The organism is Nocardia sp. NPDC059240, from assembly GCF_042753865.1.
In the GTDB taxonomy this organism is placed as follows: Bacteria; Actinomycetota; Actinomycetes; order Mycobacteriales; family Mycobacteriaceae; genus Nocardia.
In genome coordinates this window covers 168,394-399,079 of the sequence record NZ_JBHZAC010000006.1, presented here as the reverse complement: position 1 = coordinate 399,079, position 230,686 = coordinate 168,394, and the positions used below count along the sequence as shown (strand labels likewise).

At 68.3% G+C, this 230,686-nt stretch carries 154 protein-coding genes (2 of these 154 running past the window's edge); 86 read left to right on the top strand and 68 right to left on the bottom strand.

What is annotated here, in order from left to right:
* A protein-coding gene (gene mqo, locus ACFXHA_RS23835) for a malate dehydrogenase (quinone) (protein ID WP_379360243.1) crosses the window boundary here: on the top strand, nt 1-838 show its 3' portion. It extends 668 nt beyond the left edge of the window; 838 of the gene's 1,506 nt are visible here — the last part of the coding sequence; the start codon falls outside the window, past its left edge; it ends in the stop codon at nt 836-838.
* A 90-nt stretch (nt 839-928) separates the two neighbouring features.
* Nucleotides 929-1,399: a PaaI family thioesterase gene (locus ACFXHA_RS23830; protein ID WP_379360241.1), complete on the top strand. Its 471-nt coding sequence runs from the start codon at nt 929-931 to the stop codon at nt 1,397-1,399.
* A gap of 17 nt (nt 1,400-1,416) precedes the next feature.
* On the opposite strand, the gene ACFXHA_RS23825 is transcribed toward ACFXHA_RS23830, so the two are convergent.
* Nucleotides 1,417-2,424: an aldo/keto reductase gene (locus tag ACFXHA_RS23825; RefSeq protein ID WP_379360239.1), complete on the bottom strand. Its 1,008-nt coding sequence runs from the start codon at nt 2,422-2,424 to the stop codon at nt 1,417-1,419.
* Nucleotides 2,425-2,588: 164 nt separating this feature from the next.
* On the opposite strand from ACFXHA_RS23825, the gene ACFXHA_RS23820 reads away from it, so the two are divergent.
* On the top strand, nt 2,589-3,428 hold the full coding sequence (locus ACFXHA_RS23820) for a helix-turn-helix transcriptional regulator (RefSeq protein ID WP_379360237.1): 840 nt from the start codon (nt 2,589-2,591) through the stop codon (nt 3,426-3,428).
* Here ACFXHA_RS23820 and ACFXHA_RS23815 read toward each other — a convergent pair whose 3' ends face one another.
* From ACFXHA_RS23815 to ACFXHA_RS23800, 4 genes are read right to left on the bottom strand one after another with little or no spacing between them, the layout of a single operon-like run.
* Nucleotides 3,429-4,415: a pirin family protein gene (locus tag ACFXHA_RS23815; RefSeq protein WP_379360235.1), complete on the bottom strand. Its 987-nt coding sequence runs from the start codon at nt 4,413-4,415 to the stop codon at nt 3,429-3,431.
* 16 nt (nt 4,416-4,431) lie between these two features.
* A complete protein-coding gene (locus ACFXHA_RS23810; RefSeq protein ID WP_379360233.1) occupies nt 4,432-4,746 on the bottom strand; it encodes a GNAT family N-acetyltransferase in 315 nt (104 codons plus the stop codon).
* A 3-nt stretch (nt 4,747-4,749) separates the two neighbouring features.
* On the bottom strand, nt 4,750-5,229 hold the full coding sequence (locus ACFXHA_RS23805) for a carboxymuconolactone decarboxylase family protein (RefSeq protein WP_379360231.1): 480 nt from the start codon (nt 5,227-5,229) through the stop codon (nt 4,750-4,752).
* Nucleotides 5,230-5,288: 59 nt separating this feature from the next.
* On the bottom strand, nt 5,289-6,041 hold the full coding sequence (locus tag ACFXHA_RS23800) for an alpha/beta fold hydrolase (RefSeq protein ID WP_379360229.1): 753 nt from the start codon (nt 6,039-6,041) through the stop codon (nt 5,289-5,291).
* Between the two features lie 45 nt (nt 6,042-6,086).
* Here ACFXHA_RS23800 and ACFXHA_RS23795 point away from each other — a divergent pair, with 45 nt between their 5' ends.
* Nucleotides 6,087-6,518 carry a MerR family transcriptional regulator gene (locus ACFXHA_RS23795; protein ID WP_379360227.1) on the top strand — a complete coding sequence of 144 codons (432 nt, stop codon included), beginning with the start codon at nt 6,087-6,089 and terminating at the stop codon, nt 6,516-6,518.
* A 31-nt stretch (nt 6,519-6,549) separates the two neighbouring features.
* On the top strand, nt 6,550-7,176 hold the full coding sequence (gene ribA, locus ACFXHA_RS23790) for a GTP cyclohydrolase II (RefSeq protein WP_379360225.1): 627 nt from the start codon (nt 6,550-6,552) through the stop codon (nt 7,174-7,176).
* Between the two features lie 19 nt (nt 7,177-7,195).
* Here the strand turns inward: ribA and ACFXHA_RS23785 are convergent, their stop codons facing one another.
* On the bottom strand, nt 7,196-8,197 hold the full coding sequence (locus ACFXHA_RS23785; RefSeq protein WP_379360223.1) for an aldo/keto reductase: 1,002 nt from the start codon (nt 8,195-8,197) through the stop codon (nt 7,196-7,198).
* A 3-nt stretch (nt 8,198-8,200) separates the two neighbouring features.
* Complete coding sequence (locus tag ACFXHA_RS23780; RefSeq protein WP_379360221.1) at nt 8,201-8,653, bottom strand: MerR family transcriptional regulator; 453 nt, start codon at nt 8,651-8,653, stop codon at nt 8,201-8,203.
* A 149-nt stretch (nt 8,654-8,802) separates the two neighbouring features.
* On the opposite strand from ACFXHA_RS23780, the gene ACFXHA_RS23775 reads away from it, so the two are divergent.
* Nucleotides 8,803-9,006 (top strand): hypothetical protein, encoded by a 204-nt coding sequence (locus ACFXHA_RS23775; protein ID WP_379360219.1) that lies wholly within the window; start codon nt 8,803-8,805, stop codon nt 9,004-9,006.
* A 26-nt stretch (nt 9,007-9,032) separates the two neighbouring features.
* On the opposite strand, the gene ACFXHA_RS23770 is transcribed toward ACFXHA_RS23775, so the two are convergent.
* Nucleotides 9,033-9,524 (bottom strand): SixA phosphatase family protein, encoded by a 492-nt coding sequence (locus ACFXHA_RS23770; RefSeq protein ID WP_379360217.1) that lies wholly within the window; start codon nt 9,522-9,524, stop codon nt 9,033-9,035.
* Between the two features lie 227 nt (nt 9,525-9,751).
* Between ACFXHA_RS23770 and ACFXHA_RS23765 the strand changes: the two genes are divergently transcribed.
* On the top strand, nt 9,752-11,419 hold the full coding sequence (locus ACFXHA_RS23765; protein WP_379360215.1) for an FAD-dependent oxidoreductase: 1,668 nt from the start codon (nt 9,752-9,754) through the stop codon (nt 11,417-11,419).
* Between the two features lie 77 nt (nt 11,420-11,496).
* Here the strand turns inward: ACFXHA_RS23765 and ACFXHA_RS23760 are convergent, their stop codons facing one another.
* A complete protein-coding gene (locus ACFXHA_RS23760; RefSeq protein WP_379360213.1) occupies nt 11,497-12,273 on the bottom strand; it encodes a hypothetical protein in 777 nt (258 codons plus the stop codon).
* Nucleotides 12,274-12,356: 83 nt separating this feature from the next.
* On the bottom strand, nt 12,357-13,130 hold the full coding sequence (locus tag ACFXHA_RS23755; RefSeq protein WP_379360211.1) for an acyl-[acyl-carrier-protein] thioesterase: 774 nt from the start codon (nt 13,128-13,130) through the stop codon (nt 12,357-12,359).
* 300 nt (nt 13,131-13,430) lie between these two features.
* Here ACFXHA_RS23755 and ACFXHA_RS23750 point away from each other — a divergent pair, with 300 nt between their 5' ends.
* From ACFXHA_RS23750 to ACFXHA_RS23710, 9 genes are all read left to right on the top strand, one after another.
* Nucleotides 13,431-15,251 carry a protein kinase gene (locus ACFXHA_RS23750; protein WP_379360209.1) on the top strand — a complete coding sequence of 607 codons (1,821 nt, stop codon included), beginning with the start codon at nt 13,431-13,433 and terminating at the stop codon, nt 15,249-15,251.
* A 110-nt stretch (nt 15,252-15,361) separates the two neighbouring features.
* Entirely contained in the window at nt 15,362-16,336 is a 975-nt protein-coding gene (locus ACFXHA_RS23745) for an NADPH:quinone oxidoreductase family protein (protein WP_379360207.1), read from the top strand.
* A 39-nt stretch (nt 16,337-16,375) separates the two neighbouring features.
* Nucleotides 16,376-17,497: a winged helix DNA-binding domain-containing protein gene (locus ACFXHA_RS23740; RefSeq protein ID WP_379360205.1), complete on the top strand. Its 1,122-nt coding sequence runs from the start codon at nt 16,376-16,378 to the stop codon at nt 17,495-17,497.
* A gap of 117 nt (nt 17,498-17,614) precedes the next feature.
* Entirely contained in the window at nt 17,615-19,006 is a 1,392-nt protein-coding gene (locus ACFXHA_RS23735) for an amidohydrolase family protein (protein ID WP_379360203.1), read from the top strand.
* A gap of 125 nt (nt 19,007-19,131) precedes the next feature.
* Entirely contained in the window at nt 19,132-19,896 is a 765-nt protein-coding gene (locus ACFXHA_RS23730) for an ABC transporter ATP-binding protein (RefSeq protein ID WP_379360691.1), read from the top strand.
* Nucleotides 19,896-20,678 (top strand): ABC transporter permease, encoded by a 783-nt coding sequence (locus ACFXHA_RS23725; protein WP_379360201.1) that lies wholly within the window; start codon nt 19,896-19,898, stop codon nt 20,676-20,678. Before ACFXHA_RS23730 ends, ACFXHA_RS23725 begins: the two co-directional genes overlap by 1 nt.
* A gap of 37 nt (nt 20,679-20,715) precedes the next feature.
* On the top strand, nt 20,716-21,873 hold the full coding sequence (locus tag ACFXHA_RS23720; protein WP_379360199.1) for a nitrate ABC transporter substrate-binding protein: 1,158 nt from the start codon (nt 20,716-20,718) through the stop codon (nt 21,871-21,873).
* Nucleotides 21,870-22,856, top strand: a complete 987-nt coding sequence (locus ACFXHA_RS23715) for an isopenicillin N synthase family dioxygenase (protein WP_379360197.1) — start codon at nt 21,870-21,872, stop codon at nt 22,854-22,856. The genes ACFXHA_RS23720 and ACFXHA_RS23715 overlap by 4 nt, the downstream gene beginning before the upstream one ends.
* A gap of 28 nt (nt 22,857-22,884) precedes the next feature.
* Nucleotides 22,885-23,529, top strand: a complete 645-nt coding sequence (locus ACFXHA_RS23710) for a GntR family transcriptional regulator (RefSeq protein WP_379360195.1) — start codon at nt 22,885-22,887, stop codon at nt 23,527-23,529.
* A gap of 20 nt (nt 23,530-23,549) precedes the next feature.
* Here ACFXHA_RS23710 and ACFXHA_RS23705 read toward each other — a convergent pair whose 3' ends face one another.
* Nucleotides 23,550-24,071: an Lrp/AsnC family transcriptional regulator gene (locus ACFXHA_RS23705; protein ID WP_379360193.1), complete on the bottom strand. Its 522-nt coding sequence runs from the start codon at nt 24,069-24,071 to the stop codon at nt 23,550-23,552.
* 162 nt (nt 24,072-24,233) lie between these two features.
* Here ACFXHA_RS23705 and hppD point away from each other — a divergent pair, with 162 nt between their 5' ends.
* The 7 genes from hppD (at nt 24,234) to tuf (ending at nt 31,328) form a co-directional block, all read left to right on the top strand.
* Complete coding sequence (hppD, locus tag ACFXHA_RS23700) at nt 24,234-25,439, top strand: 4-hydroxyphenylpyruvate dioxygenase (RefSeq protein ID WP_379360191.1); 1,206 nt, start codon at nt 24,234-24,236, stop codon at nt 25,437-25,439.
* Nucleotides 25,440-25,498: 59 nt separating this feature from the next.
* Nucleotides 25,499-26,032 carry a DUF3558 domain-containing protein gene (locus ACFXHA_RS23695; RefSeq protein ID WP_379360189.1) on the top strand — a complete coding sequence of 178 codons (534 nt, stop codon included), beginning with the start codon at nt 25,499-25,501 and terminating at the stop codon, nt 26,030-26,032.
* A gap of 11 nt (nt 26,033-26,043) precedes the next feature.
* A complete protein-coding gene (locus tag ACFXHA_RS23690) occupies nt 26,044-26,607 on the top strand; it encodes a DUF3558 domain-containing protein (RefSeq protein WP_379360187.1) in 564 nt (187 codons plus the stop codon).
* A gap of 279 nt (nt 26,608-26,886) precedes the next feature.
* Entirely contained in the window at nt 26,887-27,261 is a 375-nt protein-coding gene (rpsL, locus tag ACFXHA_RS23685; protein WP_014353064.1) for a 30S ribosomal protein S12, read from the top strand.
* A complete protein-coding gene (rpsG, locus tag ACFXHA_RS23680; RefSeq protein ID WP_067881759.1) occupies nt 27,261-27,731 on the top strand; it encodes a 30S ribosomal protein S7 in 471 nt (156 codons plus the stop codon). The genes rpsL and rpsG overlap by 1 nt, the downstream gene beginning before the upstream one ends.
* 182 nt (nt 27,732-27,913) lie before the next feature.
* Entirely contained in the window at nt 27,914-30,019 is a 2,106-nt protein-coding gene (gene fusA, locus ACFXHA_RS23675) for an elongation factor G (protein WP_379360184.1), read from the top strand.
* 118 nt (nt 30,020-30,137) lie between these two features.
* Nucleotides 30,138-31,328: an elongation factor Tu gene (gene tuf, locus ACFXHA_RS23670; protein WP_379360182.1), complete on the top strand. Its 1,191-nt coding sequence runs from the start codon at nt 30,138-30,140 to the stop codon at nt 31,326-31,328.
* Between the two features lie 139 nt (nt 31,329-31,467).
* Here the strand turns inward: tuf and ACFXHA_RS23665 are convergent, their stop codons facing one another.
* Nucleotides 31,468-32,253 (bottom strand): glutamate racemase, encoded by a 786-nt coding sequence (locus tag ACFXHA_RS23665; RefSeq protein WP_379360180.1) that lies wholly within the window; start codon nt 32,251-32,253, stop codon nt 31,468-31,470.
* A 62-nt stretch (nt 32,254-32,315) separates the two neighbouring features.
* Complete coding sequence (locus tag ACFXHA_RS23660; protein WP_379360178.1) at nt 32,316-33,512, bottom strand: NAD(P)/FAD-dependent oxidoreductase; 1,197 nt, start codon at nt 33,510-33,512, stop codon at nt 32,316-32,318.
* A gap of 157 nt (nt 33,513-33,669) precedes the next feature.
* On the opposite strand from ACFXHA_RS23660, the gene ACFXHA_RS23655 reads away from it, so the two are divergent.
* The 6 genes from ACFXHA_RS23655 (at nt 33,670) to ACFXHA_RS23630 (ending at nt 39,145) form a co-directional block, all read left to right on the top strand.
* Nucleotides 33,670-34,020, top strand: a complete 351-nt coding sequence (locus ACFXHA_RS23655; RefSeq protein ID WP_379360176.1) for an SPW repeat protein — start codon at nt 33,670-33,672, stop codon at nt 34,018-34,020.
* 145 nt (nt 34,021-34,165) lie between these two features.
* Complete coding sequence (locus ACFXHA_RS23650; RefSeq protein ID WP_379360174.1) at nt 34,166-34,810, top strand: TetR/AcrR family transcriptional regulator; 645 nt, start codon at nt 34,166-34,168, stop codon at nt 34,808-34,810.
* Between the two features lie 148 nt (nt 34,811-34,958).
* Nucleotides 34,959-36,125, top strand: coding sequence for a lipase family protein (locus tag ACFXHA_RS23645; protein ID WP_379360689.1), 1,167 nt, complete (start codon nt 34,959-34,961; stop codon nt 36,123-36,125).
* Nucleotides 36,126-36,238: 113 nt separating this feature from the next.
* The gene (locus ACFXHA_RS23640; protein WP_379360172.1) at nt 36,239-37,312 is read left to right on the top strand and encodes a hypothetical protein; all 1,074 of its coding nucleotides are present in this window, start codon (nt 36,239-36,241) and stop codon (nt 37,310-37,312) included.
* 180 nt (nt 37,313-37,492) lie between these two features.
* The gene (locus ACFXHA_RS23635) at nt 37,493-38,251 is read left to right on the top strand and encodes a DNA alkylation repair protein (RefSeq protein WP_379360170.1); all 759 of its coding nucleotides are present in this window, start codon (nt 37,493-37,495) and stop codon (nt 38,249-38,251) included.
* 297 nt (nt 38,252-38,548) lie between these two features.
* Complete coding sequence (locus ACFXHA_RS23630) at nt 38,549-39,145, top strand: transglycosylase SLT domain-containing protein (RefSeq protein ID WP_379360168.1); 597 nt, start codon at nt 38,549-38,551, stop codon at nt 39,143-39,145.
* A gap of 56 nt (nt 39,146-39,201) precedes the next feature.
* On the opposite strand, the gene ACFXHA_RS23625 is transcribed toward ACFXHA_RS23630, so the two are convergent.
* Together ACFXHA_RS23625 and mftR2 are read right to left on the bottom strand one after the other, a co-directional pair.
* The gene (locus tag ACFXHA_RS23625; protein ID WP_379360166.1) at nt 39,202-40,257 is read right to left on the bottom strand and encodes a 2Fe-2S iron-sulfur cluster-binding protein; all 1,056 of its coding nucleotides are present in this window, start codon (nt 40,255-40,257) and stop codon (nt 39,202-39,204) included.
* Nucleotides 40,258-40,298: 41 nt separating this feature from the next.
* Nucleotides 40,299-40,922 (bottom strand): mycofactocin system transcriptional regulator MftR2, encoded by a 624-nt coding sequence (gene mftR2 / locus ACFXHA_RS23620; protein ID WP_379360164.1) that lies wholly within the window; start codon nt 40,920-40,922, stop codon nt 40,299-40,301.
* A 206-nt stretch (nt 40,923-41,128) separates the two neighbouring features.
* Between mftR2 and mftF the strand changes: the two genes are divergently transcribed.
* From mftF to ACFXHA_RS23590, 6 genes are all read left to right on the top strand, one after another.
* Nucleotides 41,129-42,529 (top strand): mycofactocin biosynthesis glycosyltransferase MftF, encoded by a 1,401-nt coding sequence (mftF, locus tag ACFXHA_RS23615; protein ID WP_379360162.1) that lies wholly within the window; start codon nt 41,129-41,131, stop codon nt 42,527-42,529.
* A 220-nt stretch (nt 42,530-42,749) separates the two neighbouring features.
* The gene (locus tag ACFXHA_RS23610; RefSeq protein ID WP_379360160.1) at nt 42,750-44,102 is read left to right on the top strand and encodes a GAF domain-containing protein; all 1,353 of its coding nucleotides are present in this window, start codon (nt 42,750-42,752) and stop codon (nt 44,100-44,102) included.
* Between the two features lie 333 nt (nt 44,103-44,435).
* On the top strand, nt 44,436-62,369 hold the full coding sequence (locus ACFXHA_RS23605) for a non-ribosomal peptide synthase/polyketide synthase (protein WP_379360158.1): 17,934 nt from the start codon (nt 44,436-44,438) through the stop codon (nt 62,367-62,369).
* Entirely contained in the window at nt 62,369-81,277 is an 18,909-nt protein-coding gene (locus tag ACFXHA_RS23600) for a non-ribosomal peptide synthase/polyketide synthase (protein WP_379360156.1), read from the top strand. The genes ACFXHA_RS23605 and ACFXHA_RS23600 overlap by 1 nt, the downstream gene beginning before the upstream one ends.
* A 13-nt stretch (nt 81,278-81,290) precedes the next feature.
* The gene (locus tag ACFXHA_RS23595; RefSeq protein ID WP_379360154.1) at nt 81,291-81,509 is read left to right on the top strand and encodes an MbtH family protein; all 219 of its coding nucleotides are present in this window, start codon (nt 81,291-81,293) and stop codon (nt 81,507-81,509) included.
* A 122-nt stretch (nt 81,510-81,631) separates the two neighbouring features.
* Nucleotides 81,632-81,778, top strand: coding sequence for a hypothetical protein (locus tag ACFXHA_RS23590; protein WP_379360152.1), 147 nt, complete (start codon nt 81,632-81,634; stop codon nt 81,776-81,778).
* A gap of 341 nt (nt 81,779-82,119) precedes the next feature.
* Here ACFXHA_RS23590 and ACFXHA_RS23585 read toward each other — a convergent pair whose 3' ends face one another.
* Nucleotides 82,120-82,596, bottom strand: coding sequence for an ester cyclase (locus tag ACFXHA_RS23585; RefSeq protein ID WP_379360150.1), 477 nt, complete (start codon nt 82,594-82,596; stop codon nt 82,120-82,122).
* Between the two features lie 102 nt (nt 82,597-82,698).
* Between ACFXHA_RS23585 and ACFXHA_RS23580 the strand changes: the two genes are divergently transcribed.
* Together ACFXHA_RS23580 and ACFXHA_RS23575 are read left to right on the top strand one after the other, a co-directional pair.
* A complete protein-coding gene (locus ACFXHA_RS23580) occupies nt 82,699-83,340 on the top strand; it encodes a TetR/AcrR family transcriptional regulator C-terminal domain-containing protein (protein ID WP_379360148.1) in 642 nt (213 codons plus the stop codon).
* Nucleotides 83,341-83,411: 71 nt separating this feature from the next.
* A complete protein-coding gene (locus ACFXHA_RS23575) occupies nt 83,412-84,866 on the top strand; it encodes a DUF222 domain-containing protein (RefSeq protein ID WP_379360146.1) in 1,455 nt (484 codons plus the stop codon).
* A gap of 219 nt (nt 84,867-85,085) precedes the next feature.
* Here ACFXHA_RS23575 and ACFXHA_RS23570 read toward each other — a convergent pair whose 3' ends face one another.
* The 3 genes from ACFXHA_RS23570 to ACFXHA_RS23560 all read right to left on the bottom strand — a co-directional run bounded on the left by ACFXHA_RS23570 (nt 85,086) and on the right by ACFXHA_RS23560 (nt 91,203).
* Nucleotides 85,086-86,858 carry an FAD-dependent oxidoreductase gene (locus ACFXHA_RS23570; RefSeq protein ID WP_379360144.1) on the bottom strand — a complete coding sequence of 591 codons (1,773 nt, stop codon included), beginning with the start codon at nt 86,856-86,858 and terminating at the stop codon, nt 85,086-85,088.
* A gap of 117 nt (nt 86,859-86,975) precedes the next feature.
* Nucleotides 86,976-87,845 carry an esterase/lipase family protein gene (locus ACFXHA_RS23565; RefSeq protein WP_379360142.1) on the bottom strand — a complete coding sequence of 290 codons (870 nt, stop codon included), beginning with the start codon at nt 87,843-87,845 and terminating at the stop codon, nt 86,976-86,978.
* 103 nt (nt 87,846-87,948) lie between these two features.
* Complete coding sequence (locus ACFXHA_RS23560) at nt 87,949-91,203, bottom strand: BTAD domain-containing putative transcriptional regulator (RefSeq protein WP_379360140.1); 3,255 nt, start codon at nt 91,201-91,203, stop codon at nt 87,949-87,951.
* A 278-nt stretch (nt 91,204-91,481) separates the two neighbouring features.
* Here ACFXHA_RS23560 and ACFXHA_RS23555 point away from each other — a divergent pair, with 278 nt between their 5' ends.
* Nucleotides 91,482-91,796 (top strand): hypothetical protein, encoded by a 315-nt coding sequence (locus tag ACFXHA_RS23555; RefSeq protein WP_379360138.1) that lies wholly within the window; start codon nt 91,482-91,484, stop codon nt 91,794-91,796.
* Here ACFXHA_RS23555 and ACFXHA_RS23550 read toward each other — a convergent pair.
* On the bottom strand, nt 91,765-93,015 hold the full coding sequence (locus tag ACFXHA_RS23550; protein WP_379360137.1) for a TetR family transcriptional regulator: 1,251 nt from the start codon (nt 93,013-93,015) through the stop codon (nt 91,765-91,767). The genes ACFXHA_RS23555 and ACFXHA_RS23550 overlap by 32 nt on opposite strands.
* Here ACFXHA_RS23550 and ACFXHA_RS23545 point away from each other — a divergent pair.
* On the top strand, nt 93,014-93,457 hold the full coding sequence (locus tag ACFXHA_RS23545; protein WP_379360136.1) for an SRPBCC family protein: 444 nt from the start codon (nt 93,014-93,016) through the stop codon (nt 93,455-93,457). The genes ACFXHA_RS23550 and ACFXHA_RS23545 overlap by 2 nt on opposite strands.
* A gap of 21 nt (nt 93,458-93,478) precedes the next feature.
* Nucleotides 93,479-94,240 carry an enoyl-CoA hydratase gene (locus ACFXHA_RS23540; protein ID WP_379360135.1) on the top strand — a complete coding sequence of 254 codons (762 nt, stop codon included), beginning with the start codon at nt 93,479-93,481 and terminating at the stop codon, nt 94,238-94,240.
* Here the strand turns inward: ACFXHA_RS23540 and ACFXHA_RS23535 are convergent.
* The 3 genes from ACFXHA_RS23535 to ACFXHA_RS23525 all read right to left on the bottom strand — a co-directional run bounded on the left by ACFXHA_RS23535 (nt 94,237) and on the right by ACFXHA_RS23525 (nt 96,258).
* The gene (locus ACFXHA_RS23535) at nt 94,237-94,812 is read right to left on the bottom strand and encodes a hypothetical protein (RefSeq protein WP_379360134.1); all 576 of its coding nucleotides are present in this window, start codon (nt 94,810-94,812) and stop codon (nt 94,237-94,239) included. The two genes, ACFXHA_RS23540 and ACFXHA_RS23535, sit on opposite strands and share 4 nt — an antisense overlap.
* Nucleotides 94,809-95,540: a hypothetical protein gene (locus ACFXHA_RS23530; RefSeq protein WP_379360133.1), complete on the bottom strand. Its 732-nt coding sequence runs from the start codon at nt 95,538-95,540 to the stop codon at nt 94,809-94,811. Before ACFXHA_RS23530 ends, ACFXHA_RS23535 begins: the two co-directional genes overlap by 4 nt.
* A gap of 124 nt (nt 95,541-95,664) precedes the next feature.
* Nucleotides 95,665-96,258: a TetR/AcrR family transcriptional regulator gene (locus ACFXHA_RS23525; protein WP_379360132.1), complete on the bottom strand. Its 594-nt coding sequence runs from the start codon at nt 96,256-96,258 to the stop codon at nt 95,665-95,667.
* Between the two features lie 108 nt (nt 96,259-96,366).
* Here ACFXHA_RS23525 and ACFXHA_RS23520 point away from each other — a divergent pair, with 108 nt between their 5' ends.
* Genes ACFXHA_RS23520 through ACFXHA_RS23495 form a run of 6 tightly spaced genes read left to right on the top strand, consistent with a single transcriptional unit; the run spans nt 96,367 to nt 104,350 of the window.
* On the top strand, nt 96,367-97,929 hold the full coding sequence (locus tag ACFXHA_RS23520) for a carboxyl transferase domain-containing protein (RefSeq protein ID WP_379360130.1): 1,563 nt from the start codon (nt 96,367-96,369) through the stop codon (nt 97,927-97,929).
* A gap of 8 nt (nt 97,930-97,937) precedes the next feature.
* Nucleotides 97,938-99,941 (top strand): acetyl-CoA carboxylase biotin carboxylase subunit, encoded by a 2,004-nt coding sequence (locus tag ACFXHA_RS23515; RefSeq protein WP_379360128.1) that lies wholly within the window; start codon nt 97,938-97,940, stop codon nt 99,939-99,941.
* On the top strand, nt 99,938-101,098 hold the full coding sequence (locus ACFXHA_RS23510) for an acyl-CoA dehydrogenase family protein (RefSeq protein WP_379360126.1): 1,161 nt from the start codon (nt 99,938-99,940) through the stop codon (nt 101,096-101,098). Before ACFXHA_RS23515 ends, ACFXHA_RS23510 begins: the two co-directional genes overlap by 4 nt.
* On the top strand, nt 101,095-101,577 hold the full coding sequence (locus tag ACFXHA_RS23505) for a MaoC family dehydratase (protein ID WP_379360124.1): 483 nt from the start codon (nt 101,095-101,097) through the stop codon (nt 101,575-101,577). Before ACFXHA_RS23510 ends, ACFXHA_RS23505 begins: the two co-directional genes overlap by 4 nt.
* Nucleotides 101,574-102,407, top strand: a complete 834-nt coding sequence (locus ACFXHA_RS23500) for an HpcH/HpaI aldolase/citrate lyase family protein (protein WP_379360122.1) — start codon at nt 101,574-101,576, stop codon at nt 102,405-102,407. Before ACFXHA_RS23505 ends, ACFXHA_RS23500 begins: the two co-directional genes overlap by 4 nt.
* 11 nt (nt 102,408-102,418) lie before the next feature.
* Nucleotides 102,419-104,350, top strand: coding sequence for an acetoacetate--CoA ligase (locus tag ACFXHA_RS23495; protein ID WP_379360120.1), 1,932 nt, complete (start codon nt 102,419-102,421; stop codon nt 104,348-104,350).
* Between the two features lies 1 nt (nt 104,351).
* On the opposite strand, the gene ACFXHA_RS23490 is transcribed toward ACFXHA_RS23495, so the two are convergent.
* On the bottom strand, nt 104,352-104,921 hold the full coding sequence (locus tag ACFXHA_RS23490; protein WP_379360118.1) for a helix-turn-helix domain-containing protein: 570 nt from the start codon (nt 104,919-104,921) through the stop codon (nt 104,352-104,354).
* A 75-nt stretch (nt 104,922-104,996) separates the two neighbouring features.
* Between ACFXHA_RS23490 and ACFXHA_RS23485 the strand changes: the two genes are divergently transcribed.
* Entirely contained in the window at nt 104,997-106,037 is a 1,041-nt protein-coding gene (locus tag ACFXHA_RS23485) for an isopenicillin N synthase family dioxygenase (RefSeq protein WP_379360116.1), read from the top strand.
* On the opposite strand, the gene ACFXHA_RS23480 is transcribed toward ACFXHA_RS23485, so the two are convergent.
* The 3 genes from ACFXHA_RS23480 to ACFXHA_RS23470 form a co-directional block, all read right to left on the bottom strand.
* The gene (locus ACFXHA_RS23480; protein ID WP_379360114.1) at nt 106,031-106,456 is read right to left on the bottom strand and encodes a DUF4254 domain-containing protein; all 426 of its coding nucleotides are present in this window, start codon (nt 106,454-106,456) and stop codon (nt 106,031-106,033) included. The two genes, ACFXHA_RS23485 and ACFXHA_RS23480, sit on opposite strands and share 7 nt — an antisense overlap.
* Nucleotides 106,457-106,600: 144 nt before the next feature.
* A complete protein-coding gene (locus tag ACFXHA_RS23475; RefSeq protein ID WP_379360112.1) occupies nt 106,601-107,362 on the bottom strand; it encodes an SDR family NAD(P)-dependent oxidoreductase in 762 nt (253 codons plus the stop codon).
* An 80-nt stretch (nt 107,363-107,442) separates the two neighbouring features.
* Nucleotides 107,443-108,024, bottom strand: a complete 582-nt coding sequence (locus ACFXHA_RS23470) for a TetR/AcrR family transcriptional regulator (RefSeq protein WP_379360110.1) — start codon at nt 108,022-108,024, stop codon at nt 107,443-107,445.
* A 104-nt stretch (nt 108,025-108,128) separates the two neighbouring features.
* Here ACFXHA_RS23470 and ACFXHA_RS23465 point away from each other — a divergent pair, with 104 nt between their 5' ends.
* On the top strand, nt 108,129-109,112 hold the full coding sequence (locus ACFXHA_RS23465; protein ID WP_379360108.1) for a helix-turn-helix transcriptional regulator: 984 nt from the start codon (nt 108,129-108,131) through the stop codon (nt 109,110-109,112).
* Here ACFXHA_RS23465 and ACFXHA_RS23460 read toward each other — a convergent pair.
* The gene (locus ACFXHA_RS23460; protein WP_379360106.1) at nt 109,081-109,806 is read right to left on the bottom strand and encodes an ABC transporter ATP-binding protein; all 726 of its coding nucleotides are present in this window, start codon (nt 109,804-109,806) and stop codon (nt 109,081-109,083) included. The two genes, ACFXHA_RS23465 and ACFXHA_RS23460, sit on opposite strands and share 32 nt — an antisense overlap.
* 35 nt (nt 109,807-109,841) lie before the next feature.
* A complete protein-coding gene (locus ACFXHA_RS23455; protein WP_379360104.1) occupies nt 109,842-110,891 on the bottom strand; it encodes an ABC transporter permease in 1,050 nt (349 codons plus the stop codon).
* 129 nt (nt 110,892-111,020) lie between these two features.
* On the opposite strand from ACFXHA_RS23455, the gene ACFXHA_RS23450 reads away from it, so the two are divergent.
* The 6 genes from ACFXHA_RS23450 (at nt 111,021) to ACFXHA_RS23425 (ending at nt 159,063) form a co-directional block, all read left to right on the top strand.
* On the top strand, nt 111,021-112,175 hold the full coding sequence (locus ACFXHA_RS23450) for a sensor histidine kinase (RefSeq protein ID WP_379360102.1): 1,155 nt from the start codon (nt 111,021-111,023) through the stop codon (nt 112,173-112,175).
* On the top strand, nt 112,172-112,807 hold the full coding sequence (locus ACFXHA_RS23445; RefSeq protein WP_379360100.1) for a LuxR C-terminal-related transcriptional regulator: 636 nt from the start codon (nt 112,172-112,174) through the stop codon (nt 112,805-112,807). Before ACFXHA_RS23450 ends, ACFXHA_RS23445 begins: the two co-directional genes overlap by 4 nt.
* A gap of 18 nt (nt 112,808-112,825) precedes the next feature.
* Nucleotides 112,826-113,251 (top strand): PPOX class F420-dependent oxidoreductase, encoded by a 426-nt coding sequence (locus ACFXHA_RS23440; RefSeq protein WP_379360098.1) that lies wholly within the window; start codon nt 112,826-112,828, stop codon nt 113,249-113,251.
* 19 nt (nt 113,252-113,270) lie between these two features.
* On the top strand, nt 113,271-114,029 hold the full coding sequence (gene cobM / locus ACFXHA_RS23435) for a precorrin-4 C(11)-methyltransferase (RefSeq protein WP_379360096.1): 759 nt from the start codon (nt 113,271-113,273) through the stop codon (nt 114,027-114,029).
* A gap of 299 nt (nt 114,030-114,328) precedes the next feature.
* On the top strand, nt 114,329-158,185 hold the full coding sequence (locus ACFXHA_RS23430; protein ID WP_379360094.1) for a non-ribosomal peptide synthase/polyketide synthase: 43,857 nt from the start codon (nt 114,329-114,331) through the stop codon (nt 158,183-158,185).
* A gap of 218 nt (nt 158,186-158,403) precedes the next feature.
* Complete coding sequence (locus ACFXHA_RS23425; RefSeq protein WP_379360092.1) at nt 158,404-159,063, top strand: hypothetical protein; 660 nt, start codon at nt 158,404-158,406, stop codon at nt 159,061-159,063.
* A gap of 528 nt (nt 159,064-159,591) precedes the next feature.
* Here ACFXHA_RS23425 and ACFXHA_RS23420 read toward each other — a convergent pair.
* Both ACFXHA_RS23420 and ACFXHA_RS23415 read right to left on the bottom strand, forming a co-directional pair.
* Complete coding sequence (locus ACFXHA_RS23420) at nt 159,592-159,810, bottom strand: hypothetical protein (RefSeq protein ID WP_379360090.1); 219 nt, start codon at nt 159,808-159,810, stop codon at nt 159,592-159,594.
* A 157-nt stretch (nt 159,811-159,967) separates the two neighbouring features.
* On the bottom strand, nt 159,968-160,573 hold the full coding sequence (locus tag ACFXHA_RS23415) for a hypothetical protein (RefSeq protein ID WP_379360088.1): 606 nt from the start codon (nt 160,571-160,573) through the stop codon (nt 159,968-159,970).
* Between the two features lie 246 nt (nt 160,574-160,819).
* On the opposite strand from ACFXHA_RS23415, the gene ACFXHA_RS23410 reads away from it, so the two are divergent.
* Nucleotides 160,820-161,248 carry a nuclear transport factor 2 family protein gene (locus ACFXHA_RS23410; RefSeq protein WP_379360086.1) on the top strand — a complete coding sequence of 143 codons (429 nt, stop codon included), beginning with the start codon at nt 160,820-160,822 and terminating at the stop codon, nt 161,246-161,248.
* A 103-nt stretch (nt 161,249-161,351) separates the two neighbouring features.
* Here the strand turns inward: ACFXHA_RS23410 and ACFXHA_RS23405 are convergent, their stop codons facing one another.
* Entirely contained in the window at nt 161,352-162,905 is a 1,554-nt protein-coding gene (locus ACFXHA_RS23405) for an acyl-CoA carboxylase subunit beta (RefSeq protein ID WP_379360084.1), read from the bottom strand.
* A gap of 94 nt (nt 162,906-162,999) precedes the next feature.
* The gene (locus ACFXHA_RS23400) at nt 163,000-163,806 is read right to left on the bottom strand and encodes an enoyl-CoA hydratase/isomerase family protein (RefSeq protein WP_379360082.1); all 807 of its coding nucleotides are present in this window, start codon (nt 163,804-163,806) and stop codon (nt 163,000-163,002) included.
* Between the two features lie 177 nt (nt 163,807-163,983).
* On the opposite strand from ACFXHA_RS23400, the gene ACFXHA_RS23395 reads away from it, so the two are divergent.
* From ACFXHA_RS23395 to ACFXHA_RS23385, 3 genes are all read left to right on the top strand, one after another.
* Complete coding sequence (locus ACFXHA_RS23395; protein ID WP_379360080.1) at nt 163,984-164,751, top strand: ABC transporter ATP-binding protein; 768 nt, start codon at nt 163,984-163,986, stop codon at nt 164,749-164,751.
* Nucleotides 164,736-166,304 (top strand): hypothetical protein, encoded by a 1,569-nt coding sequence (locus tag ACFXHA_RS23390; RefSeq protein WP_379360078.1) that lies wholly within the window; start codon nt 164,736-164,738, stop codon nt 166,302-166,304. The genes ACFXHA_RS23395 and ACFXHA_RS23390 overlap by 16 nt, the downstream gene beginning before the upstream one ends.
* A gap of 173 nt (nt 166,305-166,477) precedes the next feature.
* Entirely contained in the window at nt 166,478-167,896 is a 1,419-nt protein-coding gene (locus ACFXHA_RS23385; protein ID WP_379360076.1) for a hypothetical protein, read from the top strand.
* Nucleotides 167,897-167,915: 19 nt separating this feature from the next.
* Here the strand turns inward: ACFXHA_RS23385 and ACFXHA_RS23380 are convergent, their stop codons facing one another.
* Entirely contained in the window at nt 167,916-169,043 is a 1,128-nt protein-coding gene (locus ACFXHA_RS23380; protein ID WP_379360074.1) for a GDSL-type esterase/lipase family protein, read from the bottom strand.
* Between the two features lie 110 nt (nt 169,044-169,153).
* On the opposite strand from ACFXHA_RS23380, the gene ACFXHA_RS23375 reads away from it, so the two are divergent.
* The gene (locus tag ACFXHA_RS23375) at nt 169,154-169,627 is read left to right on the top strand and encodes a MarR family winged helix-turn-helix transcriptional regulator (protein WP_379360072.1); all 474 of its coding nucleotides are present in this window, start codon (nt 169,154-169,156) and stop codon (nt 169,625-169,627) included.
* Nucleotides 169,628-169,694: 67 nt separating this feature from the next.
* Nucleotides 169,695-170,537, top strand: coding sequence for a patatin-like phospholipase family protein (locus ACFXHA_RS23370; protein ID WP_379360070.1), 843 nt, complete (start codon nt 169,695-169,697; stop codon nt 170,535-170,537).
* A gap of 3 nt (nt 170,538-170,540) precedes the next feature.
* On the opposite strand, the gene atzF is transcribed toward ACFXHA_RS23370, so the two are convergent.
* The 6 genes from atzF to ACFXHA_RS23340 are packed head-to-tail and all read right to left on the bottom strand — an operon-like array spanning nt 170,541 to nt 177,320.
* Entirely contained in the window at nt 170,541-172,187 is a 1,647-nt protein-coding gene (atzF, locus tag ACFXHA_RS23365; protein ID WP_379360068.1) for an allophanate hydrolase, read from the bottom strand.
* Nucleotides 172,184-174,184 carry a 5-oxoprolinase/urea amidolyase family protein gene (locus ACFXHA_RS23360; protein WP_379360066.1) on the bottom strand — a complete coding sequence of 667 codons (2,001 nt, stop codon included), beginning with the start codon at nt 174,182-174,184 and terminating at the stop codon, nt 172,184-172,186. Before ACFXHA_RS23360 ends, atzF begins: the two co-directional genes overlap by 4 nt.
* A gap of 32 nt (nt 174,185-174,216) precedes the next feature.
* Complete coding sequence (locus ACFXHA_RS23355; protein WP_379360064.1) at nt 174,217-174,831, bottom strand: urea amidolyase associated protein UAAP2; 615 nt, start codon at nt 174,829-174,831, stop codon at nt 174,217-174,219.
* On the bottom strand, nt 174,828-175,574 hold the full coding sequence (locus ACFXHA_RS23350; RefSeq protein ID WP_379360062.1) for a DUF1989 domain-containing protein: 747 nt from the start codon (nt 175,572-175,574) through the stop codon (nt 174,828-174,830). The genes ACFXHA_RS23355 and ACFXHA_RS23350 overlap by 4 nt, the downstream gene beginning before the upstream one ends.
* Nucleotides 175,571-175,735, bottom strand: coding sequence for a hypothetical protein (locus tag ACFXHA_RS23345; RefSeq protein ID WP_379360060.1), 165 nt, complete (start codon nt 175,733-175,735; stop codon nt 175,571-175,573). Before ACFXHA_RS23345 ends, ACFXHA_RS23350 begins: the two co-directional genes overlap by 4 nt.
* Before the next feature lie 16 nt (nt 175,736-175,751).
* A complete protein-coding gene (locus ACFXHA_RS23340; RefSeq protein WP_379360058.1) occupies nt 175,752-177,320 on the bottom strand; it encodes an amino acid permease in 1,569 nt (522 codons plus the stop codon).
* 185 nt (nt 177,321-177,505) lie between these two features.
* On the opposite strand from ACFXHA_RS23340, the gene ACFXHA_RS23335 reads away from it, so the two are divergent.
* Nucleotides 177,506-178,180: a TetR/AcrR family transcriptional regulator gene (locus ACFXHA_RS23335; RefSeq protein WP_379360056.1), complete on the top strand. Its 675-nt coding sequence runs from the start codon at nt 177,506-177,508 to the stop codon at nt 178,178-178,180.
* Nucleotides 178,181-178,192: 12 nt separating this feature from the next.
* Here ACFXHA_RS23335 and ACFXHA_RS23330 read toward each other — a convergent pair whose 3' ends face one another.
* A complete protein-coding gene (locus tag ACFXHA_RS23330) occupies nt 178,193-179,491 on the bottom strand; it encodes a TerD family protein (RefSeq protein ID WP_379360054.1) in 1,299 nt (432 codons plus the stop codon).
* Nucleotides 179,492-179,631: 140 nt separating this feature from the next.
* On the opposite strand from ACFXHA_RS23330, the gene ACFXHA_RS23325 reads away from it, so the two are divergent.
* Nucleotides 179,632-181,263: an MFS transporter gene (locus tag ACFXHA_RS23325; RefSeq protein ID WP_379360052.1), complete on the top strand. Its 1,632-nt coding sequence runs from the start codon at nt 179,632-179,634 to the stop codon at nt 181,261-181,263.
* Here ACFXHA_RS23325 and ACFXHA_RS23320 read toward each other — a convergent pair.
* The 5 genes from ACFXHA_RS23320 to ACFXHA_RS23300 form a co-directional block, all read right to left on the bottom strand.
* Entirely contained in the window at nt 181,251-181,745 is a 495-nt protein-coding gene (locus ACFXHA_RS23320) for a hypothetical protein (RefSeq protein ID WP_379360050.1), read from the bottom strand. The two genes, ACFXHA_RS23325 and ACFXHA_RS23320, sit on opposite strands and share 13 nt — an antisense overlap.
* A gap of 115 nt (nt 181,746-181,860) precedes the next feature.
* On the bottom strand, nt 181,861-182,256 hold the full coding sequence (locus tag ACFXHA_RS23315; protein WP_379360048.1) for an NUDIX domain-containing protein: 396 nt from the start codon (nt 182,254-182,256) through the stop codon (nt 181,861-181,863).
* 47 nt (nt 182,257-182,303) lie between these two features.
* A complete protein-coding gene (locus ACFXHA_RS23310; RefSeq protein ID WP_379360687.1) occupies nt 182,304-182,750 on the bottom strand; it encodes a hypothetical protein in 447 nt (148 codons plus the stop codon).
* Nucleotides 182,751-182,912: 162 nt separating this feature from the next.
* Nucleotides 182,913-183,470 (bottom strand): hypothetical protein, encoded by a 558-nt coding sequence (locus tag ACFXHA_RS23305; protein WP_379360046.1) that lies wholly within the window; start codon nt 183,468-183,470, stop codon nt 182,913-182,915.
* Between the two features lie 23 nt (nt 183,471-183,493).
* Entirely contained in the window at nt 183,494-184,321 is an 828-nt protein-coding gene (locus ACFXHA_RS23300; protein ID WP_379360044.1) for a LysR family transcriptional regulator, read from the bottom strand.
* Between the two features lie 121 nt (nt 184,322-184,442).
* On the opposite strand from ACFXHA_RS23300, the gene ACFXHA_RS23295 reads away from it, so the two are divergent.
* Entirely contained in the window at nt 184,443-185,126 is a 684-nt protein-coding gene (locus ACFXHA_RS23295; RefSeq protein WP_379360042.1) for an SDR family NAD(P)-dependent oxidoreductase, read from the top strand.
* Here ACFXHA_RS23295 and ACFXHA_RS23290 read toward each other — a convergent pair.
* Nucleotides 185,116-185,724: a TetR/AcrR family transcriptional regulator gene (locus tag ACFXHA_RS23290; RefSeq protein WP_379360040.1), complete on the bottom strand. Its 609-nt coding sequence runs from the start codon at nt 185,722-185,724 to the stop codon at nt 185,116-185,118. The two genes, ACFXHA_RS23295 and ACFXHA_RS23290, sit on opposite strands and share 11 nt — an antisense overlap.
* Nucleotides 185,725-185,835: 111 nt before the next feature.
* Here ACFXHA_RS23290 and ACFXHA_RS23285 point away from each other — a divergent pair, with 111 nt between their 5' ends.
* Nucleotides 185,836-186,831, top strand: coding sequence for a zinc-binding dehydrogenase (locus ACFXHA_RS23285; RefSeq protein WP_379360038.1), 996 nt, complete (start codon nt 185,836-185,838; stop codon nt 186,829-186,831).
* Between the two features lie 3 nt (nt 186,832-186,834).
* On the opposite strand, the gene ACFXHA_RS23280 is transcribed toward ACFXHA_RS23285, so the two are convergent.
* Nucleotides 186,835-187,326, bottom strand: a complete 492-nt coding sequence (locus ACFXHA_RS23280) for a hypothetical protein (RefSeq protein ID WP_379360037.1) — start codon at nt 187,324-187,326, stop codon at nt 186,835-186,837.
* Nucleotides 187,327-187,482: 156 nt separating this feature from the next.
* Here ACFXHA_RS23280 and ACFXHA_RS23275 point away from each other — a divergent pair, with 156 nt between their 5' ends.
* On the top strand, nt 187,483-188,868 hold the full coding sequence (locus tag ACFXHA_RS23275) for a serine hydrolase domain-containing protein (RefSeq protein WP_379360035.1): 1,386 nt from the start codon (nt 187,483-187,485) through the stop codon (nt 188,866-188,868).
* A gap of 28 nt (nt 188,869-188,896) precedes the next feature.
* On the opposite strand, the gene ACFXHA_RS23270 is transcribed toward ACFXHA_RS23275, so the two are convergent.
* Nucleotides 188,897-189,475, bottom strand: a complete 579-nt coding sequence (locus ACFXHA_RS23270) for a TetR family transcriptional regulator (protein WP_379360033.1) — start codon at nt 189,473-189,475, stop codon at nt 188,897-188,899.
* A gap of 135 nt (nt 189,476-189,610) precedes the next feature.
* Here ACFXHA_RS23270 and ACFXHA_RS23265 point away from each other — a divergent pair, with 135 nt between their 5' ends.
* Nucleotides 189,611-190,438, top strand: coding sequence for a hypothetical protein (locus tag ACFXHA_RS23265; protein ID WP_379360031.1), 828 nt, complete (start codon nt 189,611-189,613; stop codon nt 190,436-190,438).
* Nucleotides 190,435-190,977 (top strand): hypothetical protein, encoded by a 543-nt coding sequence (locus ACFXHA_RS23260; RefSeq protein ID WP_379360029.1) that lies wholly within the window; start codon nt 190,435-190,437, stop codon nt 190,975-190,977. The genes ACFXHA_RS23265 and ACFXHA_RS23260 overlap by 4 nt, the downstream gene beginning before the upstream one ends.
* Here the strand turns inward: ACFXHA_RS23260 and ACFXHA_RS23255 are convergent.
* Complete coding sequence (locus ACFXHA_RS23255) at nt 190,938-191,528, bottom strand: isochorismatase family protein (protein ID WP_379360027.1); 591 nt, start codon at nt 191,526-191,528, stop codon at nt 190,938-190,940. The genes ACFXHA_RS23260 and ACFXHA_RS23255 overlap by 40 nt on opposite strands.
* Nucleotides 191,529-191,664: 136 nt before the next feature.
* Here ACFXHA_RS23255 and ACFXHA_RS23250 point away from each other — a divergent pair, with 136 nt between their 5' ends.
* The gene (locus ACFXHA_RS23250) at nt 191,665-192,651 is read left to right on the top strand and encodes a GlxA family transcriptional regulator (RefSeq protein ID WP_379360025.1); all 987 of its coding nucleotides are present in this window, start codon (nt 191,665-191,667) and stop codon (nt 192,649-192,651) included.
* Here ACFXHA_RS23250 and ACFXHA_RS23245 read toward each other — a convergent pair whose 3' ends face one another.
* From ACFXHA_RS23245 to ACFXHA_RS23225, 5 genes are all read right to left on the bottom strand, one after another.
* Nucleotides 192,652-193,449, bottom strand: coding sequence for a family 1 encapsulin nanocompartment shell protein (locus ACFXHA_RS23245; RefSeq protein WP_379360023.1), 798 nt, complete (start codon nt 193,447-193,449; stop codon nt 192,652-192,654). It lies immediately after the preceding gene.
* A 20-nt stretch (nt 193,450-193,469) separates the two neighbouring features.
* Complete coding sequence (locus tag ACFXHA_RS23240; RefSeq protein ID WP_379360021.1) at nt 193,470-194,480, bottom strand: Dyp-type peroxidase; 1,011 nt, start codon at nt 194,478-194,480, stop codon at nt 193,470-193,472.
* Nucleotides 194,481-194,543: 63 nt separating this feature from the next.
* Nucleotides 194,544-194,870, bottom strand: coding sequence for a cupin domain-containing protein (locus tag ACFXHA_RS23235; protein ID WP_379360019.1), 327 nt, complete (start codon nt 194,868-194,870; stop codon nt 194,544-194,546).
* 114 nt (nt 194,871-194,984) lie between these two features.
* Nucleotides 194,985-195,470: a dihydrofolate reductase gene (locus tag ACFXHA_RS23230; protein ID WP_379360017.1), complete on the bottom strand. Its 486-nt coding sequence runs from the start codon at nt 195,468-195,470 to the stop codon at nt 194,985-194,987.
* Nucleotides 195,467-196,273, bottom strand: coding sequence for a thymidylate synthase (locus ACFXHA_RS23225; protein WP_379360015.1), 807 nt, complete (start codon nt 196,271-196,273; stop codon nt 195,467-195,469). Before ACFXHA_RS23225 ends, ACFXHA_RS23230 begins: the two co-directional genes overlap by 4 nt.
* A 20-nt stretch (nt 196,274-196,293) precedes the next feature.
* Here ACFXHA_RS23225 and cobF point away from each other — a divergent pair, with 20 nt between their 5' ends.
* On the top strand, nt 196,294-197,058 hold the full coding sequence (gene cobF, locus ACFXHA_RS23220; protein ID WP_379360013.1) for a precorrin-6A synthase (deacetylating): 765 nt from the start codon (nt 196,294-196,296) through the stop codon (nt 197,056-197,058).
* 206 nt (nt 197,059-197,264) lie between these two features.
* On the top strand, nt 197,265-198,560 hold the full coding sequence (locus tag ACFXHA_RS23215; protein ID WP_379360685.1) for a lipase family protein: 1,296 nt from the start codon (nt 197,265-197,267) through the stop codon (nt 198,558-198,560).
* Nucleotides 198,561-198,588: 28 nt separating this feature from the next.
* Here ACFXHA_RS23215 and ACFXHA_RS23210 read toward each other — a convergent pair whose 3' ends face one another.
* Nucleotides 198,589-198,963, bottom strand: a complete 375-nt coding sequence (locus ACFXHA_RS23210; protein WP_379360011.1) for a winged helix-turn-helix transcriptional regulator — start codon at nt 198,961-198,963, stop codon at nt 198,589-198,591.
* A gap of 69 nt (nt 198,964-199,032) precedes the next feature.
* On the opposite strand from ACFXHA_RS23210, the gene ACFXHA_RS23205 reads away from it, so the two are divergent.
* Nucleotides 199,033-199,695 (top strand): nitroreductase family protein, encoded by a 663-nt coding sequence (locus ACFXHA_RS23205; protein WP_379360009.1) that lies wholly within the window; start codon nt 199,033-199,035, stop codon nt 199,693-199,695.
* A 54-nt stretch (nt 199,696-199,749) separates the two neighbouring features.
* Nucleotides 199,750-200,616, top strand: a complete 867-nt coding sequence (locus tag ACFXHA_RS23200) for an Fpg/Nei family DNA glycosylase (RefSeq protein WP_379360007.1) — start codon at nt 199,750-199,752, stop codon at nt 200,614-200,616.
* Between the two features lies 1 nt (nt 200,617).
* Here the strand turns inward: ACFXHA_RS23200 and ACFXHA_RS23195 are convergent, their stop codons facing one another.
* From ACFXHA_RS23195 to ACFXHA_RS23175, 5 genes are all read right to left on the bottom strand, one after another.
* Nucleotides 200,618-202,225 (bottom strand): carboxylesterase/lipase family protein, encoded by a 1,608-nt coding sequence (locus tag ACFXHA_RS23195; protein WP_379360005.1) that lies wholly within the window; start codon nt 202,223-202,225, stop codon nt 200,618-200,620.
* A gap of 103 nt (nt 202,226-202,328) precedes the next feature.
* Entirely contained in the window at nt 202,329-202,574 is a 246-nt protein-coding gene (locus ACFXHA_RS23190) for a DUF2630 family protein (protein WP_379360003.1), read from the bottom strand.
* The gene (locus ACFXHA_RS23185; protein ID WP_379360001.1) at nt 202,571-203,971 is read right to left on the bottom strand and encodes a PLP-dependent aminotransferase family protein; all 1,401 of its coding nucleotides are present in this window, start codon (nt 203,969-203,971) and stop codon (nt 202,571-202,573) included. Before ACFXHA_RS23185 ends, ACFXHA_RS23190 begins: the two co-directional genes overlap by 4 nt.
* A 57-nt stretch (nt 203,972-204,028) precedes the next feature.
* Nucleotides 204,029-205,195 carry an alpha/beta hydrolase family protein gene (locus ACFXHA_RS23180; RefSeq protein ID WP_379359999.1) on the bottom strand — a complete coding sequence of 389 codons (1,167 nt, stop codon included), beginning with the start codon at nt 205,193-205,195 and terminating at the stop codon, nt 204,029-204,031.
* A complete protein-coding gene (locus tag ACFXHA_RS23175) occupies nt 205,192-205,887 on the bottom strand; it encodes a DUF4184 family protein (protein ID WP_379359997.1) in 696 nt (231 codons plus the stop codon). Before ACFXHA_RS23175 ends, ACFXHA_RS23180 begins: the two co-directional genes overlap by 4 nt.
* 82 nt (nt 205,888-205,969) lie before the next feature.
* Between ACFXHA_RS23175 and ACFXHA_RS23170 the strand changes: the two genes are divergently transcribed.
* Nucleotides 205,970-206,659, top strand: coding sequence for a pyridoxamine 5'-phosphate oxidase family protein (locus ACFXHA_RS23170; RefSeq protein ID WP_379359995.1), 690 nt, complete (start codon nt 205,970-205,972; stop codon nt 206,657-206,659).
* A 3-nt stretch (nt 206,660-206,662) separates the two neighbouring features.
* Here the strand turns inward: ACFXHA_RS23170 and ACFXHA_RS23165 are convergent, their stop codons facing one another.
* Both ACFXHA_RS23165 and ACFXHA_RS23160 read right to left on the bottom strand, forming a co-directional pair.
* Nucleotides 206,663-207,904 carry a hypothetical protein gene (locus ACFXHA_RS23165; RefSeq protein ID WP_379359993.1) on the bottom strand — a complete coding sequence of 414 codons (1,242 nt, stop codon included), beginning with the start codon at nt 207,902-207,904 and terminating at the stop codon, nt 206,663-206,665.
* 105 nt (nt 207,905-208,009) lie between these two features.
* Nucleotides 208,010-208,771 (bottom strand): crotonase/enoyl-CoA hydratase family protein, encoded by a 762-nt coding sequence (locus tag ACFXHA_RS23160; RefSeq protein ID WP_379359991.1) that lies wholly within the window; start codon nt 208,769-208,771, stop codon nt 208,010-208,012.
* A 65-nt stretch (nt 208,772-208,836) separates the two neighbouring features.
* Between ACFXHA_RS23160 and ACFXHA_RS23155 the strand changes: the two genes are divergently transcribed.
* The 3 genes from ACFXHA_RS23155 to ACFXHA_RS23145 are packed head-to-tail and all read left to right on the top strand — an operon-like array spanning nt 208,837 to nt 212,219.
* Nucleotides 208,837-209,445 carry a TetR/AcrR family transcriptional regulator gene (locus tag ACFXHA_RS23155; RefSeq protein ID WP_379359989.1) on the top strand — a complete coding sequence of 203 codons (609 nt, stop codon included), beginning with the start codon at nt 208,837-208,839 and terminating at the stop codon, nt 209,443-209,445.
* Between the two features lie 13 nt (nt 209,446-209,458).
* Entirely contained in the window at nt 209,459-211,081 is a 1,623-nt protein-coding gene (locus tag ACFXHA_RS23150; protein WP_379359987.1) for an acyl-CoA dehydrogenase family protein, read from the top strand.
* Nucleotides 211,082-211,139: 58 nt separating this feature from the next.
* On the top strand, nt 211,140-212,219 hold the full coding sequence (locus tag ACFXHA_RS23145) for a CaiB/BaiF CoA transferase family protein (protein WP_379359985.1): 1,080 nt from the start codon (nt 211,140-211,142) through the stop codon (nt 212,217-212,219).
* A gap of 7 nt (nt 212,220-212,226) precedes the next feature.
* Here ACFXHA_RS23145 and ACFXHA_RS23140 read toward each other — a convergent pair whose 3' ends face one another.
* On the bottom strand, nt 212,227-212,958 hold the full coding sequence (locus ACFXHA_RS23140; protein ID WP_379359983.1) for an SDR family NAD(P)-dependent oxidoreductase: 732 nt from the start codon (nt 212,956-212,958) through the stop codon (nt 212,227-212,229).
* The gene (locus ACFXHA_RS23135) at nt 212,958-213,362 is read right to left on the bottom strand and encodes a DUF3224 domain-containing protein (RefSeq protein ID WP_379359981.1); all 405 of its coding nucleotides are present in this window, start codon (nt 213,360-213,362) and stop codon (nt 212,958-212,960) included. Before ACFXHA_RS23135 ends, ACFXHA_RS23140 begins: the two co-directional genes overlap by 1 nt.
* Before the next feature lie 200 nt (nt 213,363-213,562).
* On the opposite strand from ACFXHA_RS23135, the gene ACFXHA_RS23130 reads away from it, so the two are divergent.
* From ACFXHA_RS23130 to ACFXHA_RS23115, 4 genes are all read left to right on the top strand, one after another.
* Nucleotides 213,563-214,039, top strand: coding sequence for a hypothetical protein (locus tag ACFXHA_RS23130; protein ID WP_379359979.1), 477 nt, complete (start codon nt 213,563-213,565; stop codon nt 214,037-214,039).
* Between the two features lie 91 nt (nt 214,040-214,130).
* Nucleotides 214,131-215,513 (top strand): DUF1731 domain-containing protein, encoded by a 1,383-nt coding sequence (locus ACFXHA_RS23125; RefSeq protein ID WP_379359977.1) that lies wholly within the window; start codon nt 214,131-214,133, stop codon nt 215,511-215,513.
* An 87-nt stretch (nt 215,514-215,600) separates the two neighbouring features.
* A complete protein-coding gene (locus ACFXHA_RS23120) occupies nt 215,601-217,178 on the top strand; it encodes a cytochrome bc complex cytochrome b subunit (RefSeq protein WP_379359975.1) in 1,578 nt (525 codons plus the stop codon).
* Nucleotides 217,175-217,414 carry a hypothetical protein gene (locus ACFXHA_RS23115; protein WP_379359973.1) on the top strand — a complete coding sequence of 80 codons (240 nt, stop codon included), beginning with the start codon at nt 217,175-217,177 and terminating at the stop codon, nt 217,412-217,414. The genes ACFXHA_RS23120 and ACFXHA_RS23115 overlap by 4 nt, the downstream gene beginning before the upstream one ends.
* On the opposite strand, the gene pcrA is transcribed toward ACFXHA_RS23115, so the two are convergent.
* Nucleotides 217,415-219,892 (bottom strand): DNA helicase PcrA, encoded by a 2,478-nt coding sequence (gene pcrA / locus ACFXHA_RS23110; RefSeq protein WP_379359971.1) that lies wholly within the window; start codon nt 219,890-219,892, stop codon nt 217,415-217,417.
* Between the two features lie 322 nt (nt 219,893-220,214).
* On the opposite strand from pcrA, the gene ACFXHA_RS23105 reads away from it, so the two are divergent.
* Complete coding sequence (locus ACFXHA_RS23105; protein ID WP_033085726.1) at nt 220,215-220,520, top strand: chorismate mutase; 306 nt, start codon at nt 220,215-220,217, stop codon at nt 220,518-220,520.
* Nucleotides 220,521-220,678: 158 nt separating this feature from the next.
* On the opposite strand, the gene ACFXHA_RS23100 is transcribed toward ACFXHA_RS23105, so the two are convergent.
* Entirely contained in the window at nt 220,679-222,130 is a 1,452-nt protein-coding gene (locus tag ACFXHA_RS23100) for an NAD-dependent succinate-semialdehyde dehydrogenase (RefSeq protein WP_379359969.1), read from the bottom strand.
* Nucleotides 222,131-222,344: 214 nt separating this feature from the next.
* On the opposite strand from ACFXHA_RS23100, the gene pgi reads away from it, so the two are divergent.
* A complete protein-coding gene (gene pgi, locus ACFXHA_RS23095) occupies nt 222,345-223,985 on the top strand; it encodes a glucose-6-phosphate isomerase (RefSeq protein WP_379359968.1) in 1,641 nt (546 codons plus the stop codon).
* Nucleotides 223,986-224,161: 176 nt separating this feature from the next.
* Here the strand turns inward: pgi and ACFXHA_RS23090 are convergent, their stop codons facing one another.
* Complete coding sequence (locus tag ACFXHA_RS23090; RefSeq protein WP_379360683.1) at nt 224,162-225,127, bottom strand: M23 family metallopeptidase; 966 nt, start codon at nt 225,125-225,127, stop codon at nt 224,162-224,164.
* Nucleotides 225,128-225,848: 721 nt separating this feature from the next.
* Between ACFXHA_RS23090 and sucC the strand changes: the two genes are divergently transcribed.
* The 4 genes from sucC to ACFXHA_RS23070 all read left to right on the top strand — a co-directional run.
* On the top strand, nt 225,849-227,015 hold the full coding sequence (gene sucC / locus ACFXHA_RS23085; protein ID WP_379359966.1) for an ADP-forming succinate--CoA ligase subunit beta: 1,167 nt from the start codon (nt 225,849-225,851) through the stop codon (nt 227,013-227,015).
* Nucleotides 227,016-227,027: 12 nt separating this feature from the next.
* A complete protein-coding gene (sucD, locus tag ACFXHA_RS23080) occupies nt 227,028-227,942 on the top strand; it encodes a succinate--CoA ligase subunit alpha (RefSeq protein ID WP_379359964.1) in 915 nt (304 codons plus the stop codon).
* A 173-nt stretch (nt 227,943-228,115) separates the two neighbouring features.
* Entirely contained in the window at nt 228,116-229,120 is a 1,005-nt protein-coding gene (locus tag ACFXHA_RS23075) for a DUF5336 domain-containing protein (RefSeq protein ID WP_379359962.1), read from the top strand.
* Nucleotides 229,121-229,257: 137 nt separating this feature from the next.
* Nucleotides 229,258-230,686: the 5' portion of a DUF6350 family protein gene (locus tag ACFXHA_RS23070; RefSeq protein WP_379359960.1), read on the top strand. The gene runs 92 nt beyond the window's last position; only the first 1,429 of its 1,521 coding nucleotides appear in the window; the start codon lies at nt 229,258-229,260; its stop codon lies beyond the right edge, outside the window.

Sequence of the window (230,686 nt, the reverse complement as noted above, 5' to 3'; positions counted from 1 at the left end):
GCGGGTGGATTGGCGCACCGACAATGACCGGTTGACCCGGAAGGTGGACGCGCGCTTCGTGTTCGCGGGCGCGGGCGGCTGGGCCTTGAAGGTGCTGCAGAAGGCCGGCGTCCCGGAGGCGCACGGCTACGGTTTGCTGCCGGTGAGCGGCCGGTTCCTGCGCTGCGACAATCCGGAGGTGGTGGCCGGGCACGAGGCCAAGGTGTACGGCCGCGGCCCGGTCGGCGCGCCGTCGATTTCCATGCCGCACCTGGACACCCGGGTCGTGCAGGACACCAAGGCGCTGCTGTTCGGCCCCTTCCCGGGCTCGAATCCCCGTTTCCTCAAACGTGGTTCGCTGTTCGATGCCCCGGCTTCGCTGCGCCCGGACAATGTCGGGCCGCTGATGTCGATGCTGAAGCAGAACCGGGATCTGGTGTGGCTGCTGGCTTCCCAGGTGGCCTCGACGCGTAAGAAGAAGCTCGCGGCGCTGCGGAATTTCGTGCCGGAGGCCCGCGCCGAGGACTGGACTCTGATCACGGCGGGGCAGCGCGCCCAGATCGTGAAGCCGGATGCCGAGCGCGGTGGCGTGCTGGAGTTCGGCACCGAAGTGGTTGCCGCGCATGATGGTTCGATCGCTGCGGTGCTGGGCGCGACGCCGGGGGCCTCGACCGCCCCGGTGATCATGCTGGAGGTGCTGGAGCGCTGCTTCCCGCGCTACGCGGCGCTGTGGGAGCCGCGCCTGCGTGAGCTGATGCCGACGCTGGGCCATAGTCTGGCCAAGGATGCCCGGCTGGCGCGCCAGACCATGGCGAGCACGGCCGAGGCGCTGGGCCTGCAAGGACGTGTCGTCGGCTGACCCGCCGGCAGGAAGCTGCCGTGGACAAAGCCCCGCCGAGGCCGGTATGAAATTGGAACAGGTTTCAATTTTGCGTCGGCAGGAGAAATGATGGACAGCGCCACCATGGGCGAAATGGTGATGGCGGGCTTCCAGAAGCTCGGTTTCATCCAGTTCACCGGCATCGAGGGCGTGGAGTACGCACCCGGCCGCAATGTGGTGCGGATGGCCGGTCGGCCCGAGCACTACAACCACAATGGCGATGTGCACGCCGCGCTGCTGTTCGGTCTGGCCGAGACCGCCGCCATGGGTGCGTCCATCTCCGGCATCACCGACCTGCTGGGCGACACCTTCATCGTCGCCCGCAACGGCCGCATCGAATACCTGGCCCGCGCAAAGGGGGAGCTGGGCCCGTTCAGCGCCACCTCCGAGCTGACCGCGGAGACGATCGAGCGGACCCGCGCGAATATCGCGTCCCGCACGGAGATCGAGCTGGAGGTGCCGGTGACGATCGCCGATGTCACCGGCAAGCCCGTGGCCAGCGCGGCTTTCACCGCGGTGATCCGTCCGCGTCGAAAGTAGCGCTCAGCGTTGAGGACTCAGCGCTCGCTGTCGAGTCCGGCCATCATCGCCGCGGCGTAGCGGGTGCCCGCGACCTGGTCGGCGGGCACGGCCGCCTCGATGGTGGCCAGCTCGTCGGCCGAGAGCTGGATGTCCGCCGCCGCAACGGCTTCCGTCCAGCGCTCCGGCTTGCGCGCCCCGATCAGCGGCACGATGTCGGTGCCCCGCGACAGCGCCCAGGCGATGGCCAGCTGGGCCACGGTCACGTCGTGGTCGGCTGCGATCTTGGCGAGTGCGTCGACGAGACGCAGGTTGGCGGTGAGGTTCTCGCCCTGGAAGCGTGGGCTGTGCGCCCGGAAGTCGCTGGGCGCGAACTGCTGTCCGGGCCGCATCGAATCGCTGAGCAGGCCGCGCGAGAGCACCCCGTAGGCGGTGACGCCGATGCCGAGTTCGCGTGCCACGGGCAGGATTTCGGCCTCGATGCCGCGCGAGATCAGCGAATACTCGATCTGCAGGTCGACGATCGGGTGTACCGCGGCCGCGCGGCGCAGCGTCTCCGCGCCCACCTCCGAGAGCCCGATGTGGCGGATGTACCCGGCCTGCACCATGTCGGCGAGCCCGCCGATGGTCTCCTCGATCGGGACGTTCGGATCCAGCCGCGCGGGCCGGTAGATGTCGATGTAGTCGACGCCCAGCCGCTGCAGCGAGTAGGCCAGGAAGTTCTTGGTGGCGGCCGGCCGAGTGTCGACCCCGCCGAAGCTGCCATCGGGTCCGCGCAGCGCGCCGTACTTCACGCTGAGCAGGTAGTCCTCGCGCTTACGCTCGGCGAGCGCCTGCCGCAGGAGCAGTTCGTTGTGCCCCATGCCGTAGAAGTCGCCGGTGTCGATGAGGTTCACGCCGGAGTCGAGGGCGGCGTGCACGGTGGCGATCGAGGTGGCCTCGTCGGCCGTGCCGTACATGCCGGACATCCCCATGGCCCCGAGGGCCAGACGGGAAACGGCGGGCCCGGTCTGGCCGAGCTGAACGGTGGTGAGTGTCTGCGTCATGCCGATAACGATGCCGCTATCCAGGGATGTGCGGGAGAGGACCGTTCATCCAGGGATCGGCGATCCCTGGCTACGGTCTGTGGACGATTGTGGATACCGCGTCGACCCGTGAGTGGGATCGGCGGTACCTGGATAGCGGGTCCCGGACAGGGGAGAGTGGTGGGATGGATCGCAACGAGCTGGCAGACTTCCTGCGCCGCCGCCGTGAACAGCTGCAACCCGGGACCGTGGGGTTGCCGCCGGGTGCACGGCGCCGCACTCCGGGACTCCGCCGCGATGAGGTCGCGATGCTCGCGGGAATGTCCACGGACTACTACACGCGGCTCGAGCAGGCGCGCGGGCCGCGGCCGTCGGTTCAGGTGCTGGCCTCCTTGGCGCGGGCGTTGCGGCTGACCGAGGCCGAGCGTGACCATCTCTACTACCTGTGCGGGCATCAGGCCCCCGCTCGCGGCGGGGACCCGCACGTGGGCCCCGGCATTCTGCACGTGCTCTCGAAGCTGGACGACACCCCGGCCGTGGTCATCTCGGATCTGGGTGAGGTACTGGTGCAGAACCGCATGCACACGCTGCTGTCCGGGGACTATTCGCAGCGTCGCGGCCTGGAGCGCTGCATCCCGTGGCGCTGGTTCACCGAGCCCGACTCGCGCCGCATCTTCCCCGAGGAGGACTGGGAAGCGTTGGGTAACAAGCATGTCGGCGATCTGCGCGCTACCTCCGCCCGCCGCGCCGGGGACGCCGACGTGGCCGAACTGGTGGCCCGGCTACGAGCCGCCAGCCCGGAGTTCGAGGAGCTGTGGAACGAGCACAATGTGTGCACCGCCCGCGGTCACAACAAACGCATGATCCATCCGGAAGTCGGTGTGCTGGACCTGATCTGCGAACCGCTGCTCACGCCCAGCGCCACCCGCCACGTGCTGATCTACTACCCCGCGCCGAATACCGATACGCAGGAGAAGCTGGATCTGTTGCGCGTCATCGGAACTCAATCGATGACGAGCCACTGACTATTCGTGCGGAACTCCACACCGTCGTTTGCGCGGCTTCAAATGCAAGCCGGGCAATGGCGGTGCCGGAATCCGCTGTTCCGGGGCATGTCCGGCGATATCGGCGAACCGCCCGACATCGTGTTTCTCCCAATCGTTTCTGGCCTGTTCGATCTCCTCGTGGCTGCGCGCCACGAAGTTCCACCACATGACCAGATCCTCGCCGAACGGTTCACCACCGAGCAGCAGCAGATGCGCACCCGCGGTGTCGTGCAAGCGAATCGACTCGCGGTCGCTGCCCAGATAGAACAGGTTGCCCGGCTCGACGAGCGTGCCGTCGATTGTGACGGCCCCCTCGATCACCAGGACCGCGTGCTCGAATTCGGGATTCAACGGCAGCGCGGTATCCGCAGCGGCCGCCACCCGCAGGTCCGCGCCGACGATCGGGGTGTACGCGGTCGCCGGTGAGGTGACCCCGCCCAATGTGCCGATCAGTACGATCCCGTCGACCGACGGAATCGAGAATTCGGGCAGCGCGGTGTGCTGCTCGAAATGCGGTGCGATATCCCGGGATTCGTCCGGCAGCGCGACCCACAGTTGGAGACCGTTCCCCGAGATGTGTCCCGGCACCCGGTATTCCGAATGCGCGATGCCGTGTCCGGAGGTCATGATGTTCAACTGCCCGGGCGCGATCTCCACGTCCGAGCCGACGCTGTCGCGATGCCGGATGCGGCCGTCCAACGGCCATGTCACCGTTTGCAATCCGATGTGCGGATGCGGCTCGATGTCATGGCCGTCGGGGTTGATCTCCGAGCCGGGATGGAAGTGGTCCAGGAAGCACCACGCGCCCACGGTGGGCAGGTCACGCTGCGGGAGCGTCCGGAAAACGGTCACGCCGCGGACGCCGCCGAGCGGCACTTCCCGGGCCGGAAAGAATTCCGTGCGCGGGCCGGGGCGTCCGGAGGGTTCGCACAGCGCCGCCTCCGGCCGCGGTTCCAGATCACTCATATCCGCTCCTCCCTGATCACCTCTTGATGCCCTTGCCCACGACGTACTCGTCGTATTCCGGGTGTTTATCCAACCAGCTCTTGATGAACGGGCAGCGCGGCACGATGACGCGGCCGCGGGCGATCACATCCTTGATCGCCTCCTGGGCGAGCAGATTCGCCAGGCCCTTTCCGCTGAATTCCTGGTCCACCTCGGTGTGAATGAATGTGGTGTCGTTGTCGTCGCGCTCGCGGTACTCGCTGAACCCGGCGAGCGAATTCCCGTACCACACCTCGTACCGGTGTTGCGCGTCGTTGCGAACGACTGCGGCCGCCACGGCCTGTTCGTTCATTGTTCAGTTCTCCTTCCGCACCCGCACCGGATGTTTGCTCATAATCGACACGCGATTGAACGCGCCGATAGTGGTGGCAGCCCAGATGAGGACAGACATCTGGTCATCCGACAATTGTTGCCGCGCAGCAGCATACTCACGCTGCATGCTGTTTTCATCCGGCAACGAAGTCACTGTTTCGGCCACCTGCAGGGCCGCCTGTTCGATATCGGTGAACAGGTAGGGGCTGCGCTGCCAGGCCGGCAATACATCCAGTTGTTGCTGGGTGACGCCGGCGGCGCGGGCATAGCGGGTGTGCAGGTCCAGGCAGAAGGGGCAGCCGGTCAGCTGGGAAACGCGGACGTTCACCAGTTCCATGACGGCGCGGTCGAGTCCGGCGGCCGTGGCGGCGTCCCGGACCGTGATCGCGACGCTCTCGAAGGCGCGGAAGGCCTCGGGCGTTTGCTTGTCGATCCAAATCCGGTCGTGAGTTACAGACTGCATAGTGGCTGCATCGTAAGCCGAGAACGCGAACCATGCCTTCCGGTCTGAAAATTGGCGTTTCAGTCGGCGAAGAACTCCAGTACAGCCGCGTACCAGAGCTCGGGCTGCTCGATCATGACCACATGTCCGCCCGGCAGTTCCCGATACCGCGCGCCGGGAATGCCCGCCGCCTGCTCCCGCGCATTGGCGGGGTCGGACAGCAGATCGCCGGTCATACCGATGACCAGCGTCGGCACCGTGACATGCGCCAGATCGTCGCGCACATCGGCGGCCTCGACCAGGGCGGCCTGCGCCGCGGTGCCGCCGGGGACATTCGCCGCGGTCTGCGCCAGGATCTCGGAGAGCTGTTCCGCCGGAATCGCATTCACGAATTCCTTGCTGAACCCGGCCAGCATGACGTAGCGCGCGAACGCCTCCCGATCCCCGGCGGCCAGGGCCCGCTGCCAGAGTGCGACATTCATCAGGCCGCGATTGTCGAGGCGCGCGAAGCCGCCGGTCAGCACCAGCCCGCGCACCCGCTCGGGATGCCGGACGGCGGCGCGGACGGCGACCGTGGTGCCGAGTGAGAACCCGACGATGCTGAAGGTTTCCGCCCCGTTCGCGACCGCCTCGGCCACCAGGGCATCGGCGAGCGCGTCGAGGGTGAGCGGGGTGTCGTCGTCGGGGAAGTCGGAACCGATCACCAGATGATCCTCGGCGAGTAGGGGAATCAGCCCGCCGAAGTTGGCGTCGATGCCGCCGCCCCCGCCGTGCGCGAGCACGATCGCGGGGCCGGAGCCGGAAACCTGGGTGCGGAGCGAAATGTTCGTCATGACGGCGACGTTAGGGATTCACATGGGTGTGAAGGTCAACGCGATGTGCGGGAGGTCACAGTGCTGATCGGTGAATTGTCCCGGGCCACCGGCGTCGCGCCGCGGCTGCTGCGCTACTACGAGGAGCAGGGATTGCTTGTCCCGCATCGCGACTCGAACGGGTACCGCGGCTATCCCGCCACCGCGGTGGATCGGGTCGCCCGAATCCGCGAACTGCTCGCCGCCGGTCTGTCGACTCGCGAGATCGGCGAACTGCTGCCCTGCGCCACCGAATCCGGTTTCCAGCACTGCGACCATTCCCGGAAAGTGGTGGGCGACGGCCTCGACCGGCTCGACGATCAGATCGCCGAACTCGCCCGGCAGCGCGAGCTGCTGGCCCGGCAGCGCGATGTGGTGCTGTCCGCTCCCTTCGACCCCGATCCGGATGCCAGACATTCGCCGAGGAATATCCGTCCGGTTACCGCCGTTCAGCATTGATCGGAATGGTCCCTGGCTTTCAGGAGCATTGATGAGCAGCACCTTCGTCGGCGCGAGCGTACGCACCAGCGTGCGGATTCCGCTGACCTTCGCCGACGGGTATTCGACCACCGCGCAGGCGGTCACTTTTGACGGGTTGAGCGACGGCCGTGAGCATCTCGCGCTGGTTCTGGGCGACCCCGGCCTCGGCAACGAGACGCCGTTGGTGCGCCTGCACTCGGAATGCCTGACCGGCGATGTGTTCGGTTCCGCCCGTTGCGATTGCGGCCCCCAGTTGCGCGAGGCCGTGGAGCGCATCACCGACGTCGGCGGCATCCTGCTCTACCTGCGCCAGGAGGGCCGCGACATCGGCCTCTACAACAAGCTCGACGCCTACGCGCTGCAGGACGCCGGCCGCGACACCTACCAGGCCAATACCGAACTCGGCTTCGACGAGGACGCCCGCGACTACACCGCGGCCGCCCAGATGCTGGCCGCGCTCGGCGTCGGCGAGATCGACCTGCTCACCAACAATCCCGACAAGGTGCGGCAGTTGACGGAACTCGGTGTGGCCGTACGGGACACGCTGCCGACCGGCGTCCACGCCAACCCCGCCAACCTGCGCTACCTGCGCGCCAAGGCCGACCACACCGGGCACACCATCCGTCTGGTGGGGTGAGCCCGGCGGGGCCGCAAGGCTATTCGCGTCCGGCCGAGGCGAAGCTCATGTCCGCGTAGCGATCTCCGGCCACCTGGTCGGCGATCGCGTCCAGCGCCACGAGTTCCAGATCGGTCAGTTTCACGGTGGCGGCCGCGACGTTCTCGGCGACCCGGGTCCGGCTGCGGGTACCGGGAATCGGCGCCACGGCCAGGCCGTGGACCCGCTCCCGCGCGTGCACCCAGGCCAGCGCCACCTGCGCCGGGGTCAGCTCGCGGGCCGCGGTGATGGCGCGCAGCGGAGCCAGCAGTTCCTCGTTCGCCCGGGCGTTCTCGCCGTTGAAGCGCGGCATGCCGCGTCGCACATCGCCCTCACCGGCCGCGGGCACGGCACCGGTCAGGAAGCCGCGACCCAGCGGCGAATACGGCACGAAGGTGACACCCAGCTCGGCGGCCGCGGGCACCACCGTGCGCTCCACGTCCCGCGAGAACAGCGACCACTCCGACTGCACCGCCGCGATCGGATGCACCGCGTGCCCGGCACGCAGTTCCGCGCCGGTCACCTCGGACAGCCCGAGCTGCCGGACCTTGCCCGCCGCAACGAGTTCCGCCATCGCGCCGACGGTGTCCTCGATCGGTACGCCCGGCTGCTTGCGGTGCATGTAGTACAGGTCGATGACGTCGATGCCGAGCCGTTTCAGGCTGCCGTCCACCGACTTCCGGATGTACTCCGGCGAGTTGTCCATGCCGCGGAACGCGGGATCGTCGGCCTTGCGCACGATCCCGAATTTCGTTGCCAGCACCACGTTCTCGCGGTGCGCCCGCACGAACTCGCCGACGAATTCCTCATTGTGGCCGTCGCCGTAGACATCGGCGGTGTCGAAGAGCGTCACGCCCAGTTCCAGCGCCCGCTCCAGCGTCGCCCGCGCCTCGGTCGCGTCGGTCGGACCGTAGAACTCGCTGATGCCCATGGCCCCGTACCCCTGCGCGCCGACCCGGACGGTGCCGAGGGCGGTGGTGGGCAGGGCCGTTGTGCTGGTCATCGATCAATCCCCTTTGCTCGCACTACCATTCGTCCGGTTCGGCGGATCGCAGACGGCACCGCCGCCGTAGAGCGCGATCTTGCGGTCGAGCACGACCAGGGTGGATTGCAGTTCCTCGATCTGCTCGAGCACCTGGGCGCGGGTGCGCCGGAACATCTCGAGTCGTTCGGGGTAGGTGTGCTCCCCGGCCCGCACCAGTTCCGCGTATCGCACCATGTCGGCGACCGACATGCCGGTGCTGCGCAGCTTCCCGATGAACCCCAGCCAGGTCAGATCCCGGTCGCTGAAGCGCCGCTGACCGCTGTGGTCGCGACCCACGTAGTCCATCAGTCCGATGCGCTCGTACCAGCGCAGCGTGTCCCTGGTCAGGCCGCAACGCTCGGACACTTCGCCGATCGAATACCGCGGCCGCTCGAGTTCCGAGGTGGCTGCTGTGGCCACCGGTGCTGCGCTCATCGGTCTCACCCTTCGCTTGCCGAACCACCCACGACGCTAGCGGGTTGGAGTGCACTCCAAGCAAGGCTAATGTGCGCGAAGATCTAATGACCGGGCGCGAAGTTCCGATGAGTCGGGCCACTTGCCGATCGCGCGCCTACGCTGGGGTCATGCCTGGAAAAGACATGGATCGGATCAGGGCGCGCTCGGCCCTGGAAGCCGCCAAGGATCAGCCGGTGATCACGGCCATCGCCGCCCTGCCCGTGGTGGCGGTGCTGGGAGTGGTGTGGTGGCTGCTGGGCTTCTGGCCCGCGCTGCTCCTGCTGCTCGTCTTCGGCGGTGTCGTGGTGTGGAAGGGCAAGCTACTCGGCTGAACGGCCGAATTCCCCCGTCGAATTCCTCAGCGCGGCACGTGGAAGCGCACCAGCTCGCCCGTGCCCGGGTCGGCCGCTGCCCACGGCCGGTCGAATTCGATGACCGCCAGCGCGGAGGTGGGAAACTTCACGCTGAGTTCCTCGGCCGCACCGCTGTCGCGATTGGCCGCCAGTTCCCATGCCGTCCACGGCATTCCGGGGGAGTGCCCGATGAGCAACAGGGTCTCCACCGCGGCATCGGTGAGCTGCACCAATTCGATCAGCGCGTGCGGGGACGCGTCGTAGATCGCCTTCTCGTAGGACACCGGCGCGGTGATGCCGGTGGCCGCCAAGGTCTCCCGGGTCCGGGTCGAACTGGAACAGAGCACGGCGTCGATGGCCGGCTGGGTGGCGCGCAGCCAGTCCCCGGCCAGGGCCGCCTCCCGCTGCCCACGCGGGGCCAGCGGCCGTTCGTGGTCCGCGACACCGTCGGGGTATCCGGATTTGCCGTGCCGCATCAAGATGAGAGTCCGCACCATAGGTATTACGGTAGGTGTCCTCGAGTCAGCCCCCGAGACCGGTCTCACAGCGGTGCACGCCAGTGCCGAAGAGAGACAGTGCTCACACTCGAGGCACACTGAAGGTGGCGACACATCGCAGTGCCGACACCCGATGAAATGCCGCCTATATTAGAACGTGTTCTACCGACTCTGCTCGGGCCCGAGCCCGAGTAGCACCACGCGACAGTTTCGAGGATCTGCGAGATATGGCCTATGTGATCACGCAGCGTTGTTGCAACGACGCCAGCTGCGTACCCGAGTGCCCGGTCGATTGCATTCGTCCCACGCCTGAGCAACGCGAGTTCGCCACGACCGAGCAGCTCTACATCGACCCGGACACCTGCATCGACTGCGGCGCGTGCGTCGACGCCTGCCCGGTCGACGCGATCTTCTCCGAGGACGACCTGCTCAACTCGCTGGCGCGGTTCAAGGACATCAATGCGGCGTACTTCGTGCGGCATCCGCTGGAGTCCAACTTCGAGCCGCTGGTCGCACCCTCGCGCGCGCCCAAGGATCTGGGCACGCTGCGGGTGGCCGTCATCGGTGCGGGTCCCGCCGCCTGCTACGCCGCCGAGGAGCTACTGCGTCGCGCGGACGTCGAGGTGGAGCTGTTCGACCGGCTGCCCACGCCTTACGGCCTGGTGCGCGCCGGTGTGGCCCCCGACCACCCGGGCACCAAGTCGGTGGCGAGCCTGTTCGAATCGGCGTTCCGGCGCGAGGCGCTGCAATACCGCCTGAATGTCGAAGTCGGCAAGCACATCTCGCACGAGGAACTGCTGGGCCACCACCACGCGGTCATCTACGCCGTGGGCGCGGCCACCGACCGCCGCCTCGGCGTCCCCGGCGAAGACCTGCCCGGCAGCCACTCCGCCACCGAGTTCGTGGCCTGGTACAACGGCCATCCGGACTTCGCCGACCGCGAATTCGACCTTTCGGGCGAGCGCGCCGTCATCGTCGGCAACGGCAACGTCGCTTTGGACGTCGCCCGCGTGCTCACCGTGAACCCGGACGAGCTGGCCAAGACCGATATCGCCGACCACGCCCTGGATGCGCTGCGCCGCAGCAACATCAAGGAGGTCGTGGTGCTGGGCCGCCGTGGTCCGCTGCAGGCCGCCTACACCTCCTCGGAGTTCCTGGCGCTGGAGCATCTGAAGGGCGTCGACATCATCGTCGACCCCGAGGATCTGGTGCTGGACCCGGCCTCGCAGTCCGAGCTGGACGACCCGGAGGTCGAGCCCTCGCTCGCGCTGAAGTACACCCTGGCCAAGGAATACGCGGCCGGTAAGCGCAACCCGGACAACAAGCGCATCGTGTTCCGCTACCTGGTCTCGCCCACCGCCGTCACCGGTACGGACAAGGTCGAGGGCATCGAATACGTGCACAACGAGCTGGTGGAGGAGAACGGCCGCACCGTTGCCCGCGCCTCCGACCGCACCGGTGCCCTGGACGCGTCGCTGGTGCTGCGGTCCATCGGCTACAAGGGCCAGCCGGTCGCGGATGTCCCGTTCGACGAGTCGAAGGGCGTCATCCCCAACGACAAGGGCCGAGTCCTGGCCGACGGCAACCCCGTTGCGGGCGTCTACGTCTCCGGCTGGATCAAGCGCGGCCCGCGCGGCGTCATCGGCTCCAACCGGGTCGATTCGCAGGAGACCGTCGATCAGCTGATCGCGGACTTCACCGCCGGCAAACTGGCTGCCCCGCAGGGCAACCGGGCCGCCCTGGAGGCGCTGCTGTCCGAGCGGCAGCCCGATCAGATCGGCCGCGACGGCTGGAAGGCCATCGACGCGGCGGAGAAGACCGCCGGTAAGGCCGGTGGGCGACCGCGCGTGAAGTTCACCAAGATCGAGGACCTGCTCAAGGCAGCAAAGGGATAAACCTCCGAAACGATGCGGCCCCACCCGGATTCGGGTGGGGCCGCGTTGTATTTCCGTATCGCGTTGCCGGTCTCGGCCTACTGCGCGCCCAGATCGATCAACAGCCCGTCCTTGGCGCACATGGAGGGGTAGGTGGCGTCCGGCTGGGCATTGCAGGACCAGCCGTTGATCGTCGCGACATCGCTGGAACTGACGGTCTGCACGTACTCGGTGGCCACATTGATGGCCTCCGTGCAGCCGACCGTGCCCGCCGGGGTGGCGACCGCGATCACGGTGCGGGTGCCGCCGCCCGCGTCGGTCACGGTGCCGCAGTTGACATTGCCCGCGGGTGCGACCGAGGTGGTGGTCGGCGGGGGCGTGGTGGTCGGGGGTGCGGGCGGATTCGGGGCGGCCGCGCCGCGCAGGCCGATCTGGAAGCTGTCCTTGAAGCAGATGTACGGGACGGCGGTGTCGGGCTGGGGTTCACAGGTCCAGCCGTCGACCACGACGGCATCGCCCGTGCGGGTGGCATTGACGTAATCGCTGGCGACCGTGATGGCCTCCGTACAGCCGGGGATGCCCGCCGCACTGGCGTACGCGATCACATCGGCGTTCTTGCCATTGGCTCCGGTTACCGGTCCGCAATTGACATCGGCGGGTGCGACGGTGGTGCGCACCGGCGGCCGGGTCGGGTTGGGCGGCACCGGTTTCGGGCCGGTCGGCTGAGTGGTCGCGGTGGCCGGTGCGGTGGTGCTACTCGCCGCGGCCGTCGTCGAGGTGGTGGTCTTCGCGGAGTCCTTGGAGTGACTGCACGCCGTGATGCCGACGGCCAGCGCCGGAATGGCCGCGAGGAGGACGAGACGAGTGAATCGCATGGCGAAAGTCTCGCAGGCAAACCAACAGCGAACGCGTTGGTCTACCGGGAATGTCGCGAAAGATCAGCCCGGCACTACCGTTTTCAGCCCGGCAACGGCCCGATCCGCACCGCGGTCGTGGTCACCCCGCCCACCACGAACCACAGCCGCAGCGACGGATGCCCGGTTCGATCGCCCGGCTCGTACCGGCTGCGCACACTGATGTGCTGGCGCGCCAGCACCGGCGCGATGTACTCGATGACCGCGCGATGCGGCCCGGCGACCAGCTTCGGATAGTCGACCAGATACTGCTCGAGTGCCTGCCAGTAGGCCGCGTTGTTCACGTGGTTGTACTGGTCGATATCGGTGGCGCGCACCGGGAACGGCAGATCCACATCCGATTCCGGCGGGGTCGGATCGGTCAGCCAGGGCCGCCAGCGCAGCCGGTGCTCATCGGTGGTGCGGCCGAGTTCGGCCAGGCCCTCATCGCTGATGCGGGTCGGCATATTGGTGAACTCGTTGATATTGATCCAGAACCCTTCGGTCTCGATCAGGCCGCCGTCCGCACTGGTGATCCGCACCCGCATATTGGTCCACCGCGTCGACATGGCCGAACACCAGCGCCGCAACTCCACCCGGTCGGGCCAGTGCACGGGCCGCACCACGTCCACCACCGTGCGGCGCACGATCCAGGCCGGATCGGTCCGATGGAAGAACCCGGATTGCATTTCCTCCCAGGCGATGTCCTGGAGATAGCGGGCCGCCGCGTCGAATCGCAGCCGGTGATAGGGATCCACATCGCCGGCCCGGACCGGCCACGCGGAAGCGAAGCCCATGCCCTCCTCGGGAAGCGGGGCGAGTGGCTCATCGAGTGACACTGGTGCTCCTCGCGCTGCACACCGTTCCGGTTCAACCCGGTACCGGTTTGGACCCGGCGTGCCGCATGTCTTTCCGTAAGCACCGGTGAGGTGCTTGTTGACCGAAGTCTGTGACATGACTCTACGGGGCGTGCGGGACACACTCGCGTCGAGTCACCTGTACTTCTGTTCCGGGAACGCCAGTGTTTCGCTCCAGGGGGATGGGAGTCCACCCCTTGGGGGCGCTCGGGAGTAATGACAGTGCGCCGCAGTCGCCGTAGCCTTTCCTGTTGTACATCCAGCAGTAGGGAGGACTAGCGGGTGGCCGCAGGCGAGAGGGCCGGTTCGCGGTTCGGGCAGTACGAGTTGCGCAGGCTGCTCGGGGTGGGCGGCATGGGCGAGGTCTACGAGGCCTACGACACCGTGCGCGACCGGGTTGTCGCCGTGAAACTGCTGGATGCCGATCTGGCCCGCCAGCCCAGCTATATCGAACGCTTCCGCCGCGAATCCCGCACCGCCGCCAAACTGCAGGAGCCGCACGTCATTCCGGTCCACGACTGGGGTGAGGTGGACGGCGTCCTGTTCATCGATATGCGCCTGGTGAAGGGCCGCGACCTCAAGGCCTACCTGCGCGAGGAAGGTCCGCTGCCGCCGGAGCAGGCCGTCTCGGTCGTGGAACAGATGGCCTCCGCGCTCGACGCCGCGCACGAAAGCGGCCTGGTGCACCGCGACGTCAAGCCCGCCAATATTCTGCTCACCGGCGAAATGTTCGCCTACCTGGTCGATTTCGGTATCGCGCACGCCGAATCCGATGCCCAGCTGACCCAGACCGGCAATGCCATCGGCTCCTTCGCCTATATGGCCCCGGAGCGCTTCGAGCACAACGCGTCCGTCTCCGCCGGCGCCGATATCTACGCGCTGGCGTGCGTGCTCTTCGAATCCCTCACCGGCAGGCCGCCGTTCCTGGTCGAGGGGAATCTGGCCAATATCCGCGCGCACATGCTGACTCCGCCGCCGCAGCCGAGCATTCGCGCGGGCGTCCCCGTCGGGTTGGACCAGGTGGTGGCCATCGGCATGGCCAAGGACCCGACCCGCCGCTACGCCAGTGCCGGGCAGCTCGCGCGGGCCGCCCGGGCGGCGCTGCGGCGGGCCGCGCAGGAACCCGCCCGGATCATCCCGCCCGCCCCGCCGACCCTCCCGAGCCCGGCGGTGCCGCCGGGCGGGACGGCCGCGCCCGGCCATTCGGGGCCGCAATATCTCGATCATCCGTCGGGTCCGGCGCAGCCCTACGGGGGCCGTGGGCCGGTTCGGGGCACGAATCCGTCGGGACCGGTCGGCTACCAGTCCGGTATGCGTCCCTCGGGTCCGGTGGATCCCTCAGGCCCGCAACGACTTTCCGGGCCCGCCGCGCATTCCAGCGGTGAGCGGGTGGTCGGCCCGCCCGTCTACTCCGGCCCCGGTAACTACGATCCGACCGTGCGGCGGCAGCCGGTGACCGGGCAGCCGGTGACGGGGCAGCCCGGCTACCAGCCCACCTACCCGGATCCGACCGCGCCTCGCGAACACCCTTCCGCGCCACTGCCTTTGCCGCCCGCCAAGCGCAGCAACCTGCCGCTGCTGGTGGGCGCGCTCATCGGGGTGGTGCTGGTACTGGGCGGCGTGCTCGGCTGGAAGTTCCTGTCGGGCTCCTCCGGCTCCACCGCGGGCGGCAGCAGCACGCCGCACGTCACCACGACCGGGCCGGTAGTCACGACCACCTCCGCGTACCGCGGCACCACCACCGTGCCGACCACCACCGTGGTCCCGTTGAGTGGCAGCGTATCCGGTACGGACGGACAGGGTTTCGTGTCCCAGAGTCCGCGCTGCAATGCCGACGATCCGGCCATGGCCATCGGCCGCACCGACAAGTCGCGCCTGGTCGTGTGCCGCACCGCCGCGGGCCGCTTCTACTACAAGGGTCTGCGCATCAGCGACAACGCGGGCATCCAGCTCGACGACCCGACCCCCGACGGCTCCGGTGGTTTCAACGTCACCAACCCCACCGACGGCACCAAGTACAGCATCACCGCCTACGCCCTGCTCATCAGCAATGGCGGCCAAACCCTGGCGAACGAATCCATGCTCGAATACGCCCACCGCTGAGCCGAACCCGCGGTATTCCCTCGTACCCGATGTAAGCGTTGGCAGGGTCCGGGTGCATCGACTACGTTCGGCAAGGTATCCGCCGGTGGATTGATCGGAGTTGATCGAGAATGCGCGCAGCCGTGGTGAGCAAACTGGAAGGCCCGGAGGCCATCGAGGTTCTCGATTTCCCAGAGCCGGCGGGGTATCCGGGCGGTGTCGTCATCGACGTGCATGCCGCCGGAATCGCCTTCCCCGACGTGCTCATGACGCGTGGGCTCTACCAGATGAAGCCGCAGCTGCCGTATGTCGTGGGCTGCGAGGTCGCGGGCATCGTGCGCGAGGCTCCCGAGGGCTCGCACGTGGTCCCCGGTGATCGCGTGGTGGCGCTGACGCTGCTGGGCAATGCCGCCGCCGAGGTCGCGGTGACACCCGCGAACATGGTGTTCAAGCTGCCCGACAATGTCTCGCTGGAATCCGGTGCGGGCGTGCTGTTCAACGACCTGACCGTGCACTTCTGCCTGCGCAACCGCGGCCGCCTGGCCGAGGGCGAGACCGTGCTGGTGCACGGCGCGGCGGGCGGCATCGGCACCTCGACGCTGCGCATGGCGCAGGCGCTGGGCGCGGGCCGGGTCATCGCCGTGGTCAGCACCGAGGAGAAGGCCGAAGTCGCGCGCGCCAACGGGGCCACCGATGTGGTGCTCACCGACGGCTGGCTGGCCGCGGTCAAGGAACTCACCGGCGGCCGCGGCGTCGACATCGTGCTCGACCCGGTCGGCGGCGACCGCTTCACCGACAGCATCCGCTCGCTGGCCTCCGGCGGTCGGGTGCTGGTGGTCGGCTTCACCGCGGGCGATATCCCGACCGTGAAGGTCAACCGGCTGCTGCTCAAGAACGTCGAGGTGATCGGCGCGGCCTGGGGCGAATGGGTGATGACCCACCCCGGCTACCTGCAGGAGCAGTGGGCCGAGGTGGAACCGCTGCTGGCCAACGGCAAGATCGCCCCGCCGGAACCGCTCATCTACACCCTCGCGCACACCGCCGAGGCCGTCTCCGCGCTCGACAAGCGCACCGCGACCGGCAAGGTCGTCGTCACACTGCGCTAGCCGGACAGAACTCGTGCCGCTCCCGTACGGTGCTGAATCGTGAAGCTGTCCAACCGGATCCTGAACCGGACGCTGCTCGCGCGTCAGCACCTGCTGGAGCGATCCACGCTCGGCGTGCCCGACCTGTGCGACCACCTGATCGGGCTGCAGGCCCAGGACATGCTGCCGCCGTTCGTCGCACTGTGGAGTCGCACAGTCGATTTCGATCCGGAGGTGGTGTCGAAGGCCCTCGATGACCGGTCGCTGGTGCGAATCACCCTGATGCGCGGCACCATTCACCTCGTCACCCCGCCCGACGCGCTGCGCATCGCCCCGCACATCCAGCCGGAACTCGAAAAGATTCCCTTCCGTAAGGGATTCAACTTCGGCGCACTGGTCGGCCTGGATCCGGAAGAGGTTCGGGCGCACGGCGAATCGGTACTCGGCGACGAGCCCACCCCCGCCGCGACCCTGCGCGAACACGCCGCCGCGCTCTACCCGGACCGGGACCCCGGCGCGATCGTCCAGGCGTGGCTCTACCAACTCCCCGTCCTGCAGACCCCGCCGCGCGGCCGCTGGGGCGACAGCAGCCGACCGGTCTGGTCGCGTGTGCACCCCTGGCTCGGCGCACACCCGGACCCGAATTACCCACTGCCGGAACTCCTGCTGCGCTACCTGCGCGCCTTCGGCCCGGCCACCACCATGGACATGCAGACCTGGTCCAAACTCACCGGCATGAAGAAGGCCGTCGAGCAGTTGGGCGACCGCGTCCGCACCTACACCGACGAGCGCGGCCGCACCCTCTACGACGCCGCCGACGCCACCCTCGCCGATCCCGATCAGGCCGCCCCCGTGCGACTCCTGGGCTGGTACGACAATGCGATTCTGTCCCACCAGGATCGGAGCCGGATCGTGCCCGACGGTAATGCTCCGCCCTTGCGCGCCTTCGCTAACCAGGTGTCACCGGTGCTGGTCGACGGCTACCTGACCGGCGTCTACAAGGTCTTCACCAAGGGCGACACGGCCCGGCTGCGGATCGCGCCCCACACCGCGTGGTCGGCCGCCGATCGCGCCGCCGTCGAAGCCGAGGCCGCCGCCCTGCTGGATTTCCTGGAACCCGATCGCACCCACAGCGTCGAGATCCTCGCCCCCGGCGCGGATCTGCGACCAGGCAAGGATTAACCACCGGGAAATATTGCCTCGCTAGGCTTCCTGGCACGGCGCTCATGGCTGAAACGGGCGTACGTGTACCGCCGGGACACGGTGGGCGAACCAGCCGCATTTCGAAAGGGATGCCGCATGGTGCGCATGTCCTGTTCTGTTGTCGTCTCCGATGTCACCGCGTATGTGGCCGGGCCCGAGGGGCCCGGCTGGGTTGCGGGCTGCGACGTGGTGGTCCGGGACGGGCTGATCACCGCTATCGAGGCCGGTGCCGGTGTGGACTCCGCCCCCGCCCGGCCGAGTACCGGGCCGGAAGCGGCTGCGCGGGAGCCCTATTCGGGGTTGCCGCGATTCGATGGTGGCGGCGGGTATCTGATTCCGGGGTTCGTGAACACCCACACCCATCTGCAGCAATCGGTGCTGCGCGGTGCGGGGGAGGGGTTGCCGCTGCTCGAATGGCTGCACTGCGTCGGCGAATTCACGGTCGCGGCCACCCCGGAGCAGACGTATGTCGCCGCGCTGGCCGGTGGACTGGAACTGCTGCGCAGCGGCGTGACCACCGTCGTGGAACACATGTGGCCCAACCCGTCCGAGGCCGTGCACGACGCCGCCCTGCGGGCGCTCGGCGAGCTGGGCATCCGGGTGGTGTTCGGGCGCGGACTCGCCGACCGCGCCGACACCACCCGCAAGTGGGGAATGGATCCCCGGCTCGTGCAACCGCTTCCGGACGTCTTCGCCCACCTCGCCGAACTCGATGCCCGCCTGAAGGATTCGCGGATCACCACCGCGCTCGCGGTCCCGAATCCCCGCTGCCTCACCCCCGAGGGCATGGCCGCCGTCCGCGAATTCGCCGACGCAACCGGCAAAACCATCTCCATCCACCTGCTCGAGACCGATACCGACGAAGACATGTGCCGATTGCATGCAGCCCGCTCGGCCGTCGACTACCTGGACGCGGGCGGCCTGCTCGGCCCGCGCACCCTGGCCGTGCACTGTGTTCGCGTGAATGCCGCCGACCGCGAGATCCTCGCCGCCCGAGGGGTGTGCGTCTCCTACAACCCGCTCAGCAATATGCGCCTGGGCAGCGGCGTCGCCCCGATCCCCGAAATGCTCACGGCCGGAATCGGTGTCGGCCTCGGAGTGGACGGCGCGGCCAGCAACGACACGCAGGACATGCTGCTGGCCCTGCGCATGGGCGCCTACCTGCAACGCGCCCATCACCGTCGCGCCGACCTGCTGCCCTTCGCCGACATGCTGCACCTGGCCACCCGTGGCGCGGCCACCGCCCTCGGCACCCCCGCCGGACCCGCCGGTATCGCCGTCGGCGACCGCGCCGACCTCACCCTGCTCCGCTTCGACCGCGACTTCGCCTGCCTCCCGGTCCGCGACCCCGGCGCAACCCTGCTGACCACCGCCTCGCCCCGCGTGGTGGACACGGTCTGGGTCGACGGCGAGCCGGTGATCCGCGACGGCCGCAGCACCCGCATCGACGAGCGCGAACTGGTGAATCGGCTCAATGGCATGCGGTGACTGTTAATCGTCTCGAAACACTCTCTCGATTGCATGTAATCAGATTCGGTGACACTGAATTCGTACAGAAGTTGCACGCAATACAGTGAGAGTAGGTGAGGGCGGTGGCAGTGCCTTCCAGCGTCATGACGGTGCCTTCGAACGTCGCCACAACCGAGATCTCCTTCGCCGGAGTCGGAAAGCGCTACGGCGGCAACGGCGCCGGCGAGGTGGTGGCCCTCACCGGCATCGACCTCGAGGTCCGGCGCGGTGAATTCGTGGCGGTCGTCGGCCCCTCCGGCTGCGGTAAATCCACCCTGCTGCGCCTGGCCGCCGGACTGGAACCCGCCACCTCGGGAACCGTTGCGGTGCACACCGATTCGGTCGGCTTCATCTTCCAGGACGCCACCCTGCTGCCCTGGCGCAAGGTACAGCGCAACGTCGAACTTTCCGCCGAACTCCGCGGGGTCGACCGCGCCACCCGGCGGGCTCGCGCCACCCGCGCCCTGGCCGCCGTCGGCCTCGCCGACTTCGCGGGAACACTGCCCGGCCAACTCTCCGGCGGTATGCGCATGCGGGTCTCGCTGGCCCGCGCCCTGGCCCTCGAACCCGAGTTGATGCTCCTCGACGAGCCTTTCGGCGCACTCGACGAGATCACCCGCCTCGGCATGCAGGAGGAACTGCTGCGCCTCTACCGCGACAACGCCTTCACCGCCTTGTTCATCACACACTCGGTCTCCGAAGCCGTCTTCCTCGCCTCCCGCGTAGTGGTCATGTCCGCCCGCCCCGGCCGCATCCACGAGGTCATCGACATCGACCTCCCCTACCCGCGCACCCGCGACCTCCGCTACGAGCCCGCCTTCACCGCCCTCGCGGCCCGCGTTTCCGCATCCCTGAAAGAAGCCTCCTGATGGCCGCATTCCCGCGCAAAGTCTTCGTCCCCGTTGTGTCCGCCGGGCTGGCGCTCGGGGCCTGGTATCTGGTGTCGCTGGTGCTGCTGTCACCGGAGCGTCGGTTCCTGTTGCCGCCGCCGCATCGGGTGTTCTCCGAATCCTTCTCCAACCCGGCCAAACTGGAGACGATGCTGCGGGCGTTGGGTGTGACCGCGCGGATCGCGGTGACCGGGCTGGCACTGGCCGCCGTGATCGGTGTCGCGGTCGGGGTCCTGATGGCCCAGGCCAAGGTCGTCGAACGGATCGTCTACCCGTATGCCGTGGTGCTGCAGGCGATTCCGGTGCTCGCGGTGGTGCCGCTGATCGGGCTGTGGTTCGGGTACGGGGCAACCGCGCGGACCATCGTGTGCGTGCTCATCGCGGTGCATCCGATCATCGCCATGACCCTGTTCGGCATCCAATCGGTGGACGCCAACCTGCGCGAACTGTTCACCCTCGGCCGCGCGAATCGCCTGCGCCGCTTGATCTCCCTGGAACTGCCCGCCGCTCTGCCGTCGATCATGGCCAGCCTGCGCACCGCCGCCGGACTGTCGGTGACCGGCGCGGTCATCGGCGACATGTTCTTCGCCAAGGGGCAGCCCGGCATCGGCACCCTGCTCGACACCTACCGCGCCCGCCTGCAATCGGAGGATCTGCTGGCCGCGCTGGTGCTCGCCGCCCTGTTCGGCGTCACCGTCTTCGCACTGTTCACCGTCGCCCAGCGGCTCACCGTCGGCCGCTGGCACGCCTCCGGCCGGTAAAACCACACGCCCCCAGCAACATTCCCGTGGAGTAGTCATGCCCGAAACCCTCCGCCGGCTCGGCGTCGCCGCCCTCGCCGCGCTGACCGTCGCCAGCGCCGCGGCCTGTACCGACAGCCCCTCCGACGCACCCGCCGTCGCCCTGCCCGCCGCCCCACCCGAACAACAACTCGCGGGCGTCTGCCCCGCCACCGTCGTCGTCCAACTGCAGTGGGAACCCGAAACCGACGCGGGCCCCCTCTACGGCCTACTCGGCCCCGGCTATCGCGTCGACGCCGACAACAGCAAGGTCACCGGCCCGCTCGTGGTGGACGGCAAGGACACCGGCGTGAAACTGGAGATCCGCGCGGGCGGCCCGGCCATCGGCTTCCAGACCGTGCCCTCGCAGATGTACGTCGACTCCTCGATCACCCTGGGGCTGGTCCACTCCGAGCAGGCCATCGCCGCCGCCGGCAAGCAACCGGTGGTCGCCGTCACCACCTTGCTGCGCAACAGCCCGCAGATGCTCATGTGGGATCCCAAGACCCATCCGGACTGGAAGGGCATCGCCGATATCGGCAAAGCCGGTGCGCCCGTGGTGGTCTCGAAGGGGCAGCTGTACCCGGACTGGCTGGTCGATCGAGGGTTGCTGAACGCCAAGCAGATCGACGCCTCCTACGACAACTCGCCGTCGCGTTTCGTCGCCGACCCGTCCTCCGCGCAACAGGGTTTCGCCAGCTCCGAGCCCTACCTCTACGAGCACGAGGTGCGCGCCTGGAACAAGCCGGTCGCCTACCAGCTGCTGCGGGACGTCGGCTACGAGGGCTACGCCCGCACCGTCAACGTCCGCGCCGACAAACTGAACGCACTGCGCCCCTGCCTGCAACGACTGGTCCCCATGATCCAAAGGGCCACAGCACGATTCCGGACCGACCCGAAGCCCGCGAACGACATCATCGTGGACGTCGTGGCCAAGAGCCCCAAATTCTCGCCCTACAGCGCCGAACTCGCCGCCGCCGGCGCCCGCGTCCTCATCGACAGCGGGCTCATCGGCCCCGACACCGACGGCGTGATCGGCAGCTTCGACACTGCCCGGGTGCAGCGCGTCATCGACTCCTTCGGCCCGATCCTGCGGCGCGGCGGCGCGGACGTCCCGGCCGGTCTTGCCGCGAAAGACCTGGTCACTACCGAATTCATCGACAAGGAGATCTCATGACCTACGACCTGTCCGAAGTCGCCCGCGAACAGCGCATGGGCGGGCTCGGCGCGGAAACCGATGCCCGCGAGATCCGCGTCATCGACCTCACCGACTTCGAGGCCCGCCGCAGCGAGATCACCGACCAGCTCTGGGCCGCTGCCACCGACATCGGCTTCTTCCAACTCTCCGGCCACGGCATCCCGCAAGCGCAGATCGACGACGTGTTCGCCCGCACCGCAAGCTTTTTCGCGCTCCCCGAACCGGTGAAGGCCCAATACCCGCTGGTGAAGGCGAACAATGCGGGCTGGGAAAGCCTCAGCCAGGTACGCCCTTCCATCGGCGTCCCCGACCAGAAGGAGTCCTACCAGATCACCCGCCCGCACATGGACGGCCTCTGGCCCACCGACCACGAACTCCCCGAATTCGCCGCCACCATCCTCGATTTCGAACACCGCTGCTGGACCGTGGCCATGCGGGTGCTGTCCTGCTTCGCCGACCGCCTCGGCTTCCCCCGCGACCACTTCACCACCGCCCACGACCCGGCCTCCGCGCAGTACCAGTCCACCTTGCGACTCCTGCACTACTTCGCCGTCCCTGAGGAACTGCGTGACGTCCCCGGCCGCTGGCGCGCGGGCGCGCACACCGACTTCGACTGCCTCACCCTGCTTTTCCAACGCGACGGCCAAGGCGGCCTGCAGGTCTGCCCCGGCAAGGAGATGGAGGACCAGCAATGGACCTCCATCACCCCGTCCTCGGCCCTGATCACCTGCAATATCGGCGACATGCTCACCCGCTGGAGCGACGACGCGCTGCCGTCGAACTTCCACCGTGTGCGCGGCCCCGGCCCCGACGAATACCAGGGCGACCGCTACAGCATCGCCTACTTCGCCCAGGCCGACCGCGACGCCATCATCCAGGGCCCGCGCGGCGTCTACCCGCCCGTCACCGCCGCCGACTTCCTCACCCAGCGCGTGCAAGCCAACTACCGGCCGCAACGGTAAGTTCCACTGCTAGAAGGAAAGGAACGCGATGACCGAACCGGACGGTGAGCTACTCGGCCCGACCGTGCACCGCCAGTTGCGGCAGCTCGTCCTGTCCGGGGAACTCGAGCCGGGCGCGCCCCTGAGCGTGCTCGCGCTCTCCGCGCGCCTGGGCGTGAGCCGCAGCCCGGTCCGGGAAGCCGTGCAGCAGCTCATCTCCGAGGGCCTGGCCGTCACCGTCCCGCACGCTGGCGCGCGGGTCGCGGTCGTCGATGACGAGCGCATCCGTGAGGTGCTCGCCGTGCGCGCGGTCCTCGACGGCCTAGCCGCCTCCTGCGCCGCCACCCGGCTCACCGAATCCGACCTCGGCAAACTCACCGCCATCCTCGCCACCCAGGAACGCTTCCTGCGCGACAACACCGACCCGGCCCGCGACACCGAACTCGACCTGGAGTTCCACACCTTCATCCGCGACCGCGCCGGAAATGCCACCCTGGCAAGCGAACTCGCCCGCCTGGAAGCCCAGGCCCACCTCTACCGCGGCGACCTGTGGACCCACCCCCGCAACCGCAGTACCGCACTGCGCGAGCACCGCCGCATCCTCGACGCCCTCGAATCCGGGCATCCAGCCGATGCCCGGGCCGCCGCCGAAGCCCACGTGTGCGGACTCATCACCCGGCTGGACCGGCACTGATCAGGACTGTCCGGAACTGATCAGGACTGCGCGGCCCGATACGCCGGAGCCTTGCTCGACCCCGACGGGGTGAGCGTGCGCAAGAGCGGCAGCGTGCGATGCGCCACCACCGTCGACAACACCACCACGCTGTGCGAGCGCACCACCGAACTCGTCTTGTCGATGCTCAACAGCACCGTCTGCAACCCGGCATGCGAATCCGCGCCGATCCGGCACAGCACATCACCCGAACCGGTGGTCGCATACGCCTCCAGCACACCGGGAATCGCCTCCAGATCCGCGCTCACCGCGTCCAGCGCACCCTGGGCGATCTCCAGCGTCACGAACGCCTGCACATCGAAACCCGCTGCGGTGACATCGATCTGCGGATCATAGGAGGAGATCACCCCCGCCTCCTCCATGCGCGCGATGCGCGACTGCACGGTGGCGCGGGCCACCCGGGTGCGGCGGGAGAGCTCGAGAATGCCCGCCTTCTGATACTCGTGCATGGCGGTGAGGATGGCCAGATCCAGCTCATCCAGCCGGGCGGGCGTGCGGGACATCGCGGAACCTCCGCTGGTGAGTCGAGCGGAAGCTCCGCTCGTGCGTTCGCTGCTATTCAAATTGTCCAGCACCCGGCCACAGATGGTGGTGCAATTCACCAGAGTGTCCAGTGGAATTCGGCGATATTGCCTAGTCATGACCCCGGGGCTTTTCCTGGGCACATGAGCATCGACGCGGGACACCAAGCCACCAGATCCGGCGACCTGCCCGGCGAGGACGAATTACGCCGCCTCGTCGGCCTGGTGGACCACGATGCCGCCGCCGACCCGTTCCCCGTGCTGGGCTGGGACGCGGTGGTCTGGGCGGTCGGCAATGCCACCCAGACCGCGCACTTCCTGCAGTCCGCCTTCGGCATGCGGTTGGAGGCCTACGCGGGCCCCGAGACCGGCAATCGTGACCACAAGGCGTTCGTACTGCGCAGCGGCGGCGCGAGATTCGTCGTCAAGGGTGCGGTGGATCCGGCCAGTCCGCTTGTCGCACACCATGATCGGCACGGGGACGGGGTGGTCGACATCGCCCTCGAGGTCCCCGACGTGGACCGCTGCATCGCCCGGGCCCGCGCCGAGGGCGCCACCGTCCTCGTCGAACCCCACGACGAGACCGACGAATTCGGCACCGTCCGCACCGCCGCCATCGCCACCTACGGTGACACCCGGCACACCCTCGTCGACCGCTCCCGCTACTACGGCCCCTATCTCCCCGGCTACATCCGCCGCGAATCCGCCTACGCCCCGCGCGCCGGGCAACCCAAGCGCATCTTCCAAGCCATCGACCACGTCGTCGGCAATGTCGAACTCGGCCGCATGGACGAATGGGTCGAGTTCTATCGGCGCGTCATGGGATTCCAGAACATGGCCGAATTCGTCGGCGACGACATCGCCACCGAATACTCCGCACTCATGAGCAAGGTGGTGGCCAACGGCAACCACCGCGTGAAGTTCCCCCTCAACGAACCCGCGGTCAGCCGCAAACGCTCCCAGATCGACGAATACCTCGAGTTCTACCAAGGCCCCGGCGTCCAGCACATCGCACTGGCCACCGGCGACATCCTCAGCGCCGTCGACGTATTGCGCCGTGAGGGCATCGAATTCCTCGACACCCCCGACAGCTACTACGAGGACCCGGAACTGCGCGAGCGCATCGGCCACGTCCGGGTGCCCGTCGCCGAACTCCAGCGCCGCGGCATCCTCGTCGACCGCGACGAAGACGGCTACCTGCTCCAGATCTTCTGCAAACCCATCACCGATCGCCCCACCGTCTTCTTCGAACTCATCGAACGCCACGGCTCACTGGGATTCGGCAAGGGCAACTTCAAAGCCCTCTTCCAGGCCATCGAACGCGAACAGGACGCACGCGGAAACCTGTGAGTCACACGGCAAGACAACGCTGAACAGCAAAGCAACACGAAACCAGTAGAGTTCACGCCATGCGAATGGCGTCGGCGATCGTCACGGGGTTGAGTCTCGTGTTGCTGCTGTCAGCGTGTGGGGGGAAGAAGGATTCGAACGACGACCCGAGCTTCCGGCCGCCGCAGAAGGTGGCGACGCTGGGCCCGTTCGTCGGCGAATGCGGTCACCTCACCGACGACGAAGTGCGCGACCTGGGCGGGCTCAGCTCCCTCACCACCGTCTTCAAGAACTCCGTCGGCTGCAACTGGCAGGCCGGCGGCATCAGCTCCTCGAGTGTCACCTTCGCCTCCTACCGCGGCAGCCCCATCGACCGCGAGAAGGCGTGGGTGGCCAGCGTCGGCCGCACCCCGGACACCATCGACGTGGGCGGCCGCAAGGGCTTCCAGGCCCTCGACCCCAGCAACGCCGTCTGCGACCTCGCGGTCCAGCTCGACGACGACTTCTTCGAATGGTCCATCTCCTACGGCGTGTTCAACAGCGGCGGCAATCTCGGCAACCCCTGCGACCGCACCCGCAAGATGGCCGAACTGACCGTGCAGCGACTCGGATGAAGGGGACCGGGATGGCACGCCGATCCAAGACCGCGATCATCCTCGCGGCGGTCGCGCTGACCGCGGGCCTGGCCGGCTGCGGCAAGACCGTGCCCGGCACCGCGCTACCCGCGGGCGGCACCGGCGGAACCGGCGGCACCTCGAAAATCAACACCAACTTCGACAAGTTGCTGCGCGAGTGCACGGTGGTTGCCCAGGACGACATCGCCAAGTCGGTCGGCGACAACATGTATGTGGAGCCGTCGTTCAACGGCGCGGTCTGCATGTGGAATCTCACCGGCGGCACCGCGGGCAGCGGCATGGTCACCCTCAACTGGTACGAGCTCGGCTCGCTCGCCAATGAGAAGGCGAACAACGACCGGCTGAAATATGTGAGTAACGACATAACCGTGCAGGGCCGCCGCTCGGTGGAAACCCGTCGCCCCAACGATCCGGACTCGTGTGGCGTGAGCGCTCCGGCCGCCGACACCGGCATCGTGGGCTGGTGGGTCAACTACCGCAACGGATCTCAGCACGCGGACCCCTGCGATGCGGCCCGCAAGCTGGTCGAGTTGACGTTGAACCTGGCTCGATAAGCCCTCTACCAGCCGCGCTCGAGGGACCCTCTTTTGCCCCCGGTTGAGCCCGCGGGTATCGTAGACCGCTGTGCCCGGAGCATGCGGGCAAGTTGATGTGCAGTACGTAGGCCAGCGAGAGCGGCCGACCGTTTCAAGCATGCCTTGAAAAAGGCCCCTGAGCTGCACACGACACGCCCGACCTCGTGGGGAAGAAATACCGCGAGAACTGGGCGGAAAGCTCGAATGACAAAGACATGAAGTTCCAGACACCTGGTTACTAATAAGGAAAGCCGGTCTATGCCAACCATCAACCAGCTGGTCCGCAAGGGTCGCCGCGACAAGGTCGCCAAGACCAAGACTGCGGCCCTCAAGGGGAGCCCGCAGCGTCGTGGCGTGTGCACTCGCGTGTACACCACGACCCCGAAGAAGCCGAACTCCGCGCTGCGTAAGGTCGCGCGTGTTCGCCTGACCAGCGCGGTCGAGGTCACGGCTTACATCCCCGGTGAGGGTCACAACCTGCAGGAGCACTCGATGGTGCTCGTGCGCGGCGGTCGTGTGAAGGACCTCCCGGGTGTGCGCTACAAGATCATCCGCGGCTCGCTCGACACCCAGGGTGTCAAGAACCGCAAGCAGGCCCGCAGCCGCTACGGCGCCAAGAAGGAGAAGAGCTAATGCCGCGTAAGGGTCCCGCTCCCAAGCGTCCCCTGATCAACGACCCGGTCTACGGCTCCCCCGTGGTGACGCAGCTGGTCAACAAGATCCTGCTGGACGGCAAGAAGTCCACCGCCGAGCGCATCGTCTACGGTGCCCTCGAGCAGGCTCGTGAGAAGACCGGCACCGATCCGGTCGTCACCCTGAAGCGCGCGCTGGACAACGTCAAGCCCGCCCTCGAGGTCAAGCCCCGTCGTGTCGGTGGCGCCACCTACCAGGTTCCGGTCGAGGTTCGTCCGGGCCGCGCCAACACCCTGGCGCTGCGCTGGCTGGTCAACTACTCCCGCGCTCGCCGTGAGAAGACCATGGTCGAGCGTCTGGCCAACGAGCTGCTGGACGCCAGCAACGGCCTGGGCGCTTCGGTGAAGCGTCGCGAGGACACCCACAAGATGGCCGAGTCGAACCGGGCCTTCGCGCACTACCGCTGGTGACCTGTGGCCCGGCCCTCCGTTCGGAAGTGCCGGGATACGAGTCACATGTCGGGCGCGACAGCTGCCGAGCTGCTGCAAGCGAGGCACTTTCGCGTCGCGCCCGACGTTGACACCGAGGGCTCTCGGGCAAACTCGAGGCCCATCCCGTTGAATCCCAACTAGCTACGAGCGGGGAAGTTTCCGTGGCACAGGAAGTGCTCACCGACCTGAACAGGGTCCGCAACATCGGCATCATGGCCCACATCGATGCGGGCAAGACCACCACCACCGAACGCATCCTGTTCTACACCGGTATCACGTACAAGATCGGTGAAGTTCACGATGGCGCCGCCACCATGGACTGGATGGCACAGGAGCAGGAACGCGGCATCACGATCACGTCGGCCGCGACGACCTGTTACTGGAAAGACAACCAGATCAACATCATCGACACCCCCGGCCACGTGGACTTCACGGTCGAGGTCGAGCGCTCGCTGCGCGTCCTCGACGGCGCCGTTGCCGTGTTCGATGGCAAGGAAGGCGTCGAGCCGCAGTCCGAGCAGGTCTGGCGTCAGGCGGACAAGTACGACGTGCCGCGCATCTGCTTCGTCAACAAGATGGACAAGCTGGGCGCTGACTTCTACTTCACCGTTCAGACCATCAAGGACCGCTTGGGCGCGAAGCCGCTGGTCATCCAGCTGCCGATCGGCGCCGAGGACAGCTTCGAGGGCATCGTCGACCTGGTCGAGATGAACGCGAAGGTCTGGAAGGGCGAGACCAAGCTCGGCGAGCAGTACGAGGTCGTCGAGATCCCGGCCGATCTCAAGGACCGCGCCGACCAGTACCGCGAGGAACTGCTCGAGACCGTCGCCGAGTCCGACGAGGCGCTGCTCGACAAGTTCGCCGGTGGCGAAGAGCTGTCGGTCGAGGAGATCAAGGCTGCGATCCGCAAGCTGACCGTCGCCTCCGAGCTGTACCCGGTGCTGTGTGGTTCCGCGTTCAAGAACAAGGGCGTGCAGCCCATGCTCGACGCGGTCATCGACTACCTGCCCAACCCGCTGGACGTCGAGTCCGTGCAGGGTCACGTCCCCGGCAAGGAAGACGAGATCCTCACCCGCAAGCCGTCGATCGACGAGCCGTTCGCGGCGCTGGCGTTCAAGATCGCCACGCACCCGTTCTTCGGCCAGCTGACCTACATCCGGGTGTACTCCGGCCGGGTCGACTCGGGCGCGCAGATCATCAACGCGACCAAGGGCAAGAAGGAGCGTCTGGGCAAGCTGTTCCAGATGCACTCCAACAAGGAGAACCCGGTTCCCGAGGGCGTCGCCGGCCACATCTACGCGGTCATCGGCCTCAAGGACACCACCACGGGTGACACCCTGTGCGATCCGCAGAACCAGATCGTGCTGGAGTCCATGACCTTCCCGGACCCGGTCATCCAGGTCGCGATCGAGCCGAAGACCAAGGCCGACCAGGAGAAGCTGGGCAGCGCGATCCAGAAGTTCGCCCAGGAAGACCCCACCTTCAATGTGAAGCTGGACCAGGAAACCGGCCAGACCATCATCGGTGGCATGGGCGAGCTCCAGCTCGACATCTACGTCGACCGCATGAAGCGCGAGTTCAAGGTTGAGGCCAATATCGGTAAGCCGCAGGTGGCCTACCGCGAGACCATCACCAAGGCCGTGGACAAGCACGAGTACACCCACAAGAAGCAGACCGGTGGCTCGGGCCAGTTCGCCCGCGTGATCATCGGCCTGGCTCCGCTGGTCGACGCCGAGGACGGCGCTACCTACGAGTTCCTGAACAAGGTCACCGGTGGCCGCGTTCCTCGTGAGTACATCCCCTCGGTCGACGCGGGTATCCAGGACGCCATGCAGTACGGCGTGCTCGCCGGCTTCCCGCTGGTGAACGTGAGCGCTTCGCTGCTCGACGGTGCCTACCACGAGGTCGACTCCTCCGAAATGGCGTTCAAGATCGCCGGTTCGGCGGCCCTCAAGGAAGCGGCCCGCAAGGCCGGTCCGGTGATCCTCGAGCCGCTGATGGCGGTCGAGGTCATCACGCCCGAGGACTACATGGGCGAAGTGATCGGCGACCTGAACTCCCGCCGTGGCCAGATTCAGGCCATGGAGGAACGCAGTGGTGCCCGTGTCGTCAAGGCGCTGGTTCCGCTCTCGGAGATGTTCGGCTACATCGGTGACCTGCGGTCGAAGACCCAGGGCCGAGCGAACTTCTCGATGGTGTTCAATTCGTACGCGGAGGTTCCGGCCAACGTGTCGAAGGAGATCATCGCCAAGGCGACCGGCGAGTAATTCGCTGCCGGGACGGGTTTGCGAGAATCCGTCCCGCATGGTCGTCGAACGACCCACCTGTAATACAAACCGCACTGCTGCAAAAAAAGCACGCACAAACTAGTCCAGGAGGACCACAGTGGCGAAGGCGAAGTTCGAGCGGACGAAGCCCCACGTCAACATCGGCACCATCGGTCACGTTGACCACGGCAAGACCACGCTGACTGCCGCGATCACCAAGGTGCTGGCTGACAAGTACCCCACCCTGAACGCGGCCTTCGCGTTCGACCAGATCGACAAGGCGCCGGAGGAGAAGGCTCGTGGTATCACGATCAACATCTCCCACGTCGAGTACCAGACGGAGAAGCGCCACTACGCGCACGTCGACGCCCCGGGCCACGCGGACTACATCAAGAACATGATCACCGGTGCCGCCCAGATGGACGGCGCGATCCTGGTCGTGGCCGCCACCGACGGCCCGATGCCGCAGACCCGTGAGCACGTGCTGCTCGCCCGCCAGGTCGGCGTGCCCTACATCCTTGTCGCGCTGAACAAGTCCGACATGGTCGACGACGAGGAAATCCTCGAGCTCGTCGAGATGGAGGTCCGCGAGCTGCTGGCTTCGCAGGAGTTCGACGAGGACGCGCCGGTCGTGCGGGTCTCCGGTCTGAAGGCGCTCGAGGGCGACCCGAAGTGGACCGAGTCGATCATCGAGCTGATGAACGCCGTCGACGAGTCGATCCCGGACCCGGTCCGTGAGACCGACAAGCCGTTCCTGATGCCGATCGAGGACGTCTTCACGATCACCGGTCGTGGCACCGTCGTCACCGGTCGTATCGAGCGTGGCATCGTCAACGTGAACGAGGAAGTCGAGATCGTCGGCATCCGCGAGAAGACCACCAAGACCACCATCACCGGCATCGAAATGTTCCGCAAGCTGCTGGACAACGGCCAGGCGGGCGACAACGTCGGTCTGCTGGTCCGTGGCATCAAGCGCGAAGATGTCGAGCGTGGCCAGGTTGTCATCAAGCCGGGCACCACGACCCCGCACACCGAGTTCGAGGGCCAGGCGTACATCCTGTCGAAGGACGAGGGCGGCCGCCACACCCCGTTCTTCAACAACTACCGCCCGCAGTTCTACTTCCGTACCACGGACGTGACCGGCGTCGTGACCCTCCCCGAGGGCACCGAGATGGTCATGCCCGGCGACAACACCGAGATGAGCGTCAAGCTCATCCAGCCGGTCGCCATGGACGAGGGCCTGCGTTTCGCGATCCGTGAGGGTGGCCGCACCGTCGGTGCCGGTCGCGTCACCAAGATCATCAAGTGATTCTCTGACTCACTTGTGATTCGCTGAATCGCTGACAAGCGGCGTCGCTCCGAAAGGAGCGGCGCCGCTTGCGTTTTCGCAAGAAAATGGCCGCTCCCATTGGAAGCGGCCATTTTTCGTGTCTGCGACGCGGAGTGAGCTACCTGACCGGTGACGTCGTGGTCGCGGGGATCGCGCCGAGGAGGCGACCGGACTCGAAAGCGGCTGCGGCGGAGGATAGTTCGCCGGGGCGGCCACTGACGATGACTCGGACGGTGCCGGTGCCCACGGTTGGGCGGTCGAGGGCTTCCATGCGGCGGAGGGTTTGGCCTGCGACGGCTTCGGCGCTGTCGAAGACGCGGACGCCGGTGGGGAGGGCGGTGAGGATGTCGTCGAGGACCAGGGGGTAGTGGGTGCAGCCCAGGACGATGCCTTCGGTGTCGGCGGGGGTGCGGGCGGCGGCGTCGGCGATGGCCTCGGCGATGACGGGGAGGTCGCCGCGGTCGATGGCGTCGGCGAGGCCGTGGCAGGCGACGCCGGTGATATCGGCTTCGCCGCCGAAACGGGCGATCAGGTCGGCCTGGTAGGCGCTGGCGGTGGTGGCCGCGGTGGCCCAGACCGCAACCTTCTGGCAAGCGGCGGCGGCGGGCTTGATGGCCGGGACGGTGCCGATCACGGGCACGGCCGGACCGACCATGGCACGCACGTGTTCGAGGGCGGTGACGCTGGCCGTATTGCAGGGCAGCACAATGACTTCCGCGCCTTCGCCGAGCGCGAGGCGGGCCGTGTCCAGCACCCGGTCGACGACCCACTGCTCGGGTTTGGGCCCCCACGGCGCGCCGTCGGGATCATTGAGTAGCAGCAGATCGAGATCGGGCCGCAGCTTCCGCAACCAGGCGGCCGTGGGCAGCAGCCCTAGTCCGGAGTCGATGAGCGCGACGATCACACCAGCCACGGTAGTGAAAGGCCCCGCCGGATGGCGAACCGCGGGTCGAAAATCCGGCCGGGTCAGCCGATGTTCGCGTGCTGTTGGAGGTTGGCGGCGAGTTCGGCGCGGGCCTTCATGACCTTGCCGACCATGCTCGCGCCGACGACGGCGACCAGTTCGCCCGCGCGCCGGTAGTGGGCGAGGAACTTGCGGCCCTTGTCCTCGACGACGACGATCTCGTCGGCGAGGGCGGGGAGGCCGAGGACCTGAATCTTCATGTCGTACTGGTCGCTCCACACGTACGGCACCTGGACCTCGGCGGCCTGATCGATGCCCAGGAGTGCGGCGGCCAAGATCTGGGCCTGCTCACCGGCATTGGTCCAGTGTTCGACGCGCTTGTTGCGGCCGGTGGCGTGCGGCCAGGCGGCGACGTCGCCGACGGCCCATACTCCGGGCACCGAGGTCTGCCCGGTCCGGTCGGTGAGGACGCCGCCACCGTCCGCTCGCTCGGCGAGTGGGATGCCGGAGTCCTCCAGCCAGGCGGTGACGGGCAGCGAGCCGATGCCGATGACCACCAGGTCCGCGTCGAGGACGCTGCCGTCGGCCAGGCGTACGCCGCTGACCGAGTCGCCCTCGGTGACAAGCGATTCCATCCCGACCCCGCAGCGCACCGTGACGCCTTCGGCCTCGTGCAGCCGGGCCACCAGGGCGCCGATTTCCGCGCCGAGCGCCGCGAACAGGGGAGTGGGCTGGGGTTCGACGATGGTCACGTCGAGGCCGCCGGCGCGGAAGCTTGCCGCGAGTTCGCAGCCGATGAATCCGGCTCCGACGATCACGGCCCGGCGCGCGTTGCCGAGGTGTTCGCGCAGCGCTGCGGCGTCGGCGTGCGAGCGCAGCACGTGCACGCCGGAGACATCGGGCAGTCCGGGGATGCGCCGCGGTCGCAACCCGGTGGCGATCACCAGGGCGTCGTATCCGAGGTCGGTGCCGTCGCTGAGGTGGACCTGCCGGGCGGCGGTGTCGACGCCGGTGGCGGCGACGCCGAGGCGTAGCCGGATGTCGTGTTCGGGATAGAACTCCGCGGGCCGTAGTGCGGTGTCGTCGGTGTCGCCGCGCATGTACTGCTTGGACAGCGGTGGCCGGTCGTAGGGCGCTCTGTTCTCATCGCCGAGCAGGGTGAGCTGTCCGGCGTAACCCCCACGTCGCAGCTCTTCGGCGGTGCGCAGGCCGGCGAGGCCGGCACCAACAATTAGAACGCGTTCTACCGAGGACGACATAGGGAAACCATAGCGGTCCACCCGGCCGCGATCCGATGTGTCGCCCGTCACACCCGAACTGCGGCCGAAGCGTATCCGGCCATTTATTGATCGGGCGGTCAATCAGGAATACAACGGAAGCAGAACATATTCCCTCGCCTTTCAAAGGAGGCATTCCATGTTCACCGTGAGTCGCGCGGAGCAGGCCGTCACCGTCGTGCTCGGCGCAGTCGCCGCGCTGTCCCCGATCTGGGTCTCGCACAGCACCCACGCACTCTGGACCCTCGTGGTGCTCGGTGTGCTGATCGCACTCGCGGGCCTGTCGCAGATCGCCGATCGGGCCGCCGGGTGGACCGGCCGGGCGCTCGGCGTGCTGGGCGTCCTGATGTTCATCTCCCCGTGGGCGATGAACTTCCACTCCTACAGCAACGCCTCGTGGGTTGCCTGGATCGTGGGTGCGTTGACGGTAGTGGTCGCTTTGGCCGAGATGCCCGAGGTCTCGGGTCGTTTCGGCGCCGCGGCGCACTGACCGGTTCGAGGCGCCGGCCTCGATTCCTCCCGGTAATCGGGTGATGAATCGAGGTCGGCGCATTCGCAGGGATATGCTTGTCGTCTACGTCCGCCCGAACGGTGGCGGTCGCCTCCGCTTCGAAGCGTGAGGAGGAATGCGAGCAGTGCCCACACCAGCAGATGCGGGACCCGCACCCCGCCGGGTGGGGCGTCGGCGCAGCAAGAAGGTCGACGGGGACGCTCGCCAGCTCATCCTCGATGCCGCCGAAAGTCTTTTCGCGGCCAATGGATTCGACGCGACGCCCACGGCATCCATCGCCGATGCGGCCGGAGTGCCCAAGGGCCTGGTTTTCTACTACTTCCCCACCAAGGACGCGATTCTGTCGGCGCTGATGTCCGAGCGTGTCCCGCCCGAGCCGATCGACGACATCGATTCGGTGGTGGTGCCGGGTGACCCGGCCAAGAGTCTGGTCAATATGGACGCGGCGCTGAATCTGCGCGACAACAAATCCTCGGTGTTGCGGGTGATCATGTGGCGTGAGGCCGATACCCATCCGGATGTGCGGAAGCAGTTGCGCCGCATGCGTGATCAGCTGCTCGAGGTGACGGCGCGGATCCTGGCGGCGAGTGCGCCGGGCCCGGTGCAGCCGGGGACGCTGCGGGCGTGTGCGGCGGCCTGGGTGTCGGCGATGCTGGCCATTTCGAGCACGGATCGGTTGCACGCCTTGGATGGGGTGCCGCTGCCGACGGCCGACGAGATCATGAATGTGGCGCAGGTGGTCGCGGCGGGCATGAGCCATATGGGCTGAGCGCTGGATTTGTTTGCTGGCGTGTCGCTATTTCTTCTTTCGAACTCCCGAACGACACTCGTTGTGGGGCAAGCGTGTGATTCTCACTGCGAAGTTCGTGGAGGAACTGGTGAAGGCCGAGTGGTTGCTACGTGCGTTCGGAATTGTCATGGCGGGTTTGGCTCTCGGCGGTACCGCCGTGGCAAGGGCCGATCCGATCTATCCGGTCCCCGATCCGGACCCGTTCTACGCGCAGACCGCCGATCTCGGTGATCGCGCGCCGGGGGACGTGCTCGCGACGCGGCCCATGCCGCCGCTGCTGATGTTCCCGGACACCACGGTCACGCTGGTGAAGTTCCGCTCCACCAGCTCGGAGGGCGCACCGATCGCCGCGGTCACCACCGTTCTCACCCCGCGCGAGCATGTGCCGGACGGCCCGCTGCTTTCCTACCAGCACATCATCAATGGTCTCGGCGCGCAGTGCGCGGTGTCGCGGGTGCTCTATACCAATGACCCGAATCTGCAAGTGCGCGAGGCGGTCGCGTTGAACGTGGCGCTGCGGCGGGGCTGGTCGGTGGCGTTGCCGGATCATCTGGGCCCCAATTCCGCTTATGGCGCAGCCAAATTGGGTGGTCAGATCACCTTGGACGGTATTCGCGCGGTGAAGCGGCTGCCCGAATTGGGTGTCGGCAACAGTCCGGTGGCGATGGCCGGATACTCCGGCGGTGGCATGGCGACGGCCTGGGCGGCCGCGCTTGCACCCCGTTACGCGCCGGAGTTGAGCATCGTGGGCGCGGCCACCGGCGGGGTGCCGATGAATCTGCGCAAGATGGTGAACGCGCTGGGCCTGCAACCGCATCCGGCGTTCGGGCTGGCCATGGCGGCGGCCATCGGCTTGGAGCGGGAATATCCGGATCGGTTGCCGATCAGCACCCAGATGAATGCGGCGGGCCTGGCCGCCCGCGATGCCATGGCGAACGGCTGCACCAACGAGATCATGGCGATCGGCGCTGGTCACAATGCGAGTGAATTCGCTGCCAGCACTTCGATGATCGATGATCCGGCGGTCATGTCGGTGCTGGACGAGAACAGTCTGGAGCTCTACGACGGGGTGCCGAACATCCCTGTCTTCGAGTGGCATTCGCCGAGTGATCCGCTGATTCCGGTGGACGCCATCGTGAATACCGATCGCCGCTATTGCGCGGCCGGTGTTCGCCTGGAGATGGATATGAATCCGTCGCCGGAGCATTTGTCCGCGGCGGTGCTGGGTCTGCCGGACGCGCTGGCCTGGGTCGATGCCCGGTTGCGCGGTGAGCCCGCACCCTCCGATTGCTGATCCCGTCAATACCCCAATACCGTTGGTTGTGAGCCGGTTTCGTGCGCAGCGGTATGCACGGCGTATGTGGCCCGACTCGCACCCGGTAGCGCGGGCCGGTAAGAATGTCGGCCATGGATGCCGATTTCACTGCCGGTTCGGGAGATTCGCGCTCCGCGCGCCAGCCGGGGTACCGACTCACCCACCCGGACTCGCCGTCACCGGGCACCTCGCCGAACCCGGTGCTCACCGGCATCGACACCGGCGGCTACAACGGTCTGAACCGCAATGGTCAGGACACCCCGGCCGCGCAGTGGTCCAGCGCGCCCGTAACCCTGCACGCCACACCGGAACCGGAGGGGCTGCCGCGTCGGCTGGCGCCCGACCTGCCGCAGCGCAGCGCGGATCCGGAGGCGGTGGCGGCCCGGCTGTCCGCCGACGGTGACCCGTTCGCGGCCCGCATTACCACCGACCGGGATCCGTTCACCGCGCCCGCGGCGGCGGAGTACGCCGACCCGAACGCGTCGCTCTACGCCCGCACCAGACCCAACAACGGGGCCTTCACCGACGGCGGCTCCTACACCGCCACACCGCTGGAGAGCGAGATTCCGGCCGTGCGCCCCGTCAACGGTTCGCCCTTCGGCGGCCGCATCGACGAGGACATGTACGGCGCGAGCCCGGCAGTCGAGGCGCCGGCCACCGGCCGCCGCTACGCCCCGGACCCCGAGCCGGCTCCGGCCCGGCTGGAAAGCCTGGAGGCCGTCGCCGCGTCGCTGCGCGAGAGCGTGCAGGAAACGCCGCGCCCGGCCGAACGCCAGCCCATCCCGTCCCGTCGTCGCGCCGCCCCGGAACCGGAACCGGAACCGATTGTGGCGGAGCCGATTCCGGTGGTGGCGGAGTCGATTCCGCTGGTGACCGAGTCGCCCGCACCCTCCCCGGCGGCGTCCAGGGCCGCCGAATTCCGAACCGGCGACGCCAGCATCGACCTGCACCACATCATGCGTCTGCTGACCGCCAGCCACGATCTGGAGGTGGCCGCCCAGGCCGCCGAGTCCGGCGCGGGCACTGTGTCGGATCTGGCCGCAGCGGCCCACCGCACCCGCTCTGCCGCCGTCGAGATAGTGGCGGCCTGGTACGGAGGGGCGGACCACATGCGAAATTTCGGCGAGGTGTTGTTACAGGCCGCGACTGAAAGCAGAGCGGGCTAGTCCGCCTCTCCGCGTCTTCAGCGGGCGGCTTTGGAGCCGTGGCGGCTTTCGCATCCGTGCCGACGGTGAGGTGCCCAACCCTTTTTGGACGTACCCGGGGAGTTACCCCGACCGTTGCGAGATCAGTTGTCGCCTTACGATTCGATCGAGCGGCCTGGGTCCACCGATACGGGAGGCGCAATGAACGGGGTCGGCGCGAGTGGGGATGAGCTGACCGCCGCTGCGGTCCAGGCGGAATTGGCGGCGCTCGCCGATCCGGCGGATGCGGTGCATCTGCAACGGTTTTTCAAGACCGGTCCGGGGGAGTACGGGGAAGGCGACGAATTCATCGGCATCCGGGTTCCGCAGACCCGGAAGGCGGTGAAACGGTTTGCCGGGATGCCGCTTTCGGAGATCGATCTGCTGCTCGACTCGCCGGTGCACGAGCATCGGCTGGCCGGGTTGGTGATTCTGAATGGGGAGATGGCGCGGGCATCGAGCAAACGCGGTGCCGATGTTGCGCGGCAACAGGAGATCGTCGAGTTGTATTCGGCGGCGGTGTTGCGCGGGCGCGTGAACAACTGGGATCTGGTCGATGCCTCGGCGGAGTTCGTGTTCGGTCCGTGGTTCCTGGATCGGCCGCGCGATCGACTCTTCGAATTCGCGGCGGCGGATTCACTGTGGCAGCGGCGAGTGGCGTTGCTGACCACTTTCGCCTTCATCAAGCAGGGCGATACCGCCACGACTCTCGAACTGTGTGAACGCCTGCTCGACGATCGCCGCGATCTGATTCAGAAGGCGGTCGGCTGGATGTTGCGCGAGATCGGGAAACGCGTCGACCCGGCGATTCTCACCGGATTTCTGGACGCGCATGCCGCGGATATGGGCCGCACCGCGCTGAGTTATGCGACCGAACATCTGACGGCTGACCGGCGGGCTGCGTATCGCGCCCAACGCTGACTGCTTGCTGTGACGGACCGCTCGGCAGGTTTGTCCAGATTGTTCATCTGGCGTTAAGTTTGCGTTCACTTTGCGAGACCAGTCTGTGATCAGTCGGCGACGGCCGATACCAGCTCGAAACGAGCCGGGCACCCCTTACGCGGAGACCGCCGCAGTCGGCGAGAGCGTGAACGAACGGTGATAACTGGGAAGTCTCCCGAATCCCGTTCCCCCACAATGCACATCCCGATCCACGCAGCGCGTCGGCGGCTTCCTCCCGGATGCTCGCCGTGGTGAGCTCTGCCCCCGCGATAAGCCATGACTGAAAATATGTTCTCCAAGTTCGTCCCCGCCAAGGCCGCCTCCGGCATCGCCGCCGTCGCCCTGGCCGCCGCGGCCCTGGTCGCCGGTACCGGCACCGCCTCCGCCGACGTCGTCAACGGCGTCCCGCCGGAGTTCCAGGGCACCGCCCAGCAGCTCCAGCAGCAGGCCGTGCAGGCCAATGACGGCCTGCCCGCTCCCCAGCAGGACCAGGTGCGCGCCTTCGTTCAGGGCCTGCCCGCGCCGTTCAACCAGCTGCTGCCCCCGGTCTTCGCCAATGACCTCAATGGCTGGATCGACAATGCCCTGTACGTGATGAACCAGCACGGCATTCCGGGCAGCTACGACGGCATCTTCCGCAATATTCAGCGCGAGTCCGGCGGTAACCCGCAGGCCATCAACCTGTACGACTCGAATGCGGCCGCCGGCATCCCGTCCAAGGGTCTGCTGCAGGTCATCGACCCGACCTTCCAGGCGTATCACGTCGACGGCACCTCATGGGATATCTACGACCCGGTCGCGAATATCGCGGCGGCCTGCAACTACGCGTCGCACCGCTACGGCTCGATCGACAACGTCTTCTCCGCTTACTGAGCCGGAAAAGAAGAAGGCCGCCGCGTGAATCACGCGGCGGCCGAATCTTTTTCAGCTCAGAACTGGATCTTCAAACGATCCGTCACCGGCCGTGCCTGGCAGCCCAGGATGTACCCGTTGGCGATGTCCTCCGGATCCAGGATCTCGGCGTTCTCCATCTCGACCTCGCCCTCGAGCACGGTGCAGGCACAGGACCCGCACTCGCCTTCGAGGCAGGAGTAGGGCACGTCGATGCCCTTGGAGAGCATGATGTCGACCAGCGTCTGACTGCGCGGCCACGTCAATTCGTGCGTCTCGCCGTCCAATTCGACCTCGACGCTGGCGGCGTCGGCGGCCTCCTCCGCGGTGATCTCGGTCGGCGCGACCTCGGCGAACGGGTCGCCCGACAGCGAGTTGAAGACCTCGGCGTGAGTCCGGTTGCGCGGCATGCCGAGCTGGCCGAGGGCGTCGTGGACGCGGTCCATGAACGGCTTGGGCCCGCACATGAACGCCTCGTAGGCGGTGTAGGGCGAGACCAGGGTGGCCAGTGCCTCGGTGGTCGGCAGGCCCTGCAGGTGCTCGAGCCAGTGGATGACGGCCAGCCGCTGCGGATGCTTGTCGGCGAGTTCGCGCAGTTCGCGGGCGAAGATGACGGCCTCGTGGTCGCGGTTGGCGTACACCACGACGATGCGTCCGTTGCCGCGCGCGAGCGCCGACTTGAGGATGGACATCACCGGGGTGATGCCGCTGCCGGCCGCGAACAGCAGCAGGTCCTCGTCGAGGTTCTTGGGTGTGAAGACGCCCGAGGGCGGCAGCACCTCGAGGCTGTCGCCCGCTTTCACGTTGTCGCACACCCAGTTCGAGGCGTAGCCGTCGACGGTGCGCTTGATGGTCACCTTCGGCTTGTCGTCGGTGTGCGGTGAGCTGGCCAGCGAGTAGCAGCGGGCGACGGAGCCGGTGAGGTCGCTGGGGATGCGCAGGGTCAGGAACTGGCCCGGCTGGTAGTCGAAGCGCTCACGCTGGTCCTCGGGCACGTCGAAGACCAGTGAGCAGGAGTCGGCCGTCTCGTTGATGACCGCGGCGACCCGCAGCACGGCCGATCGCGAGCTCTGTGGAACGTCGACGGTGGTCATAGTGTCCTCTCGAACCGAAACTAGAACGTGTTCTAGTTTCACTATACGTGGCTGTCTCGCTGCCGGACAAGCTGAGCTTCCAGCCCGGCGATCAGCACATCCATCGAGAAGTCGTAGGAGTACCGGCCGCGCAGATCCGCCAGGTGTTTGGTGGCGCGCTCCACGGCTTCGGGCAGTGCCCGATCATCCAGCAGTGCGTTGCGATCGCGCGGGTTCACCTTGGAACGGCCGAACAGATAGGTGTGGATGGTGGCGTAGGAGGAGAGCACATTGCGCTCGTCGAATCCGGCGTCGAAGAGGATTTCCATCACGGCGGCGATGAGATCGAGCTGTTTGCCCAGCATCTGCTCGATGAGAACATCGCCCAGACCGGGGTGCTTGCGCAATTTCTCGTCGATCTGGTCGATCAGATCGCGCAAACGCATTTGCCACGTACCGAATTCGGGGGGCGGCTTGCGCACCCCGGTCAGGGCCGCGGTCGCGACCAGATCGAGTAGCTCGCGCTTGTCGGCGACGTAGTAATAGGGAGCCATCGGCGAAACTCCGAGTTCGCGGGAGAGTCGTCGCATGGACAGCTTCTCCACACCGTCCTGCCGGACCACCCGCAGCGCGGCCTCGACGATCTCGGATTCCGAGAGGGTGTTACCGCCCCCGCCTGTCTGCATGCGCCCGACTCCCATACCGCCTCGACCACCGGGCACGGATTTCCGTCCCCTACCAGTTCAACTGCCGATTTTCCTCCCGGCAGTCTAGAGCGCACACGACAAGACCAGTCGAGCTACGGTCCCGATGTGTGCGCGAGATCGAATCCGATCATCTGCCCCGCGTGGCAATCATCATTGCTACCGGTTGCCTGACTTAGCATTCGGGAATGCGCCATGATCGCCTTCCCGATGGTTTCGGGGTGCGAATCGATCCCAAGGTGCGCACTTATTCCGGTGGACGGCTCCTGGTCGGCGGCACGCCGACGAGGTTGCTACGGCTCGCGCCGGAAGCTGCGGCCTTGATCGGTGACGGCTACCTCGAGGTGACCGACCCTGCGTCGGCTCGGGTTGCCAGACGTCTGCTCGATTCCGGGGTGGCCAATCCGCGCCCGCGGTTGCTGCCGTCGCTGGAGGACGTCACCGTGATCGTGCCGGTGCACAATCGCACTCCGGAGCTGTCGCGGCTGCTCTCGGCGCTGCGTGGGCACACTGTGATCGTCGTGGACGACGGGTCGGATAAACCGGTGCGGATCCCCGAGCAGCGGGGCAACCGCTGCCGCATCACCGTGCTGCGCCGCGATCGGCAGCACGGGGCGGCTGCCGCCCGCAACTTCGGATTGAAGGCCGCGGCAACCGAATTCGTGGCCTTCCTGGACCCCGATGTGGTGCCCCGCACCGGCTGGCTGGAGGTCATGCTGGGCCACTTCAGCGATCCGAAGGTGGCGCTGGTGGCCCCGCGCATCCTGGCCATGGACCCGGATTCCACGCTGCTGGCCCGCTACGAGCACACCCGCGGTTCGGTGCATCGCGGCCGCCGGGAGTCGGCGGTGCACGCACACGGCCCGGTGCCGTACGTGCCGAGTTCGGCGGTGCTGGTGCGCCGCCTGGCCCTGCTGGCCGAGGGCGGTTTCGACGAGACCATGGCCGCGGGCGGGGATGTCGACCTGTGCTGGCGGCTGGATCGGGCGGGCTGGCGACTGCGCTACGAGCCGGCCGCGCGGGTGGCGCACAGCAATCCGGTGTCGCTGCGAAACTGGTTCGTGCACAAGGTCACCCATGGGACCGGGGTGGCCCCGCTGGCCCAGCGGCATCCGGGGCTGGCCTCGCCGTTGTCGCTGCCGATCTGGTCGGCGGTCTCGGCGCTGCTGTTGAGCACGATGTCGGGGTGGGGTGTGTTCGGTGGCGTGATGACCTTGGCCGCCACCCTGATCCGATTACGCCGGGTCTTCGCCGGGCTCGACAATCCGACCCGGGTGGCCGCCATCTATATGACGCGCGGTTTCACCGGCGGGGTGTGGCGGCTGGCTTCGGCCATGTGCCGTCACTATTGGCCGGTGACTCTGCTGGGCATGTTGTGCTCGCGGCGGGTCCGGCATATCGCGATCACCCTGGCGATGGCGGAGGGTCTGGCCGATTGGTTCACTCATCGTGAGCCGGGGAGTCTGGATCCGGCCCGTTATGTATTGTGCAAACGCCTCGACGATGTGGCCTACGGCGCGGGTCTCTGGTGGGGCGCGGCGCGCATTCGCAGCGCGGCGGCACTCAAGCCGACGCTGCCGCCGAACTAGTTCGGTGAACGCCGTTCACGTGAAATCGTAGTCGCCACAAGGGATTCGACGGGCATCGACCGCACGTCGACCAGCAACTGAACACGTTCCATTTAACAAAATGCTGCGTAGCTCACATTTCCGGTGGTCGTTGTCGGTGTGTGACCTGCCGGACAAACGTCCGGCTTCCGCCTTGAGGTCTCAGGTACGCCGGTACTCTTTGGGGCGGAAAGAAAGGCAAATGGTCAGCAATCTCGCAGGTGGAGGGCAGTCCCACCATGGCGTCGAACCGGGGAGTCAGCTCGGGGCGCTCGAAACGTATGCCGCCCAGGCACATGGATACCTCAGTGTGGGCGGCGATCAGCTGGGGCAGCTGCCAGGTTTGCTGCGGCCGATGGTACTGGAATCCTGGCTGCGCAGCCTGCGCGGCGGAGTGGATCCTATGGATGACGGCGATGGTCGTGGCCTGCGTGGCACCGACCTCGAGCGTTATCGCGACGCGCATCCGATCGCGGCGGTCATGCCGTTGGTGGACAAGCTATTACTGCGCGATGCCACCAGCACCGGCCTGATCGTGGTCGTGGCCGACCAGTTCGGCCGAGTGCTGTCGGTGCACGGCAATGCCGATCGTGTGCACGCCGCCGCGGACGCGGGCCTGCGCGAGGGCAATGACCTCAGTGAACGTCGGGTCGGCACCAATGCGGTGGGCCTGGTGGTGCGCACCGGCCGTGCGGCCTGGATCCATGGTCCCGAGCATTTCCTGCACCGCATGCACCAGATCACGGGAGCCGCTGCGCCGGTGCACGATCCGGACGGTCGCCTGGTGGGCGTGCTGATGATCGCCGGCGGGGTGCGGGTGGCGCGCCCGGAGATCCTGGCGCTGGTCAAGGCCGCGGCGACGGCCGCGGAGATGGATCTGCTGCTGGCAGCGGTCCGTTCGGGCAATGATCGGCGCGCGGCCGCGGACGCACCGCAGCCGGAGCGCCTCGGTCTCGAGGTCCTGGGTTTGGGGCAGCCGCAGCTGACGGTGGCGGGGGAGCGAGTTCCGCTGTCGCAGCGGCATGCCGAGATTCTGCTGTTGCTGGCGGAGCACACCGAGGGTCTGTCGGCCGACCACCTCGCCCTGCTGCTCGACGACGCCGATCTGGACAACGCCACGATCCGTGCCGCCATGTCGCGGCTGCGCTCGGTGGTCGGTTCGAATGTGTTCGGTTCGCGCCCCTACCGTTTGCGGGTTCCGATCGCCACGGATGTGGAGGCGCTGCGCGCCGCCCTGGATTCCGGGGACGTGGATACCGCGGTGCGGTTGTACGCGGGCCCGGTACTGCCGCGTTCGAATGCGCCGGGAGTTATAGACATTCGCGATGAATTGCGAGTGCGCCTGCGCACCGCCGTATTACGTTCCGGCGACGCTTCGGTCATGAGTCGGTGGACTTCCGGTGCCGAGGGTCGTGACGATGCGGCCGCGTGGGCCGCCTACCGCGCCACCGTTGATCGTGAGTCTCCGCTGTATGCGCAGATCGAGGCCAAGATCCGCGTGCTGGATCGGCGCTTGGGCGCCGATGCAACGCAGTTGCAACGTTTCGACTCATAGTCTCCACATCCGAAAGTGTGCTCAGTCACACCTTCGGTCTGTCATGTGGTCGTACCCACATTCAGGGCCCGCTGAGCGTGAGCCCGTCGGTCAACTAGACGCTTGTCCAACTTTTTTTCGGGAAAAAGTTCCTTTTTATTGTGTAAACGCCTAGTGTTCGCATGCATGAACGGCATCCCATGTGATGCAGGTGACAGTTGGAGGAGATCGGCAGCAGGACAATCCGGATGTGATGACCCGGAGGCAATCGCATCCCGGCCGGAGAGCCAGTAGGCCCGGCCGCTTCGAGCACTAGTTGGATCAGCGCGGCTGGGTCATGCCAGTGATACCCCCGTGCAATTCGTCGAATCACCCAGGGCGGTGCGATCTTTCGCGGCCTTGTGCGCTCTCTTCACCCGAGCACACACAGGTCTATTTCGTGATGCCCGAAAACGTTGGTCGACACCGCATTTCGCCATGACAAGGGAGGCTCTGGTGCAGGGTACGGACTCGAGTGGTCTCGGACCGAGTGAAGTTCCGCCGTCGGATATCTCAGCGCCGTTCCCGCTCGGCCCCGCGCAGCTCGGCGTCTGGTACGCGCAGCTGCTGACTCCCGACGTTCCGCTCACCATGGCCCAATACGTCGACATCCAAGGGGATTTCGATGTCGATCTGCTATTGCGCGTGTCCGACGACGGGGTGCCGATGTGGCGCACCTCCCAGCTGCGTTTCACCGAGATCGACGGGCAGCCCTTCCAGTACATCGACCCGTCCGCTGGTCACAACACCACGCTGATGGATCTGCGCTCGGAGCCGGATCCCGTTGCGGCAGCACATGACTGGATGAGCACCCAGGTGGTGCGCCCGGTGAATGTGCTCACCGACATCGATATGCTGTTCGCCCCCACCCTGATCCGCGTCGCCGATCAGCGCTGGTTCTGGTTCGTGATCGGCCACCACATCGTCGGCGACGGCTATGCCGCCATGAACACCATGCAGTGGTCGGCGCGCCGCTACACCGCCCTGCAGCGCGGGCTCGAACCGGAATCGGTGCGGGTCGGCACGCTCGAGGAACTGGTCGAATCCGAATTCGCCTACCGCGAGAGCACCCGCTTCGAGGCCGATCGCGCGCACTGGGCCCAGCGCACCGCCGGGCTGGAGGGCAGCACCACCCTCAAGGGTCGTTCCGCGCCGCCACGCGCGGGCAATCTGCACTACAGCGCCCCACTGGCCGACGATCTCCGTCGCCGCATCGAAGAGGTTGGCGCGCAGCATGATTCGGGTCTGCCCGGGGTGATCGTGGCGGCCTTCGCCGCCTACATGGCCCGCCTCACCGGCAAGGACGAGGCGGTGCTGAGCCTGCCGGTGACCGCCCGTACCACCGCGGTCATGCGCCGCTCGACCGGCATGCTCTCCAATATCGTGCCGATGCGACTTCCGGTGCGCGACAACACCACCTGGGGCGAGCTGCTGACCTCGGCGCGCCTGGAGATCTCGGGTGCGCTGCGTCATCAGCGCTACCGCCACGAGGACATCCACCGGGACGCCGAACTGCAGGGCGGCGCCTCCTCGCGTGCCCTGTTCGGCCCGATGGTCAACATCATGCTGTTCCACCCGCAGCTGGAGTTCGGTGACATCAAGGCGCAGCTGCACCTGCTGTCGACCAGCCCGGTCGAGGACATGAGCCTCAACCTGTTCTACGGGGAGAACGAGCGCATCCACCTCGAGTTCGAGGTCAATCCGAACCTGTACAGCGATGCCGAGAACATCCGGCACTACCGGCGTTTCGTGAATTTCCTGGAGCGCCTGGTCGGCCTGGACGGCGGCGACCTGCTCGCGGACGTGGACGTCTGCACCGAGCTGGAACGCGATGTGGTGCTGCGGCTGTGGAACGACACCGTCTTTCCGGTCGATCCGGCGGCGACGCTGGTGTCGATGTTCGAGGCGCAGGCGGCCCGCACCCCGGGCGCGACGGCGATCCGTTTCGCCGGTGAGCCGGCCCGCGATCTCACCTACGCGGAGTTCGCCGAGTGGGTGAATCGCCTTGCCCGCCACCTGATTTCCCTCGGTGTCGGCCCGGAGTCGCTGGTGGCGTTGCACCTGCGGCGTTCCCCGGAGCTGATGGCCGCCGTGTACGCCGTGCAGGCCGCGGGCGGTGCGTACGTGCCGCTGGATCCGGATCATCCGGCCGACCGCACCGCGCACATCCTCAAGACCGCCTCGCCCGCCCTGGTGCTGGCGACTTCGATCGATCGCCCCGAAACCGATATCCCCACACTGGATCTCGACACGCTGAGCCGCGATTTCCTGTCCGGGTACGCGGCCACGCCGGTGACCGACGCCGAGCGCACGGCCTCGCTGCGGCCCGCGAACACTGCCTACGCCCTGTTCACCTCGGGCTCGACCGGCCGCCCCAAGGGCGTGATGGTGTCGCACGCCTCGATCGTGAACCGCCTGGTGTGGATGCGGGAGACCTACGACCTGTCTCCCGCCGATGTGCTGCTGCAGAAGACGCCGATGACCTTCGACGTGTCGGTCCCGGAGCTGTTCTTCCCGTTGCAGATCGGCGCGACCCTGGTGCTGGCGCAGCCCGACGGTCACCGCGATCCCGTATACCTGCGCAAGGTGATTGCCGAATACGGCATCACCACGGCGCATTTCGTCCCGAGCATGCTCGACGCGTTCGTCGCTGAGCTGGAAAGAGAAGCCGCTGTGGTTCGCGGCGCGTCTCGTTCTGGACTGAGTGGAGCGGGGGAGCGAAGCGGAGGAGCGGAGGGAGGGAAGAACGAGACCTCCAGCGCCGCGAACCCGCCGGAGCGCAGCGGAGGCAAATTAAACACAGTCTTCGCTTCCGGTGAGGCGCTGACCGGATCGGCCGCGCAGCGGTTGCGCGCGTTGACCGGCGTGGCGCTGCACAATCTCTACGGTCCTACCGAAGCTGCGGTCGAGGTCGCCTATCACGAGGTGACGGCCGCGGACACCGTAACCGTGCCGATCGGCGCGCCGGTGTTCAATACCCGGCTGTACGTGCTCGACGCACGGCTGCGGCCGGTCCCCGTGGGAACTCCGGGTGAGCTGTATCTGTCGGGGGTTCAGCTCGCCCGGGGCTACGTGACGCGTCCGGGCCTGACGGCCGAGCGTTTCGTGGCCGACCCCTTCGCCACCGGCGGCGAACTCATGTACCGCACCGGCGATCTGGTGGCGTGGACCGAGAACGGCGAGCTGGAGTACCTGGGCCGCACCGATTTCCAGGTGAAGGTGCGCGGTCTGCGCATCGAGCTGGGTGAGATCGAGACCGTGCTGGCCGACGTCGACGGCGTCACCCGCGCGGTGGTCATCGTGCGCGAGGACCAGCTGGTGGCCTATGTGGTCGCGCCCGCGGACCTGGATGTGACCCGGCTCAAGGCCGCGGCCGGGCGGGCACTGCCCTCCTACATGCTGCCGAGCGCGTACGTGGTGCTGGATGAGCTGCCGGTCAATGCTTCCGGCAAGCTCGATCGCGCCGCGCTGCCCGAGCCGGAACGGGTGACCGTGCGCTACGAGGCCCCCGCGACGGTGACCGAGCAGTCGGTGGCCCGGGTGTTCGCCGAGGTGCTGGACGCGGCCGAGGTCGGCCGGGCCGATGACTTCTTCGCCTTGGGCGGCAACAGCCTGGTCGCCACGCAGGTGGCCGCGCGTCTGAATGCCGAGCTGGGCTGCCGCCTGACCGTGCGCGAGATGTTCGGCGCCACCAGCGTGTCCGAGCTGGCCGCGGTCATCGACGCGCAGTTCCTGGACGAGGATGCGAGCGAGGGGCTCTCGCTCGAGCTGGTGCGGCGCGAGCGCCCGGAGCCGCTGCCGTTGTCCCCGGCGCAGCAGCGCATCTGGTTCCTCAACCGCTTCGACACCGCGAGCGCCAGCTACAACATGCCGTTCGTGGTGCGCCTGCGCGGCGAGGCCGACGAGACGGCCATGGCCGCCGCACTGGCCGATGTGCTGGAGCGGCACGAGGTGCTTCGCACCGTCTTCCCTTCCACTGCAGCGGGTTTCGCCTCGCAGCAGGTGTTGGCGGCGGAGGTGGCCGAGGTGCCGGTGGTGCGCGAGACGATCGACGCCGAGGACTTGGACGCGCGACTGCGTGCCTTCGCGGCCGCCGGTTTCGATCTGGAGCACGAGATCCCGTTCCGTGCACGGATGTTCACCGTCACCGGTGCCGTCGCCACCGATTGCGGACTGGGCGGTCCGGTCGTGGTGGATGCCGCCGATCTGGACGTCCCCGACTACGCCATCGCCATCGTGCTGCACCACATCGCCGCCGATGGACTCTCGCTCCCGATCCTGGCGCGCGACCTGATCACCGCCTATCTGGCGCGCGCCGCGGGCCAGGCCCCGGGCTGGCAGCCGTTGGCGGTGCAGTACGCCGATTACACACTGTGGCAGCGCGATCGCCTCGGCTCGGCCGACGACGCCGACTCGCTGCTGGCGCGTCAGCTGGAGTTCTGGCGCACCACTCTCGGGGGTGCGCCGGACCTGCTGGAGCTGCCCGCCGACCGTTCGCGTCTGGCGATCGCGTCCGGCCGCGGCGAGAAGCTGGCCGTCGAGCTTCCGGTGGACTTGCACACCCGTATTTCGGAATCCGCTCGTGCCGAGGGTGTTTCGACCTTCATGTTCCTGCACACCGCCCTGGCGGTACTGCTCGCACGTCTGTCGGGCCAGTCCGACATCGTGATCGGCACGCCCGTCGGCGGCCGCGGCGCGCGCGAACTCGACGAGCTGATCGGCATGTTCGTCAACACGCTGCCGCTGCGCACCGAGATCGACGGCGGGCTGCGTTTCGGCGAGCTCGCGCGCCGGGTCCGCGAGACCGATCTGGCCGCATTCGCGCACGCCGACGTGCCGTTCGAGCAGCTCGTCGAGGTCCTCAATCCGCCCCGCTCGGCCGCCCGGCATCCGCTGTTCCAGGTGCTGCTGTCGTTCACCGCTACCGGGGACATCAGCCTCGAACTGCCCGGATTGCTTGCCACGGCGGGTACGCTGGATACCGGAGTGACCAAATTCGACCTCTCGGTCGCGGTCACCGAAAGCTTCGCCGGTGCCGGTCCCGGGGAAGGTCCGGCACCGGCGGGGATCCACGCGGAGTTCGAATTCGCGTCGGATCTGTTCGATTCCGCCACCATCGAGGTCTTCGCACGTCGTTTCGTGCGCCTGCTCGAGGCTGTCACCACCGACCCGGCCGTGCTCGTGGACGCGCTGCCGCTGCTGGATGCGGCCGAATACACCGATCTGACAACCCGTTCCGGCGGCACGGTGGACACCGTCCGCCTGCTGCCGGAGCTGCTGGCGAGCGCCGTCGCGGCCGCGCCGACCAGGCTCGCGCTGGTCGAGGGTGAGGTCGAGTACACCTATAACGAACTGGACGCCACGTCGAATCGACTGGCGCGCTTGCTGATCGCGCGTGGCCTCGGCCCCGAGGACCTGGTCGCCGTCAGCCTGCCGCGCTCGATCGAATACCTCCTGGCGGTCTGGGCCATCGCCAAGACCGGTGCCGGCTGGGTGCCGGTGGACCCGGCCTTCCCGGCGGAGCGGATCGCCTACATCGTGCGGGACGCGGGCGCCGTGCTCGGCCTGACCGTCTCTGGCGTCCGTGACGCGCTGCCCGGCACGCTGCCCTGGCTGGAGTTCGACGCGGCCGGATTCACCGAGCAGTACGCGGATTTCGAGTCCGGCCCGATCACCGACGCGGACCGGGTGCGCCCGCTGCGCGCGAGCAATGCCGTCTACTCCATCTACACGTCCGGCTCGACCGGCCTGCCGAAGGGCGTGGTCGTCACCCACACCGGCCTGGCCGGTCTGTCCGAGGCGCAGTACGAGCGCTTCTCCGGCACTGCCGACGCCCGCGTCCTGCACGTCACCAGCTCCTCCTTCGACGTCTCCGTGGGCGAGCTGCTGCTGGCCCTGCGCAGCGCCGCCACCCTGGTGGTCGCGCCCACCGGCGCGCACATCGGCGCGGAGCTCGCCGAAGTCATTCGCACCCAGCGGGTTACCCACGTCTTCATGACCCCGTCGGGCATCAGCACCATCGACCCGGCGGACGTGCCGACCCTGGCCCACATCGCCGTCGGCGGCGAGGCGTTCTCGCCGGAACTGGTCCGGCGCTGGTCCGACGCCGGGCGTGAATTCGTCAATGCCTACGGCCCCACCGAGGCCACCGTGGTCGTCAACATCACCGGACCGCTGGATGCGGACCGACCGGTCACCATCGGCCGGCTGGTCCCGGGCGCGCGGGAGTGGATCCTCGACGCCCGCCTGCGGCCGGTGCCGGTCGGCGCGGTCGGCGAACTGTACGTGGCGGGCCGCCCGGTCACCCGCGGCTACCGCGACCGTTCCGCCCTCACCGCCGCCCGTTTTGTGGCCTGCCCGTGGGCTCCCGGTGAACGCATGTACCGCACCGGCGACCTGGTCCGCTGGACCGCCGACGGCGATGTGGAATACCTGGGCCGCAACGACACCCAGGTGAAACTGCGCGGCTTCCGCATCGAACTCGGCGAGATCGAGGCCGCGCTGGCCGCCCTGCCGGGCGTTCGTCGCGCCGTGGTCACCCTGCACTCCGACGCCGCGCGCGGTGACCAGCTGGTCGCCTACCTGGTGCCCGCCACCGGCGAGCTCGAGGTCGCCGAGGTGAAGACCGCGCTCGCGGGTCGCCTGGCGGCGTACATGATTCCGGCGGCCTTCCTGGTGCTGGACGCCCTGCCGATGACCGTCAACGGCAAGCTCGACTACCGCGCCCTACCTGCCCCGGTCTTCGCCGCCCGCGAATTCCGTGCTCCCGCAACGCCGATCGAGCTGCTGGTGGCCGAGGTGTTCGCCGAGGTGTTGGGCCTGGCCACCGAGGCCGCACCCGTCGGCGCGGACGACGACTTCTTCGAACTGGGCGGCAACTCGCTGATCGCCACCCAGGTGGTGGCGCGCCTCGGCGCGGCCCTGGACACCCAGGTGCCGGTGCGCCTGCTGTTCGAGGCCGCCGGTGTCGCGGAACTCGCTGCGCGCCTGGGTGAGCTGGCTGGATCCGGCAGTCGGATCCCGCTGGTCGCGGGGGAGCGCCCCGACGTGCTGCCGCTGTCCTACGCCCAGCAGCGCATGTGGTTCCTCAACCGCTTCGACAGCGCCTCCATCGCCGACAACCTGGTCGCCGCCATCCGGCTGGACGGCCCGCTGGACGCGGCGGCGCTGGCCGCCGCGGTCGGCGATGTGGTGGCCCGTCACGAGACCCTGCGCACGGTCTACCCGGCCGTGGACGGCGTCGGCCGCCAGCTGGTGCTGGATGCCGAATCCTCCGGTGTCGCACTGGCTTCCGAGGAGATCGCCGCCGCCGACCTGGCCGCGCGGATCTTCGAACTCGCGGTGCTGCCGTTCGCGGTGGACGAGACCGTCCCGGCCCGGCTGACCCTGCTGAGCGTTGCGCCCGAGACCCACGTGCTGGTGCTGGCCGTGCACCACATCGCCGCCGACGGCTGGTCCATCGCCCCGCTGACCCGGGATCTGATGCTGGCCTACGTATCCCGGCGCGGCGGCGAGCTGCCGTCCTGGACCCCGCTGCCCGTGCAGTACGCCGACTACGCCCTGTGGCAGCGTGAACTCCTCGGTGCCGAGCAGGATCCGGAATCGTTGCTGGCCACCCAGATTCGCTTCTGGCGTGCCGAATTGTCCGGCCAGCCGGAAACTCTGGAGCTGCCCGCCGACCGTCCCCGTCCGGCCGTGGCGACCCGTCGCGGCGCGCAGTACCGCTTCGCGATCTCCGCCGACCGCCACGCGGCACTGCGTGAGCTCGCGGAGGGTGATCGCTCCACCCTGTTCATGGCGCTGCACGCCGCCTTCGCCACCCTGCTCGCGAAACTGTCGGGCACCGAGGATATTTCGATCGGTTCCGTGGTCGCGGGCCGCGGTGAGCAGGCCCTCGACGAGCTGGTCGGCATGTTCGTCAACACCCTGGTGCTGCGCACCGAGGTCGCCCCGCAGCGCTCCTTCCGGGAGCTGCTGGCCCAGGTCCGCGAGGCCGATCTGCGGGCCTTCGCGCATGCCGACGTGCCGTTCGAGCGACTGGTCGAGGTGCTCAGCCCGCTGCGCTCGCAGGCCCGCCACCCGCTGTTCCAGGTGGCCCTGGACCTGCAGAACACCACGCCCGCCACCCTCGAACTGGACGGCCTGACGGCCGCGCGGCTCGAACTCGATCCCGGCATCGCCAAGTTCGACTTGCAGCTGTCGCTGACCGAGGATCACGGCGCGGGTGCCATCGACGCCGTATTCACCTATGCCACCGACCTTTTCGACGAATCCACCATCGCGTCCTTCGCGCACCGGCTGGACCGCGTGTTGGACGCCGTCATCGCTGCCCCGGACCGTCCGGTCGGCGATATCGAGCTCCTCACCGCGGAGGAACGCCGCCGGGTCCTGACCGACTGGAACGCCACCGGCCACCCGGTCGCCCCGGGCACCCTGGTCTCCTTGTTCGACGAGCAGGCGCTGACCAGCCCGGACGCGCCCGCGATCGAATTCGAGGGCACCACCCTGTCCTACGGCGAGTTCGCCGACCGGGTGCATCGCCTGGCCCGCAAGCTGGTCGAGTCCGGTGTCGGCCCGGAATCCCGGGTGGCCCTGGCCATCCGCCGCTCCACCGACCTGCTGGTGGGCATGTACGCCATCCTCGCCGCGGGTGGCGCGTACGTGCCGGTGGATCCGGATCAGCCCGCGCAGCGCGCCGACTACGTGCTCGACGCCTCGGGCCCGGTGGCCATCCTCACCACCGCTCGCGACGGTTTCACCACCGCCCGCGACATCCCGGTCCTGCACATCGACACCCTGGACCTGGACGGCTATGCCGCCGGTCCGCTGACCGACGCGGATCGTCGTGCACCGCTGCGGGTTTCGAACGCCTGCTATGTGATCTTCACCTCCGGCTCCACCGGCCGCCCCAAAGGCGTGGCGGTCTCGCATGCGGCCGTGGTGAACCGCCTGGTGTGGGGTCAGGCCCGTTACGGCCTGACCCCCGCCGACGTGGTGCTGCAGAAGACTCCGTTCACCTTCGACGTTTCGGTGTGGGAGCTGTTCTGGCCCTTGCAGATCGGCGCGCGCCTGGTGGTGGCGGCTCCGGACGGGCACCGTGATCCGAAGTACCTGGCCGAGTTGATCATTCGCGCCGGTATCACGCACGCGCACTTCGTGCCGTCCATGATGGCGGTCTTCGTGACCGAACCCGCCGCCGCGAACTGCACCGGCCTGCGCCAGGTTTTCGCCTCCGGCGAGGGCCTGCCCGCCGGCACTGCTCACAAGCTGCGCGAGCTGACCGGCGCCCGGCTGCACAACCTGTACGGCCCCACCGAGGCGGCCGTCGAGGTCACCTACCACGAGGTCACCGACGCTGATACCGCGTTCGTGCCCATGGGCCGTCCGGTCTGGAACACCGAAACCTATGTGCTGGATGCCCGTCTGCATCCGGTCGCGCCGGGTATCGCGGGTGAGCTCTACCTGGCGGGCGATCAGCTGGCGCGCGGCTACCTCGGCCGCCCGGACCTGTCCGCGGATCGCTTCGTGGCCAACCCGTTCGCCGTGGGCGAGCGCATGTACCGCACCGGCGACCTGGTCACCTGGACCGCCGAGGGTGAACTGAACTACCTGGGCCGCACCGACTTCCAGGTGAAGGTGCGCGGTCTGCGCATCGAACTCGGCGAGATCGAGGCGGCACTGCTGGCGCAGCCCGGTGTCGATCAGGCGGTCGTGGTGGTGCGCTCGGACGCGCACGCGGGCGATCAGCTGGCCGCGTACCTGGTGCGTGAGCCCGGTACCGTCATCGACTCGGACGCGGTCAAGGTCGCACTGGGCAGCGCCCTGCCGGGCTACATGGTCCCGGCCGCCTTCGTGGTGCTGGATGCCTTCCCGCTCAACGCTTCCGGCAAGCTCGACCGCGCCGCTCTGCCCGCCCCGGTCTTCGAGACGGCTGTCTACCGCGCGCCGGAGACCGCCGCCGAGCAGGTCGTGGCCGACGTCTTCGCGGAGTTGCTCGGTGTCGAGCAGGTCGGTGCGAACGACGACTTCTTCTCCCTCGGCGGCAGCTCGTTGCTGGCCGCTCGCGTGGTGGCCCGGGTCGGCGGCGCGCTCGATGCCGACCTGTCGGTGCGCGAATTGTTCGATGCCCCCACGGTTGCCGCGCTCGCGGCACTGGCGCAAACCCGTTCCGGTAGCGGTGCCGCCCTGCTGGTCGCGCAACCGCGCCCCGAGCGCATCCCGCTCTCGGCCGCGCAGCAGCGCATCTGGTTCCTCAATCGCTTCCACGGCGACGGCCCCGGCAGCGCGGCGGACAATATCCCGCTGGTGCTGCGGGTGACCGGCGAGCTGAGCACGACCACGCTCGAGGCGGCGCTGCGGGATGTGGTGGCCCGCCACGAAACCCTGCGCACCGTCTACCCGGACGGCCCGCAGGGTCCCGAGCAGAGGATCCTGCCGACCGGTGACACCGAGCTGGTCCGTGAGCGCGTCGCCGCCGGCGAGATCCCCGGCCGGGTGCTCGAACTGATCTCCCGTGGTTTCGACCTGACCGTCGAAACTCCGGTGCGGGTGGCGCTGTTCAGCACCTCCGGCACCGAGCACGTGCTGGTTCTGGTGGTGCACCACATCAGCGCCGACGGTGTCTCGCTCGGTGTGCTGGCCACCGATTTCATGATCGCCTACCAGGCCCGCCGCGAGGGCGTCGAGCCCGGCTGGCAGCCGCTGGCCGTGCAGTACGCCGACTACACCCTGTGGCAGGCGCACCGCCACGGCTCCGATATCGACCCGGAGTCGGCGGGATTCCGGCAGCTGGAGTTCTGGAAGCAGCGCCTCGCCGGGCTACCCGAACAGCTCGAGCTCCCGGCCGACCGGCCCCGGCCGGCCGTATCGTCGCAGCGCGGCAACGAGTTCCATGCGGTGGTCGGCGCCCAGGTGCACGCCGGGCTGCGTGAGCTGGCCCGTGCGCACGACGCCACCCTGTTCAGCACCGTGCACGCGGCGCTGGCCGTGCTGCTGTCGCGGCTGTCGGGCAGCACCGACATCGCCCTCGGGACGCCGGTGGCCGGGCGCGGCGAGCAGGCCCTCGACGGCCTGGTCGGCATGTTCGTCAACACCCTGGTGCTGCGCACCGAGATCGATCCGCGGGCCGGTTTCGACACCGTGCTGAAGACGGTGCGCGAGGACGATATCGCGGCCCTCTCGCATCCGGACGTGCCGTTCGAGCGACTGGTCGAGGTGCTCGCCCCGGCCCGCGCGCAGAACCGGCACCCGCTGGTTCAGGTGGCGCTGTCGTTCCAGAACTACGAGCTGCCCGCGCTGGAGCTGCCCGGCCTGCGGGTCGCGCCGGAGACCACCGATCTCGCGGTGGCCAAGTTCGATCTGCAGTTCACCATCGCCGAGACCTTCGACGCCGCCGGTGAGCCGGCCGGACTGAAGCTCGACATCACCTATGCCACCGACCTTTTCGATGCCGCGAGCATCGCCCGGCTGGCCGGGCGATTCGGCCGGGTGCTGGGGTCCGTGGTGGCCGATCCGGCGACCGCGGTGCAGGCCCTGCCGCTGCTGTCCGCGGCCGAATACCTGGATCTGACCTCGCGTTCCGGTGACGAGATCGAGCTCGGCCGCAGTCTGCCGGACATGATGGCGGCCGCCGTGGCCGCGCATCCGGACCATGTCGCCCTGGTCCACGGGGACCGCGAGCTCTCCTACCGCGAGCTCGACGCGATGTCGAACCGCTTGGCGCGCTTGCTGATCGCGCGCGGCCTCGGCCCGGAGGATCTGGTCGCGGTCGCCATGCCGCGCTCGTTGAACTCGGTGCTGGCCGTCTGGTCGATCACCAAGGCGGGCGCGGGCTGGGTGCCGATCGACCCGGCTCACCCGAGCGACCGCATCGCCTACATGGTCACCGATTCCGGTGCGGCCCTGGGCCTCACGATCGCCGCCGCCGCGACCGGGCTGCCCGGCTCGATCGAGTGGCTCACCCTCGACGACTTCGACTTCCGCAGCACCGCAGCGGAATTCAGCGACCAGCCGATCCGCGACGCGGACCGGGTCCGGCCCCTGCACGCCACCCACCTGGCCTACGCCATCTACACCTCCGGCTCGACCGGCGTCCCCAAGGGCGTCCTGGTTTCGCACCTGGGTCTGCCCGGCTTGGCCGGTGCGCAGACCAAGCGCTACCGCAGTGGTCAGAACGCACGCATCCTGCACGTCTCCTCGCCCTCCTTCGACATCTCGGTGGGCGAACTGGTGCTGGCCCTGGACTCCGCCGCCACCCTGGTGGTGGCTCCGCCGGAGTCCGCCGTGGGCCCCGAACTCGCGGAACTGATTTGCAGGCACCGGGTTACCCACCTGGTCATGACGCCGTCCGCGCTGGGCACCATCGATCCCGCCGACGTGCCGGACGTGGTCTCGGCCGCCACCGGCGGCGAGGCCGTCCCGGCGGAGCTGGTGCGCCGCTGGGCCGAGTCCGGTCGCATCCTGGTCGACGCGTACGGCCCCACCGAGGCCACCGTCGTGGTGAATGCCACCGCGCCGCTGAGCGTTTCGGATCACGTCACCATCGGCAAGCCGCTCGACGGCCTGCGCGAATGGGTGCTCGACGACCGGCTGCGGCCGGTGCCGGTGGGCGTGGTCGGCGAACTGTACGTGGCGGGCGGGCAGCTGGCCCGCGGCTATCGCGGCCGCGCCGATCTCACCTTCGCGCGTTTCGTCGCCTGCCCGTGGGCTCCCGGCGAGCGCATGTACCGCACCGGCGATCTGGTGCGCTGGACCGCCGACGGCAATGTGGATTACCTGGGCCGCAACGACTCCCAGGTGAAGCTGCGCGGCTACCGGATCGAGCTGGGCGAGATCGAGGCCGTACTGGCCGAGCATCCCGAGGTCCGCCGGGCCGTCGTGGTCGTGCACGCCGATCAGCTGGTCGCCTACCTGGTCGCCGAAACCGAGGCCCTGGACCTGGATTCGGTGCGCGCCGCCCTGACCGGCCGCCTCGCCGCCTACATGATCCCCGCCGCCTACACGGTGCTCGAGGCCATGCCGATGACCGTGAACGGCAAGCTGGACTACAAGGCCCTGCCCGCCCCGGTCTTCGCGGGCAGCGCGTACCGCCGCCCGGCCACCGTGGCCGAGGAACTGGTCGCGGGCGTGTTCGCCGAACTGCTCGGCATCGACCAGGTCGGCGCGGACGACGATTTCTTCGCCCTGGGCGGCAGCTCCCTGGTCGCTACCAAGGCGGTCGCACGCCTCGGCGCGGTCTTCGAGACCACGGTCGGCGTGCGCGTGCTGTTCGAGGCACCGACCGTGGCGGCCCTGGCCGCCCGGATCGCCGAGGGCACCGGCGAATCCCAGCGTCCCGCCCTGGTCGCGGCGCAGCGTCCGGAGCGGCTGCCGCTGTCCCCGGCGCAGCAGCGCATGTGGTTCATCAACCGCTTCGACCGCGCCTCCACCGCCTACAACGTGCCGATCGCGCTGCGACTGGCCGGTGAACTGGATGTCGAGGCGCTGGCCGGCGCCTTCGCCGATGTGCTGGAACGGCACGAGACGCTGCGCACTGTCTACCCGGAAACCGCGGAGGGTGCGGCGCAGGTGATTCTGCCTGCCGCGCAAGCATTCTCGGGTCTCACCGTCGCCGACGTCACCGAGGCCGAGCTGCCCGACCGGGTCCGTGAGATCCTCACCACCACGTTCGACGTCACCTCCGAGGTGCCGATCCGGGTGGAGCTGCTGCGGGTCGCCGACGCCGATTACGTGCTTGCCGGTGTGCTGCACCATATTTCGGCCGACGGTTCCTCGGTGGTCCCGCTGGTGCGCGACCTCATGCTCGCCTACCACGCCCGCCGGTCGGACACCGCGCCGATGTGGCAGCCGCTCACCGTGCAGTACGCCGACTACGCGCTGTGGCAGCACGCCCTGCTCGGCTCGGAGGACGACGCCGACTCGGTGGCCGCCACCCAGCTCGCCTACTGGCGCACGGCCCTGGCCGGACTGCCCGACCAGCTCGACCTGCCCACCGATCACCCGCGCCCGGCCCGGCAGAGCCTGCACGGCAACTACATCCGGCTGCCGCTGGACGCCGGCTTGCACGCCCGCCTGACCGAGCTGGGCCGCACGCACGGCGCGACCCTGTTCATGGTCGTGCACGCCGCCTACAGCGCGCTGCTCGCGCGGCTCACCGGCACCGACGACATCGCCGTCGGCACCCCGATCGCCGGCCGCGGCGACCGCGCCCTCGACGACGTGATCGGCATGTTCGTCAACACCCTGGTGCTGCGCACCCGCACCGACGCCGCCGAATCGTTCACCGGCCTGCTGGCCCGGGTCCGCAACGGCGATATCGCGGCCTTCTCGCACGCCGACGTGCCGTTCGAGCGCCTGGTGGAGGTGCTCAACCCGGAGCGCTCGACCGCCCGGCACCCGCTCATGCAGGTGGGCCTGTCCTTCCAGAACCAGGAGCGGGCCGCCCTCGAGCTGCCCGGCCTGACCGTGTCGGAGATCGAATTCGACACTCACGTCGCGCAATTCGACCTGCACCTGTTCGCGGTCGACGAGTACGCCGAGTCGGGTGCGCCCGCCGGGCTGGCCCTGACCCTGGGCTACGCCACCGACCTGTTCACCGACGCCACCGCACAGCGCTTCGTCGCCGCCCTGGCCCGGCTGCTGGAATCGGTTGCCACCCAGCCGGATATGCCGATCGGCGATATCGATCTGCTGGGCGCGGGCCTGCGTCAGCGCATGCTGCACGACTGGAACGCCACCGCGCACCCGGTCGCCCCCGCCACCCTCGCGGATCTGGTGGACGACCAGGTGTCGGCCGCATCGGACGCCGTCGCCCTGCTGGACGGCGAAACCACGCTCACCTACGCGGAATTCGATGCCCGGGTGAACCGCATGGCCCGCACTCTCATCGGCCTCGGAGTCGGACCCGAGACCGCCGTGGTGCTGGCCATGCGGCGGGGCATCGACCTGGTGATCGCCATGTACGCGGTGGTCAAGGCGGGCGGCGCGTACGTGCCGATCGACCCGGATCACCCGGCCGACCGGATCGCCTACATCGTCGAGACCGCCGCTCCGGCAGTGGTTCTCACGACTGCCGCGGACGGCATCGGCTTCACCACCGACGTACCGGTGCTCGAGGTCGACGGTCTGGATCGCACCGCGTCCGCGGCCCCCATCACCGACGCCGACCGGGTGCGCCCGCTGCACCCGCAGCACCCCGCCTACATCATCTTCACCTCGGGCTCGACCGGCCTGCCCAAGGGCGTGGCGGTGCCGCACGCGGCCATCGTCAACCAGTTGTGCTGGCTGCGTGACACTTTCGAGCTGTCCCCGGCCGACCGCGCACTGCTCAAGACCCCCGCCACCTTCGACCTGTCGGTGTGGGAGTTCTGGTCGGCACTGACCACCGGCGGCAGCCTGGTGGTCTCGGCCCCCGGCGACGAACGCGACCCGGACCGCTTGCGCGCCCTGATCGACACGCACGCCGTCACCGTCGTGCACCCGGTGCCCTCGCTGCTGGGCATGCTGCTGGCGACCGGCCCGCTGCCCGCCTCGGTGCGTGCGGTGCTGGCTATCGGCGAGGCGCTGCCCGCCGCGACCGCCGCGCAGTTCCTCGACGAGAACGCCGCCGGCGCACAGCTGTTCAACCTCTACGGCCCCACCGAGGCGGCGGTCTCCATCACCGCCCACGAGGTCCGTGAGCACCACCGGCAGATCGTCCCGATCGGTGCGCCGGTCTGGAACAGCCGCGTCTACGTGCTCGACGCCCGCCTGTCGCCGGTCCCGATCGGTGTGCCCGGCGAGCTGTACCTGTCGGGTGCCCAGCTGGCCCGCGGTTACCACGGCCGTCCGGCACTGACCGCGGACCGTTTCGTCGCGGATCCCATTGCCGGTGGCCGGATGTACCGCACCGGCGACATCGTGCGCTGGCGTGCCGACGGCACTCTCGAGTACCTCGACCGCGCCGACTTCCAGGTCAAGATCGGCGGCTTCCGCATCGAGCTCGGCGAGGTCGAGACGGCCCTGCGTCGGCAGCCGGGTGTGCAGTCCGCGGTCGCGGTCGCGCACACCACGCCCGACGCGGGTGCCCGCCTGGTGGCCTACGTCGCGATCCCCGGCATTGCCGAGGACAGCCGCGCCGAGCTCTCCGCCGACCTGCGCCGCGCGCTGGTCGCGGAGCTGCCGAAGTACATGGTCCCCGCCGCCCTCATGGTGCTGGATGCCCTGCCGCTCAACGCGAATGGCAAGGTCGACCGGGCCCGCCTGCCCGAGCCGGAGTTCACGGTGGCCGCCTACCGCGAGCCGGTGACGGCCCTCGAGCAGTCCGTCGCCGCCGGTTTCGCCGAGGTCATCGGCACCGACATCGCCATCGGCCTGGACACCGATTTCTTCGCCCTGGGCGGCAATTCGCTCATGGCGACTCGCCTGACCGCCCGGCTCGGTTCGGATCTCGGTGTGCGGGTGCCGGTTTCGGCCCTGTTCGAGACTCCGACCGTGGGCGGCCTGGCGACCTGGATCGCCACCGCCGACCGCGGTGACCTGCTGCCCGTCCTGACCCGCCGCACCGGCGCGGGCCCGGCCCCGCTGTCGCTGGCTCAGCAGCGCATGTGGGTGCTCAACCGCCTGCACCCGGAATCGGGCGCCTACAACGTGCCCGCCGCCATCCGCCTCACCGGCGACCTGGACAAGCCCGCACTCACCGCGGCCCTGCGAGATGTACTGGCCCGCCACGAGATCCTGCGTACCCGGTACCCGGAGATCGACGGCGAACCCGTGCAGATCGTGCTGGATCTCAGCGACCTCGACGGTGAACTGACCGCGATCCCGGTGTCGGAGAACGACCTCCCGGCCCGCCTGCTCGAAACCGCCACCGCAGGTTTCGATGTCACCCTCGCCCCGCCGGTCCGGGTGGCCCTGTTCGAACTCGCCCCGGCCGATCACGTGCTGCTGGTGGTGCTGCACCACATCAGCGCCGACGGCTTCTCCATGCAGCCCATGACCCGGGATCTGGTGCTGGCCTACACCTCTCGCCTGGCTGCCATCGCCCCGGCCTGGACGCCCCTCGAGATCCAGTACGGCGACTACGCCGCCTGGCAGCGCGCGGCGCTCGGGTCCGATACGGATCCCGACAGCCTGCTGTCGCGGCAGCTGCGCTTCTGGGTCGACGAGCTGTCCTCCGCCCCCGAACAGCTGGCGCTGCCCACCGACCGCCCCCGCCCGGCCCGGCGCGAAATGCTCGGCGCCAAGGTCGAATTCGAGGTCCCCGCGGACACCGTCGAGCGGCTCTCGGCCCTGGCCCGCGAGCACAACGCCACCCTGTTCGGCGTCGTGCACGCCGCCTTCGCGGTGCTGCTGGCCAAACTGTCGGGCCAGCGCGACATCACGATCGGCGTCCCCCTCGCCGGTCGTGGTGAACGCGCCCTCGACGACCTGATCGGCATGTTCGTCAACACCGTGGTGCTGCGCGCCGAGGTGGACGGCAAGCTCGCCTTCACCGAACTGCTGCGCCAGGTGCGCGACCGCGATCTCGCGGCCTTCGCCCACGCCGACGCACCCTTCGAGCGCGTGGTGGAAGCCGTCCTGGCCGCCACCGGCCGGGCTCGCTCGGCGTCGGTCAACCCGCTGTTCCAGGTGGCCTTCGCCTTCCAGAACCTGGCCCAGACCTCGGTCGCCCTGCCGGGTCTCATGGTCGAGGCGCTGGAGCCGGAGCTGTCCGAGGCCAAGTTCGATCTGCAGCTCACCGGCGTCGAACGCCACGATCAGGCGGGCCGCGTGATCGGCCTGGACATGCGATTCGACTACGCCACCGACATTTTCGGTGCGGAGTCGGTGCGTCTGCTGGCCCAGCGCCTGCTGCTGGTGCTCGACACCGTGCTCGCCGATCCGGCGGTCACGGTGCGCGCCATCGACATTCGCACCGAGGCCGAGCGGGGCCGCCGACCGGCCGCGCCGCAGCAGCCCGCGGCCGCGGAATCGGATCTGCCGACCTTGATCGCCGCCGCCGCGGCGCTCGCCCCCGAGGGCCTCGCCCTCACCCACGGTGCCCACACCGTCACCTACCGGGATCTCGCCGAGAAGATCTCCGTCACCGCCCGTGCCATGGGCGCCGCCGCCAAGCCGGAAGCGCTCGTGAACGTGGCCCTGGCCGGACTGGTGCCCGGCATTCTGGCCGCCCTCGGCGCGGCCGGACTCAAACAGGCCCTGAGCACGCTCAGCGCGGACGCGCAGGTCCTGATCCTTCGCTCGGAAAGCACGTCGGAAGGAAGCCTCTGATGCACTACGCAGAGTCGATCGCCACCAGCCGTACCGGCCGGGTCACGGCCTTGCGCCGCGCCTACGGCGTGGGCGACCTACCTTGCCTGATCGCCGTTGTGGCCGATTTGGAACCCGACCGCATCGCCCTGCGCTACGCGGGAGACACCGTCTCCTACGGCGCGCTGGCGACCGAGACCGCCATGCTCGGCGAGGCCATGGGTGGCGCTCTCGAGCCCGAAGCCCTCATGCAGGTCGTGGTCTCCGGACAGCTACCCGGCCTGATGAACGGCGAGGAAGGCGGTCTCACCGCCACTTTGGAGGCGCTCGTCGACGACGCGGTGCTGGCGGCCTCCGAGGTGCTCGACCCGAAACTGGCCCCGGTCGAGACGCTGGCCACCCAGTTCCGGGCACAGGTTGCGCGCACGCCCGACGCGGTGGCCATGGAATTCGAGGGCGCGACCCTCACCTACGCCGAATTCGCCGGGCGCGTCACGGTTCTCGCCCGCCACCTGCGCGGGCTGGGCGTCGGCCCCGACGTGCTGGTGGGCCTGGCGGCGCGACGCTCCTTCGAGCTGCTGGTCGGCATGTTCGCCATTCTCGAGGCCGGCGGCGCGTACGTGCCGATCGATCCGGATCACCCGGCCGAGCGCATCGCCTACGTGCTCGAGGTGGCCCGGCCCGCCGTGGTGCTCACCACCACCGCCGATCAGATGGACTTCGACACCGAGGTCCCGGTGCTGCGCATCGACGAATTCGAGCGCACCGCACGGGAATACGGCCTCGACCAGCCGCAGCCGCTGTCCCCGGCCGAGGATCCGGAGCTCGAGCAGCCCGGACCTGACAACCTTGCGTACGTCATCTTCACCTCCGGCTCCACCGGCCGCCCCAAGGGTGTCGCGATCCCGCACCGCGCGGTCATCACGTTCCTGCGCTGGCAGCAGCGCCAGTTCCGGCTGACCGAGCAGGACGCGCTCCTGTTCAAGACCTCGACCACCTTCGACGCCTCGGTGTGGGAGATCTTCTGGCCCTTGCACACCGGGGCCCGCGTGGTGATCACGGCCCCCGACGGTCACCTCGATCCCGCCTACCTGGTGCGGACCATTCGCGACTCCGAGGTCACCGCGGCCTTCTTCGTGACGTCGATGCTGGCGGCCCTGGTGGGCGAGCTGTTGCGCACCGGCGAGGATATGCCCGACTCCCTGCGCTACCTGCTCACCGGTGGCGAGACCGTCCCCGTCGGAATCGCCGCTGACTTCCGCAGCGTCAGCGGCGCGACCCTGTTCGACGTGTACGGCCCCACCGAGTCCACCGTGCTGGCCACCTCCCACGAGGTCACCGCCGCCGACGTCGACTCGATTCCGATCGGCAGCCCCGGCGACGATGTCGAATTGCTGGTGCTGGACGAGGATCTGCGCCCGGTGCCGGTCGGCGTGGTCGGCGAACTCTACGTGGCCGGGCCGCAGCTGGCCCGCGGCTACTTCGGTCGCGCGGGACTGACCGCCGAACGCTTCGTGGCCAATCCCGAAGGCCCGTCCGGCGACCGCATGTACCGCACCGGCGACCTGGTGCGCTGGGTCGCGAACCCGGACGGCGGACCCGACGAGCTGGAATACGTGGGCCGCAGCGATTTCCAGGTGAAGATGCGCGGCCTGCGCATCGAACTGGGCGAGGTGGAATCGGCCCTGCGGCGCGACCGTGCCGTCGCGCAGGCGGCGGTGCTCATGCACACCCGGCCCAACGGCGAACAGGCGCTGGTCGGCTACGTGGTCGCCGCCGAGGGGCACGACATCGACAGCGCCGCAATCCTTTCCACCGTCCGCACGCACGTGCCCGAGTACATGGTGCCGTCGCTGCTGGTGCCCATGACCGCGCTGCCGCTCAATGTGAACGGCAAGGTGGATCGCCGCGCCCTGCCCGAACCGGTGTTCGCCGACGCCGCCACCGTCTACCGGGCTCCCGAAACGCCCGCCGAGGAGGCGGTCGCGGCCATCTTCGCCGACCTGCTCGACCTGACCGTCGTCGGCGCGGACGACGATTTCTTCGGCATCGGCGGCAATTCGCTCATCGCCACCCGCGCCATCGCCCGCATCCGCGAGACGCTCGGCGTCACCGTGGACGTGCGCGACTTCTTCGAGCGGCCCACCGTGGCCGCGCTGGCGGCGCTGGGCGACAACGCCTCCGGCACGGTGCGCCCGCCGCTGGTCGCCGGGCCGCGTCCGGAGCACATTCCGCTCTCGCCGGCCCAGCAGCGCATGTGGTTCCTCAACCACTACGCGCGCAGCGAATACGACCCGGCCGCCGACGAATTCGATCCGTCGGCGGTGGACAACATGCCGTTCGCGCTGCGCCTGCGCGGCGACCTCGACACCGACGCGCTGGCCGCCGCCTTCGCCGACGTGATCGAGCGCCACGAGTCGCTGCGCACCTACTACCCGGCCGCCGAGGCGGGCCCCGCCCAGGTGGTGCTGCCCGCCGCCGCGGTGGACCTGACCCCGCGCGAGGTGCCGGAGTCCCAGCTGGCCACGACCGTACTCACCTTGGCCGCACAGGGATTCGACGTCACCGCTGAGGTCCCGTTGCGGGCCCGGCTGCTGCGCTCGGGCCCCGCCGACCACACCCTGGTGGTGGTCGCCCACCACATCGCCGCCGACGGCGCGTCCGTCGGCCCGCTGGTACGCGACCTGGTGATGGCCTACCTGGCCCGGCAGTCCGGCCAGCGCCCGCAGTACGAGCCGCTCGCGGTCCAGTACGCCGACTACGCACTGTGGCAGCGCGCCTGGATGGGCGACGAGTCCGACCCGGACTCGGTGTCCGCCCGCCAGATCGCCTTCTGGGCAGACGAACTCGCGGACCTGCCCGCCCAGCTGGACCTGCCCGCCGACCGCCCGCGCCCGGCCGCCTCCAGCTTCCGGGGCGCGACCTTCGAGACCGTGCTCGACGCCGACCTGCGTGCCGCGGTCGACAAGGTGGCCGCCGCCCATCGCGCCACCCCGTTCATGGTGCTGCACGCCGCCCTCGCGGCCGTGCTGGCCCGGCTGTCCAACACCACCGACATCGCCATCGGCACCCCCGTCGCCGGGCGCGGCGACCAGGCGCTCGACGACCTGGTCGGCATGTTCGTCAACACCCTGGTGCTGCGCACCGAAGTGCGCGGCGGCGATTCCTTCGGCGCGCTGATCGGCCATGTGCGCGACCGTGATCTGCGCGCCTTCGCCCACCGCGACGTCCCCTTCGAGCGCCTGGTCGAGGTGCTCAACCCGGCCCGCGCCCGCAACCGCCACCCGCTGTTCCAGGTGGCACTGTTCATGCAGAACCTGGGCGACATCAATGCCGCGCTGCCTGGTTTGAGCGCCGAGCAGCTGGACTTCGATCCGGGCATCGCCAAGTTCGACCTGCAGCTGACCGTCGTCGGTGACGGTGACCTGTACCGAGTCGAATACACCTACGCCGCCGACCTTTTCGACGAGCACACGGTTCGCGAACTGGCGGCCAAGTTCACCCGCCTGCTCACCGCCGCGGTCGCCGACGCCGAAATCCCGGTCGGCGATATCGAACTGCTGGATGCCGGGGAACGCGACTACGTCCTGTCGAGCTGGAATGCCACCGGCTCGCGCGTCCCGGACCTGTTCCTGCACCAGGGTTTCGACGCGCAGGCGGGTCGCACCCCGAACGCCCGCGCCCTGGTCTTCGGCGATACCGAACTCACCTACGCCGAACTCTCCGAGCGTGCCAACCGACTGGCCCGCTACCTGATCACCACGGGCGTCGGCCCGGAATCCCTGGTCGTGCTGGCCATGGCCCGCTCGGTCGAGCTGGTGGTGGCCATGTACGCCGTGCTGCGCGCCGGCGGCGCGTACGTGCCCGTGGACCCGGCCCACCCGGCCGAGCGCGTCGGGCACATTCTCGCGACCGCCGCCCCGCACGCCGTGCTGACCACCCGCCGCGACGGCTTCGCGACCCCCGAGAACATCGACGTCGCAACCTATTACCTCGACGAGCTGGAGCTGTCCCCGTACGCGGGCGGCAAGATCGCCGACCGCGAGCGCCGCGCGCCCCTGCACCCCGACCACCCCGCCTACGTCCTGTTCACCTCCGGCTCCACCGGCAAGCCCAAGGGCGTCGCGGTCACCCACCGCGCCATCGCCAACCAGCTGGCCTGGATGCAGGCCGAATACGGTATCGGCCGCCAGGACATCTACCTGCAGAAGACCGCCACCACCTTCGACGTCTCGCTGTGGGGCTACTTCCTGCCGCTGCGTGCGGGCGCGACCCTGGTGGTCGCCACCCCCGACGGCCACCGCGACCCCCGCTACATCGCCGAAACCATTGCCCAGCACTCGGTTACGCTCACCGACTTCGTGCCGTCCATGCTCGCGGTGTTCGCCGCGCACGCCGAGGCGGGCGAACTCGACTCGCTGCGTGAGGTTTTCGTCATCGGCGAGGCGCTGCCGCCGGAGACCGTCGCCGCCTTCTGGGCGGTCAGCGACGCCGGGGTGCACAACCTGTACGGCCCCACCGAGGCCGCGGTGTCCATCACCTTCCGCGAGGCCCACCGCTCCGACACGCTCGCCGTGCCGATCGGCGAGCCGGAGTGGAATTCCCAGGTGTTCGTGCTGGATTCGCGGCTGCGCCCGGTCGCCATCGGGGTGGCGGGCGAGTTGTATCTGGCCGGTGTGCAGCTGGCGCGCGGCTATCACGGCCGCGTCGATCTCACCTCGGATCGCTTCGTGGCCAACCCGTTCGGGCGTCCGGGCGAGCGCATGTACCGCACCGGCGACCTGGTCAAGTGGACCGAGGACGGCGAGCTGGTCTACCTGGAACGCCTGGACTTCCAGATCAAGTTCCGCGGCCAGCGCATCGAACTGGCCGAGATCGAGAGCGCGCTGTTGCTGACCCCGGAGGTCGCGCAGGCCGCGGTCCGGCTGGTCGACGGCGACTCCGGCGATTACCTGGCCGGGTATGTGGTCCCGGCCCCGGGCACCGAACTCGACCCGGAAACCCTGCGCGAGGGCCTGACCCGCGTCCTGCCGTCCTACATGGTCCCGACCGCCCTGCTGACCCTCGCCGAGCTGCCGCTCAACTCCAGCGGCAAGCTCGACCGCAAGGCGCTGCCCGTTCCGGAACTGCGCGCCAAGACCTTCCGCGAACCGGTCGATCCGGCCCAGCGCCTGGTCGCCGCGGTCTTCGCGGAGGTGCTCAACGCCGACCGAGTCGGCCTCGACGACGACTTCTTCGCCCTGGGCGGCAGCTCCCTCGACGCCGCCCGCGTCACCTCCCAGATCGGTGCGGAGCTCGGCGCGCGCGTCCCCGTGCGCCTGCTGTTCGAGGCGTCCACCGTCGAGGGCCTCGCCGCCCTCCTGGTCGCCACGAATCCCGATGCGGCCCGGCCCCAGCTGGCCGCCCGCCCGCGCCCGGACCGCATTCCGCTCTCGCCCGCCCAGCAGCGCCTGTGGTTCCTGAACCGGATCGAATCCGAGGACGGCGAGCACAGCGTCTACAACATGCCGATCGTGCTGCGGCTGGCCGGGAACCTGCGCATCGCGGAACTCGAGCAGGCGGCCATGGACGTGCTGGCCCGCCACGAATCGCTGCGCACCGCGTACCCGGACTCCGATTCCGGCCCGTATCAGGACATCCTGGATATCGCCGACGTCGGCCTGAGCCTGACTCCCATCCCGGTCCCCGCCGCCGACCTGCCCGGCACCATTACCGCGTTCGTCTCCGCCGGATTCGACGTGACCCGCGAATTGCCCTCGCGCATCGGCCTTTTCCTGGTCGAGGACGCCGCCGAGCCCGAGTACGTGCTGGCCGTGGTCGTGCATCACATCGCCGCCGACGCGTTGTCGCTGGCCCCGCTCATCACAGACCTCATGGTCGCCTACACCGCCCGGACCTCCGGCATCGAACCCGGCTGGGCGCCCCTGGACATCCAGTACGCCGACTACAGCCTCTGGCAGCACGAACTCCTCGGTGACGCAGCCGATTCCGGCTCGCTCGCACACCAGCAGCTCGAGTTCTGGCGCGAGACCCTGACCGGTCTGCCCCCGCAGCTGGCCCTGCCCGCCGACCGTCCCCGACCCGCCGTCGCCACCAATGCCGGTGCGTCCATTCCGTTCTCGGTGGACCCGGCCGTGGCCGCGAACCTGCGGGAGTTGGCGCGGGCGCATGGCGTGACCCTGTTCATGGTCGTGCACGCCGCCTTCGCCGCCCTGCTGGCCCGCACCGCGGGCACCGCCGATGTGGCGATCGCCTCCCCGATCGGCGGCCGCGGCGAACGCGAACTCGACGCCCTCATCGGCATGTTCGTCAACACGTTGGTACTCCGGACCCAGGTCGAGGCCGACCGGCCCTTCACCGACCTGCTGGACCGGGTGCGCACCGCCGACCTGGCCGCCTTCGGCCACGCCGAGCTGCCCTTCGAGCGCGTCGTGGACGCGCTGTCGGTGGACCGCACCACGGGCGCGCCGCCGCTGGCCCAGGTCATGCTGTCGTTCAACGACGCCCGGATGACCGGCGGCGCGGGCACCTTCGCCCTGCCCGAGCTTTCCGTCACCCCCGTCGAAATCGACGACCCGACGGTCAAATTCGATCTGCACCTGGTGGTCGGCGAGCTCGGCGAACAGGCCGGACTGACCGGCAACCTGCGCTACGCCACCGAGATGTTCGACGCCGCCACCGCGACCGCGCTCACCGAGCAGTTCGGCCGCCTGCTGACCTCGGTCGCCACCCACGCCGCCGTCCTGGTCGGCGACATCGACCTGCTCGGCGACACCGAACGCGAACTCGTCGTACGGGGCTGGAACGACACCGCCTTCGACGTGGACGCCGCACTCGGCCTGACCCCGACCGCCGCCACCGACGCCAAGACGCTGATCTCGCTGTTCGAGCAGCAGGTCGCCCGCACCCCCGACGCCACCGCCCTCACCTTCGAGGGGACGAGTCTGTCCTACGCCGAGTTCGCGGGCCGCGTCCGTCGGCTGGCCCGCTGGCTGATCAGCGAGGGTGTCGGCCCGGAATCGCTTGTCGCGCTGGGCATGCGCCGCTCGCTGGACCTGATGATCGGCATGTACGCCGTGTCCGCCGCCGGTGCGGGCTATCTGCCGCTGGACCCGGATCACCCGACCGACCGCCTCGAGTACATCCTCGAGACCGCCGACCCGGTGACCGTGCTGACCTCCGGCGCGGACCTGCCCATGGACGCCGCCCAGGTGCGCATCGACCTGCTCGACCTGACCGGCGTGTCCGACGAGCCGATCGTCGACGCGGATCGCCGTGCGCCGCTGCGGGATTCCAATACCGCCTACGTGATCTTCACCTCCGGTTCCACCGGCCGCCCCAAGGGCGTCGCGGTCAGCCATGCCGCGATCGTCAACCGCCTGGTCTGGGGCCGGTCGGCGCACGGCCTGACCGCCGCCGACGTGGTGCTGCAGAAGACCCCGATGACCTTCGACGTGTCTGTCCCGGAGTTCTTCCTGCCCTTGCAGATCGGCGCGCGCCTGGTGATCGCCAAGCCCGAGGGCCACAGCGATCCGGTGTATCTCGCCGAACTCATCGCCCGGGAGGGCATCACGGCCGCGCACTTCGTGCCGTCCATGATGACCGTCTTCGTCGCCGAGGAGGCCGCCGCGCGCTGCACCTCGCTGCGGATCGTCTTCGCCTCCGGCGAGGCGCTGTCCGCGAAGCCCGCGCACCGGCTGCGCGAGCTCACCGGCGCGGAACTACACAACCTCTACGGCCCGACCGAGGCCGCCGTCGAGGTGGCCTACCACCAGGTCACCGATGCCGATGTGGACGCGGTGCCGATCGGCCGCCCCACCTTCAATACCGAGCTCTACGTGCTGGACGCCCGCCTGCGCCCGGTCCCGGTGGGTGTCGCGGGCGAGCTGTACCTCGCCGGTGACCAGCTGGCGGTCGGCTATGTGACGCGTCCGGGCCTGACCTCGGATCGCTTCGTGGCCAACCCGTTCGGCACTTCCGAGCGCATGTACCGCACCGGCGACCTGGTCAAGTGGAATCGCAATGGCGAACTGGAATACCTGGGCCGCACCGACTTCCAGGTGAAGCTGCGCGGCCTGCGCATCGAACTGGGCGAGATCGAGGCCGCGCTGACCGCGCACCCCACGGTCGCCCAGTCCGTGGTCGTGGTGCGCGGCTCCGGCGCCGACGCCCAGCTGGTCGGTTACCTGGTGCCTGCCGCGGGCGCGGAGATCTCGGTGGCCACGCTGAAAGCTGAACTGGCACAGCGACTACCGGTCTACATGGTGCCTTCCGTCCTGATGTCCCTGGAATCCTTCCCGGTCAACAGCTCCGGCAAGCTGGATCGTGGCGCGCTGCCCGCCCCGGCCGCCGCCACCACCGCCTTCCGTGCGGCCACCGGCCCCGAGGAGCGGATCGTCGCGGAGGTCTTCGCTTCGCTGCTCGGTACCGCCCGGATCGGTGCGGACGACGACTTCTTCTCCCTCGGCGGCAACTCGCTCATCGCCACCCAGCTGGTGGCCCGCCTGGGTAAGGCCGCGGGCGTGCGGATTCCGCTGCGCGCGGTGTTCGAGGACGCCACCGTCGCGGGCCTGGCCGCCAAGATCCGCGCGGCCGACGCCGAGACGCTGGTCGAGCTGCCCCCGGTGGTCGCCCAGGAACGCGGGGACCACATCCCGCTGTCCATCGCCCAGCAGCGGCTGTGGTTCCTCAACCGCTTCGACATTCGCGACGGCTACACCATTCCGTTCGCGCTGCGCCTCACCGGCCCGCTGAACGTCGAAGCCCTGCGTGCGGCCGTGGCCGACGTGGTGGACCGCCACGAGACCCTGCGCACCATCTACCCCGAGCACGACGGCCAGGCCAGCCAGCTGGTCCTGCCCGCCGGCACCCGCCTGATCGACCTGGTCGCCGAGCCGGTCACCTCCGCCGACCTGCCCGGACTGGTGGAGTCGTTGGCGCGCACCGCCTTCGACGTCACCGCCGAGGTGCCGTTCCGCATCCGGCTGCTCGAACTCACCGACGAGCCGGGCGCCCACCTGCTGGTGCTGGTGGTGCACCACATCGCCGCCGACGGCTGGTCCTTCGGCCCGCTCACCCGCGATATCGCCACCGCCTACGTGGCCCGCTGCGCCGGTGAGGTGCCTCGCATGGCACCGCTGCCGGTGCAGTACGCCGACTTCGCGCTGTGGCAGCGCGCCGCCCTCGGCGGCCCCGAAGACGCCGAATCGGTACTGGCACAGCAGCTCGCGCACTGGACCCGCCGCCTGCACGGCGTCCCGGACGTCCTGCCGCTGCCCACCGACCGCCCCCGCCCCGCCGTGGCCAGCGGTCGCGGCGCGGGCCTGCACAGCAGCTTCGACGCCGAATTGCACTCGGCCGTCCTGACTTTCGCGGCCGAGCGCCGGGTCACCCCGTTCATGGTGCTGCACACCGCACTCTCGGTGACGCTGGCTCGACTCTCCGGCACCACCGACATCGTGATCGGCACCCCGGTCGCCGGTCGCGGTGACGAGGCCCTCGACGACCTGGTCGGCATGTTCGTCAACACGCTGGTGCTGCGCACCGACGTCCGGCCGGACGCGTCCCTGTCCGAGCTGCTCACCCAGGTCCGCGACACCGACCTGACGGCCTTCGATCACGCCGTGGTGCCCTTCGAAATGCTGGTCGAAGCGGTGAATCCGGTGCGCTCCCAAGCGCATTCGCCGCTCGCCCAGGTGACACTGACCCTGCAGAACCACGCCCGGCCCAGCGTCAAGCTCAACCGCCTGAGCATCGAGGCGCTCACCGTGGACGCCACCGCCACCCAGTTCGACCTGGACTGGACGCTGGCCGAGACCACCGGTCCCGACGGCCTGCCCGGCGGCATCGACGTCTACATCACCTACGCCACCGACCTTTTCGACGCCGCCACCATCGGCGGCTTCCAGGAGACCTTCGACCGCGTGCTGTGCGCGCTGCTCGCCGATCCGCGCGTCGCCGCCGGTGACGTGGAGCTCATGTCGCGCACCGAACGTGGTGTGCTGCTGGTGGACCGCAATGCCACCGGACGCCCGCTGCCGGTCGAGACCCTCGCCGAGCTGCTCGACGCTCGAGCCGCCCAGGATCCCGACGTCGCCGCGCTCGTCTTCGAAGGCGAGCGGGTCGGCTACGCGGATCTCGCCCGACGGGTGAATCGCCTGGGCCGCTTGCTGATCGCGCAGGGCGCCGGCCCGGACGCCATCGTCGGTGTCACCGCCGAACGCTGCGTCGACATGGTGGTCGCGCTGTACGCGGTCGTGGCCGCCGGTGCCGCCTACGTGCCGGTCGACCCGTCGCACCCGGCCGATCGCATCGCCCACGTGCTGGGCACCTCGAACGCCACCCTGGTGCTGACCGTCGGCGGCGCGACACTGCCCGAACTCGCGGGCGTGCGTACGCTGGACGTCGCCGAACTGCTGGAAACCGGTGCGCTGAACGACTTCTCGGACGCGCCGATCACCGACGCGGACCGGATCGGCGTGCTGCGCCCGGACAACCTCGCCTACGTGCTCTACACCTCCGGCTCCACCGGTCTGCCCAAGGGCGTGGCCACCAGCCACCGCGCCATCATGAACCAGCTGCGCTGGCTCGAGGAGCGCTACGGCGTCACCCGCGCCGACCGCATCATGCAGCGGGCTCCGCTGGCCTTCGACGTCTCGGTGTGGGAGTGCTTCCTGCCCGCCATGGTCGGTGCGCCGCTGGTGATTCCGCGTCCGGGCCCGCTGGATCTGGACTACCTGGCCGGGCTGATGCGCGAATACGGCGTCACCATCGCCGAACACGTGCCGTCGGTGCTGGCCGCGCTGATCGCCGAGGGCCACGGCGACGCCCTGCACTCGTTCCGCCACCTGCACACCGGCGGCGAGGCGCTGCCCGTCGAACTGCTCGGCCGGCTGCGCGAGCTGGTCGGCGGTTCGGTGCACAACGCCTACGGCCCCACCGAAGCCGCGATCTCGACCATCTACCACGAATTCTCCGACGCCGACCCGGATTTCGAGGTCGCCATCGGCCGCCCGAACTGGAACACCCGCGCCTACGTGCTCGACGCCCGCCTGCGCCCGGTGCCGATGGGCGTCATCGGCGAGCTCTACCTGGCCGGCGCCCAGCTGGCCCGCGGCTATCAGGGTCGCGGCGCGCTGACCGCCGACCGGTTCATGGCCGACCCGTTCGGGGTACCCGGCACCCGCATGTACCGCACCGGCGACCTGGTGCGCTGGAACCGCGCCGGTGACCTGGTGTACATGGGCCGCAACGACTTCCAGATCAAGCTGCGCGGTCAGCGCATCGAGCTCGGGGAGATCGAGGCCGCCCTGCTGTCCGCCACCGGCGTGGCGAACGCGGTGGTGCTGCTGGCGAAGGACACCACCGGCGCGGACTGCCTGGTCGGCTACGTCTCCGGTGACGGGGTCGACGCCGAGACGGTGCTGGCCCACGCCCGCACCCAGCTGCCCTCCTACATGGTGCCCGCCCACGTGGCGGTGCTGGCGGCGATGCCGCTCACCACGGTCGGCAAACTCGACCGGGCGGCCCTGCCCGCCATCGAATTCACCGCAGCCACCGTGGCCTTCCGGGAGCCCGCGCCGGGCGCGGAAGCCACCCTGGCCGCCCTCGCCGGGGATCTGCTCGGCGGCGTCACCCTCGGCGCGGACGACGACTTCTTCGCCCGCGGCGGAAATTCGCTGCTCGGCATGCGCCTGATCGCCCGCGCCAACGCGGCCCTCGGGACGGATCTCGGTGTGCGCCAGCTGTTCGAGGCCCCGACGATCGCAGGGCTGGCGGAGCTGGCTGTCGCCGCGGGCACCAGCCTGCCGCTGCGGCGCGCCGTCCGGCCGGAGCGAATCCCGTTGTCCCCGGTACAGACCCGCATGTGGCTGCTCAACCGGCTGGACCCCGAATCCGCCGCCTACAACCTGCCCTCGGCGGTCCGCGTCACCGGCGAGATCGACACCGACGTCCTGCTGGCGGCCTTCGCCGACGTGGTCGGCCGCCACGAGTCGCTGCGCACCCGCTACCCGTCCGACGCGGACGGCACCGGCTACCAGCTGATCCTGCCCGCCGAGCAAGCCCCGCTCCCGCTCGAGATCCACACCGGCGAGAACGCCGCCGATCCGGCCTGGATCGCGGCCTTCGCGGCCGAGGGATTCGACGTCACCACCACCGTGCCGATCCGCGTCGCGCTGCTGCGCGAATCCGAGCACAGCCACGTGCTGCTGGTGGTCCAGCACCACATCGCCGGTGACGGCGCGTCGATGAATCCGCTGCTGCGCGACACCATCACCGCCTACCTGTCCCGGGCCAACGGGCACGCGCCCGAGTGGACCGACCTGCCCGTGCAGTACGCCGACTTCGCGCTCTGGCAGCAGGCCAACCTGGAGCTCGTCGGGGACCGTGAACTGGCGTTTTGGACCGAGACGCTGCGAGATCTGCCCGACGAACTGTCCCTGCCCACCGACCGGCCCCGCCCGGAGGTGGCGTCCGGCCGCGGCGCGTACCTGCACACCAAGCTCGACCGCGACTTGGCCGCCGAGATCAAGCGAATCGCGGAGGCGCACAACGTCACCGCGTTCATGGTGTGGCACGCCGCGCTGTCGGTCCTGCTTGCCCGCGTCTCGGCGAGCACCGACATCGCCATCGGCACCCCGATCGAGGGCCGCGGCAATGCCGCCCTCGACGATCTGGTCGGCATGTTCGTCAACACCCTGGTGCTGCGCACCCGCCCGGACCTGGGCCGCGGTTTCGACGAGCTGCTGACCCAGACCCGCACGGCCGACCTGGCGGCGTTCGACCACGCCAACGTGCCCTTCGACCAGGTCGTGGACGCGCTCGGAATGCCCCGCACCCAGGCGCGCAACCCGCTGTTCACGGTGGCCCTGGCCTACATGAACATCGAGACCCCGAGCTTCGAGGCGCCCGGCTTGACCCTGGCAGGCGTCGACTTCGAGGCCCCGGTATCCCGCTTCGATCTCCAGGTGACCGTCTCCGATGAGCCGGACGCCGAAGGCCGGCTGGCCATCGAATGGAACTACGCCACCGACCTTTTCGACGCCGAGACCATCGTGTCCTTGGCCGAGCGCATGGAACGCGTGCTGCGCGCGGTCGCCGCGGACGCGACCGCGCCGATCGGTGACATCGAACTGATGGAGGCGGACGAACGCCGCAATGTCCTCGAGCTCTGGGGAACCCAGGGCGAGGATGCCGGCGAGTCCGAGGCCACGCTGACGAGCCTGTTCGATCTCGCGGTGGCCGCGCACGCGCATCGGGTCGCGGTCAGCTACGGCGACGAGGAACTCACCTACGCCGAGCTGGATCGGCGCGCGAACATGCTGGCGCGCAGGCTGATCAGCCAGGGCGCCGGTCCGGAGTCGCTGGTCGCGGTGCTGCTGCCGCGTTCGGCGGAACTGGTCGTCGCCCTGCTGGCCGTGCTCAAGGCCGGTGCGGGCTATGTGCCGCTGGATCCGTCCTCCCCGGCCGACCGCCTCGCCTACGTGCTGTCGGACTCCAAGCCCACCAGCGTGATCACCGATTCGACCGTCGAGGTCGAGCTGCCTGCCGATCTGCACATCATTCGGCTGGACGAGGATTCGCAGGACTGGCCGGACTCGCCGATCACGGCGGCCGACCGGCGCGCCCCGCTGCGCGCCAACCACCTCGCCTACGTCATCTACACCTCCGGCTCCACCGGCCGCCCCAAGGGCGTGGCCGTGGCGCACCAGAACGTGGTGCGGCTGATGGCGAATATCGTCCCCGAGTTCGATTTCGATCACGACGACGTGTGGACGCTGTTCCACTCCTACGCCTTCGACTTCTCGGTGTGGGAGCTGTGGGGCCCGCTGCTCTACGGCGGCAAGTTGATCGTCGTCGACTACTACGTGTCGCGTTCACCGGAGCTGTACCTGGAACTGGTACGCCGCGAACGGGTCACGGTGCTCAACCAGACCCCGTCGGCGTTCTACCAATTCGCGGAGGCGGACCGCCTCGCGGCAGCCGACGCGGAGCCGCTCGCCCTGCGGTACATGTTCCTCGGCGGTGAGGCGCTCGAGCTGCGCCGCATGGCGGATTGGGTGGCCCGCCACGGGGATTCGCGACCGGAGATCGTGAACATCTACGGCATCACCGAGACCACCGTGCACGTGTCGCATCGGACGCTCGACACCGCCACCATCGCCGCCGCCACCGGTTCGATGATCGGCCACGCGATCGCCGGTCTGCACGTGTACGTGCTCGACGAGCGGCTGCGCCCGGTGCCGGTCGGCGTCGCGGGCGAGCTGTACGTCTCCGGTGCGCAGTTGTCGCGTGGCTACCTGGGCCGTCCGGACCTGTCCGCGACCCGCTTCGTGGCCAGCCCCTTCGGCACGCCGGGCGAGCGGTTGTACCGCTCCGGTGACGTGGCCCGCTGGAACCGGGCCGGTGAACTCGAATACCTGGGCCGCGCCGACGATCAGGTCCAGGTGCGCGGCTTCCGCATCGAACTCGGCGAGATCGAGGCGGCCGTGCTGGCGCAGGACGGTGTCGCGCAGGCCGCGGTCATCGTGCGCGAGGACCAGCCGGGCGATCTGCGGATCGTGGCCTACGTGGTGCCCGAGGTCGGCCTCGTGCCCGACCTGGACGCCGTCCGCGACGGTGCCGCCGAACGGCTGCCGTCCTACATGATTCCGTCCGCCCTCGTGGTGGTGGACGCGATCCCGTTGACCGTCAACGGCAAACTGGATCGCCGCGCCCTGCCGAAGCCCGAACTGCGCACCGCCGAGTTCATCGCGCCGCGCACCGACACCGAGCGCACCGTCGCCGGGGTCGTCGCCGACGTGCTCGGCATCGAGGACGCGCAGCGGGTCGGCATCGCCGACGACTTCTTCATGCTCGGCGGAAACTCGCTCACGGCAACACAATTGGCTGCCAGACTGACCGCCGCGTTCGGGATCCAGATCCCCGTGCGCACCGTGTTCGAGCACACCGGCATCGAGGCGCTGGCCGCCGCGGTGCTGGCCGCCGACCGGGTCCCCGCGCGCCCGCCGCTGCTGCCCCGCACCGGCGACGGTCCGGTACCGGTTTCGCTGGCGCAGCAACGCATCTGGTTCCTCAACCGCCTGGATCCGGACTCCACCGCCTACAACATCCCGCTCCCGATCCGCCTGAGCGGCGAGCTGGACGTGGCGGCGCTGCAGGCCGCGATCGCGGACGTGGTGGTCCGGCACGAGGTGCTGCGCACCGTCTACCCGGAGACCGCGACGGGTCCGGTGCAGGTGGTGCTGCCCGCCACGGCGGTCGCGGAACTGCCCGCGCTCGAGGCGATTCCGGTCACCGAGGAGACCGTCACCGCGGCGGTCGCCGAGCTGATCGGGCAGGGCTTCGATGTCACCACGACGGTGCCGCTGCGGGCGGCGCTGTACCGGCTGGCCCCCGACGACCACGTCTTCGTGGTGGTCATGCACCACATCGCCGGTGACGGTTCCTCGCTGGCCCCGCTGGCCCGCGACCTCATGATCGCCTACGCCGCCCGCAAGGCCGGTGTGGCCCCGGCGTGGACGCCGCTGCCGGTGCAGTACGCCGACTACGCGGTCTGGCAGCACGAACTGCTGGGCTCCGAGGACGATCCGGCCTCGCTGGTCTCCCGCCAGCTGGGCTTCTGGACCGAGACGCTGGCCGGGTTGCCGCCGCTGCTGACCGTCCCCGCTGACCGTCCCCGGCCGGTGGTGCTCGACACCGACGGCCGTCGCGTCGATTTCACCATCGACGCCGAAACCCAGAGCGCCCTCACCGAATTGGGCCGCACCGCCGGTGCGACCCTGTTCATGACGGTGCACGCCGCCTTCGCGGCGGTGCTGTCGCGGCTCACCGGATCGACCGATATCGCGGTCGGCACCCCGGTTGCCGGACGCGGTGACGCGGCGCTCGACGATCTGGTCGGCATGTTCGTCAATACTCTGGTGCTGCGCACCCAGGTGGCCCCGGCCGCGAGCTTCACGGACCTGATCCGCACGGTCCGGGCCGGCGATGTGGCGGCCTTCGACAATGTGGACGTGCCGTTCGAGCGGCTGGTCGAGGTGCTCAATCCGGAACGCTCCACCGCGCGGAACCCGCTGGTGCAGATCGGTTTCACCTTCCACAACCAGGACCAGGCCGACCTCGACCTGGACGGGCTCGGGGTATCGGCCGTCGAATTCGACACCGACGTCTCGCAGTTCGATCTGCACCTGATCGTCACCGACCGCCGCGACGCGGACGGTGGGGCGGCCGGGATGACCGCGACCATGACCTACTCGACGGCATTGTTCGACGAGGTCACCGTCACCGGATTCACCGAACGCCTGCTGCGTCTGCTGTCCGGGGTCATCGCCGATCCGCAGGCCCCGATCGGGGACGTGGACATCCTGGGCCCGGCGGAATCGGCACGCCTGCTGCGTGATTGGAACGCCACCGGCCCCTCCTTCCCGGTGAGTGGCCTGCTCGACGCCTTCGACGCGCAGGTGCGGCGCACGCCCTTCGCCCTGGTGGTCGTCGAACGCGGACGGTCGCTGACCTATCGCGATTTCGCCGAGCGGGTAGACCGACTGGCCCGGGTTCTGCTCGGGGCGGGCGTCGGACCGGAAACCCTGGTGGCGCTGGCCCTTCCGCGCAGCATCGAGCTGCTGGTCGCCATGTACGCGGTGGTTCGGGCGGGCGGCGCGTATGTGCCGCTGGATCCGGCCCACCCGGCCGAGCGCACCGCCATGGTGCTGGAGACGGCCGCGCCGGCGGTGGTGCTGACCGGGCCGCGTGGAATGCCGCTGCCGGACACCCTGCCACCGCACACGACCGTGCTGGACGTATCGCTGGCCGAGGATCCGACGTTGCCCGGCAACGCGATTCGTGACGAGGAGCGGCGCGCGCCGTCCTCGCCGTCGGATCCCGCCTATGTCATCTTCACCTCGGGATCGACCGGCAAGCCCAAGGGTGTCGCGGTACCGCACGCGTCGGTGGCACACCAGCTGGACTGGATGCAGTCGGAATACCGTTTGGCCGAGGGTGATTCGGTGCTGTGGATGACCTCTGCGGCGTTCGACCTCTCGATCTGGGAACTCTGGTGGGCCTCGCGCACCGGCGCCCGGCTGGTGCTGGCTCCCGAAGGGGCACAACATGATCCGGAGGGCCTGCTGGAGCTGATCCGGCGGGAATCGGTGACCACCCTCACTCTGGTGCCGTCCTTGCTGGCCATGCTGGTGGATGTCGCGGCGGGCGCGCTGCCCGCGCCGCTGCGGCGGCTGCTGGTCATCGGTGAGGCACTGCCCGCACAGACCGTGCAGCGTGCGAAGGCGGCGACCACGGCACGCATCGACAACCTGTACGGCCCGACCGAGGCCGCGGTGTCGGTCACGCGATTCCGGACCGACACCGAGATCCGCCAGGCCGTAGTGCCCATCGGTACTCCGGAGGCGGGTTCGCGGGTGTACGTCCTCGACGACCGGCTGCGGCCGGTGCCGGTCGGCGTCACCGGCGAGCTGTACCTCAGTGGTGCGCAGCTGGCCCGTGGCTACTACGCCCGCCCGGACCTGACGGCCGAACGGTTCGTGGCGGCTCCGTTCGGGCCCGCCGGTTCCCGCCTCTATCGCACCGGTGACCTGGTGCGCTGGACCCGGGCCGCGGGCGAAACCGGCGACGGGGTACTGGAATTCGTGGAACGTCGCGACTTCCAGGTGAAGGTGCGCGGCTACCGCATCGAGCTGGCCGAGATCGAGCACGCGCTGCGCTCGGATCCCGCGATCGCCGACGCGGTCGTGGTCGTCGACGGCGAGGCCGACACGGCGCGGCTGGTCGGATACTTCAGTGCCACCGCCGACATCGATCCGGCGCGGGTGCGAGCCCGGCTGGCGGGGCTGCTGCCCAGCTACATGGTGCCCGAGGCACTGATATCGCTGGACGCGGTGCCGCGCAATGCCAACGGCAAGGTCGATCGTGCCGCGTTGCCCACGCCGGAGTTCGTGGCCCGCACCTACCGTGCCCCGGAGACCGAGGTGGAGACCGCCGTCTGCGCGGTGTTCGCCGAGGTGCTGGGCGCGGAACGAATCGGGCTGGACGACAACTTCTTCGAGCTCGGCGGCAACTCCCTGCTCGCGGTCCGGCTGGCCACCCGCCTCGGCGAGGAGCTCGGGCAGCGGGTCCCGGTCGTGCTGGTCTTCGCCGCGTCGACACCGGGCGAGATCGCGGGGACGTTGAGCGCGCCGGGAGGCGTCGACACCGACGCCGCGTTCGAAGTCCTGCTGCCGCTGCGGCCGTCCGGCACGGGGGCACCGCTGTTCTGTGTCCACCCGATCGGCGGCGTCGCCTGGTCCTTCGCGGGCCTGGCGGCTCACTTCGACGAGAACCGGCCGGTGTACGGCCTGCAATCGCCGACCCTGACCGCCGATGTGCCACTGCCGGATTCGATCGAGGAGTGGGCGGCACGCTATGTGCGCGAGATCCGCACGGTACAGCCGGAAGGGCCCTACCACCTGCTCGGCTGGTCGCTCGGCGGTGTGATCGCCCACGCCATGGCGGTGCAGTTGCAGGACGAAGGCCAGGAGGTCGCGACCCTCGCCATGCTGGACAGTTCGCTCGACAGCGAGGTCGACGCCGAGGACGCGGTCCCGGTGACGGAGCTGCTGGGCGAGGTGCCGGGGCTGATCGACGTGGAGGCCGAGGTCGGCGCGGACCGGATCGCCCGGATCCTCGACGGCGCCGTCGCCGCCTTCCCGCTCATCGGCGCCTACCGGCCCCGTCGCTTCAAGGGCGATCTGCTGTATTTCCATGCCGCACTGGATGATCCGAGCGGTACCGCGGGCATCTCCAGCTGGACCGACGCCATCGACGGCGTCCTCGACAACCATGCCGTACCGACCACCCACTGGCGGATGACATCGCCCGACGCGCTCGTACAGATCGCCGCGGTGCTGAACGCTTTCACCCCCCGGACTTAGAGAGGCAACCCGAATGAGCAATCCGTTCGACGACGAAAACGCGCAGTTCTACGTGCTCGTCAACGAAGAGGCCCAGTACTCGCTGTGGCCGGTGTTCGCCGCCATCCCGGGTGGCTGGACCGTCTCGCACGGACCGGCCCTCCGGCAGAGCTGCCTGGACTATGTCGAAGCGCACTGGACCGATATGCGGCCGGCCTCCCTGGTTCAGGCCATGGCGGTCGATCCCGAATAGACCTGCGGCACAAAGCTGTTCCGCATCCAAGACCCGGGGTCGCTCCGACCCCGTGCGGCGGTCCCGAGAATCAACCAGAAATCGAGGGGGTCTGTCCGCGTCGTGAAAGAAAGGGAATCACCTTGACCACTACTCCTCCCCCTACCGGTGGCGGCCCCACCGTCGACATCGGCGCCCTCCTGTCCTCGGTGCTGAAGTTCCTCGGCAGTGGTTCCACCACCAGCTACAACCCCAAGGGCCCGCGGGTCAAGGGCGACAACGCGAAGTAATTCGCTGAGTACTACAGCGAAGTAATTCGCACGACAGATCTACCTCTCGAAAGGATCGAAATATGTTGAGTGGCAGTGGCATGAACGACCTGCTGCAGGCCTTCGTTCACCTCATCGGCTCGGGTTCCTCGACTTCGGTCACCCAGCCGGGTGGCACAGGCGCTTAGGAGACCACCATGTTGAGTGGCAGTGCAGTGAACCAGTGGATCGAAATGTTGGCGAAGGCGCTGGGCACTGGCAGCTCCTTCACCCTCCCGCCTTTCAATTAGCGGGTCACGAGGCATGAAGGCCGCCAGGGCAATCCGGTCCTGGCGGTCCTGTCCTTCGGTCGACCGTCTCGTTCAGTCGACCGCCGGCCAGTCCCAGCCCAGCTGCAGGAACATGCCGAGGCGGTCGCTGACGGCGCGGATCTCGCTGATGCGCGCATCGGTGAGGGTGAAGATCCAGATCTGTTCGACATCGCAGGTCCGGCCGGTGGGCTGGGGCATGCGGGCGTGACTGCCGGTGTGGCGGCCGATCACGCGCAGGCGGGCGACGATGCGATCGTCCTCACCGATCAACTCCTGCACCAGGATTCCGCTCTGCTCTTCCTCAGTGGCGCTGAAGGCTGCCAGTTGCTGGCGGAAGCCTTCGATCGCCGCGCCGGGGGTGTCCTCCTCACCGAAGATGACCTTGTTGTGGTCGATCACCTGGGGTGACAGGTACTGGACCCAGTCGGTGCCGCCTTCGAGGCCGTGGTTGAGCGCGTCGATGAACGCGGTGATGACGGTCTTGTTGTCGGTGATCACGGTCTGGGTGTCAACAGCAGTGGTGGTCATGAGGTTCTCCCGATCTCGATTACTCTTACGTCGTAAGAGTTCGTTGCTGTGGACTATGGTTCACTTACGACGTAAGAGTTGTCAACCCTGGGAGGAAAATCGATGGCCGCCAAGCGCACCCGAGCCGAACGAGCAGGCATTTCACGTGAGCAAGTGCTCGACGCCGCGTTGGCCTTCGCCGACCGCGACGGGCTAGCCGCGCTGTCCATGCGCAAGCTCGGAGCCGAGCTGGGCGTGGAGGCCATGACCCTCTATCACTATGTGCCGAACAAGGACGCGCTCCTGGACGGCATGGTCGAGCGGGTGATGTCCCAGGCCGACGCCGGATTCGCCGACGGGCCATGGTCGACCGCGCTCGCCGACTACGCGCGCGCACTACGCAAGGCCCTCCTGGCGCACCCGGGGGCGCTGCCGCTCGTCGCAACCCGCCCGGCTGTCACCCCTGCGACTCTGCGCACCGCTGAACGTGGCTTGGCCATGCTGGTGCAGGCCGGATTCGAGCTGGGTCCCGCCCTGGACGCGCTGAACTCCCTCACGCTGTTCGTGGTGGCACACGCCAACTCGGAGGCGCGCATCGGGCCCGTCAACGAGGCGGGGGATCCGGGCTCGGTCGATTTCTTGAAAACGCTTGATGAGCAGGAGTTCCCGCTGATCATTCGGGCGGCGAAGACCGGTGTCGGGACTGATGATCAGGCTCGGTTCGAATATGCGATCGCGGCGCTGATTCGTGGATTCGGCTGTTAGCCAGCAATTTACAAAGCGTGTTGCTCGAATCATTCTGTTGTGTCGTGCGATTCGAAACTATGATCGATTGTATGACTGATATCGCAGATGAAATGGCCACCGCGCAAGCGGTTGTCGCGCATCTGCGTGAGGTGCACCAGCAGATTGCTGCCCTGCAATCCGAAGAGGTCACGTTGATGACCGCCCTCTACCACCTCCGCCGCGCCCAACAACTCGACCTCGGCGTCAGCAACCTCAACGCCGGCGAAGACACCGCCACCGAAATCGGCATCGCGCTGAAGGTTTCACAGGGCACCGCGGATGGGCTGATCGGTTTGGGTTTGGATCTGGAGAACCGCTGCACAGCCACCCGCGACGCCTTCGCGGCCGGTCGCATCGACCTCGCGCAAACCCGCGCGATCACCAAGTCCCTGACCAACGCCTCCGACGAACTGCTGGCCGAGCTGGAGCCAGGCCTCGCCGCGTACGCGGAAAAGGCTGACCCGCAACGCATCCGCCGCACCGCCCGCCGCCGCCTCCTCGAACTCGACCCAGCCGGTCAGGCGGCCCGCCGCAAGTCCGCCGAAGCCGACCGCTACGTCTCGATCAGCGCCCACGACGACGGCACCGCCCTCCTCGACGGCGTCCTGCCCCTGGCTGGTGGCCAAGCCGTGTACGAGCGTCTGCGCGAAATGGCTTCCGGCCAGTGCTGCGGCAAGGACCCCCGCACCGTCGCCCAACGCCGCGCCGACGCCCTGATCGCTCTCGCCGACGGCACCGGCCGCCTGGTCTGCCAGTGCGGTCAGGCGGATTGCCCCCGCGCCGTGGTCGGGGAGACCCCGGTTGCGCGTAAAGCCCTTGTGCAGGTGGGTGTCTCGGCCGAGACTCTGGCCGGTCTGCAAGACAACCCGGCTCTCCTCTCAGGCCTGGGCGCGATCGACCCCGATCTGGCGCGTCAGATCGCCCGTCACGCCCGCTTCGAGATCATCACCGACACCACCACCCGTCACGCCGAAAACACCGAAAACACCAGCGAATTGCGCTACCGCCCTGGTGCCCGCACCGCGCGCCAGGCTCGTGCGATCGACGGGATCTGCCGTGCGCCCGGCTGCCACATCCCCGCCGCTGCCAGCGATCTCGACCACCAGGACCGGTTCGACCACACCAACCCGCAAGCCGGGGGTCACACCACCGAGGACAACCTCGGGGCACGCTGCCGCCGTCACCACCGGCTCAAGACATTGGCCGACAATCACGCCAACGGATGGACCGTGCGTCACCATCCGGGTCGGGTCGTGGAATGGTGCACGCCCACTGGAGAATCGGTTACAACCGAACCTGAAGGCGTCGACTTTCTCTTCCCGACCACCGTCGTCCCGCCGGTCACCGCGGCCGGGGTGCCGGACGCGGAGCCGACCGGGTCGATCTTCGATCCGGGTGTCGCGGTCAACATCATGACCGAGCTGATGCAGGTCTACACCACCCCGGAGCAGCGTCGTGAGCAGGCACGCGCCCTCGCTTCGCGTCGGGCTCGGATCAACATGTGATTGGGCGGCTCGAGGCCAGGTAACTCGGGGGGAAGACTACTTGCGTGATTGTGCTGCAACGGGATTGCGTCGAGGTGGGATGTACCAGGCAGTGTGGTTGCGTCGCCTGCCCTACCGGACTTTCGCTGACGCGACTTGGGAGCCGTGACTCGCCTACCGGCCGACGGACTGCACGGATCACCTTTCAGAGACAGAACACGAAAGACGCTGTCGGGGTTTCTATCTGATTGTGGGGTAGCGGCGGTCTATTACGTCGAAGGCGTTGGGTTGGCCTGTGCGGTAGAGCTGGAGGTCTACGGCTTTCAGGGGTTCCCAGAGCGGCATTCGGTAGCGGGGGGTTATGGCGGCTTGTTGGGTGGGGGAGCCGGCGGCGTGTAGGACGGCGTTGGCGGCTAGGCGGCCGCCCTCGTTGGCGGCTTCCATGCAGGCTACGTTCATTTGGGTTTTGATCCAGTCGCCTGCGAGGAAGAGGTTGTCGATGTTGGTCCAGGCGTTGGGGCGGTCGTCCCAGGAGCCGGGGTTTTGGATGAAGATGGCGTCGTCGTAGGCGATTTCGGGGGTTCCGGCGTTGGTCAGGGCGGGGTCTATTTGCCAGGAGTGGAGGATGTCGTCGGTGAGGGGGTTGTCGCCGTCGTGGTCGACGTGGGCTTTGATCTGGGCCCAGGTTTCGGTGGCTAGTTCTTCTGGGCTGCATTGTCTGGCCGGTTTTCCGTTGAAGGTGCCGGGCTCGTCCCATTCGGAGATGATGGCCGAGAGGACTTCCTGCGCTTCGCCATTGCCGTAGGTGGTGACCGGTCGACGCCAGAATTGGGCTTCGCTGATGGAGGTCAGGCCCCAGGGGGCGTCGTTGTAGCCGACGTGGCCGTTGGCCAGGGGTGCGGGGCGGGTGAGGAAGAATTGGATGCCGACCATCCAGGCGGACTGCAGGTTTCGGATGCGGTCGAGGGTGGGGTCGGCGGCGGTCAGGTCGTCGGTGAGGACGTCGGGGAATTTGTCCAAAGGGATTGCGGCCACGTAATAGTCGGCGTCGACGTTGTGTCTTGCGCCGGTGGTGTCGGTGACGGTGGCTCCGGTGATGTGGGTGCCGTCGTTGGACAGGGCGGTGAGTTTGTAGCCCTGGTTGAAAGTGACGCCGATGGACCGGAGGTAGTCGATCCACGGGTTGATCCAGGTTTCGCTGGTGGGGCCGTTCATGACCCGGTCGTTGCCCTTGCCGTCGCCGTCATTGTTCAGATTGAGAAGCGACCACACATACTCCTCGCCGACCAGGCCGATCGAATGTGCGCTGCAGTTACGAGATTTGGTGGCTACCAGCTCGCGGATGAAGCCGTCGCCCAGGAAACGGTTGTACTCGGGGGAGGAGTTGTCCAGCCTGGCGAAGTCGGTCCATGTCATTTTCTCCCACTGGCCGAGTTTGCGTTCGTCGCAGCTGGAGACGTACACGGCGAGTCGTTCGGCAGCGAAGATCGCCTCCTGCGGCGGCAGCCGGAACAGGGTTTCGAACACGGCCACAATGGAATCCACGAACTGTTTGGGCGTCTCGGGTAGCTGGCTGAACGGGAGCGGGAACGGCAGCGGGATGGTCAGGTTGTGTCGTCCGGTGCCTGCGATCATGGCTGCGTTCACGCGGGTGAGGTTGTCCCATACGCCGTGCGGGTTACCGGGGAAAGGGATGCGGCGCAGGGTATCCGGGAGATTGTGGTAGAAGCCGAAGAAGCTGCGGAAGCCGTGTTCGCCGGGTAGTCCGTCGGGCGTGTAGATGCTGCGGGTTTTGCCGCCGAAGTCGGCCAGCTTCTCGAAAACGGTGACGGAGAACCCTCTTTCGGCTAGCTCGTGTGCCGCCGTCAGCCCGGCTGGGCCGGCTCCGAACACCGCCACCGTGCGGCCGGGATCCGCGAAGGCCCGGCCGCCGGTGGGGGCGAGGGTCAGCGCTGCCGCCAGCCCTCCCGCCCGTGCTGTCGTCTTGATGAACTGTCGTCGGGTCCGGCGCATGGGAGCCTCCGCCTGTCGGTCTGCAACTGGCGGCTATGTTAATAAGAATTCTCGCGCTGAATGTGCGGTTTCTCAGTATCTTTCGGCTCTAAGTCGATGGAGATTCTCCATGACATGTCAGCGCTGGAGTTGCTGCAGCACCCAGCCTGCGGTGTTCGTGGTGGAACGGATGAGGGAGTGGTCGACCGGGTCCGCGCCCGGGAACAGGTCTTCGTAGACCGCGTTGACTACGCCCGGCTCGTCGAGGGTGGAACAGGCGGGGGCGGGGGTGGCGAGTTGGTCGTTGCGGGTTGCGATCACCGAGTATGTGACGCCGGGCTGGGCGACGGGGGTGTCGAAGATGGCCTTGTATGTGGGTGCGTCCGGCATCATCTGCATGGCTACCGCCAGATCGGGGGAGGCGGCGGCCAGGACCGGCTCCAGGAACGGCATTCCGGTCAGCAGCTGTACGGGGGTGACCGGCGGGTTCTTCACGCCGAGAATGCCTGCGCCGTCGCAGCCCCGGATCTCGGGGGTGATGAAGACCGCGTGGCTCACTGTCGGCGCACCGGCGAGAACCTTGAGGTAGTAGTTCGACACGATGGTTCCGGCCGAGTGCGCGACGATCTCGACTCGATCCGCCCCGGTGGTCTGGCGGACCTTCGCGACGAAGTCGCCGACTTGCTTTGCCTCACCGGGCATGTCGCCGTTCCATCGCTTGTCATTGGCGATGCCGCCCTGGAACACCAGGGTGCAGTATCCGGCCTCGCGGAGCGCGGCAGCCATTGTTGCCCATTGGGTTTCGGTCTGTTCGGGGCTGCCGTCGGCACCGGGCAGCACGACCACCGGGTACGGATGTGCGGCTGTCGGCGCGCAGTCGATCGACGGCTCGATGGTGGCGCCTGCGGACAGCGAGTTGGTGCTCGTGTCCGGAGCCGCTTGCGCGGTGGTGGTCGACAATAGTGTCGCGCCCAGCACTGCGACGGTGAATCTCGCGGTAATACCCATGGATGGCAACGCCTTTCGGTCCTTTGATCAAACCCGCCCCGACCGTGCGTGAAACCGCACGCGCACAGCACGATACCGGCGTTCGCGCGTTGGACGCTGATGATCAGTGCGCGTCGACTGCGGTGCGCGGGCGTGGCCGGGTCGGGTTGAGGCCGAGGGATTCCAGCTGCGCCAGTTCGGCGTGCAGGCGGGCGGTGAGGGTGTCGGCTGCGGTGCGATGCGCTTGTGCGCGTTCGGTATCCCCGAGGGCCTCGCAGACTCGGCCCAGGAGGATGTCCATCGGCTCGAAGACCAAGCCGGTCGTTTCCAGGCCGACCACGGTGCCCGCGTAGGGGAGTAAGTCGCGGTAGAGATCAGGCAGGTCCTCGAGGTAGCCGAGACCGAGGGCGACGTAGGCGCGGCAGGTCAATTCGGCGGAAGGGTAGAACTCGGGGCGGATACCCCGCGATTCCAGGTACAGGGTGCGGGCGTGGTCCACCTCGCCGGTGGCGAGTAGTGCCAGCGCCAGCATGGGGCCCGCGAATTCGGGTGCGGCCGAATACAGTGCGCGCAGGCGGGGCATGGCGGGAGTCAGGTCGCCTTGGACCCAGCTCAGGCACAGCACGTGTCCGGCGCGAATCGCGCCACCCTCGGCGAAACCCACCCGCGCCAGATTCGCGTCGAGTTCGGCGTAGCGCTCGGCGGCGGCGGGCAGGTCACCCGCCAGCACGGCGAGCGCCGCCGAGAAGCCGCTCATCGCCAGCAGCAATTGCGGGAGTTCGGCGTCGGTGGTGCCGGTGAGTGCGAGTTCGGCCTGTCGGAAGGCCTCGCGCAGATCCACCGCGGCCAGCGCGCAGCGGAACAGCGCGTAGTGCGCCTGGGTTCGGAAGCGGCCCAGCTGTGCGCGTTCCGCGGTCTCGAGCAGTTCGCGCGCCAGGCCGGTGTCGGCGGCACTGTTGAAACGACTGATGACCACCGCGGCGATCGCGGTGCACAGCGACTCCGGATCGCCGGTGCGGCGGGCCAGGGTCAGCGCCTCCTGTGCGTAGCGGTTACTGCATCCCGGATCGTGGTAGTCGGCGAAGGTCTCGTAGGCGGCGGTGGCCAGCAGCCGCACTCGATCCGCGTCGGACGGGTTCGTCGCCAGGCAGGCGGTGATCGCTTGAACCAGCGGTTGATCGCGCTGGGGCAGGTGCATACCGGGATACAGCATGGGTGCGCGCCAACTGGTCAGCGCACACACCAGGAGCGCCGGATCGTTCAGGTCCCTGGCCTGCGCCACCGCGCGGTCGCGGACCCGGCGCGCTTCGATCCAGCGAGCTTGGAAGGCCATGGCGGACACCAGCGCACAGTGCGCCTCCAGCAGTGCGACCCGATCCGCGCGGGTGGCGTGCTCGCCCCCGTGCCCGGCGAGCTCATGCAGCTCGATGACCGACTGCCACAGTTGCACGGTATCGGCCGCCATGCCGCGATCGGTACTGCGGCGGGTCGCCTCCCGGGCGAATTCGATGGCACGCGAGGCGGTTTCGGGTCGGGCACCCAGGACGGCGTGGTGGGCGAGCATCTCCGGGTCGCGGGCCAGGCCGGGGAAGTCCTCGGCATTCGCGAGCAGCAGTTCCAGCGCGGCCCAGTGCATGCGGCCGCGCCGCAGCTGGGGGATGCTCAGGTACACGGAATCGTGGATGAGCGCGTGGTCGAAGGTGATGCGGCCGGTGCGGTCGCTGCGCACCAGCGCCGCCACCTCGGCCTCGGCCAGCAGGTCGATCAGTTCGTCCTCGCCGATCGCCGTGGACAGGGCCAGAATTCGCAGATCGACGCCGTCTCCCCAGATGGCGAGCTGGCTCAGCACAGTGGCCACGCTGGGAGACAGGCGCTGCAATCGGGTCCGGATGAGCTCCCGAATGGTGTCGGGGACCTCGGTGGGATCGCCGCCGAGGCGCTGGGCCGCCATGAGTTTGGCGGTCTCGCGTACGAACAGCGGATTGCCGCCGGTGCGGCGGTGCAGGGATTGCAGTGTCTCGGTCGAGATCTCGGGCAATCCGGCGTCCAGCACCGCCTGCCGGGTGGCCTCCAGATCGAGTCCGGTCAGTTCCAGCCACTCCGCGGTGTGGGGGGCCAGCGCGGCGGCCGTGGCGTGCAGACCGGGCGTGGCTTCCGACGTGCGGAGCGTGATGATCAGTAGCACCGGCTGATCGCGCATCCAGTTCACCGCCTGGCGGAGCACCTGGAGGGTGGTGGTGTCCGCGCGGTGGGCGTCCTCGATGAGCAGCACCACCGGTCCGTCCGTGGTGCGCTGGGCGCAGAGCGTGACGGCGGTGCGCGCGATGGCGAAAGCGTCCGCGCTGGCCAGGTTTTCGGCCATGGCCGGATCCAGCCCGGCCAGCATCTCGACCCAGGCCCACGCGGGCGGCGCGCCGTCGACCTCGGGGCAGCCGCCGCGCAATGACGTCCAGGAACCGGCGGCGAGATCGTGCAGTGCCGTCTCGGCGAGGGTGGTCTTGCCCGCGCCGGCCTCACCGGCGATCCAGACGATGTGCAGTTTGCGACCGGCGCTCACCCGTGCCGCGGTGTCGTGCAGAGCGGTCTGTTCGCGGGTGTAGCCGAGCCGGCCGGGCTCGGGGGGAATGCGGACGCCGGGAATGCTTGCCACCGGTCCGCCCGCACCGGCGAGGGTATCGGCGTGACTGAGGATCGCCACTTCCAGTTCGCGCAGCGCGGGGCTGGGATCGATGCCGTATTCCGCGCCCAGATATTCACGCGAGTGCCGCAGTGTGGCCAACGCCTGTGCCTGTTGCCCGGCGCGGTATTGCGCGGTGGCGAGTAGCCGGGCGATTTCCTCGCGTTCGGGATGTTCGTCGAACAGCGTCCGCAGTTCGATGGCGACTTCGGTGGGCCGATTCAGTTCCAGTTCCACCGCGGCGCGCATTTCGGCGGCGGTGAGCCGCAGATCGGTGAGCCGGGCGGCCTCCTGTGCGGCCCAGCCGAATCCGGTCAGCCCCTCGTAGGCCGCGCCGTTCCAGCACGCCAGAGCCGCATCGAGCAGGCGGCGGCGTTCGAGTGGATCGGCGGTGCCGGGGGCGCGCAGCCGCTGTTCGTAATCGTGCAGCAGCGCCTCGAAATGCCAGGCGTCCACGGATTCGGGTGCGAGTTCGAGTGCGTACCCGGAAGATTTCGAGACCAGGAATCGTGAGGGCGCGCGGCGCGGGCGGTCCGGTTCGACGAGGCGGCGCAGATTGTGAATGTGCACTTGCAGCACCGAGACGGCGGTGGGCGGCGGATTGCCTTCCCACAGGTCGTCGATGAGTCGGTCGGCGCTGGTGGCGTGGCCGCCCGCGGCGACCAGGCGGGCGAGCACCGCCCGCAACATGGTGGCTCCCAAGCCAACTGCTTGGTCTTCGATGCTGAGTTGGATCGGGCCGAGTACCTGAATCCGCGGTTCGACCATAAGGCAGCAATTATTCCACCGCGCGACGGTCGGACTCGGCGGAAACCGGTGAGCGAATTCGACTCGCGCACTCCGCTTCCTGCATCCGCGAATGTTTGGCAAATATATTTGTCCAGAAGACAAGGCCCAATCACCACGAAAGAGTCCCGGAAGCCTGGCGGCGAATACTTTTCGGTATGACCGCTACGCAGGGATTGCCAATGGTGACAGTAATGAGCAAGAGCGACGACTACGCGGCCGTGCTCGCAGCGATCATGCGAGCAGGAGCGTGGCCGCCGGAAGTCGCGCAATCGCTGACGGGTAGCTATGAGAGGAATGCCATGAGCCGGACTGACACGGTCGAGCCGCATACCGAAGGCCTCTACTGGGACCGCGACGGTGATATCTGGCAGCGGGAGGACGGTGGCTGGCGGCTCATACTGCAGAGCGGTGTGGCCGTCGACCCGATCTCGCTCTGGGAGTGGGACAACGGGTGCGTGCGCGATTACGCGCCGTTCACGCCCGTGCAGTCGCTCCGAACAGAGTAGTTTCCATCAGCCGGATCACCCTGGGCTGCGGGCAGATCGACGGATGCTCGCCGAACTCCCGGCCCAGGTCGACGACCAGGCCGAAGGCGGCCTGCACCAGAATGCGGGCCTCGCTCTCGGACAGATCGGTGCGCACGGCCACCAGTAGCCGCACCCATTCGGCCACGATGAGCCGCTGCACATTGCGCAGCATGGTGCGTTCGTCGGCCGAGACGTGGCCGAATTCGGCGTAGTAGACGAAGGTCAGTTCGCGTTCGGCGAAGGAACCCGCGACATACAGATCGACCAGTTTGCTCAGCGCTTCGGCCGAACTCGACGATGACGCCACCGCGGGACCGATCGCGCCCGACACCCGATCCGCCGCCCGGCGGAAGGCCGCGGCCAGCAGATCGCCCTTGCTGCGGTAGTAGCGGTACACGGCCGAGGCCGCCGACAGGTCGGCCGCCGCGGCGATGTCCTCGACGCTGACGTTCGGGTAGCCGCGCGCGTGGAAGAGTTCGACGGCCTTCTTGAGCAGCAGTTCGTGCTTGAAGGATTGCGGGATCTCGACCGCGCGCGGTGCCGTCGGCTCGGTGCCCTCCGGCGGCAGGTCGGTCGCGATGATGGCGGCGCAGGCCGAATGCAGCAGCGCGGTCAAGGATTTGGCGGGCAGGGCGGCGTGGTGGTCCCCGATGCTTGAGATCACGCTCAGCAGGCTGACCGCCCGCACCGCGCGATCGTGACCGTCCAGTTCGGGACGGACGTCGCCGATGAGCGCACGCAGCGTGGTCAGGGCGGCGGTGAACTGGTCTTCGAGGGTCTGCCGGTCGGTGTCGTCGAGGTAGCGGCGCTCCCAGCGCACCAGGGTGACGGTGGACCGATTGGCGATGGTGTCGGCGATCATCCGGTCCAGGACCCGGTCCAGGCGTTCGCGCGGGCCGAGGTCCTCGTCGGGTGGGGTGGCGGCCTGTGCTGTCAGGTCGGCCAGGCGCAGCAGTTCCTCGCGGAAGAGCGCGTACTTGCTCGGATAGTGCCGATACAGTGCGGCCGAGGAGATTCCGAGCCGGGTCGCGATGTCCTCCATGCTCACGCCGTGATAGCCGAGCGAACCGAAGGCGGCGGCCGAGGTGGCGGCGATCTGGGCGCGCCGGTTCTTCGGGCGGCGGCGGATCACGCGCTGCGGCTGCTCCTCGACGGTCATATCGGCAATGGTAGTCACCAGGCAGTAAGCTCCCGACATGCGCACAGTTTGTGCCGAGCGCACCATCGCGGCACCGCAGTCCGATGTTTTCGACTGGCTCACCGATGTCACCAATTACCAACGGGTTCCGCTGGTTCGGCGCGTCACCCTGGTGCGGCCGGGTCACATCAATGGCAATGGCGAGGGTGCGGTGCGGCTGGTGGTGACGCCGCTGTTGCGGCTCACCGAGGAAATCGTCGAATACGATCCGCCGCGGCTGATGCGTTACCGGCTGCTGAATTCCGTTCCGCCGCTACGGCATCAGGAAGGCTCCATCCGGTGCGAGCCGTGCGACTCGGGAACCCGGGTGCGATGGTCGTCGACCTTCGAGATCGCCGCGCCACTGCTCGCGCCGCTGTGGACGCGCATGTTCCTGCCGGTGGTGCGGGGCGGCTTCGTCATGGTGCTGGCAACCGCGGCGCGGGAGCTGCGCGGCGGCTGACGAGGGCTACCATCTGGGGCCATGGCGGAGATCAAGGTGGAGCGCCGGAACGCGGTGGCGCTGGTGACGGTGCACGATCCGGACAAGCGAAATGCGTTGACGCTGGACCTGTCCGCGGATCTCGCGGATGCGGTCGCCGATGCGGAAGCCGACCAGTCGGTACATGCTCTGGTGGTCACCGGGACACCGCCCGCGTTCTGCGCGGGGGCGAATCTGGCGGAGCTGGGGGAGGCCAACGAGGAAGGGCTGCGGTCCATCTACGAAGGCTTCCTCGCGGTGGCGCGGTGCAAGCTGCCGACCATCGCGGCGGTCGGCGGGCAGGCCGTCGGCGCGGGGTTGAACCTGGCGCTCGCGGCCGATGTGCGATTCGCTAATCCCAAGGCGCGCTTCGACGCTCGGTTCCTGCGACTGGGAATTCACCCGGGCGGAGGGATGACCTGGATGCTGCAGCGAGCGGTGGGACCGCAGCAGGCGGCGGCCATGACGCTCTTCGGTGAGGTGCTGGGCGCGGAAGCGGCGGCGAAGGCCGGGCTCGTGCACCGCGTCATCGACGGCGATCACGATGCGCTCGTCGCCGCCGCCGTCGAATTCGCTTCCGCCACCACCGATGTGCCGCGTGAGCTGCTCATCACCACCAAGCGCACCATGCGCGCGACCCGGGCCCTGGCCGCCCACGCCGAGGCCGTGAGTACCGAGGTCGTCCCGCAACTGGACTCCCTCGGATCCCCCGAATTCGCCGCGCGCCTGGCGGCAATGCAGGCCCGGATCGCCGGTCCCGCCTAGGGCTGCCCGGTGAAGTAGGCGATCCCCGCGTCGATCAACGGCTGTCCGCCCGCGGCGAGGAAGCCGATGCCCGCGCCGATGGCGATGCCCAGCAGCGGCGGCAGCACGAAGATCCAGAACGGGATGGTGATCACCCCGCCGATCGCGCCGCCGATCAGCGCACCGAAGACACCCCGCTGGACCTGCTCGTTCCAGCGTTCCTGCGCGTCGATATCGGCCAGCGGTTGCGCAGCCGGGCGCAGGGTGAGCTCGGTGCCGTTCCGGTCGATTTCGGGGGTCAGGGTGATTTCGCGTCCTGCGGCGGCAAAGGCGAGGGGGATCGCACCGACGGGGGTACCGCCGGCGTCTGCGACGATGACCGCCCGGCCGTCCGAAGTCGCTGTGAAGGCCCCGGTTTCGAGGGTGGTGATCACCCGGTCCCCGGCCATGGTCGCGGAATAGCCGATGCCGCTCTGGTTTCCGTGCACGGATGTCACCTGGCTGTCGGCCTGCGCCGGTGCGGCCGCAGCAGCGCTGACGACGCTGACCGTCAGCGCGGCGACGATCGCGGCCCGACTTCCGGCCCGGCTCATTGCAGGCCTCCCTGGCCCGCACCGATGAAGGCGCCCGCGATTCCGCCGGTAGCGCCCCAGGTCAGGCAGGTCAGCGGGGTGAGCGGGAAAGCAATGACCGTCACGATTTGGAGTGTGCTGCCGATGGCGCAGCCGATCAGCGCACCGGTCACCGCGCCGCCGACCGCACCGGCAGCCACGGCGTCGGCCCGGCTGGGGGCCACCCCGAGCGAGCGCGCGAACTGGGAGATCTGCGCTTCCGGGGCCGCGGGAGCCGCGTTGATCTGATCGATCTGGTCGGCGCTGAGGAAGTCCGGAGCGTCCACGCTCACGTTACCGGCGCGCAGAACCCGTGCGGGCGGCACGATTTCGGCAACCTGCGGGGTGGGCTCGGGGGCATGCAGCTTCTCCGGAGCCAGGGGCGCGGTGTAATCACGTTGCGGCACTTCGCGGTACTGCGCGTAATCGGTGTCCGGGGCCACACCCTTGGCGTCATCCTCGGGCGACACGTACTGGGTCGGCTGCACCGGCTTCGCGGGTTGCGGTGCGGCGGTGCCCGGTTGCGGACCCGGGGCGTCCGGCTTGGGGGCCGGATTCGGGTTGGTCACGCCCGGCTGCGGGGCGATGAATTGCACCGCGTCCGCGTGGGCGACCGCGCTGCCACTCGCGATCGCGGTGATCGGGACGATGCCCAGGACCGCGCGTGCTGCCAGCCGCTGTGTTCTTGTCTGTCTGCGATGTTTCGCCACGTGCTGTTCCCCGACCTTCGATTTTGCGCCCTACCGCATTTCTCAATTCCGCTTTGCAGAATCCGTTTTTGTGGTAGGGCAATTCACGCCGCAGTACATCGGGGTTGACAGGGGTGTGTCAAGTTCAGCCGAGGGCGGCCAGTGCCATCTGCCGCAGGATCGGGCGGGCTCGGGTGGCCAGAGTCGCCGGGGCGCTGTGCGGTGTGGAGTTGATCAGGCCGAAGGTGGCGTGGGCCTGGACGCGGGCGGCCGGCTCGGGGAGCTCGGGGTGGAGTTCACGCAGGACCTGGACCCAGACCTCGACGTATTGGCGCTGGGTGCGGCGGACCTGGCGGCGGGCCGAGTCGGGGAGGTTTTCCAGGTCGCGGTCCTGGATGCGGATGAGTTCCGGCTCGCCGAAGGCGAAGTCGAGATGGAAGTCGACCAGTCCGTTCAGGGCCTGTTCGGGGGAGTCGGCTGTTTCGGCGACCGCGCGGCCGCCGTCGAGTAGCCGCTGACTGATTCCGACCAGCAACTCGACCAGCAATGCTTCCTTGTTCGGGAAATGCCGGTACACCGCCGGGCCGCTGATGCCGGCCGCCGCGCCGAGGTCGTCCAGGCGCATGCCGAGGAATCCGCGGTCCGCGATGAGCCGTGCGCCCGCTTCCAGTAGCTGCTGCCGGCGCTGCGCCTTGAGCTGCTCGCGACGCGTGAGCGTGACGGTTTCCGCACTGTTCACCGTGGCTCCTCCCGTCGGTGCTGGACAACTCAGTTAGTGAAGATTATCTTATTTTCCAGTTATTGGTGACTAACCGAACGGGCCTGCCCGAGCGGGGAGGCGGAGCGCATGACGCTGAGCGAGGAGACGCGGACCGGCCACCGGGCCGCGCACGAAGCGTTGGTCGGTGAGCTGCGGGCGCGGCTGGCCGTCAGCGCGCTGGGCGGCTCGGAGAAGAGCCGGGAGCGGCACCTGGCGCGCGGCAAGCTGCTGCCGCGCCAGCGGGTGGACCAGTTGCTGGACACCGGCAGCCCGTTCCTCGAGCTGTCACCCCTGGCGGCCAATGGCATGTACGACGACGAATGCCCGGGCGCGGGCGTCATCGGCGGCATCGGTCGGGTGTCGGGGCGCGAGTGCGTGATCATCGCCAATGACGCGACGGTCAAGGGCGGCACCTACTACCCGATGACGGTGAAGAAGCACCTGCGCGCGCAGGAAGTGGCGCTGCAGAACAATCTGCCGTGCGTCTACCTGGTCGACTCCGGCGGCGCGTACCTGCCGCGGCAGGACGAGGTGTTCCCCGATCGCGAGCACTTCGGCCGCATCTTCTACAACCAGGCGAATATGAGCGCCAAGGGGATCGCGCAGATCTCCGCGGTGCTCGGATCCTGCACCGCCGGTGGCGCTTACGTGCCCGCCATGAGCGACGAGACCGTCATCGTGCGCAATCAGGGCACCATCTTCCTGGGCGGCCCGCCGCTGGTGAAGGCGGCCACCGGCGAGGTGGTGACCGCCGAGGAACTGGGCGGCGGCGACTTGCATTCGCGCACTTCGGGTGTCACCGACCATCTGGCCGAGAGCGATCAGGACGCGCTGCGCATCGTGCGCAATATCATCGCGACCCTGGGACCGAAGACGCCGACACCGTGGGATGTCGCGCCGACGGTGGATCCCATTGCGCCGCAGGACGAGCTGTACGACGTGGTGCCGGTGGATCTGCGCACGCCGTACGACGTGCGGGAGGTCATCACCCGGATGGTGGACGGGGGTGCGTTCCAGGAGTTCAAGGCCGAGTACGGCAAGACGCTGGTCACCGGGTTCGCGCACATTCACGGTCACCCGGTCGGGATTGTCGCGAATAACGGTGTTCTTTTCGCCGAATCCGCCATGAAGGGCGCGCATTTCATCGAACTGTGCGACAAGCGCAAGATTCCGCTGCTGTTCCTGCAGAACATCACCGGGTTCATGGTCGGGCGGGATTACGAGGCGGGCGGCATCGCCAAGCACGGCGCGAAGATGGTCACCGCGGTGGCCTGCGCCCGGGTGCCGAAGCTGACCGTCGTCATCGGCGGCTCCTACGGTGCGGGCAACTACTCCATGTGCGGGCGCGCGTATTCGCCGCGCTTCCTGTGGATGTGGCCGAATGCGCGCATCTCGGTCATGGGTGGTGAGCAGGCGGCGTCGGTGCTGGCGACGGTGCGCGGCGATCAGAGCGAGGCGGATCTGGAGGCGTTCAAGGCCCCGATCCGCGAGCAGTACGAAGCACAGGGCAATCCCTACTACTCGACGGCCCGGCTCTGGGACGATGGCGTCATCGATCCCGCCGACACCAGAACAGTTGTCGGCCTGGCCCTTTCGGTCTGTGCGCAGGCCCCGCTCGAGCCCGTTTCCTACGGCGTCTTCCGGATGTGATGACCTTGATGAACAAAGCTCAACCCGTGGCCTTCGATACGGTGCTCGTCGCCAATCGTGGCGAGATCGCCGTGCGAGTCATTCGCACCCTGCGGGACATGGGAATTCGATCGGTCGCGGTCTACAGCGACGCCGACGCCGACGCCCGCCATGTGCGGGAGGCCGATACGGCGGTCCGGCTGGGTCCGGCGGCCGCACGCGAGTCCTACCTGAACATCGACAAGGTGGTCGCGGCCGCCGTGCGCTCCGGTGCGCAGGCCGTGCACCCGGGATACGGCTTCCTGTCGGAGAATTCGGCCTTCGCGGCCGCGCTCGAGGCGGCGGGGATCGCGTTCCTGGGTCCGTCCGCGCGGGCCATCGAGATCATGGGCGACAAGATCACCGCCAAGAACGCGGTGGCGGAGTACGGCGTGCCGGTGGTGCCGGGCATCGCCAGGCCCGGACTCACCGATGCCGAATTGATCGAGGCCGCGGTGGAGATCGGCTACCCGGTGCTCGTCAAGCCTTCGGCCGGCGGCGGCGGTAAGGGCATGCGCCGGGTGGAGGATCCCGCGGAACTGCCCGCCGCGTTGGTCAGCGCCCGGCGCGAGGCAGGTGCCGCCTTCGGTGACGACACCCTGTTCCTGGAACGGTTCGTCACTCGGCCCCGGCACATCGAGGTGCAGATCGTGGCCGATCAGTTCGGTCATGTGCTGCATCTGGGTGAGCGGGAATGCAGCCTGCAGCGCCGCCATCAGAAGGTGATCGAGGAAGCGCCGTCGCCCTTGCTGGACGCGCGGACGCGGGCCCGGATCGGTGCGGCCGCCTGCAATACCGCGCGCAGTGTCGACTATGTCGGCGCGGGCACCGTCGAGTTCATCGTCTCCGCCGACTCGCCCGACGAGTTCTTCTTCATGGAGATGAATACCCGGCTGCAGGTGGAGCATCCGGTGACCGAGCTGGTCACCGGCATCGACCTGGTGGAATGCCAGGTGCGCATCGCGGCCGGGCAGAAGCTGTCGGCGGCGCAGGAGGACATCAAGCTCACCGGGCACGCCATCGAGGCGCGCGTGTACGCCGAGGATCCGAGCCGCGATTTCCTGCCCACCGGCGGCACGGTGCTGGCGCTCGCGGAGCCGAACGGGCCGGGCGTGCGGGTGGATTCGGGGCTGCGGGCCGGGACGGTGGTGGGGTCGAACTACGACCCGATGCTGTCGAAGGTCATCGCCTACGGCCCGGACCGGGCCGCCGCCATCGCCAAACTCGATGCCGCGCTGCGGGATACGCAGATTCTCGGGGTGCGGACCAATACCGATTTCGCACGGTTCCTGCTGGCCGATCCGGATGTCCTTGCCGGACGGCTGGATACGGGCCTGCTCGATCGCCGGGCGGTGGACTTCGTCGCCGCGACGGTGACCGACGAGCAGTTCATCGCCGCTGCCGCGCGCCTGTGGCTGGACCGATGGCAGACCGCGGCGGCGGATCCCTGGCAGCAGCCCACCGGCTGGCGGACGGGTGCGCACGCGCCGATCGGCATCCGGCTCGTCGGCGGCGAGCGGACCGCGCACGTGTACCTGTCCGGGACTCCGGCGCAGGCCACCGCCTGGCTGGAGGACGGCGAAAAGCGCACGCTGACCGCCGAATCCGACGGTGACACCCTGGTCCTCGCGGTCGACGGCCTGCGCACCCGGTTCCGGGTCGCCATCGGGGACGACCAGATCTGGGTGGCGGACCGGTCCGGCACCGTGCTGCTGCGCGAGGTCGCCGAGGTCGATGTGCGGGCGGGTGACGCGCACGTCGGCGATGCCGAAATCAAGAGCCCTATGCCGGGTTCCGTGATTGCGACGCCGGTGGCCGATGGTGACATTGTCGCCGCCGGGGCCGCCATCGTGGTCGTGGAGGCCATGAAGATGGAACACACTCTCACCTCCCCCGTGGCCGGTCGCGTCGAGCTGCTGGTCACCGCCGGAAGCCAAGTCAAGCTCGACCAGCCGCTGGCCCGCATCATCGCCGAGGAGAACACCGCGTCATGACCGAATTCCTGTCCACCGGAACCCTGCCGGACGAGTATCGCGAACTCGCGCTCACCGTCCGCGATTTCGCGAACCAGGTGGTGGCCCCGGTCGCCGCGAAGCACGACGCCGAGCACAGCTTCCCGTACGAGGTCGTCGCGGGCATGGCCGATATGGGCCTGTTCGGTCTGCCGTTCCCGGAGGAGTTCGGCGGCATGGGCGGCGACTACTTCGCGCTGTGCCTGGCGCTGGAGGAGCTCGGCAAGGTCGACCAGAGTGTGGCCATCACGCTGGAGGCCGGAGTTTCGCTGGGGGCCATGCCGATCTACCGCTTCGGCAATGACAAGCAGAAGGCCGAGTGGCTGCCGCTGCTGGCTTCCGGTCGCGCGCTCGGCGCGTTCGGGCTGACCGAACCCGGCGCGGGCAGTGATGCGGGCGGCACCCGCACCACGGCCGTGCAGGACGGTGACAGCTGGATCATCAACGGCTCCAAGCAGTTCATCACCAACTCCGGTACCGATATCACCCGGCTGGTGACGGTCACCGCGGTTACAGGCGGGGTGGACGGCAAGAAGGAGATCTCGACGATCATCGTGCCGACCGATACCCCCGGATTCACCGCACACCCGGCCTACAACAAGGTCGGCTGGAATGCCTCGGACACGCACCCGCTCTCGTTCGACGATGTCCGGGTGCCCACCGAGAACCTGCTCGGTGAGCGCGGTCGCGGCTACGCCAACTTCCTGCGGATTCTCGACGAGGGCCGCATCGCCATCGCCGCGCTGTCGGTGGGCGCGGCCCAGGGCTGCGTGGACGAGAGTGTGCGATACGCCAAGGAGCGGCAGGCGTTCGGGCAGAACATCGGCAGCTACCAGGCCATTGCTTTCAAGATCGCCCGGATGGAGGCGCGTGCCCACATGGCTCGCACCGCCTACTACGACGCAGCCGCACTCATGCTGTCGGGCAAGCCGTTCAAGAAGCAGGCGTCCATCGCCAAGCTGGTCGCCAGCGAGGCCGCCATGGACAATGCCCGCGACGCCACGCAGATCTTCGGTGGCTACGGCTTCATGAACGAATATGCTGTGGCGCGGCACTATCGCGACAGCAAGATCCTGGAAATCGGTGAGGGCACCACGGAGGTGCAGTTGATGCTGATCGGGCGGGAGCTCGGACTGTGACCGAGACAGCCAAGCGGGTCGTCCAGCGCGGCTTGTGGTTCGACGAGTTCGAGATCGGTGTGGTGTACGAGCACCGGCCCGGCCGCACCGTGACCGAGGCCGACAATGTGCTGTTCACGACGTTGACCATGAACACTCAGGCGCTGCATCTGGATGCGGCGTTCTCGGAAGCGTTGCCGCCGTTCAACCAGCGGTTGGTGAACTCGATGTTCACCCTGTCCACGCTGGTTGGCCTGTCGGTCGCGCAGTTGACCCAGGGCACCATCGTCGCGAATCTGGGCTTCTCCGAAATCGCTTTCCCCAAACCGCTTTTCCACGGCGACACCCTGTACGCGGAGACCGTGATCACCGAGTTACGGGAATCCAAGAGCCGGCCGGGCGAGGGCATCGTGACCTTCGCACACACCGGGCGTAATCAGCACGGGGACGTCGTGGCGACCGCCAACCGGAAAACCCTAGTCAGAAAGAAACCGGTATGAGCTGGGAAATGCCCGGTCCCGCTTGGCTTTTCTGTCCTGCGGACCGGCCGGAGCGCTACGGCAAGGCGCTCGCCGCGGCCGACGTGGTCATCATCGATCTCGAGGACGGGGTCGCCGAGTCCGACAAGGCGGCGGCCCGCGAGGCGCTGATCGCCACCCCCTTGGATCCGGAACGCACCGTCATCCGGGTGAACGCCGCGGGCACACTCGAGCACATGCTCGATCTGGACGCGCTGATCCGCACCGAGTATCGGCGGATCATGCTGCCCAAATGCGAATCGGCCGAACAGATCACGCGGCTGGCCGACTACGAGGTGATCGCGCTCATCGAATCGCCGCTGGGCGCGCTGGCGGTCGGCCGGGCGGTCATGGTGCGCAATGCCATCGGCGTCATGTGGGGCGCGGAGGATCTGGTCGCGGCGCTGGGCGGGAATTCCTCGCGGCACGCGGACGGCGGATATCGGGATGTGGCGCGGCATGTGCGGTCCCAATCTCTGCTGGCGGCCAAGGCATACGGCAAGTTCGCGCTGGATTCGGTGTATCTGGACATCAAGGATCTGGACGGCCTGGCCGGGGAGTCGCTGGACGCCGTGGCCATCGGGTTCGACGCCAAGGTGGCCATTCATCCCAGCCAGGTGCCGGTCATTCGTACCGCCTACGCGCCCGCCCCGGCGGAAGTCGACTGGGCGAGCAGGGTATTGGCGGAGGCCCCGAACCATCGAGGTGTCTTCACCTTCGAGGGGCGCATGGTGGACATGCCGGTCATCCGGCATGCCGAGCGGATCGTGCAGCGGGCGGACACCGCCGGTAGCGCGGGATTCGCGTCGTAGGAGGTATTGCGGTGGAACCACAGTGGGTGCCGGGCGAGTCGGATATCGCCGAGGCGCAGGTGACCAGCTTCGGGCTGTTCGTCGAGAAGCGCACGGGGGAATCCCTGCCGGACTATCGGGCGCTGTGGCAGTGGTCGGTGGATGATCTGCCGGGATTCTGGGGTGCGCTCTGGGACTACTTCGATCTCGGTGAGCGAGCCGGTGAAGTACTGGGATCCGCCGAAATGCCGGGGGCGCAGTGGTTTCCGGGGACGACCCTGAACTACGTCGACCAGGTCGTGCGGCAGGTCCGCGATGATCGCCCGGCCATTCTGTCGGTGGACGAGACCGGGGAGATCACCGAGATCTCCTGGGCTGCCCTGATCGCCACGGCGGCCACCTTCGCGGGCACCCTGCGTGAGCTGGGCGTCGGTGCCGGGGACCGGGTCGCCGGGTATCTGCCGAATATCGCCGAGGCGGTGATCGCCTTCCTGGCCACCGCGTCGATCGGGGCCGTCTGGAGTGCTTGCGGCCAGGACTATTCCGCGCAGGCGGCACTGGATCGGCTCGGACAGCTCGAACCGAAGGTGCTGGTCGCGGCCGACGGGTACCGCTTCGGCGGGAAGGTGCACGACAAGACCGCCGATATCGCGGCACTGCGGGCGGGACTGCCGACGCTGGCGGCGACCGTGGTCGTGTCGCGGATCGGGGTCGATGTTCCCGATGCACTGGCCTGGCAGACCGTCGATCCCGGTGACGATGACGTCGATCTGCCCACCGAGCAGGTCGATTTCGGCCATCCGCTGTGGGTGCTGTACTCCTCCGGCACCACCGGCAAGCCCAAGGGCATCGTGCACGGGCACGGCGGTGTGCTGTTGGAGCATTTGAAAGCCGTTGCGTTGCAGTCGGATATCGGCGAGGGCGACACGTTCTTTTGGTACACCAGCCCGAGCTGGATGATGTGGAACTTCCAGGTCGCCGGACTGCTCGTGGGTGCGACCATCGTCTGTTACGACGGCAGCCCGGCCGCGCCGCGACCGGATGCGCTGTGGGAGTTGGCGTCCCGGACCGGAACGACAGTTCTCGGCTCGAGTCCTGGCTATGTGCTGGCCTGCGCCAAGGCAGGGTCCGTCCCGCGTACCGACCACGATCTGTCCGCGCTGCGGCTGATCGGAATCACCGGGTCCTCGCTGCCGCCGTCTTCGTCGCTGTGGTTGCGCGACAATGTCGGTGAGCACGTGCCGGTCGCCTCGATCAGCGGCGGCACCGATGTGGTGTCGGCGTTCATCGGCGGCGTGCGCACCGTGCCGGTCTGGCCGGGTGAACTCTCCGCCCCGTATCTCGGTGTGGCCCTGGACTCCTGGGACGAGCAGGGGCAACCGGTGCGCGACGAGGTCGGCGAACTGGTCATCACGAAGCCGATGCCGTCCATGCCGGTGGCCTTCTGGAACGACCCGGACGGCTCCCGGTATCGGGACGCCTACTTCGAGATGTTCCCGGGCGTCTGGCGGCACGGCGACTGGATCACCATCACCGAGCACGGCAGCATCATCGTGCACGGGCGTTCGGATTCGACCCTGAACCGTCAGGGCATCCGGATGGGCAGCGCCGATATCTATCAGGCCGTCGAAGCGCTTCCGGACATCGCCGAGGCGCTGGTCATCGGCGTCGAGTTGCCCGAAGGCGCCTACTGGATGCCGCTTTTCGTGACGCTGGCTCCGGGCGCGGAACTCACCGATGAGCTGAAGCAGCGGATCAACGCGACCATCCGTGCCGAGGTTTCGCCGCGGCACGTGCCCGACGTCATCATCGAGGCTCCCGGCATTCCGCACACCCGGACCGGCAAGAAGCTGGAAGTGCCGATCAAGAAGCTGTTCCAGGGGGCGGAGGTCTCGACCGTGATCGCGCCGACCGCCGTCGACGATCCGGAGCTCTTGGCCTGGTACGCGGCTCAGCAGCCGTAGCTCAGCTCGGCCGGGCGACGACCAGCAGCACATGGGCCGGCTGGTCGTCGACCAGGTGCCAGCGGTCGCGCACGGTGGCGGGAAAGTCGACGAAATCGCGGGGGCCGAGGCGGATTCGGCCCACGCCGACCAACTCCACGTCGAGTTGACCCGTCACGATGTAAACGCCGGTGACACCGGTGGATTCGAACCAGCCGCCAATGAATTGGCCCGGTTCCACGAGATATTCGATCACCTCGAGCGGGCTGTTCGGGCGCATGTGCAATGCCCGGCCCACCGCGGCGTCCGGGCGGTCACCGACCGGGAGCCGCGGGCCCTCGTCCGCGCGCACCACCGTCACCCGGTCAGTGTCGGGGGCCGGGAGCAGATCGCCGGGCGTCACACCGAGCGCGGCGGCCAGGCGATAGGTGGTGATCATCGACGGTGCGCTCACCCCGCGCTCGATCTGACTCAGGAACGGCTGGCTGATTCCCGCGCGGCGGGCGAGTTCCCGCATCGACAGCCCTGACTTCTCGCGCAGATCGCGGACAACGCCACCGACGAGCGCGGCCAGGGCGGATTCATCGTTCACGCGATCCAGTATGCCCGATCCGATTGCTGTGACTTATCACCCGTGTTTTACTCGAAGCGACAGGAAGGCAGGGCAGTGACTTTCCAGGTACCGATCATCGATATCAGCGCCTTCGTCGGCGAAGGTGGCGCGGAGGACCGGGCGGCGGTGGCGCGGGCGATCGACGCAGCCTGCAGCACCGTCGGATTCATGCAGATCGTGGGACATGGTGTGCCACCGGGCGTGCTGGACGAATTCGCGGCCGCTCTCGACGGCTTCTTCGGTCTGGAACTGGAGGTGAAGAAGCGATATCGCGTGCCGCCGCCGATCAATCGGGGGTACTCGCCACCCAAGAGCGAGAGTTTGAGCTTGAGCCTCGGGGTGGAGCAGGCGTCGCGGATGAACGACTTCTTCGAAGCGTTCAATATCGGGGTCGCGGTCTCGGACCATCCGGGGTTGGCGCTGTCCGCGGTCGAGTATGCCGAAAATGTCTGGCCCGCAGAGCTTCCTGAATTCCGGGACCCGGTACGGGCCTATTTCGCCGAGGCGGGCCGGGTGGCGCGCACATTGGCGGGTGCGTTCGCGCAGGCGCTCGAGTTGCCTGCCGGGTACTTCGAGCCGTTCATCGACCATTCGCAGGATGTCCTGCGCATGAACAATTATGCGTTGCCGCCCGGCACGGTCGACCTGGACGGTGAACTCACCGGGATGGGTGAGCACACCGACTACGGCATTCTCACGGTGTTGTGGGCCGATCAGGTCGCGGGCTTGCAGGTGCTCGGCGCGGACGGGATCTGGCACGATGTCGCGCCCGCGGACGGGGCGCTGCTGGTGAATCTCGGTGACCTCATGGCCCGTTGGACCAATGAACGCTGGTTGTCGACGCTGCATCGGGTGAAGCCACCGGTAGTGGACGGCACTATTCGGCGTCGCCGCAGCGCGGCCTATTTCTGTGACGGCAATGCCGACGCGCTGATTGAGACGCTGCCGTCCTGTATCGGCGAGGGCAGCAAATACGAACCCGTCACCGTGGCAGAGCATTTGCGCGTCAAGCTGGCGGGTTCGCGCTACTTGCAACCGAATTCGAACGCGACGCGGGAAGCCGCCCGGGTGCTGGCGGCGCAGCAGCCTCAGTGAGTGCCGGGTAGGCGGCGCCGGCCGGTGGTGACCTCCGACGCCAAATCCTCGTAGCCGACCGCTAATTCGGCCAGGTGCTCCCAGGCGATGGTGAGCTCCTGGCCGGATTCGCGGGCCAGCGCGGCGTAGGCGGCGGCGGTGAGGCGCGCGAGGCGGTCGATGACCGCCCCCAGAGTTTCGGTGTGCACGCGGGCCGCGCCGTGCGAGGGTGGTAATTGGCCGGTCACCCAGCGGTCGATATCGTCCACCAAATGCGTTCTGACGGTGTCGAGTTGGACCAACTCATCCGGCTCCGCGCAGAGTAGACGCTCATGCAATGAGGTCAGATCGTGCGCGGCGCGAAGTAGTGGATGTCCGGGCTGACCGGTCCCTCGGCAAGCCTGAAGGACTTGGTTCTTGGATGGCAGTGTGTCCCTCATCGCGACCTGCTCCTAATACCACGACCTGCGAATTCCCAGCACATTAGTCAGCGCAGATGACAGTTGGATGTCTGCCGGTTCAACAGCCCACTTCCATTCTGCTATCGAAATTTCGCAGCGCCCGGGTACTCGGCGGTGAGGTGTTCAGGCGGTGGCGCCGCCGTCGATGACCAGATCGTGTCCGATGACGAAACTCGATTCGGGGGAGGCCAGCCACACCACGGCCGCCGCGATCTCCGCCGGATCGCCGACCCGACCGACCGGAATTGCGGTGGCCACCCGTGCGTCGCGATCGGCACGAGTTTCACCGGGGCGGAAAGACATCGGCGTATCGGTCGCACCCGGACTCACCGCATTGATGCGAATGCCGTCACCGATATGGTCGCGCGCGGCGGTCTGCGTCAACGCACTGACGGCGGCCTTGGACGCGGCATAGGCGGCCAATCCCGGGCGACGGCCGTGCGCGCCGATATTCGAGGCCATATTCACGATGACCCCGCCGCCATTGCCACGCATATGCGCGATCTGATGCTTCATGGACAGGAAAACCCCGGTCAGATTGACATCGATGACCCGATGCCAGTCGATATCCTCCAGTTCCCCGACCGGCGCGGGGGTGCCGAGGATTCCGGCATTGTTGAATGCCACGTGCAGTGCGCCGTGCCGCCGCACCACCTCGTCCACCATGGCCTCGACCTGGTAGGTGTCCGTGACATCGGCCTGCACCCAGTCGACCTTGCCGCCGTCGGTGCGGATTTCCGCGGCCGCACGCTTGAGCTGTTCGGCATTGCGGCCGGCCAGCACCACGGTCGCGCCACGGTCGGCGAAGGCCTGCGCGGTGGCACCCGCGATGGCTCCGGCCCCGCCGGTGATCAGCACGATTTTCTCGTCGAAACGGGTGGTCATGAGAGACGCAACTCCTTATGTGGAACGAACGGTCTTGAATGAGAATGGGTGTAAAGCCTGTGGATAGATCGCAAAGCTGTTCAGCCGAGCGCGGATACGGCTACCCGCGCCGCATCCGCCAGGCGCGCAGTCGAATCCGGCGCGCGCTCCAGAACTCGGACACCTTGGAAGAAGACCAGGAGGAATCGGGCAAGTGCCCGCGGATCGGAATCCGCGGACAATTCACCCTGTGCACGGGCGCGCAGCAGTGCCGCGGTGAGGGTCGTCTCGAGGTGCGCCCAACTGGACTCCACCAGCCGCGCCACCGACTCGTCGCGCCGGGCCAACTGCACCGCGCTGTTCACGACCATGCAGCCCAGATACGAGTCCGGACTTGAGGCTTCGCGAACGAACCGCTCCACCAGCGCACGCACGGCGGGCAGTACCGGCCCCGGCTGCGACAGCTCCGTCATGATCACCGGATCGGTGGACTCGAGATACCGCTGCAACGCCTTCAGGAACAGGTCCCGCTTCCCCCCGAAGGTCCCGTAGATACTCGCCTTGGCAATCCCAAGATGCTCAACCAGATCCGACATCGACGTCGCGTCGTACCCGCGCTCCCAGAACAATTCGAGTGCGCGCCGCAACACGATGTCGGGATCGAACTCCTTGGTCCTCGCCATGCCGAGCACGCTACCGCTATCAAGACCGATCGGTCAATTATTGATTGGCATGCCAGGGGTATCTAGGACTAGCCTGGTCCTACTTCGAGCGGAGGGTGGAGGTCATGAGCGATACCCCGGCACGGCTGCTGCGGCTGCTGTCCCTGTTGCAGACTCCGCGGGAATGGCCCGGAAGTGAACTGGCGGAACGGCTCGGGGTGACCGATCGGACCGTGCGGCGCGATATCGATCGGTTGCGGGAGCTCGGGTACCCCGTCGAAGCCAGCATGGGGGCGGCGGGTGGGTATCGGCTGGTTGCGGGGGCCGCTATGCCGCCGTTGCTGGTGGATGACGAGGAGGCGGTCGCTATTGCGGTTGGGCTGCGGGCGGCGGCGGGGGCGTCGATTGCGGGGATCGAGGAGGCGTCGGTGCGGGCGCTCGCCAAACTCGAGCAGGTGTTGCCTGCGAAATTGCGGCGGCGGGTTCGGGTTCTGGGGGTTGCCACTGTCACGCCCGGCGCGGGCGCAAACCCTATCGATCCCGAGTTGCTCACCGCTCTTGCGGCCGCGATAACCAATAGGGAGAGGGTTCGTTTCGCGTATCTGTCGGCGTCGGGGGCCGAATCCCGGCGCAATATCGAGCCGGTGGGATTGGTGCCGCACAAACACCGGTGGTATCTCGTGGGATTCGATCTGGAGCGAGACGATTGGCGGGTGTTTCGAGTCGATCGGATCGAGCGGGTGCAGGCCACCGGTGCGCGGTTCGTGGCGCGCGAGCTACCCGCTTCGGATCCCGCCGCTTACGTTGTCGGTCAGCGCACCGACTGGGGGTTGTCGACGCAGCGCTTCCTGGTCGATATCGAGGCGCCCGCGGACAAGGTGATCGGTCGGCTGGGGGAGGGGCCGGGAGAGGTTGCGGCCCGCGGTGATTCGGCGTGTGTGCTGGATATGCGGCGGGAGGATCTGCCGCTGTGGATCGCGCATCGCCTGTTGGAGTTGGACGTCGATTTCACGGTCCACGAACCCGAAGAATTGGTCCGGGAAATTCTTCGGATTCGGGACCGGGCCGCTCGGGCGGTTACGCCGCGAGCGCGGCCTGCTGCGGAGTGAGCACGCCGTCGACCATTCGGTAGACGCTGTCCATCTGATCCAGATGCGAAAGGTCGTGGGTGACCAGCAAAGTCGCCGCTCCGTGCGAGCGCACGATATTGACGATCAGTTCGATGATGGCCGCGCCGCGTTCCTGATCCAAGGCACTGGTCGGTTCGTCGATGACCAGCAGCGACGGATCGTTCATCAGGGCCCGGGCGATGTTCACGCGTTGCCGTTGACCGCCCGAGAGCTGACCGGGTCGCTTGTTCTCGTGACCCGAGAGCCCCACCGCGCCCAGCAGATCCCGTGCACGCGAACGGGCTTCGCGTCGCCGCGCGGGGGAGACGAACCAGGTCTGGCCCAGATGCACCATGGCCTCGAGCTGTTCGAGGGCCGTCAGCGCGGGCACCAGATTCGGCTGCTGGAACACGATGCCGATCGAATCGCGGCGCAGGGTGGCGGCATCGCGGCGGCTCAGACCGACGAGATCGAGAGTGCCCGAGGCGGTTTCGAGCTCGACACGGCCCGACTCCGGGCGCAGCAGCGTGGACACCGTGGCCAGCAGGGTCGACTTGCCCGAGCCGGAAGGTCCGGTGATGGCCGCGATCTCGCCGCCCGCCACGCGCAGGTGCACGTGATCGAGCGCGGTGATGCGGTCCGCGCCGTCGGGAAAGGTGAGGGTCAGGTCGGAGACGGTGAGGGTGTTGGTCATCGCGATGCTCCTGGGAGACAAGGGAACCGTGGTCATCAGCGGGCCTGGTTCAGGGCGGTGAGGGGATCGGTGGTGACGAGGAAGCGCAGGGCGAAGGTCGCGCCCAGCAGGCCGAGGACGATCAGGGCGGCGGCGGGGAACAGGGTGGTGCTCACGCTGAGCACGAAAGGCACTGCGCCGCCCATGAATGCGCCCGCCAGCACGGTCATGCCGACACCCACGCCGACGCCCAGCAGCAGCACGATCAGCGCCTGGCTGAGGGCATCGCGAACCAGCGAACCGGTGGTCGCGCCGAGTGCCTTGAGGGTGGCGATATCGGGAGCGCGCTGCACGGTCCAGACCGTGAAGAACGCGCCGATCACCAACGCGGAGATGGCGAACAGCATCACCGTCATGAGCGTCAGCGAGCCGTTCTCGGCCTTGTAGGACGCCATCGCGGACAGCGAATCCTTGGTGCTGGTCGTGGTGGTGTGCGCGGAGGCATTGAGCGCGCTCTGATCGCTGACACCCGACACCGCGAGGATGGTGGCCGCGCCGGCGTGCGGATTGAGGGACTGCCAGTCCGCCAGCGTCATCCATACCACGGGGGTGTGCGCGTACCAGTCGTCGTCGGTGACGCCCTGCACGGTGTAGGACGCGGAACCCAGCTCGACGGTGTCACCGGTCGCGGCCTTCAGGTCCTTGGCCGCGGCCTTGGACAGAATGACCGAACCCGGATCGGTTGCCACGCGCTTGCCGAAAGGGGTGCCCTGGACGCCGAACAGTGCCACCTGGGTGGGGGACTCGCCGCCCAGCGTGGCGCGGGTGCGGCTGATGCCGATCGGGTCGACGGTGCCGCCCGCCTGCTGCCAGGCCTGCACCTGCTCGGTGCTCAGCGTCGAGGCGTCGAAGGAGGGGGACGAACCGGTGTCGGAGAACACGACCGTGTCGGTGTTCAAGGCCTGGACGGCGGAAATGTTCTGGTGCGCCAGTCCGGCGGTCAGGCCGCTGAGAAAGCTCACCAGCAGCGCGACCAGCGTGACCACCAGGGAAATGAGGAGGAAGCGGCCGCGGGCGGCCCGCAGATCTCGGAGTGCAACGAACATGACTCCACTCTGTCCGTGTCCGACCCCGAAACCATCGTCGAGCGGGAGGTTCTCGCTTCGGCAATGGGTAGGGCGGCGTTTCCTACTTTCGATGGATGCCGCGGCAATAGCCGGGCATAAGCTGGTCGCGTGCACCGCTCCCCGCTGACCCCGGTCTTCTCCGCCCTGCAGGTCGGCCTGCATGCCATGGTGGTGGCGCTCACCGTCGTGGTGGCGGTGCAGGAGGTCCTCACCGGCTCGCATCCGGCGCTGGTGATCGTGCTCGCGGGCGTCTTCCTCGGCGTCTACTTCACCGGCGGGCGATTCCGCCGCAATCTGTTCGCGGCCCGCATCTGGCTGGGCGTGCTGACGCTGCTGTGGCTGGGGCTGGTGATCGTCGCGCCGCTGGCCGTCTATCTCGTGTTCGGCCTCTTCTTCCTGTATCTGCATCTGCTGCCGCGCAACTGGGGCCTGCTCGCGGTGCTGGTGACCACGGTGGTGTCGGTGGTCGGGTTCGCCGCGCATCGCGGCTGGACGGTGGCCGGGGTGATCGGCCCGCTGCTGGGCGCGCTGGTGGCGGTGGCCATCGGGCTCGGCTACCAGGCGCTGTTCGCGGAGGCCGCCGAACGGCAGCGGCTCATCGACGAATTGCTCGCCACCAGAAACACTCTCGCCGAACAGGAACGCACCGCGGGCAAGATGGCCGAGCGCGAGCGCCTGGCCCAGGAGATCCACGACACGGTCGCCCAGGGGCTCAGCAGTATTCAGCTGCTGCTGCACGCCGTCGAGCGCGCCGCCCCGGAACATCCCGCGCTGGAGAAAATCCGGCTGGCGCGGGAGACCGCGGCCGACAGTCTGGTCGAAACTCGGCAGCTGATCGCCGAACTCACGCCCGCGCCGCTGGACGGGCAGTCCCTCGCGGGCGCTCTCAACCGCATCGCCGAGCGGGCCGCGGCCCCCGATCTCGACGCCCAGGTACTCGTCGAGGGCGACCCGCAGCGGCTGCCCATGCCGATCGAGGCCGCGCTGGTGCGCATCACGCAGGGCGCCGTCTCGAATGTGGTGCGGCACGCCCACGCTCGGCGCATGCGCATCACCCTCACCTACGCCGATGACGCCGTGCACCTGGACGTGGTGGACGATGGCGTCGGCATCGAACCGGCGGTGCTGGCCGAATCCCCTTCCGGCAGTTTCGGTCTCAATGCCATGCGCAGCCGGGTCGAACAGCAGGGCGGCACCATGGACGTCGAATCCGAACCCGGCCACACCGCCGTCACCGTTCTGTTCCCTTTGGAGGACCAATGATCCGAATCCTCCTCGCCGACGATCACGCCATCGTCCGCGCGGGCCTGCACGCCCTGCTGGACTCCGGCGTCGCCGAAACCGATTCCGACGACATCGAAGTCGTGGGCGAGGTGGCCACCGCCGAAGAGTCCGTGGCGTTCTGCGCGACCACTCCCGTCGACCTGGTGCTGATGGACCTGCGCTTCGGTCCGGGCAAGTCCGGCGCGGAGGCCACCGCGGCCCTGCGCGATCTGCCCAGCCCGCCGAATGTGCTGGTGGTCACCAACTATGACACCGACGCCGACATCCTCGGCGCGATCGAGGCGGGCGCGGTCGGCTACATCCTCAAGGACACCCCGCCCGCTGAACTGCTTGCCGCCGTCCGCTCGGCCGCGGAGGGCGAGAGCGTGCTGTCCCCATCGGTGGCCTCCCGCTTGATGACCCGGGTTCGCAAGCCGGACACCACGCTGAGCCCGCGCGAGATCGAGGTGCTGCGGCTGGTCGCCGACGGGCACTCCAACCGGGAGATCGGCAAGCGCCTGTTCCTGTCGGAGACCACCGTCAAATCCCATCTGGTCCATATCTATTCGAAGCTCGGCGTGAAGTCGCGAACCTCCGCCGTGGCCAGGGCTCGCGAGCGCGGGGCCATCTGAGGTCGTAGCGTGACCGGCATGACCTCACTGTCCGATCAGCGTGTGCGCGACTTCCTCAACGAGGGCACCCGGACCGGAAAGCTGGCGTTCATCGCCGCCGACGGCCGCCCCCTGGTCACCCCGATCTGGTTCGTCCTCGAGGACGACGAGATCGTCTTCAATACCGGCAAGGACACCGCCAAGGGGCGCTGGCTGCTGCGCGATGGCCGGGTGACCCTGTGCGTGGACATGGCCGAACCGCCCTACTCCTTCGTTCAGGTGCAGGGCGTGGCGAAGGTCTCCGAGGAGCCCGACGAGCTGCTGCGCACGGCGACCGATATCGCGGCCCGCTATATGGGTGCCGAGCGCGCCGACGAATTCGGCAAGCGCAATGCCGTTCCCGGTGAGCTGGTGGTACGCCTGCGCGCCACCAAGGTCCTGACCAACTTCGAGGTCAGCGGCTGACCTGTGCCAGACTCGGCCCGTGACTGTGCACTTCATCGGAGCCGGGCCCGGGGCGGCGGACTTGCTGACCGTGCGGGCGGTGGAGTTGCTGCGGCGATCGCCGGTCTGCCTGTACGCGGGGACCTATCTGGATCCCGAGGTGCTGGCGTACTGCGCGCCCGAGGCCGAGCTGATCGACACCCAGAAGCTGGATCTCGACGAGATCATCGCGCACTGCGCGCGGGCGCATGCCGAGGGTAAGGATGTCGCGCGGCTGTGCTCGGGGGATCCGTCCATATATTCGGCGCTGACCGAGCAGAAGCGGCGGCTGGACGCGCTGGGGATCGCGTGGGACGTGACGCCGGGTGTTCCGGCGTACGCGGCGGCCGCGGCACTGCTGGGCGCGGAGCTGACCGTGCCCGAGCAGGTGCAGTCCGTTGTGTTGACTCGCACACAGGCCCGCTCGACCGTTATGCCCGAATCGGAGTCGCTGGCCAACTTCGCGCGCACCCGGGCAACCCTGGTCTTGCATCTCGCCATCACTCGCATCCGGACGCTCGCGCAGGAGCTGATTCCGGACTACGGCGCGGATTGCCCGGTCGCGGTCGTCTACCGGGCGACACAGCCCGAGCAGCAGGTCCTGCGGGGCACGCTGACCGATATCGCGGACCGGGTCGAGGCCGCCGACCTGCGGCAAGCCGCCGTGATCCTGGTCGGAAAAGCCCTGGCCGAATCGGTGAACTGCGCCCAGTCACACCTGTACGATCCTGCACGCGATAGGTCGCAGATCACTGGCTGAACGGCCGAAATGCGATGATAGCTAAGGGCTATGGCCCTTTCTGGTATCGGCTTGCGCGCTGACGGTAGATTGGACCGAGTGTCCGTCACCAGAATCGCGACTGTGACCCGGCAACCGCCGGTGGGTGTGGTCGTGCCCATGTAACAAGATCGGCCAGCTGGGGGGATACCCCAGGGAGTCTCAATTTACGGTGAAGTGAGCCCCGAACACTGGACGCCACGCTGAAGCGGCTGTGGCGTCCTGTTCGGGTTTTCGGCGGGGAACGCTGCGGGTAGCGGTGTTCGGAAGCGAGGTTTGGGTTGAACCGGCTGGATTTCGGCAGCAACGGCGAAGCTGGAAGCGAAATCGCACCGGGGTCGGGCGATCTCTTCCCGCTGTCTCCCGCGCAGCTCGGTATCTGGTACTCCCAGCACCTGGACCCGCAGGTACCGATCAATATCGCGCAGTACATCGAGCTGCGCGGCGAACTCGACATCGAGTTGCTAGAACGCGCCATGGTGAAGGGCTCCGAGGAGTTCGGGTCGGGCTTCCTGCGCATTGTCGAACGCGACGGTGAGCCCATGCAGATGGTCGATCACTCGCTGGATCGCACCATCTACCACGTCGATCTGAGCGGTGAGGCCGATCCGGCCGCGGCCGCGCAGGAGTGGATGCGCGCCGACTACAGCGCCCCGCTGGACCTGACCCGGGACCGTCTGATCAAGACGGCCATGGTGAAACTGGCCGAGGGCCATTACTACTGGTACGCCCGAATTCACCACATCGTGCTTGACGGCTTCGGCGCGGTGACCTATCTGACCCGGACCGCGGAGCTGTACACCGCGTACGTCCGGGGCGAAGAGCCCGCACCGCACAAGCTGACCGATCTGCCGACCCTGGTCGAGCAGGAATTCGCCTACCGCGAGTCGAGCCGCTTCAAGGCCGACAAGGAGTACTGGGCCGAGCGGGTCGCCGGGCTCGAGGACGGCACCAGCCTGGCCGGGCGGTCCGCGCCGCCGGCCGCGGTCAACCGGATCGCCACCGGTGCGCTCGACGAGGATCAGGCTTCGCTGCTGGACGCGGCCGTGGCACGCCACGAATCCTCGCCCGCCGGACTGCTGATCGCGGGTTTCGCCGCTTACCTTGCGCAGTGGACCGGTAGCGAGGACGTCATCCTCAGCCTGCCGGTGACCGCGCGTACGACCGCGATCATGCGTCGCTCCGGCGGTGCCACCTCGAACATCGTGCCGCTGCGCCTGCGGGTCGGGCACGGCACCACCGTGGCCGAGCTGCTGCAGCAGGTGACGGTTTCGGTGTCCGGCGCCCTGCGTCACCAGCGCTACCGCGCCGAGGACATTCGCCGCGACAGCGCGGGCGACTTCAACGGCGAGATCGGCTCGCAGTTCTTCGGTCCGTGGGTCAACATCATGTTGTTCCACAACGAGGTCGTGCTGGGCGATCTCACCGGTGAATACAGCGTGCTGTCCACCGGTTCCATCGAGGATCTGGGCGTCAACTTCTACCAGTCGGTGAAGGGCACCCGGAACCACATCGACTTCGAGACCAACCCCAACCTGTACTCCGAGGGTGAGACGCGCAGCCATCACGCGCGGTTCCTGGAGTTCTTCGATCGCTTCCTGGCGGCGGGGGCCGAGCAGACCGTGTGGGGTCTGCCGATCACCACCGAGGACGAGCGCGTCCAGACGCTGCTGGAGTGGAACGAGTCCGGCCACGAGGTGCCGGTCACCACGCTTCCGGCCTTGCTGGACAAGCAGATTCCGCTGACGCCGGACAAGATCGCTGTCGAGTTCGAGGGTGAGCAGCTCACCTACGCCGAGTTCGGTGCGCGCGTGAACCGCCTGGCCCGCTTCCTGATCGCCGATGGTGTCGGGCCGGAATCGCTGGTGGCCCTGGGCATGCGGCGTTCGCTGGACCTGGTGGTGGGCATGCACGCGGTGCTGCGCGCCGGTGGCGCGTACGTGCCGATCGATCCGGATCATCCGGCCGATCGCACCGCCTACATCCTGGAGTCCGCGGGACCGGTCTGCGTGCTGACCACCGCGCGTGACGAGCTGGAACTGCCGGAGTCGGTGCGGCGCTTGGAGATCGACGCGCTCGACGTGTCGGCGTTCTCCGACGAGCCGGTGACCGATGCGGATCGCGTGGCCCCGCTGCGGCCGGACAACACCGCCTACGTCATCTACACCTCGGGTTCGACCGGTCGTCCCAAGGGCGTCGCGGTCACCCACCACGCCATCGTCAACCAAGAACTGTGGATGCTCGACGAGTATCCGATGACCGCCGACGATGTGTACCTGCAGAAGACGGCCACCACCTTCGACGTGTCGCTGTGGGGCTACTTCATGCCCCTGCTGGTGGGCGCGAAGCTGATCGTCGCCACCCCGGACGGCCACCGCGATCCGCTGTACGTCGCCGAGATGATCGAGCGGCACGGTGTCACGGTCACCGACTTCGTGCCGTCCATGCTGACGGTGTTCGTCTCGCACGCGACGCGGGCCCAATGTGCCTCGCTGCGCTACGTTTTCGTGATCGGTGAGGCGCTGCCGCCGGAGACCGGCGCGGGGTTCCGCGAGATCACCGACGCGGGGCTGCACAACCTGTACGGCCCGACCGAGGCCGCGGTCTCGGTGACCTATTGGGAGAACACGGCCGCCGACACCGTCACGGTGCCGATCGGTCTGCCCGAGTGGAATGTCGAAGTCTACGTACTGGATTCGCGCCTGCGGCCCGCCGCCGTCGGTGCCTCGGGTGAGCTCTATCTTGCGGGCCGTCAGCTGGCGCGTGGGTACAAGGGCCGTGCGGATCTGACCTCGGATCGCTTCGTGGCCAACCCGTTCAGCTCCGGCGAGCGCATGTACCGCACCGGTGACCTCGTTCGCTGGAATGAGTCCGGCGCGCTGGAGTACATCGGCCGCACCGACTTCCAGGTCAAGTTCCGTGGCCAGCGCATCGAGCTGGGCGAGATCGAGACCGACCTGCTCGCACATCCGGCCGTCAGCCAGGCCGCCGTGCTGGTGATGGATACCGCCACCGGTCAGCAGTTGGTTGCCTACATGGTGCCCAAGCCCGGCCAGTCGGTGGAACCGGTCGAACTGACCCGTTTCGTCGCCGAGAAGCTGCCGACCTACATGGTCCCGGCATCGATCATGGTGCTGGACGCGTTCCCGCTCAACACTTCCGGCAAGCTGGACCGCAAGGCCCTGCCGGACCCGGTGTTCAGCGCGGACGCCGCCGGCTACCGGGCCCCGCGCACCGCCGCCGAGGAGATCGTGGCGGGCGTGTTCGCCGATGTGCTCGGCCACGAGCGGGTCGGCGTCGACGACAACTTCTTCGATCTGGGCGGTAACTCGCTGGTCGCCACCCAGGTGGTGGCCCGCATCTCGGCCGCGTTCAGCACCCGGCTGGGTGTGCGTGCGTTGTTCGAGAGCCCGACCGTCGCCGGTCTGGCCGCGCGGGTGGAAGCCGAAGGGCCGTCCGATGTTTCGGCGCGTCCGCCGCTGGTCGCGCAGCAGCGTCCGGAGCGGGTGCCGCTGTCGCTGGCGCAGCAGCGCATGTGGTTCCTCAACCAGTTCGACCCGAACGTCCCGACCTACAACCTGCCGTTCGTGGTGCGGTTGCGCGGCGAGGTCGATGTCGACGCGTTGCAGCTGGCGCTGAGCGATGTGGTCGCGCGCCAGGAATCGTTGCGCACCATCTTCCCCGAGTCCGGGGACGGCGGTTTCCAGCGCGTGCTGCCCATGTCCGAGGTGGAGCTGGGCATCGAGGTCGCCGACCTCGCCGAGGCCGAATTGCCCTCCGCGCTGGCGGCATTCGCCTCCACCGGGTTCGACGTGTCGACCGAGCTGCCGATCCGGGTGCGGGTCTTCCGGCTCGCGAACGAGCCGGGCGACGTCGATCTGGCCGTCGCGTTCGTCGTGCATCACATTGCGGCGGACGGGTTCTCGTTCGGTCCGCTCTCGCGCGACATGACCGCCGCCTACCTGGCGCGCGTGGCCGGGCAGGAGCCCGCGTGGGCTCCGCTGCCGGTGCAGTACCAGGACTTCAGCATCTGGCAGCGTGAGGTGCTGGGCGCGGAATCCGATGCCGAGTCCATGGCCGCACGCCAGATCACGCACTGGCGTGAGAGTTTGGCGGGGCTGCCGGATCAGCTGGACCTGCCCGCCGACCGTCCGCGCCCGCCCGTGCAGAGCTTCCACGGTTCCCGCGTCACCTTCGAGATCCCGGCGGAACTGCACGTCCGGCTCGCGGCTCTGGCTCGCGCCCAGGGTGTTTCGCTGTTCATGGTCATGCACTCCGCGCTGGCCGTGCTGCTGGCCCGCTTGTCGGGCACCAGCGATATCGCCATCGGTACCCCGGTCGCCGGTCGTGGCGAGCAGGCGCTCGACGACCTGATCGGCATGTTCGTCAACACCCTGGTGCTGCGCTCGGAAGTGGATGGGGCGGAACGCTTCACCGATTTCCTGGCCCGCACCCGGGAGACCGACCTCGCGGCCTTCGCCAACACCGATGTCCCGTTCGAGCGGCTGGTCGAGGTCATCAACCCGACCCGTTCGCAGGCCCGGCATCCGCTGTTCCAGGTCATGCTGTCGTTCCAGGAGATGTCGCACGGCTCCATGGAGCTGCCCGGCCTCACCGTCTCCGCGGACGAGCTCGAGGTCGATATCGCCAAGTTCGACCTGCAGTGGACGCTGACCGAACAGCGCGATCTGGTCGGTGCGCCGGCCGGGCTGTCGGTGGTGCTGTCGTATGCCACCGATCTGTTCGACGCCGCGACCGTCACCGAATTCGGGCAGCGCTACCTGCGCGTGCTCGAGACCGCCGTCGCCGCGCCGCAGACGGTGGTGCGCGATATCGACGTGCTGGGTTCGGGTGAGCGCGAGACCGTGCTGCACGCCTGGAATCACACCGAGCGCGAGCTACCCACCGCGGCAACGGTTCTCGACCTGTTCGAGCAGCAGGTGCGGATCCGCCCGCAGGCCACCGCCCTGATCTTCGATCCGGGCGAGCGCAGCGGCAGCATGTTCGGCCCGGCCGAGGAGCTGTCCTACGCCGAGTTCGCCGGCCGGGTGAATCGCCTGGCGCGCAAGCTCATCGACGAGGGCGTGGGCCCGGAGTCCCTGGTGGCGGTGGGAATTCGCCGCTCGGTGGACATGCTGGTCGCCATCTACGCGACCTTGACCGCCGGTGGCGGGTACGTGCCGATCGACCCGGATCACCCGGCCGAGCGCACCGATTACGTGCTGCGCACCGCCGAGCCGGTGGTGCTGCTGACCACCGCGATGGATGCGGTGGAATCCTCGGATTGTGCCGTGCTGCACCTGGATTCGCTGGATCTCGGCGACTACAGCGACGCCCCGGTCACCGACGCGGGCCGGGTGGCTCCGCTGCGGGCCGGCAATGCCGCCTACGTGCTGTTCACCTCCGGCTCGACCGGCCGCCCCAAGGGTGTGGCCGTGCCGCATGCCGCGGTGCTCAACCAGATCGCCTGGATCACCGGCGAATACGACATCGACGACACCGATGTGATCCTGCAGAAGACGCCGGTCACCTTCGACGTGTCGGTGTGGGAGCTGTTCGGTTCGCTGGCCGTGGGCGCGCAGCAGGTCATCGCCGCGCCGGACGGGCACCGCGATCCGATGTACCTGTCCGAGGTCATCGGACGCCACCGGGTCACCATGACCTCGTTCGTGCCGTCCATGCTGAGCGTGTTCGCCTCCAGCGCCTCGGCCGCCGAATGCCTTTCCCTGCGTGCAGTTCTCGTCGCCGGTGAGGCGCTGCCGCCCGCCACTGTGACGGCCTTCCGCCGCTTCTCCACCGCGGCCGTGCACAACCTGTACGGCCCGACCGAGTTCACCGTGCACGCCACCTACGCGGCCATCGACGCGCCCGTGGTCACCTCGGTGCCCATCGGCCGTCCCGTGTGGAACGCACAGACCTTCGTGCTGGACGAGGGCCTGCGCCCGGTGCCCGCCGGTGTCCCGGGTGAGCTGTACCTGGGTGGCGCGCAGGTGGCGCGCGGCTACTTCGGCCGCCCGGACCTGAGCGCCGAGCGTTTCGTCGCCAACCCGTACGGCGAGCCGGGCACCCGGCTCTACCGCACCGGTGACCTGGTGCGCTGGAACCACAATGATCCCGGCGTCATCGACTACATCGGCCGCACCGACTTCCAGGTGAAGTTCCGCGGTCAGCGCATCGAGCTCGGTGAGATCGAGACCGCGCTGCTGGATCACCCCAAGGTGCAGCAGGCCGTGGTGCTGGTCATCGACACGGTCGCCGGTGATCAGCTGGTCGCCTACATCGTGACCCGCGGCCCGGTGGATCTGGACGGGGTCAAGACCTCGTTGCAGCGCACCCTGCCCGCGTACATGGTGCCGGGTTCGATCATGGTGCTGGACGCGTTCCCGGTGAACGCGTCGGGCAAGCTCGATCGCCGGGCGCTGCCCGCGCCGCGCTTCGAGGTCCGCGAATTCCGTGCTCCGACAACGCCGATCGAGGAGATCGTCGCCCAGATCTTCGGCGAGGTGCTCGGCATCGCGCGCGTCGGCGTGGACGACGACTTCTTCGAGCTGGGCGGCAACTCGCTGATCGCCACCCAGGTCGCGACCCGGCTGGGCACCGCGCTCGATACTCGTGTCCCGGTGCGCATGCTGTTCGAGGCCGCCACCGTGGAAGCCCTGGCGGCGCGTGTGGAATCGCATGTCGGTGACGGCGGCCGCAAGGCGCTGGTCGCTCGCGAGCGGCCCAGCGAGGTACCGCTTTCGCTTGCGCAGCAGCGCATGTGGTTCCTCAACCGCTTCGACACCGCGTCGGCGGTCAACAACATCCCGGTGGCCATCCGCCTGTCGGGTGAGTTGGATATCGCGGCGCTGCAGGTCGCGGTCATCGATGTCATCGACCGCCACGAGTCGCTGCGCACCGTCTTCCCGGAGACCGTGCACGGCCCGGTGCAGCGGGTGCTGGATGCCGCGCAGATCGTGCCGGACCTGACGCCGGTGCCGGTCACCGACGCCAACCTCATCGATCACCTGGTCGAGCTGGCCACCATGGCCTTCGACGTGACCGACGAAGTGCCGTTGCACGCGGCGCTTTTCGAGCTCAGCGAGACCGAGTACATCCTCGGCATGGTCGTTCACCACATCAGCGCCGACGGCTGGTCGATGGGCCCGCTGGCGCGTGACGTGATGGTCGCCTACGCGGCGCGCACCTCGTGGGAGGCCCCCGCCTGGGCGGAACTGCCGGTGCAGTACGCCGACTACGCACTGTGGCAGCGTGAGGTGCTGGGCTCCGAGGAAGATCCGGAGTCGTTGATCGCCAAGCAGATCCGCTACTGGGCCGACGCCCTGGCCGATCTGCCCGATGAGCTGGTGCTGCCCGCCGACCGGGCGCGCCCGGCCGTGGCCAGCTACCAGGGTGGGACCTACCCGTTCGCCATCTCCGCCGAAACTCAGCAGGCGCTGGTGGATCTGGGTCGCCGCCACAATGCCTCGCTGTTCATGGTCATGCACTCCGCTTTGGCGGTGCTGCTGGCCAGGCTCTCGGGTACCTCCGATATCGCGATCGGCACCCCGGTGCACGGTCGTGGTGAGGCCGCGCTCGACGACCTGATCGGCATGTTCGTCAACACCCTGGTGCTGCGCACCGAGGTCGACGGCTCCGAGACCTTCGCCGACCTGCTGGCCCGCTCCCGCGACGCCGACCTGCATGCCTTCGCGCACGCGGACGTGCCGTTCGAGCGGCTGGTCGAGGTGCTCAACCCGTCGCGTTCGCAGTCGCGGCATCCGTTGTTCCAGGTCATGCTGACCTTCCAGAACACCCGGCAGGCGAGTCTGGAGTTGCCCGGGCTGTCGGTCAACGGCATCGACTACGACGCGCGTCTGGCCAAGTTCGATCTGCAGCTGACCCTGCAGGAGGCGCAGGACGACCGCGGGGAGAACGCGGGCATGTCCGCCGAGATCTCCTACGCGCTGGACCTTTTCGACGAGTCGACCATCGAGGCGTTCGCGCACCGGCTGGATCTGATCCTGGCCGCCGTGGTGGCGAATCCGGAGCTGCCGCTCGGCGACATCGATCTACTGGTGGCGGACGAGCGCGAGCACGTGCTCGAGGAGTGGAACGACACCTCGCATGCCATCGAACCGGGAACCCTGGTTTCGCTGTTCGAGGCCCAGGCGCTGACCAGCCCCGATGCGCCTGCCGTGGAGTTCGAGGGGACGAGTCTGTCCTACGCCGAGTTCTCGGCGCGGGTGCACAAGCTGGCCCGCAAGCTCGTCGCGCAGGGTGTGGGCGCGGAATCGCATGTGGCACTGGCCATCCGGCGTTCGCTGGACCTGGTCGTGGCCATGTACGCGGTGCTGGAGGCCGGTGGCGCGTACGTGCCGCTGGATCCGGATCAGCCGGGTGAGCGCATCGACTACGTGCTCGATGTGGCGCGGCCGGTCGCGATCCTGACCACCGGCCGCGACGACTTCGTCACCGGCCGCAATGTGCCGGTGCTCGAGGTGGATTCGCTCAACCTGGACGCCTACTCCGACGCTCCGCTCACGGATGCCGAACGGGGCGCGGCGATCCGGCCCGAGCACACCGCCTACGTCATCTTCACCTCCGGTTCGACCGGCCGCCCCAAGGGTGTGGCCGTCGAGCACGGCGCGATCGTGAACCGCCTGCTGTGGATGCAGCACGAGTACCCGATCGACGCCGACGACGCTGTGCTGCAGAAGACTCCGGCGACCTTCGACGTGTCGGTGTGGGAGTTCTTCTGGCCCTTGCAGACCGGTGCGCGACTGGTGGTCGCCAAGCCGGACGGCCACCGCGACCCGGTGTACCTGGCGCAGGTCATCGCGGACACCGGCATCACCACCGCGCACTTCGTGCCGTCGATGCTTTCGGTCTTCGTCGCCACCCTCGGCAACGAGAACGGCGACTCCTCGGTCGCCGCACCGCGTTTGCGGCAGGTGTTCGCCTCGGGTGAGGCGCTGCCCGCGCCGACCGCGCAGAAACTGCGCGAGCTGACCGGGGCCCGACTGCACAACCTGTACGGCCCCACCGAGGCCGCGGTCGATGTCACCTACCACGAGGTAGTCGACACCGACACCGTGTTCGTGCCGATCGGCCGCCCGGTCTGGAACACCGAGACCTACGTGCTCGACGCGCGTCTGCACCCGGTCGCGCCGGGTGTCGCGGGTGAGCTCTATCTGGCGGGCGATCAGCTGGCGCGCGGCTACCTCGGCCGCCCGGACCTGTCGTCGGACCGGTTCGTGGCCAACCCGTTCGTGGGCGGCGACCGTATGTACCGCACCGGTGACCTCGTCACCTGGACCGCCGACGGTGAACTGAACTACCTGGGCCGCACCGACTTCCAGGTCAAGCTGCGCGGTCTGCGCATCGAGCTGGGCGAGATCGAGGCCGCGCTGCTGGCGCAGCCGAACATCGCGCAGTCCGTCGTGGTGGTCCGCACCGATGCGCACGCCGGTGATCAGCTCGTCGGTTACGTGGTCCGCGAGCCGGATTCGGTCGTCGACCTCGATGCGGTCAAGATCGCCGTGGGTTCGTCGCTGCCGGGCTACATGGTCCCGGCCGCGATCGTGGTCCTCGATGCCTTCCCGGTGAACGCCTCCGGCAAGCTGGATCGCCGGGCGCTGCCCGCGCCGGTGTTCGAGGCCAAGCGCTTCCGTGCCCCCGCGACCCCGATCGAGGAGATCATCGCGCAGATCTTCGCCGATCTGCTCGGCGTCGAGCGGGTCGGCGTGGACGACGACTTCTTCGAGCTGGGCGGCAACTCGCTGGTCGCCACCCAGGTCGTGGCGCGGCTCTCGGCCGCGTTGAGCGCCGAGATCGGCGTGCGCGCGCTGTTCGAGGCCCCGACCGTGGCCTCGCTGGCCGCGCGGGTGGAATCGCACGCGGGAACCGGTGTGCGCCAGGCGCTCACCGTGCAGACCCGGCCCGAGTACCCGCCGCTGTCGCTCGCGCAGCAGCGCATGTGGTTCCTCAACCGGTTCGATCCGGAGTCGGCCGCGAACAATATCCCGGCAGCCGTACGGCTCACCGGCGCATTGGATCTCGATGCCATGCGCGGCGCGATCACGGATGTGATCGCGCGTCACGAGTCGCTGCGCACGATCTACCCGTCGCACGAGGGCGTCGCCTACCAGAAGGTGCTGCCGACCGGTCGCGCCGTGCCGGAGCTCGAGGTCATGGACGTGACCGACGGCGAATTGTTCGCCGCGGTCTACGCATTCGCCGCCCAGGGCTTCGATGTCACCACCGAGACCGCGGTTCGCCTGCGCGCCTACCGGCTCTCGGCCGACGATCACGTCCTGGTCCTGGTGGCCCACCACATCGCCGCCGACGGTTTCTCGATGAACCCGCTGGTGCGCGACCTGATGACCGCCTACATCGCGCGCAGTCAGGGCGAGACGCCCGGCTGGACCGAATTACCGGTGCAGTACGCGGATTACGCGCTGTGGCAGCGGGAAACGCTGGGCTCGGAAGAGGATCCGCGTTCGCTCATCACCGAGCAGCTGGACTACTGGTCCTCGACGCTGTCCGGGCTGCCGGACGAGCTGCGCCTGTCGGCCAAGCCGCGCCCCGCCGTCGCGTCGTACGACGCCGGCACCCATCGCTTCCAGGTGCCGGGCGAGCTCATCGCCGGGCTGAACCGGGTGGCGCAGAGCAATGCCACCACCCTGTTCATGGTGGTGCACAGTGCCTTCGCGGCCTTGCTGGCGCGTTTGAGCGGCACCGATGACATCGCCGTCGGTATTCCGGTGGCGGGTCGTGGCGAGCAGGCCCTGGACGATCTCGTCGGCATGTTCGTCAACACCCTGGTGCTGCGCTCGCCGGTGGACACCGGCGCGAGCTTCACCGAACTGCTCAAGACCGTGCGCGAGCGCGATCTGCAGGCGTTCGCCCACGCCGACGTGCCCTTCGAGCGGCTCGTCGAGGTGCTCAACCCGGCCCGCTCGCAAGCGCGCCACCCGCTGTTCCAGGTCATGCTGTCGTTCCAGAACCTCGGCCGCACCTCCCTGGAACTGCCGGGCTTGAGCGTGTCCGAGCTGGCCGTGGATCAGCAGTCGGCCAAGTTCGACCTGCAGCTCACCTTGAGCGAGGTCGTCGACGGCGACTCGACCATGGACGCCGAACTCGTCTACGCGACCGATCTTTTCGACGCGCAGTACGCGGATGTCTTCGCGCAGCGCTTCGTCGGCATGCTCACCGCGGTGGCCGCCGACCCGACCCAGCTGGTCGGCGAGGTCGAGCTGCTCAGCGACTGCGAGCGGCGCAAGCTGCTGGTCGGTTGGAACGAGACCGCGTTCGAGCTGGACGCTGCGCTGCCGGAGGTCACCGAAGGCGCTGCGGCGACGCTGGTTTCGCTGTTCGAGGCGCAGGTGGCGCTGACTCCCGACGCGACCGCCGTCACGTTCGAGGGGACAAGTCTGTCCTATGCCGAGTTCGCGGCTCGTGTCCGCAAGCTCGCGCGCTGGCTGATCGCCGAAGGCGTCGGGCCGGAATCGTTTGTGGCGCTGGGCATGCGCCGCTCCATCGACCTCGTCGCGGGCATGTACGCGGTGACCGTCGCCGGTGGCGCGTACGTGCCGCTGGATCCGGATCACCCGGCCGAGCGCACCCAGTACATCCTCGAGACCGCGCAGCCGGTCTGCGTGCTCACCTCCGGTGATGATCTGGAAGGCGTTGAGGCGCGCCAGGTTCGGATCGACGAGCTGGATCTGTCCAGCTTCGACGATGCCCCGGTCACCGATGCCGAGCGTCTTTCGCCGCTGCGTCCGGGCAATACCGCCTACGTCATCTTCACGTCGGGTTCGACCGGTCGCCCCAAGGGTGTCGCGGTCTCGCACGCCGCCATCGTCAACCGCCTGGTGTGGATGCACGCCCAGTACGGGCTGGCCGCCTACGACGTGGTCTTGCAGAAGACGCCGTCCACCTTCGACGTGTCGGTGTGGGAGTTCTTCTGGCCCTTGCAGGTCGGCGCGCGACTGGTGGTCGCCAAGCCGGACGGCCATCGCGATCCGGCCTACCTGGCCGAGATCATCGTCCGCGAGGGTGTCACGGTCACCCACTTCGTGCCGTCCATGCTGGCGGTGTTCGTGGCCGAACCCGCTGCCGCGGAATGCGTCAGCCTGACCAATGTCTTCGCTTCCGGTGAGGGCCTGCCCGCGCCGACCGCGCAGAAGCTGCGGCAGCTGACCGGTGCGCGCCTGCACAACCTGTACGGCCCGACCGAGGCCGCCGTCGACGTGACCTATCACGAGGTCACCGATGCCGACCTGGCGTCGGTGCCGATCGGTGCGCCGGTCTTCAACACCCAGGTCTACGTGCTGGATTCGCGTCTGAAGCCGGTTCCGGTGGGTGTCGCGGGTGAGCTGTACCTGGCGGGCGATCAGCTCGCCACCGGGTATGTGGCGCGACCCGACCTGACCGCGGATCGTTTCGTGGCCAACCCGTTCGGTGACGGTGCGCGCATGTACCGCACCGGTGACCTCGTCACCTGGACGGGTAATGGCGAGCTGGAGTACCTGGGCCGCACCGACTTCCAGGTGAAGCTGCGTGGTCTGCGTATCGAGCTGGGCGAGATCGAGTCGGCGCTGACCGGGCTGCCGTCGGTCGCGCAGTCGGTGGTCGTGGTTCGTCACGATGAGCGCACCGGTGATCAGCTGGTCGCCTACCTGGTCGCCGCCGACGGCCAGATCGATGTCGACGCGGTGAAGGAGATTGTCTCCGAACAGCTTCCGGCCTACATGGTGCCGGCCGCGTTCATGGTGCTGGATGCCTTCCCGCTCAATGCCTCCGGCAAGCTGGATCGCAAGCAGCTGCCCGCGCCGACCTTCGCGGTTCGCACCTACCGTGCCCCGCAGACCCCGGTGCAGCAGACCGTCGCGGGCACCATCGCCGATGTCCTCGGCCTGGAGCTGGTCGGCCTGGACGACGACTTCTTCGAGCTGGGCGGCAACTCGCTGATCGCCACCCAGGTGATCGCGCGCCTGTCGGCCGCCCTCGATGCCGATATTCCGTTGCGCACACTGTTCGAGGCCACCACGGTGGCTTCCCTTGCCGCACAGCTGGAATCGCGGGTCGGTACCGGTGCGCGCGCGGCGCTGGTCGCGCAGGAACGCCCGGAGCTGGTGCCGCTGTCGCTGGCGCAGCAGCGGATGTGGTTCCTCAACCGCTTCGACAATCGCACCGCGGTCAACAACATCCCGGTGGCGCTGAAGCTCACCGGCGCGGTGGATCTCGACGCCTTCCGCGCCGCCATCGGTGACGTGCTGGCGCGGCACGAGTCGCTGCGGACCGTCTACCCCGAGGTCGAGGGCGACGGCTACCAGCGGATTCTGCCGGTGTCCGAGGTGGACTTCGAGGTCGGTGCCGAGCCGGTCACCACGGGCGGGCTCACCGCCCGCATCGTGCAGCTCGCCAGCGTCCACTTCGACGTCACCCGCGAACTGCCCTTCCGCGCGACGGTCCTCAGCCTGAGCGATACCGAGCACGTGGTCGTGCTGGTGCTGCACCACATTTCCGCCGACGGTGCCTCGCTGCGCCCGCTGCTGCGGGATGTGGTGGCCGCCTACCTTTCCCGTGCCGAGGGCGAGGCGCCGGCCTGGTCCCCGCTGCCGGTGCAGTACGCCGACTACACGCTGTGGCAGCGTGAGATCCTCGGCGCGGAAACCGATTCGGAGTCCCTCGCGGCGGAGCAGATCTCCTACTGGACCGCTCAGCTGGCGGATCTGCCCGAGCAGATCGAGCTGCCCGCGGATCGGACGCGTCCGGAGATCGCCACCAATGCCGGTGGCACCCATGACTTCTCGATCGACGCCGAGCTGCACCGCGCGCTGACCGGCGTGGCCCGTGAGCACGACGTGACCTTGTTCATGCTGGTGCACGCCGCCCTGGCCACCTGGGCGTCGCGCCTGTCGCGTGCCACCGATATCGCCATCGGCACCCCGATCGCCGGTCGTGGCGAGCGCGCGGTGGACGACCTGGTCGGCATGTTCGTCAATACCCTGGTGCTGCGCAGCGAGGTCAAGCCGGACACCGCTTTCCGTGACCTGCTGGCCCAGGTGCGTCGCACCGACCTGGCCGCCTTCGCGCACGCCGACGTGCCGTTCGAGCGGCTCGTGGACGTGCTCAGCCCGGTCCGTTCGCAGGCCCATCACCCGCTGTTCCAGGTGGCGCTGACCTTCGAGGCCGCCAGCGCGAAGGACGCGCAGAACGTCTCGCTGCCGGGTCTGGACCTCGCGGTCGTCGAATTCGACCCGGGCACCGCCAAGTTCGATGTGCAGCTCACCGTGAGCGAGCGCGCCGACGGCTCGCTGGGCCTGTCGTGGAACTACGCCACCGATCTGTTCGACGCCGAGACCGTGGCCTCCTTCGCCGACCGCCTGGTGCGCGTGCTGCGCACGGTCGCCGAGGACCCGGCCGCGTTGATCGGCGATATCGACCTGCTCGGCGAGAGCGAACGCCACGATGTGGCCGAGAACTGGGTGTCGGCGGGCGAGGATATCGGCGACTCCGATGCCACCCTGTCGAGCCTGTTCGATCTGGCCGTGGCCGCCTACCCGCAACAGGTCGCGGTGCGATTCGGCGACGAGGAGCTCAGCTACTTCGAGCTCGACCGCCGCGCGAATGTGCTGGCGCGCAGGCTGATCGCCGAGGGCGCGGGCCCCGAATCGCTGGTCGCGGTGCTGCTGCCGCGTTCCGCGGATCTGGTCGTCGCGCTGCTCGCCGTGATCAAGACCGGTGCGGGTTACGTGCCGATGGATCCGACCAACCCGGCCGACCGCATCGCCTACGTGCTGTCCGACGCCAAGCCGACCAGCGTGATCACCGACTCGACCGTGCAGGTCGACCTGCCGCACGACCTGAACAAGGTGCTGCTGGACGGCTTCTCGCTCGAAGCCGGTGACATCGAGGACGCGGCCGACGCGCCCGTCACCGACGCCGACCGCCGCAGCCCGCTGCGCCCGGATCACGTCGCCTACGTCATCTACACCTCCGGTTCCACCGGCCGCCCCAAGGGCGTGGCCGTGGCGCACCGCAACGTGGTGCGGCTGATGGCCAACACCGATCGCGAGTTCGGTTTCGGACCCGAGGACGTGTGGACGCTGTTCCACTCCTACGCCTTCGACTTCTCCGTCTGGGAGCTGTGGGGCCCGCTGCTCTACGGCGGCAAGCTCGTCGTCGTCGATTACTACGTGTCGCGTTCGCCGGAGCAGTTCCTGGAACTGCTGCGCCGCGAACGGGTCACGGTGCTCAACCAGACCCCGTCGGCGTTCTACCAGCTCGCCGAGGCCGACCGGATCTCCGCGAGCGACGAAGCGTTGGCGCTGCGCTATGTGATCTTCGGTGGTGAGGCTCTCGAGCTGCGCCGCCTGTCGGATTGGGTTGCGCGTCACGGCGATTCGACCCCGTACCTGGTGAACATGTACGGCATCACCGAGACCACCGTGCACGTGTCCGTGCGGGTGCTCGACGCCGACACCATTGCCGCTGCCACCGGTTCGGTGGTCGGCCGCGCCATCGCGGGCCTGCGCGTGTACGTCCTCGACGACCGCCTGCACCCGGTGCCGGTCGGTGTCGCGGGTGAAATGTATGTGGCCGGACCGCAATTGGCGCGCGGCTACCTGGGCCGACCGGACCTCTCGGCGACCCGCTTCGTCGCCAGCCCCTTCGGCATCCCGGGCGAGCGCCTCTACCGCTCCGGTGACGTGGCCCGCTGGAACCGCTTCGGCGAGCTCGAATACCTCGGCCGCGCCGACGACCAGGTCAAGGTGCGCGGCTTCCGCATCGAGCTCGGTGAGATCGAGTCCGCGGTGCTGGCGCAGGACGGTGTCGCGCAGGCCGCGGTCATCGTGCGCGAGGACCAGCCGGGCGATCAGCGGATCGTGGCCTACGTGGTGCCGGCCGACGGTGTCGCGCCCGCGGTGGACGCCGTGCGTGACGGTGCCGCCGAGTTGCTACCGGCCTACATGGTGCCCTCGGCCATCGTGGTGCTCGACCGGATCCCGTTGACCGTCAACGGCAAGCTGGACCGCCGCGCGCTGCCGGCCCCGGCCGTGCAGGCGCGGGCCTTCCGTGCACCCGAGACCCCGATTCAGGAAACCGTCGCCGGTGTCTTCGCCGACGTGCTCGGCCTGGACCGGGTCGGCCTGGACGACGACTTCTTCGATCTGGGCGGCAACTCGCTCATCGCCACCCGGGTGGTGTCGCGCATCGGTTCCGCGCTCGACACCACCGTCGCGGTGCGCACCCTGTTCGAAGCGAGCACGGTCGAGGCTTTGGCCGCCCGCATCGAATCGCATGCCGACGGCGCCTCGCGCGCCAAGCTGGTGGGCCGCACCCGCACGCCGGGCGAGCTGGTGCCGCTGTCGTTCGCGCAGCAGCGCATGTGGTTCCTCAACCAGTACGACACCTCCTCGGCGGCCTACAACCTGCCGCTGGCGATCCGCCTCGACGGTGAACTCGACACCGCCGCACTGGAACTCGCGGTCGCCGACGTGGTTCGCCGCCACGAGTCGCTGCGCACCCGTTACCCGGAGCACGGCGGCACGCCGATGCAGGTGGTCGTGCAGGCCGAGGAGATCGCGCTCGATCTGCGCCCGGTCACCGTCACCGCCGCTGATCTGGTCACCACGGTGACCGCGTTCGCGACGCTGGGCTTCAATGTGGCCGAGCAGGTTCCGCTGCGCGCTCGACTGTTCCGCGTCGGTGGCGAGGCTCAGTCCACCGACGGCACCGCCGTCGCCACCGAGCATGTGCTGGTCGTCGTGGTGCACCACATCGCGGGTGACGGTTTCTCCATGTCGCCGCTGGCCCGCGACGTGATGGTGGCCTACACCGCGCGCACCCAGGGTGCGGTGCCGGGCTGGGCCCCGCTGGCCGTGCAGTACGCCGATTTCGCAGTGTGGCAGCGGGAAGTGCTGGGCTCGGAAGAGGATTCGTCCTCGATCATGGCGCGACAGGTCGCGTACTGGCAGCGGGTGCTCGGCGGCGTGCCGGACGAGCTGGCGCTGCCCACCGACCGCCCGCGTCCGGCGATCGCCTCGCATCGCGGTGCGACGCTCTCGCGGACGCTGTCGCCCGAGCTCATTTCCGGTCTGGAAGATGTTGCCCGGCAGCGTGGTTCGTCGCTGTTCATGGTGATGCACAGCGCGCTCGCGGTGCTGCTGGCCCGGCTCTCCGGTGGCGACGACATCGCCGTCGGTACCCCGGTCGCCGGTCGTGGCGAGGCCGCACTGGACGACCTGGTCGGCATGTTCGTCAACACGCTGGTGCTGCGCACCGGCATCGACCCGGCCGAATCGTTCACCGATCTGCTGGACCGGGCCCGCCACACCGACCTCGACGCCTTCGGCAACGCCGATGTGCCGTTCGAGCGGCTGGTCGAACTGCTCGCCCCCGAGCGCTCGCAGGCCCGCAACCCGCTGTTCCAGGTCATGCTGGCCTTCCAGAATCTGGATCGCACCAGCATCGAACTGCCGGGCCTGGCCGTCTCGACGCTGGATCTCGCGGAGAACATCTCCCGCTTCGATCTCCAGTTCACCCTGTCGGACGCCGACTCCGGCATGGCGTTGGCACTTACCTACGCCACCGATCTGTTCGACGAGGCCACCGCGGCCGGGTTCGCGCAGCGCTGGGTGCGAGTGCTCGAGGCCGTCGCCGCCAACCCGGAGATCGGGGTCGGCGCGATCGACATCCTGGACTCCGGCGAGCGCACCGATCTGGTGGCCCGCTTCGGCCTGCCCACCGTCCCGGCGCGCACCCTGCCGGAGCTGATCGCCGACGCCGTCGCTCTCGATCCGGCCGCCCCGGCGGTCGTGTTCCAGGGGCGCAGTCAGTCCTACGGCGAGCTGGATGCCCGCTCGAACCGCTTGGCGCGCTTGCTCATCGAGCGGGGCATCGGTACCGAGGACCTGGTCGCCGTCGCGATTCCGCGTTCGGATGACTCGTACTTCGCCGAGTGGGCGGTGACCAAGACCGGTGCGGCGTTCGTGCCGGTGGACCCGAACTACCCGGCCGACCGCATCGCGCACATGGTCACCGATTCCGGTTCGCCGGTCGGTCTGACCGTGGCGTCCGTGCGCGCGGATATGCCGGACTCGGTCGAGTGGCTGGTGCTCGACGAGCTGGAGCTGGATGCGTTCGCGGACACCGCGATCGAGGTCGCCGAGCGGGTCCGCCCGCTGCGTCCGGAGCACCCGGCCTACGTCATCTACACGTCGGGTTCGACCGGTGTGCCCAAGGGCGTCGTGGTCACCCACGCCGGTCTGGCCAACTTCACCGTCGAGCAGGCCGAGCGCTATTCGCTGGATTCGTCTTCGCGGGCACTGCATTTCGCGTCGCCGTCGTTCGATGCGTCGATGCTGGAGTTCCTGCTGGCCATCGGTAAGGGCGGCACCCTGGTGGTCGTCCCGCCGGGCACCTACGGCGGTGAGGAGCTCGCCGAGCTGATCCGCCGCGAGCAGGCCACCCACGCGTTCATCACCCCGGCCGCGCTGTCCACCTTCGGACCGGCGGGCCTCGACTCGCTGCGCGTCCTGGTCGCCGGTGGTGAAGCCGTACCGGCCGATCTGGTCGAGAAGTGGGCGGTTCCGTTGGCGGACGGCACGATTCGTGCCTTCCACAACGGTTACGGCCCGACCGAGACCACCATCATGACCAACATCAGCGATGCGCTGGTGCCGGGCGATCTGGTCACCATCGGTGGCCCCATCCGGGGCATGCAGTCGCTGATCCTCGACAACCGTCTGCGGCCAGTTCCGGTGGGTGTCGCGGGTGAGCTCTACCTGTCGGGCATCCAGCTGGCGCGTGGCTACCACGCGCGGCCGGGCCTGACCGCCGATCGCTTCGTGGCCAACCCGTACGTCGACGGCATGCGCATGTACCGCACCGGTGACGTGGTGCGCTGGACGCCGGACGGTCTCGTCGAGTACGTCGGTCGCTCGGACTTCCAGGTCAAGGTGCGTGGTTTCCGCATCGAGCTCGGTGAGATCGACGCCGCGCTGGCCTCGCACGAGAGCGTGGACTTCGCGGTCACCGTCGGCCACAAGAACGCCGCCGGCGCGACCTCGCTGGTGTCGTACGTGGTTGCCACGCCGGGTCATTCGATCGATATCGCGGCCGTGACGTCGCATGTCGAGGGTCGCTTGCCCGCGTACATGGTGCCGTCCTCGGTCATGGTCATCGACCGGGTGCCGCTGACGCCGGTCGGCAAGCTGGATCGCCGGGCGCTGCCCGAGCCGGTCTTCGCCACCGAGGTGGTCTTCCGGGCCGCGCGCAACCCCCTCGAGCACACCATCGCCGAGGTCTTCGCCGAGGTGCTGGGTCTCGAGCGCGTCGGCATCGACGACTCCTTCTTCGCGCTGGGCGGCGACTCGATCGTCTCCATCCAGCTGGTGTCCCGCGCCAAGGCGCGTGGCGTGGTGTTCAGCCCGCGCGACGTGTTCGAGCAGCGCACCGTGTCCGGTCTGGCCGCGGTCGCGCAAACCGCTGACGGCCAGGGCGATTCGGCTCCGCAGCTGACCGAGCTGCCCGGCGGCGGCGTGGGTGTCATGCCGTTGACGCCGGTGGTGCGGTTCATGGCGGGACGGCCGGGCGAGTTCGGCCGGTTCAACCAGACCATGGCCCTCGAGCTGCCGATCGGGATCGATCGGGCGGGTATCGCGGCCACCGTCGGCGCGGTCATCGACCGGCACGACATGCTGCGGGCGCGCCTGCGGCGGGTGCCGGACGCGGACTGGATCGTCGAAACCGCCGCTGCCGGAACGATCGACGCGGATTCGCTCATCGATCGCACCGAGTTCGACGCGGGCGTCACCGACGAGCAGCTGGTCGAGATCGCCACCGCCGCACTGGATGCCACCCTCGACAAGCTGGATCCGGCTGCGGGACAGGTCATCCGGTTCGTGTGGCTGGAACCGTCCGACAGCTCTCGTGCCGGACGCCTCGTCGTCGCCGCGCACCACCTCGTGGTCGACGGTGTCACCTGGCGAATCCTGGTGCCGGACTTCGTCGCCGCCTGGGGTCAGCTGTCCGCAGGACAGACCCCCGAGCTGGTCGCCCCGGCCACCAGCATGCGCACCTGGGCGCACGCCCTTGAGCGGGAAGCCGCCACCGACGAGCGCGTCGCCGAGCTGTCCTTCTGGCGTGAGGTCGTCGAAGGCCCGGATCCGTTGCTCACCGAGCGCGCCATGGATCCGGCCGTGGATGTCACCGCGACCATTGCCAAGCATCGCGTCGAGCTCTCGACCGAGGCCACCAAGTCGCTGCTGACCACCGTGCCTGCGCTGTTCCACGGCGGCGTGAACGACGGTCTGCTGACCGCACTCGCGTTGGCGGTGGCCAAGTTCCGTGCCGCCAAGGGACTGGGGGAGAAGTCTGCCCTCGTCCGGTTGGAAGGCCACGGGCGTGAGGAAGAGGTCGTGCCCGGTGCCGACCTGTCGCGCACCGTCGGCTGGTTCACCGCGATCTTCCCGGTGCGCTTCGACCTGTCGGCCATCGACGTGGAGGCCGCTCTCACCGGCGGTCCCGCCATGGGCCGGGCCATCAAGGCCGTCAAGGAGCAGCTGCTGTCGGTGCCGGACAAGGGCATCGGTTACGGCCTGCTGCGCTACATGAACTCCGACACCGCCGCGCAGCTGCCCAAGCAGCTGCCGGGTCAGGTCAGCTTCAACTACCTGGGCCGCGTCAACGAGGGCGATGTGCCCGAGGCGCTGCGCGGGTTCGGTTGGATCCCGGCCGCGGATCTCGCGGATCTGGCCGGTGCCTACGACGGCGATATGCCCGCCATGGCCCCGATCGACATCAACGCCATCGTGGTCAGCGACAAGCTGACCGCGAATATCGGCTACCCGAGCACGCTGCTCGGTGCCGAGGAGATCGCCGAGTTCGCCGCACTGTGGACCTCGGCGCTGGAAGCTGTTGCGCAGCATGCTGAATCGGCGCAGGCCGGCGGGCACACCCCGTCCGACTTCGGGCTGGTGCACGTCACCCAGGGCGATATCGACGGCTGGGAGCGCAAGTACGGCGAACTGAGCCAGGTGTGGCCGCTGTCCGCGCTGCAGGGCGGTCTGCTCTTCCACGCGCAGCTCGCCGCCACCTCGGTGGACGTCTACACCGCGCAGGCGGTGCTCACCCTGGAAGGCCGGGTGGACGCCGACCGGCTGCGGTCGGCCGCGCAGGCGCTGCTCGAGCGGCACGAAATCCTGCGCACCGCCTACGTGAACGACGCGTCCGGCGTCCCGGTGCAGGTGGTTATCGACGGTGTGAAGGTGGCGTGGACCAACCACGACCTCACCGACATCGCCGATGAATCGGCCCGTGCCGCACGCGCGGCCGAGATCCTGGCCGCCGACCGGGTACAGCGTTTCGACCTGACCGAACCGCCGCTCATCCGCTACACGCTGGTACGCACCGGTCCCGCGAGCTACCAGCTGGCCGTGGCGAATCACCACATCCTGCTCGACGGCTGGTCCATGCCGCTGCTCATGCAGGACCTGCTGGTGCTCTACGCCACGCATTCCGACAGCGCCGTGCTGCCGCCGGTGCGGTCCTACCGCTACTTCCTGGAATGGGTTGCCGCGCAGGATCGTTCGGCCTCGCTGGCCGCTTGGCAGACCTCGCTGCGTGGAGTGTCCGAGCCGACCCTGCTCACCCGTCCGGACGCGGCGCACGAGATCACCGCCCTGTCGGGCGAGTACTTCTTCGAGCTGGACGAGGCGGCGACCGCGCGCCTCACCGCGCTGGCCGCCGAGATCGGCGTCACCCCCAACACCGTGTTGCAGGTGGCGTGGGGTCTGCTGCTGGGCCGCCTCACCGGTCGCGACGACGTGCTGTTCGGCACCACCGTGTCCGGCCGTCCGGCGCAGCTGTCCGGCGTGGAATCCATGGTGGGCCTGTTCATCAACACCGTCCCGGTGCGGGTCGCCTTCGACCCGGCCGAGTCGGCGCGCTCGCTGCTGACCCGTACCCAGGGCGAGCAGGCCGACCTGCTGGATCACCACTACGTGGGCCTGGCCGACATCCAGTCGGCCGCAGGCATCGGCGGACTCTTCGACACCCTCGTGGTGTTCGAGTCCTATCCCGTTGACGCCGAAGGCATCCGGGCCAAGGCCGCCGATATCGACGGTATGGCCGTCACCGGCCTCGACGCCGCCGACGCCACCCACTACCCGCTGACCCTCATCGCCCAGCTCGACATCCGCCTGCGCATCCGCGCGGGCTACCTGCGCGACCTGTTCGACGAGGACACCGTCGCCCGCATCGCCGAGCGCCTGGTACGCGTGCTGACCGCCATCACCACCGAACCGGCTGCGGCCGTGGGTGATATCGAACTGGTCGACGCCGCCGAGCGCGAGCTCGTGGTGAAGACCTGGAACGACACCGCCTTCGATGTGGACGCCGCCCTGGCCGCGGTTGTCCCGTCGACGGAGCAGGATCCGAACACGCTGGTGGCGATGTTCGAGGCGCAGGCCGCGCGGACTCCCGACGCGATTGCTGTCAGCTTCGAGGGGACGAGTCTGTCCTACGCCGAGTTCGGCGCGCAGGTGCATCGCCTGGCCCGCTGGCTCATCGAGCGCGGTGTCGGCGCGGAATCGTTTGTGGCGCTGGGTATGCGGCGCTCCATCGATCTGGTGGTCGGCATGTACGCCGTCGCCGTGACCGGTGCCGCCTACGTGCCGCTGGACCCGGATCACCCGGCCGAGCGCATCGAGTACATTCTCGAGACCGCCGACCCGGTGACCGTGCTGACCTCCGGTGAGGATCTGGCGATCGACACCGCGCAGGTGCGCATCGACAAGCTGGAGCTCAGCGCCTACTCGGCCGCTCCGCTGCGCGAGGCAGAACGCCGTGCGCCGCTGCGGGATTCGAATACCGCCTACGTCATCTTCACCTCCGGTTCGACGGGTCGCCCGAAGGGTGTGGCGGTGCCGCACTCGGCCATCGTCAACCGCCTGCTGTGGATGCAGGGCGAATACGGCCTGACCGCCGACGACGTGGTGCTGCAGAAGACCCCGGCCACCTTCGACGTGTCGGTGTGGGAATTCTTCTGGCCGCTGCAGATCGGTGCGCGCCTGGCGATCGCCAAGCCCGAAGGCCACCGCGACCCGGCCTACCTGGCCGATCTCATTGCCCGCGAAGGCGTCACGGTCACCCACTTCGTGCCGTCGATGCTCGCGGTCTTCGTGGCCGAGGATTCGGCTGCGCAGTGCACCAGCCTGCGCATGGTGTTCGCCTCCGGTGAAGCGCTCTCGGCCAAGCCGTCGCACAAGCTGCGCGCGCTCACCGGCGCGGAACTGCACAACCTCTACGGCCCGACCGAGGCCGCCGTCGACGTCACCTACCACCAGGTCGTGGACGCCGACGTGGACTCGGTGCCGATCGGCCGCCCGGTGTTCAACACCCAGGTGTACGTGCTGGATTCGCGACTGCGGCCGGTGCCGGTCGGTGTCGCGGGTGAGCTCTACCTGGCGGGTGTGCAGCTGGCGCGCGGTTATGTGGCGCGACCGGACCTGTCCTCGGATCGCTTCGTGGCCAACCCGTTCGGTGATGGCGAGCGCATGTACCGCACCGGTGACCTCGTCACCTGGACCGCGGACGGCGAACTGGACTACATCGGCCGCACCGACTTCCAGGTCAAGCTGCGTGGTCTGCGCATCGAGCTCGGCGAGATCGAATCCGCGCTCACCGCACTGGATTCCATCGCGCAGTCGGTGGTCGTGGTGCGCAGCGACGTGCACACCGGCGATCAGCTGGTCGGCTACGTCATCCCGGCCGCCGGGCAGACCGTCGACGTGGAGAAGGTCCGTGTCGAGGTCGGCGAGCGCGTGCCGTCCTACATGGTGCCGTCGATCCTGATGGTGCTCGACGAGTTCCCGCTCAACGCCTCCGGCAAGCTGGACCGCAAGGCGCTGCCCGCGCCGGTGTTCGAGGCGGCGGTGTTCCGCGCCCCGGTCACGCCGGTCGAGCAGATCGTGGCCGGTGTCTTCGGCGAGATCCTCGGACTCGAGCGCGTCGGTCTCGACGACGACTTCTTCGCACTCGGCGGCAACTCGCTCATCGCCACCCAGGTGGCGGCGCGCCTGTCGGCCGCGCTGGACGCCCACCTGGGTGTCCGCGAGATCTTCGAGGCCTCGACCGTGGCCGCTTTGGCGGCACGGGCCGAAACCCATTCCGGCGCGGGGGCTCGCGAGAAGCTGACCGCGCAGCAGCGGCCCGAGCGGCTGCCGCTGTCGCTGGCACAGCAGCGCATGTGGTTCCTCAACCGGTTCGATCCCGAATCGGCCGTGGACAATATCCCGGCGGCCGTGCGCCTGTCGGGTCTGGTGGACCGCCAGGCCCTGCAGATCGCAGTGGCCGACGTGCTGGCGCGGCACGAGTCGCTGCGCACCCGCTACCCGGAGATCGACGGGCAGGCGTTCCAGGAGATCGTGCCCACCGGGCAGGTCATTCCGGACCTGACCCCGGTCGAGGTCACCGAAGCCGGACTGCCGCAGGCGGTTTCGGCGTTCCTGCTGACCGGCTTCGATGTCACCGCCGAGGTGCCGTTCCGGGCGCGACTGTTCGAGATCAGCCCCACCGAGCACGTGCTCGCGTTGGTGGTGCACCACATCTCGGCCGACGGTTTCTCCATGGGCCCGCTGACCCGCGACGTGATGACCGCCTACGGCGCGCGCGTCGAGGGCGGCGAACCGGGTTGGCAGGCACTGGAAGTCCAGTACGCCGACTTCGCGCTGTGGCAGCGGTCGGTGCTCGGCGACGAGCGCGACAGCGAATCGGTGATCTCCCAGCAGATCTCGTACTGGCGTGACTCGCTGGCCGGGCTGCCCGACCAGCTGGAACTGCCCGCCGACCGGCCGCGTCCCGCGGTCGCCTCCGGCAAGGGCGCGACCCACGTCTTCACCATCGACGCCGAAACCCACGCCAAGCTCGGCGAACTCGCCCGCACCCGCGGCGCGACGCTGTTCATGGTCATGCACTCGGCGCTGGCCGTGCTGCTCTCGCGCCTGTCGGGTGAGCAGGACATCGCCATCGGCACCCCGGTCGCCGGTCGTGGCGAACGCGCCTTGGACGACCTGATCGGCATGTTCGTCAACACCCTGGTGCTGCGCACCGAGGTGGACGGCGGCCGCGGCTTCACCGAACTGCTGGACGCGGTGCGCGGCACCGACATTCAAGCCTTCGGTCACGCCGACCTGCCCTTCGAGCGCCTGGTCGAGATCCTCAACCCGGCCCGCTCGCAGGCCCGCCACCCGCTGTTCCAGGTCATGCTGTCGTTCCAGAACACCGGCATCACCGAACTGGAACTGCCCGGCCTGACCGTCAGCGCCGTCGACCTGCCCATCGACACCGCCAAGTTCGACCTGCAACTGGTGCTCACCGAGCAACTCGGCACCGCCGAGGGCAACGGCCACGGTGCGGCCCCCGCCGGCATCGCCGCCGAGCTCATCTACGCCACCGACCTGTTCGACGCGGCCACCATGACCCGCTTCGGCGAGCGCTTCGCACTGCTGCTCAAGGCCGTTGCGGCCCACCCCGAGCGTGCCGTCGGCGATATCGACCTGCTCGAGCCCGCCGAGCGCACCCTGGTGCGCCACACCTGGAGCCGCAACACCGGATCGGTGAGCGGACTGCTCGCCGACCGCACCGGTGCGGTCCTGGACGACGACCCGGCCCTCGGCTGGGCGGATGTCCCGGAGAGCGTGCTCGCCGACGCCTTGCACCTGGCCTCCGGCGATGCCGCGAACACGCTGCTCAGCCAGTTCGAGGCGCAGGCCGCTCGGACGCCCGAAGCGGTCGCGCTCAGCTTCGAGGGGACAGCTCTCTCCTACGGCGAGTTCGCGACCCGCGTGCACCAGCTGGCCCGCCACCTGATCGCCTCGGGTGTCGGCCCGGACACCCTGGTGGCGTTGGGTATTCGCCGGTCCACCGACTTGGTGGTGGCGATGTATGCGGTGCTGGCTGCCGGTGGTGCGTATGTGCCGTTGGATCTGGATCAGCCTGCCGACCGCATCGAGTACGTGCTCGAGACGGCGCAGCCGGTGGCTGTGTTGACCACCTCGCGTGACGGGTTCGGTTACGAGGCCGCACCGGTGCTGGTGATCGACACCCTCGATGTCAGCGGCTACTCCGATGCCACCGTTACCGACGCGGATCGTGTTGCGCCGCTGCGGTCTTCGAACGCCGCGTACGTCATCTTCACCTCCGGTTCGACCGGTCGTCCGAAGGGTGTGGCGGTCTCGCATGCGGCTGCCGTGAACCAGATCGCTTGGATCACTTCGGAATACGCGTTGTCGGCTGATGATGTGGTGTTGCTGAAGACGCCGCAGACCTTCGACGTGTCGGTGTGGGAGCTGTTCGGGCCGCTGGCTGTCGGCGGTCGCATGATCGTCGCCACCCCGGATGGGCATCGGGATCCGGGTTACCTGGCGGAAGTGATTGCGGCCGAGGGTGTCACGATCACGTCGTTCGTGCCGTCGATGCTCAGCGTGTTCGCCACCAGCGTCGATGCGGCGCAGCTGGCCTCGCTGCGGGCGCTGCTGATCGCCGGTGAAGCCTTCACCTCTGATGTCGTGCGCACCTTCCGCAAGGTGAGTTCTGCCGAGCTGCACAACCTCTACGGTCCGACGGAATTCACGGTCCACGCGACCTATGCGCCTGTCGCTGATGACGTGCAGGGTGCGGTCCCGATCGGTCGTCCGGTGTGGAATGCGCAGGCGTACATCCTGGATGCGCGACTGCACCCGGTTGCCCCGGGTGTCGCGGGTGAGCTCTACCTGGCCGGTAGCCAGCTGGCACGCGGTTATGTCGGCCGCGCCGACCTGACCGCCGATCGCTTCGTGGCCAACCCGCTCGGGTTCGGCGAACGCATGTACCGCACCGGTGACCTGGTGCGCTGGAACGCCGATGGCTCCATTGCCTACTTGGGCCGTACCGACTTCCAGGTCAAGCTGCGTGGTCTGCGTATCGAGCTCGGCGAGATCGAGTCCGCGCTGACCGGGCACGAGTCCGTCGCGCAGGCCGTCGTGGTCATGAACTCCGACCCGCGCACCGGTGATCGTCTCGTCGGCTACGTGGTGCCGTCCGCCGGAGCCGTCGATATCGACGTGCTGCGTGCGCACCTGTCCGCGCAGCTGCCGTCCTACATGGTTCCGGCCGCGCTGGTGTCGCTGGATGCCATGCCGCTCAACGCCAATGGCAAGCTCGACCGTCGTGCCCTGCCCGAGCCGGAGTTCGAGGCGCGCGAGTTCCGTGCCCCCGCGACCCCGGCCGAAGAGAGCGTCGCCGCCGTGTTCGCCGAGGTGCTCGGCACCGAGGCCGCCATCGGCCGCGACGACGACTTCTTCGAGCTGGGCGGCAACTCGCTCATCGCCACCCAGGTGGTCGCCCGCCTCGGCGCGGCGCTGGACACCCGCATCCCGGTGCGCGTGCTGTTCGAGGCCCCGACCGTGGCCGGGCTGGCCGCGCGCCTGGAGACCGAGGCCCGCACCGGCCGTCGACCCGCCCTGGTGGCGGGGGAGCGGCCCGCCGAGATCCCGCTGTCGCTGGCACAGCAGCGCATGTGGTTCCTCAACCGTTTCGACACCGCCTCGGCTGTCAACAACATCCCCCTCGCGGTCCGGCTCACCGGCGACCTGGACGTGGATGCCCTGCTGGCCGCCGTCGGCGACGTGCTCGAGCGGCACGAGGTGCTGCGCACCATCTACCCGGAGAACGCGGAAGGCCGTGGCGTGCAGGTCATCCTGCCCGCCGATCAGGTCCGCCTGGACTCGGCCGCCAATGCCGGAATCCACGGTGGCGGCACCGGACTGTTCGCGGTCGGGGTGCCCGAGGCACAGCTGCGCGAGCGCATCGCCGAGCTGGTGCTCACCGGCTTCGATGTGACCGCCGCCGCCCCGGTGCGCGCCGGACTGTTCCGGGTCACCGACGCTGAGACCCCCACGCACGTCCTGGTATTCGTGGTCCACCACATCTCCGGTGACGGCTGGTCGGTGCGTCCGCTGGCCCGCGACGTCATGGTCGCCTACGCGGCGCGCGCCAATGGTGAAGCGCCGGCGTGGGCTCCGCTGCCGGTGCAGTACGCCGACTTCGCGCTGTGGCAGCGCGAGACCCTCGGCCACGAGGACGATGCCGAATCGCTGATCTCCCAGCAGGTGTCGTACTGGAGCAGCGAACTGGCCGGGCTGCCCGACCAGATCGACCTGCCCTCGGATCGTCCCCGCCCGGCGGTGGCGTCCAATGCCGGTGGCGTGTACGAGTTCTCGATCGATGCGGGCCTGCTGGCCGGGCTCAACGGTCTGGCCCGCGAGCACGGGGCTTCGCTGTTCATGGTCGTGCACGCGGCCTTCGCGGCCCTGCTGGCGCGACTGTCGGGCGGTGACGACATCGCCATCGGTACCGCGGTCGCGGGTCGTGGTGAGCAGGAGATCGACGACGCCATCGGCATGTTCGTCAACACCCTGGTGCTGCGCACGGCCGTCGACTCCGGCGCGCGGTTCAGCGATCTGCTGGCCCGTACCAAGGACACCGACCTGGCCGCCTTCGGTCACGCCGATCTGCCCTTCGAGCGCTTGGTGGAGATCCTCAACCCGGCGCGTTCGCAGGCCCGGCATCCGCTGATCCAGGTCATGCTGTCGTTCCAGAACACCGGCGCGACCACCTTCACCCTGCCGGGGCTGGAGGTCGCCGGCGTGCCGCTGGACGTGGTCACCGCCAAGTTCGACCTGCACCTCAACCTGACCGAGCGCGCCGACGGCGACGGCATGACCGCCGAATTCGCTTACGCCACCGACATGTTCGACGCCGGCACCATCGCCGGATTCGGCAACCGCCTGGTGCGGCTGCTGTCGGCCGTGGTCGCGCAACCGGCCGCGCTGGTCGGCGATATCGAGCTGCTCGACGACGTCGAGCGTCGTCAGGTGCTGCGCGGCTGGAATGCCACCGAGTACGACGTGAAGCGGGTTGCCCTGGGCGGCAAGAAGACCGCCGCCGAGGTCACCCTCGCCTCGATGTTCGCCAACCAGGTCAAGCAGACCCCGAAGCTCACCGCGCTGGTGTTCGAGGGCGAGAGCCTGACCTACGGCGAGTTCGCGTCCCGGGCCAACCGCCTGGCGCGGCACCTCATCGCCGAGGGTGTCGGACCGGATTCCTATGTGGCCCTGGGCATGCGCCGCTCGGTCGACCTGCTGGTCGGCATGTACGCCGTCACGCTGGCCGGTGGCGCGTACGTGCCGCTGGACCCGGATCACCCGGCCGAGCGCAACCAGTACGTGCTCGACACCGCCCAGCCGGTGTGCGTGCTCAGCACCGGCCGCGACGGCTTCGAAACCAGCACGCGCACACTGCTGATCGACGAGCTGGACGTGTCCGGCTACTCCGATGCCCCGATCACCGACGCGGACCGCGTCGCCCCGCTGCGCGGCGACAACACCGCCTACGTGATCTTCACGTCGGGTTCGACCGGCCGCCCGAAGGGTGTGGCGGTCAGTCACAGCGCCATCGTCAACCGCCTGGTCTGGATGCAGACCGAATACAACCTGTTCGACGACGACGTGGTGCTGCAGAAGACGCCCGCCACCTTCGACGTGTCGGTGTGGGAGTTCTTCTGGCCCTTGCAGATCGGCGCGACGCTGGTCATCGCCAAGCCGGACGGTCACCGCGATCCCGCCTACCTGGCGGATCTGATCATCGAGACCGGTGTCACCACGGCGCACTTCGTGCCGTCGATGATGTCGGTGTTCGTGGCCGGACTGGACGCCGATCCGGACAAGGCCGCCGAACTCACCTCGCTGGCGCAGGTGTTCGCGTCCGGTGAGGCGCTGCCGGCGCCGACCGCGCAGAAGCTGCGCGAGCTGACCGGCGCCCGCGTGCACAACCTGTACGGCCCCACCGAGGCCGCGGTCGACGTCACCTATCACGAGGTCACCGATGCCGACACCGTCTCGGTGCCGATCGGTGCACCGGTGTTCAACACCCGTGTGTACGTGCTGGATTCGCGTCTGCACCCGGTCGCGCCGGGTGTCGCGGGTGAGCTCTACCTGGCGGGCGTGCAGCTGGCGCGCGGCTATGTCGCGCGACCGGATCTGACCGCGGACCGCTTCGTCGCGGACCCGTTCGCCGCCGGTGAGCGCATGTACCGCACCGGCGACCTGGTCAAGTGGACCGGTCGCGGGGAGATCGAATACCTGGGCCGCACCGACTTCCAGGTCAAGCTGCGCGGTCTGCGCATCGAGCTCGGCGAGATCGAGGCCGCGCTCACGGCCGTCGAATCCATCGCCCAGTCGGTGGTCGTGGTCCGCAGCGACGACCGGCTCGGCGAACAGCTCGTCGGCTACGTCATCCCGGCCGCCGGCCACAGCGTCGACACCGAGGCCGTGCGCGCCGAACTGCAGGACGGCCTGCCCGGCTACATGGTGCCGACCGCCTTCGTCGTGCTGGATGCCTTCCCGCTCAATGCCTCCGGAAAGCTGGATCGCAAGCAGCTGCCCGCGCCGGTGTTCGAGGCCAAGGTGTTCCGCGCCCCGTCCACCCCGATCGAAGAGATCGTGGCGGGCATCTTCTCCGACGTGCTCGGCGTCGGCCGGGTCGGCATGGACGACGACTTCTTCGAACTCGGCGGCAACTCGCTGATCGCCACCCAGGTCACCGCCCGCCTCGGCGCGGCCCTCGACACCCAGCTCGCGGTCCGCGATCTGTTCGAGGCGTCCACCGTCGCGGCCTTGGCTGCCCGGGTGGAACACAATGCCGGATCCGGGCGTCGCCCGCGTCTGGTCGCCGGTGAACGGCCCGCCACGCTGCCGCTGTCCCCGGCGCAGCAGCGGTACTGGTTCCTCAACCAATTCGACACCAGCACTTCGGCGGTAGACAACATTCCGCTGGCGGTGCGCTTCACCGGTGCGCTGGACCTGTACGCCATGCAGCAGGCCATCGGCGATGTGATCGCCCGGCACGAGGTGCTGCGCACGGTCTACCCGCGCACGGCCGACGGCCCGCACCAGGTGGTGCTGTCGACCGCGCAGACCGATCTGACGCTGGTGCCCGAGGATGTGACCGAGGCCGAACTGCTCGGCAAGGTCATCGGATTCGCCATGACCACCTTCGACGTCACCGTCGAGGTGCCCCTGGCCGTCAAGATGTTCCGCATCTCCGACAGTGAGACCACCCAGCACGTGCTGGCCTTCACCGTCCACCACGTCTCTGCCGACGGTTCCTCCATGGGCCCGATGGCGCGGGACATCATGGCCGCCTACGTGGCGCGTGCGAACGGCGATGTGCCGCAGTGGGCTCCGCTGCCGGTGCAGTACGCCGACTACGCGCTGTGGCAGCGCGAGGTGCTCGGCCGCGAGGACGACGCCGAATCGCTTGCCGCCAAGCAGGTCTCGTACTGGACTCGCGCCCTGGCCGGACTGCCCGACCAGCTGGAGCTGCCCACCGATCGGCCGCGCCCGCCCGCGCAGTCGTTCCACGGCAAGGCGCTGCGCTTCGATATCGACGCCGAGCGTCACGCCAAGCTGCACGAACTGGCGCGCGCCAATAACGCGTCGCTGTTCATGGTCGTGCACGCCGCCCTCGCGGTGCTGCTGGCCCGGCTCTCGGGCACCGACGACATCGCGGTCGGCACCCCGATCGCGGGCCGTGGTGAGCGCGAACTCGACGATCTGATCGGCATGTTCGTCAACACGCTGGTGTTCCGCACCCAGGTCGACGGCGGCGCGAGCTTCGCGCAGCTGCTCTCCGAGGTCCGCGAACGCGACCTGGAGGCGTTCGCCAACGCCGACGTGCCGTTCGAGCGGCTCGTCGAGGTGCTCAACCCGGTGCGCTCCACCGCGCGCAACCCGCTGTTCCAGGTGGGCCTGTCGTTCCAGAACCTGGCCGAGACCGCCTTCGAACTGCCGGGCCTGCACGTGGCCGCGGTCGAATTCGACTCGCAGCTGGCCAAGACCGACCTGCAGGTCACGCTGTACGACCGGTACACCGAGGACGGCACCCCGGCCGAGATCCTCACCGAATTCGGTTACGCCACCGACCTGTTCGACGAAACGACCATCCAGTCCTTCGCCGACCGGTTCGTGCGGGTGCTCGACGCCATCCTGGCGGACACCAGCGTCGCGGTCGGCGACCTCGACCTGCTCGACGCCGACGAGAACGACCGGATCCTGAAGCGCTGGAACAACACCGGCCAGGACGTGGACTCGGTGTTCGCGGGTGCCTCTGCGGCCACGCTGGTTTCGCTGCTGGACAAGGCCGTCGCCGACGATCCGAAGGCCGTGGCCATCGTCGCCGACACCGCCGACGGGGCCGAATCGCTGACCTATGCCGAGCTGGATGCTCGCGTCAACCAGCTCGCCCGTGAGCTCATCGCGCGCGGCATCGGCACGGAAGATCGGGTGGCGCTTGCCATTCGACGCTCCACCGATCTGGTGGTCGCCATGTACGCGGTCGCCAAGTCCGGTGCCGCCTACGTGCCGATCGATCCCGATCAGCCCGCCGAGCGTGTCGGCTACATCCTCGAGACGGCCGCGCCGAAGGCCGTACTCACCACGGCGGCAGTCGGTTTCGAGACCGAGCTGGCCGAGGTGTTGAGCATCGACGAGCTGGACCTGTCGGGCCGCTCGGCCAAGCCGGTCAAGGCCGCCGAGCGGGTGCGGGAGTTGAACGCCGCCAACACGGCGTACATCATCTTCACCTCCGGTTCCACCGGCCGCCCCAAGGGTGTGGCGTTGCCGCACGGCGCGGTCGTGAACCAGTTGCTGTGGAAGGTCACCGAATTCGGGCTCGACCCGGCGGATGCGGTGCTGCTCAAGACCGCCGCCACCTTCGACCTGTCGGTGTGGGAGTTCTGGTCGGCCGCGGCCTGCGGTGGCCGCATGGTCATCGCCGCGCCCGACGGGCACAAGGACCCGGCCTACCTCAACGAGCTCATGGCGCGGGAATGGGTGACCACCCTGCATGTGGTGCCGTCCATGCTGGACGCGCTGCTCACCGACGGGCTGCCGGACTCGCTGTGGCGCATCCTCGCCATCGGTGAGGCGCTGCCCGGACCGTTGGCGCTGCGCGTGCTGCGCGAGCGTCCGCGCACCGAGCTGTTCAACCTGTACGGCCCGACCGAGGCCGCGGTGTCCATCACCAACCATCGGGTCACCGAGCGCGACGAGCTGTCGGTGTCCATCGGCTCGCCCGAATGGAACTCCCAGGTGTACGTGCTGGATTCGCGCCTGCGGCCGGTGCCGGTGGGCGTGTCCGGTGAGCTGTACCTGGCCGGTGCGCAGCTGGCGCGCGGCTACTACGGCCGCGCGGACCTCACCTCGGACCGGTTCGTCGCGAACCCGTTCGGCGACAACGGTTCCCGTATGTACCGCACCGGTGACCTGGTCGCCTGGCAGGACAACGGCGAACTCGAGTACCGGGGCCGCACCGACTTCCAGGTCAAGATCCGCGGCTTCCGCATCGAGCTCGGCGATATCGAAACCGCGCTGCTGCGTATCGATTCCGTCGCCTCGGCCGCCGTGGTCGCGCACACCGACCCGGTGCTGGGCGATCGCCTGGTGGCCTACGTGGTCGGTGTCGACGGCGAGCCCGACAAGCAGCAGCTGCAGGCGGCGCTGGCCGCCGAACTGCCGTCGTACATGATCCCGTCGGTCTTCATGCCGCTGGAGGCGTTGCCGCTCAACGCCAACGGCAAGCTCGACCGCAAGGAACTGCCGGAACCCACCTTCGAGAAGGCGGTCTTCCGGGCACCCGTCAGCCCGATCGAGCAGATCGTGGCGGGTGTGTTCGCCGACGTGCTGCGCGTCGAGGCCGGGCGAATCGGCCTGGACGACGACTTCTTCCAATGGGGCGGCAACTCGCTGCTGGCCACCCAGGTCGCCGCGCGCCTCGGCGAGGCGCTCAACACCCGGGTGCCGGTGCGACTGCTGTTCGAGGCGTCCACGGTGGCGGCGCTGGCCGCCCGCGTGGAACGCGACGCCGGGGCGGGCCGCAAGGCGCTGACCGCCGGACCGCGACCGGAGAACATTCCGCTGTCGCTGGCCCAGCAGCGCATGTGGTTCCTCAACCGCTTCGACACCGCCTCGGCGGCCTACAACGTGCCCGTCGCGGTGCGCCTGTCCGGCGCGCTCGACGAGGACGCGCTGCGTGCCGCCATCGCGGATGTGGTTGCCCGCCACGAGATCCTGCGCACCATCTACCCGCAGACCGAGGACGGCGCGGTGCAGGTCATCCTGCCGCCGGCGCAGGCCGTGCCCGAGCTCGAGGTGCGCACCGTGACCGCCGACGAGGTCGTCGGCGCGGTGGTGGAACTGACCTCCACCTCCTTCGACGTCACCGTCGAGGTGCCGATCAAGGTGGCGCTGTTCAAGATCGAGGGTTCGGAGTTCGCTCCGGTCGCCGAGTCCGCTCCGGTGGTGGATACGGAAGCGGCCGCGCATGCGGCGGCCTACACCTTCGACTTCGCCGATATCGCGCCCACCGGTCAGTACCAGATCGTGGATCCGAACGCGCCGGTGCCCGCGGAGTACGTGCTGGCACTGGTGATTCACCACATCTCCGGTGACGGTTCCTCGGTGGCCCCGTTGACCCGCGACCTGATGACCGCCTACGCGGCGCGCTCCATCAAGCAGGCGCCGGGCTGGCAGCCGCTCGCGGTGCAGTACGCCGACTACTCCATCTGGCAGCGCGAACTGCTCGGTGACGAGAAGGACGCGGAATCCCTCGCCGCCAAGCAGGTCGCCTACTGGCAGCAGGCCCTCGCGGGCCTGCCCGACCAGCTGGATCTTCCGGCGGATCGGCCGCGGCCGGCGGTGCAGTCCTTCGCGGGCGGCAAGATCGATGTCCGCATCGACGCCGAATTGCACGCGGGCCTGGTCGAATTGGCGCGCACCGAGGGCGCGACGCTGTTCATGGTCGTGCACACGGCGCTCGCGGTGCTGCTGGCGCGACTGTCGGGCTCCGACGACATCGCCATCGGCACCCCGATGGCCGGTCGTGGCGAGGCCGTTCTCGACGACCTCATCGGCATGTTCGTCAACACGTTGGTGTTCCGCACCCAGGTCGACGGCGGGGAACCGTTCAACGCCCTGCTGTCGCGTCAGCGTGAGACCGACATCCAGGCGTACGCCAACGCGGACGTGCCGTTCGAGCGACTGGTCGAGGTGCTCAACCCGGCCCGCTCCACCGCGCGGCACCCGCTGTTCCAGGTGGGCCTGTCCTTCCAGAACCTGACCCGCTCCACCCTGGAACTGCCGGGGCTGAGCGTGTCCGGCCTCGACGTGGACACCGAGCTGTCGCAGTTCGACCTGCACCTGATCGTGTCCGACCTGTACGGCACCGACGGTGCGGCCGAAGGCATCACGGGCATCCTGACCTACGCCACCGATATCTTCGACCGCGACACCGTGGACGGCTTCGCGGAACGGTTCGTGCACCTGCTGCGCGCGATCGTCGCCGCGCCGCGCACCACCGTCGGCGCGATCGAGCTGCTGGCCCCGGCCGAGCGGGCCGAAATCCTGGATGCGCGCAATGCGACCGCGCACCAGGTGGATTCGACCGCGACGCTGGTCTCGATGCTCAACGCGACCGTGGCGGCCAAGCCGACCGCCATCGCGCTCATCGGGCCCGACGGGCAAACGCTGACCTACGCCGAACTCGGTGCGCGGGTCAACGGGCTTGCCCGGCACCTGATCTCGCTGGGCGTGGGCCCGGAGGCTCGGGTGGCGCTGGCGTTGCGACGTTCGGTGGATCTGGTGGTCGCCATGTACGCGGTATCGGTCGCCGGCGGTGCGTATGTGCCGGTGGATCCGGATCAGCCGGCCGAGCGGACCGGGTACATCCTGGAGACCGCCGCGCCGGTGTGCGTGCTGACCAATGCCGACGCCGAGTTCTCGACCGACGTCGCGCCGCTGGTGCGGATCGACGAGATCGCGGCCGGCGCCAACCTCGGACCGGTCACCGATTTCGAGCGGGTCGCCCCGCTGCGGCCCGAGCACACCGCCTACGTCATCTTCACGTCCGGTTCGACCGGTCGTCCGAAGGGTGTGGCGCTGCCGCACGCGGCCATCGCCAACCAGTTGCAGTGGAAGACAGCTGAATTCGGGCTCGGTGCGGATGACGCGGTGCTGCTCAAGACCGCTGCCACCTTCGACCTTTCGGTGTGGGAGTTCTGGTCGGCCGCAGTGTCCGGTGGCCGACTGGTCATCGCGTCGGCTGACGGCCATCGTGACCCGGCGTACCTCAACGAGCTGATGGTTCGTGAGCGGGTGACCACGCTGCACGTGGTGCCGTCCATGCTGGACTCGCTGCTCACCGAAGCCGAAGGGACGCTGAACGATTCGCTGCGTCGCGTGCTGGCCATCGGTGAGGCGCTGCCTGCCTCGGTGGCGCAGCGGTTCCGTACCGGTAACCCGAACGCTCAGCTGTTCAACCTCTACGGCCCGACCGAGGCCGCGGTGTCCATCACCAGCCACCTCGTCACCGATGCCGACGCCGGTGCGGTGTCGATCGGTGTGCCGGAATGGAATTCGCAGGTCTACGTCCTCGACGCGCGCCTCAACCTGGTGCCCGACGGCGTCGCCGGTGAGCTGTATCTCGCCGGTGCGCAGTTGGCGCGTGGTTACTTCGCGCGTCCGGATTTGACGGCGGATCGTTTCGTGGCCAACCCGTTCGCGGTGGGCGAGCGTATGTACCGCACGGGTGACCTTGTTGCTTGGAACGATGGTGAGCTCGATTACCGGGGTCGTACGGACTTCCAGGTGAAGATCCGTGGTTTCCGTATCGAGCTGGGCGAGATCGAGGCCGCGCTACTGGCGCTGCCGGAGATCGCACAGACCGCCGTGATCGCCAAGCAGGATGCCCGCACGGGTGACCGCCTGGTCGCCTACCTGGTGCCGACCGGCACGGATATCGATGTGCCGCTGACGAAGTCGGCGCTGAGTGCGGCGTTGCCGTCGTACATGGTGCCGTCGGCGTTCGTGGTCCTCGAGGCCCTGCCGCTCAATGTGAACGGCAAGCTGGACCGCAAGGCGCTGCCGGAGCCGGAGTTCGAGACCACTGCGTTCCGTGCGCCGTCCACCCCGATCGAGGAGATCGTGGCAGGCGTCATCGCGGACGTGCTCGGTGTCGAGCGAGTCGGCGCGGACGATGACTTCTTCGCTCTCGGCGGTAACTCGCTGCTCGCGACCCAGGTCGCCGCGCGTATCGGCGCGGCCCTGGACGCGCGGGTGCCCGTGCGTGCCGTGTTCGAGGCGTCGACCGTTTCCGGGCTGGCCGCCAAGGTCGAGCAGCATGCCGGTGCGGGAGATCGCAAGGCGCTCACCGCCGGACCGCGTCCGGAGAATGTGCCGCTGTCGCTGGCACAGCAGCGCATGTGGTTCCTCAACCAGTTCGACACCGCCTCGGCCGCCTACAACGTGCCCGTCGCGGTGCGTCTGACGGGTTCGCTCGATGTCGAGGCGCTGCAGCAGGCCGTGGCCGACGTGATCGGCCGCCACGAGACGCTGCGCACCATCTACCCGCAGGTCAATGGTGCCGCGACGCAGGCGATCGTGCCTGCCGCGCAGGCCGTTCCGGATCTGACGCCGATCGTGGTGTCGGTGGACTCGGTGACCGAGCGGATCGCCGCGGTCATCGGCACCGGTTTCGATGTGACCGTCGAGGTTCCGGTGCACGCCAAGCTGTTCCGCGTCGAAGGCTCCACAGAGTCCATGGGCGGCTCCGCCGCCGTGGTCGAGCACGTGCTCGTCTTCGTCACCCACCACATCGCCGCCGACGGCTGGTCCATGGGCCCGCTCACCCGCGACGTCATGGTGGCCTACGCGTCCCGCGCCGCCGGTGTCGCGCCCGCCTGGGCTCCGCTGCCGGTGCAGTACGCCGACTTCTCCCTCTGGCAGCGCGAGCTGCTCGGAGCCGAGGACGACGCCACCAGTCTCATTGCCTCGCAGGCCGATTACTGGCGCACCGCGCTGGCCGACCTGCCCGACGAGCTGAACCTGCCCTCGGATCGGCCGCGCCCCAACGCGCAGTCCTTCCGCGGTGGCCGGGTGCTGTTCCCGATCGGCAACGACCTGCACCGCGGGCTGCAGCAGATCGCGCGCACCAATAACGCGACCATGTTCATGGTCGTGCACACGGCGCTCGCGGCCTTCCTGGCTCGTCTGTCCGGCACCACCGATATCGCCATCGGCGCGCCCATCGCGGGCCGTGGCGAGGCTGAGCTGGACAACCTGATCGGCATGTTCGTCAACACCCTGGTGCTGCGCACCGAGGTGACCGGGCGCGAGAGCTTCACCGAACTGCTGGCGCGTGCCAAGGACAGTGACCTGCAGGCGTTCGCGCACGCCGACATTCCGTTCGAGCGGCTCGTGGAGCTGCTCAACCCGGAACGCTCCACCGCGCGGCACCCGCTGTTCCAGGTGGCGCTGTCGTTCGAGAACCTGCCCGACAGCTCCTTCGAGCTGCCCGCCCTGCGGGTCGCGGCGGTCGAGTTCGAGAACGAGGTCGCCAAGTTCGACCTGCAGCTCACGCTGACCGAGGCCGAACCGGGCAAGGGCATGTACGCCGAATTCGGTTACGCCCGTGACCTGTTCGATCAGGCGACCGTGGAGGGCTTCGCGGAGCGGTTCACCCGACTGCTGGGTGAGATCGTCGCCGCGCCCCGCGTCCCGGTCGGCGACCTGTCGATCCTGGCCGAGGACGAGCGCGCGGATCTGATCTCGCGCACCGGCGGTCCGGCCATCGCGCCGCGCACGCTGCCCGAACTGCTGGCCGACGCCGTCGCCAACAACCCGGTCGGCGAGGCGGTCGTCTTCGACGGGCAGGGTCTGGGCTACGCCGAACTCGACGCGGCGTCCTCGCGCCTGGCGCGCGTGCTCATGGAGCGCGGTGCCGGGCCGGAAACCCGTGTCGCCGTGGCGATTCGACGCTCGTTCGAATCGGTGCTGGCCATCTGGGCCGTCGCCAAGTCGGGTGCGGCGTTCGTGCCGGTGGATCCGTCCTACCCGGGCGATCGCATCGCGCACATGGTCGACGACTCCGGCGCGGTGCTGGGTCTGACGGTCGACGCCGAGCTGGAGGGGCTGCCGCCGGTCAAGAGCCTGGCGGGCTGGATCTCGCTCGACGATCCGATGGTGCACGCCGAAATCGCTTCGCACTCGGCCGAACCCGTCACCGACACCGAGCGGTGGGCACCGGTCCGGCCCGAGCACGTCGCGTACGTGATCTACACGTCGGGCACCACGGGTGTGCCGAAGGGCGTCGTGGTCACCCACGCCGGTCTGGCCAACTTCGCGGTCGAGCAGGTGGTGCGGTACGGGCTGGATTCCGGTTCGCGGACACTGCATTTCGCCTCGCCGTCGTTCGACGCGTCCATCCTGGAGTTCCTGCTCGCCGTGGGCGCGGGCGGCACCATGGTGGTCGTCGCGCCGGGCGTCTTCGGTGGCGCGGAGCTGTCGGAGCTGATGCAGCGCGAGCGGGTCACGCACGCGTTCATCACCCCGGCCGCGCTGTCCACCTTCGATCCCAAGGGCCTGGATTCGCTGCGGGTGCTGGTCGCCGGTGGTGAAGCGGTGTCGCCGGATGTGGTCGCCAAGTGGGCGGTGCCGTTGCCGGACCGCACGATTCGTGCGTTCCACAACGCGTACGGTCCGACCGAGGCCACCGTCGCCACCAATATCAGTGGCGCGCTGGCTGCGGGCGAGCCGGTCACCATCGGCGGACCGATCCGTGGCATGCGAGCCATGGTGCTGGACGCGCGACTGCGTCCGGTGCCGGTCGGCGTCGCGGGTGAGCTGTACGTGTCCGGCATCCAGCTGGCGCGTGGCTATCACGAGCGTCCCGGTCTGAGTGCCGAGCGGTTCGTCGCCGATCCGTACGCGGCCGGTGAACGCATGTACCGCACCGGTGACGTGGTCCGGTGGACCGCCGACGGTGCGGTGGAGTACGTGGGCCGCAATGACTTCCAGGTCAAGGTGCGTGGTTTCCGCATCGAACTGGGAGAGATCGACGCGGCGCTGGTCTCGCACGAGTCCGTCGACTTCGCGGTCACCGTGGGACACAAGACCGCAGCCGGTGCCACCGTGCTGGCGGCCTACGTGCTGCCGGTGCCGGGACAGACGATCGACATCGCCGCTCTGACCGAGCATGTCGCCGGTCGACTGCCGGAATACATGGTGCCGACGGCGATCACGGTCCTCGACTCGATCCCGCTGACCCCGGCGGGCAAGCTGGATCGCCGGGCGCTGCCCGAGCCGGTGTTCACCGCGCGCGACTTCCGCGCTCCGGTCAGCGAAATGGAAGCGGCCATCGCGGAGGTCTTCGCGGAGCTGCTCGGGGCCGAGCAGGTCGGCGCGGACGACTCGTTCTTCGCGCTCGGCGGTGACTCGATCCTGTCCATCCAGCTGGTCTCGGCAGCCAAGGCGCGCGGCATCGTGTTCTCGCCGCGCGACGTGTTCGACAAGCGCACCCCGGCCGGGCTGGCCGAGGTCGCGACGCTGCGCGGCGAGACCGAGCAGGTCAAGCTGGCCGAGCTGCCGGGCGGCGGGGTCGGCGAGATCCCGCTGACGCCGATCATGCACGCGACGCTGTCGAGCGGATCGTCGTTCGAACGGTTCTCGCAGACCATGCCGCTGCGACTGCCCGACGGCATCGACCGGCAGACGCTGGTCGGGGCGCTCACCGCGGTGTTCGATCACCACGATGTGCTGCGGTCGCGACTGCGCGGGAACGCTGCCGAGGGCTTCGAGTTCGAGGTGCTGCCGCGTGGTGACGTGGATGTCGACGCGCTGGTGCATCGGGTCGAGTTGGCCGGGGATGTCTCCGACGAGGAGCTGACCCGGGTCGGCAGCATCGAATTCGATGCGGCACTGGGTCGCCTGGATCCGGCGAATGCCGTGATGGCGCAGTTCGTTTGGTTCGCCTTCGGCGGGTCCGACGAGACGCGTGTGCGTCGCGACGTGCTGCTGATCATCGCCCACCACCTGGTGGTCGACGGTGTGTCCTGGCGCATCCTGATTCCGGACCTGGGTCTGGCCTGGTCGCAGCTCGCATTCGAGCAGCCGCTGGCGCTGCCCGAGACCGGGACGTCGCTGCGGCGTTGGGCGCACGCCCTCGTCGAGGAGTCGCGGAACCCGGAGCGGGTCGCGGAACTGCCGTTCTGGCAGCGGGTTACCGAGACTCCGGATCCGCTGCTGGGTTCGCGGGCGTTCGATCCGAAGATCGACACCTTCTCGACGCTCGAGCGCATCGAGGTCAGCGTGCCGGCGTCGGTCACCGAAGCCGTGCTCACCTCCGTGCCGGGCCTGTACCGCGGCGGCGTCAACGACGGTCTGCTTACCGCACTGGCCATGGCGGTCACCCGCTGGCGTGGCCAGACCTCGGGCGGGTCCGCGCTGATCAAGCTCGAAGGCCACGGTCGCGAAGAGGAAATCGTTGCGGGCGCGGATCTTTCGCGCACGGTCGGCTGGTTCACGGCCGCGTTCCCGGTCCGGTTGGATCTGGGCGACGCCGACCTCGGTGACGCGTTCGCGGGCGGAAAAGCCCTGGGCGACATCGTGAAATCGGTCAAGGAACAGTTGCTGGCGCTGCCCGACAAGGGCCTGGGCTGGGGTCTGCTGCGTTACCTCAACGCCGAAACCGGTTCGCAGCTCACCGATGTCGGCCAGATCAGCTTCAACTACCTGGGTCGCATGTCCGCGGGCGAGGTGCCCGAGGGCATGGCCGAACTCGGCTGGGTGCCGGTCGACGATCTGGGTCGCCTGGACGGCGACATGGACGCCGACATGCCTGCCAACGCGACCCTCGACATCAACGCCATCGTCACCGACGGTGAGGACGGCCCGCAGCTGGGCGCGGCCTTCTCCTTCCCGCGCGGGCTGCTCGAGCGCGAGCGGGTGCAGGAGTTCGCGGACCTGTTCGTGGCGGCGCTGACCGCGCTCGCCACGCATGCCAAGCGTCCGGAGGCGGGCGGGTTCACGCCGTCCGACCTGCCGCTGGTGCGGGTCGGGCAGTCCGATATCGAGGTGTGGGAGAAGCAGTATCCGGCGCTGTCGGATGTGTGGCCGCTCTCGCCGCTGCAGTCGGGGCTGCTGTTCCACGCGATGCTCACCCAGAACACGGTGGACGTCTACACCATTCAGACCGTGCTCGACCTGAGCGGTGTGGTGGACATCGACCGGCTGAAGGTGGCCGCGCAGGCCATTCTCGACCGGTACCCGAGCCTGCGGACCGCGTTCGTCACCGACTCCGACGGTCAAGCCCACCAGGTGGTGCTGGACCGGGTCGAGGCCCCGTTCAAGGTCATCGATCTGACGGATCTGCCTGAGGCCGAACGCAATCCGCGCATGCGTGAGCTGATCGCGGTCGAACAGGCCGAGCACTTCGACCTGTCCGCCGCGCCTTTGATGCGGTTCACGGTGTTCCGGATCAGCGATGAGCTGGTGCACCTGGTGATCACCACCCACCACATCCTGGTGGACGGCTGGTCCATGCCGCTGCTCATGCGCGACCTGCTGGTGCTGTACGCGGTGCGTGGCGATCTGTCCGCGCTGCCGCGGGTGGCGTCGTTCCGCAACTACCTGTCCTGGCTGGCCGGGCGGGACCGCAACGAATCACTCGAGGCGTGGCGTCGCGCCCTGACCGGGGTCAGCGAGCCGACAGCGCTCGCACCGGCTCCGAGCCGGGACGAGAACTACGAAATCGGCCGCCACACCCTGGATATCGACGCCGACCGCACCCGCGCGCTGACCAAGCGCGCCGGGGAACTCAACGTCACGCTGAACACGCTGATCCAGACCTCCTGGGCAGTGCTGGTCGGCCGCCTCACCGGGCGCAGCGACGTGGTGTTCGGCGCGACGGTCTCCGGTCGCCCCGGTGACCTGCCGGGCGTGGAATCCATGGTGGGTCTGTTCATCAACACGGTGCCGGTGCGGATCCGCGTCGACGACCGGTTGAGCATCGCGGGCCTGCTGCAGCGGGTCCAGAGCGATCAGGCCGACCTGCTCGAGCACCACCACATCGGACTGCCCGAGATTCAGCGGTTGGCCGGTGCCGGTGCGGAATTCGACACCATGATGGCGTTCGAGTCCTACCCGGTCGACAAGGACGCCATCGCGGCGGCCAGCTCCATCGACGGCATGTCGGTGAGCGGTGTGGGTATCAACGACAACACCCACTACCCGATGAGCCTGGTCGTCATGGCGGGCGAGAGCATCGACATCTCGATGCGCTACCTCGCCAGCCGCTTCAGCGCCGACGAGGTGGCCACCCTGGCCGCGCGGTTCAACCGCATCCTCGAAGCACTGCTCGGCGATCCGGAGGGGCTGGTCGGCGACATCGACATCCTCGATGCCGGTGAACGCGCCCGCATCCTCGCGGAAAGCACTGTCACCCCGGCCGATTCGGCCGTCGACGCCGCCCGCGTCGGCACCGCGACCGTGGCCAACGTGCTCGCCGAAGTCGTCGAAGAGGACCCGCAGGCTCCGGCGCTGCTGTCCGACGGCCAGGAAATCGCCTACCACGTCCTGGACCGCCGCAGCTCCCAGCTGGCCCGCCTCCTCATCGACCGCGGCGCGGGCCCCGGCGACATCGTCGCCGTAGCCCTCCCGCACACCGTCGACGCCGTAGTGGCGGTCTGGGCCATCCACAAGGCCGGTGCCGCGGTGTTGTACGCCAACGGCCTGTCCTTCGGCGAAATCCTCGCCGCCGGAGCCGGTTTCGGTATCGCCCAGGAACCTGCGGCCAGCTCGGTGCGCTGGCTCGTCCCCTCGGACCCCAAGGTCCAGGCCGACCTCGCCACCCGCCCGGCCCACCCGGTCTCCTACACCGACCGAGTCCGCCCCCTGTCCGAATCCGACCCCGCCTTCATCTACCGCCACGCCGAAACCTGGGCCACCCTCACCCAGTCCGAAGCCCTCGACCGCGCAGCCACCCTCCGCGCCGACAACGAAATCGACTACGAATCGACAACATTCACGCTGTCCTCCACCGGCCTCCCCGCCATCGGCGAATTCCTCGCCTCCGCCACAGCCGGCGCCCTCTCCGTCCTCCCCTCCGGCGACCTAGCCGCCGACCTGGAAGACGGCGAAGTAACCCACTGGTTCACAGCCCCGGGCGACCCGACCGACGAAGCAGGCGAAGAAATCCGCGTAATCCCCGCCAACTGACCCCTACTCGCCGGTGACGAACGAACAAATGTTCGTCACCGGCGAGTAGGTGACAAGTTGTGTTGCCATCAGCACGGTGATGGAACTATGAAGGCGTTCTTGGGGTTTCGACCGGTGGTCTCCTCCGGCGTGCCGAAGCGTGTGAAACGATCACACGTAAGATCGGTGGTGATTTCCTGCCGGAGCAGTGGCGGCGGGTTGTGGATGAAAGGATCCCGATGACCACCGAGACCACCGAAGACACCCGCCAGGCGGAGCCCCCGCAGGCGCCGATAACACGGGCCGATCAGTTGCGCGCGGTGGTGACACTGGTCAAATCGGGTGGATTGAAGCCGCTGGCGATCTACCTGTACGGCGAGCGGAAGAAGGCCGCCAAGAAGTCCATGTACCAGTACCTCGGCAAGGGGGTCATGGCGGGAACGGCCGCGCTGCACCGCGCCCTGGTTCCTGTGGCGACTGCACCCGGCGAGGGGCCGGTGCGCGACCGGCTGATCGAGCTGCTCGACCGCCAGGCCGAGGTCATCCATGCCGCACCGGTACGCAAGGTGGCCTTGACCTGGCTCGCGGCCGGCACCCCGGTCGATTTGAGCACGCAGCTGAGCAAGTCCGACATGTTCCGGCTGGCGTTGAACTACCACTACCGCCAGCCGTTCGAGGAATTGTTCGCGACCGAGGACGGCCGTGCGGTGCTCGGTACGGCCAACGTGCCCACGGTGGTCGCACAACTGGTCGGCCCGATCGCCTACGGTCGGCTGGTCGGAGCCGCCCCCACCACCCACACCGACCACGTTCGCATCGTCGACGAGTTCCTGGCCGCCCACCAGCAGCCGGAGACCGAGGCGGAGGCCGAGCAGGCCGACGCACCTGCGGAGTCCTGACACAGCAGCGCAACAACTTTGGTGAGATCAACTCATCGAGAGACCCGACCTGTTCCCTCGGGCTTCGTCAGCCGAACACTCGATCCCACCAGCTCGGTTGCCGGAGCTGGTGGGCCGTGCACGGCACTACATTCTGGGTATCAACCACCAGAGGGCTACGCGGCTCGGAATCCATTGTCACGGACAGACAACCGAGACTCCGATGAGCGTTGTCTTCAACCAGAAATTCCTGCGTATCGCCATGCGTACCACCATTGAATTTCTCGTCCGCACCAGGCGCAAGCACCGCAGACTCGTGATGTATCCGACAGGTCGTTCCGCATTGAAACACGGTCACAGTCGTCCCCGACCCATTGCGGATCGCAAACTGACTGACATCACCAGGCGCAGGATCAAAACCCGAGCAGCCCCCCACCCCGAAAAGAACCCCAACCACCACAAGGCTTCTCACGAGCTTCCTACCCTCGAAGCACCACTGTCGTGCCAAGCCCACCCTCACAATTGCAGCATAATTGGCCGGCGACCAGGCTACATGCCAACCTCCGGCGGCACCCCGGCCCGACCCTCGAACTCGTCGCTCGGATACTCCGGTCCCCTCAGTCGCCGCAACGCCTCTCGCCGCGCCCGGCGCTCCTTCGGCAGCCTCCGCAGTGCCAGTCGGAACTCGATCTCGAAGTAGATCAAGGCGCCGAGCACGGTAACCACCACCAAGCCGCCGACGATCGCGCACGCTATGCCCAACCACATGTCACCAGTGTGAACCAAACCTTGGCGCGGGGTCCCTGACCGAAAGGCGCTGGCGCACCGCTGGTTTGACATCCAAGATCAGGGAGCTCTCACCGCGGAAATCTGTCCGCTTCTCCTCGCTGACAGCTCCCTGATCTTGTCGTTGACCGGCCACGGTTCAGGCGAAGTTGTTGTCCTGGAGGAAGCGGTACCAACCGTCTTCGTCGTCGAGTTCTTGGTCGGTGACGAATTCGCGGTACCGCGTGCCCGTCATGCATTCGTCGAAGAACGTCAGCAGGTCTGGCGCCACCAGTCGTGACGTGTCGTGCTCCCCGTACCGCCAGAAGTACTGATCTGTGAACATCACCTCGCCGGTGGTGAGGTGGATCAGGAAGTTGTCGTTGCCGATCAACCCGATTCGAAGCCAGGGCTCGTCACCGCGATGAACCTCCCCTTCGGCGTTCATGATCGCGCCCTTGTCGAACGTGCCGAGCAGTTCGATGTCACCGGTCTGCGCGCGGTCGGTGAGGCGATACAGGTCGATCATCGCGGCGGGCAGCGTAAGGCTTTCCAGCCCAACTGTTGCCGCGGCGGGAAGACGACCGGACGCAGTGTAGTTCTCAACCTGGCGGCGGTAGGTATCGAGTTCACGGCTCGGATCGAGGTCGATACCCGCAGGGAACGATGCCAGGAGATCCCCATCGGGATCATTGGCCAGTGCCGCTCGAAGCCGGGTGACCTTCGCGGCGAGCGCCCCGATTCGCACACCACTATCAATATCCATGTGCCGCAACCTAACACCGTCCCCTTGTCAAGTCCCGGCACCCGAATGCGAAGCGGCTGAGGGCGACCGTCGTATTGTGCTTGTTGAACGATCGCTTGGCGGACGCGGCCGAGTTGATGGGCTGGTACCTGGGGACAGGACGGTTCAGTTGCTGGGGTAGTGGTTGTGGTCGGCCGCAATGGGGTTGGGGTGACCTTGGCGGTTTTCCGCCAGCGTTGGGGTGGGTGCGGTCATAGCGTGATGGGTATGACACTCGATAACAAGACCATCGTGCAGGGGGCCTGGCGGGCGTTTGCGGGGCGGGATGCCGGGCAGATTGCGGCGTTTTTCACTGGTGATGCCGAGTGGCTTGCGCCGGCCGGGAACGCGACTGCGGTGGCGTTGGATGTGCCCAGTCATATGGTTGGGCGGGACGCTATTACAAGATTTATCGCCGAGGATTTCGGGCGGTTGTTCGTTGGTGATGTGGTGGTGGAGTTCCACGGGTTCTACGCCGAGGGGGATCGGGTGGTCGTGGAGGAGACGATGAGTGCCACACTCGCGAACGGGAAGCTGTATCGGAACGATTACTGCTTTGTGTTCGAGTTGCGGGGCGGGCTGATTCATCGGGTTCGGGAGTACATGGATACCGCGCGGGGGCATCGGGACGTGTTCGGGGGAGTTTTCGTCGGTTGAGGGGGTGACCTCGAGGGGTGTGCGCAAACAGCTTCGAGACGTTTCCGCCGCCGAAGTCGCGCGGCGGGTGGCGCGAATCTTCGGCGGCTGAACGGGGATTCGGTTACATGGGGTAGATGGCGTGTTTGCGGGGGTTGAATTCGGGTTTGGCGGTGGGCTTGGTGCGCAGGAGGCGGAGGGCCTGACGGATTTCGAGGCGCGTGCGGGAGGGCTCGATCACGGCGTCGATGTAGCCGCGTTCCGCTGCGATCCAGGGGGTGGCGACGGTTTCGTTGTACTGGTTGATGAGATAGTCGCGGGCCGCGGCTCGCTGGTCTTCCGGCAATGCGGCCAACTGGCGCTTGCCGAGCAGGTCTACCGCGGATTCCGCGCCGATCACGGCGATTCTCGCGGTGGGCCAGGCGAAGCTGATGTCCGCGCCGACCTGGCGGGCGGCCATCATGCCGTAGGCGCCGCCGTAGGACTTGCGGACCACCAGGTTGATGATGGGGACGGTGGCCTCGATGATGGCGCGGGGGACGCGGCCGCCCCGGATGATGACGCCGGCGGCCTCTTCCGCGAGACCCGGCAACACGCCCGGAGTATCGGCCACGAAGACCAGCGGGATATTGAAGGCGTCGCAGAGGCGGATGAAGTAGGTGGACTTGTCCGAGCAGGCGGCATCGATCGAACCACCCAGCACCAGCGGCTGATTCGCGATCACGCCGACGGGGTAGCCGTCGACCCGGGCGAAGCCGGTGATCAGGTTGGGCGCGAAAGCGGCTCGGATCTCGTGGAATTCGCCGTCGTCGAACAGCCGCAGCAGGATCTCGTGCATGTCGTAGCCGGTGCGATCGGAATCCGGAATGATCGTGTCGAGCTCGAGGTCGTACGCGGTGATCTCCGGTTCCAGACCGGGATTCACGACCGGCGGCTGCTCGAGGCAGCTCGTCGGCATGTAGCTGAGATAGTTGCGGGCCCACGCGTAGGCGTCCTGCTCGGTCTCGGCCACGTGATGCAGCGTGCCGCGCTCGGCCTGCACCTTCGCACCACCCAGATCCTCGGCGCTGACATCCTCGCCGTTGACCGCCTTGATCACGTCCGGCCCGGTGACGAACATGTACGAATCCTTGGTGCCGATCAGCACATCGGTATTGATCGGCCCGTACACCGAACCCGCCGCGCATTTGCCGAGAATGATCGACACCTGTGGCACATAGCCGGACAGCTTCTCCAGCACCCGGGAGATATCGCCGAACGAGGCGATGGAACCCACCGCGTCCTGGATACGCGCGCCACCCGAATCGTTGATCGTCACCACCGGGCAGGCATTGTCGAACGCGAATTGCAGTGCACGCATGAACTTCTGCGCCGACGTGACACCGACCGACCCGCCGTACACGGTCTGATCGTGCGAGATCACAACCACCGGCCGCCCGCCGATCAACCCGCGACCGGTCACCAGTCCGTCACCGTAGAGCGCGTCCGGCTGACCGGGCTGCCGGGCCAAAGCGCCCGTCTCGATGAATGTTCCGGGATCGAGCAGCATGTTCACCCGCTGCCGAACACTCGGAATGCCCTTCTTCTCCCGCTTGACGACCCCGGCCTCACCCGCAGGTTCCGCCGCCATCTCCAGGATCTTGGCTAGTTCATCGAGCTTCGCCCGCGTACCGATCACGCTCTGTGCCACCTTCTCAGCTAACAGTTGTGCACCAGCGAGGTTAAGCGGTATCGACGCGCAGCGGGGAAGTGAATGCGTCAAACGTGATAAATCACAGCTCGCGGGGGTCGGGGGTGCCCCTCCATTCGGGGGCACGGCCATCGAGGTAGGCGCGAACACCCTCCTTGGCATCGGGGTGAGCCATCAGCGTCCGGTGTAGGTCGGTCTCTGCAATGCCGATTCGGGCCGCATCGTTTTCGAAGCTCGACCACAGGAGTTGTTTGGACATCGCGGCAGCGAGCGGAGCGGTGTTCACCGCGATATCGCGGGCCAGTGCGAGGGCGGTGGGCAAGACCTGGTCGGCGGGGACGGATTCGATTGCCAAGCCCCAATCCCGGGCCTGACGGCCGTCGAATGTGGTTCCGGTCAAAAGCAAATGTGCCGCGCGTGAGATCCCGATGAGCCGGGGGAGGGTCCAGTGCGAATAGGCGTCGCCGATCATCGCCCGGCGAACCTGCGGGATCGCGTATTTGGCGTCCTCGGCCATGACCCGGATATCGCATTGCAGGGCGAGCGTCAGCCCGATCCCGATGGCATGCCCGTTGACCGCGGCGATAACGGGCTTACGGAGACGCCAAGCGGGTGGATTCACACCCGCGGCACTGAAATCCTGCGCCGGATCGGTGAACGTGGCGTCACCCGAACTCAAATCCGCGCCGGCACAGAAGGCCGGGGGCCGACCGGTGAGGATGATGACGCGAATCTCGTCGTCGGCATCGCAGGCGCGGTAGGCGTGGGAGAGTTCCGAGCCCATTTCGCGGTTGAAGGCATTGCGTTGGCGGGGGCGATCGAGGGTGATCGTCGCAATGCGGTCGTGCACAGCGACATTCAGAGTGCGGTAGTTCTGTCTGCTCTCCATGGCATACCTCCGCACCCAACCCAACCCCGACACCCGCCGCCACGATAGTCCCGGTTCCGGTGGCCGGACCGGTGCCCGGCACGCGTTGCGGTGCCGCCGCATGCCGCGATAAGCCGGTGAACGCCGGGTTCGCCCGTATCGTTCTCAGCGGGTGGGCCACCGGCGCGAGGAGGGGCAATGACGACCAACGGACAGTTGGCGCTCGAACTGAATGGTTTGTACAGGCGGTTCGGCGGCCCCTGGGTGGTCGACGGGGTGAGCCTGCACGTCCCGCCCGGATCGTTCTTCGGACTGGTCGGCCCCAACGGAGCGGGCAAGACCACCACGCTCTCCATGGCCGTCGGCCTGCTGCGCCCCGACCAGGGCACCGCGCGCATCTTCGGCACCGATGTGTGGGCCGACCCGGTGCGCGCCAAGTCCACGGTCGGCGTGCTGCCCGACGGACTGGCCCTGCCCGAACGGCTCACCGGCCGGGAACTGTTGAACTACACCGGATTACTGCGCGGCATGGACAAACCGACCGTGGTCGGCCGGGCCGACGAACTACTGCACGTGCTGGAGCTGGACGGCGCGGAAAACACTGTGGTCGTGGACTATTCGGCCGGTATGCGCAAGAAGATCGGCCTCGCCACCGCCCTGCTGCACGCGCCGAAACTACTGGTCCTCGACGAGCCGTTCGAGGCGGTGGACCCGGTGTCGGCGGGCACGATCCGCACCATCCTGCAGCGGTTCGTCGCGGCCGGCGGCTCGGTCGTGCTGTCCAGCCATGTGATGGCGCTGGTGGAGAGCATGTGCGACCGCGTCGCCATCATCAATCACGGCCGCATGGTGGCGGGTGGGACCCTCGCCGAGGTGCGCGGCGACGGCACCCTCGAGGAGGCGTTCGTGCGCTTCGTCGGCGGCCACCTGGGCGGCGAGGAGGGGCTGTCGTGGTTGGCGTCCTGATTCGCATGCGCCTCACGCTCATGCGCCGCAGCATGCGCGAAGGCCGTGCGGCCCTGAACTTCTGGCTGGGCACCTTCCTGGGCACGATCGTCGCCGCCATCACCGCGCTGCTTATCGCCACCGCGCACAACAGCGTGCACGGCGCGGTGACCATCGCGGCCGCACTGTTCGCGGCGTGGACCCTCGGCTGGATCTGCGGGCCGGTGCTCACCGGCAGCAGCGACGAGACCCTGCAACCCGAGCAATTCCGCCTGCTGCCGTTGACGACTCGGCAGTTGGCGTACGGCCTGTGCGCGGCCGCGTTCGTCGGCCCCGCCCCGATCGTCAACCTGATCGCCTTCGGCGGCCTGGTGCTGCTGGCCGCGCAGATCGGCCCGGGAGCCGTGGCCGTGGCGGTGCCGGGTGCGATCCTGCAACTCGTGTTCGTGGTGCTGCTGTCGCGGGTGGTGGTGGCCTGGCTGGGCGCGGCCATGCGGTCACGGCGCGGCAAGGACCTGGGCGTGCTTTTCGCGGCCCTCATCGGACTGTCGTATTACCCACTGAACCTGCTGGTTTCCTCGGTCGGACCGAAACTCGACTCCGACCACTCCGGGCTGTCGGTGGCCCTGCGGGTCGTGCCGTCGGGCTGGGCCCCGTACGCCGTGGAGGCCGCCGCGCGCGGCGACTACCTGTTCGCACTGCTGCCGCTGCTCGGTCTCGCACTGCTGTCGCTGGTGCTGTGGCAGGCGTGGGCCGCGCTGCTGGAACGCCGGTTGACCACCCCGGCCGCCGCGGCAGGTCAGGTGGTCGACACCGGCGACGGAATCCTGGAGCGTTTCATCCCCGCCACCCCGGTAGGCGCGGTGCTCAGCAAGGAGCTGCGCACCTGGTGGCGTGACGGCCGCCGCCGCGCTGCCCTGCTGCCGCTGCTGCTCGTCGGATTCGTGCTGCCGATCTTCCTGGCCGTGCGTTCGGGCGGTAGCGGAACCATCGTGTTCTCGGGTGCTTTTGTGGTCGGGCTGGCGAGCATGTCCGGCACCAACCTGTACGGATACGACGGCACGGCCGTCTGGCAAACGCTGGTGACGCCGGGCGCGGAACGCGCGGATGTGCGCGGGCGCGCCTATGCCTGGCTGCTGCTGGTCGCGCCGGTGTCGGTGCTGGCAACGCTCATCCTGCCGGGCGCGATGGGCCGGGCGAGCCTGTATCCGTGGGCGCTGGCGACACTTCCAGTGCTGCTCGGCGTGGGTACCGGCGGTGTGGTGTTCATGTCCACACACGCGGCGTTCGCGCTGCCGCCGCAGCGCGGCAATCCGTTCGCGGGCTCGGGGAATCCGGGCTGCATGAAGGTCCTCATGCAGTTCGGGGTGGCCGGGGTGCAGTTGCTGGCGGCCGCACCGGTGCTGGTGCTGCTGGGAGTCGGTGCGGGACTGCACATTCCACTACTGCAATGGGCGGCACTACCGATCGGTCTGGTTACCGGATGGTTTGCCGCGACCCTCGGAATCCGCTGGGCCACCACCCGGTTGGAGGACAAGGGCCCCGAACTGCTGGCCGAGGTAAAACCGCGCTGATCTGCTCCTTCGTGGCCGTTGTAGAGCAACCGGACACTCCCGGAGTGCGACGCGCCGCTACTCGGACCGGCGTCGATCTCGTGTCCGAATTCGGGTAGCGCACTACTGCGGAAATCTCCCCGTGCAGGACTCATTCTGAAATGAGCCCTCGAACCCTCTGGGAGACAGTGAAAGTGGATCAAATCCTGTATTGGAACGCGGTGGCGCTGGAGTCGGATCGCATGGCGCACACCGAGATCAAACCCGTGGAACGCGGGTCCCGCGGTCCGGCCGGCAGTTCCCGTGCCCTGGCCATAGTGCACCTGGCCATGCACGATGCCATCTTCAGTATTTTCGGTGCACCGCACGGCACCTGGCTGACCACCCCACCGGTGGCCGCCAATGGCGCGGCACCGGACGCCGCCATCGCCGTGGCCGCGCACACCACGCTCTCGGCGCTCTACCCCGCCCAGACCGCGCGACTGGACAAGGCGTTGCGCGAGGCCGGGTTACGGGGACCGGGCACCGGGCGTGGCAGCACGCATGGGCAGGCGGTCGGCCGCGCAGTGCTCAAGTGCCGGATGGGTGATCCCTCCCTCGCCGACACCGACTATGTCCCCGAAATCGCTCCGCCCAACCATCGACCGGACCCGGCCAACCCGAAACAGGGCTACTACGCACCGCATTACGGAGCCCGCTCGCGCTGCTTCGCGGTCACCAGCCGCTACACCCTCGACCCGCCGCCCAAGGCCAACGACCACCGCTATCTGGCCGCCCTGCGCGAGGTGCGGGCCAAAGGCGTTGCCGCCGAGGCGGTCGCGGGCCTCCCCGCCGGTCTCACCGCCCGCACCGCCGACGAAACCCTGCGCGGGGTGTTCTGGGCCTACGACGGGGAGAAGCAACTGGGCAGCCCGCCACGGCTCTACAACCTGCTCACCCGCGAGATCGCCGCCGCCCGCGGTAATGACATCGAACAGAACGCCCGGCTGTTCGCCCTGGTCAATACCGCCCTCGCCGACGCGGCCATCCTGTGCTGGGACGACAAGTACCGGCACAACCTGTGGCGGCCGATCCTCGGCATCCGCGAGTTCGACCCGACCCTGGGACCGGAGGCCATGCCGGGCAACGGACTCGACGGCGACTGCGATCCGGGCTGGCTGCCACTGGGCGCACCCCGCAGCAATGAGCAGGCCGCCCCGGTGACCCCGGCGTATCCGGCCTACCCGTCCGCGCACGCCACCTTCGGCGGCGCGGTGTGCCAGACCATCCGCCGCTACTACGACATCGCCGCCGACGGCCCCGACATCCTGGCCGACGGACTGGGTTTCGTCTCCGAGGAGTACAACGGCGTCACCACCGACCCGCACGGCGTGGTCCGCCCCCGGCATGTCCGGCGCTTCACCGGCGGGCTGTGGCAGATGATGGAGGAGAACGCGCGCAGCCGCGTATTCCTGGGTGTGGCTTGGCCTTTCGACGCCTTCGGCACCGATCTGGCCGGGCACATGGACCTGTCGCAGAACCTCGGCGGCGTCCGCCTGGGCCGCGATATCGCCGACGACCTGTGGGCGAGCGGACTGCGGCAGGATCAGGCGGCCGGACCGCGTCTACCCTGATCCCGCCGCGCGGGCGTGCTCAGCGGAAGACAGCCGGCAGTACGGTGAGATCCACCGTCTCCGCCATAGCCCGGGCGCCCGCGTCATTGAGGTGCATACCGTCGCCACTGTCGAGGTCGGGCCGGATGAAGTCCCGGTCCGCCGGATTCTCCACCGCCGCGGCCACATCGAAGACGGCATCGAAGACGTCGGTGGCACGCAGCCACTCGTTGACCGCGCGCCGCACCGGAATGCCCTCGGCGACACCCAGTCCCGGGTAGATCGCCCCGCCGAACGGCCCGATGGTGTTGGCGTACACCGGCAGTCCCGCCGCGTGCACCCGCGCGGCCAGCTCGGTGAAACCGGCGATCAGCGCCTCGGCGGTGGCGGTCCCGGCCAGGATCAGGTCGTTGATGCCGAAGTTGGTCCATACGGCCGCGACCCCCGGCACCGACAGCACGTCCCGCTCGAAGCGGGCCAGGCCGTGCTCGCCGATCTCATCGGTGAGCAGCCGGTTGCCGCCGATGCCCTGGTTGACCGCCCACCCGGTGGCCAGCCGCGCGTCGAGCACATCCACCGAACGCCGGTTTGCGCCATGGGTGGACCCGAAGCCCTCGAACCACGAGTCGCCGAAGGCCACCAGCACCGGAGCTCCGGCATCGACAGCGACGTCGATGCCGGTGAGGAGGTAGCGCGCCGCGACCTCCTCGGCATCGGACGGTGCAGCGTCGCCCGTCCGATCGCCGGTGCTGATCCAGCTGGTCTCGACCGGGAACTGGGCGAAGGCCGGCAGTGCGGGTTCCGGCAGATAGAGGCTGAGCGCCAATTCGGTGCCCGCGGTGACCGCGAATTCGATCGGGTCGCTGACGACATCGCCGCCGGCCGGAATGCGCACCGACGTGGCGCCCTCGAACAGCACCTGCTGTTCGGTCTCGGGGACGATCTCGCCGCCGGTCTTGCGGACCGCGATCCGAGCCGTACCGATCGCCAGCTCCTCGCTGCCGTATCGATTGGTCAGGAGCACCCGCAGCCGGGAACCGCTCCCGGCCACCCGCACCACCTGGCGGACGGTCTCGTCGTCGAAGGCGCGCGGCTCGGCCAGCTTGATCACCTCGGCCGGATTCACCAGCGGCGCACGGTAACCCGCGATCCAGTGCTGAGTAGTCATCGAAACCTCCATTTAGTTGCACTGCGGAATATTGCGCTGACAACAAGATATCCCAAATGTTCCGCGTGTCAATTATCCGCAGTGAAAACGTTTGGTCTACGCTGGTCGGCGTGGACCCCAAGCATCTGTTCGACGACCCCCGGCTGACCGCCATGGGGCTCTTCTACGAGGCACACGAGGGGATCGTGAAGCGCCTCGACCCGGTCTGGAAGGACAACGGGCTCTCCGGCCTCGACATGAACGCGCTACTGCGACTGAGCCGTTCGCCCGGCCGCAAGCTCCGCATGACCGACCTGGCCACCCAGACCGGGCTGTCCACCAGCGGCGTCACCCGCCTGGTGGATCGCCTGGAGCGCAACGGATTCGTGCGCCGCGAGGCCGATCCGGGCGACCGCCGCAGCTCCTACGCCGTGCTCTCCGCCGCCGGGGCGACCCGCGTCGCACGGGTGCTGCCGATGTATCTGGAAGGCATCGAGCGCTGGTTCACCAGCCTGCTGGGCCCTGAACAACTCGAAGCGTTCACCGCGAGCCTGCGCGTCATCCGCGACGCCACCAATCCGGAGGCCACCCAGATTTCGGAATGATCGGGACCGCTGCACGCGGTAGTTTCAAACCGCGAGGTGTCTTCTGCGGCAGGAAGTGGGAACGGGTATGACGACCGAACGTGCGTTGGTCATCGGGGGCGGCGGGGTAGCCGGAATCGCCTGGGCCACCGGGATTGTCGCGGGGTTGGCCGATGCGGGCGTGGATCTCACGACGGCTGAACTGCTGCAGGGCACTTCCGCCGGATCCAATGTGACCGCCCAGCTCGGCAGCGGGCTCGACATCGCGGAACTGGTACGGCGACAGGTAGATCCGGCGGTGCAGAGCCGCGAGATCGTGCCGTCCATGGAGAAGTTCGCGGGACTGTGGGAGACGCTCGGGGCGACCATCGAAGAGATGCCGACCGACTCGGTCGAACGCCGCCGCAGGATCGGCGCGCTGGCACTGAGCGCCGACTCGGTGCCCGAGCCGGAACGCCGGGCCGTCATCGAATCCCGGCTGCCCGTGCATGATTGGCCCGAGCGGGCGCTGCGGATCGTGGCGGTCAACGCGGAGACCGGTGAACTGCGCATCTTCGACAAGGATTCCGGTGTTTCCCTCGTCGACGCGGTGACGGCCAGCTCGGCCGTGCCCATGGTGTGGCCGTGCGCCACCGTCGACGGGGCCCGCTACACCGACGGCGGCGTGCGGACCTCGGTGAACGCCGACCTCGCCACCGGGTACCCGCGGGTGCTGGTGATCGCACCCATGCAGGACGCGGAACTCGAGGGGCAGGTGGCGGGGCTGGTCGCGGCCGGGGCGCGCGTCGAGGTGATCGCCCCCGACGAGGCGGCCATCGCCGCCTTCGGACTCAACCCCCTCGACTCCGCCACCCGCGTCCCGTCGCTGGAAGCCGGTCGCGCCCAAGGCAAGGCGGACGCGGAGCGCATCGCCGCGCTGTGGCAGGACTGACCGCTAGCTGACCGCCCCGGCCGCCAAGGCGGCCAGCCAGCCGCCGTATTCGCTGATGTCCTTGGCGGATTCGGCGGCGGCACCACCGCAGCCGAACCCGGTGCGCCAGGTGCCGTCGGCGAGTTCGACGGCACCCAGTTGCATCGGGGCGGGCAGGCTCGCCAGGAAGCGGCCGAGCGCGGCGGGGGAGAGCATCCAGCGCTCCCCGACGACGGCGACACCGGATTCGGTGGCGGGGACCCGGGTTACGGCGGGCTTGGGCGGCACCGTGTCGAGCGCGGCCAGCCGGTAGTGCGGGGCGGTCTCGACCACGCCACCCCAACGGGCGCCGAGCTCGGTCAGCTGATGCTCGAGCGGCTGCCCGCGCAGGTGCGCACCGAATACGATCAGCTCCTGGACCGGTGCGGCGGCCATCGGCCACACCGACTCCCCGAGTTCGGTTCCGGTGATCAGCGCGGCGACATCCAGCGCGACCGCGTCCTCGAAAGCACGGGCCAGCACGGTGACTCCGAAGAACGGTTCGTCCGTGGGCACCGCGACCGCGCAGAGGTCGAAGAGATTGCAGAAGTTCGTGTAGGTGCCCAATCGAGAGTTGACCCCGACCGGATCGACGGCCACCTCGGCAATCGTCGGATGCATCGGCGCGGTCGGGACCAGCAGCACATCGGCCCCCGTCAGGCTTGCCATGGCGGTGGCGCGCAAGCCCTCCAGCGCGGCCAGGTCGGTGACCAGGCGATGGGCGGGGATCTCGCGGGCCGCCCGAATGATGGAACCGACCGTGGGATCGACAGATTCGGGATGGGCATCGACGAACTGGCCCACGGCCGCATAGCGCTCGGCGACCAGCCCTCCGTCGTAGAGCAGCCGCGCAGCCGCCAAGAACGGTGCCGCGTCGATCTCGACAATCCTCGCGCCCTGGTCCCGGAGTTTCGCAACGGTCCGCTCGAAAGCCCTGTGCCACAGCGGATCCAGATCGGCCAGGGTGCTGAAGACCGCTACCACCGGCTGCCGCGGCGCGGCCAACCGGATATCCGCGGGCCATTCACGCGTCGGTACATCCGTCGGCTGTGCGCGCAGTGACGAATTGCCGGGCCGGGCAGCGGCCATTGCTGCCATCGCGCGGTCGGCCGTGGCGAGATCGCGGGCGAGGATGGTGACGCAGTCGTAGGAGCGGCAGGCGGGGACGACCCCGTCGGTGGAGATCACGCCCACCGTGGGTTTGATACCGACCAGGCCGTGGAAGGCGGCGGGGATGCGTCCGGAACCGGCGGTGTCGGTGCCGATCGCGATATCCACGTCGCCCGTTGCCACCGCCGCAGCCGAGCCGGAACTCGACCCGCCGCTGACATATCCGGGTCGTAGGGAGTTCTCGACGACGCCGTAGGGCGAGCGGGTGCCGACAAGTCCGGTGGCGAACTGGTCGAGGTTGGTCTTGCCGACCACTACCGCCCCGGCGGCACGCAGGGCGGCGACGGCGGGCGCGTCGTGCTCGGGGAGATACGCGTAGTCCGGGCAGGCAGCGGTGGTCGGCAGCCCGGCAACATCCACATTGTCCTTGATCGCCAGCCGCCATCCGGCCAAAGGTCCGGCGGCGGTAGCGATGTCGGCGTCCACCTCGGATGCGGGGCGGCGATGGATCCACACGGTCATGTGACAGCTCCTCGGTCGGAAACACTGGCCTCGGCGAGTTCGCCTGCCTCGCGCCAGGAATTGCGTTCGGCGGTGAAGGCGGCGGATTGGCGGGTGCGGAAATCGGCGATGGAGGTGGCGTTGTCGGAGAGGAACTTTCGGTAGTCGACGAGGCGGAATTCGCCGTCTTCGGCAGCGAGGGTGCCGCGGCCGGCAGCGGTGTCGGCGCGGAGGTCGAGGAGTTCTTCGGCGGAGACCGGGTACCAGCTGATGCGGTCGAAATAGCGCAGCAGCCAAGGGTCTTCATCGATGCCGGTCGAGCGGTGGTTCCAGACCTGGGTGGTGCGGCCGACGAATTGGTAGCCGCCGGGGCCTTCCATGCCGTAGATGCAGAGGTAGGCGCCGCCGATGCCGACGGCGTTCTCTGGGGTCCAGGTGCGGGCCGGGTTGTATTTGGTGGTGACGAGGCGGTGGCGGGGGTCGGTCGGGGTGGCGACGGGTGCACCGAGATAGACGTCTCCGAGTCCGAGGACCAGGTATTCGGCGGCGAAGACGATGTCGAAAACCTCGTCCACGGACGACAATCCGTTCATCCGGCGGATGAATTCGATATTCCACGGGCACCACGGAGCGTCGGCGCGGACGCCGTGCATGTAGCGGGTGATGGCCTCGCGGGTGGACGGGTCGTCCCAGGACAGCGGCAGCCGGACCGTGCGGCTGGGCACCACCAGTTCGTCTGCGGACGGCAACTCGGCCTCCACCTCGGCGAGCAGGTCCAGCAGCTTGCGGGTGGGCAGGCGGTCGGGATCATTGCGCACCTGCAGCGACCGCACGCCCGGCGTCAGCTCGGTGATGCCGGGCTCGCGCCGCTCCAGCAGCGCCTGGTGCAGGGCGTGCACGCGGGCACGCAACTCCAGATCCAATGTCATATCACCGTATTCGACGAGCAGCCCGTCATTGCCCGCACGCCGGTAGGTGACCGCGGAGTCCGTGCCGTCGCGGCGGGCCAGCACCCCGTCGTCGCCGTCGCCGCCGGTGGACAGCACCACCGGCCAGCCGGCGCGACGCTCGGCTCCCAGCTCGCGCAGCGAAGCCGCGTGATCGGCGCGCACCGGGACGAAGCGGACGCTGTCGCCGGGAGTGAGCTGGCCGAGCTTCCAGCGATCGGCCGCTACCACGGTGACCGGGCAGACGAACCCGCCCAGGCTGGGGCCGTCCGGACCGAGCAGGATCGGGGTGTCGCCCGTGAAGTCCAGGGCGCCAACGGAATACGCGGTGTCGTGAATGTTCGACGGATGCAGGCCCGCCTCACCACCGTCCTGGCGCGCCCACTGCGGCTTCGGGCCGATCAGCCGTACTCCGGTGCGGTCGGAGTTGAAATGCACCTCGTAATCGGTGCCGATGATGGTGTCGAAGTCGGTGCGGGTGAAGAACTCCGGCGCACCGTGCGGCCCCTCGGTGACCGCCAGCTCCCAGCGGCGGGTTAGCACCGGCTGGTCGTCGCCGGTCACCCCAGCGGTGATGTGCCCGGGCGTCCCGAGGGTGAAGACATCGTCGGCCGCCAACGCGCGGCCCGTGCCGCCGCCGAACTTGCCGAGGGTGAAAGTCGAACGGCTGCCGAGGTATTCGGGTACCTCGAGACCGCCCGCCACCAGGATGTAGCAGCGCATCCCCGGCCCGCGCACCATGCCAACATCGAGCACGCCGCCCGCGGGCACCAGCACAGTGCTCCACTGCCCCACAGCGACACCGTTCACCGTGACGGGGACCGGTGCGCCGGTCACGCAAACCCAGGTCGCGGCGTCGAATCGCAGGGTGGGTCCGCCGAGCGTGCACTCCAGCCCCGCCGCGCCCTCCGGATTCCCGAGCGCCCGATTGCCCAGCCGGAACGACAGATCGTCCATCGGCCCGGACGGCGGCACGCCCACGTGCCAGTAGCCGATGCGGCCCGGCCAATCCTGCACGGTGGTCTGCATTCCCGGGCGGATCACCCGGAAAGTCGGTGCAGGAATGGGCATCTCGCTCACACCAGGCTCCGGTAGTACAGCCGTCACCGGGTCACCACCATGCGCACCGGGGTCGGATCGAAACCATTGCAGGGGTTGTTGATCTGCGGGCAGTTCGACACCAGCACCAGCGTGTCGGTCTCCGCGCGCAGGGTGATCTTCTTTCCGGGCGCGGACAGCCCGTCCACGATGCCGAGCGTCCCGTCGGCCTCGACCGGAACGTTCATGAACCAGTTGATGTTCGACACCAGATCGCGCTTGCCCAGCCCCCACTTCAACCCCTCGGCCAGGAAGTTCTCCACGCACGCGTGCTGATGGCGGGTGTGATGGCCGTAGCGCAGCGTGTTGGATTCCTGCGAGCACGCGCCCGCCACCGTGTCGTGATTGCCGACCTCGTCGGCGACGACGGTCATGAGCGGGGTGCCGGCCTCGGTCAGTAGCACGCTGCCCGTCGTCAGGAAGATATTGCGCTGCGCGGTGATCGTGGCCTGCGCGCTGTAGCGATCGGTGTGATCGGCCGCGTTGTAGAGCAGGCAGTCCACGGCCTGATTGCCGTGCAGGTCGATGATCTCCAGTTGCTCCCCGGCCCGCACGATGGCCGACCACGGGGCACGGGCGGGAACGGTCTCGTCCAGCACGACGGTACGAGTGGCGATCATGCGTGAACCTCCAGAGTGCGGGCGTGCCAATCGCGTTCGGTGTTCTCCACCGCGCGCAGGTATTCCGGATCGGAACTGTGGGTGACGGCGAGGTCCGCGGGCGCGGCCCACGCCACCACGTCGAGAGCGGTCGGGGGAGTGGGATCGAGCGGGTGCTCGGCATTGGCCAGCAGCAGCGTCACCGGCAGGTGCACCAGCAGTTCGACCGCCGCGCCCGCGCCCGCTCCGCCGGAAATCCGCAGCGCACCATCGTGTTCGACTCGAACACCCCGGAACAGCGACACCGTCGGACCGATATCGCGCGGTTCCAGCCCGTGCTTGACCCCGGCCAGCCGCAGCCCTTGCCGCGCGGCCGGTGAAGGCCCGCACAGCGTGTCGTGGTGACCGGAGGAGTCCGCCACGATCGTGGCCAGCACTCGCCCCTGATCCGACAACAGCGGATGGCCCGCTCCTAGGTACGCCTGCCACGGCACCTTCACCGTATCCGCGACATTCAGCCGTTCCCACGGCGATTCGGCCCGCACCAGCAGCAGGTGCGCGCACGCCGCCCCGAAAGGATCACTCAGTCGCACCCGAGTGCCCCGGCCCAGTACCGCATTCGTGTACCCGCCGGGCGGGACCCGTTGTGCGAAGGTCACTGTCGCGGAATCGACGGTGGTGGGCAGATCCGGACCGTCGAGCGCGGCCGCCGCTGCCTGCGATCGGGCGTGGGCCCGCGCGCCGCTGGTATCCGCTGTGGTCATTGTTGCTCCGTTCCAGGGGTGCCGAGGTGCTGAGGCACGGGGTGGGGGGCGTTCGTGGCTCGGGCCCGCCACCGCCGGTAGGCGCGACGCACCAGGTCGTCGAGCAGCAGCGCCAATTCGGGGCGGCCGTGCAGACGTGGGTCGGGGGCGGGCTCGAGCATCGGAATCTCCTGCCGGTCAGGCGATCTGAGGGGTGGGCTCGGTGGCCGCGGTGGCCCGAGGTGGAGTCACGATGCGGTGCACCACCGCACCGACCACCACCGTGAGCAGCACGAAAAGCGGTGCGGCCCAGAGCATCCACCAGCCGCCGCCGGTCGGGGTGTAGACGGCGCTGCGCGGCCAGGCCAGGTTCACCGCCATGGCGATGCCCCACACCACGGCCAGCGCGTTGACGGCGATGCCGTAGCGGCCCAGGGCGAACAGCTTGGTCCCGGCGGCGTCACCGGCCACGTCGGCGGGCCAGCCCTTGATCCGGCGGATCAGCAGCGGCACCGTGACCAGCAGGTAGGCGAGGTAGAGCATGACGATGCAGACGCTGGCCAGGGTCGCGAAGACCGCGCCGTTGCCCAGATTCAGCAACAGCAGGCCGATGCCCGCCGCGCCGATCACCACGGCCGGCCACACCGGCGTCCCGAAACGCGGGTGCACCGCGGCGAGCGGCTTGGCGAACGGCAGCCGGCCGTCGCGGGCCATGGAGAACAGCAGGCGCGAACCCGCCGTCTGAATCGCCAAGGTGCACACCGTGATCGCGCAGGCGACGCAGGCCAGGATGATCTTCCCGGGCACGGTCGACAGCTTGGCCTCGATCACGTACGCGAGCCCGCCGCTGGCCAGCGAGCCGTCGCTGAGGCTCGGCGCGGCCATGAGCGCGCCCAGCAGGATCAGCCCGCCGCCCAGCGCGGACACCGCCAGCGCGGACAGGATGGTGCGCGGTGCGACGTGCCGGGGATTCTTGGTCTCCTCGGAAAGCTCACCGGCGGAATCGAATCCGACCATGACGTAGGCGGCCATCAGCCCCGAGGCCAGGAACGCGGCCCAGTAGGCGCCGGGCGCGGCCTGATCGGTGTGGGTGACCACCCCGGGCCCGCGATCGGTGTGGGTGAAGAACACCGCGATCACCGCGCATACGCCGATGATCTCGATGGTCACGCCGAGCGAGTTGATCCGCGCCATCCAATCGATGCCCACCACATTGATCACCGTGGTGAGGATCAGCAGGATGCTGCCCAGCAGCACCGCGTTCGAGGCCCCGTCGTGCGAGGTGAGATCGCTGTTCGTGCCGATCAGCTGGAAGCCGGACCAGATGCTCGGCAGCACCACCTGCAGTGCGATGGCGGCCGCGGCGGCGGTGACGATCTGGGCGATGATCATCATCCAGCCGGCGAACCACCCCACCACCTCCCCGGCCAGCCGTCGCGACCACTGGTAGATGCAGCCCGAGATCGGGTAGCGCGCGGCCAGTTCCGCGAAGTTCAGCGCCACCAGGAACTGACCGGCGAACACGATCGGCCAGGTCCAGAAGAAGGCCGCGCCGCCGAAGGCGTAACCGAAGCCGAAGAACTGGAAGATCGTGGTGAGGATGGAGACGAAGGAGAACCCGGCCGCGAACGAGGCGTAGCGGCCGAGCTTGCGGTGCAGGACGGGCTGATAGCCGAAACGTGCGAGATCGGCACTGTCGGCGCTGGTAGCGCTGTCGGGAAGGCTCGGCGGGTGGTCGGGGACGATGGCGTCGGCGGGGGCAACCATGGCGGCGATCTTTCGCGGAGGGGAATATCTATCGATTGAAAGTTTTATGGAATCGATCGCTCGGTCGGTGACGCCGTTGTATCGGTCACATGGCCCGCCGTAAACCCTGCGTTGCCGGGATTTCTATCAAGTGACAGAAAACTCACCTCGCAGGTCGCCCCCTCGGGTAGGACAGAATGAAGACCGTGACCCAACTCGGACCCGGCCGTCCCCGACTCGAACCCCGCCGCCGCGCAGGCCAGACCCCGCGCGCCGAGATTCTCGACGCCGCCGCCGAGCTGTTCACCAATCATGGGTACGGCACCACCTCCACCCGCGCGGTCGCCGACGCCGTCGGCATCCGGCAGGCCTCGCTCTACCACCACTTCGCCAGCAAGGACGACATCCTCGACGCGCTGCTCGGCGAAACCGTCAGCACGCCACTGGAACTGGCGGGCAAACTGGCCGATCGGCCCGAGCCCGCCGCGGTCCGGCTCTACGCACTGGCCTGGTTCGACGTCAGCCAGCTGTGCGCGAGTCGCTGGAACCTCGGTGCGCTGTATCTCCTACCCGAGCTGCGCAGCGACCGCTTCGCCAGATTCCGGGAACGTCGCGACGAACTGCGCGGGCATTACGAGACCCTGGCGGCGGCCGTCATCGCGGAGGCGGGTGCCGCCGCGGTGGCCGGGGCCGAACTGCTCCCGTTCCGGCTCGTCGAATCCGTCATCGATATGCGCTCCGACGAGGGTGCGGCCCCCGAATACGCCGAGCAGCTCATCCCCGACGCCATCCTGCGGCTGCTGTGCTGGTCCGGGTCGCTGTCGGAAACCCGTACGGCCGCACTGGAACTGGCCGAGCAGTTCCCGCCCGACGAGGGCTGAGGCAGTTCCAGGTCAGGACTTGCCCTTCGAGGTGCCCCACTTGAGGCCCCACTCGTAGGTCTGATCCACCGCCAGCTTCCCCCAGAAGCGCCGGCCCTCCGGCGGCCGGATGAACCGGCCCTCCCGGCGGACCACCAGCTCACCCCGGATGTTCTCGATCAGCGCCAGCACCATCTCGCGCGAATCATCCTGGCAGCCACCGACTTCCATCTCGATCGGCGGCGAATCACGCGGGTACAGGGTCGCGGTGGCGTGCACACCCCGGAAATCCTGCGCGCCCTCGTAGAGTGACGCGAACACCAGGATGCGGCGGAAATCGGCGGTGTGATCCAGATTGATGGACAGGTTCTCGCCGGCCGCGCTGCCACCGGTCCGATCGTCCTGGTCCAGGGCGATGAACGGCGGTTTGTGCAGGCTGCCCATGGTGTCCAAGGCGCTCACGCAGCCCTTGGTCCCGTCGGCCAGCTCCCAGAACGCGCACAGGTCCAGGTCCAGCCCGCCGCTCCCGGTGCGCTTGCGGCTGAACAGGCCGCCGGAGCTCGGCACCGACCAGTTCAGGTTCACCCGCATGATGCCGCCGGTCGCGCCCTGCTTGGTCAGCGAGACCGCGGGGGCCTCCTTGGTGAGCGAGATCTTGCCCAGATTGACGCGGGGCGCGGGTGGGGGCGCCACGATCGTCGGCTGGGGCGCAGGCGGCACGGCGACCGGTTGGGGCGCGGCTGACGGCTGGGGCGCGGGCGGCGCGGAATCTGGCTGGGGGGCCGGAGCTTCGTTGATCGAGATCCCGAAATCCGTTGCCAGTCCGGCCAATCCGGTCTCGTAGCCCTGGCCGACCGCGCGGAACTTCCAGGCCCCGTCCCGTCGATACAGCTCGCCGAGCACGAACGCGGTCTCCGAGGTGGCGTCATCGCTGTCGAAGCGGGCCAGCTCGCCGCCGTGCGCATCCACCAAACGCACGTGCAGGCCCCGGAATTGGGCGAAGGTGCCGCCGTCCGCGGAGGCCGCCAGCACGATGGCGTCGATCTGCGGCTCGACCCGGGTCAGCTCCACCGAGAGCACATCGACGACCTGGGGTCCCTGTTGCTTGCCGTGATGGCGGACCGCGCCCGAGGCGTGCAGCGGCTGGTTGTAGAAGACGAAATCGGCGTCAGAGCGGACCCGGCCGGCGGCGAGCAGCAGCGCGGAGGCGTCGGCGTCCGGCACCCCGGGTCCCGACTGCCACCCCAGTTCGATCCGAACCTCGGAAACCGGCACCGCAACGTTGGAGCCCTTCATCATCGCCACATCATTCAACGTATCCGATTCGGACATTCGACGTTCCGGGGTAACCGGTCTGCAAATGTTCAGCTGTCCAGGCACCTCGACTTACACTGTTCAACGGCCATACCGCACATTCGTGGCCAACGCGACATTCTGATCTTCGAACGGCTCTACAGTGGCGGGAGCGATAGATGACGGAAACGCAGCTCGACCTGGGTCGCAAGGAATGGGTCACGCTCGGGGTACTGGCGCTGGGACTGTCCATGGTGGTGCTCGACGGCACCATCGTCTCGGTCTCGCTGCCCGTCATCATCGATGATCTGCAGCTGAATTTCACTCAGGCGCAATGGATCAACAGCATCTACGCCGTGGTGCTGGCCGCGCTGCTCATCACCAGCGGACGCCTCGGCGACCGGCTCGGTCGGCGCTGGATGTTCGCCGTCGGCGTGGTCGTCTTCCTGGTCGGCAGCGTGCTGGCGGCGCGGGCGCACAGCGCCTGGCCGCTGATCCTCGGGCGCATCGTGCAGGGCGTCGGCGCGGCCGGGGTCATGCCGGGCACGCTGGCCACCGTGAACGCCCTGTTCCGGGGCCGGGACCGGGCCATCGCGTTCGCGGTATGGGGTTCGGTGATCTCCGGCGTCGCCGCCATCGGGCCGCTGCTGGGCGGCTGGCTCACCACCTACTACACCTGGCCCTGGATCTTCCTGGTGAACCTGCCCCTGGGCGCGCTGGTGCTGATCGGGCTGGTGCTGTTCGTGCCGGAGACCCGCATGGGCAAGACGGCGCCCGGCCTGGACGTGGACGGATTCCTGCTCAGCGCAGCGGGTTTCGCGCTGCTGGTGTTCGGGCTCATCGAAGGCCAGACCTACGGCTGGTGGAAGCCGCTGCGGGAATTCCCGCTCGCGGGCTGGAACTGGCCGGCCACCGCGCCGATCTCACCGATCCCGCTGCTGGTCCTGCTCGGGGCGCTGGCGCTGGTGCTGTTCCTGCGCTGGGAACGCCACCGCATGCTGATCGGGCGCTCGGCGCTGCTCAACCCTGCGCTGTTCAGCATCCCGAGCTTCCGGTGGGGCAATATCACCGCGTTCATGGTGGCGCTGGGTGAGTTCGGGCTGCTGTTCGTGCTGCCGCTGTTCATGGTCAATGTGCTCGGATTCTCCACGCTGGGTGCGGGATACGTGCTGGCCGCGATGGCAGTCGGCGCGTTCCTCGCGGCCGGGGTCGCGGAGGGGCTGGTCCGCAAGTACGGGCCGGTGCGGGTGGTGCAGCTCGGGCTCGCCTTCGAGGCCGTGGCCGTGGCGCTGACCGCGCTGTTCGTCACCCCGCACCTGTCCGGCTGGTGGCTGGCGGTGCTGCTGATCGGGTACGGCATCGGGCTCGGTATGGCGTCGGCGCAGCTCACCGGGACGGTGCTGGCCGATGTGCCGCCGGAGAGCTCGGGTCAGGGCTCGGCCACGCAATCGACTGTGCGTCAGGTCGGTTCGGCCTTCGGCACCGCGGTCGTGGGTGCGCTGCTGTCCGCGGCGCTGGCCCACGATCTGCCCCGGCAACTGGGGAAGGTGCCGGGGCTGAAATCCTCGGACGCCGACACCTTGGCCACCGCGACCCGGGAATCGGCGGGTGGCGCGATCTCAGGGGTGCGCGAACACCACGGGGCCGCAGCCATTCTGGACGCGCTGACCCGCGCGTTCACCGACGCCACCCGCACTACGCTGCTGGCCGGTGCGCTGTTCCTGCTCATCGGCCTGGCCGCCGCCACCCGCATCCCGAACCGGCCCTACACGGGTACCTCGGAGGCCGAGGACACCGCTCAGAGCAGCTGACCATCGTGGCACAGGCCGACCGAGCGGGTCGACGACTTCGGTTGCACCACACCGGGATCGAAGGTCCACTGGGAGACCGATCCGGCCGACTTCCACAGCAGCCCGCCACTGGTCGGCACCGCCTCGAACACGTCCCCGACGCCCGGGATCAGCTGATCACCCACGCAGTAGTCGTCGAAATCGGTGCCCGGCTGGCGCGCGCCCGCGCTGAAGCCGCCCACATTCCGGTCCGCGCCCGGGTTGGGCACGTTGCTCGCACCCGCCGCGCCGCCGCGGAACCAGTGCGGCCCGGCCCCGTCCATGCCGCAGGTGTACGCCGAACCGCCCGCGGCCACCTGGGACCCCTGCGGATGCCCCTCACCCGCCCAGAGGCAGGCGGCGTCGAGACGGGTGTCGGAGACACGGGTGTCGGACACCGTGGAGAAGCCCAGTCCACCCGTGGCCAGGACGGCCGCGGCGAGCAGAGTAAGCGGTTTGATCACTGCAATCACCTTTGATTCGGTGCGATCCGGAATCCGGACCGAGGCGCCCACAGGCGTGGATCCGGTTGGCATTGATGCCATTCAGGGATAGCCGAGGTGGTTACAGGAGCAGGGCTCAGTCGATCAGGCCAAGTTTGTGTAAACGCTGGAAGACCAGCAGGGATCCGGGGGCGACCTCGCTCATGGTCGCGTACTCGTCGAGGGTGAACCAGCGCAGTTCGGCGATCTCGCCCGACGGCTGGGGCTCGGCGGTCAGCTCGCCCAGGAAGCAGGTCATGTGCAACTGGGTGCCGGGGGCGTGGCCGTACGCCTCCGCCTCGAAGACTCCCAGTTCGCTGACGGCCGTGGTGCTCACGCCGAGCTCCTCGCGAATCTCGCGGTGCAGGGCCATCTCCGGGGTCTCGCCCGGATCGATCTTGCCGCCCGCCATGTAGAAGACGGTCTTACCGGTGGACCGGGTCTGCAACATGCGCCGATCCCGGATGTGTGCCAAGGCCGCGGTGCGAATCACCGCCCCACCCTAGCCAGCCGGGATGCGACGGTGACCGCCCGGCCGGATCAGCAGGCGACGGTGCGCAACTGTGCCCGCTCGCGGGCGGCGACCGCGCGCACGGCCGCGCCGACGGCCACCACCGGCGGCAGCCAGCGCGCCTCGCTCGGCGCGATACTCCACGCGATCGCGTTGCTGTTGTGCGGCAGCGGAACCCGGGCACCGTCGGTATGGACGATCGCGCCCGCGGCCCGCAGCGCCTCGATGGCCCGCGCGGCCTTGGCCACGCCGGTGACCAGATGGATTTCCCGCCGGTTGGCCCCCATGGTCTCGATGACCGGGCCGGACAGATTGTTGGCTCGGAGGTATCGGCGCACTCCGGCTGCGACGGATCCCGTGAGTTCGATGGCCGCGATCTGCTCGTCGGTGATCAATTCGACGCCGTCGCTCGTCGTCTCGATCGTCCATCCGTACCGGCGGTAGTCCTCCGCCACAACGCTCAACGCCACGATCATCACCCTCACACCCGCTGCTGTGCGTCCCATCCGTCGTGGCTGTGAGGTTCCCGAGAGGACGCTGCGATCTCCAGCCACTCCAAGGATTTTGGCGGCCCCGAGCAGTGCGCGCATCGTCCTGTGGTCGTCCCCGTCTCGGGGTGATCCCCTAGGTGCCGCGGCTCAGCGAGCGGGCGGAGCGATCTTCCAGTGCGACTGCAGCGCCTGTGCGATATCCGGCAGAATGGTGACCGGAATCCGCTTGTGCCGCAACATGGTTCGAATCTCGTTGACCTGCTCGCGCTTACGCATATCGTAGGCGTTCGAGACTGTCCGGGTGACCGGCGGAATCGACAGCAACACCAATTCCTGATGCGCCTCCACCCCACCGTTGAGATCCAGCGCCAAGGTCCACCGCCCGTTTTCCCCCAGCGCGAACCGCCCGGCCACCACCCGATCCCACTCGACCGTCGATGCCCCCCAGGGCGTCCGCCGCACGATCGTGTCCTCGGTGAGCACCACCCCGTCCCGACCGAACAGCACGAACAACAGCGCGATAGCGCCCGCCGCCCCGAAGAACAGCCCGGTGAAAATCCGATTCACCCCGAACGCCCCGACCGTCGCCGCGCAGACGATGCCCACCACGGCCAACCCCGCGACCGCGTACACAGCCACTCGCCGCCCCGGCACCACGCCTGCCCGCACCATGTCCTTCGCCTCCCGCAACCGACTGCGGCACACCGTACCTCCCGGTGTCCTCCGCGTCAGCGGTCGGCGGCGGTCGCGACGCGCTCGGCCGCTCGGGCGAGGGCCGCGACCGATGCGGAGGTCAGGTACGCGGGCCACGCGAGCAGGAGAACGCTCGGCGGGGTGTCGGTCACCGGAACCACGGCCAGGTCGTCGCGCAGCGGCGTGGTCAGCGACCGCGGCAGCACGGCGACCGTGCGGCGCAGGGCGATCCTGTGCATCAGTTCGCTGATACTGCCCATGCTGTCGGCGTCCGTGGGGTGCCGGTGCAGGTTCTCGCCCTCGAGGTCCGCCAGGCACAGGTCGGTCCGGCGTGCGAGCCGATGGGACATGGGCAGGACGGCGACCGGTTCCTCGGTCAGCAGCGTTTCGGTGTCCAGCCCGCGCAGGTCGTCAGGCGGCGAATACAACAGCGCGGCGTCGGCCTGTCCTTCGCGCAGCATGCGCACGCGATCGCCGGTGAATACCACCTCGATCGGCAAGACGTCCGGTTCGCGTTCGTAGGCGGCGAGGAGGTCCGGGAGCAGCCCCGCGTCGCCACCGGGTTTCAGCACCAGGATCAGGCGCGGGTCCGGGGTGCCCGCCCGGACCGTCCGCGCGGTCGCGGCGGACACCGCGTCCAGTACCGCACGCGCCTCGCGGGCGAGCACCCGGCCGGCCCCGGTCAATGTGACCACCCGACTGGATCGTTCGAACAGGCTGACGCCCAGACGGCGTTCCAGGCGCTGGATCGTTTTCGACAGGGCGGGCTGCGCGATGCCCAGGCGGGTCGCGGCCCGGCCGAAGTGCAACTCGTCGGCTACCGCCAGGAAATACGCCAATTCCCTTGTCTCCAAACGATCCATTCCTCCAGGTTATCGATGGCGGTGCGATCGTTCTTGGCGGTTTTACGCCCCGAAGTGCTGGTATCAGGTTGTCCCACTTGTGAATTGAGGGACGAATTCGACTACGGAAAGAGATATCGGGATGCCTGTGATCGCTCTCGTCGCAGCCGGGGCACGCCTCGGCCTGTCGATCGGCAAAAAATTCGGCGCGCACGGTTTCGACGTCGCCCTGATCGCCCGCTCCGAGGAACGACTCGGCGAACTCGTCGGGAAACTGACCGCCGAGGGTGTCGAAGCAGCCGGCTTTTCCGCCGATGTCATGGACCGCTCAGCGTTGACGAGCGCTCTGGGGGCCGCGGTAGAACGGTTCGACCGAATCGATGTGTTGCATTATTCCGCGCCGCACGTGCCGGTCGGGGGCGGCGGGATGGCCGGTGTGCTGGATGTGTCCGTGGAGAACCTGCGGCCGCAGATCGAAGCCTCCTGCTATGGCGCGATCACCGCGACCCGTGCGGTACTTCCCGCAATGATGCAGGCGGGCACCGGCACGCTGCTGTACACCACCGGTGCCAGTTCGGTCTCGCCGACTCCATGGGCCGGAGCCGCAGGTGCAGCGGGTGCGGCCCTGCGCAATTGGGCCCTCAACCTCAACGAAGCCCTTGCCGCCCAAGGTATTTACGTCGGCCATGTCGCCCTCGGCGCGTGGCTCGCGGGCACGCCGGGAGCCCCGGCGGATGCGTCACTCGTGGAACCGGACGACATCGCCGCGGTGCATTGGGGCATGTACGCCAACCGGTTTCCCGGCGAACGCCTCATCACTCCATGACCAGCGTGTCCCAGGCGGCCATGGCGCCGGTGACGACCGTTTCGAGATCGTCGCGGGTCGCGCCGTCGCGGGCTTGGATCGACAGGCCCTGCACCACCGTTGTGTAGAAGCGGGCGATCGCCTCGACCTGCTCGGGCGTCGCGGTGAGGTCGCCGTCGGTATGGCCGCGACGCAGGCGGTCGGCGATGGTGGCCTGCATGTCACGTCGGCGGTCGGCGAGAAACTCACGGATGGAATGGTTTTCGATCGGACCGGTGGGGGCGGCCAGGATGAGCATGCAACCGTGCGGGGCGTCCGGGCGGGTGATCTCGTCGGCGGTCGCGCGCAGCATGGCGTGGATCGCGGCCCGGGTGGTCGGGTGCTCCTGCAGGGCGCGGCGGGGCGGGGCGCCGGAGGTCGCGCCGTAGAGGGCCATGGTTTCGCGGAAGAGGGCTTCCTTGCTGGTGAAGGTGCCGTAGAGGCTGGCGGAGGCGATGCCCATGGCGGCGGCGAGGTCGCTGATCGAGGTGCCCTCGTAACCGTGCTCCCAGAACAGGTCCAGCGCGGCCCGCAGCGCGGCGTCCCGATCGAACGAGCGTGGTCTGCCACGAGCGGCCACCCGTACACCTCCGGTGAATTTTTTAGCGTTCGATCGACTATACCTTGACGCCGTTCGAACAGCGGTGACACTATTTTCTTGTCGTTCGATCGGAAAATAGGTGAGGTACCCGTGAACCCTTCCGTCATGCATGCCCTGATCCAGACATCCCTCGATGGTCCCGCCGATCTACGCCCGATCGCCGATGCCCCGGTACCGGTGCCCGGACCCGGGGAGATCCTGATCCGGGTCACGGCGGCGGGCGTCAATTACGCCGACGTCATGCAGGCGCACGGCAGCTATCCCGACGGGCCGCGTCCGCCCTACGTGGCGGGCATCGAGGCCGCGGGTGAAGTGGTGGCCGTGGGGGACGGCGTCGAATTCCCGGTCGTCGGAATGCATGTCGCCGGTGTCGATATGGCGGGCGGCGCGTTCGCCGAGTTCGCGGCGCTGCCGGCTGCGGCGGTCATGCCCGTTCCGCCGGGCTGGACCGACGAGCAGGTGCTGGGGCTGGGCATCAACTGGCCGACCGCGCTGGCCGCCCTGAAACCGTTGGGGCGCATCGCCTCCGGGGATACGGTGCTCATCCATGCCGCAGCGGGAGCGACGGGACAGGCCGCGGTGCGCCTGGCCAAGCATTACGGTGCGACCGTCCTCGCCGCCGCTTCGCCGGGCAAGCACGATGTGGTCCGTGCGTTGGGGGCGGATCACGTACTCGACTCGCGCGGTGCCGATCTGAGCGCCGAGGTCTTCCGGCTGACCGAGGGCGCGGGGGTCGATCTGGTGCTGGAGTCGGTGGGCGGCAGCACGTTCGAGGACAGCCTGGCCGTCGCGAGACGGGTGACCGGCCGGGTCGTGGTCTACGGCACTGCGAGCGGAGATGTCCCGATCACCAACTGGGACTTGGTGTTCAAGCATCAGATCCAGTTGATCGGACTCAATATCGGTGTGCTCATCCGCTCCGCGCCCGAGGTCTTCGGCGAGCTGATGGGCGAGCTGTCAGGTCTGCTCGCCGTCGGCGTGATCCCTCCGGGCCGCCCGGCCGTCCATCCCCTGACGGACGGCCCGAAGGTGCTCGCCGAACTCGAAAACCGTGCCACCGTGGGCAAACTCGCGCTGATTCCCTGAGCGTCAGCCCGGCATCGGCATGATGCCGCGCGGCACCACGCGGACGAATGCGGTGTGATCGCCGATCTTGCCGTCCACATCGATGCAGCCGACGGTGAGCTTGTCGCCCGCCGGTGCCCCGATGGTGGAGAACGGCACCCAGGTGCCGCCGTGCGCGGCCTGCTCGGGCTGGGCGTCCGCGGGCGGCGGCAGCAGGTCGAGCTGTTTGCCGGAGGCATCGGTCACCGTGCACTTCAGCGCGCTACGGTCCCACTCCGGGTTGCCCTTGATGTCGAGGACGGCATCGGCCGGAACGTTGATCTCGCGGGTCTCGCCCAGCGGGATCCGCACGCCGCCGGTCTGCTCGCCCGGATCGTCGCTGCCGTCGACCGCCGCGCTGGTCGTGGTGGTCGTCGGGCTCGCGTCGGACTTCGAATCGTTCTTGGAACAGCCTGTCATCAGCACCACGACGGGCAACAGTGAAGCAATCGCCCAGATCTTCTTGTTCTTCAGCATGGGAACCTCCGGATCGACGGGTTCGTGCAGGTGTGACTAGTAAACCGTTGGTAAAGCAATTGCTGTTACCTTTGGTGACACTCACCTCTGAATTTGCTGAAATGATGCCGACATCACAGCCTGTTCCTGGCCGCGCGCCGGACCTAGGGTGCATCCATGAAGTGGGACGAGCGAACCATGCCGGACAGCGATCTCACTCGGCGACTCGCCGAGTTGATCGACAAGCACGAGGTGCCCGGCGCACAGGTGGCGGTGCTGGCCGACGGCGAGATCACCGACGCGGCGGCCGGGGTGCTCAACACCGCGACCGGTGTCACGGCGACCACGGATTCGGTGTTCCAGATCGGCTCGGTCACCAAGACGTGGACGGCGACGCTCATCATGCAGCTCGTCGACGAGGGGCTCGTCGAGCTGGATGCGCCACTGCGGCAATACCTTCCGGAGTTCCGGGTGCGGGACGAACAGGCCGCGGCGACCATCACCATTCGGCAGTTGCTCGGCCACACCTCGGGAATCGAGGGCGATCTGTTCCTCGACACCGGCCGCGGCGACGACGCCGTGGCGAAGTTCGTCGCCGCCTTCGCCGACGCCGAACAGGTACATCGGCCGGGAGAACTGTTCTCCTACTGCAACAGTGGTTATGTGCTGCTCGGGCGGGTGCTGGAAGTGTTGCGCGGCAAGCCCTTCGACGCGGTGTTACGGGAGCGGCTGGTGACTCCGCTCGGACTGACCCGGGTGGCCACCGATGCCGACGAGGCGATCCTGTTCCGGGCCGCGGTAGGGCATCTGGATGCCGGGCCCGACGGGATCGCGCGACCCACGCCGGTCTGGGCGCTCGCGGCCTCCAACGGCCCGGCCGGGGCGCGGCTGGCGATGTCGGCGGCGGACCTGGTGCGGTATGCCGGGATGCAGCTGGCCGGCGGGATCACGCCGGACGGGACCCGGCTGCTGCCCGAGGCCGCGGTGTGGGCCATGACCGAGCCGCACGTCGAGTTGCCGGATATCGGCTACGGCAGCCATTGGGGTTTGGGCTGGCAGCTTTTCGATGCGCCGGGCAGCGGATTGTTCGGCCACGACGGCAGTACCTTCGGTCAGACCGCGTACCTGCGGATCGCACCGAGCGCCGGTGTCGCGATCGCCCTGTTGGTCAACGGCGGCAATGCGAGCGCGCTCTTCCGGGACCTGGTGGGCGAGCTGCTGATCGAGCACACGGGCATTCGGTTGCCCGAACCGTTGCTGCCGCCCGCCCGGCCCGAACCGGTGCATGCCGCGCTGGTGAGCGGGACCTATCGCTCGGCGTTGGTCGAGCACGTCATCGAGGTGGACGCCGATGGGCGGGCGTGGATGGATATCAGCCCGCGCACGGCGGATGCCGCGCTCGTTACGCCCCCGACCCGGGTGGAACTGGTCCAGCTGCGGCCGGACCTCCTGATCACCGCGGCATCCGGGCGGGGCCGGCACTCCGTCTACGCGTTGATCGGCGACGAGAGCCGGCCTGCCCGCTTCCTGCACACAAGTCGCGCCATGCCCCGATTGCCTTGATGACGAACGCTTTTCGGTCGCCTGCGGATCAACTGGTTCGCGGTGCGGCCGCGAGGGCCTTGACCTGCTCGAGCAGCATGGCCCGGCGGGCCGGATCGTCGTTGTTCCCGGGGAGGATGACCGCCTGCATGTGGTAGAGCGACCACCAGCTGGTGACGAGCGTGAAGACGGTCAGCAGCAGATGGCGGGCGCGCAGCTCGTCGAGGTGGGGGAGGGCGGCCCGCAAGGATTCGACCCTGCTGTCCCACAGCGGGATTCGGACCGCACCGGCGAAGGGATCGGTGTTCTCGAGGGTCTCCCACGCGAGCAGCCGGGCCAGTTCGGGGCGTGCGGCGTAGATGTCGAAGAGCTGCCCGGCGAATCCCGCCAGGGCCGCCGGACCCGTGCCGGTGATCTCGGCCTGGGCGAGTGATTCGGTCATGGCGCGCTTCTGGACCTCGGTGCGCAGCGCCTGCTTGTCGCCGAAGTACTGATAGATGCGTTCGCGGTTGACGCCCGCGTCATCGGCGATGGCCGCGATGCGCGCCCCGGCCATCCCGTGCGCGGCGAAATGCAGTGTCGCGGCGTCGAGCAGCAGCTTGCGGCGGCCTTCGGTGTCCCATCCCATTCGTCCATTCTAAGAAAACCAACAGAATGTTTGCGTTTGGCTGCCCGGTGTAGTTACCTACTAGCGAATCCAACAGATCGTTTGCGTTTTGGAGGTATCCCTGTGAATGTCCGACATCGTGCGATTGGCGTGCTGGTGAGCGTGGGTTTGGCGGCGGGCATCGCCGGCCTGGCACCCGCGAACGCGGCGACCTCCGCACCTCCGGACATCACCGATACCTCGACTCCGCCACTGCCGTACCGGGTACCGGACACCGTGATCGACAAGCAGATCCCGGCGGATATCGACTGGGACACCGTGCGCTCCCACGATGTGCGACAGCTGCTGCCGGACAGCGAACTCGGCACCCTGCTCGATCAGCAGGCACCGTTCAGCTACGGGTCCGGCACGAAATGGAGCGACGCCATCCCGCGGATTCCGCGCGAACCCGGCGGCGAGTACGAGCGCAGTGGCCAGAACAGCTTCTTCATCGGCAAGCTGCAGGAGAAGGCGCCCATCAGCTACAGCACCCCGCAGGTCATGGGGCCGATGGATCTGACCTATTCGGTGAGCTCGAGCGTGACCAAGACCCATACCGAGCAGACCGGCTGGACCTTCGGTGGATCGGTCGGGGTCAAGGTACCGGGGATCAGTCCCTCCTTCAGCTTCGGCTACAGCCGGGTCTCCTCCGATTCCGTTGCCTACCAGCAGGCTTCGACGCTCTCGGCGAAATACTCGGTACCCGACGGGAAGTACGGCGATATCGAAGTCCGCAAGGCCGGAGGCGAATACCTCGGCTACGTCTTCACACAGGTGAACGGCGGGTGGCAGATGTCGCCGGTGAAGTTCTTCGTCAAAGCCCCGGGCTACGACCAGCCCGTCACCTGGAATCCCGCCACCGTCGACCCGACCACGCACCGGGTGATCGGCGTCGGCCCGGCACGCGGTACCGACGACACCGATACGCAGGAGGAGAACCGATGAGCCGCAACCCGATCCGGATCACCGCACTGGCCGTGAGCGCCGCGGCGGTGGCGCTGCCCGTCACCGGCACCGCCACCGCGGCCACCACCGATCCCTCCGGCGGCGTCGGTAATCCGTACGGCCACTACACCGAGATCGACTTCACCTTCGTCAACAAGACCGGCAGCGCCGCCACGGTGACCCACGACTTTCCGCACGGCTACGTGAATTCGGCCAGCGGCAGCATCGCACCGAACGGCACCGGCACCGCCGAAGCCCTCGATGGATTCTGGAGCTCGAACGGTATCGAGGGGACCTTCCACTTCCAGTTGGCCAACGGCCACCAGGTCCAGGTCTATGTCCGGGAGGAGGAGCAGGACGGCAGTCCGGCACCGCTGGTGGTGAACTCCGATGATCCGAATCTGCGCTATCAGGTGCTGGGCTGGCGTGGTCATCGTGCGGAAGAGGAACCCACGGTGAACGATCACCAGTGGCCGCGCATCACCTTCTGGGATGGCGATTACGCCAATTCGGCCGCCGCGCCGACGACCACGCCGTAGAGATCGGCGATGGTGGCGAGGGCGCTGTCGTGCAGCTGCGCGGCGGTGACCTCGCCCGCCGCCGACTTCAGCGGGCGGGTCGCGCAGGCGTCGGCGACCACGGTGGCGTGGTTGCCGCGCAGGAACGCGCCCTCGGTGGTGAAGGTGACGCACATGTGGGTCATGAAACCGGCGATGACGAGGTGGTCGTTGCCCGCCGCCTCTACCCGCTCGGCGAGGTCGGTGTTCACGAATCCGTTCGGAACCGACTTGACCACAACGGGTTCGCCGTCGAGGGGAGCCACGCTCGGGTGGATCTGCCCGATCTCGGCGGTGATGTCGTACGGGGTGCCGACGCCGCCGTCGTTGATCACGTGGATGATCTTCGCGCCCGCCCGGCGGGCGCGGTCCAGCAGGTCGGCGGCCGCGTCGAGGGCGGGCTGCCAGCTGGTCAGTTCCATGACGCCGCGGGTGTAGGTGTTCTGGTAGTCGACCAGGATCAGGGTCGACTCGGCCAGGGTGGCGGGGGTCTGGTCGAGGCCGCTGAGTTCCCGCAAGGTCTGCGCTGACATGGGTTTTCCTCCGGAGTGCAGGGGTCCGAACCGCCCTGTGCGGTGGACGTTTTCCACGCTATGGGTCGGCGGGCATGTCGGAAATGTCATGTAACCTGCAGATCCGGACATCGCCTGCTCGACCCGACGGAGGACCGTGGCCACCCTCGAACGATTCGTCGTCATCGTGCTGTTCGATCGCGTCGACCTGCTCGACGTCACCGGACCGCCCGAGGTCTTCGCGCTGCTACAGCGAGAGATGAACGGGGAGACCGGATATCACGTGGCGCTCGCCGCCGAGACCCTCGAGCCGGTGACCACGTCGGCGGGTGTGCGGGTACTGCCCGATGTCACCTTCGCCGAGATCGCCGAGCGCGCCATCGACACGCTCGTGGTGCCGGGCGCGGTCGAGATGGACGCCGACGGCCGGGTGCGGGCGCTGAGCGATCCGGCCGTGGTCGAGTGGGTGCGCACGCTTGCCGTTCACACCCGCCGGATCGCCTCGGTATGCGTGGGCGCGCACATCCTCGCCGACGCCGGACTGCTGGACGGCAGACGAGCCACCACGCACTGGTCCACCGCGCAGCAGTTGGCGGCCGAGCATCCGGCGATCGAGGTGGACGCCGATCCCATCTTCATCCGCGACGAAAACGTCTGGACCGGTGCGGGACTCACCGCCTGCCTGGACCTCGCGCTGGCTTTGGTGGCCGACGACTTCGGCGACGCGCTCGCGCTACGGGTGGCGCGTCAGCTGGTCATGTTCCTCAAAAGGCCCAGTGGGCAGAGCCAATTCAGCGTGTCGCTGGAACCGATCTCGACCACGCGGCGCATCGACGATCTGCGGCACTACATCACCCGCAATATCGCCGGTCAGCTCACCGTGGCGGATCTGGCCGAGCAGGCCCACGTCAGCGAACGGCAGCTGACCCGCATCTTCAAGACCGATCTCGGCACCACCCCGGCCGCCTATATCGAGTCCGCCCGAGTCGAATTCGCGCGCAATCAGCTCGAGACGACCGACAACACCCTGGAACGGGTGGCGACCCTGTGCGGTTTCAATACCACCGACACGCTCACGCGGGCGTTCCGGCGCAGCCTGGACACCACGCCGACGGAGTATCGAAACCGCTTCCGGATCAACTAGTCACGCCTCGAGCGCGACGGCGGCTTCGGCCGTGTACACCAGGAAGGTCAACGACTCCTGGAAGTACAGCTGCACGGTCTCGGCGTCGTGCGACAGGTAGCCGATGGACAGGTCCTGTCCCAGCTGCAGATCGAAATCTCCGCCGCGCGTGGACAAGACGAACGCGCCGTCGATGGCGGGAGCCCAGATGATCTCGCCGTCGATCATCCGCTCCAAATGGGTGCGGATCGGGTGGCCGTGATCGGAAGTCTCGCTTACCGCCGTGTACAGATCCGCCGACAGCAGCACCGAATACGGGCCGTCCACACCGGCCAGCCGCAGCTTGCTCAACGCCTGCGCCACCGACTCCGGGGCCAGGCGCGGATCGCCGGGCAGCTTCACCGGCTCGCAGGAAGTGGTACGGCGGATGCCGGTGATCCCGGCCGCCGGATAGCCCTCGAAGATCGCCCGGTCCTCGGCGAACGCGATCTTTTTGGCGGCCGCCTTCACCGGATCCAGATCGGCGTCGTGCGAACCACGCTCGATATTGTCGAGCTCCTCGCGCGACAGCGTGAACGGCACCCGCAACTCCACCAGCGGCGCGACCACCCGCCGGCGCGCCTGCACGCCGTCACCGGGGGAGTCGATGGTGGCGGTGCGCCCCAGCCCCACGGCCGAATAGTCGACCCCGTGCGGACCCGACAGGTCGACCACGCGACGACCGGCGATGTGCCGCTTGAAGGTTCGCGTCGCCTCCTCCTCGATCGCCGACCAGGCCTCGGAGGTCAGGGGTGCCAGTTCGCGGTGCAGGTTGTTCATGCGTGTCAGCTCCGTTCGTCTCAACGATTCCGTAGCGTGCCGATGCCTAGGGATCCGTCCCCGGACACAACGCCATTGGTGCCCAGGGATTCCCGGACCGCGACGGCCGCCGGAGCCGGTGCGTCCGGCAGCGCGTCGAAGAACCCCGCGGGCGGGGTGAAGAAGGAGGTGCCGGTGACCGCGGTGGAGAAATCCAGGATGCGGTCGTACGCGGCCTCGGTGCTGCCCAGGAACATTCGAGTCAGCATGGTCTCGGTGACGGCCGGGTCGTCGGCGTAAGCGATGTAGTACGTGCCGAATTCGCCGTCCTGGACCGAGCCGAACGGCATGTTGGCGCGCACGATATTGCCGCTCACGGCCTGATCATTGACGGCCACATGGGAATTCGCGGGTTGCTCGTCCTCGGAGAGCTCGAAGTCGTCGAGTTTGGTTCGCCCGATGACCATTTCCTGCTCGGTGGTGGACAGGGCCTTCCACGAGTCCAGATCGTGCAGGTACTTCTGCACGGTGACGTAACTGCCACCGGTGAATTCGGGATCCTCGTCGCCGACCAGCGCGGCGGTGGCGGCCAGCGGACCCTCGGGATTCTCGGTGCCGTCGACGAATCCGAGCAGATCGCGCTGCTCGAAATAGCGGAAGCCCACCGTCTGATCCACGATGGTGGCCGCGCCCGAGAGCCGCTCGGCGATCTTCATCGCCAGTTCGAAACAGGCGTCCTGAGCCTCGGCCTTGATGTGGAACAACAGATCGCCGGGCGTGGCGGGGGCCTGATGCTTGGCCCCGGCGAAGCCCGGAAACTCGTGCAGTGCTGCGGGTTTCGGGCCGGAGAAGAGGCGGTCCCAGGCATCGGATCCGATGCTGGTGAGGCAGGCCAGGCCGGAGCCGGGCACCCGGAAGCCCACGGAACGTCGTAATCCGGGAAGGTCTGCGAGGAGATCCCGCGTCACCGCTTCGCCACCCTCGTCGATGGTGGCGACGAGGAAGATGGCGGCGGGTGTGAGCGGGTCGAGGATCGGCTGTGGCTCACCCATGGGCTCCACCATATGCCCTGACTCCGACAGCCCGCCCGCCCGGTTGCCCCGTGTCTGCCGGTGCTACTTGGCCACGGTCAGCAGGAAGGCCACGTCATCGATGGCTTTCACACTGTGGCGGGCATTGGGGATCACAATCAGGTCACCCGCCGAGCCCTTCCACTCGTTCGTGCCACTGATCAACACCAGCACCCCGCTCAGCACGATCAGCGTGGCCTCACCCGGATTCTCGTGCTCGGCCAGGGTCTGACCGGCCGTCAGCGCGATGACCGTCTGGCGCAGGGTGTGGGTGTGGCCGCCGCAGATGGTCAGCGAACTGCGCCCGCTCGAAGCCGTGGCGGCCAGCTTGAGTTGCTGGCGAGCGACCGCGGTCAGCGATTTCTTGTCCATGGACTGCCTTTCGCCGGAGTATCGCTGAGTATGCCGGACGAGCCCATTCGGATCGGCTGTTTCGAGGCGGTGTTCGCAGGAATTGCCGTACGCGGGATATCCGCGTTATCGGCGTTACCGCGTATAACGACGGAAGCGGTACCGCAGACCGGTCTTCGACTCGCGCCAATCGGCCTGCTCGGCGTGCCAGCGCGGATCGATCGGCGGGGCCAGCGTGTCGCCCTCGACGTCCGCGTCGATCTCGGTGACCATCAACTCGGTGGCGAAAGGCATTGCGGTCCGGTAGATCTCACCGCCGCCCGCGATCCACACCGACTTGTCGCCGGTCAGCTCCAGGGCCTCGCGCAGCGAACCCGCCCGCTCCGCGCCCTCGGCCGACCACTCGGCCTGCCGGGTCACGACGATATTGCGGCGGCCCTCCAGCGGCCGGAACCGCGGCGGCAGCGAATCCCAGGTCTTGCGGCCCATCACCACCGGGTGTCCCCAGGTGACGTCCTTGAAGTGCGTCATGTCCTCGGGCACGCGCCACGGAATCGTGTTGTCCCGCCCGATGATTCCCTTCGGCGTCTGCGCCCAGATCAGCCCGATCGTCCGGCTCATACGGCGACGGGCGCCTTGATCGCCGGATGATGCTGGTACTGCTGGATTTCCACATCCTCGTACGCGTAGTCGAACAGGGAGGTGGTGGGCCGCAGGTGCAGCTTCGGGAACGGGTAGGGCTCGCGGGTCAGCTGCTCGCGCACCTGCTCCAGGTGATTGTCGTAGATGTGCACATCGCCGCCGGTCCAGATGAATTCGCCGGGCAGCAGCTCGGTCTGCTGCGCGACCATCATCGTCAGCAGCGCGTAGCTGGCGATATTGAACGGCACGCCCAGGAACAGGTCCGCGCTGCGCTGATACAGCTGGCACGACAGCTTGCCGTCGGCCACATAGAACTGGAAGAAGGCGTGGCAGGGGGCCAGCGCCATCCGGTCCAGGTCGGCCACATTCCACGCCGACACGATCATGCGGCGCGAATCCGGATCGGTGCGCAGCGTCTGCAGCACCTGCGAGATCTGATCGATGTGCATGCCGTCCGGGGTCGGCCACGAGCGCCACTGCACGCCGTAGACCGGGCCCAGTTCGCCGTTCGCGTCGGCCCATTCGTCCCAGATGCTGACGCCGTGGTCCTGCAACCACTTCACGTTCGAGTCGCCGCGCAGGAACCACAGCAACTCGTAGACGATCGACTTGAGATGCACCTTCTTGGTGGTGATCAGCGGAAAGCCCTGCGACAGGTCATAACGCAGCTGATGTCCGAAGATGCTGCGCGTGCCGGTCCCGGTCCGATCCGCCTTGGGGGTGCCGGACTCCAGCACCAGTCGGAGCAGATCCTCGTACTGGGTATCTCGGTCGCTCTCCACGCCTGGCAAGCTTACGCACCGTGCAGAGACTGTTTGTGATCGGAATCGGGGCGGGGGACCCGGACCACGTGACCGTGCAGGCCATCAAGGCGATACGCCAGGTAAACGTGTTTTTTGTCATCGGCAAGGGGACCGGCAAACAGGAACTGGTGGACGTGCGCGCCACCATCCTCGCCGAACACGCGGACCAGCCGCACACGATCGTAGAGATCACCGACCCACCGCGCGACCGGACCGTGCCCGGCAGTCGCGCCGACGCCGCCTATCAGGGCGCGGTCACCGACTGGCACGAGGCGCGCGCCGAACTTCTGGAACGGGCCTTCGCCGAAACCGACGGCGTGGGCGGCATTCTCGTCTGGGGCGACCCCTCGCTCTACGACAGCACGTTGCGCATCGTCGAGCGCGTCCTCGACCGCGGGCGAATCCACTTCGACTACACCGTGATTCCCGGCATCACCAGCGTGCAGGCCCTCGCCGCCGCGCACCGCATGGTGCTGCACGAGATCGGCGAGCCGCTGCACATCACCACCGGGCGCAAACTCCGCGAGGAGGGTCCGGCGGCCGGCGAGTCCACCCTGGTGATGCTCGACGCCGACTGCTCGTTCACCCAGGTCCCCGGCGACGACCTCCACATCTGGTGGGGTGCTTACCTCGGGATGCCCGACGAAGTCGTGATCGAAGGTCCCCTGCGCGAGGTCGAGGACCGCATCATCCGCCGCCGCGCCGACCTGCGTGCGGCCAAGGGCTGGATCATGGACATCTACCTCCTGCGGCGTGGCGTATAGGCCCTTCCGGCCCTGGTGTCCGAGACAGTCGTGCATATCCACAAACGGGGTGCTTCCGGCTCGGGCAAACGCCAATTGCGCTGGGTTTTTGCTTCCTGTGAGCTGAGTCATGCCGGATTGCGAGTGTGGGCCGGCGCATCCTCGGCAACGAAGCTCTGGGAGGGCAAGTGAAGAGATCCCCGCTACGGCGGCTCACGGTGGTGGTGATGTCGGCCTGCCTCGCGGCGGCGGCCGTGGGCGTGGCGGCGGCCGATCCGGAATTCCCGCCGAGCTTCCCGCCCGATCAGAATCAGTTGCCGCAACTGCCCACCGAACCGCAGATCTACGACCTGCTGCCGATCCCCAGCCCGGATCAGGATCCCTGGTACGACGATCCGGCCGATATCGCCGACTACGCGCCCGGCCAGATCGTGCGCAGCCGCGAGGTGCAGACCCGACTGGTCGGACTGCCGGTGCCGGTGTACACCAAGCAGTTGCTGTACCGGTCCAATGATGTCCACGACAACCCGATCGTCACCGCGACCACCGTGATCGTGCCGGGCATCCCGTGGTCGGGCAGCCCGCGGCCGGTGGTCTCCTTCCAGGAGGCCATCGACTCCACCGACTCCGCGTGCAATCCCTCGCACACGCTGCAGGTCGGGACCATGAAGGAATCCACGCTGGTGATGTACTGGCTGGCACAGGGTTTCGCCATCAACGTCCCCGACTTCGACGGCAAGTTCAACACCTTCAACACCTATGCCGAAGGCAAGATGGTGCTCGACAGCCTGCGCGCGGTGAAGAACGACCCGGCACTCGGGTTCACCGACTCCGGGTTCGCGCTCTACGGCTACTCCGGCGGCGGCTCCGGCTCGATCCGGGCCGCGGAACTGCGCCAGTCCTACGCGCCGGATGTGCGGTTGCTGGGCACCAGCTTCGGCGGCGCGCCCGCCAGCCTGCTCGGCGAGGCCGAATACGCCACCAAGGCCGAACCGGGCCTGACCGGCATCAGCAACTTCACCATGTGGCTCGGATTCGCCAGTCTCGCACGCGAATACCCGGACGCCTTCAAACCGGAGGAGCTGCTCACCGAGGAAGGCCAGGGCCTGCTCAAGGACTTCGGGAGCCGGTGCTACGCCACCATCGCCGCGCAGGGCGCGTATCGGCCGATCAGTGCGTACTACCAGCCCGGGAAGTCGCTGGAGAACTCGCCGGAGATCGTGAAGGTGCTGCAGGACAACAGCCTCGGCCACTACATCCCGGACAGCCCGATCCTGTGGTGGCACGGCATGTGGGACGAGCTGATCCCGCCGGAGGTGGTGCTGCCCACCGTGAACTCCTACTGGGACCGCGGCGCGGACCTGCGCTTCTACACCGTGCCGGTGCCCGAGCACGTCACCAATGCCGTCACCGGGTGGATTCCGGCCGTGGCTTGGATCAGCGCAGTGCTGCGCGGCCTGCCGCCGGGTCCGAAGTTCAACGCCCAATTCACGCCGCTGCCACCGGGTTTCCCGGGCAGCTGAAACCGGTGGCCGCGGAGCCGCTCACGGTCTATCCGTGGGCGGCTCTCGCGCGTTCGATGTCATTGATGTGGTCCTCGGCCCATACCCGCAGGGCGGCAATGGGTTCGGCGAGGCTGCGGCCGAGCGGGGTGAGCTCGTACTCCACGCGCGGCGGGATCGTGGGATGCACCGTGCGGGTGAGGAATCCGTCGGCTTCCAAGCCGCGCAGGGTCTGGGTGAGCATTTTCTGCGAGACGCCCTCGATGCGGCGGGCCAGATCGGTGTAGCGCAGGACGCCGTCCTGCAGGAGCGAATCGATCACCAGCACAGTCCATTTGCTCGCGATATGGCCGATGACCTGACGGGTGGGGCATTTGGCGGAGTAGACATCCGCGGGCAGACCCGAGGATTCGACGATGGTCACCTTTGGGAGAGTAGCGCACTATTTAGTGCTGTCTTCCGAAAAGAGTGCCACTCTCCAATAGTTAGTGGCATGACGAACCTGAGCGTCGCCGACGCGATCCGCACCCGCCGCACCGTCCGCCACTACCGCCCCGACCCGGTCCCCGCGCCGATCCTCGACACCCTGCTCGAGTTGGCCATGGAGGCCCCCTCGAGCTGGAACCTCCAGGACCGATCGGTGGTCATGGTCACCGATCCGGCCGGGCGCGAGGGCCTGACCTGGGCCACCGGCGGCCAGCCGCAACCGCAAGAGGCCCCGGTCCTGCTGGTCTTCGTCGCCGAACCGCACGCCTGGCGTGCCGATCGCGCCGACATCTTCGACCTGGCCCGCCGCAATCACGCCTGGAACGACGAGTTCATCGCGGGCTTCGCCGCCGCCTCCACCGAATTCCAGCAGGGCCTCGCCGAGCGAGACCTGCTGCGCGAGTACGCGGTCAAGGACGCCATGATCGCCGCGACCTACCTCATGCTCGCGGCCACCGAACTCGGCCTGGCCACCTCCCCGATGAACGGCTGGGACGAGGACAAGGTCAAGAAGGTGATCGGCATCGAAGACCGCGACGACCTGGCCATCGCCCTGCTCGTCTCGCTCGGCTACCCCGCTGAAACCCGCCGCCACCCGGGCCGCCGCCCGCAGGGCGCGACGGTGTTCCGCGAGGCGTACACCAAATCCCGTGTGGAAGCTGTCCACTGACTCGCCACGGTTCGTGGAAGGACAGTGTCGGTCCTGGTCGGTAGGCTGCGGGTTGTGCCCGAACTTCCGGAAATCGTGGCGCTCGAGCAGTTCCTGGCCGAGCATGCGGTGGGTGCGGTCGTGGGGCGGGTCGATGTGGCGGCACTGAGCGTGCTGAAAACCTTCGATCCGCCGGCGACCGCACTGCAGGGGCGCGACGTCACCGGGGTGGGGCACTGGGGCAAGCATCTCGGGATGGATTGCGACGGGCTGTGGTTGATCACGCACCTGTCGCGGGGCGGATGGCTGCGGTGGATCGATGAGCCGGGGGCCGCGCCGCCGAAGCCGGGTAAGGGGCCGCTGGCGCTGCGGGTGCACTTCTTCACGCCCGAAGGGGCCACGCCCGCCTTCGATCTCACCGAGGCGGGCACCAAGAAGCGGCTGGCGGTGTGGGTCACCGCCGACCCGCTGTCCATTCCGAGCATTGCCAGGCTGGGCCCGGACGCGCTCGCGGTGAGCGAACCCGAATTCGGGGAGATCCTGCAGAGCACCTCGCAGCGGCTCAAGAACGCCCTCACCGATCAGACCCTGCTGGCCGGGATCGGCAATGCCTATTCCGACGAAATCCTGCACACCGCAAAGCTTTCCCCGTTCGCGAACTCCGGGACCCTGGACGCGGTGCAGCTGGCCCGCCTCTACTCGGCCATGCGTGCCACCCTCTCGGATGCCGTGCAGCGTTCGGTGGGCCAGGACGCCGCCCGCCTCAAGGGCGAGAAGCGTTCCGGCTTCCAGGTGCACGCCCGCACCGGCCTGCCCTGCCCGGTGTGCGGCGACACCGTGCGCGAGGTCTCCTACGCCGACAAGTCCTTCCAGTACTGCGCGACCTGTCAGACCGGCGGCAAGATCCTCGCCGATCGCCGCATGTCCCGACTGCTCAAGTAGCTCAGGTCAGCGCGGGAATGCGGACCCCTTGCCAGGCAAGGCGTTTGGTGCGTTCCGGATCGTCCTCCACGCGGCCGGGAGCATCGATGATCATGGTGGCGCGCCGGTCCTCGGTATAGGCGGGCCAATTGGGCAGCGGACTGCCGGTGCGGGCGAACGACAGCCAGTTGTCCTGGAACTGATGCGAGACCGAGCGGAAGGCGCGATACCCGCCTGCCGCGGTCATGGCCCGGCCGACCACCGAATCGACCGCACCGAACACCGGCACCAGATCCAGCGCGTGGGTGGCCCCGAAGCCCGCCAATTGGATTGCGCGCGGCGCGAAGTCGTAGCGGTAGGCGTAGGTGGGCGCGAAGCGGCTGTGCGCCTCCATGACCCGGACCGAGGGCCGCCAGAAGGTGAAGTCACCACCCATGCGCACCGTCGCCTTCTTGCCCGGGAAGCCGGGATAGGCCGAGGTGACCCGGGATTCGATGGCGGAGTCGGCGAGCGTGTCGTGCAGCCGCTCGGGTGAGGTGGGCATGATCTGGCCGAGCTTGCTGAAGCCGGGGCTGTCGCCGCCCTCACTCAGGGCCTGGTCCACGTGCCGCAGCAGCCAGCGCATGCGGTCGGGGGTGGTGGGCAGGGTGTCGTCGAAGCGGACGAACAAGGTGGCTTCGTCGCGATTGGTGCCGATGATGAGCGGCACCCGGTGCGCGGTGCCCTCGGTGAACGCGGTGATCAGCGAGGTCGGTAGATAGTCGCCGTCCACCACCGGGGCGATCGGGAACAGGCCGGGCTGCTCGTGCATCACCGTGGACACGGCACGGTCCACCCCGCGGCGAATATCGTTCGCGCCCAACGTGCGCAGGGCCGATGCCGCGTTCTCCGGGGAGACCCCGAGTTCGTCGAGGCACCGGCGGGCGAACAGGCGGGCCTCGACCTGTGTGGGAGCCCAGTCCGCGGGGGCGCTCTGGGCGATGCCGCGATGGAACAGTCCGGCCGCGGCGGGCGTGCACATCAGCGAGAGCACCGCGTGCGCACCGGCGGACTCACCGAAGATGGTGACATTGTTCGGATCGCCGCCGAACGCGCCGATATTGCGCTGCACCCACTCCAACGCCGCGACCTGATCGCGCAGCCCCAGATTGGAGTCGAATGGGCTTTCGGGCGTGGAGAATTCGCCGAAATCGACGTAACCGAACGCGCCCAGCCGGTAGTTGATCGACACCACGATCACATCGCCGCGCACCGAGAGCCGGCCGCCGGAATACAGCCGCAGCGCCGAGGTGCCGATCATGTAGCCGCCGCCGTGAATGAACACCATCACCGGGCGCGGCGTGATCGAGGGCTCGTTGGGGGCGGTGACGTTCAGTGTCAGACAGTCTTCGCCGGTGGGCTGCTGTTGCCGGGGGCCGATGCGCGCGCCGTCGCGGTGTTGCATTGCGGCATAACCGAAGTCGGTGGCGTCACGCACCCCGCTCCAGGGCTGCGTCGGCTGCGGCGCACGGAATCGGAGGTCACCGACCGGGGCCGCCGCGAAAGGAATGGACCGCCAGCGTGAAACGCGGCGGCCCCGGATGCCGCGAACCACTCCGTCCGCGGTCGTGATGTCTGTCGTTGCCACCATTGGAAAAGGGTAGACCGAACTCCCGGGAGCTCCCAGGGGCAAATGTCTGCGGTTTCCCGACCGATCTGCCCGTGGCCTCCCGCGGAATCCGACTACCGGTTTGCTACTGGAGGTAGCCCTCGACCTGCCGGGCCGAATTGACCTCTGCCTCGTTGGGGTTGCGGCCCTGATCCAGACGCGCGCGACGCTGCCGCAGCAGGTCCCAGCACTGGTCCAGCTGAACCTCGAGCTCGGCCAGCTGACGCCGCTCGTCCTCGGGGTTGAGCTCGCCGCTGGTGGTCTGGGCGCGCAGCTCGTGCTCGCGATCCACGAGTTCCTTGATGCGCGCGTGGATGTCCTTTTCGGTCATGCGGTCCACTCTACGACCCGCTCCAGCGCATCTCCGGCCAACCGGACGGCCGTCGGCAGGTCCGCCGCGGACACGGCGGCATATCCGAGGGCCAGGCCGAAGGTGTGCCGGGGACCGAGGTGGTGGCGGGCCAGCGCGTCGAGGTACACCCCGGCCGCGCGGGCCGCGGCCACCGCGCGGTCCTCCTGCTCGGCCGAGGTGAGTGGGACGAAGACGTGCGAACCGGCGTCGTCGCCGCGCACCTCGATGCCGCGACCACGCAGTTCGTCCACCACGAGGGCCCGGCGCGGCGGCATGTCGCGGCGCAACCGGCGCAGATGGCGGGCCAGATCGCCGTGCCGGGCCAGCTCGGCCACCACCTGCTGGCCCGCCGGGGCGGGGCTGGTGCCGGTCAGCTCCCGGTAGGCGAGCACCGCCTCGGCGACGGACGGATCGGCGACCAGCCAGCCGATGCCCAGGGTGGGCGTCAGAATCTTGCTGGTGGTGCCTAGATGGACCACCGCGTCGGGGGCCAGGGTGGCCAGCAGCGGCAAGGGTGCGGTGTCGTAGCGCAATTCGCCGTCGTAATCGTCCTCGATGACGAGAGCGCCGGTGCGGCGGGCGAATTCGACGAGGGCGACGCGACGCGCGGCGGGCATCCGCGCGCCGAGCGGAAACTGGTGCGCAGGAGTGCAATACACCATGCGGGCGTCCTCGGGCAGCAGATCCACCCGCAGGCCCTCGGCATCGACGGGCACCGGAACCGGCCGCATGCCCGCCGCGCGGAACGCACCGGCGGCCCGCCGATAGCCCGGATCCTCCATGGCCACCACGTCGCCTCGGCGCAGCAGCGCCGCCGCGAGTTCACCCGCGGCCGAGCTGGTTCCGGCGGTGGCCAGGACCGCGGTGCCGCTGCCCGCGCCCAGCCCGCGGTGCCGCAGCAGATGCTCGGCGACGGCCTCCAGGAACTCCGGTTCGCCGCGACGATCCTTGCGGATCAACGGCATTCGATCCGAGGCGGCCCGCCAGGCGCGTCGCCACGCGGCCGCGTCGATGGCCTCGATGGAGGGTGCGCCCGCCGCGAGGTCGAGCAGCCCCGCCATCGGATCGACGCGTTCGGGTCCGGTGCCTTGCACGCCGCCCGGCGCGGGCGCGGCCGTCAGATAGGTGCCCGAGCCGTGGCGGCCGTCGAGCCAGCCTTCGGCGTGCAACTGGTCGTAGGCGGCGGTGACTACCGTACGGCTCACCCCGAGCCGGTCGGCCAGGTCCCGCGAGGACGGCAGCCGATCCCCGCCGCGCAGCGCGCCGGTGGTGGCGGCACGCCGCAGCCCGGTCGCGACCTGAACGGCCAGTGGGGTGTGGCTCTCGCGGTCGACGGTGAACGGAAGGTCATCGTCGACCAGGCGATTTGCTCGCAAGTGGACTCCTGCCGTCGCGATGATCTGTCGCTGTCAGCATGCCACTGGCGGGGTGGCTCAGTGCAGGACGGTGAGCTCGGGGTCGCTGGGCGCGCGATCGAGCGGCGTGTCGGTGCGGTCGCGCAGGAACTTGTCGAACAGGGCCGCGACGTAGCTGTGCACCAGGTTCGCGCCGCGGGCCGCCGGAATGGTGCCGATATCGCGGCGATCGGCCGCGTGCGCGGCGTCGGGAATCAGCAGCGGCAGATCGGTGAAGTCGTAGTGGGCCGTATCCCGCAGGGACAGTTGCCTTTTCCAGCCGGTGCCGACGCCGAAGAAGGCGTCCAGCGATGGCCGGGCATCGCCGACCTCCTCGATCTGCTGGCTGGTCAGCACCAGCACCGGCCGGTCCACGCCCTCGACGGCCGCCCGCCCGAAGTCCGCGTCGACACCGAGTTGCCCGTCCAGATCGACGGCCGCGCCGATGCGGCGATCGTCGTGCAACGCCTCGACCGCGGTGTAACCGCCGGAGGAGTGGCCGACCATGCCGACATGCCCGAGGTCGAGGGCGTGATCGAGGCCGGCGGGCAGGGCGCGCTGTTCGGCGTCGGGATTGTCGCCGAGCGAGAGCCGGGTCAGCGAGTCCAGCACGAAGCCGATATCGGGCAGCCGCGCGTCGATATAGCGCTGCCGCAGCGCGGGCGTGAAACCCTCGGGCTGCGACTCGAACTGGGCCAGGCGGCCGCCGGGGAATTCCACGGCCGGGCCGGTCTCGTAGGTGTGGTCGATGGTCACCACCACGTAGCCGCGGCTGGCGAGATCTTCGGCCAGTCCCGTGCCCAGCAGTCGGGTGACGCCCGCTCCCGGCGAGTACAGGATGACCGGATAACCCGTGCCCGCCGCCGGTGCGTCGGAGTACGAATTGGTCAGCAGCCCAGGCAGTTCCACGCCGATCTGCTGCTCGAGTTCCGGAACCAGCTGGCTGGAGACGTAGTGGGCACGCAGGTAGTGCTCGACGTCGACGGCCGGGTAGAACACCGACACCATCAGCTCGCGCGGCCGCTCCGGATGGAACGGGTCGGGCCGCTGCTGGTCGACGAGGTGGAGAGTGGTGGTGCCGACCGATATCTGACCGCTGGGTCGCGGTAGCACGGTGATGCCGATCGGCCCGGCGTATGCGGCGGAGGTGGTCACGGTGAGCAGCGCGGCCGTGGTGGTGGCCGTGGCGATGAGTCGAGCGATCAACGATTTCCCCTGGAGGCCGAGGCTGCGCCGGACACGAGTGCGTACAAGACGAAACCCGTACCGGCGCTGGTGATTGCGTAGATCAGCGTGTGCCGCACGCAATCGTAGAGGCTGATCTTCGCCACCGGATCGGTTCGGGCGATGAGACCGGCGAGTACCGCGACGGCGAGCAACGACAGCAGCACCGCGAGGCGTCGGGGGTCGGGTGCGGTGGTGGCGGCCCGCCGGTACCAGGCGACCAGATAGCCCGCCAGCAGCAGCATTCCGCCGAGCGAGGAGATATAGCCGATCACGTTGTAGACGCGGTGTGGCCCGATCACGGACTCCCGCATCACTTCCCAGTGCTGGACCGCCGCACCGTCGGTATGGGTGAAGGCATCCCACGCCAGATGTGTCACCGCCCCGACGAGCAGGGCCACCGCGCCGCCGAGCACTGTCGGCCGGGTCATGGTGATGGCTTTACCGAGCATTCCGGCGACGGTCCGTCGCAGTGCCCAGGCAACGGCCACCAGCGCCGCGCCCAGCAGCATGTCCGCCGGCAGTCCGAGCAGCGAGTGCGTGAATTCCGCGTCGACCCCGACCGGTAGGTAGTACGGCAGATCCGGCGCGATGCTCCCGGCGACCAGGCCCGGAAACCACAGTGTCCGCCGCAGCGGCAACACGACGGCCGGATGTGCGAGTGTGAACGGCACGGTGGCTCCCCCGAAAGTGGTCTGTAGATCTTGTGAAGAATTGGCTATTCAGGAATGCCATTTCTCCCCCGAAACTGGACTCATGAGTGAGACAGCTTCGACTCGGACCCTACTGTCGCCCACCCCGCGCAGCAGCCTCACCCGTGCCAAGGAACGGGGTCGCACCGATCGCGCCGACCTGGACGCGCTGCTCGACGCCGGTTTGATCTGCCACCTCGGAGTGATCCTGCACGGCACCCCGGTGGTCATCCCCACCATCTACGGCCGCGACGGCGACACCCTGTACCTGCACGGCTCCACCGGTTCCGGCAATATGCGCGCCGCCATGACCGGTGACGTCTCGCTGACCGTCACCGAGGTGAACGGCATCGTGTATGCCCGTTCGGCCATGCACTTCTCGATGAACTACCGCTCCGCCGTGATCCACGGCCGCCCGGTCGAACTCACCGATCCCGACGAGCGCATGCGCGCCCTGCGCGTCATCGTCGAACACGCCGCACCAGGTGCGTGGGACGCCGTGCGCTCCCCGAACAAGAAGGAGATGGCCGCCACCGCGGTGCTGGCCCTCGACCTGACCGAGGCCTCGGTGAAGGTCCGGACCGGTGGCCCCCGCGACGACGCGGAAGACATTGCGGCGGGCGGGGTCTGGGCGGGTGTGCTGCCCCTGCGTCAGGTCTTCGACGCCCCGATCACCTCGGATGATGTGGACGCGGGAGTCGAAGTGCCGCAACACGTCCTGGCCCGCGTGACCGAAGCCGCGGTTCCGGTCTAGCGGTTACCAACTCCGGCCGTGCAGACCCAGTTCGGCCAGGGTGGACAGTGCCAGCGCCGTCAGCGCCGACGGGGTGGGCACGGCCTGCGGATCCAGGCTGATCAGCGACAACGTATAGGTGTCGGCGATGCGGGTGAGATAGCCCGACAGCCGGGTCCGGGGCAGCGCGTCCGCGCGTAAGCCGGGGTGGATGGCGCGCGCCGCCACCCCGGTGCACGCGTGCGGCCCCAGCGCCAGCAGGGATTCGGGCAGATTGCCGATGTTCGAGCAGAGGATGTCGCGTTCGCCCGCGCCCTTGGCCAGCCGATACGCCCAGCGGTCGGGGACGACCTGCAGCAGTTCCTCCGGGATGCCGCCCGGGCTGGTCATGCGGTGCTCGTAGGCCGCGCGCGCCTGCCGCCGCAGGGTGGCCGGGGTATCGGCGCGGGTGATCGACACCTCGGTCATGGACATGTCGTTGTCCACGCGCGGTTCGTCGCGAGTGTCGACCGGCAGGCTGGCGGCAATGGTGTCGGCGGGAAAACCGCTGGCCCACAGCATGTTCGCGATGAGATACACGAACAGGCTGTTGGCGGTGCCGCCGTGCGAGACGGCGACGCGGTTCCAGTCGCGGGCCGAGATCTCTATAACGGCCGCGCAGGTGGCGGCCGTGGACCGGGTGCCGGGCAAGGCTTTTCGGTTCGGTGCGGCGGTCGGCCGCGCGGGGATGCCGTGGCGCAGGGCGCGGGCGGTGCCACCCAGGACGGTGGCCCACATGCGCCGCGCGTCGGCCCAATCGGAATGGACTGCCACGGGTGCCGCGAGGGGTGTGCCTGCGAGCGCGTTGTCGATGGCGAGGGTCAGTGCCCGGCCGTCGGCCAGGACGTGCGAGCAGGTCAGCGCGACCACGCAGCCGCCGTCGTCGACCCGTGCGGCCGACAGTCGCCAGCCGGGTCCGAGCTCGGGGTTCAGGTCCTCGCCCTGCCGGTCGGCCCAATCCAGTACCGCCGCAACCGGGATCGGCTCTTTGACCAGGTCGAAGGGGTAGGCCGACGCATTGGTCTGCCAGCGCGGCCGCGCCCCGGGGACGCGGGGGCGCACCACTCGCCGCCCGAGCGGACCGGTGCGCAGATCGCGGTGCACCCGCCAGAGCAGGGCGGGATGCACGGGTTCGGCGGTACGCCAGAGTCCCTGCAGGACGATCGGGGTTCCCATGCCCCGATGCGACCGCAGGAAGATCTCGTCCAGCACGCTCAGCCGATTCATCGAACGGCTAGCGTACCGATCGGTTGCATGTGGTGCTGCCGGGTGTATTCGGGGCTATCACTCCGACCCGATTTCCCCGGCGGTCGGGCCCGGCCGCGGTGACATTCAGGCCCGGCTGCCGTGCCGGCCCGCGCCCGAGGCGAAACGCTGCGCACCGTCGAGGGCCCCGTCCGTCAATGCCTTCATGCCGTGCCGCAGTTCGTTGGCAATGGCGTCGGACTCCTCGAGTCCGTCCTGCTCCAGCACCGATATGCGGTCCGAGCGCAGGCAGGTCTGTGGCAGTGCCGCGAGCTCGAGCGCGAGTTCCTCGGCGGCACGGCGGGATTCGCCGGTCGGCACCACGCGCGTGACGAGTCCGATCTGGAGCGCCTCCGGTGCGCCCACCGCGCGGCCGGTCAGGATCAGGTCCATGGCCCGGCCCTCGCCGATGATGCGCGGCAGCCGCACGGTGCCGCCGTCGATGAGCGGCACGCCCCAGCGGCGGCAGAACACGCCGAAGGTGCTGTCCTGCTCGGCGATTCGCAGATCGCACCAGAGTGCGAGCTCGATGCCGCCGGCGACCGCGTAGCCGGAAACAGCGGCGATGACGGGCTTGGACAGCTTCATCCGGGTGGGGCCCATCGGACCGTCGCCGTCCTCGGTGACCGCGTTGGAGCGCTCGGTGCCCAAGGCTTTCAGGTCGGCGCCGGCACAGAAGGTGCCGCCGTCGCCCCACAGCACCGCGACCGCGGCGGTGGGGTCGGCGTCGAATTCGCGGAAGGCGTCGGCCAGGGCTTTCGCGGTCGGTCCGTCGACGGCATTGCGGGCCTCGGGCCGGTGCAGGATCACGGTGTAGACGGGGCCGTTGCGTTCCACTCGTACTGTCACGGCCGCGACGTTACGCCGTAAACCGGGGGTTGCGTCAAGAAATGAATCGGTGGTTCACTTCTTGCATGGCCTATCGCAGAACCCCCGCCGTCCAGGCGCGCCTGGACGCCCAGGCGGGGTCGATCGTGCGGTCCGCCATGACCGTGCTCTCCCGCGACGGCTTCGCGGGACTGTCCATGGCCGCGGTCGCCGCCGAGGCGGGCGTCGCCACCGGCACCGTGTACAAGAACTTCAGCGGCAAGGCCGAATTGGTGACCGCCGTCTTCCGTGAGGTGGTCACCCGCGAGGTCGAGGCGGTCGCCGTGGCCGGGGCGGCGGGGGAGGGGCGCAGCGCCGCCGACCGGGTCACCGCGGCCGTGGAGACCTTCGCCGGGCGTGCGCTCAAGAATCCGAAACTGGCCTACGTGCTGCTCGCCGAGCCGGTGGATGCGGCCGTCGACGCCGAACGACTGCGCTTCCGCCGCGCCTTCGCCGAGACCTACGTTAATGCCATCGCCGACGGTGTCGCGAATGGTCAACTGCCGCCGCAGGATCCGCTCACCTCGGCCACCGCACTGGTCGGAGCCATCGGCGAAGTGCTGGTCGGCCCGCTGTCGGAACAGCTGCAGAGCGAATCGGTGCTGCCGGAACTCGTCGCCTTCGCGCTGCGCGCGTTGGGCGTCCCCCACGAATAGGAGTCACTCCGCAATGCATACGCACGACGTCTTCAACCAGGTGCCGCCCATCGCGCCGTTCGACAACTCCCGCAATCCCGCGCTGATCGAGGGCCTGCACCGGGAGGGCGCCGGCTGGGCCGAGGCCGAGGTGCGGGAACTGGGTGCGCTTGCGGGCGGCGTCGAGGCGCAGGAGTGGGGGCGGCTGGCCAACGAGAACCCGCCGATCCTGCACACCCACGATCGCTACGGCAACCGCATCGACGAGGTGGAGTTCCATCCGGCCTGGCATCAGCTCATGGATGTCGCTGTCTCCCATGGCCTGCACGGCACGCCGTGGCGCGACGACCGGTCCGGCGCGCACACCGCCCGCGCCGCCAAGCTCGCCGCCTGGGGCGTATCCGACGCCGGGCACATGTGCCCGATCTCCATGACCTACGCGGTGGTGCCCGCGCTGCGCCACAATCCGGAACTGGCGGCGAAGTACGAGCCGCTGCTGGCGTCGCGCGTCTACGACTTCGGGCTGCGCGAGCCTTCCAGCAAGGCCGGTCTCATCGCGGGCATGTCGATGACCGAGAAGCAGGGCGGCTCGGACGTACGCGCCAATACCACCACGGCCACACCGCTTTCCGACGGCGCGTACCGCATCGTCGGCCACAAGTGGTTCACCTCGCACCCCATGGGCGACATGTTCCTCACGCTGGCCCAGGCGCCCGGCGGCCTGTCGTGTTTCATGCTGCCCCGGGTGCTGCCCGACGGCACCCGCAACGCGCTGCGCATCCAGCGGCTCAAGGACAAGCTGGGCAACAAGTCCAACGCTTCCTCGGAACTGGAGTACGAGAACGCCATCGGCTGGCTGGTCGGCCAGGAGGGCGCGGGCGTGAAGACCATCATCGAGATGGTCAATATGACCCGCCTGGACTGTGTGATCGGCTCCGCCACCGTGATGCGCACCGGTGCCGTCTTCGCCACCCATCACGCGCGCAACCGCATGGCGTTCGGCAAGTACCTCGTCGATCAGCCCGCCATGCGAAATGTGCTGGCCGACCTGGTGATCGAGGCCGATGCCGCGACCACCGTGATGATGCGGCTGGCCGGTGCCACCGACCGCGCCGACGGCGACCCCGCCGAGGCGGCGCTGCGCCGCATCGCGCTGGCGGTCACCAAGTACTGGGTGTGCAAGCGCGCCCCCGCGCACGCGGCCGAGGCGCTGGAGTGCTTCGGCGGCAACGGGTATGCCGAGGAATCGGGCATGCCGCGGCTGTACCGCGAGGCCCCACTCATGTCCATCTGGGAGGGGTCGGGCAATGTGGCGGCGCTGGACGCGCTGCGCGCCATGGGGCGTCAGCCCGAGACGGTCGAGGCGTTCCTCAATGAGGTGAACCTGTCCCGGGGTGCGAACCGCCACCTGGACACGGCCATCGATCGAATCGGCAAGGAGCTCACCGACTTCGCCGATATCGAATATCGCGCGCGGCGTGTGGTGGAGTTGATGGCCCTCGTCCTGCAGGGCGCGCAGCTGGTGCGCCACGGCCACCCGGCCGTCGCGGACGCCTTCTGCGCCACCCGCTTCGGCGGCGACTGGGGCATCGCCTTCGGCACCCTGCCGACCGGCGTCGACACCGAGTCGATCATCGAGCGCGCCTACGTCAACTGAAGTCGAGGCCCCGGGCCGCAAGCTGGCACACCGTTGTAGAACGTGTTCTACTTTTGCCATGACCAAGGGACCTTTGGCGGGGGTGCGGATCGTCGAGCTGGCGAGCATCGGACCCGGACCGCACGCGGGAATGATGCTGGCCGATCTGGGTGCGGACGTGGTGCGGGTACAGCGGCCCGGAGACGGGTCGGCGGTCGGCCCGATGCGGGCGCAGTTGCGCGGGCGGACCCTCGTGCAGGCGAACTTCAAGGACGCCGACGAGATCGCGGCGGTACGCGAACTCATCGACAAGGCCGACGTGGTGATCGAGGGCTACCGGCCGGGTGTGGTGGAACGGCTCGGACTCGGGCCGGAGGAAGCGCTGCAACGTAATCCGCGCCTGATCTACGGCCGGATGACCGGGTGGGGTCAGGACGGGCCGCGCGCCGATCGGGCCGGGCACGACATCAACTACATCGGCCTCACCGGTGCGCTCAACGCAATCGGGCGCAAGGGCGAGCGACCCGTGCCGCCCGTCAACCTGCTCGGCGACTACGGCGGCGGATCGGTGTTCCTCGTGCTCGGCATCATTACCGCGCTCTACGAGCGGGAACGTTCCGGGCAGGGGCAGGTGGTGGACGCGGCCATGGTGGACGGCGCGCTGACCCTGGCGCATTCGCTCTGGATCCTGCACCAGGGCGGCATGTGGTCCGACGAGCGCGGAACCAACCTGCTCGATACCGGAATGGCTTGGTACGACACGTATTCCACCGCCGACGGGAAGCATCTCGCGGTCGGCGCGTTCGAGCCGCAATTCTACGCCGAACTGCTGCGCGTGCTCGAACTGGACCCGAAAACCCTGCCGCACCAGATGGATCCGGCCGGACAGGACGTGCTGCGCAAGGTCTTCACCGAGACGTTCGCGAGCAAGACCCAGGACGAATGGGCCGCGCTCTTCGACGGCGTCGACGCCTGCGTCACCCCGATCCGCACCTGGACCGAGGCCGCGCAGGATGAACACCTGCGCGCCCGCGGCTCCCTCGTCGAGGTCGACGGCATGTTGCAACCCGCTCCCGCGCCTCGGTTCTCGCGCACCCCACCGCCGACGCCGCAATCGGCGCCGGCGGAGTTCACACCCATCGGTGAGATCTGGGCATAGCGGCGGGCTAGGCCGTGCCGCCGTTGACGCGGATGTTCTGCGCCGTCACCCAATTCGCGGCATCACTGGCGAGAAATGCGACGACAGCCGCGATTTCGTTCGGCTTGCCCAGCCGGTTGAACGCGCTCATGGCCTCCAGGCGGGACAGGAACTCCTCGCTCTTGCCCGTCCGGTAGGTCTCGGTTTCGGTGGCGCCCGGGCTGACCGCGTTCACCGTGATGCCGCGCGGCCCGAACTCCTTGGCCAGGATGTGGGTGAACTGCTCCACCGCACCCTTGGTCGAGTCGTAGACGGCGTAGCCGGGCAGCATGAGCGCGGTGGTGGAGCTGGAGATGGTGATGATCCGGCCGTTGTCGGCCATCTGTCCCCAGGCCAGCTGCATGCCGTGAAAGACGCCCTTGACGTTCACGGCGAAGCTCAGATCGAACTCCTCCGAGGTCACCTCGGCGAACGGCTTGGTGATCGCGACCGCCGCATTGTTGACCAGAATGTCCCAGCTGCCCCAGGTTTCGAGCACCCGGGCGACCATGGCCGCGTACTCGTCACGATCGCGGACGTCCGCGGCCACCGCCAGCGCCTGACCGCCGTCCGCCTCGATCTTCGCGACCACTTCGTCGGCGAGCTCGGGGGTGTGCGGATGATTGATCGCCACCCGGACGCCCTGCGCGGCAAGCGTTTCCGCGATGGCGCGGCCGATGCCGGTGGCGGCCCCGGTGATCAGGGCGGTTTTGGGCGACATCACTCGTACCAGTAGTCGAGCCAGACCTCCGCGCCCTCACCGAGATTGGCCTTGAAGCCGCCCTCGCCGCGCAGTCCGGTCAGATCGCCGGTGCCGGAACCGGGAACCACGAACCATTCACCGCTGACGATATTGTCCGCGACGCTGCCCTGATCCTGCAGCAGGAAGGTGCCGGACTTGCCGTCCACCGAGCCGGTGATGCGCTCGATGCCGACGAAACTGGCGGTGCCGTCGGGGCTGGAGGACTGCAGGAATTCCACCACGCCGTCGCCCTCGATACCGCCGGAGAAACTCTCCTCCACGTGAATTCGGGTGAGCACCGGACCCTGCTCGGGTTCGTCATAGGGGACCGGCTCGTACTTGTGCACCGTGATGGTGCCTTCGACGCGAATCTTCTCGGTCATCACATGCCTTCTGTCGTGCTGAAGCGTCCGATCGACGCCAGCGCTATCTTCCTCCGGCAGTGAGGTTTTCGCGCCCCACCGAAGGACATATCGCCAATAGCGGACATTATCGAGAAGGTGTGTTTATCGATCACCGAATTCTGATTATCGATCGAATGTTCGCTGGTGCCGGTGAGATCCGATGGCTATGGTCGATGATCATGAACGCACGTACATTTCTCGGCGCGGCCGTGGCATCGGTGGCGCTCATTATCGCCGGAAACGGCGTCGCCTCAGCGGATATCGGATTGACCGAGGCCGACAACTCCCAATTCCTCGATGGTGACACCCTGTACTTCTCCGACTGGATGGGCGCCTCCAACTGCGCCATCCACGCCAATGGCGATGTCGGCTGCGATCTCGGCCCCGGCCAGGCGCTGTGGGGGATCATTCCGATCGGCGATGTCGTCATCGACAACTCGATCCTGCCCGCGCACCCGACCTTCGGCCTCGGCGGACAGCACGGCCGTCCCGGCAGCCGCTGGATCACCGACGTCCCCCGCGACGCCAACGTCTACCAGGGCACCCGCATCGACTACGCGGGCGTCACCTGCATCGGCGGGCTTCCGCGCGGCGGCCTGAACTGCACCTCCAGGGGACACAAGTTCACCCTGGGCTCCTCCGTCACCATCTCCTGATCCGCGACACCGCCGGGCTGCGACCGTGACACGTGGTGCTGCGACGAAGGCCACGCTTCCGGCCGCAGCCCAGCGGTAATAGCGTCGAACCATGCCTCGTACAACGACGTACACCCAGTGGATCGCCCTCGAACCACGGCAACTGTGGACTGTGCTCGGCGATCCCACCCGGTGGCCGCAATGGAATCCGGCCGTCAGCGCGCTGACCCTGCACGCCGCGCCCGCCGCCGGGACCACCGGCGACTACCTGCCGCGCGGCCGCGTCAACGAGGCGGTGCACGGGCGGCTGGCGAAACCCTTCGTCGTATCGACCTTCGTGCTCGATCGCGAACTCACAATCGAGCAGCCCGAACCCGCGGGCACCATGCGGATGCGCTGGGTGCTCACCCCGCGTGACGGCGGCACGCTGCTGACTCAGCAGCTCACCTTCACGGGCCCTTCCGGCAAGCTCATGCGCAAGGTTGTCGGCAATCTGCTCGAGACCGACACCCACACCTGCTTCGCACGCCTGGCGCAGCTGGCCGGGCTGAAGCCCGCCGCGGACGCGCAGACGGTCGTGATCGCGGGTGGCACCGGCGCCTTGGGGCGCACCCTCGCCGCCGATCTGACCTGCCGAGGGCAGCGCGTGGTCATTTTGACCCGCCGCACCGTCCCGGAACTGCCCTACCCGCAATACGAATGGGACGGCCGCACCGTCGGGGCCTGGGCCGACGCCCTGCGGAACCCGGGGCGTACCGCGGTCATCAATCTCGCGGGCAAGCTCGTCGACTGCCGCCCCACCGCCCGCAATGTCGCCGAATTGCGCCGCAGCCGAGTCGATTCCACGCGGGCGCTGGTCGAGGCGTCCAAGACCCTGGATCGGCCCATCGAACACTGGATCCAGGCCAGCACCACCGCCATCTGGGCCGACGCGGGCGAAATCCGTTGCACCGAAGGCACTCCGCTGCCCGATCCCGGCCTGCCGCAGATGACCGGGGTGGCGCAGCCCTGGGAGGAAGCCTTCGACGGTGCCAACGCCACGCACTGGACCATCCTGCGCACCTCGATCGTCCTCGACCCGGACGCGCCCGCCATGAAACGCCTGGTGGCACTGACCAAGGCGGGACTCGGCGGCAGCGTCGGCAATGGCCGGCAGTGGTTCAGCTGGATCCACCTCGAGGACTGGCTGGCCATCGTGCGTGCCGGGCTCGGACTGGATCCCCGGGTGGCACTGCCCAATGGTGTGCTGGTCGCGGCCACCGATTTCCCGGTGCGCAACAAGGAGCTCATGGCCACCCTGCGCCGGCAGTTGCGGCGGCCCTGGTCGCCGCCGACTCCCGCGCCCGCGCTGACCGTCGGCGCGGTGCTGCTGCGGACCGATCCGGCGCTCGGACTGACCGGTCGGCACGCCACCTCCGAGGTGCTGCGCCACAACGGATTCCGCTTCCGCTACCCGACTCTCGACGAAGCGCTGTCGAACCTGCTACCGCGCTGACCTGCGGTTCGTAGGTCGACGGTGTGATCTACGACATTCTGTCGTAGAAAGGTGTCACGTTTCGGGACCCTGCGGCGTCTGGTTTTCATGACTACCACCGCGAACCGCGCCGATGCCGCCGACCAGCGGTATCACTTGGCCGCGGGCCTGAAACGCTCCATCAACAAGGTCTTCCCGACACACTGGTCGTTCCTGCTCGGGGAGATCGCCCTCTACACCTTCATCATCCTGCTGCTGTCCGGGATCTACCTGACCCTCTACTTCGAGCCGTCCATGACCGAGGTGACCTACAACGGCAGCTACCAGCCGCTGCGCGGCGTGCAGATGTCGGCCGCCTACCGCAGCGTCCTGGACATCTCCTTCGACGTGCGCGGCGGACTGTTCGTGCGGCAGCTACACCATTGGGCCGCACTGCTTTTCCTCGCCTCGATGATCATTCACATGTGCCGGGTGTTCTTCACCGGCGCGTTCCGCAAACCGCGCGAGGCCACCTGGGTGGTCGGCGCGCTGCTGCTGATCCTGTCCATGTTCGAGGGCTACTTCGGGTACTCGCTGCCCGACGACCTGCTCTCGGGCACCGGACTGCGGTCGCCGCTCGGCGGCATCACCATGGCGGTCCCCGTGATCGGCACCTGGCTGCACTTCCTGCTCTTCGGCGGGGAATTCCCGGGCACCGTGCTCATCCCACGGCTCTACATCACGCACGTGCTGCTGTTCCCGGGCATCATGCTCGCCCTCATCGGCGCGCACATCGCGCTGGTCTGGTACCAGAAACACACCCAGTTCCCCGGGCCCGCCCGCACCGAGCGAAATGTGGTGGGCGCGCGCATCATTCCGGTGTTCTCGCTGGATCAGGGTGCGTTCTTTGCCTTCACCCTCGGCACCGTCGCACTCATGGGTGGCCTGTTCCAGATCAACCCGATCTGGAATCTGGGGCCCTACAACCCCGCTCAGGTGTCGGCGGGCTCGCAACCCGACTTCTACATGATGTGGACCGACGGCCTGGCCCGGCTCATGCCACCGTGGGAGATCTACCTGGGGCGCTACACCATTCCCGCGCCGTTCTGGGTGGCCGTGGTGATGGGCCTGGTGCTGGCGGTCATCCCCATCTACCCGTGGATCGAGAAGCGGCTGACCAAGGACACCGCGCGGCACAATCTGCTGCAGCGGCCGCGAGATGTGCCGGTGCGCACCGCGATCGGGGCCATGGCCATCGCGTTCTACCTGGTGCTCACCCTCGCCTGCGTCAACGACATCATCGCCTTGAAGTTCGACGTCTCGCTCAACGCGACCACCTGGTTCTTCCGGATCGCGCTGCTGCTCGCGCCGCCGCTGGCCTATGCCATCGCCTACCGGTTCTGCCTGGGCCTGCAGCGCAGCGACCGCGCGGTGCTCGACCACGGCATCGAGACCGGCATCATCAAGCGACTGCCGCACGGCGAATACATCGAGGTGCATCAGTCCTTGGGGCCGGTGGAATACGAAGGCGCTGCGGTGCCGAAGAAGATGAGCAAGCTCGGCGCGGCGGGCGCACCCGGGCAGGGCAGCTTCCTGCGCGCCGACCCACCCGCCGAACGCGAACTGCTGACCGCCCAGCATCATCATGAGGAACAGGCGCAACTCGCCATGCTGAAGACCAAGCAGGACAACGGGAGTCGAGCATGAAACTCCGGACCCGCACCGACGACGACGAATTCGGGCTGCTGGTGGCCGCCGCCACCGTGTACGACATGCAGTCCGCGCGCGCCGTGCGGCAGCTGCTGCGCGATCACGGGGTACGCGCCACCATGGGCCGGGCAACCATCCACCGGTGGCGAAACCTCAAGGACCGCTTCCGGATCCTGGTGTTCCCCGAGGACGCCGTACGCGCGTACGACGTCCTGCGGCTCTACACCGAGTGATCAGAGTTTGGTCAAGGTCCGGCTGTACTGCGGAATCAGCCGGATTTTGCCCGCACTACCGAAATCGATGGTGACCGTGGCCAGCGCGCCGAAGCCCTCCGCGGCCACCACTCGACCGAGCCCGTACTTGTCGTCATTGACCCGATCACCCACGGCAAGAACAAGACCGGAGTTATTGCGTTTGCCGCCCGCGGCCGCCGCCGGAGCCGGGCGACGATCACCCCGGCCACCGAGGCCCGGCCGCGACTCCGACCAGCCGTCGCCGCGCGTCCAATCCCGATCCAGGCCGTCGTCCTCGCCCCGGCGGCGGCGGAAGCCCGAGGAACTCTGCGAGGGCGCGGGCTCGAGCCGTCGCCAATCCAGCAGATGCCCCGGAATCTCCTGTAGGAAGCGGGATTCCGGATTCGACACCGGCTGACCCCAGCCCGAACGGACGATCGCGCGTGACAGATACAGTCGCTGCCGCGCCCGGGTGATGCCGACATACGCCAGCCGCCGCTCCTCCTGCAGCTCGGTGGGATCACCCAGCGCACGCATATGCGGGAACTGGCCGTCCTCCCAACCGGTCACGAAGACCACCGGGAACTCCAGGCCCTTGGCGGTGTGCAGGGTCATCATCGTGACCATGCCCGAACCCTCTTCGGGAATCTGATCGGCGTCCGCCACCAGCGACACCCGCTCCAGGAACGCGGCCAGCGAACCCGGCTCCGGCTCACCCTCGGCCTGCTCGGGAATGATGCCCTCGTCCCGTGCGGCCTCCACATTGTTGCGCGCCTCGGAACTGAATTCACGTGCGACGCTGACCAATTCGTTCAGGTTGTCCAGGCGTGCGCCGTCCTGCGGATCATCGGACGCCTCCAGCTCGGCGCGATACCCGGTGCGATCCAGCACCGCCTCGACCACCGAACCCACATCCGGGAAGTCCATATCGGCCTGGGTGCCCGCCGCCCGAATCTCCTCGAGCAAGTCCAGGAACCCCGAAATGGCCTTTACCGAACGGGAATTGAGCAGCGCCACCTTGTTGTCCGCCGCATCCCGCAGTGCCTGCGCGAAACCGATATTGCGCTGTTCGGCATGCACGGCCACACACGCCTCGGCGCGGTCACCGATGCCGCGGCGCGGGGTATTGAGCACCCGTCGCAGGCTCACCGCATCGTTGGGGTTCTCCAACACACGGAGGTAGGCCACGATGTCGCGGACTTCCTTGCGCTCGTAGAAGCGCACGCCGCCGACGACCTTGTAGGGCAGGCCCATGCGGATGAAGATTTCTTCCAGCGCACGGGAGTTGTTGTTGGTGCGGTAGAAAACCGCCACATCCGCGTAGTTGGCGTCGCCCTGATCGACCAGCTTGTCGATCTCCTTGGCCACGAACATGGCCTCGTCGTGCTCATTGTCGGCCACATAGCCGACGATGAGATCGCCCTCGCCCTGATCGGTCCACAGCTTCTTCTCGCGGCGCCCCTCGTTGCGGGCGATCACCGCATTGGCGGCGGTCAGAATGTGCTGGGTGGAGCGGTAATTCTGTTCCAGCAGAATGGTTTCCGCATCCGGGAAGTCGCGCTCGAACTCCTCGATATTGCGGATGGTTGCGCCACGGAAGGCATAGATGGACTGGTCGGCGTCGCCCACCACGCACAGCTCCGAGGGCGCGATCTGATCCCGGGTGTCCTCGGTCTCGGGGTCGTCGCCCCACAGATTGCGGTGGTGACCGACCAGTTCCCGCACCAGCGCGTACTGGGCGTGGTTGGTGTCCTGATACTCGTCGACCAGCACGTGCCGGAAGCGGCGGCGGTAGTACTCGGCCACCTGCGGATGCCGCTGCAGGATCGACACCGTCTCGCCGATCAGATCGTCGAAGTCCAGGGCATTGGCCGCGCGCAGCCGCCGCTGGTACTCGTCGTAGACCCGGGCCACCAGGCGCGGCAGCTCACTGTCCTCTTTGGCGGCATCGGCGGCGGCCTGCTCGGCGTCGATGAGCTCGTTCTTGAGATTCGAGATGGCGGTGGCCAGCAGACGCGGCGAATACTTCTTCGCGTCGATCTCGAAGTCGCGAATGATCATGCCCAGCAGGCGACGTGAGTCGTCCGCGTCGTAGATGGAGAAGTTCGAGTTCATCCCCGGCAGCAGCGCCGCCTGGGTGCGCAGGATGCGCACACAGCTGGAGTGGAAGGTGGACACCCACATGCCGGCCGCGCGCAGGCCGACCAGTCCGGCCACCCGCTCGCGCATCTCGGCGGCGGCCTTGTTGGTGAAGGTGATGGCCAGGATCTCGCCGGGCCGCACCCCGCGCGCATCCAGGAGATAGGCGATCCGCCGGGTGAGTACCGCGGTCTTGCCCGACCCGGCCCCGGCCACGATCAACAGCGGGGTGCCGGTATGCATCACCGCGGCACGCTGCTGTGGATTCAACCCCTCGAGCAACTCGCTGCCCCGCGCGTGCCCGGTCTTCTGCCCGTCCTGTGCCACCGTCGTATTCATCGCCCATCCACGCTACCGGCGCGCACCGACAGCCGACGGCCGGGTTCGCACAGGTGTCCGATAAGTGCCGGTCCGGCGAATCTCCGGTGAACTCGACCGGGTCGGGAAACTCAGCAGATTCCTAAATGTACCTGTTTTGCTCAGGTCACCCCGCGTGGCACACTCGTCGGATGACCGGCTCTACGGCGACGCATTGCACCTGAGCCCGACACCGGGGGGACAATGTCTAGGCCAACAGGTCTGATTCTTTGGTGAAGAACCAATCGGTAACAGGATGGGTCCACCCGCCGATCGACGTTCTGGACCACGAGGAGTTGAAAGTATGAGCATCTCGACGACGGGACATTCCGAGTCTGCCACCGGGTCGGATTCCGCCTTGCCCTCCGAGGCTGAGATCGAAAAGCTGCGCTTGGAAATCGACAAGCTGGACGCCGAGATCCTCGCGGCCATCAAGCGCCGCACCGAGGTCTCGCGCATCATCGGGCGAACGCGGATGGCCAACGGCGGCCCCAAACTCGTGCACTCCCGCGAGATGAAGGTGCTGGAGCGTTTCAGCGAGCTCGGCCAGGAGGGACACACCCTGGCGATGCTGCTGCTCCGACTCGGCCGCGGCCGCTTGGGGCACTGATCAAGATTTCTCGTTAACACCGCGCACCGCTCGGACCGATACATCGAGCGGTGCGCGTTTCGGCGTGCCCACACAAACCACAGCTGCATGCGATGCCACGGATGCAGCCTCCCCAGGCCGCCCCGGGTGTTTCGACCCCGGGGCGGTTCTTTTTCTGTCTAGGGCAGGGCGATGTATTTGGTGCTGAGGTATTCCTCGATACCCTCGAAGCCGCCCTCACGCCCGAAACCGGACTCCTTCACGCCGCCGAACGGCGCGGCCGGGTCCGAGATGACGCCGCGGTTCACACCGACCATGCCGGTCTCCAGGCCCTCGGCAATGCGCAGCGCACGGTCCAGACTGCGCGTGTAAACGTAGGCGACCAGGCCGAATTCGGTGTTGTTGGCGGCGGCCAGGCCCTCCTCCTCGGTATCGAAACCGACGATCGGCGCGACCGGGCCGAACACCTCCTCGCGCAGGATGCGGGCCGCGGGCGGGATATCGGTGAGCACGGTCGCCGGGTAGAACCAGCCCGGGCCGCCGGGAGCCTTGCCGCCGAGGCGCACCTGCGCGCCCGCCGAGACCGCGTCATCGACGAGTTCGCTCACGGTGTCGAGCTGATCTTCGTTGACGAGCGGGCCGAGAGTCGTTTCCGGATCGACGCCATTGCCGAGTTTGTATTCGCCCATGGCCGCCACGAGCTTGTCGGTAAATTCCTGGCGAACCGAATTGTGAACGTGGAAACGGTTCGCCGCGGTGCACGCCTCACCGCCGTTGCGCAGCTTGGCCAGCACCGCACCCTGCACGGCCGCATCGATATCCGCGTCGTCGAACACCACGAACGGGGCATTGCCGCCCAATTCCATGGAGGTGCGCAGCAGGCCGTGCGCGGACTGCTCGACCAGCTTCTTGCCGACCGGGGTGGACCCGGTGAAAGTCAGTTTGCGCAGGCGCGGATCGTTCAGCAGCGGCGCGGTGACCGCACTCGAATGCGAGGTGGTGACCACCGACAGCACGCCGTCGGGCAGACCCGCCCGGCTGCACAGCTCGGCCAGCAGCAGCATGGTCAACGGGGTGACGCCCGCGGGCTTCACGATCATCGTGCAACCGGCCGCCAGCGCCGGGCCGATCTTGCGAGTTCCCATGGCCAGCGGGAAGTTCCACGGCGTGATGGCCAGGCACGGGCCGACGGGCTGCTTGTGCACCAGAATCCGGCCGGTCCCCGCCGGGGCGGGCTGATAGCGGCCGTGGATGCGGACCGCCTCCTCGCTGAACCAGCGGAAGAACTCCGCGCCGTAGCGCACCTCATTGCGGCTCTCCGGCAGCGCCTTTCCCATTTCGAGGGTCATCAGCAGCGCGAACTCCTCGGTCCGCGCGGTGATCGCCTCGAACACCGCACGCAGGATCTCCCCGCGCTGCCGGGCCGGAGTCGCGGCCCATTCGGCTTGCACTGCGACGGCCGCGTCGAGCGCGCGAACCGCATCATCCGGGGTGGCGTCGGCAACCCGGGCGATCACCTCACCCGTGGCCGGATTGTGTACCGGGAACGTCGCACCCCCCGTGGCGTCCACCGGTCCGCCGATCCAGAGTTGCGTGGGAATGGACGAGAGTAGGGCGCTTTCAGTCACCATGCCCTCAGCCTATGCCGCTGGTCCGAATTTGCCTCTTGCCTTGGGGTTTACCTCTGAACAGCTCAAAGGTTCGCGGCCGTCTCGTTCTGGACTGCGTGGAGCGGGGGAGCGAAGCGGAGGAGCGGAGGGAGGGAAGAACGAGACTTCGGGGCCGCGAACCCGCCCGTAGCGAAGCGGAGGGCAAAAATGGCGCAGTGGTTGTAACCTCGCCCGGGTGAGCAGCGACATCACCGCGTCGGCGGTCTGGCGGAAACTGCACGACCACCACGCGTCCATCGCGGGGCGGCATCTGCGGGAGTTTTTTGCCGAAGATCCGGCACGCGGTGGCGAGTTGACCGTTCAGGTCGCGGATCTGCGGATCGACTACTCCAAGCATCGGGTGACGCGCGAGACTCTCGATCTGCTGGTCGAATTGGCGCATACCGCCGAGGTCGAACAGCGGCGCGATGCCATGTTCGCGGGCGAGCACATCAATACCTCCGAGGACCGTGCGGTCGGACACGTCTGGTTGCGTCGCCCGGCAGCGCAGCCGCTGGCCGTCGACGGCCAGGACATCGAGACCGATGTGCACGAAGTTCTGCGCCGCATGGGCGAATTCACCGATCAGGTGCGTTCGGGAGCGTGGCTGGGCGCGACCGGGCAGCGCATCGCGACGGTGGTGAACATCGGCATCGGCGGCTCGGATCTGGGCCCGGCCATGGTCACCCTGGCAATGCGGCACTACGCCGACGCCGGCATCTCCGCGCGCTTCGTCTCGAATGTCGATCCGGCGGACCTGGTTTCGAAGCTGCACGGCCTCGACCCGGCGACCACGCTGTTCATCGTCGCCTCCAAGACCTTCTCCACGCTCGAGACGCTCACCAATGCCACGGCCGCCCGCCGCTGGCTGGTGGCGGCGCTCGGCGAAGACGCCGTGGCCAAACATTTCGTCGCCGTCTCCACCCACGCGCAGCGGGTCGCCGACTTCGGCATCGACACCGCCAACATGTTCGGCTTCTGGGACTGGGTGGGTGGCCGCTACTCGGTGGACTCGGCCATCGGGCTATCGGTGATGACCGTCATCGGCAAGGAGCGTTTCGCGGAGTTCCTCGACGGAATGCACCGCGTGGACGAGCATTTCAAGTCCGCGCCGCTGTCGGAGAACGGTCCGGCGCTGCTGGGCCTGCTCGGCGTCTGGTACTCGAACTTCTTCGGCGCGCAGTCGCGCGCGGTGCTGCCGTACTCCAATGACCTGGCTCGTTTTCCGGCCTACCTGCAGCAGCTCACCATGGAGTCGAACGGGAAATCCGTTCGCGCGGACGGCACTCCGGTCACCACCGGTACCGGCGAGATCTTCTGGGGCGAGCCCGGCACCAACGGCCAGCACGCCTTCTACCAACTGCTGCACCAGGGCACCCAGCTGGTCCCCGCCGACTTCATCGGATTCGCCCAGCCCACCGACGATCTGCCCACCCTCGACGGCACCGGCAGCATGCACGACATCCTGATGTCGAACCTGTTCGCCCAGACCAAGGTGCTGGCCTTCGGCAAGACCGCCGAGGAGATCGCCGCCGAGGGCACCGATCCGAAGATCGTGCCGCACAAGGTGATGCCCGGCAACCGCCCCACCACCGCCATCCTCGCCCCCCGACTCACCCCCTCGGTGCTGGGCCAGCTCATCGCCCTCTACGAGCACATCGTCTTCACCGAAGGCGCGATCTGGGGCATCGACAGCTTCGACCAGTGGGGCGTGGAACTCGGCAAGGCCCAGGCCCTGGCCCTGGAACCGCTTCTGACCTCACCGGAACCCCCTGCCTCCCAGGGCGACTCCTCCACCGACACCCTGATCGACTGGTACCGCGCCCACCGGCGCTGAACGGGCCCAGAATCGCCCGTACGGCAGCGGAATCCAACCGTACGGCCCGATGTTCGGATCGGCCGTGCCCGGACGGCTCCGGGACAGATAGGGCCACCGCAGGGCGGGCGCTGGTTCACCCGATAACGACGAAAGGCGCGCCCGCGGGCGCGCCTTTCGAGTATTCAGCTTGCGGGTCAGTCCCGTTCGGGGCCGAGCGAGATGCCGCGGGAGGCCAGCCAGGGTAGGGGGTCGATCTTGTCGACGCCGTTGAGCCAGACCTCGAAGTGGCAGTGCGGGCCGGTGGAGAAGCCGCGGTTGCCGACCGTGGCGATCTGGTCGCCGGCCAGCACGCGCTGGCCCTGCGAGACCGTCGCGGTGTCGATGTGGCCGTAGATGGTGACCGTGCCGTCGTCGTGCAGCAGGCGCACCCACATGCCGAAACCGGAAGCGGGACCGGCCTCGAGGACGGTGGCGTCGGCGACCGCGTAGATCGGGGTGCCGATCGGGGCGGCGATATCGACGCCCTGATGCGCGACGCCCCAGCGGATGCCGAAGCCGGAAGTGAAGGTGCCGTTGGCGAATCGCGTCCACAGGGGGCGGTTCTTCATCGCCTCCTGGTTCGCCATGTCGGCGGCGAACTGCTTGCCCTTTTCGAGAATGTCGCTGAACTGGTCCAGGCTGGCGGGTGCGTTCGGGTTCACCACCTGGGGCGAACCGTTACCGCCGCCGTCGCCGACCACCGAGGTGGCGGCGACCTCTTTGACCTGGCCGGTGGCCTGGACGTCGACGGTGTTGTCGTGCCCGGCGGTCTCGATGGTGGCCTGGCCCGCGGCCACGACGGCGCCGGCCGCCACGGCGATGACCGCGGCGCGGCCCTTCAGCGCGGAGGGCGGGGCGGGTACGCGATGGGTGCCGCCCGCGCGGCGCTTGCCGCCGGAGCGGGTCGGGCGGGTCTCGTCCTCGGCGGCCGCATCGGCTTCGCGCGCAGCGCGATTGACCCGGGCGCCGTCACCGGAGAACTGCAGCTTCTCGCCGCCCGCGGTGCGGAATGTGTAGACCGGTCGGTACTCGTCGGACGGGGTCGGATCCGCGGACGGATCCCAGTTCGTCCGCGACTGCGGGGCCCAGTCACTCGGATTCGGTGCGGCCCAGCCGTTCACGGTGGTCTGCGCGTTCCAGTCCGGTTCGGGCTGGTAGCCGGACTCGTCCCACTGCTGCGGCTGTTCCCACTGCTGCGGCTGGCCCCACTGTTCACCGGGGTTCCAGTCGGCGTCGGAGTTCCACTGCGCGTCCGGATTCCACTGGGCGTCGGAGTTCCACGCCTGGGTCGCATCCCAATCGCCGTGGGCGACCGCGTTGTTCGTTTCGAAAGGGGCGTCGAAAGTAGTCGCGCCGCCATAGTTCTCGGCGTCCTCGCGATAGCGGTGGGCACGTCGGGGGCTGTGCTGCGTCAAGCCTGCCGTCCTCCTGTCCGTGACCGGGTTGTGACATCGACCGCAACGACGGTAACGAAACGATTGCGGCTCAGCAAGCGATGGACATGGTTCGACACGCTGCTGTGACATTCATCACCTTGCGCGCACGAATGTGCTCACTGTGCTTCGGGTAACCGAGTGAGTTTTGTCAACGACAAACCGTAGTAGTTGGCATCACTCCGGGGGATTCGTGTGCTCCACCTGGCACACGGTCAACAAGCTACCGATGGGTAGCATTGACGAGGGCTTTTGAGGTAGCGGAGACAGTACCGTGACCTGCGCCACTTAGGCTGTATGCGGCTGATTTCCGCTCCATGTGACTGATTAGAGTCCGATCCGACCCGCCCCCGACGACGGGCCGCCAAACCAGACGTTGTCACAACAACGCAGACGAGACGGTGAGTACATGGATCTCTTCGAATATCAGGCGAAGGAACTCTTCGTGAAGCACGGAGTGCCTTCGTCGGAGGGCCGCGTGACGGACTCCGCCGAGGACGCTCGTGCGATCGCCGAAGAAATCGGCAAGCCGGTAATGATCAAGTCGCAGGTCAAAGTCGGTGGCCGCGGCAAGGCCGGTGGCGTGAAGTACGCCGCCACCCCGGACGACGCCTTCACCCACGCCCAGAACATCCTGGGCCTGGACATCAAGGGCCACATCACCAAGAAGGTCCTGGTCGCGGAGGCGAAGGACATCGCCGCCGAGTACTACATCTCCTTCCTGCTCGACCGCTCCAACCGCACCTACCTGGCCATGTGCTCGGTCGAGGGCGGCATGGAGATCGAAGAAGTGGCCGCCACCAAGCCGGACCGGCTGGCCAAGATCGCCGTCGACGCCGTCAAGGGTGTCGACCTGGCGTTCGCCCGTTCCATCGCCGAGCAGGGCCACCTGCCCGCCGACATCCTGGACGCGGCCGCGGTCACCATCCAGGCCCTGTGGGAGGTGTTCATCAAGGAGGACGCCACCCTGGTCGAGGTCAACCCGCTGGTGCGTACCCCCAACGACGAGATCCTCGCCCTCGACGGCAAGGTGACCCTGGACGAGAACGCCGAGTTCCGCCACCCCGACCACGCTGAGTTCGCGGACATCGACGCCACCGACCCGCTCGAGCTCAAGGCCAAGGAAAACGACCTCAACTACGTCAAGCTCGACGGTGAGGTCGGCATCATCGGCAACGGCGCCGGTCTGGTCATGTCGACCCTCGACGTCGTCGCCTACGCCGGTGAGAACCACGGAGGCGTCAAGCCCGCCAACTTCCTCGACATCGGTGGCGGCGCTTCGGCTGCCGTCATGGCCGCCGGTCTCGACGTCATCCTGGGCGACGCCCAGGTCAAGTCCGTTTTCGTGAACGTCTTCGGTGGCATCACCGCCTGTGACGCGGTCGCGAACGGCATCGTCGGCGCCCTGAACACCCTGGGTGCCGAGGCCAACAAGCCGCTGGTCGTGCGCCTCGACGGCAACAAGGTCGAGGAGGGTCGTCAGATCCTCGCCGACTTCAACCACCCGCTGGTGACTCTCGCTCAGACCATGGACGAAGGCGCCGACAAGGCCGCCGAGCTGGCTGCGGCCAAGTAAAGGACCACGAACATGTCTATCTTCCTGAACAAGGACAACAAGGTCATCGTCCAGGGCATCACCGGTGGCGAGGGCACCAAGCACACCGCCCTGATGCTGAAGGCGGGCACCAACGTGGTCGGCGGCGTGAACGCGCGCAAGGCGGGCACCACCGTCAAGCACGTCGACGCCGAGGGCAACGAGGTCGAGCTGCCCGTGTTCGCTTCCGTGGCCGAGGCCATGGAGAAGACCGGCGCCGACACCTCCATCGCCTTTGTGCCCCCGGCCTTCTCGAAGGACGCCATCATCGAGGCCATCGACGCGGAGATCCCGCTGCTCGTGGTCATCACCGAGGGCATCCCGGTGCAGGACACCGCGTACGCGTGGGCCTACAACGTGGAGAAGGGCAACAAGACCCGCATCATCGGCCCGAACTGCCCCGGCATCATCACCCCGGGTGAGTCGCTGGTCGGCATCACCCCGGCCAACATCGCGGGCAAGGGCCCGATCGGCCTGGTCTCCAAGTCGGGCACCCTGACCTACCAGATGATGTACGAGCTGCGGGACTTCGGTTTCTCCACCGCCATCGGCATCGGCGGCGACCCGATCATCGGCACCACCCACATCGACGCCATCGAGGCGTTCGAGAAGGACCCCGAGACCAAGCTCATCGTCATGATCGGCGAGATCGGCGGCGACGCCGAGGAGCGGGCCGCGGCCTACATCAAGGCCAACGTCACCAAGCCGGTCGTCGGCTACGTCGCGGGCTTCACCGCTCCCGAGGGCAAGACCATGGGCCACGCCGGCGCCATCGTCTCCGACGGTGCGGGCACCGCCCAGGGCAAGAAGGAGGCCCTCGAGGCCGCGGGCGTGACGGTCGGCAAGACCCCGTCCGAGACCGCCGCCCTGGCGCGCGAGATCCTGGAGAAGGCAAGCATCAGCGCGTAATTTTTCCGCGCAACCGCTGATCACGAAGGCCGCCTGTCGAATTCGACAGGCGGCCTTCGGTCGTTATTTACGGTATTGCGGTAAGGCCACGGCCGGTGGTAGATGGTGCCCCCGGCCGTCAAGTGCAGTAGCGTCGGTGGAGGTTCGTGAACGACTCGATAGGAGACGACGACATGTCATACCCGACCGGGGGCTCGGGATACAACGCGCCCCAGCCGACGCCCTCTTCCGCACCCGGATACGGCTCGCAGCCCGCAGGCGCTCCCGCTGCCGGTTCTGGGACGTCGTCCATCGCGGGCAAGGGCCTGCCTTTCTTCTTGACCGTTGGCATCGCGGCGCTGGGCGTTCTCAACTTCCTGCTGGGCTTCACGCCCTACCTCGGTTCCAAGGCCATCGAGGTCGCCGGGACCAAGGTCGGCGGCGACACCAGCATCAGCCTGTTCGAGAGCCCGGGTAGCGCCGCACTGGTGACGCTGCTGCTGCTCGCCGGACTGATCGCGGGCTTGTCTCTGCTGCCCAAGCAGACCGGCAATACCGCGCTGGTGGCGGCCATTTCGGTGGCCGGTTTCCTGGCGATCCTGTTCAGCTCCTTCGACCTCGGCGACAGTGTGACGCTGAAGTGGGGCGGCTGGGTGATCCTGTTCCTGGCCTTCGTGCAGGCCGTGGTGGCCGTGCTGGCGCTGCTGTTCGAGCTCGGCATCGTGAAGGCGCCGGAGCCGAAACCGGCTGTGCCGCAGGGTGGTTACGGTCAGCAGCCGTTCTCCACCACGGGCGGGCAGTACCAGCAGCAGCCGACCTTCGGGCAGCAGGGTGGTTTCGGCCAGCAGGCCCAGCAGCCGCAGCAGCCCGCGTTCGGTCAGCAGCCTGCCCAGCCGTCCTACGGTCAGCAGCCGTCGTACGGTCAGCAGCCGCAGCAGCCCGCGTACGGTCAGCAGCCGGCCGGGTACGGCACCGGTTCGCAGCCGACTTACGGTCAGCAGCCGTCCTATGGTCAGCAGCCTGCCCAGCCGTCCTACGGTCAGCAGTCGCCGTACGGCCAGCAGCCCGCGGGCAGCGCGGACGCGACGCAGCATTACGGTGCCGCCCAGCGTCCGGCGCAGCCTTTCGGCAGCGAGCAGTCGGCCGATCCGGCCGCGGACGCCACCCGCGCGTTCCGTCCGGGCCAGGACGACAAGTAGGTCTCACGACCGCCTGATGAAGAGAAGCTGAGCGCGGCCTCCGGTGTCCAACCGGGGGCCGTTCTCTTTGCCTGTGCGCCGGTGTATCCGGCGCGCCTGACCCCCCGGTTTCCGAGATGCTGCCACGCTGGTTGTCCATGAGTGCCCCGAGAACTGCCCTGGCTCGCCTGAGCGACCCCGATCTACGGGAGTCGCCGGCGCCGCCGGTACCGCGGCGGGGCGGCGGCTTCGGGTCGCTGACCCCCGAACGCGCGCGGGTCTTGATGCTGGTGGCCGCCCGGCCGTCGGCGATCACCATGCTGGTGATCTTCATCCTGGTGTACGCCACCCTGTTCGCCGCGGGCAGCGGCATGAGTGGTTCGTCGGGTGCGATTGCCGCGAGTTGGCTTGCGGTGCACCAGGTTCCGCTGGTCATCGGCAAGACGAGTATCGGTTTGTGGCCGCTGCTGCCCACACTGGGCATGCTGTGGCTGGTGGCGCGGGAGAGCGCCGAGGCCGCCGCGGACTGCGAAACCACCGAACTGGGCTGGGTGGTGGCCGCGGCCGTCGGTGGTCCGCTGCTGATCACCGCGGTGTGCCTGGCCGTCGCCGGTGATGCCGCGGCCGTGGTGGCGCTGCAACCGCCGGACACGCTGGCGGCCTTCGGCTGGGTGCTGGGCCTGAGCCTGCTGGCTGCGGCCGCCGGTATCGGGGTCCGGCGCTGGCGCGATCTGGCCGACCTGCTGCCGATCGCGGTGCCGGACTGGGTGATCGCGGGCTTCCGGGTCGGTGTCACGGCGGTGGCCCGGCTGCTGGCGGTGGCGGTGGTGCTGACCGTGGTGTCGGTGCTGGTGCACTGGTCGCGCATCGGCGACACCTACCGGGCGGCCGACGGGAGTGTCTCCGGCGCACTGGGTTTGACGCTGATGTCGCTGGCCTATCTGCCGAATGTGGCGGTGGACGCGGTGAGCGTGCTGGCCGGCGGGCAGGTGCACATCGGTGCCGGTCTGCTGAGCCTGTTCCGGATCGATGGCGCGGCGGTGCCCGCGGTGCCGGTGACGGCGGCGGTGCCCTCGGGTCCGGTGGCGCTGTGGTGGCTGGGGTTGCTGGTGGTGCCCGCGGCGGTGGGCGTGCTGTCGGGGCTGGAATGCGGTCGGACATCACGGGATCGGGCGAGCGCGCCCTGGGCGACGCTGACGGCCGCGGCGGTGGCGGCCGTGCTGACGGCGCTGCTCGGCGTGGCGGCCGGGGGTGAGCTGGGTACCTTCGGGCGGATCGCACCGGCGGCGTCGACGGCGGTGCTGGTCTTCGGCTGGCTGGCGCTGCCCGGATATGTCGGCATGCTCGGTGCGCGCTGGTTCGGCCCGGCCCCGGCGCTCGCCGGCGACGAGTATTACGACGACGAGGACGAGTACTACTACGCCGACGACGAATACGACGACGAGTACGAGTACGACGACGACAACGAGTACGACGACTACGACGAGGAATTCGACGAGGCCGAGACCGAGGCGGAGCCCGCCGAAACCGGTGGCTGGTACGACGAATCCGATCACGACGATGCGCTCGACGCCGAACTGGTCGACG

Excerpts from the sequence above, each read along its gene's own strand:
- ACFXHA_RS23240 (WP_379360021.1), bottom strand. The coding sequence starts at position 194,480 with ATGGGTGAGCCACAGCCGATCCTCGACCCGCTCACACCCGCCGCCATC.
- ACFXHA_RS23695 (WP_379360189.1), top strand. The coding sequence starts at position 25,499 with ATGCGAATGGCGTCGGCGATCGTCACGGGGTTGAGTCTCGTGTTGCTG.
- ACFXHA_RS23415 (WP_379360088.1), bottom strand. The coding sequence starts at position 160,573 with ATGGATATTGATAGTGGTGTGCGAATCGGGGCGCTCGCCGCGAAGGTC.
- sucD (WP_379359964.1), top strand. The coding sequence starts at position 227,028 with ATGTCTATCTTCCTGAACAAGGACAACAAGGTCATCGTCCAGGGCATC.
- ACFXHA_RS23800 (WP_379360229.1), bottom strand. The coding sequence starts at position 6,041 with ATGACGAACATTTCGCTCCGCACCCAGGTTTCCGGCTCCGGCCCCGCG.
- ACFXHA_RS23455 (WP_379360104.1), bottom strand. The coding sequence starts at position 110,891 with ATGTTCGTTGCACTCCGAGATCTGCGGGCCGCCCGCGGCCGCTTCCTC.
- ACFXHA_RS23350 (WP_379360062.1), bottom strand. The coding sequence starts at position 175,574 with ATGACCACAGCGGATACCAGCGGCGCGCGGGCCCACGCCCGATCGCAG.
- ACFXHA_RS23810 (WP_379360233.1), bottom strand. The coding sequence starts at position 4,746 with ATGAACGAACAGGCCGTGGCGGCCGCAGTCGTTCGCAACGACGCGCAA.
- ACFXHA_RS23355 (WP_379360064.1), bottom strand. The coding sequence starts at position 174,831 with ATGATCGCCACTCGTACCGTCGTGCTGGACGAGACCGTTCCCGCCCGT.
- ACFXHA_RS23075 (WP_379359962.1), top strand. The coding sequence starts at position 228,116 with ATGTCATACCCGACCGGGGGCTCGGGATACAACGCGCCCCAGCCGACG.
- ACFXHA_RS23205 (WP_379360009.1), top strand. The coding sequence starts at position 199,033 with ATGACGAACCTGAGCGTCGCCGACGCGATCCGCACCCGCCGCACCGTC.
- ACFXHA_RS23555 (WP_379360138.1), top strand. The coding sequence starts at position 91,482 with ATGAGCAAGAGCGACGACTACGCGGCCGTGCTCGCAGCGATCATGCGA.
- ACFXHA_RS23465 (WP_379360108.1), top strand. The coding sequence starts at position 108,129 with ATGAGCGATACCCCGGCACGGCTGCTGCGGCTGCTGTCCCTGTTGCAG.
- ACFXHA_RS23595 (WP_379360154.1), top strand. The coding sequence starts at position 81,291 with ATGAGCAATCCGTTCGACGACGAAAACGCGCAGTTCTACGTGCTCGTC.
- ACFXHA_RS23535 (WP_379360134.1), bottom strand. The coding sequence starts at position 94,812 with ATGAGCCGGGCCGGAAGTCGGGCCGCGATCGTCGCCGCGCTGACGGTC.
- ACFXHA_RS23260 (WP_379360029.1), top strand. The coding sequence starts at position 190,435 with ATGAGCCGCAACCCGATCCGGATCACCGCACTGGCCGTGAGCGCCGCG.
- ACFXHA_RS23190 (WP_379360003.1), bottom strand. The coding sequence starts at position 202,574 with ATGACCGAAAAGGACATCCACGCGCGCATCAAGGAACTCGTGGATCGC.
- ACFXHA_RS23400 (WP_379360082.1), bottom strand. The coding sequence starts at position 163,806 with ATGGAGAGCAGACAGAACTACCGCACTCTGAATGTCGCTGTGCACGAC.
- ACFXHA_RS23565 (WP_379360142.1), bottom strand. The coding sequence starts at position 87,845 with ATGGGTATTACCGCGAGATTCACCGTCGCAGTGCTGGGCGCGACACTA.
- ACFXHA_RS23610 (WP_379360160.1), top strand. The coding sequence starts at position 42,750 with ATGGTCAGCAATCTCGCAGGTGGAGGGCAGTCCCACCATGGCGTCGAA.
- ACFXHA_RS23270 (WP_379360033.1), bottom strand. The coding sequence starts at position 189,475 with ATGGGATGGGACACCGAAGGCCGCCGCAAGCTGCTGCTCGACGCCGCG.
- ACFXHA_RS23300 (WP_379360044.1), bottom strand. The coding sequence starts at position 184,321 with ATGGATCGTTTGGAGACAAGGGAATTGGCGTATTTCCTGGCGGTAGCC.
- ACFXHA_RS23115 (WP_379359973.1), top strand. The coding sequence starts at position 217,175 with ATGAAACTCCGGACCCGCACCGACGACGACGAATTCGGGCTGCTGGTG.
- ACFXHA_RS23155 (WP_379359989.1), top strand. The coding sequence starts at position 208,837 with ATGGCCTATCGCAGAACCCCCGCCGTCCAGGCGCGCCTGGACGCCCAG.
- ACFXHA_RS23230 (WP_379360017.1), bottom strand. The coding sequence starts at position 195,470 with ATGAGCCGGACGATCGGGCTGATCTGGGCGCAGACGCCGAAGGGAATC.
- ACFXHA_RS23215 (WP_379360685.1), top strand. The coding sequence starts at position 197,265 with ATGTCGGCCTGCCTCGCGGCGGCGGCCGTGGGCGTGGCGGCGGCCGAT.
- pcrA (WP_379359971.1), bottom strand. The coding sequence starts at position 219,892 with ATGAATACGACGGTGGCACAGGACGGGCAGAAGACCGGGCACGCGCGG.
- ACFXHA_RS23440 (WP_379360098.1), top strand. The coding sequence starts at position 112,826 with ATGACCTCACTGTCCGATCAGCGTGTGCGCGACTTCCTCAACGAGGGC.
- mftF (WP_379360162.1), top strand. The coding sequence starts at position 41,129 with ATGCGCCATGATCGCCTTCCCGATGGTTTCGGGGTGCGAATCGATCCC.
- rpsL (WP_014353064.1), top strand. The coding sequence starts at position 26,887 with ATGCCAACCATCAACCAGCTGGTCCGCAAGGGTCGCCGCGACAAGGTC.
- ACFXHA_RS23630 (WP_379360168.1), top strand. The coding sequence starts at position 38,549 with ATGACTGAAAATATGTTCTCCAAGTTCGTCCCCGCCAAGGCCGCCTCC.
- ACFXHA_RS23705 (WP_379360193.1), bottom strand. The coding sequence starts at position 24,071 with ATGTCCCGCACGCCCGCCCGGCTGGATGAGCTGGATCTGGCCATCCTC.
- ACFXHA_RS23785 (WP_379360223.1), bottom strand. The coding sequence starts at position 8,197 with ATGACCAGCACAACGGCCCTGCCCACCACCGCCCTCGGCACCGTCCGG.
- ACFXHA_RS23825 (WP_379360239.1), bottom strand. The coding sequence starts at position 2,424 with ATGACGCAGACACTCACCACCGTTCAGCTCGGCCAGACCGGGCCCGCC.
- ACFXHA_RS23360 (WP_379360066.1), bottom strand. The coding sequence starts at position 174,184 with ATGCCCATTCCTGCACCGACTTTCCGGGTGATCCGCCCGGGAATGCAG.
- mftR2 (WP_379360164.1), bottom strand. The coding sequence starts at position 40,922 with ATGCAGACAGGCGGGGGCGGTAACACCCTCTCGGAATCCGAGATCGTC.
- sucC (WP_379359966.1), top strand. The coding sequence starts at position 225,849 with ATGGATCTCTTCGAATATCAGGCGAAGGAACTCTTCGTGAAGCACGGA.
- ACFXHA_RS23660 (WP_379360178.1), bottom strand. The coding sequence starts at position 33,512 with ATGTCGTCCTCGGTAGAACGCGTTCTAATTGTTGGTGCCGGCCTCGCC.
- ACFXHA_RS23340 (WP_379360058.1), bottom strand. The coding sequence starts at position 177,320 with ATGGTTGCCCCCGCCGACGCCATCGTCCCCGACCACCCGCCGAGCCTT.
- ACFXHA_RS23585 (WP_379360150.1), bottom strand. The coding sequence starts at position 82,596 with ATGACCACCACTGCTGTTGACACCCAGACCGTGATCACCGACAACAAG.
- ACFXHA_RS23770 (WP_379360217.1), bottom strand. The coding sequence starts at position 9,524 with ATGGTGCGGACTCTCATCTTGATGCGGCACGGCAAATCCGGATACCCC.
- ACFXHA_RS23135 (WP_379359981.1), bottom strand. The coding sequence starts at position 213,362 with ATGACCGAGAAGATTCGCGTCGAAGGCACCATCACGGTGCACAAGTAC.
- ACFXHA_RS23780 (WP_379360221.1), bottom strand. The coding sequence starts at position 8,653 with ATGAGCGCAGCACCGGTGGCCACAGCAGCCACCTCGGAACTCGAGCGG.
- ACFXHA_RS23345 (WP_379360060.1), bottom strand. The coding sequence starts at position 175,735 with ATGCTCGAGCCCGCCCCCGACCCACGTCTGCACGGCCGCCCCGAATTG.
- ACFXHA_RS23775 (WP_379360219.1), top strand. The coding sequence starts at position 8,803 with ATGCCTGGAAAAGACATGGATCGGATCAGGGCGCGCTCGGCCCTGGAA.
- ACFXHA_RS23710 (WP_379360195.1), top strand. The coding sequence starts at position 22,885 with ATGACCGAACCGGACGGTGAGCTACTCGGCCCGACCGTGCACCGCCAG.
- ACFXHA_RS23715 (WP_379360197.1), top strand. The coding sequence starts at position 21,870 with ATGACCTACGACCTGTCCGAAGTCGCCCGCGAACAGCGCATGGGCGGG.
- ACFXHA_RS23470 (WP_379360110.1), bottom strand. The coding sequence starts at position 108,024 with ATGGCGAGGACCAAGGAGTTCGATCCCGACATCGTGTTGCGGCGCGCA.
- ACFXHA_RS23370 (WP_379360070.1), top strand. The coding sequence starts at position 169,695 with ATGACGACCGAACGTGCGTTGGTCATCGGGGGCGGCGGGGTAGCCGGA.
- ACFXHA_RS23100 (WP_379359969.1), bottom strand. The coding sequence starts at position 222,130 with ATGGTGACTGAAAGCGCCCTACTCTCGTCCATTCCCACGCAACTCTGG.
- ACFXHA_RS23480 (WP_379360114.1), bottom strand. The coding sequence starts at position 106,456 with ATGAGGGACACACTGCCATCCAAGAACCAAGTCCTTCAGGCTTGCCGA.
- ACFXHA_RS23510 (WP_379360126.1), top strand. The coding sequence starts at position 99,938 with ATGACCGAATTCCTGTCCACCGGAACCCTGCCGGACGAGTATCGCGAA.
- ACFXHA_RS23140 (WP_379359983.1), bottom strand. The coding sequence starts at position 212,958 with ATGTCGCCCAAAACCGCCCTGATCACCGGGGCCGCCACCGGCATCGGC.
- ACFXHA_RS23245 (WP_379360023.1), bottom strand. The coding sequence starts at position 193,449 with ATGAACAACCTGCACCGCGAACTGGCACCCCTGACCTCCGAGGCCTGG.
- ACFXHA_RS23730 (WP_379360691.1), top strand. The coding sequence starts at position 19,132 with ATGACGGTGCCTTCGAACGTCGCCACAACCGAGATCTCCTTCGCCGGA.
- ACFXHA_RS23830 (WP_379360241.1), top strand. The coding sequence starts at position 929 with ATGGACAGCGCCACCATGGGCGAAATGGTGATGGCGGGCTTCCAGAAG.
- ACFXHA_RS23570 (WP_379360144.1), bottom strand. The coding sequence starts at position 86,858 with ATGCGCCGGACCCGACGACAGTTCATCAAGACGACAGCACGGGCGGGA.
- ACFXHA_RS23125 (WP_379359977.1), top strand. The coding sequence starts at position 214,131 with ATGCCTCGTACAACGACGTACACCCAGTGGATCGCCCTCGAACCACGG.
- ACFXHA_RS23380 (WP_379360074.1), bottom strand. The coding sequence starts at position 169,043 with ATGACTACTCAGCACTGGATCGCGGGTTACCGTGCGCCGCTGGTGAAT.
- ACFXHA_RS23165 (WP_379359993.1), bottom strand. The coding sequence starts at position 207,904 with ATGAATCGGCTGAGCGTGCTGGACGAGATCTTCCTGCGGTCGCATCGG.
- ACFXHA_RS23520 (WP_379360130.1), top strand. The coding sequence starts at position 96,367 with ATGACGCTGAGCGAGGAGACGCGGACCGGCCACCGGGCCGCGCACGAA.
- ACFXHA_RS23420 (WP_379360090.1), bottom strand. The coding sequence starts at position 159,810 with ATGTGGTTGGGCATAGCGTGCGCGATCGTCGGCGGCTTGGTGGTGGTT.
- ACFXHA_RS23640 (WP_379360172.1), top strand. The coding sequence starts at position 36,239 with ATGGATGCCGATTTCACTGCCGGTTCGGGAGATTCGCGCTCCGCGCGC.
- ACFXHA_RS23275 (WP_379360035.1), top strand. The coding sequence starts at position 187,483 with ATGAAGTGGGACGAGCGAACCATGCCGGACAGCGATCTCACTCGGCGA.
- ACFXHA_RS23310 (WP_379360687.1), bottom strand. The coding sequence starts at position 182,750 with ATGATCGTGGCGTTGAGCGTTGTGGCGGAGGACTACCGCCGGTACGGA.
- ACFXHA_RS23645 (WP_379360689.1), top strand. The coding sequence starts at position 34,959 with ATGGCGGGTTTGGCTCTCGGCGGTACCGCCGTGGCAAGGGCCGATCCG.
- ACFXHA_RS23745 (WP_379360207.1), top strand. The coding sequence starts at position 15,362 with ATGCGCGCAGCCGTGGTGAGCAAACTGGAAGGCCCGGAGGCCATCGAG.
- ACFXHA_RS23395 (WP_379360080.1), top strand. The coding sequence starts at position 163,984 with ATGACGACCAACGGACAGTTGGCGCTCGAACTGAATGGTTTGTACAGG.
- ACFXHA_RS23475 (WP_379360112.1), bottom strand. The coding sequence starts at position 107,362 with ATGACCACCCGTTTCGACGAGAAAATCGTGCTGATCACCGGCGGGGCC.
- ACFXHA_RS23145 (WP_379359985.1), top strand. The coding sequence starts at position 211,140 with ATGACCAAGGGACCTTTGGCGGGGGTGCGGATCGTCGAGCTGGCGAGC.
- ACFXHA_RS23655 (WP_379360176.1), top strand. The coding sequence starts at position 33,670 with ATGTTCACCGTGAGTCGCGCGGAGCAGGCCGTCACCGTCGTGCTCGGC.
- ACFXHA_RS23820 (WP_379360237.1), top strand. The coding sequence starts at position 2,589 with ATGGATCGCAACGAGCTGGCAGACTTCCTGCGCCGCCGCCGTGAACAG.
- ACFXHA_RS23575 (WP_379360146.1), top strand. The coding sequence starts at position 83,412 with ATGACTGATATCGCAGATGAAATGGCCACCGCGCAAGCGGTTGTCGCG.
- ACFXHA_RS23635 (WP_379360170.1), top strand. The coding sequence starts at position 37,493 with ATGAACGGGGTCGGCGCGAGTGGGGATGAGCTGACCGCCGCTGCGGTC.
- ACFXHA_RS23325 (WP_379360052.1), top strand. The coding sequence starts at position 179,632 with ATGACGGAAACGCAGCTCGACCTGGGTCGCAAGGAATGGGTCACGCTC.
- ACFXHA_RS23500 (WP_379360122.1), top strand. The coding sequence starts at position 101,574 with ATGAGCTGGGAAATGCCCGGTCCCGCTTGGCTTTTCTGTCCTGCGGAC.
- ACFXHA_RS23515 (WP_379360128.1), top strand. The coding sequence starts at position 97,938 with ATGAACAAAGCTCAACCCGTGGCCTTCGATACGGTGCTCGTCGCCAAT.
- ACFXHA_RS23815 (WP_379360235.1), bottom strand. The coding sequence starts at position 4,415 with ATGAGTGATCTGGAACCGCGGCCGGAGGCGGCGCTGTGCGAACCCTCC.
- ACFXHA_RS23625 (WP_379360166.1), bottom strand. The coding sequence starts at position 40,257 with ATGACCACCGTCGACGTTCCACAGAGCTCGCGATCGGCCGTGCTGCGG.
- ACFXHA_RS23235 (WP_379360019.1), bottom strand. The coding sequence starts at position 194,870 with ATGGACAAGAAATCGCTGACCGCGGTCGCTCGCCAGCAACTCAAGCTG.
- atzF (WP_379360068.1), bottom strand. The coding sequence starts at position 172,187 with ATGACCGTGTGGATCCATCGCCGCCCCGCATCCGAGGTGGACGCCGAC.
- rpsG (WP_067881759.1), top strand. The coding sequence starts at position 27,261 with ATGCCGCGTAAGGGTCCCGCTCCCAAGCGTCCCCTGATCAACGACCCG.
- ribA (WP_379360225.1), top strand. The coding sequence starts at position 6,550 with ATGAGCAGCACCTTCGTCGGCGCGAGCGTACGCACCAGCGTGCGGATT.
- ACFXHA_RS23735 (WP_379360203.1), top strand. The coding sequence starts at position 17,615 with ATGGTGCGCATGTCCTGTTCTGTTGTCGTCTCCGATGTCACCGCGTAT.
- ACFXHA_RS23805 (WP_379360231.1), bottom strand. The coding sequence starts at position 5,229 with ATGCAGTCTGTAACTCACGACCGGATTTGGATCGACAAGCAAACGCCC.
- ACFXHA_RS23150 (WP_379359987.1), top strand. The coding sequence starts at position 209,459 with ATGCATACGCACGACGTCTTCAACCAGGTGCCGCCCATCGCGCCGTTC.
- ACFXHA_RS23760 (WP_379360213.1), bottom strand. The coding sequence starts at position 12,273 with ATGCGATTCACTCGTCTCGTCCTCCTCGCGGCCATTCCGGCGCTGGCC.
- ACFXHA_RS23410 (WP_379360086.1), top strand. The coding sequence starts at position 160,820 with ATGACACTCGATAACAAGACCATCGTGCAGGGGGCCTGGCGGGCGTTT.
- ACFXHA_RS23255 (WP_379360027.1), bottom strand. The coding sequence starts at position 191,528 with ATGTCAGCGCAGACCTTGCGGGAACTCAGCGGCCTCGACCAGACCCCC.
- ACFXHA_RS23445 (WP_379360100.1), top strand. The coding sequence starts at position 112,172 with ATGATCCGAATCCTCCTCGCCGACGATCACGCCATCGTCCGCGCGGGC.
- ACFXHA_RS23170 (WP_379359995.1), top strand. The coding sequence starts at position 205,970 with ATGAGTGAGACAGCTTCGACTCGGACCCTACTGTCGCCCACCCCGCGC.
- ACFXHA_RS23425 (WP_379360092.1), top strand. The coding sequence starts at position 158,404 with ATGACCACCGAGACCACCGAAGACACCCGCCAGGCGGAGCCCCCGCAG.
- ACFXHA_RS23195 (WP_379360005.1), bottom strand. The coding sequence starts at position 202,225 with ATGGTGGCAACGACAGACATCACGACCGCGGACGGAGTGGTTCGCGGC.
- ACFXHA_RS23550 (WP_379360137.1), bottom strand. The coding sequence starts at position 93,015 with ATGTCGGGAGCTTACTGCCTGGTGACTACCATTGCCGATATGACCGTC.
- ACFXHA_RS23540 (WP_379360135.1), top strand. The coding sequence starts at position 93,479 with ATGGCGGAGATCAAGGTGGAGCGCCGGAACGCGGTGGCGCTGGTGACG.
- ACFXHA_RS23130 (WP_379359979.1), top strand. The coding sequence starts at position 213,563 with ATGAACGCACGTACATTTCTCGGCGCGGCCGTGGCATCGGTGGCGCTC.
- ACFXHA_RS23460 (WP_379360106.1), bottom strand. The coding sequence starts at position 109,806 with ATGACCAACACCCTCACCGTCTCCGACCTGACCCTCACCTTTCCCGAC.
- ACFXHA_RS23690 (WP_379360187.1), top strand. The coding sequence starts at position 26,044 with ATGGCACGCCGATCCAAGACCGCGATCATCCTCGCGGCGGTCGCGCTG.
- ACFXHA_RS23295 (WP_379360042.1), top strand. The coding sequence starts at position 184,443 with ATGCCTGTGATCGCTCTCGTCGCAGCCGGGGCACGCCTCGGCCTGTCG.
- ACFXHA_RS23600 (WP_379360156.1), top strand. The coding sequence starts at position 62,369 with ATGCACTACGCAGAGTCGATCGCCACCAGCCGTACCGGCCGGGTCACG.
- ACFXHA_RS23580 (WP_379360148.1), top strand. The coding sequence starts at position 82,699 with ATGGCCGCCAAGCGCACCCGAGCCGAACGAGCAGGCATTTCACGTGAG.
- ACFXHA_RS23545 (WP_379360136.1), top strand. The coding sequence starts at position 93,014 with ATGCGCACAGTTTGTGCCGAGCGCACCATCGCGGCACCGCAGTCCGAT.
- ACFXHA_RS23105 (WP_033085726.1), top strand. The coding sequence starts at position 220,215 with ATGAGCATCTCGACGACGGGACATTCCGAGTCTGCCACCGGGTCGGAT.
- ACFXHA_RS23280 (WP_379360037.1), bottom strand. The coding sequence starts at position 187,326 with ATGCTGAAGAACAAGAAGATCTGGGCGATTGCTTCACTGTTGCCCGTC.
- hppD (WP_379360191.1), top strand. The coding sequence starts at position 24,234 with ATGAGCATCGACGCGGGACACCAAGCCACCAGATCCGGCGACCTGCCC.
- ACFXHA_RS23765 (WP_379360215.1), top strand. The coding sequence starts at position 9,752 with ATGGCCTATGTGATCACGCAGCGTTGTTGCAACGACGCCAGCTGCGTA.
- ACFXHA_RS23725 (WP_379360201.1), top strand. The coding sequence starts at position 19,896 with ATGGCCGCATTCCCGCGCAAAGTCTTCGTCCCCGTTGTGTCCGCCGGG.
- ACFXHA_RS23120 (WP_379359975.1), top strand. The coding sequence starts at position 215,601 with ATGACTACCACCGCGAACCGCGCCGATGCCGCCGACCAGCGGTATCAC.
- ACFXHA_RS23720 (WP_379360199.1), top strand. The coding sequence starts at position 20,716 with ATGCCCGAAACCCTCCGCCGGCTCGGCGTCGCCGCCCTCGCCGCGCTG.
- ACFXHA_RS23330 (WP_379360054.1), bottom strand. The coding sequence starts at position 179,491 with ATGTCCGAATCGGATACGTTGAATGATGTGGCGATGATGAAGGGCTCC.